Annotated in this window: 153 protein-coding genes and 1 other RNA gene (1 of these 154 cut by a window edge); 59 read left to right on the plus strand and 95 right to left on the minus strand. The window is 37.5% G+C overall.

Going from position 1 to position 216,660, the window contains the following annotated elements:
• Together ESZ48_RS05770 and glgB are read right to left on the minus strand one after the other, a co-directional pair.
• Positions 1-1,020, minus strand: partial view of a glycoside hydrolase family 31 protein gene (locus ESZ48_RS05770; RefSeq protein ID WP_129016373.1) — the start only. It extends 1,386 nt beyond the left edge of the window; the window shows 1,020 of its 2,406 coding nt (coding positions 1-1,020); its start codon is at positions 1,018-1,020; the stop codon falls past the left edge of the window.
• A gap of 118 nt (positions 1,021-1,138) precedes the next feature.
• Complete coding sequence (gene glgB, locus ESZ48_RS05775; protein ID WP_129016374.1) at positions 1,139-3,334, minus strand: 1,4-alpha-glucan branching protein GlgB; 2,196 nt, start codon at positions 3,332-3,334, stop codon at positions 1,139-1,141.
• 184 nt (positions 3,335-3,518) lie between these two features.
• Between glgB and msrB the strand changes: the two genes are divergently transcribed.
• Together msrB and lpdA are read left to right on the plus strand one after the other, a co-directional pair.
• A complete protein-coding gene (gene msrB, locus ESZ48_RS05780) occupies positions 3,519-4,010 on the plus strand; it encodes a peptide-methionine (R)-S-oxide reductase MsrB (protein WP_129016375.1) in 492 nt (163 codons plus the stop codon).
• Positions 4,011-4,380: 370 nt separating this feature from the next.
• Complete coding sequence (gene lpdA, locus ESZ48_RS05785) at positions 4,381-5,757, plus strand: dihydrolipoyl dehydrogenase (protein WP_129016376.1); 1,377 nt, start codon at positions 4,381-4,383, stop codon at positions 5,755-5,757.
• A 120-nt stretch (positions 5,758-5,877) separates the two neighbouring features.
• On the opposite strand, the gene ESZ48_RS05790 is transcribed toward lpdA, so the two are convergent.
• The 6 genes from ESZ48_RS05790 to ESZ48_RS05815 form a co-directional block, all read right to left on the minus strand.
• Positions 5,878-6,366: a porin family protein gene (locus ESZ48_RS05790; protein ID WP_129016377.1), complete on the minus strand. Its 489-nt coding sequence runs from the start codon at positions 6,364-6,366 to the stop codon at positions 5,878-5,880.
• 2 nt (positions 6,367-6,368) lie between these two features.
• Positions 6,369-6,791 carry a type II 3-dehydroquinate dehydratase gene (gene aroQ, locus ESZ48_RS05795; protein WP_129016378.1) on the minus strand — a complete coding sequence of 141 codons (423 nt, stop codon included), beginning with the start codon at positions 6,789-6,791 and terminating at the stop codon, positions 6,369-6,371.
• An 83-nt stretch (positions 6,792-6,874) separates the two neighbouring features.
• Complete coding sequence (locus ESZ48_RS05800; protein WP_129016379.1) at positions 6,875-7,486, minus strand: outer membrane beta-barrel protein; 612 nt, start codon at positions 7,484-7,486, stop codon at positions 6,875-6,877.
• A 172-nt stretch (positions 7,487-7,658) separates the two neighbouring features.
• On the minus strand, positions 7,659-8,267 hold the full coding sequence (locus tag ESZ48_RS05805) for a porin family protein (RefSeq protein WP_129016380.1): 609 nt from the start codon (positions 8,265-8,267) through the stop codon (positions 7,659-7,661).
• A gap of 175 nt (positions 8,268-8,442) precedes the next feature.
• Positions 8,443-8,967: an outer membrane beta-barrel protein gene (locus ESZ48_RS05810; protein WP_129016381.1), complete on the minus strand. Its 525-nt coding sequence runs from the start codon at positions 8,965-8,967 to the stop codon at positions 8,443-8,445.
• Between the two features lie 163 nt (positions 8,968-9,130).
• Complete coding sequence (locus ESZ48_RS05815; RefSeq protein WP_129016382.1) at positions 9,131-9,643, minus strand: outer membrane beta-barrel protein; 513 nt, start codon at positions 9,641-9,643, stop codon at positions 9,131-9,133.
• A gap of 666 nt (positions 9,644-10,309) precedes the next feature.
• On the opposite strand from ESZ48_RS05815, the gene xerA reads away from it, so the two are divergent.
• Together xerA and ESZ48_RS05825 are read left to right on the plus strand one after the other, a co-directional pair.
• Positions 10,310-11,221, plus strand: a complete 912-nt coding sequence (gene xerA / locus ESZ48_RS05820) for a site-specific tyrosine recombinase/integron integrase (protein ID WP_129016383.1) — start codon at positions 10,310-10,312, stop codon at positions 11,219-11,221.
• Positions 11,222-11,548: 327 nt separating this feature from the next.
• Positions 11,549-12,691 carry a sensor histidine kinase gene (locus ESZ48_RS05825; RefSeq protein WP_129016384.1) on the plus strand — a complete coding sequence of 381 codons (1,143 nt, stop codon included), beginning with the start codon at positions 11,549-11,551 and terminating at the stop codon, positions 12,689-12,691.
• 46 nt (positions 12,692-12,737) lie between these two features.
• On the opposite strand, the gene rny is transcribed toward ESZ48_RS05825, so the two are convergent.
• From rny to ESZ48_RS05845, 4 genes are all read right to left on the minus strand, one after another.
• Positions 12,738-14,315 carry a ribonuclease Y gene (gene rny, locus ESZ48_RS05830; protein WP_129016385.1) on the minus strand — a complete coding sequence of 526 codons (1,578 nt, stop codon included), beginning with the start codon at positions 14,313-14,315 and terminating at the stop codon, positions 12,738-12,740.
• Positions 14,316-14,453: 138 nt separating this feature from the next.
• A non-coding RNA gene (gene ssrS / locus ESZ48_RS05835) (6S RNA) lies at positions 14,454-14,561 on the minus strand.
• Between the two features lie 52 nt (positions 14,562-14,613).
• Positions 14,614-14,907: a cell division protein ZapA gene (locus tag ESZ48_RS05840; RefSeq protein ID WP_129016386.1), complete on the minus strand. Its 294-nt coding sequence runs from the start codon at positions 14,905-14,907 to the stop codon at positions 14,614-14,616.
• Positions 14,908-14,924: 17 nt separating this feature from the next.
• A complete protein-coding gene (locus tag ESZ48_RS05845; protein WP_129016387.1) occupies positions 14,925-15,215 on the minus strand; it encodes a hypothetical protein in 291 nt (96 codons plus the stop codon).
• A gap of 275 nt (positions 15,216-15,490) precedes the next feature.
• On the opposite strand from ESZ48_RS05845, the gene ESZ48_RS05850 reads away from it, so the two are divergent.
• A complete protein-coding gene (locus ESZ48_RS05850) occupies positions 15,491-17,179 on the plus strand; it encodes a M23 family metallopeptidase (protein WP_129016388.1) in 1,689 nt (562 codons plus the stop codon).
• A gap of 12 nt (positions 17,180-17,191) precedes the next feature.
• Positions 17,192-19,654, plus strand: a complete 2,463-nt coding sequence (locus ESZ48_RS05855) for a TonB-dependent receptor (protein WP_223266366.1) — start codon at positions 17,192-17,194, stop codon at positions 19,652-19,654.
• A gap of 271 nt (positions 19,655-19,925) precedes the next feature.
• Here the strand turns inward: ESZ48_RS05855 and ESZ48_RS05860 are convergent, their stop codons facing one another.
• Both ESZ48_RS05860 and ESZ48_RS05865 read right to left on the minus strand, forming a co-directional pair.
• Positions 19,926-20,555 carry a CHAP domain-containing protein gene (locus ESZ48_RS05860; protein ID WP_223266367.1) on the minus strand — a complete coding sequence of 210 codons (630 nt, stop codon included), beginning with the start codon at positions 20,553-20,555 and terminating at the stop codon, positions 19,926-19,928.
• Entirely contained in the window at positions 20,542-21,687 is a 1,146-nt protein-coding gene (locus ESZ48_RS05865) for a cysteine desulfurase family protein (RefSeq protein ID WP_129016389.1), read from the minus strand. The genes ESZ48_RS05860 and ESZ48_RS05865 overlap by 14 nt, the downstream gene beginning before the upstream one ends.
• 104 nt (positions 21,688-21,791) lie before the next feature.
• Here ESZ48_RS05865 and ESZ48_RS05870 point away from each other — a divergent pair, with 104 nt between their 5' ends.
• Positions 21,792-22,709 carry a hypothetical protein gene (locus tag ESZ48_RS05870; protein ID WP_129016390.1) on the plus strand — a complete coding sequence of 306 codons (918 nt, stop codon included), beginning with the start codon at positions 21,792-21,794 and terminating at the stop codon, positions 22,707-22,709.
• 73 nt (positions 22,710-22,782) lie between these two features.
• On the opposite strand, the gene ESZ48_RS05875 is transcribed toward ESZ48_RS05870, so the two are convergent.
• Positions 22,783-23,334: a Smr/MutS family protein gene (locus ESZ48_RS05875; protein ID WP_129016391.1), complete on the minus strand. Its 552-nt coding sequence runs from the start codon at positions 23,332-23,334 to the stop codon at positions 22,783-22,785.
• Positions 23,335-23,336: 2 nt separating this feature from the next.
• Positions 23,337-23,534: a hypothetical protein gene (locus ESZ48_RS05880; protein WP_129016392.1), complete on the minus strand. Its 198-nt coding sequence runs from the start codon at positions 23,532-23,534 to the stop codon at positions 23,337-23,339.
• Positions 23,535-23,657: 123 nt separating this feature from the next.
• Between ESZ48_RS05880 and ESZ48_RS05885 the strand changes: the two genes are divergently transcribed.
• Both ESZ48_RS05885 and ESZ48_RS05890 read left to right on the plus strand, forming a co-directional pair.
• Positions 23,658-23,957 carry a DUF2752 domain-containing protein gene (locus ESZ48_RS05885; RefSeq protein WP_223266368.1) on the plus strand — a complete coding sequence of 100 codons (300 nt, stop codon included), beginning with the start codon at positions 23,658-23,660 and terminating at the stop codon, positions 23,955-23,957.
• Between the two features lie 11 nt (positions 23,958-23,968).
• Complete coding sequence (locus tag ESZ48_RS05890; protein ID WP_129016393.1) at positions 23,969-24,304, plus strand: CCC motif membrane protein; 336 nt, start codon at positions 23,969-23,971, stop codon at positions 24,302-24,304.
• Positions 24,305-24,376: 72 nt separating this feature from the next.
• On the opposite strand, the gene ESZ48_RS05895 is transcribed toward ESZ48_RS05890, so the two are convergent.
• Both ESZ48_RS05895 and rocD read right to left on the minus strand, forming a co-directional pair.
• On the minus strand, positions 24,377-24,823 hold the full coding sequence (locus tag ESZ48_RS05895) for a DUF5362 family protein (protein WP_129016394.1): 447 nt from the start codon (positions 24,821-24,823) through the stop codon (positions 24,377-24,379).
• Positions 24,823-26,076, minus strand: a complete 1,254-nt coding sequence (gene rocD, locus ESZ48_RS05900) for an ornithine--oxo-acid transaminase (RefSeq protein ID WP_129016395.1) — start codon at positions 26,074-26,076, stop codon at positions 24,823-24,825. Before rocD ends, ESZ48_RS05895 begins: the two co-directional genes overlap by 1 nt.
• Before the next feature lie 473 nt (positions 26,077-26,549).
• Here rocD and rlmD point away from each other — a divergent pair, with 473 nt between their 5' ends.
• The 4 genes from rlmD to ESZ48_RS05920 all read left to right on the plus strand — a co-directional run bounded on the left by rlmD (position 26,550) and on the right by ESZ48_RS05920 (position 29,906).
• The gene (gene rlmD / locus ESZ48_RS05905; protein WP_129016396.1) at positions 26,550-27,959 is read left to right on the plus strand and encodes a 23S rRNA (uracil(1939)-C(5))-methyltransferase RlmD; all 1,410 of its coding nucleotides are present in this window, start codon (positions 26,550-26,552) and stop codon (positions 27,957-27,959) included.
• 101 nt (positions 27,960-28,060) lie between these two features.
• Positions 28,061-28,597 carry a DUF6452 family protein gene (locus tag ESZ48_RS05910; RefSeq protein WP_129016397.1) on the plus strand — a complete coding sequence of 179 codons (537 nt, stop codon included), beginning with the start codon at positions 28,061-28,063 and terminating at the stop codon, positions 28,595-28,597.
• Positions 28,569-29,306 carry a DUF6048 family protein gene (locus ESZ48_RS05915; protein WP_223266369.1) on the plus strand — a complete coding sequence of 246 codons (738 nt, stop codon included), beginning with the start codon at positions 28,569-28,571 and terminating at the stop codon, positions 29,304-29,306. The genes ESZ48_RS05910 and ESZ48_RS05915 overlap by 29 nt, the downstream gene beginning before the upstream one ends.
• 75 nt (positions 29,307-29,381) lie before the next feature.
• Positions 29,382-29,906 carry a DinB family protein gene (locus tag ESZ48_RS05920; RefSeq protein ID WP_129016399.1) on the plus strand — a complete coding sequence of 175 codons (525 nt, stop codon included), beginning with the start codon at positions 29,382-29,384 and terminating at the stop codon, positions 29,904-29,906.
• A 25-nt stretch (positions 29,907-29,931) separates the two neighbouring features.
• Here ESZ48_RS05920 and ESZ48_RS05925 read toward each other — a convergent pair whose 3' ends face one another.
• Positions 29,932-31,089, minus strand: coding sequence for a THUMP domain-containing class I SAM-dependent RNA methyltransferase (locus ESZ48_RS05925; RefSeq protein ID WP_129016400.1), 1,158 nt, complete (start codon positions 31,087-31,089; stop codon positions 29,932-29,934).
• A gap of 57 nt (positions 31,090-31,146) precedes the next feature.
• Here ESZ48_RS05925 and ESZ48_RS05930 point away from each other — a divergent pair, with 57 nt between their 5' ends.
• From ESZ48_RS05930 to ESZ48_RS05950, 5 genes are all read left to right on the plus strand, one after another.
• Positions 31,147-31,878 (plus strand): class I SAM-dependent methyltransferase, encoded by a 732-nt coding sequence (locus ESZ48_RS05930; RefSeq protein WP_129016401.1) that lies wholly within the window; start codon positions 31,147-31,149, stop codon positions 31,876-31,878.
• Entirely contained in the window at positions 31,875-32,549 is a 675-nt protein-coding gene (locus tag ESZ48_RS05935; protein ID WP_129016402.1) for a ZIP family metal transporter, read from the plus strand. The genes ESZ48_RS05930 and ESZ48_RS05935 overlap by 4 nt, the downstream gene beginning before the upstream one ends.
• A 92-nt stretch (positions 32,550-32,641) precedes the next feature.
• Positions 32,642-33,070 (plus strand): DUF4268 domain-containing protein, encoded by a 429-nt coding sequence (locus tag ESZ48_RS05940; protein ID WP_129016403.1) that lies wholly within the window; start codon positions 32,642-32,644, stop codon positions 33,068-33,070.
• Positions 33,071-33,269: 199 nt separating this feature from the next.
• Positions 33,270-34,082, plus strand: a complete 813-nt coding sequence (locus tag ESZ48_RS05945; protein ID WP_129016404.1) for an amidohydrolase family protein — start codon at positions 33,270-33,272, stop codon at positions 34,080-34,082.
• 204 nt (positions 34,083-34,286) lie between these two features.
• Positions 34,287-35,006, plus strand: a complete 720-nt coding sequence (locus ESZ48_RS05950; protein ID WP_129016405.1) for a transposase — start codon at positions 34,287-34,289, stop codon at positions 35,004-35,006.
• Positions 35,007-35,016: 10 nt separating this feature from the next.
• On the opposite strand, the gene trhA is transcribed toward ESZ48_RS05950, so the two are convergent.
• Both trhA and ESZ48_RS05960 read right to left on the minus strand, forming a co-directional pair.
• On the minus strand, positions 35,017-35,643 hold the full coding sequence (gene trhA / locus ESZ48_RS05955) for a PAQR family membrane homeostasis protein TrhA (RefSeq protein WP_129016406.1): 627 nt from the start codon (positions 35,641-35,643) through the stop codon (positions 35,017-35,019).
• Positions 35,643-36,320 carry a DUF4294 domain-containing protein gene (locus ESZ48_RS05960; RefSeq protein ID WP_129016407.1) on the minus strand — a complete coding sequence of 226 codons (678 nt, stop codon included), beginning with the start codon at positions 36,318-36,320 and terminating at the stop codon, positions 35,643-35,645. Before ESZ48_RS05960 ends, trhA begins: the two co-directional genes overlap by 1 nt.
• Before the next feature lie 100 nt (positions 36,321-36,420).
• Here ESZ48_RS05960 and ESZ48_RS05965 point away from each other — a divergent pair, with 100 nt between their 5' ends.
• The 9 genes from ESZ48_RS05965 to ESZ48_RS06005 all read left to right on the plus strand — a co-directional run bounded on the left by ESZ48_RS05965 (position 36,421) and on the right by ESZ48_RS06005 (position 46,547).
• Positions 36,421-37,512 carry a M42 family metallopeptidase gene (locus ESZ48_RS05965; RefSeq protein WP_129016408.1) on the plus strand — a complete coding sequence of 364 codons (1,092 nt, stop codon included), beginning with the start codon at positions 36,421-36,423 and terminating at the stop codon, positions 37,510-37,512.
• A complete protein-coding gene (locus ESZ48_RS05970; protein ID WP_129016409.1) occupies positions 37,512-38,672 on the plus strand; it encodes an aminotransferase class V-fold PLP-dependent enzyme in 1,161 nt (386 codons plus the stop codon). Before ESZ48_RS05965 ends, ESZ48_RS05970 begins: the two co-directional genes overlap by 1 nt.
• A 1-nt stretch (position 38,673) precedes the next feature.
• On the plus strand, positions 38,674-39,228 hold the full coding sequence (locus ESZ48_RS05975) for an NUDIX hydrolase (RefSeq protein WP_129016410.1): 555 nt from the start codon (positions 38,674-38,676) through the stop codon (positions 39,226-39,228).
• Positions 39,229-39,240: 12 nt separating this feature from the next.
• Positions 39,241-39,942 (plus strand): PrsW family intramembrane metalloprotease, encoded by a 702-nt coding sequence (locus ESZ48_RS05980; RefSeq protein ID WP_129016411.1) that lies wholly within the window; start codon positions 39,241-39,243, stop codon positions 39,940-39,942.
• A gap of 37 nt (positions 39,943-39,979) precedes the next feature.
• Positions 39,980-41,899 carry a DUF294 nucleotidyltransferase-like domain-containing protein gene (locus ESZ48_RS05985; protein ID WP_129016412.1) on the plus strand — a complete coding sequence of 640 codons (1,920 nt, stop codon included), beginning with the start codon at positions 39,980-39,982 and terminating at the stop codon, positions 41,897-41,899.
• On the plus strand, positions 41,899-42,567 hold the full coding sequence (locus tag ESZ48_RS05990) for a 3'-5' exonuclease (protein WP_129016413.1): 669 nt from the start codon (positions 41,899-41,901) through the stop codon (positions 42,565-42,567). Before ESZ48_RS05985 ends, ESZ48_RS05990 begins: the two co-directional genes overlap by 1 nt.
• A gap of 77 nt (positions 42,568-42,644) precedes the next feature.
• Entirely contained in the window at positions 42,645-43,130 is a 486-nt protein-coding gene (locus ESZ48_RS05995) for an acetyl-CoA carboxylase biotin carboxyl carrier protein subunit (RefSeq protein WP_129016414.1), read from the plus strand.
• Positions 43,131-43,298: 168 nt separating this feature from the next.
• A complete protein-coding gene (gene accC / locus ESZ48_RS06000; RefSeq protein WP_129016415.1) occupies positions 43,299-44,744 on the plus strand; it encodes an acetyl-CoA carboxylase biotin carboxylase subunit in 1,446 nt (481 codons plus the stop codon).
• Between the two features lie 261 nt (positions 44,745-45,005).
• Complete coding sequence (locus ESZ48_RS06005; protein WP_129016416.1) at positions 45,006-46,547, plus strand: acyl-CoA carboxylase subunit beta; 1,542 nt, start codon at positions 45,006-45,008, stop codon at positions 46,545-46,547.
• Positions 46,548-46,750: 203 nt separating this feature from the next.
• On the opposite strand, the gene ESZ48_RS06010 is transcribed toward ESZ48_RS06005, so the two are convergent.
• The 7 genes from ESZ48_RS06010 to ESZ48_RS06040 form a co-directional block, all read right to left on the minus strand.
• Complete coding sequence (locus ESZ48_RS06010) at positions 46,751-47,560, minus strand: NYN domain-containing protein (protein WP_129016417.1); 810 nt, start codon at positions 47,558-47,560, stop codon at positions 46,751-46,753.
• A gap of 181 nt (positions 47,561-47,741) precedes the next feature.
• Positions 47,742-48,119 (minus strand): hypothetical protein, encoded by a 378-nt coding sequence (locus ESZ48_RS06015; RefSeq protein ID WP_129016418.1) that lies wholly within the window; start codon positions 48,117-48,119, stop codon positions 47,742-47,744.
• The gene (locus ESZ48_RS06020; protein ID WP_129016419.1) at positions 48,119-48,532 is read right to left on the minus strand and encodes a GreA/GreB family elongation factor; all 414 of its coding nucleotides are present in this window, start codon (positions 48,530-48,532) and stop codon (positions 48,119-48,121) included. Before ESZ48_RS06020 ends, ESZ48_RS06015 begins: the two co-directional genes overlap by 1 nt.
• Positions 48,533-49,088: 556 nt before the next feature.
• A complete protein-coding gene (locus ESZ48_RS06025; protein ID WP_129016420.1) occupies positions 49,089-50,414 on the minus strand; it encodes a sigma-54-dependent transcriptional regulator in 1,326 nt (441 codons plus the stop codon).
• A 3-nt stretch (positions 50,415-50,417) separates the two neighbouring features.
• On the minus strand, positions 50,418-51,515 hold the full coding sequence (locus tag ESZ48_RS06030; RefSeq protein ID WP_129016421.1) for a sensor histidine kinase: 1,098 nt from the start codon (positions 51,513-51,515) through the stop codon (positions 50,418-50,420).
• On the minus strand, positions 51,516-53,420 hold the full coding sequence (gene acs, locus ESZ48_RS06035) for an acetate--CoA ligase (RefSeq protein ID WP_129016422.1): 1,905 nt from the start codon (positions 53,418-53,420) through the stop codon (positions 51,516-51,518).
• 198 nt (positions 53,421-53,618) lie between these two features.
• Positions 53,619-54,989, minus strand: coding sequence for an alanine/glycine:cation symporter family protein (locus ESZ48_RS06040; protein WP_129016423.1), 1,371 nt, complete (start codon positions 54,987-54,989; stop codon positions 53,619-53,621).
• A 143-nt stretch (positions 54,990-55,132) separates the two neighbouring features.
• Here ESZ48_RS06040 and ESZ48_RS06045 point away from each other — a divergent pair, with 143 nt between their 5' ends.
• Positions 55,133-56,257, plus strand: coding sequence for a heparan-alpha-glucosaminide N-acetyltransferase domain-containing protein (locus tag ESZ48_RS06045; protein ID WP_129016424.1), 1,125 nt, complete (start codon positions 55,133-55,135; stop codon positions 56,255-56,257).
• On the opposite strand, the gene ESZ48_RS06050 is transcribed toward ESZ48_RS06045, so the two are convergent.
• The 3 genes from ESZ48_RS06050 to ESZ48_RS06060 form a co-directional block, all read right to left on the minus strand.
• Positions 56,254-57,207 carry a phosphoribosylaminoimidazolesuccinocarboxamide synthase gene (locus ESZ48_RS06050; RefSeq protein ID WP_129016425.1) on the minus strand — a complete coding sequence of 318 codons (954 nt, stop codon included), beginning with the start codon at positions 57,205-57,207 and terminating at the stop codon, positions 56,254-56,256. The two genes, ESZ48_RS06045 and ESZ48_RS06050, sit on opposite strands and share 4 nt — an antisense overlap.
• Before the next feature lie 113 nt (positions 57,208-57,320).
• Entirely contained in the window at positions 57,321-57,830 is a 510-nt protein-coding gene (locus ESZ48_RS06055) for a hypothetical protein (protein WP_190246203.1), read from the minus strand.
• Between the two features lie 159 nt (positions 57,831-57,989).
• Positions 57,990-58,943: a PhoH family protein gene (locus ESZ48_RS06060; RefSeq protein WP_129016426.1), complete on the minus strand. Its 954-nt coding sequence runs from the start codon at positions 58,941-58,943 to the stop codon at positions 57,990-57,992.
• A 209-nt stretch (positions 58,944-59,152) separates the two neighbouring features.
• Here ESZ48_RS06060 and ESZ48_RS06065 point away from each other — a divergent pair, with 209 nt between their 5' ends.
• The 6 genes from ESZ48_RS06065 to dnaN all read left to right on the plus strand — a co-directional run bounded on the left by ESZ48_RS06065 (position 59,153) and on the right by dnaN (position 64,600).
• Positions 59,153-59,986, plus strand: a complete 834-nt coding sequence (locus ESZ48_RS06065; protein WP_129016427.1) for an SAM hydrolase/SAM-dependent halogenase family protein — start codon at positions 59,153-59,155, stop codon at positions 59,984-59,986.
• A 146-nt stretch (positions 59,987-60,132) separates the two neighbouring features.
• Complete coding sequence (locus ESZ48_RS06070; RefSeq protein WP_129016428.1) at positions 60,133-60,429, plus strand: putative quinol monooxygenase; 297 nt, start codon at positions 60,133-60,135, stop codon at positions 60,427-60,429.
• Between the two features lie 15 nt (positions 60,430-60,444).
• Positions 60,445-61,155, plus strand: coding sequence for a gliding motility-associated ABC transporter permease subunit GldF (gldF, locus tag ESZ48_RS06075; protein WP_129016429.1), 711 nt, complete (start codon positions 60,445-60,447; stop codon positions 61,153-61,155).
• A gap of 1 nt (position 61,156) precedes the next feature.
• Positions 61,157-61,651, plus strand: a complete 495-nt coding sequence (locus ESZ48_RS06080) for a hypothetical protein (RefSeq protein ID WP_129016430.1) — start codon at positions 61,157-61,159, stop codon at positions 61,649-61,651.
• A complete protein-coding gene (gene gldG, locus ESZ48_RS06085; protein WP_129016431.1) occupies positions 61,638-63,308 on the plus strand; it encodes a gliding motility-associated ABC transporter substrate-binding protein GldG in 1,671 nt (556 codons plus the stop codon). Before ESZ48_RS06080 ends, gldG begins: the two co-directional genes overlap by 14 nt.
• A gap of 173 nt (positions 63,309-63,481) precedes the next feature.
• Complete coding sequence (dnaN, locus tag ESZ48_RS06090) at positions 63,482-64,600, plus strand: DNA polymerase III subunit beta (protein WP_129016432.1); 1,119 nt, start codon at positions 63,482-63,484, stop codon at positions 64,598-64,600.
• A 424-nt stretch (positions 64,601-65,024) separates the two neighbouring features.
• On the opposite strand, the gene ESZ48_RS06095 is transcribed toward dnaN, so the two are convergent.
• The 23 genes from ESZ48_RS06095 to ESZ48_RS06205 form a co-directional block, all read right to left on the minus strand.
• Positions 65,025-65,363 carry a DUF4870 domain-containing protein gene (locus ESZ48_RS06095; protein WP_129016433.1) on the minus strand — a complete coding sequence of 113 codons (339 nt, stop codon included), beginning with the start codon at positions 65,361-65,363 and terminating at the stop codon, positions 65,025-65,027.
• 145 nt (positions 65,364-65,508) lie between these two features.
• On the minus strand, positions 65,509-67,797 hold the full coding sequence (locus tag ESZ48_RS06100) for a TonB-dependent receptor family protein (RefSeq protein WP_129016434.1): 2,289 nt from the start codon (positions 67,795-67,797) through the stop codon (positions 65,509-65,511).
• Between the two features lie 267 nt (positions 67,798-68,064).
• Entirely contained in the window at positions 68,065-69,072 is a 1,008-nt protein-coding gene (locus tag ESZ48_RS06105; RefSeq protein ID WP_129016435.1) for a LacI family DNA-binding transcriptional regulator, read from the minus strand.
• Between the two features lie 155 nt (positions 69,073-69,227).
• Positions 69,228-69,989, minus strand: coding sequence for a glycoside hydrolase family 16 protein (locus ESZ48_RS06110; RefSeq protein WP_129016436.1), 762 nt, complete (start codon positions 69,987-69,989; stop codon positions 69,228-69,230).
• Positions 69,986-72,286 (minus strand): beta-glucosidase BglX, encoded by a 2,301-nt coding sequence (gene bglX / locus ESZ48_RS06115; RefSeq protein WP_129016437.1) that lies wholly within the window; start codon positions 72,284-72,286, stop codon positions 69,986-69,988. Before bglX (ESZ48_RS06115) ends, ESZ48_RS06110 begins: the two co-directional genes overlap by 4 nt.
• Complete coding sequence (locus tag ESZ48_RS06120) at positions 72,286-73,896, minus strand: glycoside hydrolase family 16 protein (protein WP_129016438.1); 1,611 nt, start codon at positions 73,894-73,896, stop codon at positions 72,286-72,288. The genes bglX (ESZ48_RS06115) and ESZ48_RS06120 overlap by 1 nt, the downstream gene beginning before the upstream one ends.
• Positions 73,897-73,914: 18 nt before the next feature.
• Positions 73,915-75,498, minus strand: coding sequence for a PKD domain-containing protein (locus ESZ48_RS06125; protein WP_129016439.1), 1,584 nt, complete (start codon positions 75,496-75,498; stop codon positions 73,915-73,917).
• A gap of 12 nt (positions 75,499-75,510) precedes the next feature.
• On the minus strand, positions 75,511-77,010 hold the full coding sequence (locus tag ESZ48_RS06130; protein WP_129016440.1) for a RagB/SusD family nutrient uptake outer membrane protein: 1,500 nt from the start codon (positions 77,008-77,010) through the stop codon (positions 75,511-75,513).
• An 18-nt stretch (positions 77,011-77,028) separates the two neighbouring features.
• Positions 77,029-80,175 (minus strand): SusC/RagA family TonB-linked outer membrane protein, encoded by a 3,147-nt coding sequence (locus ESZ48_RS06135; RefSeq protein ID WP_129016441.1) that lies wholly within the window; start codon positions 80,173-80,175, stop codon positions 77,029-77,031.
• Between the two features lie 237 nt (positions 80,176-80,412).
• The gene (locus tag ESZ48_RS06140) at positions 80,413-83,217 is read right to left on the minus strand and encodes a triple tyrosine motif-containing protein (protein ID WP_223266370.1); all 2,805 of its coding nucleotides are present in this window, start codon (positions 83,215-83,217) and stop codon (positions 80,413-80,415) included.
• Positions 83,218-83,399: 182 nt separating this feature from the next.
• Positions 83,400-85,256 carry a family 43 glycosylhydrolase gene (locus ESZ48_RS06145; protein ID WP_223266371.1) on the minus strand — a complete coding sequence of 619 codons (1,857 nt, stop codon included), beginning with the start codon at positions 85,254-85,256 and terminating at the stop codon, positions 83,400-83,402.
• 12 nt (positions 85,257-85,268) lie between these two features.
• Entirely contained in the window at positions 85,269-86,936 is a 1,668-nt protein-coding gene (locus ESZ48_RS06150) for a sulfatase family protein (RefSeq protein WP_129016442.1), read from the minus strand.
• The gene (locus ESZ48_RS06155; protein ID WP_129016443.1) at positions 86,933-87,820 is read right to left on the minus strand and encodes an alpha/beta hydrolase; all 888 of its coding nucleotides are present in this window, start codon (positions 87,818-87,820) and stop codon (positions 86,933-86,935) included. The genes ESZ48_RS06150 and ESZ48_RS06155 overlap by 4 nt, the downstream gene beginning before the upstream one ends.
• Before the next feature lie 4 nt (positions 87,821-87,824).
• The gene (locus ESZ48_RS06160; RefSeq protein WP_129016444.1) at positions 87,825-90,455 is read right to left on the minus strand and encodes a glycoside hydrolase family 2 TIM barrel-domain containing protein; all 2,631 of its coding nucleotides are present in this window, start codon (positions 90,453-90,455) and stop codon (positions 87,825-87,827) included.
• Between the two features lie 7 nt (positions 90,456-90,462).
• Complete coding sequence (gene bglX, locus ESZ48_RS06165) at positions 90,463-92,697, minus strand: beta-glucosidase BglX (protein WP_129016445.1); 2,235 nt, start codon at positions 92,695-92,697, stop codon at positions 90,463-90,465.
• Positions 92,698-92,781: 84 nt separating this feature from the next.
• The gene (bglX, locus tag ESZ48_RS06170; protein ID WP_223266380.1) at positions 92,782-95,055 is read right to left on the minus strand and encodes a beta-glucosidase BglX; all 2,274 of its coding nucleotides are present in this window, start codon (positions 95,053-95,055) and stop codon (positions 92,782-92,784) included.
• Positions 95,056-95,093: 38 nt separating this feature from the next.
• Entirely contained in the window at positions 95,094-95,888 is a 795-nt protein-coding gene (locus ESZ48_RS06175) for a carboxylesterase family protein (protein ID WP_129016447.1), read from the minus strand.
• Between the two features lie 45 nt (positions 95,889-95,933).
• Positions 95,934-97,301 (minus strand): glucoamylase family protein, encoded by a 1,368-nt coding sequence (locus ESZ48_RS06180; RefSeq protein ID WP_129016448.1) that lies wholly within the window; start codon positions 97,299-97,301, stop codon positions 95,934-95,936.
• Between the two features lie 6 nt (positions 97,302-97,307).
• A complete protein-coding gene (locus ESZ48_RS06185; RefSeq protein WP_223266372.1) occupies positions 97,308-98,684 on the minus strand; it encodes a glucoamylase family protein in 1,377 nt (458 codons plus the stop codon).
• A 327-nt stretch (positions 98,685-99,011) separates the two neighbouring features.
• Positions 99,012-100,736: a LamG domain-containing protein gene (locus ESZ48_RS06190; protein WP_129016449.1), complete on the minus strand. Its 1,725-nt coding sequence runs from the start codon at positions 100,734-100,736 to the stop codon at positions 99,012-99,014.
• A 29-nt stretch (positions 100,737-100,765) separates the two neighbouring features.
• Positions 100,766-102,301 (minus strand): RagB/SusD family nutrient uptake outer membrane protein, encoded by a 1,536-nt coding sequence (locus ESZ48_RS06195; RefSeq protein WP_129016450.1) that lies wholly within the window; start codon positions 102,299-102,301, stop codon positions 100,766-100,768.
• Between the two features lie 16 nt (positions 102,302-102,317).
• Entirely contained in the window at positions 102,318-105,338 is a 3,021-nt protein-coding gene (locus ESZ48_RS06200) for a SusC/RagA family TonB-linked outer membrane protein (protein ID WP_129016451.1), read from the minus strand.
• 223 nt (positions 105,339-105,561) lie between these two features.
• On the minus strand, positions 105,562-108,378 hold the full coding sequence (locus ESZ48_RS06205) for a helix-turn-helix and ligand-binding sensor domain-containing protein (RefSeq protein ID WP_223266373.1): 2,817 nt from the start codon (positions 108,376-108,378) through the stop codon (positions 105,562-105,564).
• A 288-nt stretch (positions 108,379-108,666) separates the two neighbouring features.
• Between ESZ48_RS06205 and ESZ48_RS06210 the strand changes: the two genes are divergently transcribed.
• Complete coding sequence (locus tag ESZ48_RS06210) at positions 108,667-110,454, plus strand: tetratricopeptide repeat protein (RefSeq protein ID WP_129016452.1); 1,788 nt, start codon at positions 108,667-108,669, stop codon at positions 110,452-110,454.
• 191 nt (positions 110,455-110,645) lie between these two features.
• Entirely contained in the window at positions 110,646-111,167 is a 522-nt protein-coding gene (locus ESZ48_RS06215; protein WP_129016453.1) for a hypothetical protein, read from the plus strand.
• A 138-nt stretch (positions 111,168-111,305) separates the two neighbouring features.
• Here the strand turns inward: ESZ48_RS06215 and ESZ48_RS06220 are convergent, their stop codons facing one another.
• The 7 genes from ESZ48_RS06220 to ESZ48_RS06250 all read right to left on the minus strand — a co-directional run bounded on the left by ESZ48_RS06220 (position 111,306) and on the right by ESZ48_RS06250 (position 130,608).
• Positions 111,306-112,961, minus strand: a complete 1,656-nt coding sequence (locus tag ESZ48_RS06220) for a T9SS type A sorting domain-containing protein (RefSeq protein ID WP_129016454.1) — start codon at positions 112,959-112,961, stop codon at positions 111,306-111,308.
• A gap of 124 nt (positions 112,962-113,085) precedes the next feature.
• The gene (locus ESZ48_RS06225; RefSeq protein WP_129016455.1) at positions 113,086-114,066 is read right to left on the minus strand and encodes a PorP/SprF family type IX secretion system membrane protein; all 981 of its coding nucleotides are present in this window, start codon (positions 114,064-114,066) and stop codon (positions 113,086-113,088) included.
• Positions 114,067-114,108: 42 nt separating this feature from the next.
• A complete protein-coding gene (locus ESZ48_RS06230) occupies positions 114,109-123,909 on the minus strand; it encodes a T9SS type B sorting domain-containing protein (RefSeq protein ID WP_129016456.1) in 9,801 nt (3,266 codons plus the stop codon).
• A gap of 72 nt (positions 123,910-123,981) precedes the next feature.
• Positions 123,982-126,885, minus strand: a complete 2,904-nt coding sequence (locus ESZ48_RS06235; RefSeq protein ID WP_223266374.1) for a PorP/SprF family type IX secretion system membrane protein — start codon at positions 126,883-126,885, stop codon at positions 123,982-123,984.
• A 1-nt stretch (position 126,886) separates the two neighbouring features.
• Positions 126,887-128,350, minus strand: coding sequence for a T9SS type B sorting domain-containing protein (locus ESZ48_RS06240; protein WP_129016457.1), 1,464 nt, complete (start codon positions 128,348-128,350; stop codon positions 126,887-126,889).
• A 182-nt stretch (positions 128,351-128,532) separates the two neighbouring features.
• Positions 128,533-129,837, minus strand: a complete 1,305-nt coding sequence (locus ESZ48_RS06245) for a hypothetical protein (protein WP_129016458.1) — start codon at positions 129,835-129,837, stop codon at positions 128,533-128,535.
• A gap of 324 nt (positions 129,838-130,161) precedes the next feature.
• A complete protein-coding gene (locus ESZ48_RS06250) occupies positions 130,162-130,608 on the minus strand; it encodes a hypothetical protein (RefSeq protein ID WP_129016459.1) in 447 nt (148 codons plus the stop codon).
• Positions 130,609-130,903: 295 nt separating this feature from the next.
• Here ESZ48_RS06250 and ESZ48_RS06255 point away from each other — a divergent pair, with 295 nt between their 5' ends.
• The gene (locus ESZ48_RS06255) at positions 130,904-131,902 is read left to right on the plus strand and encodes a metal-dependent hydrolase (RefSeq protein ID WP_129016460.1); all 999 of its coding nucleotides are present in this window, start codon (positions 130,904-130,906) and stop codon (positions 131,900-131,902) included.
• 288 nt (positions 131,903-132,190) lie between these two features.
• On the opposite strand, the gene ESZ48_RS06260 is transcribed toward ESZ48_RS06255, so the two are convergent.
• Positions 132,191-132,712, minus strand: a complete 522-nt coding sequence (locus ESZ48_RS06260) for a c-type cytochrome (RefSeq protein ID WP_190246204.1) — start codon at positions 132,710-132,712, stop codon at positions 132,191-132,193.
• Positions 132,713-133,119: 407 nt separating this feature from the next.
• Here ESZ48_RS06260 and ESZ48_RS06265 point away from each other — a divergent pair, with 407 nt between their 5' ends.
• The 3 genes from ESZ48_RS06265 (at position 133,120) to ESZ48_RS06275 (ending at position 136,072) form a co-directional block, all read left to right on the plus strand.
• Positions 133,120-133,956: a universal stress protein gene (locus ESZ48_RS06265; RefSeq protein WP_129016462.1), complete on the plus strand. Its 837-nt coding sequence runs from the start codon at positions 133,120-133,122 to the stop codon at positions 133,954-133,956.
• A 208-nt stretch (positions 133,957-134,164) separates the two neighbouring features.
• On the plus strand, positions 134,165-135,067 hold the full coding sequence (locus ESZ48_RS06270; protein WP_129016463.1) for a DUF6929 family protein: 903 nt from the start codon (positions 134,165-134,167) through the stop codon (positions 135,065-135,067).
• 168 nt (positions 135,068-135,235) lie between these two features.
• A complete protein-coding gene (locus ESZ48_RS06275; protein ID WP_129016464.1) occupies positions 135,236-136,072 on the plus strand; it encodes a universal stress protein in 837 nt (278 codons plus the stop codon).
• A 125-nt stretch (positions 136,073-136,197) separates the two neighbouring features.
• On the opposite strand, the gene ESZ48_RS06280 is transcribed toward ESZ48_RS06275, so the two are convergent.
• The 3 genes from ESZ48_RS06280 to ESZ48_RS06290 form a co-directional block, all read right to left on the minus strand.
• On the minus strand, positions 136,198-137,511 hold the full coding sequence (locus ESZ48_RS06280) for a serine hydrolase domain-containing protein (protein WP_129016465.1): 1,314 nt from the start codon (positions 137,509-137,511) through the stop codon (positions 136,198-136,200).
• A gap of 3 nt (positions 137,512-137,514) precedes the next feature.
• The gene (locus ESZ48_RS06285; RefSeq protein WP_129016466.1) at positions 137,515-140,019 is read right to left on the minus strand and encodes a beta-N-acetylhexosaminidase; all 2,505 of its coding nucleotides are present in this window, start codon (positions 140,017-140,019) and stop codon (positions 137,515-137,517) included.
• A gap of 333 nt (positions 140,020-140,352) precedes the next feature.
• Entirely contained in the window at positions 140,353-141,102 is a 750-nt protein-coding gene (locus ESZ48_RS06290; protein ID WP_129016467.1) for a DeoR/GlpR family DNA-binding transcription regulator, read from the minus strand.
• 184 nt (positions 141,103-141,286) lie between these two features.
• On the opposite strand from ESZ48_RS06290, the gene ESZ48_RS06295 reads away from it, so the two are divergent.
• Together ESZ48_RS06295 and ESZ48_RS06300 are read left to right on the plus strand one after the other, a co-directional pair.
• A complete protein-coding gene (locus ESZ48_RS06295; protein ID WP_129016468.1) occupies positions 141,287-144,553 on the plus strand; it encodes a SusC/RagA family TonB-linked outer membrane protein in 3,267 nt (1,088 codons plus the stop codon).
• Between the two features lie 25 nt (positions 144,554-144,578).
• A complete protein-coding gene (locus ESZ48_RS06300) occupies positions 144,579-146,309 on the plus strand; it encodes a RagB/SusD family nutrient uptake outer membrane protein (RefSeq protein WP_129016469.1) in 1,731 nt (576 codons plus the stop codon).
• A gap of 637 nt (positions 146,310-146,946) precedes the next feature.
• Here the strand turns inward: ESZ48_RS06300 and ESZ48_RS06305 are convergent.
• The 4 genes from ESZ48_RS06305 to ESZ48_RS06320 all read right to left on the minus strand — a co-directional run bounded on the left by ESZ48_RS06305 (position 146,947) and on the right by ESZ48_RS06320 (position 152,272).
• Positions 146,947-148,638, minus strand: a complete 1,692-nt coding sequence (locus tag ESZ48_RS06305) for a glycoside hydrolase family 3 protein (protein ID WP_129016470.1) — start codon at positions 148,636-148,638, stop codon at positions 146,947-146,949.
• Positions 148,635-149,456 carry an N-acetylmuramic acid 6-phosphate etherase gene (gene murQ / locus ESZ48_RS06310; protein ID WP_129016471.1) on the minus strand — a complete coding sequence of 274 codons (822 nt, stop codon included), beginning with the start codon at positions 149,454-149,456 and terminating at the stop codon, positions 148,635-148,637. Before murQ ends, ESZ48_RS06305 begins: the two co-directional genes overlap by 4 nt.
• A gap of 41 nt (positions 149,457-149,497) precedes the next feature.
• Positions 149,498-150,961, minus strand: coding sequence for a sodium:solute symporter (locus ESZ48_RS06315; RefSeq protein WP_129016472.1), 1,464 nt, complete (start codon positions 150,959-150,961; stop codon positions 149,498-149,500).
• 201 nt (positions 150,962-151,162) lie between these two features.
• Positions 151,163-152,272: an acyltransferase family protein gene (locus ESZ48_RS06320; RefSeq protein WP_129016473.1), complete on the minus strand. Its 1,110-nt coding sequence runs from the start codon at positions 152,270-152,272 to the stop codon at positions 151,163-151,165.
• 249 nt (positions 152,273-152,521) lie between these two features.
• Here ESZ48_RS06320 and ESZ48_RS06325 point away from each other — a divergent pair, with 249 nt between their 5' ends.
• Positions 152,522-153,271 carry a DeoR/GlpR family DNA-binding transcription regulator gene (locus tag ESZ48_RS06325; protein WP_129016474.1) on the plus strand — a complete coding sequence of 250 codons (750 nt, stop codon included), beginning with the start codon at positions 152,522-152,524 and terminating at the stop codon, positions 153,269-153,271.
• A 79-nt stretch (positions 153,272-153,350) separates the two neighbouring features.
• Here ESZ48_RS06325 and ESZ48_RS06330 read toward each other — a convergent pair whose 3' ends face one another.
• The 5 genes from ESZ48_RS06330 to ESZ48_RS06350 all read right to left on the minus strand — a co-directional run bounded on the left by ESZ48_RS06330 (position 153,351) and on the right by ESZ48_RS06350 (position 162,166).
• The gene (locus tag ESZ48_RS06330; RefSeq protein ID WP_129016475.1) at positions 153,351-156,956 is read right to left on the minus strand and encodes an ABC transporter permease/M1 family aminopeptidase; all 3,606 of its coding nucleotides are present in this window, start codon (positions 156,954-156,956) and stop codon (positions 153,351-153,353) included.
• 2 nt (positions 156,957-156,958) lie between these two features.
• Positions 156,959-157,834 (minus strand): ABC transporter ATP-binding protein, encoded by an 876-nt coding sequence (locus ESZ48_RS06335; protein WP_129016476.1) that lies wholly within the window; start codon positions 157,832-157,834, stop codon positions 156,959-156,961.
• A gap of 244 nt (positions 157,835-158,078) precedes the next feature.
• Positions 158,079-159,188, minus strand: coding sequence for a GTP-binding protein (locus tag ESZ48_RS06340; RefSeq protein WP_129016477.1), 1,110 nt, complete (start codon positions 159,186-159,188; stop codon positions 158,079-158,081).
• A gap of 172 nt (positions 159,189-159,360) precedes the next feature.
• The gene (mgrA, locus tag ESZ48_RS06345) at positions 159,361-160,383 is read right to left on the minus strand and encodes an L-glyceraldehyde 3-phosphate reductase (protein WP_129016478.1); all 1,023 of its coding nucleotides are present in this window, start codon (positions 160,381-160,383) and stop codon (positions 159,361-159,363) included.
• Positions 160,384-160,387: 4 nt separating this feature from the next.
• Complete coding sequence (locus ESZ48_RS06350) at positions 160,388-162,166, minus strand: N-acyl-D-amino-acid deacylase family protein (protein WP_129016479.1); 1,779 nt, start codon at positions 162,164-162,166, stop codon at positions 160,388-160,390.
• Between the two features lie 239 nt (positions 162,167-162,405).
• On the opposite strand from ESZ48_RS06350, the gene ESZ48_RS06355 reads away from it, so the two are divergent.
• Positions 162,406-163,968 carry a GMC oxidoreductase gene (locus ESZ48_RS06355; RefSeq protein WP_129016480.1) on the plus strand — a complete coding sequence of 521 codons (1,563 nt, stop codon included), beginning with the start codon at positions 162,406-162,408 and terminating at the stop codon, positions 163,966-163,968.
• A gap of 140 nt (positions 163,969-164,108) precedes the next feature.
• On the opposite strand, the gene ESZ48_RS06360 is transcribed toward ESZ48_RS06355, so the two are convergent.
• Complete coding sequence (locus ESZ48_RS06360; protein ID WP_129016481.1) at positions 164,109-166,187, minus strand: fibronectin type III domain-containing protein; 2,079 nt, start codon at positions 166,185-166,187, stop codon at positions 164,109-164,111.
• Between the two features lie 407 nt (positions 166,188-166,594).
• Between ESZ48_RS06360 and ESZ48_RS06365 the strand changes: the two genes are divergently transcribed.
• The gene (locus ESZ48_RS06365) at positions 166,595-167,053 is read left to right on the plus strand and encodes a COG2426 family protein (protein WP_129016482.1); all 459 of its coding nucleotides are present in this window, start codon (positions 166,595-166,597) and stop codon (positions 167,051-167,053) included.
• A gap of 89 nt (positions 167,054-167,142) precedes the next feature.
• On the opposite strand, the gene ESZ48_RS06370 is transcribed toward ESZ48_RS06365, so the two are convergent.
• Complete coding sequence (locus tag ESZ48_RS06370) at positions 167,143-168,873, minus strand: alpha-L-fucosidase (protein WP_129016483.1); 1,731 nt, start codon at positions 168,871-168,873, stop codon at positions 167,143-167,145.
• Between the two features lie 114 nt (positions 168,874-168,987).
• Positions 168,988-170,244, minus strand: a complete 1,257-nt coding sequence (locus ESZ48_RS06375; RefSeq protein WP_129016484.1) for a flippase — start codon at positions 170,242-170,244, stop codon at positions 168,988-168,990.
• Positions 170,245-170,334: 90 nt separating this feature from the next.
• On the opposite strand from ESZ48_RS06375, the gene ESZ48_RS06380 reads away from it, so the two are divergent.
• From ESZ48_RS06380 to ESZ48_RS06390, 3 genes are all read left to right on the plus strand, one after another.
• The gene (locus tag ESZ48_RS06380) at positions 170,335-171,315 is read left to right on the plus strand and encodes a helix-turn-helix transcriptional regulator (RefSeq protein WP_129016485.1); all 981 of its coding nucleotides are present in this window, start codon (positions 170,335-170,337) and stop codon (positions 171,313-171,315) included.
• A 90-nt stretch (positions 171,316-171,405) separates the two neighbouring features.
• Positions 171,406-171,687 (plus strand): hypothetical protein, encoded by a 282-nt coding sequence (locus tag ESZ48_RS06385; RefSeq protein WP_129016486.1) that lies wholly within the window; start codon positions 171,406-171,408, stop codon positions 171,685-171,687.
• A 16-nt stretch (positions 171,688-171,703) separates the two neighbouring features.
• Positions 171,704-171,913, plus strand: a complete 210-nt coding sequence (locus ESZ48_RS06390) for a DUF6140 family protein (protein ID WP_129016487.1) — start codon at positions 171,704-171,706, stop codon at positions 171,911-171,913.
• A 103-nt stretch (positions 171,914-172,016) separates the two neighbouring features.
• Here ESZ48_RS06390 and bioB read toward each other — a convergent pair whose 3' ends face one another.
• Both bioB and ESZ48_RS06400 read right to left on the minus strand, forming a co-directional pair.
• Positions 172,017-173,102: a biotin synthase BioB gene (gene bioB / locus ESZ48_RS06395; protein WP_129016488.1), complete on the minus strand. Its 1,086-nt coding sequence runs from the start codon at positions 173,100-173,102 to the stop codon at positions 172,017-172,019.
• Between the two features lie 212 nt (positions 173,103-173,314).
• Positions 173,315-175,198: a TonB-dependent receptor plug domain-containing protein gene (locus ESZ48_RS06400; protein ID WP_129016489.1), complete on the minus strand. Its 1,884-nt coding sequence runs from the start codon at positions 175,196-175,198 to the stop codon at positions 173,315-173,317.
• Between the two features lie 158 nt (positions 175,199-175,356).
• On the opposite strand from ESZ48_RS06400, the gene ESZ48_RS06405 reads away from it, so the two are divergent.
• The 4 genes from ESZ48_RS06405 (at position 175,357) to ESZ48_RS06420 (ending at position 181,956) form a co-directional block, all read left to right on the plus strand.
• Positions 175,357-176,754, plus strand: coding sequence for an aminotransferase-like domain-containing protein (locus tag ESZ48_RS06405; protein WP_190246205.1), 1,398 nt, complete (start codon positions 175,357-175,359; stop codon positions 176,752-176,754).
• Between the two features lie 508 nt (positions 176,755-177,262).
• Positions 177,263-178,972 carry a potassium channel family protein gene (locus ESZ48_RS06410; protein WP_129016491.1) on the plus strand — a complete coding sequence of 570 codons (1,710 nt, stop codon included), beginning with the start codon at positions 177,263-177,265 and terminating at the stop codon, positions 178,970-178,972.
• Positions 178,973-179,161: 189 nt separating this feature from the next.
• The gene (locus ESZ48_RS06415; RefSeq protein ID WP_190246206.1) at positions 179,162-179,788 is read left to right on the plus strand and encodes a hypothetical protein; all 627 of its coding nucleotides are present in this window, start codon (positions 179,162-179,164) and stop codon (positions 179,786-179,788) included.
• Positions 179,789-180,237: 449 nt separating this feature from the next.
• Positions 180,238-181,956: a hypothetical protein gene (locus tag ESZ48_RS06420; protein WP_129016493.1), complete on the plus strand. Its 1,719-nt coding sequence runs from the start codon at positions 180,238-180,240 to the stop codon at positions 181,954-181,956.
• A 113-nt stretch (positions 181,957-182,069) separates the two neighbouring features.
• Here ESZ48_RS06420 and ESZ48_RS06425 read toward each other — a convergent pair whose 3' ends face one another.
• Both ESZ48_RS06425 and ESZ48_RS06430 read right to left on the minus strand, forming a co-directional pair.
• Positions 182,070-182,582 (minus strand): transposase, encoded by a 513-nt coding sequence (locus ESZ48_RS06425; RefSeq protein ID WP_223266375.1) that lies wholly within the window; start codon positions 182,580-182,582, stop codon positions 182,070-182,072.
• A gap of 379 nt (positions 182,583-182,961) precedes the next feature.
• Positions 182,962-184,179 carry a serine hydrolase domain-containing protein gene (locus ESZ48_RS06430; protein ID WP_129016495.1) on the minus strand — a complete coding sequence of 406 codons (1,218 nt, stop codon included), beginning with the start codon at positions 184,177-184,179 and terminating at the stop codon, positions 182,962-182,964.
• A 542-nt stretch (positions 184,180-184,721) separates the two neighbouring features.
• Here ESZ48_RS06430 and ESZ48_RS06435 point away from each other — a divergent pair.
• Complete coding sequence (locus tag ESZ48_RS06435; RefSeq protein ID WP_129016496.1) at positions 184,722-185,177, plus strand: FKBP-type peptidyl-prolyl cis-trans isomerase; 456 nt, start codon at positions 184,722-184,724, stop codon at positions 185,175-185,177.
• Positions 185,178-185,676: 499 nt separating this feature from the next.
• Here ESZ48_RS06435 and ESZ48_RS06440 read toward each other — a convergent pair whose 3' ends face one another.
• From ESZ48_RS06440 to ESZ48_RS06450, 3 genes are all read right to left on the minus strand, one after another.
• A complete protein-coding gene (locus tag ESZ48_RS06440; RefSeq protein ID WP_129016497.1) occupies positions 185,677-186,174 on the minus strand; it encodes a helix-turn-helix transcriptional regulator in 498 nt (165 codons plus the stop codon).
• Positions 186,175-186,824: 650 nt separating this feature from the next.
• Entirely contained in the window at positions 186,825-186,968 is a 144-nt protein-coding gene (locus ESZ48_RS06445; protein ID WP_129016498.1) for a hypothetical protein, read from the minus strand.
• Positions 186,969-187,481: 513 nt separating this feature from the next.
• On the minus strand, positions 187,482-188,918 hold the full coding sequence (locus ESZ48_RS06450) for a viperin family antiviral radical SAM protein (RefSeq protein WP_223266376.1): 1,437 nt from the start codon (positions 188,916-188,918) through the stop codon (positions 187,482-187,484).
• Positions 188,919-189,125: 207 nt separating this feature from the next.
• Here ESZ48_RS06450 and ESZ48_RS06455 point away from each other — a divergent pair, with 207 nt between their 5' ends.
• A complete protein-coding gene (locus tag ESZ48_RS06455; RefSeq protein WP_129016499.1) occupies positions 189,126-190,160 on the plus strand; it encodes a hypothetical protein in 1,035 nt (344 codons plus the stop codon).
• Entirely contained in the window at positions 190,161-190,916 is a 756-nt protein-coding gene (locus tag ESZ48_RS06460; protein WP_129016500.1) for a LytR/AlgR family response regulator transcription factor, read from the plus strand.
• Between the two features lie 186 nt (positions 190,917-191,102).
• Here the strand turns inward: ESZ48_RS06460 and ESZ48_RS06465 are convergent, their stop codons facing one another.
• The 3 genes from ESZ48_RS06465 to ESZ48_RS06475 all read right to left on the minus strand — a co-directional run bounded on the left by ESZ48_RS06465 (position 191,103) and on the right by ESZ48_RS06475 (position 194,688).
• Positions 191,103-191,390 carry a GIY-YIG nuclease family protein gene (locus ESZ48_RS06465; RefSeq protein WP_129016501.1) on the minus strand — a complete coding sequence of 96 codons (288 nt, stop codon included), beginning with the start codon at positions 191,388-191,390 and terminating at the stop codon, positions 191,103-191,105.
• 1,087 nt (positions 191,391-192,477) lie between these two features.
• Positions 192,478-194,061 (minus strand): hypothetical protein, encoded by a 1,584-nt coding sequence (locus ESZ48_RS06470; protein ID WP_129016502.1) that lies wholly within the window; start codon positions 194,059-194,061, stop codon positions 192,478-192,480.
• Between the two features lie 96 nt (positions 194,062-194,157).
• Positions 194,158-194,688 (minus strand): hypothetical protein, encoded by a 531-nt coding sequence (locus ESZ48_RS06475; RefSeq protein ID WP_129016503.1) that lies wholly within the window; start codon positions 194,686-194,688, stop codon positions 194,158-194,160.
• A 176-nt stretch (positions 194,689-194,864) separates the two neighbouring features.
• Between ESZ48_RS06475 and ESZ48_RS06480 the strand changes: the two genes are divergently transcribed.
• Positions 194,865-195,275 carry a helix-turn-helix domain-containing protein gene (locus ESZ48_RS06480; RefSeq protein ID WP_129016504.1) on the plus strand — a complete coding sequence of 137 codons (411 nt, stop codon included), beginning with the start codon at positions 194,865-194,867 and terminating at the stop codon, positions 195,273-195,275.
• Between the two features lie 255 nt (positions 195,276-195,530).
• Entirely contained in the window at positions 195,531-195,677 is a 147-nt protein-coding gene (locus ESZ48_RS19255) for a hypothetical protein (protein ID WP_190246207.1), read from the plus strand.
• Between the two features lie 117 nt (positions 195,678-195,794).
• Here the strand turns inward: ESZ48_RS19255 and ESZ48_RS06485 are convergent, their stop codons facing one another.
• The 6 genes from ESZ48_RS06485 to ESZ48_RS06510 form a co-directional block, all read right to left on the minus strand.
• Positions 195,795-198,848, minus strand: a complete 3,054-nt coding sequence (locus ESZ48_RS06485; RefSeq protein WP_129016505.1) for a type I restriction endonuclease subunit R — start codon at positions 198,846-198,848, stop codon at positions 195,795-195,797.
• 11 nt (positions 198,849-198,859) lie between these two features.
• Positions 198,860-200,719: a DUF262 domain-containing protein gene (locus ESZ48_RS06490; RefSeq protein WP_129016506.1), complete on the minus strand. Its 1,860-nt coding sequence runs from the start codon at positions 200,717-200,719 to the stop codon at positions 198,860-198,862.
• A 17-nt stretch (positions 200,720-200,736) separates the two neighbouring features.
• The gene (locus ESZ48_RS06495) at positions 200,737-202,098 is read right to left on the minus strand and encodes a restriction endonuclease subunit S (RefSeq protein WP_129016507.1); all 1,362 of its coding nucleotides are present in this window, start codon (positions 202,096-202,098) and stop codon (positions 200,737-200,739) included.
• On the minus strand, positions 202,098-203,237 hold the full coding sequence (locus ESZ48_RS06500) for a transposase (protein ID WP_129016508.1): 1,140 nt from the start codon (positions 203,235-203,237) through the stop codon (positions 202,098-202,100). The genes ESZ48_RS06495 and ESZ48_RS06500 overlap by 1 nt, the downstream gene beginning before the upstream one ends.
• Positions 203,238-203,336: 99 nt before the next feature.
• Positions 203,337-205,685, minus strand: coding sequence for a type I restriction-modification system subunit M (locus ESZ48_RS06505; RefSeq protein ID WP_129016509.1), 2,349 nt, complete (start codon positions 205,683-205,685; stop codon positions 203,337-203,339).
• A 1,066-nt stretch (positions 205,686-206,751) separates the two neighbouring features.
• Positions 206,752-207,501: a hypothetical protein gene (locus ESZ48_RS06510; RefSeq protein WP_129016510.1), complete on the minus strand. Its 750-nt coding sequence runs from the start codon at positions 207,499-207,501 to the stop codon at positions 206,752-206,754.
• 1,818 nt (positions 207,502-209,319) lie between these two features.
• Between ESZ48_RS06510 and ESZ48_RS06515 the strand changes: the two genes are divergently transcribed.
• Positions 209,320-213,159: a T9SS type B sorting domain-containing protein gene (locus ESZ48_RS06515; protein WP_129016511.1), complete on the plus strand. Its 3,840-nt coding sequence runs from the start codon at positions 209,320-209,322 to the stop codon at positions 213,157-213,159.
• A gap of 598 nt (positions 213,160-213,757) precedes the next feature.
• Positions 213,758-213,976, plus strand: coding sequence for a hypothetical protein (locus ESZ48_RS06520; protein WP_129016512.1), 219 nt, complete (start codon positions 213,758-213,760; stop codon positions 213,974-213,976).
• A gap of 478 nt (positions 213,977-214,454) precedes the next feature.
• Here the strand turns inward: ESZ48_RS06520 and ESZ48_RS06525 are convergent, their stop codons facing one another.
• Positions 214,455-215,558 carry a hypothetical protein gene (locus ESZ48_RS06525; RefSeq protein ID WP_129016513.1) on the minus strand — a complete coding sequence of 368 codons (1,104 nt, stop codon included), beginning with the start codon at positions 215,556-215,558 and terminating at the stop codon, positions 214,455-214,457.
• On the minus strand, positions 215,551-216,528 hold the full coding sequence (locus ESZ48_RS06530; protein WP_129016514.1) for an AAA family ATPase: 978 nt from the start codon (positions 216,526-216,528) through the stop codon (positions 215,551-215,553). Before ESZ48_RS06530 ends, ESZ48_RS06525 begins: the two co-directional genes overlap by 8 nt.
• Positions 216,529-216,660: the final 132 nt, after the last annotated feature.

The following is a 216,660-nucleotide window of genomic DNA, read 5'->3' on the forward strand; positions in this document are numbered from 1 at the left end:
TATTTTAATCCCAGGATCAATGATGACGACCGTTTTGAAACCATCATCTGCTAATTCCTTGACCATGCGTTTTGGATCTGGGAAATGATTTTTATCCCAAGTAAAACATCTAAACCCGTCCATATAATCGATGTCCAAATAAATGGCATCACAAGGAATTTTTAATTCCCTAAACTTTGACGTGACTTCTTTTACTGTCGATTCTGGGTAATAACTCCATTTACACTGATGAAAACCCAATGCCCATAGAGGTGGCAATTGATGTGGTTTTCCAGTTAAATCGGTATAATTGGCAACTACATCTTCCATTTGTGGACCGTAAATGAAATAATAGTTCATTTCACCGCCTTGAGCCCAGAAACTTGTAACGTTGCGTCTTTCTTGACAGAAATCAAAATAGGATCTAAAGCTATTGTCAAAGAAAATTCCGTAAGCTTTTTTATCCTTTAAGCCCGTGTAAAATGGAATGGCCTTGTAAATAGGATCAGTATCCTTACCAAACGCGTAACTGTCCGTCACCCAATTTTCAAAGCGTTTGCCCTTTAAATTGAGATCAACTGGTTTGTCTCCCAATCCGTAATAGCTCTCACCATCATGGGACGACTTACTCATTTTCACAATATTACCGCCATATTCATAGCTTTCTTCCCAATGGAAACCCAATTCGTCTTCATTGATAAGTTTATGATCTTTGGCATCAAAAATCAAGACTTGTAAATTCTCCTTTTTGATATGACAAATAAGCTTAGAAGTTGTAATCTTATAAGATTCCGCTTCTTCTTCAATTTCTAAAAAGTTGTAACCTTTGCTAGCATGTTTTGTGATAGCATAAGAAAAATCATTTTCAAAGGTTCCAGTAGTCGTATATCTAAAACGTAGGACACTATCCCTTAAAATGGTCATTTCTAAAACGACATCGTTCTCTGTAGTAAAATAAAGTGTATCTACGTCCTTTCTATAGGCTACTATTTTTGATGGGAATAGATTTCCCTTTTGTTCTAAATCAGTATTTATAATCATAATATGGTATTAAAAATCACAAAAAAACACATAAGTTTTCAAATATAAAATTTAAGTTGATAGTACTTGTTAACTACAACGATTGCGACTTGAATAATTAATAAAATTGAGCTGACTATTACTCTTTTTTGTCAGTTTTCTTAGGAATTGACTTGGATTTGGTGGATTTTGAAGTGGTTTTGCTTGATTTATTCTTAGTTGGCTTTACGGAAGACTTAGTTTTAATTTCCTTTTCTACCAATTCTATTTTAGGAATAATAACATCAGATTTTTTCTTATCGGTTTTCTTATCTGAAACTACCGCCTTAGGTTTCGTTTTCACTACTTTTTTGGGTGACTTCTTTACAGTTTTTGCTTTCTCTTTGACAATCGATTTATCCGACGCCTTTTTAGAAGGCTTTGTTGATTTTATATATTTAAAAGCAACCATTCCTAAAGGTGGGATGATGATTTCTGCAGAATGCTCCCGATTGTGCAATTCGGCCTTCTTGGTCGTAATGACTTTATTTTTAAAATCGCCTGTACCATTGTAAATTTCATCATCACTGTTGAAAATCTCTTGAATCTTCCCCTTATGAGGCATTCCTATACCGTAATTGACCATAGGTGTTGGTGTCATATTACAGGCGACGATGATATCGTTTTTGGAGTCATTCCCTTTTCTTATATATACTAAAACCGAGTTTTTATGATCATCATAAGCAATCCATTCAAAACCTTCACCCGAAAATTGTTGTTCATACATTGCAGGTTCCGATTGATATAAACCGTTTAAATCGATGATCAGGTTTTGAATCCCCTGGTGAAATTTAGAATCTAATAAATGCCAATCCAAACTCGATCTAAAGTTCCATTCGTTGTTCTGACCAAATTCACAACCCATAAATAGCAATTTGCCTCCAGGATGTGTAAACATATAACTGTACAACAATCTCAAATTGGCAAAACGTTGCCACTCATCGCCGGGCATACGTCCTAAAATAGAGCGTTTGCCATATACGACTTCATCGTGGCTTAATGGCAACATGAAATTTTCAGAAAACGCATAGGTCATTGAAAAAGTCAAGTCGTTTTGATGGTATTGTCGATAAATAGGTGGTTTGCCAAAGTATTCGAGCGAATCGTGCATCCAGCCCATCATCCATTTCATGCCAAACCCAAGTCCGCCAGAAAATGTAGGTCGGGATACCATTGGGAATGCTGTAGACTCTTCAGCAATGTTCTGTACATCTGGATAATTGGAATATACAGCTTCATTCATCTCCTTTATAAAAGCAACAGCGTCTAAATTCTCTCTTCCACCGTACATATTTGGCTCCCAATCACCTTCATCTCTGGAATAATCCAAATATAACATGGAGGCTACGGCATCAACGCGCAATCCGTCAGCATGATATTGGTCCAACCAAAAAAGCGCATTACTGATCAAAAATGATTTGACTTCGTTGCGTCCATAATTAAAGATCAAACTTTTCCAGTCATGGTGATAGCCTTTGCGTCTATCTGGATGTTCGTACAAACAGGAACCGTCAAAATACCCGAGTCCGTGTGCGTCTTCAGGAAAATGTGAAGGCACCCAGTCCAAAAGAACGCCAATATCATTCTTATGAAGCGTATCGACCAAAAACTTGAATTCTTCAGGATAACCAAAACGTGAGGTTGGCGCAAAGTAGCCAGTTATCTGATAACCCCAACTTGGGTCATAAGGAAATTCCATAATGGGCATCAGCTCCACATGTGTGAATTTCATTTTTTTGACGTAAGCAACAAGATCATCAGCCAATTCAACATAAGACATAAATCGATCTTCTTTTTCATGGCGTTTCCAAGAGCTTAAATGCACTTCGTAAACGGAGTATGGCGCATCTAGGGCATTGTTCTTTTTACGTTTGGACATCCAATCGTCATCCTTCCATTTATAATCATCCTCCCATACAATGGAAGCCGTTTGTGGCGGATGTTCAGCACGACGTGCATATGGATCTGCCTTTTCTGTTTTTATATTGTTATGATGGCTCGTAATTTTATATTTGTAGATATTGCCTAGTCCTACTTTAGGAATAAAGCCTTCCCAAACACCACTTTTATCCCATCTGACATTGAGCTCATGTGCATTTTCATTCCATTTATTGAAATCGCCAACCACAGAAACTCTTTTAGCACTCGGGGCCCAAACTGCAAAATAAGTGCCTTTTATACCATCGACTTCCATGATGTGCGACCCAAACTTTTCGTAAAGCCTGAAATGCTTTCCAGCCAAAAATAGATTGATATCAAAATCGGTAAAACGACTACAAGGCGTTACTTTTGCCATATTTAAAGTTTAAAAGGGTTAAAAAGTGTTAAGAACTTTGAAAATAAAATCCTAAAGTACTAAAATTACGTAGACAAAGTAACATGAAATGCGTATTTAAAATCCTTAGGATTATCTTAACGCTTTATTGAGAAAGGAAACAGAATACCTTTCGACTTAATTTTAAATCCACAAATAGATCCTTATGAAAACTCTCCCGTTAATACTTTTATTGAGCATTATTTTTAGCTGTAACAGCTCTGCTCAAAAGAAAGACAGTGATACGCCGAAAACCAAAGAATTTAAAGTTTCCAAAACTGATGCCGAATGGAAAGCTCAATTAACTGCAGAACAATATCATGTGCTCAGGAAAGCAGGTACGGAACGGGCATTCTCCAGTCCGTTAAATGATAATCATGACGTAGGAACCTATGTTTGCGCAGCGTGCAAAACCCCATTGTATAAAAGTGAGCATAAATTCGATTCAGGAACCGGTTGGCCAAGTTTCGACAGAGTTATTGAAGGCAATGTCGCGTTTTCTACCGATAAAAAATTAGGATATATGCGCAATGAAGAGCATTGTGCCACATGTGGCGGCCATTTAGGTCATGTTTTTGATGATGGTCCAAGAAAAACCACCGGAAAACGTCATTGTATCAATGGAGATGCTTTGGAGTTTGTTCCGGCCAAAAAGTAAATTCCAATTTTTTAAATTCCAAATTCCAATTGGTAGATTCACAATTGGAATTTGGTATTTGGTATTTGGTGTTTTATAGTTCAATAAACACAAGTGCAGACGACATTTTACTGACCATATATAATCAAATCATAGTGAACAGTTTCAGTGTCCATAATGTCCAACAGCTATGATGGGTTTTAGGGAATACATAATTCAAATCACTTCTCACATTAAGGCTTAAAAATTCAACCTTACAACCTACGGTCAGCAACAAAGACCATTTACAAACAATTCTTAATAACTATTCCCATATTTGGATTTGGTAATTTGCAATTTGAAATTTACTTTTTGTAACTTCGTAGCTTCTAATCACGATTAAAAAATTCTCATGAGTAAATACGATATCATTGTTCTTGGAAGTGGTCCTGGTGGCTACGTAACTGCTATTAGAGCATCACAATTAGGTTTCAAAACTGCAATTATTGAAAAAGAAAGTCTTGGTGGCGTTTGTTTGAATTGGGGCTGTATCCCAACTAAAGCCTTGCTAAAATCGGCAGAAGTTTTCGAATATCTAAAACATGCTGAAGATTATGGCCTTTCTGTAAAGGAAGCCGACAAAGACTTCACCGCTGTTGTAAAACGCAGTCGCGATGTTGCAGGAGGCATGAGCAAAGGGGTTCAGTTTTTATTGAGGAAAAACAAAATTGATGTCATTGAAGGTTTTGGAAAACTTAAACCTGGAAAGAAAGTTGACGTTGACGGAAAAGAATATAGTGCTGACCATATCATTATTGCTACTGGAGCACGATCAAGAGAGTTGCCTAGTTTAAAACAGGATGGCAAAAAAGTGATCGGCTATAGAGAAGCTATGGTTTTAAAAGAGCAGCCTAAAAAAATGATTGTAGTAGGTTCTGGCGCTATTGGCGTAGAGTTTGCCTATTTCTATAATTCTATGGGCACAGATGTGACCATTGTTGAATATTTACCGAATGTTGTTCCTGTTGAAGATGAAGAAGTTTCAAAACAATTGGAAAAATCATTCAAGAAAAGTGGTATCAAAATCATGACGTCATCTGAAGTTACCAAAGTAGATACTTCAGGAAAAGGTGTTGTTGCCACTGTAAAAACTGCAAAAGGCGAAGAAACGCTTGAAGCAGATATTCTTCTTTCTGCTGTTGGAATCAAATCGAACATTGAAAACATTGGCTTGGAAGATGTCGGGATTGCAGTGGGCAGAGATAAGATTTTGGTCAACAATTACTACCAAACCAACATTCCAGGATATTATGCCATTGGTGATGTTGTTGAAGGACAGGCTTTGGCACACGTTGCTTCCGCAGAAGGCATATTATGTGTGGAAAAAATTGCAGGTCAAAATGTGGAGCCATTAGATTACGGCAACATCCCTGGATGTACTTATGCCACTCCCGAAATTGCAAGTGTCGGGATGACCGAAAAACAAGCTAAAGAAAAAGGATACGATATAAAAGTTGGGAAATTCCCATTCTCTGCATCAGGTAAAGCAAGTGCTTCTGGAGCAACAGAGGGCTTTGTAAAAGTAATCTTTGATGCCAAATACGGCGAATGGTTGGGTTGCCATATGATTGGTGACGGCGTAACCGATATGATTGCGGAAGCGGTTTTAGGACGTAAACTAGAAACCACAGGTCATGAAGTATTAAAAACCGTGCATCCACATCCAACGATGAGTGAGGCGGTCATGGAAGCTGTTGCTGTGGCTTATGGTGAAGTGATTCATTTATAATCCCCTCCTAACCTCCCCGAAGGGGAGGAACTGATACTCATAAAATTAAAAAAAGCGATTCAAAATTTGAATCGCTTTTTTTATTGGAATTTTGAATTTATTAATTTTTTTGGTGCTATTCTATAATATAAGTCCTAAGCCGAAAAACAAGCCATTTGGCGCCAATTCATCAAGACCTAAAGCAAATTTGATGTGGGCATCCAGCGACTGCGTAATGTCATAGCTTGTGCTAATATCTGCACCAATCTTAAGTTTATTGTTGAAAAAATCAAAAAAGTAATTCACACTAGGTCCTGCCATTAAGTGTAATTTATTGGCCACTTCATATTTCGCATAAATAGGAACATTCAAAAAATTAAAATCGCCCACTGAAATATAGAGTACCTCAGGTTGAATGGTCAAAAAATGATCAATTGGAAATTCTACAAAGACACCACCATAAAATCCGGTTTCAGAGATTGAGTAAAATCCGAGATCTTGTAAATCCACGGTAAAAAACGTCTTATTCAATCCGCCTTTCACACCAAATCGAGTATCAAGATCTTGAGCATTGACAACTAGTGCAGCCATCATAAAAAACGCTACTAATACAATTCTTCGATAATTCATTTCTATTCATTTAAAAAACTCTGAATGGCCAATTCATAACTCTGTAATCCAAAACCAACAATCACTCCTTTAGCATTTGGCGCAATGAAGGAGTGGTGCCTAAAATCTTCGCGAGCAAAGGTGTTTGAAATATGAACTTCAACTACAGGGGTTGTAATTGCTCTTACCGCATCTCCAATGCCAACAGAGGTATGCGTATAAGCCGCAGCATTCAAAATGATGCCGTCATAGCTGAAACCAACCTCTTGGATTTTGGAAATCAACTCGCCCTCAATATTCGATTGGAAATGGTCAATTTTAATCTTGGAGTATTTGGCTTTTATGGTTTCTAAAAAATCTACTAAAGTGAGACTTCCGTAGACATCCGGCTCTCTAGTGCCCAATAAGTTCAAATTTGGGCCATTGATGATGATCAGTTTTTTCATAGGATAAAAGTATTAAAAATAGAGACATAAAAAAACCACCAAAAATTTTGGTGGTTTTTAAAATATGATAATGTGTTTTAAACTTAAAGCTTAAACAACAATCCAAATTGTGCAGTGTCAAAAAAGTTATTGAACACGTTGATGTTGCCATTAAAACCAGAAACTGCCTTACCACCATCTACTTTAGCAGAAGAATAAGACAATACGTCTGCAAGACCAAATGAGATAGCAATATTTTCAGTTACGAAATAGTTAATACCTAAATTAAGACCTGCACCAAAGCCATCGGCTTTAACATCAGCAATTTTATCTTTGTTTGAAACATAACCTAAACCTAATTCTGTATAAGTTTTGAAACGTTTCCCTAAATCCAAGAAGTAATAACGTGCAAAAACGCCAGCTCCAAAAGATTTATTATCGCCAGTATCAATTCCTGCTACTTCTCTAGTTGAAGAGGCATAGAGACCTTCTACTCCAACGGCAAAATCTTCGGTTAAAAAATATCCAACTTTAGGACTAATAGTGAATCCGCTCGTTTTCGTGTCAGAATTTTTGTTGTTTGTAGTATTGAAACCAAGACCACCTTCAAGCATAATACTCCCTTCTTCAAAACCGTAAGTAGTTTCAACTTCTTGAGCATTGACATTTGATAATCCAAAAACTGCAAACGCAGCCATAAACATTACTTTTTTCATTTTTTAAATTTTTAAGTTCTTATTAAATTTGAGGGTGCAAAAATAGATCGATTTTTCAATTGAAAGAAATTAAAAACCCTGTATTTACTGAGGTTTTCATATATTTTAGGCGTATAAAAAACCGAAGCTTTTGGCTTCGGTTTCTATGTTATTGATAGTGTATGAGTTGCTCTTAGAATGAAAAGCCAACTCCAAATTGCCAAACTGAATTTTTAGCATCAACATTCTGAAGAAGCGTATTGTCCTTGTAAATATTAGTCAATCCAAGATTATATCTGGCAGAAAGTGACAACCCATTATCAAATTTGTATCCAGCTCCTAAGGCTAAATTAGTATCAAAGTTTTTGATATAGGAATCATCCGTATTGATTTCAATTTCTCCTCCTTCTGATCCAGGCTTATAGTCAATTTCTTCTTTCACTTTAAAACCAAATTGTGGTCCAGCTTCAGCATACAAACCTTTAACGATATAAACTTTCGCCATTAAAGGAACTTGGATATAATCCATTTTGTATTCTGCTTCCTCATTAAAAGCTGAAAACCCCTGACCTGAATACAAAACTTCAGGCTGGAAAGAGAAGCGTTCACTTATAGGAATTTCCATAAATAAACCCAAATGAAAGCTAGTTAATTGGTCAGAATCACCAATGTCATCACTTGTAATGTTTGCAAGGTTAACCCCACCTTTTACACCAAACTGAATGGTAGTGTCATCTGACTGTGCATAAATTGTTGTGGCACTAAATAGCCCTATAACTGCCACTAAAAATAAATTTTTCATAATTTTTGTTTTTAAATTGATTTCAAAGGTAAGTAGGTAACCCCTTACGTTTTTCAAGATTAACAGAGTTTAACGAGGATCAGATATTTTTAACATTTCTTTATATTTCTAACTCAAGAACACAAAAAAACCGAAGACAATGCTTCGGTTTTTTCTTAAATATTTTACAATTTGGTTAGAACATATAACCCAATCCTACTTGCAATGTATTAACTTTTCCTTTAATACCTGATCCTTCAAACTCGGCACTATTGGCTATTCTATTGGTCACCTCAAAACCATATCTTGCTTCTAAAAAGAAGTTCTGGGTTATTTTATAATTTGCACCAAAAGTCAAGTCAATTCCAAATGAATTCACACCATTAGTTTTCTCTTCCAAGCTAAGATTACCCTGAGGACCCGCTAAAATTCCGAATGCATCAGATACCATAAATTTAGCCAAAATTGGAATGTAAAGGAAGCTGGCTTCGTTGGCCTTGGCATACAGAACCTCAGGTTGAATATGAAATTTTTCAGAGATTCCAAAATCAGCAACACCACCAACAAAGAAACCTGATTCATCACCAGAAACTGAGCTTCCTTGGGCTGATACCTTAGCTGAAATATTGGTATACCCTGCCATAACTCCAAATTGAGATTGTGCAGTAACATTAGACAATCCAAAAACTGCAAAAGCAGCCATTAACATAAGTTTTTTCATTTTTTTTTATATTAGGTTTAGATTAATTTGAGAGCGCGAAAATAGGACAATATTCATCATTAAAAAAAATAAGTCGTTGTGTTGTACTGATGTATTTATCGAATTTGATCATAAAAAAAACCGAAGGGTTGCTTCGGTTCTATTTAAATATTTTATGATTTGGTTAGAACATATAACCTACACCCACATGCAACGTATTAAATCTTCCTTTGACACCAAGGGAACTATCACTGACTCTATTGGTCAATTCAAATCCATATCTTGCTTCTAAAAGGAAATTTTTAGTGATCTTATAATTCCCACCAAATGTAAGGTCCACACCTAATGAGTTAACACCATTAGGCATATCCTCTAATATTATATTGGCTTGAGGACCAGCTAAAATTCCGAATTCTTCTGTTACCATATATTTAGCTAAAACTGGAATGTACAAGAAATTGGATTCCGAGACATTTGCATATAGCACTTCTGGTTGGATGTGGAATTTTTCAGAAATAGTGAAATCAGCCACCGCCCCAACAAAAAATCCTGATTCTGCTTGTGAAGCAGATATTCCATCATAAGAAGCTTTTTCGGAAATATTGGTATATCCCGCCATAACTCCAAATTGTGATTGTGCAGTAACATTAGACAATCCAAAAACTGCAAAAGCAGCCATTAACATAAGTTTTTTCATTATTTTAAATTTAGGTTTAGATTTGATAGGTGCAAACTAAAGAAATTTTTATTGAATAAAATAAACAAAGCTTGAGTTGTTAATATTAATCTTAACAACAAAATGCATGGCTCTTAATATGAGCTAATTATAATATATCATACTAACAATTCAGATCCTATAGCAATTAAACAGGTGTTTAAATCTAATATAATTGAGTTTTCACTTAAAACATGTACCCAATTGAAAGTTGAAAAACACCATTTTTCAGGTCAACATTGAGTTCGTTATCAGAAATATTAGATAACCCAAAATTATAGCGTGCAGCAAAATTCAAACCGCCGCCCAACATATGCTATAATTGAATCTAAAAACTGCCAAAGCAGCTATTAACATTAATTTTTTCATTAGTTATTTGTTTTTAAATTAATAATTATGACACTATTTAATTTTGGTCAAATATTATTCGCTATCGTTGGAATTGTAAGCTTCTCTAATATTGTGTTGTCGTGATGCGTACATTTTGGAAGCTTCAAAAACTTAAACATTAAGTAGAAATTTCTAGAATTGACCGATTTCATTTGATTCTTTTATGCTGTTTGTACTTGTAAAATAGTATCATTGTACTGCGAATCACAAACGTGATGACCTCATATTACTCTATATTTTAATTAAAAAAAGCTAGTGATGAAGTGGCATGATGCTCTCAATGATTATCAACTCTATTTGAAGATTGAGCGTGGTTTGTCTCAAAACTCCATTACCAATTATGCCTATGATATAAAAAAACTCATTAGCTTTTTGGAGCTTCATGACATGATTATTTCTCCAATTGAGATTGACCATAGCGCCATACAACAGTTTATATACGAGACGTCCAAAAACGTAAATGCCAGATCTCAGGCACGGATTATTTCAGGGCTAAGAAGTTTCTTTAGCTATTTGGTGTTTGAGGATTATCGAAAGATCAATCCGCTGGACCATATTGAATCGCCTAAAACAGGTCGGAAATTACCTGATACATTAAGTCTTGAAGACATCAACAATCTCATTGGGGCCGTTGAACTCACCAGAGAATATAATGGCGTTAGAATTGGCGAACGCGATCGGACGATCTTAGAAACACTTTATAGTTGTGGTTTACGCGTTAGCGAATTGACCAATCTTAAAATTTCTGATCTTTTCTTTGACGAGGGATTTATAAAAGTCACTGGAAAGGGCGATAAACAACGCTTTGTCCCAATTGGTAATTCTACGCAGAAATATATCACGATTTATAAAGACGAGGTCCGTTCAAAAATAAATGTTCAAAAAGAGTTTAAGGACACTCTCTTTTTAAATCATCAGGGAAAACAGCTGACTAGAGCGATGATTTTCACAATTATTAAAAGGCTTGCTGAAAAGATAAATCTCAATAAAATCATTTCACCACATACTTTTAGGCATTCTTTTGCTACGCATTTATTGGAAAACGGCGCCGATTTGAGAGCCATACAGCTAATGCTCGGTCATGAAAGCATTACCACTACAGAAATTTATATGCATGTTGACCGGTCTCATTTAAAGGAGGTGCTCAACAAATTCCATCCACGACGTTAATTCTCATTAACCATCGTTTTAATCCAGATATCGTAAATTTTACGTTCGTAGCTTAAATTATCCCAATCTTATCATTTCTTCTCATTCCATACTATTTCAAATCCTTACGGTTGAAAACACGCCTTTAAATCATTCTAAAAAAAAACTTTGTTTAGGCCACTTTAAATTTCATTGTCACGAAATAATATTTTAAAAGTTGTAAAAAAAGTCTTAACTTTAATAACAATCCCTTGTGAAAAGTTTCAAATAGCATTTAAATTGATAACTCGTTATCCCCAACGTAGAGTTAACAAATTATACAGTCTCTTTTAAACTAAATCTAACGATATGAATTCACTTAGATCAGGATTACCAAAACTCAACTTAAATTCTTCACTTGTTGACGACCTCAGATGGCAGTTAGCTTTAGAGTATTCAGGTATTGGCATGTGGGAATTTGATGCGGTCTTGAACCGTGTGTACTTTTCGGAAGGTTCAAAGAAAATTATAGGCGTATCAGATCCGTTTTTTGGAAACGATCCCAATTCATGGAATAAAAGAGTCCATCCTGATGATATGGAAAAGTATTTACGGGACTTTCAAGATCATTTAAAAGGCTTAAAACCTATGTATGAAAATGAACACCGCGTAAGATGTGAAGATGGTTCTTATAAATGGATACGTGACCGGGGCAGGATTGTCGAATGGGATAAGGAAAATGTCCCAAAAAGAATCATTGGAACGCACACCGATATTACCACACAAAAACAACAAGAGAAAGCTATCAATGACGCGTTGATCGTCGCTACGGAACACAATAATAAGCTCAAGAACTTCGCGTATATCGTAACGCACAACCTTAAGCAACATACGGCAAATTTTGAAAGTTTACTGGATTTTTATGATGACACCGCCGATGTAAGAGAAAAGGAAGAAATTGTGGGCCACCTAAAAACGCTTTCTCATTGTTTAACAAAAACTATCACCAATCTTAACGATGTTGTTCATGTGCAGAATAGCAAATCCAAAGAGGTCAGAAAGATATTTATTGCAAAGGAAATTAACAATACCCTTAAACTTCTTGATTTTGTCATTTCTGAAACTAATGCAACAATTCACAACAATATCAACAAAAGGTTATTCCTCTATTATAACAGCTCGTATTTTGAAAGTATCATTCAAAACCTATTGTCAAATGCGATAAAATACAAGCATCCAGATAGAGATCCTGTGATTTCAATTGATTGTTCTTACGACAATCAAGAATTTAAACTCATGATTTCAGATAATGGAATTGGAATTGATTTGGAGAAATTTGGAAATGACATCTTTGGATTGTATAAAACCTTCCATCGCAATAATAATGCTGAAGGTGTAGGCCTCTATTTAATAAAAAATCAAATAGAAAGTTTTGGAGGCCGTATTACAGTGGATAGCAAAGTTGGTGTAGGCACAACATTCACGATTTATGCCAAAAACAAAAGAGCCTGACTTAGTATAGTCAGACTCTTTTAATTATATATTCTTTTAAAAATATCTATTTCGCAATATTCACGGCTCTAGTTTCACGTATCACCGTCACTTTAACCTGTCCAGGATAGGTCATATCCGTTTGGATCTTTTGCGAAATCTCAAAAGATAGATTAGCAGCTTGCTCATCAGAAACGCGGTCACTTTCTACCATCACCCTCAATTCACGACCTGCTTGAATAGCGTAAGCTTTATTGACACCATTAAACCCAAATGCCACATCTTCCAAATCTTTTAGACGTTGGATGTATGAATCCAGAACCTGACGTCTTGCGCCCGGTCTTGCACCTGAGATGGCATCACATACTTGAACAATTGGCGCCAATAATGTGGTCATTTCAATTTCGTCGTGATGCGCTCCAATAGCGTTGCACACTTCTGGTTTTTCACCATATTTCTCTGCCCATTGCATCCCTAAGATGGCATGAGGGGTTTCCATGTCTACTTCAGAGTCAGGCACTTTACCAATATCATGAAGTAATCCCGCACGTTTTGCTATTTTGGCGTTTAGACCCAATTCAGCGGCCATCACGCCACAAAGTTTCGCTACCTCACGTGAATGCTGCAATAAGTTTTGACCGTAAGAAGATCGGTACTTCATTCGTCCCACCAACTTGATCAATTCCGGATGCAATCCGTGAATTCCTAAATCGATGACTGTTCGTTTTCCAACCTCAATAATCTCCTGCTCTATTTGTTTCTGTGTTTTTTGAACCACCTCTTCAATTTTGGCCGGATGGATTCTTCCATCAGTAACCAACTTATGAAGTGACAAACGCGCTACTTCACGTCTTACAGAATCAAAACAAGATAAAATAATGGCTTCAGGGGTATCGTCTACAATAATTTCAACTCCCGTCGCGGCCTCAATGGCACGAATATTTCGACCTTCACGACCAATGATACGGCCTTTAACGTCATCAGATTCAATATTGAACACCGAAACACAGTTGTCAATGGCTTCTTCTGTTCCAATACGTTGTATGGTATTGATAATGATTTTCTTAGCTTCTTGTTGAGCCGTAAGTTTGGCCTCTTCAACGGTTTCTTGAATATAAGCCATGGCATCAGACTTAGCTTCTTGCCTAAGGGATTCTACAAGTTGAGATTTGGCTTCCTCTGCAGATAAAGCGGAAATAACCTCAAGTTGTCTGATTTGGCTTTTATGTGCCTTATCAACTTCTTCTTTCTTTTTCTCTAAAAATTCCAATCGGAAATCATAATCCTTGATCTTCTCCTCAATTTCTTGAGAAAGCTTTTTGTTTTTAGATAATTCATTGGACACTTGCGATTCTTTGTCGCGCGTTCTCTTTTCAGCCTCAGCTATTTTTTTGTCACGAGAAAGAATGATTTGCTCGTGTTCAGATTTTAGTTCAATAAATTTTTCCTTTGCTTGTAAAAGTTTGTCCTTTTTGATGGACTCTCCTTCTGCATTGGCCTGTCTTATAATAGAGTTTGATTCTTCTTTTGCATTTTTTATAATTTTTGAAGCATTGTTCTTTTCAAGTGCTTTTGCTACAATATATCCCAGCAATATGCCTATTGTCGAGCAACTCACAATTATTAAAATTGTATCCGTTTCCATGTTTAGTTTAGTTTAAAAAAAAATTTGAAATAATTCAAATATCCCGCTATAAAACGGAATCAGTTCAACCAAACAGCCCGTCATAAAGAGGTGCCATTTAGCCAAAAAAAAAGCCTACATCAGTTTAAAATTTTGCATAAACCCCTTAAAAACAAGTTTAGGGCTAACAAGCTGATCAAAAATCTGCTCAAAGGCAGCACGATTTTACAACTTAAACTCACCCTTTTTAAAGAATTAACGTTGAGTTTATCAAAAAAAATAACTAATGTAGGCAGTAACCTATGTATTTAAAAGAACGTTAAGAGCTTAAATGTGAATGAAGAAGATCGTTTAAAGCGGTTAATCTATTGGTGACATCTTCACTAACATTGTCTGTATCTATCATTTTTTGTTCCACTTGGGAAGCAAACTGCAAGGCACACATGGCCAAAACATCTTGTTTGTCCCTAACGGAATAATTTTGCTCAAATTGACTGATCATAGATTCAATTTTCTTTGCGGCTTTTCTCAATCCTTCTTCCTGTCCAGGTGCAATTGTCAATGGATACACTCTGTTAGCTATGGAAAGCTTAATTTTTAGCTGTTCTGACATTAAATCCTATACTTACATTATTGAGATAATTGTGCTATACAATGATCTATATCTTTTATTAATGTATTTATTTTGAGCTTTGTCTCTCGTTTGTTTTCATCACTGCCCAGCATCGAATTCGCAATTTTGAGGGCTTCATATTTTTCAATCCAAGAGCTTAACTCCTCTTGTTGCTGAATAATTTTATGTTGATAAATGGCCAATTCTTCAGAAAGCTTCGCATTGGTTTGTTTCAAAACCTCTTGTTTATGCAAAACTTTGCTGATTTTATTCTCTAATGAATCAACAATATCCTCAACTTTACTCATTTACAAATTTCAATACTGATGAAACAAAGTTAACATACATAAACAAAAATCACAATTGTTTTATCATAAATTTTTAAAAAATAAGTTCTGAGTGACATAAAGCGGTCTAAGTACTTCAAATTCATTGGACTCTAGAAATCAAAACTACGAATCCAGAGTTATCATTAGACGTTTATTGATTAAACTAAACTGCTTATTAAACTTGTCACTTTAAGTATCCATAACTTTAGGCACTTTAAGTACTTTTTAATATTTTTAGCCTTTCAAATATAGCTATGAAATTTCTTTTTATTCCCCTATTTCTAACCACTTTTGCTTTTTCACAAGTGGAATATCCAACTGATTATTTTAGAAGTCCGTTAGACATTCCCGTAATTCCTTCCGGTACTTTTGCAGAATTGCGAACCAATCATTTTCATGCCGGATTGGATATAAAGACCCAACAAAGGGAAGGTCTTAATATATATACCGTTGCTGAAGGATATATAAGTCGTATAAAAGTCTCCCATTATGGATATGGGAAAGTCATCTATATTACCCATCCTAATGGTTATACCAGCGTTTACGGGCATTTATCTAGTTATGCACCCATTATTGAAGCTTATGTCAAAGCGAAACAATACGAGCAAGAATCTTATGAAGTTGAGATGTTTCCTGCAGTGGATGAATTGAAAGTGAAAACGGATGAAATTATTGCCTACTCTGGTAACACAGGCAGTTCTGGCGGTCCGCATTTGCATTTTGAAATCCGAGACCAACAAGAGCGCACCATCAATCCCTTACTTTTTGGTTTAGAAGTACAGGATAAGAAATCTCCTTTTGTTTCTGGTGTTTATGCCTACACCAAAGATGATAATTCCTTTGTGAATGGTAGAACGGGGCGAGTAGAACTACGTCTCATCCCCAATAAAAACAAAGACTATAATGTAGAGAGTATCAATGCGTATGGTAACATCGGATTTGGTGTGATCAGTTATGACCAACAAGATTTAGCGGTCAATCAAAATGGCATCAATGGGCTGCAGGCTTTTTTCAATGGCCATAAAAAGTTTGAAATGGATTTTAACCGATTCTCATTCAGTGAAACGCGACATATCAACAGATTTCTTGATTATGAATTGTACAAAACCAAAAGAAGTAGAATCCAAAAACTGTTTGTTGAAAAAGGGAATGTGCTAAGCCTCTACAAAGAACTCGATAATGATGGCTATGTTAAAATTGCAGACAGCACCGCCTCAGTTTACAAAATCAGGATTACAGATTTTCATGGCAACGAATCTTGGGTAACCATTCCCATCAATGGAAAGAAAATGTCAAAAACGCCGGTTTCCATTGACACCAAATCCAAAACTTATATTTTTGCAGAGCAGCCTACCAATTTAAATGAAAAGAATGTGAACGTCTTTATTCCTGCGAACAGCTTTTATGACGATGCATTTATTGATTTTAAGGTAAGTAATGACACTATATATCTCCATAAAGATATCATCCCACTTCAAAAAAACGTGACTTTACAATATGATGTCAGCAATTATAAAGATTCAGAAATAGACAAGCTCTACATTGCAGAACTAATTGGCAACAAAAGATATCCAAGTTATCTCAATACAAAACGCGGAGATAATAAAACATTAACAGCATCTTCAAATGCATTGGGCACATACGCCTTGGTTATGGATACCCAAGGTCCAAGAATCTCTGCGGTCAATTTTCAGGATAAGAAATGGCTAAGCAATTACCGCTATCTTAAATTCAAAATCACCGATGATCTTTCAGGAATCAGTAATTACAGAGCCACCATTAACGGCAAATGGATTTTAATGGAATATGAATATAAAACCAATACCTTGACATTTGATTTTAATGATAATGTGGTTAACGATACTGAAAACGAATTGAAACTCGTTGTGACTGATAATGTTGGAAATAGTTCTACATTTGAAGCAACGTTTTTTAGAAAATAAAACACCAACCATTTGAAACCATATGTTCACCTTTTGCGCTTCATTTTTGCGATCTTGCCTTTTCTGGGATGGTCTCAAACCGCTACTATTAAAGGAATTATTTTGGATGATGCCAACATCCCTATTTCCAATGTCAGTATTAAAACTGGCGAGATAGGAACAACAACAAATGAAAACGGTTTTTACGAACTGAAAGTTCCAATCCATATGGATATTTCCGTTGAATTCACACACATTTCCCACAAACGTGTTGTTGCAAAATTCAATCTTAAAAATGGGCAGACCATAGAATTCAATCCGGTGATGAGCATTAATGTCGAACAAATTGCAACGGTGGTCATTCATGGCAATCAGCGACAATCTGTAGATGGTGTGACCACCATTCCTCCTGCCCTGATCCGTACCATTAAAGGCGCGCAACCAGGGGTAGAAAATATTTTAAAAACCTTGCCAGGTGTCAATATTTCCAACGAATTAAGTACACAATATTCAGTAAGAGGTGGCAATTTTGATGAGAACTTGGTTTATGTCAACGAAATTGAAGTTTACAGACCATTTTTAGTACGATCAGGACAACAAGAAGGATTGAGTTTTGTGAATACGGATCTGGTACAAAACGTCGATTTTTCAGCTGGTGGATTTCAAGCGAAGTATGGTGATAAACTGTCATCGGTTCTTGACATCACCTATAGAAACCCAATAAAATTTGGCATCAACACCGATATCTCATTATTAGGCGGTAGTCTTTCTGTGGAAGCGGTATCAAAAGACTCTAAGTTATCAGGGATAATTGGTTTACGCTACAGAGACAATAGCCTAGTGCTAAACTCATTAGAAACTGAAGGCATTGTAAAGCCAGTTTTTGCAGATGTCCAAACCTATTTGACCTATAAGTTTACGGATAAGTTCCATGTCAATTTCTTAGGAAACATCTCGAGCAACAAATACAATTTCCAACCACAAAACAGGCAGACCAACTTTGGAACAATAGCAAATCCGATGGCTCTGATCGTGTATTATGAAGGTCAGGAGAAGGATGCCTACAACACCTATTTTGGAGCGTTTAAAGCGAATTACTTTGCGAGCGAAGACTTGACCTTAAAACTAATTGCGTCCACCTACCATACCACAGAAGAGGAATATTTTGACATTTTGGCCCAATACCGTTTGGGAGAAGTGAACAGTAATATTGGCGATGAAAATTTAGGTGAAGTTGAATTTAGTGAAGGTATTGGCTCACAACTCACCCACGCCAGAAATGATTTGGACGCCCTAATTACTACCATTGAACATAAGGGCGATTATCAACTGGACGATAATATTTTTGAATGGTCTTTAAAATATACCCATGAAGATGTCAGGGACCGTTTAGTGGAATGGGAAGTGATTGATTCTGCGGGATTTTCCATTAATCCGCCAAAAACGGGTGTTTTTAACGAACAACCTTACCAACCCTACCAAGGACCATTAGTCGCTTTTCAAAATATAAGAGCTACCAATTATGTTCAAATTGACCGCTTTCAAGCGTATGCACAATGGAGCAAACGTTCAGAATTGGGCAATCATGAAGTGTTTTATAATTTTGGTGTGAGAGCCCACAATTGGACGGTCAACGGCACTGGTATTGAAAGTAAAACACAAACAGTTTTTAGTCCGAGAGCACAATTTGCCATCAAACCTGATTGGAATAAAGACATGCTTTTTAGACTTGCCGGTGGCGTGTATTACCAACCTCCTTTTTATAGAGAACTCAGGGATTCTTCTGGTGTCGTTAGACCAGATGTGAAGGCCCAAAAATCAGTGCATCTTGTTTTGGGCAATGAATACAGTTTTAAAATGTGGGACCGACCTTTCAAACTGGTTTCTGAAGCTTATTATAAACATATGACCGATGTTAATCCGTACACTTTGGAAAATGTGCGAATTAGATATCGTGCCATCAATAATGCCAAAGCCTATGCTTACGGTGTGGATTTGAGATTGAATGGCGAGTTTGTTCCTGGTACTGAATCTTGGTTCAGTTTTGGTTATTTAAAAACTGAAGAGAATATTGAAGATCGCGGTTATATTGCCAGGCCAACTGACCAGCGTCTAAAATTTGGAGTTTTGTTTCAAGATTATGTGCCCAACATCCCTGAGTTAAAAGTTTACTTGAATCTGGTTTACAACACTGGTGTTCCGGGAGGTTCTCCAAGTTATGCGGATCCTTACGAATATCAAAACAGATTGCGTGATTATAAGCGTGCCGATGTCGGTTTTTCTTATGTCATCGTGGATGGGAACAAAACCTATAATGCCAAGTGGAAAAACGCCTTTAAAGAGTTGACAGTTGGTGTGGAACTCTTTAATATGTTTGATGTTCAAAACTCAATAACCAATACTTGGGTAAGAGACGTGTATAGCAAACGTCAATATGCTATTCCAAACTATTTGAGTCCGCGGGTGTTTAATGTGCGGATTTCTATGAGGTTTTAAGGTTATATTTATCTCGAAGAGTCGCAGAGTTTATTAACAAAGCGATAGATGATCAATTTTAAGAAAATTTAAATTGCAATCAATAAGCACCAAAACCCAACCATGAGACTTATATAAATTGATAGACAAGTATTTTTTTCTCGCAGTGGCGCAGAGCTGTTGAAATCTTTATTTTTTAGACCGAACCCAAATTGAATTCAAAATGAAATCAGTGAGTACCTGGTATAATCAGTGTTACCTGCCCGTCCGTATAGGCGGGTCTGCGTTCTAATTAACGGTCCGTTTTTCGCAACCATCCCAAGACACTGGAATCGCCAACAGTCCATTTGTCGTTTTTTAAGCGTAGTTTAAAATCTTCTCTAGAATCTTTCCCAACGTTTTGTTGTACTACCTCAATGGAGTTTTTGTTCACTTTTGAAATGATAGCCACATGCCCATAGGAATTCAAAATATTGCCTTTAAATATAATCAGATCATTTACTTCTGGTTTTAATTGGCTTCCATTGGTAAACTGAACCAAGTTTCGATCCTTATTTTTTTGATTATCCTTTAAAGCCGGATTGAAAAAATCTTTCGCATGACCATAACTATTGGGCATTTTATGATTTAAATAATCGTAATAATAACGTTTTACAAATTCAACACATTGCCATTTTAAGCCCAGATTATAACCATCTTTAGTTAAGTTTCTGCCAGAAACGTTGTTCATGCTTTTATTGTAAAACACATAAACATCATTAAACACATCCAAGGTATCACCAACTTTTTTTGCATTAAATTTTTTGGGTTTTGGAGCTTCTTGACTTTGTGTTTCGGACAAAATCAATTGGGAAGTGCTTTGTTCTTTTTTACAGGACATCAACACCAAAAGAACGAGAATATAAGGGCTAATTTTCAACAAATTCTTTCAAGGTATCAATGACATAATCTACTTCAGCCTTCGTATTAAAACTTGAAAATGAAAATCTTACAGAAGGTTTTAGAAGATTTTCAGCATTTAAGATCTCAGAAAGCACGTGCGAATTTTGATTGCTCCCACTTTGACAAGCAGAGCCTTTAGAACAGGCAATTCCTTTTAAATCCAATTGAAAATGGAGCATCCCGCCTTTTTCAGGAGCAACTGGGAGACAGACATTAATTAAGGTATAAGTGCTCTCTTCAGTATTAACGCAATTGCCATTGAAGGTCATTTTTGAAGAAAGACCTTTTAATTGGTCAATGAAATATGTTTTTAATTCTAAAACCTGTGCCTGTTCTTTTTCTAGATTGGCATAACTCAGTTTTAGAGCTTCTTCCATTCCAACAACATTATGAATGGATTCCGTACCTGCACGATAACCACGCTCCTGCTCACCTCCAAAAATTGATGCCTTGATACCAGAGCCCTTTCTGATAAAAGCAAAACCAATCCCTTTTGGACCGTGGAACTTATGCGCACTTGCCGCTATAAAATCGATGGGAATGGCCTGTAAATCCAATTCATAATGTCCAACAGATTGTACGGTATCACTATGAAATAACGTGTGGTTGGATTTACAAAGTTCCGCTACCTTTTTAAGGTCTAATTTATTGCCAATTTCATTATTGATATGCATTAAACTCACCAGCTTTTTATTCGGAGACTGCAATAAACGCTCAAGATCAATTAAATCGACCATACCGTTTTCAAGTAAATTGACGTAGGAAACGGTCATATCAAATTTCTTTTGAAGATGCTCTACGGTATGTAAAACCGCATGATGCTCCAATTTACTGGTAATGATTTCAGTAACGCCCAAATCCCTAACAGCACTTTGCAAAACCAAATTATCGGCTTCCGTACCTCCTGCAGTAAATACAATCTCTGAAGCACTGACATTAAAAAAAGAAGCAATGGTTTTTCTGGAACTTTCCAGTAAAGATTTGGCGGAGCGCCCCATACTATGTGTGGATGATGCATTACCGAATTGCGAACGCATAACCTCTGTCATACGCTCAATAACAGCATCACGCATGGGAGTGGTGGCTGCATTGTCAAAATAAACTTGTTTCATGATAAAATTCTTTCGAATCGCAAAAATACTCCAAATAAAATTATTCCGAAGATGGGACGTTATAAATTCACAAATGCCGTATTTTTGCTACCAAATTGATTGAAATGCAGAAAATAATTTACTTCTTAAGTTTATGTTTGTTGGTCACAGCTTGTAACGATGGTGACATCATTGACGTGGAACTGGATTTTGACAGAACCTTATCCATATGTGATTTAAGTCCGGGAAATTATTTTTTATATGACACAAAAACAGACCCATCGGAATCTTTAAGCTTGATTTTCCCAAAAAACTCTGCTACGGAACTCATTTTCAATCCAACCGAAAATAATTACAAAGCCACTTTCCCTATAAATGGTACAAATTCAATCTTCAACTATCGGACCTATGATGGGAAGGCTGAAGATTTACTGTGCAATATATTACCTGATGCCGCTACCAGAATTCTTAAAGATTATGCCGCAACATCTGGCACAGTAACAACGATAACGACGTTTGTTGATGATGACGGCGACGGTATTCCTGCACATATTGAAGATGCTAATTTAGATGGCGATAATAATCCTGCAACAAATCCCACTGATTCTGACGATGATGGCATTCCTGATTACTTAGATCAAGATGATGATAATGATAATGTCTTGACCAAAGATGAAAAACACAATTACACCGAGGCTGATGGACTGTCAAAAGCACAGGATACGGATGGCGATGGTATTCCAGATTATTTAGACGATGACGATGACGGCGATGGTGTTTTAACGCGATTGGAAGACGCAAATATGGATGGCGATCCAAGAAATGATCGTGATCAAAGTTCTCCTACACCAAGTGTCCCAAGATATCTTGATAAAGAGGCAAAGGATAAATATGACTATCCACACTTCAATAAAAACGTATACAAACGTACAATTACTGTCAAGTTTTATATTAACAATGTCAATTTGGACGTGATCAGTTTGACTGAAATTGATTTTGGCACGTACACGTATACCATAGATATTGAAAGTAAAATTGAATAGTGCTATCTGAAATTTTACATTTTACCTATTTCATAATAACCAAATCAGTTCGTATCAAAAATTTCGAGTTTTATTAATTCTGAAAAATATAGACTTCGGTAGCACCTATACCGTATTTTTTGAAATCGGCATCATAATGTTTGACATTCTCATAGCGGCCAAAAAGTGTTTCCAATTCCATTTTTAGCACGCCTTCTCCAACGCCATGAATAAAGACAATTTTTTGGATGCGTTTGCTGATGGCAAATTCCAATTGACGTTTTGCGGTATCGAGTTGCAATGTCAACATATCATAATTGGATAAGTTCCGCTGGTTCTCCGTTAATTTATGAATATGTAAATCAACTTCCATTGCCGGTTGGTTTCGTTCTTTTGGTTTCACCTTTACAGATTTTCGCTTGGTATTCTGCTCTTTTTCTGAAAGTACATCACTAAAGGAATGATCAGAGAAAATACGGGATCTCAAAGAGTCTTTCCCGTCCATTTTCAGCAATTCATTCTCTTGAAAGTCTAAAAGAAACCCATCATTAGTTTCAATAAAAACCGTTTTACCTTCAATTTTTGAAACCGTTCCAGAAATGGCTTCATCCAATACCGTAACCTTATCTCCTACTTTTAAACTCATAGCTATTCGTCTTTATTAGAAGGTGATTCTTGATCATTTTTACTAGGAATATTTTTAGATATCCGATACACACCAATCATCAAAATCACGATTCCTCCAATAAGAAGATATTGATTTTGATCCACTCCAGCTTTGGCGTAAATGGCGATCAATCCGCCAACAATTATTAATAAAAGGTTAAGTACTCTTGACATGCTCATAGGTTGATTTTTTATACAAGGAAAAACGAAATTAATCAATTAGAATCAAAATAGCATTGGTTTATTGCAAATCTAAGGTCAAATGTTTTATGAAATAATTCCTTTCTTTTTATACATTTGCGAATGACTGTTTTTAACCTTATTAAACCAGAAGACCTTATGTTCCCTTGTCTCAACAAGCAGCTCTTTGGTATTGAGTGTTTGGGATGCGGGATTCAGCGTGCCACGTTTTTATTCTTTAAAGGGGAGTTTTTATTGGCTTTTAAAATGTATCCAGCCATTTACACGCTTTTTTTATTGACACTTTTCCTTATATTTAACCTGTTTATTAAATTCAAATATGACCATACCATTAAGATGGGCTTGATCTTTTTGAATGTAGGCATTGTAGTTATCAGCTATTTTATTAAAATCATCCACTAAAAACCAACCACATGGAAAAACAACAATTACCTAATTCAACCCTCATTTTAGTTTTCGGAATTATATCCATAGTCACTTGCTGTTGCTATGGTGTCATCGGATTACCTCTGGGCATTATCGCGTTGGTACTTGCCAATAAAGCGACTGCACTTTATGCTACTGATCCAGAACTTTACACCGGATTTCAAAATGTAAAAACAGGGAAAATTCTTGCGATTATTGGTATCATTCTAAATGCGATTTTCTTAATGACAGTTATTTGGATGTACGTATCCATAGGAGCTGATGGTATTCAGGAAATGCAGGAAGAATGGCTAAAAGGCCTTAACGAAGGTGCGGTAGAATAATCTCTTTTTTTGAATTAAAAAAGCGGCTAAATTATTTATTAGCCGCTTTTTTTATATCTAATGCTCAATAATTCACATCGCTCCGGCAATCATTGCAAAAACAAAAATCAGGACATACAAACTGATAATTACAATTGTGAAAATTCCGATAAACTTATAATGCGATTTCAAGTTTGAAAAAGCAGAGGTCAATTCGTCATTATTATTGGAATTCAAGGCACTCTTCATTTTTCGTGAGAAATTAAAAAGATAAAGTACAGGAAAAAAGTAGAACAGTGCTATTACAACATAAAACATCCCAAAATAAGACATATCTACACCTAATCCTGCATACGGATTCCCACCTGGAATGAGGTTCATCGCAAGACTAAAAAACAGGCCGCCAAGGATCATCAATCCAATACCTATAAATCCTAAAATGGAGAGAAAATACGTCCATGTTGAAGTTTCCTTCAAAAACCCCAAAATTACTGGGGGTAGATTCAACTCAAAAGTTTCAAAAGCCGATTTTTCTTCCATTATTTCGAATTAGGTTCAAATTGTTTCAATGTTTTTATAATAATCCCGATACATTCCAAAAGTTGCTGCTCGTTCATTACTAGAGGTGGCGCAAAACGGATGATATTTCCGTGGGTTGGTTTTGCCAAAAGTCCGTTGTCTCTCAATGCCAGACAAATGTTCCATGCCGTATCACCATCTTCACTGTCATTAATTACCACAGCATTAAGCAATCCTTTACCTCTCACCAATTTGGCAATCGTACTTTTTTGGATATAAGAATCCAATTCACTTCTAAAAATCTGACCTAGTTTTTCAGCATTCTCTGCTAAGTTTTCTTCTTTAACCACTTCCAAAGCAGCTATCGCCACTGCTGCAGCAACTGGGTTGCCTCCAAATGTACTGCCATGGTTCCCAGGCTGGATGACGTTCATTATAGAATCGGCTGCCAACACGGCGCTTACTGGATAGGCTCCACCGCTTAAAGCTTTCCCTAAAATAAGGATATCAGGTTTCACATTTTCATGATCTACTGCCAAAAGCTTTCCTGTTCTGCCAATTCCCGTTTGTACTTCATCTGCCATAAACAAGACATTGAACTTTTCACATAAGGCTTTTGCTTTTGCCAAATAGCCTTCACTTGGCACATAAACTCCAGCTTCACCTTGAATTGGTTCCACCAAAAATCCTGCAACATTTGGATTATTCTCTAAAGTACGTTCCAATTCTTGCAGATTATCATACTCTATTTTTATAAAGCCGTCCGTAAAAGGCCCGAAGTTTTTGCGTGCAACGGGATCACTTGAAAATGAAATGATGGTGGTTGTTCTTCCGTGGAAGTTATTTCTACAGACAATAATTTCCGCTTGATGGTCGGCGATACCTTTGACTTCATAAGCCCATTTTCTACAGATTTTAAGCGCTGTCTCTACAGCTTCTGCACCCGTATTCATGGGCAACACTTTGTCATAGCCAAAGTATTTAGTAGCATACGCTTCAAATTTCCCCAAAACGTCATTGTAAAATGCACGTGAGGTTAAGGTTAAGGTTTGCGCCTGCTTTACCATGGCATCAACAATTTTTGGGTGACAATGCCCTTGGTTGACAGCAGAATAAGCAGAAAGAAAATCATAATATTGTTTTCCTTCAACATCCCAAACATGCACACCTTCTCCTCTACTCAGTACTACTGGAAGCGGATGGTAATTATGTGCACCATACTTGTTTTCTAAATCCATCGCTTGTTGCGAAGTCATGTGGTCTAAAACAGCCATTTTATAAGAATTTACAGTTTCATGTCTTCAAAAGACACGGTTTGACATCATTAGATAGACGCAAACATTAATAATTAAATCTCGCCTAGCGAGTAAAATAACCATTCCTACTGTACCTTTATTCTTTCGATATCCCGATAGCTATCAGGACGAAAAAGCAGCGTGGGAGAGAAATCATCCCTAAGGACTTGCAAATTAGCAAATATTTAAACCTCTGAAAAGTTTTTAGCCCGATTTTACATTTAAATTTTAGAAGTATTATTTCATTTAATTTAAACCTTAGAAAATCTTATAACCCATTAAATTAAGCCAAGTTCTTAAGACACATAAATTCTAAGGTGACACAAAATAATGCGTTCAATTTAACTGTCTGCCCTAATTCTCAAAAACTATTAGAAATTAAAACAAGGTTTCACTAAGAAAATCGCAATTTCTAATTCGTAAATCGCATTTGGTTTCACTATTTTTGCGGCATGGGAAGAAGAAATAGAAAACAAATCTTTGAGAATGTTGTTGTAGTTGACGCAGGTGCCAAAGGCAAATCAGTGGCAAAATCACCTGACGGTGCCGTTATTTTTATGCAAAATGTGGTACCAGGTGATGTTGTGGATGTAGAAACTTTTAAGAAGCGTAAATCCTTTTACGAAGGAAATGCCATCAAATTCCACGTATATTCTGATAAGCGTACCGAACCAAAATGCCAACATTTTGGCGTTTGTGGTGGTTGTAAGTGGCAAGATATGGGCTATGAACACCAATTGTTTTATAAACAAAAAGAAGTGGAGAACAATCTCAAACGAATCGGTCATTTGGAACTTCCTCCTGTGACGCCTATTTTAGGTTCTGCAAAAGACTATTTTTATAGGAATAAAATGGAATTCTCCTTTAGTGACAGCCGATGGTTGACCTTAGAGGAAATTCGATCCAATGAGGATGTAGGCGATAAAAACGCCCTCGGTTTTCATATTCCTGGCATGTGGGATAAAATTCTTGACATCGAAAAATGCTGGCTTCAAGCGGATCCGTCCAATGCCATTAGAAATTCGGTCAAAGAATTTGCTGTTAAAAACGGACTTGAATTTTTTAACACCCGCAATCAGACTGGATTTTTACGAACACTTATGCTTCGTACATCATCTACTGGCGATATTATGGTGCTTTTTCAGTTTTTCAAGGAAGACAAGGAAAATCGTGAGCTACTATTGAATTATATAGGTGATAAATTCCCGGAAATTACTTCGTTACAATACGTCATCAACGGAAAAGCGAATGATACCATTTACGATCAAGAAGTGATTTGTTATAAAGGAGAAGATCATATTTTTGAGGAAATGGAAGGGTTGAGATTTAAAATAAACGCCAAATCCTTCTATCAGACCAATTCAGATCAAGCCTATGAACTTTATAAAATCACGCGTGACTTTGCCGATTTAAAAGGTGATGAACTCGTTTACGATTTATATACCGGAACTGGGACGATTGCTCAATTTATTGCAAAAAATGCGAAGAAGGTGATTGGAGTGGAATCTGTTCCTGATGCTATAACCGCAGCAAAGGAAAATGCACAATTAAATGGCATTGATAACGTTGAGTTTTATGTAGGTGATATGAAAAACGTATTCAATGCCGATTTCATCAACCAGCACGGCCATCCTGATGTGATCATTACAGATCCACCACGTGATGGAATGCATAAAGATGTGGTACAAGAAATTCTGAATATCGCTCCAAATAAAGTGGTATATGTGAGTTGTAACAGTGCCACGCAAGCAAGAGATTTAGAAATGATGGACGCGATGTATAAAGTCACAAAAGTGCAGCCGGTGGATATGTTCCCTCAAACGCATCATGTCGAAAATGTTGTACTTTTGGAAAAAAGATAAGAGGATTGACGATTGACTATTTTTGATTGACGATTTTTGATTAACGATTGATGATTAAAATGATACTCACGACAGTAATTTAAACAAGAAACCACAGAAACTTGAAACAAATAAAACTCCATCAAAACATTAAAATCCTACTTTCTCTTCTCATAATTGTGAGCCTATGGAGTTGTGAGCGTGATGATATCTGTGCTTCTACAACATCTACAACACCACATTTGATCATTCGTTTTTATAATATCAATGCGAACTCAGAGACGAAAACTGTTAGGCGAATGGATGTTACCGCAGAAGGTAACCCAAAGTATATTGTCAATGATAAAACTACTGACTCCATTGTATTGCCTTTAAGAGTAGATGCCTTGGACATTTTGAATACCTCCAGATTTGTGCTTACAAAAGACAGAGATTATGATACAGATGATGATCCCAATACAGTTTCGAATGCTGACATTATCGAAGTGAAATACACCCCTGAACTTATCTATGTTTCAAGAGCGTGCGGTTACAAAAGCGTATTCAACAACCTGAGTGCAACTCGGGAAACAGACCTGAGCAATTGGATTATAGATATTCAAGTTATTAAAGACACCATAAACAATGAAAATGCAGCGCATATCAATATTTATCATTAGTCTGATTATCTTGATGGTGTTTCCAGAAACATCATTTTCTCAGGAGGTTCAAGAAAAAAATGCTAATGACACCATCATTATCAAACAGAAATATGGCTTACGTTTAGGAGGCGACATTGGAAGGTTAGTGCGTTCTTTTATAGATGATGATTATAAAGGATTTGAAATTACAGCAGATTACCGACTTACCCAGAAATTATATTTGGCCGGAGAATTAGGGACTGAAGAAAACTCCATAAGAAACGATTATTTAGATGTCACAGCAAAAGGCAGCTACTTTAAGGCTGGTATAGATTACAACCTCTATAGAAACTGGCTTGATATGGAAAATCTCATTTACACCGGATTGAGAGTTGGTGTCAGCACTTTCAGCCAAAACCTAAACAGTTACAAAATTTACACGACTGATCAATATTATGACACACCTTTTACTTCCACAGATTTACAAGAATATAAAGGTTTGTCTGCTATTTGGGCTGAACTGGTCATAGGTATCAAAGCCGAGATTGTCACCAATTTGTTTATTGGTTTCAATGCACAGCTTAAAGGTTTGGTCGCGGAAGATCAACCTACAAATTTTGAAAACTTATTTATTCCAGGATTCAATAAAACTTTTGATAGCGGCCGATTTGGCTTCGGATTTGGTTACAATGTATCGTATTTGATCCCTATCTATAAGAAAAATAAAAAAATAGCTATAGAGGACTAATTCTATACAAATTCTTCAACTTTCACATTCATTTTATAAAAAAATTACTTAACTTTTGCATACTAATACCAACGTATGCACAAAGATGAGATTGCCGATTTATTGGAGGAAAAATACCACGCTCTACTTAATTTCCTTGAAGTTCAAGATAATGAAAAATGGACTAAAGGACCAGAAGGAAAATGGACTACAGGTCAGCAAGCATTACATTTACTGCAGAGCATTAAGCCTTTAAATGATGTCTTGAGCATGCCCCGGTTTTTTTTCAAATATGCTTTTGGAAAAAACGATCGCGAATTATATGATTATGATACCATCGTTCAGAATTATCAGAAAGCTTTAAAGGAAAATAACGACTTCGTCTTTAAGGCTTCCAAAAATATGAAAATTCCAAAACTGAAGGATAAAACCTATATTTTAAGCCGACTTCAGGTAGAAAGCAAGAAACTACAATACAAAATCAGAAGAATATCTGATAAAAATTTAGATACATTAGTGCTTCCACATCCTCTAATGGGGAAAATGCCAATTAGAGAAATTTTAATGTGGACAGCCTATCATGTGGAACATCATACAAAACAACTTCAGGAAAACTATTAAACTTTAGCGGAGCCTCCAAGGAAGTTTACTCCATGTACTTCCCTTTTTTACTGCCTTCATACATTACATACTTCACCAATCTCGCTTCCAGTTTGGCATTGACTAAATGGATTTTTCGAGAGGGTCTTAAGCCCACATGTTTTAGAGCTTCAAGATTTGATGTTATAAACCAGGCATCGGTTCCCGGATAATTTTGTTTTAAGGTATCACCAATGCTTTTATAAAAGGATTCCATTTCAATATCCAAACGTTCACCATACGGCGGATTGAACACCATGTGCAACTTCTCATCCCCTGCTTTTTGAGTTTTAAAGAAATCTTCGTGCCTAACTTCAACAAAATCTTCCAATTTTGCATTTTTGATGTTTTCTTTTGCTTTTTCAACCGCACTTGGCGATTTGTCATAACCAATAATGCGATGGTGAAAATCTCTGGTTTTACTCAAAAGAGATTCCTCAATTTTCTCAAACAACTCCACATCCCAATCCTGCCAGCGCTCAAAAGCAAACTCCTTTCGCATTAAATTTGGAGGTATATTACAGGCTATCATTGCCGCTTCGGCTAAAATGGTACCACTACCACACATTGGATCCATAAAATTGGTTTGTCCATCCCAACCCGACAACATAATCAAACCCGCGGCCAGAACTTCATTGATAGGCGCAATGTTCGTTGCAGTTTTATAGCCTCTTTTATGTAAAGAATCGCCTGAAGAGTCTAAAGAAATATTGCACATATTCCTATCAATATGGACGTTGATTTTTAAATCGGGAAATTTAAGATCCACATTTGGACGTTCACCAACAGTATCCCTAAACTTATCCACTACGGCATCCTTCGTTTTTTGCGCTATATAAAGCGAATGGGTAAATAAGTGGGAATGTACTGTGGCATCTACAGCCATGGTTCCTGTAGGTTTGAGATATTGCGCCCAATCCATTTTATAAACCTGATCATACAAGTCCTTTTCATTGTTGATTCTAAAACTATGGATCGGCTTTAAAATTTTAATAGCGGTTCTTAGCGCTAAGTTTGCTTTGTACATGAAACCTTTGTCACCTACAAAACTCACATTTCGCACACCAATTTTCACCTCTTGTGCTCCCAATTGGGTCAACTCGTTGGCAAGTAACTCTTCAAAACCAAATAAGGTTTTGGCAACCATATTAAAATTATTATCCATTGTTCTCCTGATATAGATTGCAAAAATAAAGTATTTTTGCAGTCAGACGAATTTATAATGACAAAAGACACATCAGAGTGGTACGCCTCATGGTTTGATACCCCTTATTACCATATTCTTTATGCCGACAGAGATCACGCAGAAGCCCATCAATTCATGGATAATTTGACCCAGTACTTAAATCTGCCGGAGCATGGAAAAATACTCGATCTCGCTTGCGGGAAAGGACGCCACTCCATATATCTCAATTCTTTGGGCTATGATGTTACTGGAGTTGATCTTTCAGAAAACAGCATTGCCTATGCTAAAACGTACGAAAATGAAACCTTGCATTTTGATGTACATGACATGTGTGAGCCTTATAAAGATAAATTCGATGCCGTATTTAATCTTTTTACCAGTTTTGGCTATTTTGACGAATCAGAAGACAACCTGAATACTATAAAAGCCATAAAAGAGGATCTAAATGAATTTGGCTTTGGGGTCATTGACTTTATGAATGCCGATTTTGTAATTGAAAACTTAGTCCCTGAAGATGTAAAAATAATCGGTGGCATAGAGTTTCATCAGAAAAGATATGTTGAAAACGGACATATTATTAAAGATATCAGTTTCACAGATCAAGGGAAAGATTACAACTTTCAAGAGCGCGTTAGAGCAAAGACCTTAACTGATTTTGAGGCCCTTTTTGAACAAGCTGGTGTTTATTTACTCGATGTTTTTGGCGATTATAAATTAGGTAAGTTTCACAAAAGCACTTCAGAACGACTAATAATGATCTTCAAATGAAGCAGTATCTTTTACCTTTCTTAGCGGTTGTTATTGGTGTGTTTTTGGTATTGATCTTCAAAAATAAAAAATCCAATTACACCAAGTTTCTATTATCATTCAGTGGTGCGTTTTTATTGGCATTGACGCTTTTTGATTTGTTGCCTGAGGTCTATCAACATTTAGATGCCAAGCAAACAGGGTTGTTCATAATGTTGGGTATCCTTTTGCAGATTTTGCTAGAATTTTTCTCCAAAGGCGCGGAACATGGCCATGTGCATGTACATGAACAAGAAGACGGTTTCCCATGGGTGCTGTTCATCAGTTTATGCATCCATAGCTTCTTGGAGGGTTTTCCTATTCATCAGCACAACGATATGGTATATGGCGTGCTCATCCATAAGATCCCCATTGCGGCATTGATTACCACCTATTTGTTCGAGTCAAAATTCACAACGAAACAGATTGTAGGATTTCTTGTCATTTTTGCTATTATGACCCCTATGGGAACCCTTGTTTCGAACACCGTACCCTTTGTAGGCGAATATCTATTTTTCATCAATGCGATTGTTATTGGTATCTTTTTTCATATTTCAACCGTCATCCTGTTTGAAAGCAACGAAAACCACAGATTCAACCTTACAAAACTGATACTGATTGCATTGGGGATTTTGGTGGCATACCTAATTTGAAATTCTAGGAAAACAAAAATATCGCAAATAGAACTAAGCTTTAAAAAAGCCAATAATTAAGTCAAAAGATTCCCGCCTTCGCGGGAAATGTTATGTTTAGCAAAGAAGAATCGAGAAAATTAAGAGAAGAATTTTGGATCAGTTTCGGAAAGTCATTCCCTCGAAAATGGATTCTTTATGATACTAAATTGAAAGGATTTGCCTTTAAATTCCATTTTGATACGAAATCGGCCCTAGTGACTTTAGACCTCGAAGACGATCTGGAAAACCGAATCAACTTTTGGGATAAGCTACAATCCCTGAAAACTATTTTAACTGAGGAATTTCTACCCGATGCAATTTTTGAAGAAGCGTATTATTTAGAAAATGGCAAAGAAATTTCTAGAATCTACGTGAATTTAGATCAAAAAGTATCCATTCACAATAAAAACACTTGGAGGGATGTCATGGAATTCTTTGTTGAAAAAATGACCTTGTTTGAAGCGTTTTTTGAAGATTATAAAGATTTTATAGATTCTTAATCGGCAGGCATGAGTGAGCAATAAATAGGAATCATTTAACATTGAGTATATTTTATAATTCAAAACGCTAACAGAGCAAAATCTCATTTAAAAAAAATAGTGGCGAACTTAAAACTAAAATCTGCGGCTGAACACTAAACTTGCCCACCTATAATAATTTATCGATATTGTAAACAAACACTAAAAACCCAATAAAACTATGATTATAGACGTCCATACCCATATTAACAACTATCATGAAGATCGGGTTGTTTCCTTAGAAGATTGTCTTAATAAACTTACGGATACAATGGAGGAAAACAATGTAGATTATTCTTTGGTATTGTCGTCCTATAAAGTAAATGAGCACAGACCTAGCACAACAAAAGTAGTTGAAGCCATTAGCAATAGGAATAATCTGGGCGTTGTGGCCGGTGTGAGCTATTTGAATTACGACTATAAAGATTTACGTGAACTCAGCGAGTTTCTTGATGCTGGACTCATCAAAGGTCTTAAATTCTACCCAGGTTATGAACCTTTTTATCCTAATGACATCCGGTTTAAGGTCATGTATGATATGGCTATCGAATTTAATGTTCCAGTGATGTTTCATTCCGGTGATACTTACGCGCCAAATGGAAAAATAAAATACTCCCATCCTATCCATATCGATGATTTAGCCGTCGATTATCCCGATTTGAAAATTGTCATATGTCATGTAGGAAGTCCGTGGATTAAGGATTGTATGGAAATTGTTTATAAAAACGAGAATGTATATGCGGATATATCAGGATTGACTTTAGGTGATTTCTCAGATAAATTTGAGCGCTATATGAAGAAGGAAATTGAAGAAATGATCATTTATGCCGGAGATCCGAAATATCTGTTGTATGGCACCGATTGGCCTATTAGCAATATGAAATCCTATCTCAGGTTTATGGATCAATTAGAACTCGATGATGACAAGAAAGAATTGATTATGTGGAAGAATGCCGCTGAATTATTTAAGATTGATGTCAGTAAATTGAGATAATTACAACAATCATTTTTTAAGCAAATCCGAAGGTGTACTCCTTTTCCGGTAAGAAACAAGCTTCTTAATTTAGTTTGAAGATGCCCATTATTCCAATTAGAAGTCTTGGATGAGTCTAATTTTCGAAGCAAAATACACTTTGACCAGAAGTTTTGGGTTTCACTAAATATGTGATAACTTTAATTGAAATTTTGATCTGCAGAAATGGCTGATAAATTTCAAAACAAATACCGCATTACTTCCGCACGTTTGCAAACTTGGGATTATCGTTGGCAAGGTGCCTATTTTATTACTATCTGCATGAAAAATAAATCACATTACTTTGGAAAGGTTATTAACAACAAAATGGAACTCACCAATGTTGGTGTGCTGGCGGACGTTTTTTGGCACGAAATAAAAAACCATTCCAAAAATATAACTTTGGGCGAATTTATCGTGATGCCCAAGCATATTCACGGCATTTTAATTATTAATGCTGATCCTGATGATATCCCGAATTCTCCGGATTTAAATGAAATTATGGATGAATTTATGGATGATTCGAATTCCGATTATGATGCAAATGCAATTCATAATCCAATCGCAGAGACAAGGCATGCCTTGTCTCTAGCCGATGCGCATGAAAATTCCGATGCGAATGAAAATTCCGATATGCATGAAAACACCAATGCAAATCAAAATACCATTCCACCAACATCCATCGGCCAAAACCGATTGCGAAATCCCGGAAAAAACTCCATCTCCTCTATCATTGGCGGCTATAAATCTGCCGTGACCAAACATGCCAACCGATTGAAATTGGATTTCGGATGGCAAACACGCTTTTACGATCACGTTATCCGCGACGAAAATGCCTTCAATACCATTTCAAATTACATTAAAAACAATCCTAAAAAATGGGGAGAAGATAAATTTCGCTCTTAAAAACGCGGTCTTACAAAATATATAAGAATATCATCAAATAATGGCAGATGGCACCACCTAGCACAAACAAATGCCAGATGACATGATTATAAGGGATTTTATGAACGGCATAAAAAATGATTCCTATGGTATAAAAAGCACCCCCGGCAATAAATAGGATCAAACCATTAGGGCCAATCAATTCCGAAAGATTACCAAAATCGAAAATAATCAACCACCCCATTACCAAATATAATAAAGTAGAAAATACTTCAAATTTTCCCGTGAAAAATAATTTTAAAATCATTCCGAAGCCTGCAATTGCCCAAACACTCCAAAATAAAGGCCAACCTAGGCTATTATTAAGCGCAATCAACGTTACTGGAGTATAAGTCCCCGCAATTAGAAGATAGATACTGATGTGGTCAACGATCCTAAAATAATGCTTTCGCTTTTCACTAGAAACCGAATGATAAATGGCAGAGGCAGAAAACAACACAATAATGGAAATGCCATAAATGATCACACTGATTAAGCTCCAATCTGTTTTGTGTTCTTTATAACTGATCAATAAGATTAACCCCGCTATCCCTAAGAGCGCACCAAAACCATGTGTCCAAGCATTAAGTTTTTCTTCTAAATCAGATTGAATGCGCATTAGTTCTTATCGGTTTTAGCAACCCACTTGGCCGTAAGTTCAAAATAATCAATGGGAAATGCTGATTTCTGTCGCTGTAATTGTCCGTTCTGAAAAGCACGTTCCAAGATGTCTTCTATTAAATAATCTTCACTCACATCTAAAGGGTTAAATTCTTTCTTCAATGAAATATCAAAAATTTTAGCGGTATTGTTAAACCAAAAGGCTCGCCAACCACTTCGCAATTCCTGAATCAACTGAAAAGTCGTTTTTCCCGTTTGGCGATGGATTAATTTCACCAAAATCTGACCTTCGGACCGGGTCAATTTCTTAAGTTCTGCCGAAAACTCCTCTTCAATATATTTTTGAATGATTTTGGCATATCTACGTTTTTCGCTTTTACGTTCCAAAGTTTCCAAACGTTTATTGAGTTCAACCAACCGTTCGGCAGCAAGTTTTGCATACGGATAGACTTTGAGGGTTCGTCTTTTTAAAATCAAGTAACGAATCCGATCTTCCTTATTATCAAATTTCAATTTACCCAATACCAAAACAGCATCTAAATCGATAATTGACACAGGAATTGAATCGCCATCAATATAATAATACTCTATTGCTGTAGAATCCTTCTCGACAGGTTCAACTTGGGCAAACAGCAACAAGGGTAAAAAAACAAAAATGTAGGTAATCAACTTCATTGGTGCAATAGCGCTAAAATCATTTCAAAATTAAGAATTTACATATGCATTAACCTTAAAATCCTATTAATATTATTAATTTTAGACAAAATATTTACCCATGGCAAAAAAGAACATTTTAGACAATAAATCATTGGAGTTTTTAGAAAACTATTTAAATAATGCATCACCTACAGGTTATGAATGGACAGGACAGGAATTATGGATGGACTATCTCAAACCTTATGTAGATGAATTTATAACTGACACTTACGGAACTGCCGTTGGCGTCATCAATCCGAAAGCAAAATACAAAGTAGTCATTGAAGGTCACGCCGATGAGATTTCGTGGTACGTCAACTATATCACGGATAACGGCCTTATTTACGTAATTAGAAATGGTGGTAGCGACCATCAAATTGCTCCAAGTAAAATTGTTAATATCCACACAAAAAGTGGCATCGTCAAAGGTGTTTTTGGATGGCCGGCAATTCATACGCGCGATAAAGCTAAAGAAGAAACCCCGAAAGTAGAAAATATCACCATTGATGTTGGTGCAAAGAACAAGGAAGAAGTTGAGAAAATGGGTGTTCACGTAGGCTGTGTCATTACCTATCCTGATACTTTTCATATTTTAAATAACGATAAATTTGTATGTCGTGCGCTCGATAACCGTATTGGTGGCTTTATGATTGCTCAAGTAGCACGTTTATTGCACGAGAATAAAAAGAAATTGCCTTTTGGATTATACATAACCAATTCCGTTCAGGAAGAAATTGGATTACGCGGTGCAGAAATGATTGCAGAGCGCATCAAACCTAACGTTGCTATTGTCACTGACGTCACACACGATACGACAACACCAATGATCGACAAGAAAAAAGAAGGCCATTTGGAATTAGGCTTAGGTCCCGTTGTGGCCTATGCTCCTGCCGTTCAACAAAAATTAAGAGATTTAATAACAGATACTGCAGAAGCCAAAAAAATTCCCTTTCAACGTTCGGCATGCTCAAGAGCTACGGGAACGGATACAGACGCGTTTGCATACAGCGGTATGGGTGTGGCGAGTGCCTTGATCTCGCTCCCACTTCGTTATATGCATACTACGGTAGAGATGGTTCATAGAGATGATGTGGAAAATGTCATTAAATTAATATACGAAACACTGCTCAACATAAAGGAAAACGACACTTTTAGTTATTTTGATAAATAATGGATACTTCGCAACATAAAGATCTGTTTTATATTCCAGAAGACATTTGCTATTTAAACACGGCGAGTTTATCGCCGTCGTTTAAAGCAGTCGAAAAAGCTGGAATTGATGCGGTATTGCAAAAAAGCAGGCCTTATTTAATTCCATCATCTGATTTCTTCGACCCCGTTATTGAGTTAAAGAAAAGATTTGCTCAAATCATTGAATTAGATGATTATGAGCGCATTGCAACTATCCCATCAGTTTCTTACGGTATTGCTACTGTTGCAAAAAACATCAAACTAAATCCTGGAGATACCGTGGTACTGATGCAGGAGCAATTCCCCAGTAACTATTATTCTTGGAAGAAATTAACCGACACATATAAAGCCCAGCTAAAAATAGTTGAAGCTCCAAAATCAAAGACCAATCGAGGCAAATTATGGAATGAAGCCATTTTAGAAGCTATTGACGAATCCACAGCGGTTGTGGCCATGGGACATATTCATTGGTCCAGTGGTACTTTATTTGATTTGATGGCAATTAGGGCAAAAACGCGACAACATAATGCTTTGATGATTATTGATGGCAGTCAATCTGTTGGCGCATTGCCGTTTTCGGTTAAGGAATTGCAGCCAGACGCTTTGATTTGCGCAGGTTACAAATGGCTTTTCGGACCTTATGGCTGTGGATATGCGTATTACGGACCTTATTTCGACCACGGCGAACCTTTGGAGGAAAATTGGACCAACCGATTGGACAGCCATAAACTACCTGATTTAACTCAATACCAGTCCGAATACAAGCCTCTTGCCAACAGATATGTTATGGGAGAAAGCGGCAGTTTTATCTATGTAAAAATGCAGTTGGAAGCTTTGAAACAAGTGATTTCATGGACACCGAAAGCAGTTCAGGCCTATTGCAAGGAAATTTCGGCTAAAGCTGTCAAAGAATTACGCGATCTAGGATGTGAAATCGAAGCTGACGATTATAGAAGCCATCATCTCTTTGGATTAAAATTACCTGAGACCGTCGATATCAAAATCTTTAAAAAAGCGTTATCCGAACACAGCATTTTTGTTTCTTTTAGAGGTGCTTATGCGCGCTTATCCTGTCACTTTTTTAATACCGAAAAGGATTTTGAAAAATTTGTAATGTGCTTGAAATCAGTGATGAAATAAGATGACTACAGAAGAATATATCGATATTTTAAATGCAGATGGTTCGCCTACAGGAAAAAGTTGCCCAAAATCAGAAATCCACATTAAAGGGTATTACCATAACACCGCCCATGTGTGGTATTATAATGCCAACGGCGATATATTGTTGGCGCAACGTGCGGCTTCCAAAACCATTTGCCCCTTACTGTGGGATGTTTCTGTTGCCGGCCATGTAGATTCTGGTGAAACTATAACACATGCTGCTATTAGGGAAACTTCGGAAGAAATAGGTATTGATATCCCAGAAACTCTTTTAGAAAAAATAGGTGTTTATGAGTGTTTTCAGAGCTACTCAAATGGCATTAAGGATAATGAGTTCCATCATACTTATATCGCTAAGATTGACTATACATTAAACGAACTCACCTTGGATAAAAATGAAGTGGAACAAGTGAAATTTGTATCTATTCCCCAATTCCGTGACTTATTGGAGAATAGTGATGCCAACGGTCATTTTATATCTAGCAACATGGCCTATTATCTTGAAGTCATTGACGCCATTCAAAATAGATTGTAGCAAGCAAAACATATGACTTTATTAGCGCTAGCCATTGCTCCTGTTTTTATCATCATATTTTATATTTTTATAAAGGATAAATATGAAAAAGAGCCCAAACGACTTTTAGTCTATAATTTTCTATTAGGCGCCATTGTCAGCATTATGATTACGACGCTACTTTACATCATCATTGACATCCCACTTCGCTTAAAAAATCACGATAGCGTTTTTGAACAATTCATTAAAGCATTTTTTGTTGTCGGTCTTTCGGAAGAATTCAGTAAGTATATCATCATTCGGTATTACTCCCAACCTCATGAAGAATACAACGAACCTTTTGATGGCATTGTTTACGCCGTCATGGTTTCTATGGGTTTTGCTGCCACTGAAAATGTAATGTACGTGCTTCAGGGCGGAATGGAAGTCGCAATCATTAGAGCCTTTACAGCAGTTCCTGCCCATGCCACCTTCGCTATCTTAATGGGTTATTTTATGGGGAAAGCAAAGTTTTCCAAAAACCGCGTCTTTTTAAATCTCACCGGACTATTCTTTGCCGTTTTGTTTCATGGGGCTTATGACTTTTTCTTGTTTATTGATTTCATTCCGGGGATCTGGATCGGAGCTTTTATCTCCCTTTTTATCGGAATTGTCTTTGCCCGTAAGGCTATTAGGAAACATCAATTCAATTCTCATTTCAATATTCAGGGAGAGCAGGGAAACAAAGAACTTTGAGTATCGATTTCAGTTTTTTTTGATTAATTTTATCGGAATGAAAAACACTATAGCTGAAAGAATTGCTGATTTTATCAAAAACTTTCCTCCTTTTGACCAATTTTCAAAAAAGGATTTGTACTGCATTGCAAAAGAAGTAACTATTACCTACCTCGAAAAAGACGAAAATGTCTATGTTGTTGGTGAGCCCCTCCATGATAGATTCTACATGATTCACAAAGGTGCCATTGCTCTTAAAAAGGAAATTAACTCAAAAATGGAAACGGTTGACAGGTTTGATGAAGGCGATATTTTCGGACTTAGACCACTTTTTGCCAAAGAAAATTATGCCATTAATGCAGTAACCGAAGAAGAAAGTATCCTTTACGGCATTCCATTGGACACTTTTAAGCCATTGATCACACAAAACAGGGAAGTTGTGAACTTCCTTATAGAAAGCTTCGCTTCCAATACTGAAAATCCTTTTTCAAAAGAATTACACGGCTCTTTATATGACAATCGTTTGGATGTTTTGACAAATGATAAAGAGCTTTTTGAACTTCAGCCTGTTCGCTATACAAAGAAAGTGATTACTGCCACGGCGAAGACGAAAATTAAAGATATTGCAAAGCTCATGAACCATCATCGCATTGGATCCATAGTTATTGCAGATGATAATATTCCAATTGGTATTGTCACGGATGAAGACTTACGGAAAAAGGTCATCACTGGCATCCAGAGCATTGAGGATAGTGTAAGTCTTATTATGAGCTCGCCTGTTTTGTGCTACCCTAAAGGTGTCTCCATAAGCCAAGCGCAACTCGCCATGATGAAGCACAATGTCAGTCATTTATGTGTTACAGCAGATGGAACTCCAAATTCAAAAATTATTGGCATCATTTCACAAAACGACTTAATTGTAATGGGAGGCAGTAATCCGACGGTTTTGATGAAGGCCATCAAACGCTCCAATTCTACTAAAGAACTGAAGCATATCCGAAAAAAAATAATGGTGCTTTTGGCCGGTTTTGTGGAACAGGACATTCCATTGACCCAAACCAGTAAAATCATTTTTGAACTGAATGACGCCACAGTAAAGCGCATCATTGAGCGTTGTATTTTACAAATTGATAAAAAGCCTCCGGTAAGCTTTGCTTGGATGTCTTTGGGCAGCCAAGGTAGAAAGGAGCAATTGCTCCATACTGATCAAGACAATGCTATTGTGTTTGAAAATGTCAAAGCAGATGACCTGGAAGAGGTACGGGATTATTTCCTCTTGCTCGCAAAGAAGGTCAATAAAAGATTGAATGCCGTTGGTTTTGACTTTTGCCCAGCAGACATCATGGCAAAAAACCCAAAATGGTGTTTGACTTTGGATGAATGGAAAGATCAATTTAATCAGTGGACATCCAACACTGGAGGTGATGAAATTTTAATGTCCTCCATTTTTTTCGATTTTGACATCACTTATGGCGATGCCAGTCTCACCAACCAGCTCTCTGAACATATATTCGAAATCACAAAAAACAACCATCTATTTCTGTCCAAACTTGGAGCCAGTGCTTTAAGAAGCGCGTCACCGCTTGGTTTTTTCAGGCAGTTTTTGGTAGAACAGGATGGGGAGTACAAAGATTTTTTCGATATTAAAAAACGTGCAATTATGCCCATTGTGGATGCCGGTCGTCTTTTTGCCCTTTCCAATCAAATTAAAAACATTAATAACACGGCAGAAAGATTTGAGAAAATGGCTGAACTATTTCCTGAAAATGAAGAATTTTATCTTTCCTGCTCTTATACTTCCAAAGCATTGCTTAAATTCCGCACAAAACATGGCTTACTCCATAACGATGACGGTCGGTTTATCGAATTATCTGCATTGACCAAAGAAGAAAAAATGAAATTAAAACGCTGTTTTAAAACCATAGCGAGAGTTCAGGAATCGATTAAACTGAAGTTCAATATAAATAATTATATGTGATGTTTTGGAACTTCAAAAAGAAAGTATATCCGGACTATTGGGAAGCCTATCTCCATCATTTTGAGAAAAAGGAGAAAAAGACTTTAGATACTTCGCGATTTGTGGCTTTGGACACCGAAACCACTGGATTTGATTTTCATGTGGACCGAATGTTGTCTATTGGTGCAGTATCAATCGTAAGAAATGAGATCGCGGTGGCAGATTCTTTTGAAATCTATTTAGAACAATCACATTTCGATCCAAAAACTGTTCATATCCACGGAATTCTTCAATATAGCAAGAGGAAGAAATCTTCTGAGGAAGATGCCATAAAGAAATTTTTGAACTATATAGAAGACTCAGTATTGATTGCCCACCACGCAGTCTTCGACATCAAAATGATCAATCAGTCCTTGAACCGAATGGACTTGCCCAATTTAAAAAATAAGGTCATCGATACCATGGATCTTTATTCAAGCACAAGAATCAAGTCGAATTTTATTGATAAACGTGCTCACTACTCACTTGACGACATTGCTGAAGCCTATAGCATTAATTTGACGGATCGGCATACAGCACCAGGCGATGCATTGATAGCCGCACTCATATTTCTAAAAACGACCACCATCCTCAAAAGAAAGAAATCGTTCAAATTGGAGCGCTTTTTTATTAAATCAAACAGACTTTAATTAAAATGTGATAAATTGAAATCTATTTGATTTACCTCATTAAATTCGTAACTTTTCAACCAATTATGACCCCTCTTATGAATAAACAATATCAAGTAAAGGTTAATGGAGCACTGGAATTATCAGTATCCAATGACGAAATTAATGCTTTAGATGCCATCCAAACTTCTAATCTAAAATACCATATTCTTAAAGGTGGTAATTCTTACGCCGCTGAAATAATAGACAACAACTTTAATGAAAAAACATATAAAGTAAAGATTAACAACAATTTATATAAAATCAATATTAGCAACGACTTAGATCAACTAATAAAAGATTTAGGCTTTGAGATTGGCAACTCTAAAATGGTTGATAAAATCACCGCACCCATGCCAGGTTTAATCCTTGAAATAAATGTTAAAATTGGTGATGAAGTCAAAGAAAACGATCCGCTTTTAATCCTTGAAGCCATGAAAATGGAAAATGTGATCAGTTCCCCTAGAGACGGAATTATAAAATCGATATCGGCTAAAAAAGGAGATGCTGTTGACAAGAATCAGTTGTTGATTGAGTTTGAATAGATTGTTTTGATCATAATAAAACAGATCAGTGAACTAGTGTAAAACCTAAAAAAACCGCGAAAAACCAATAGTCATATATTCGAGCATTCGTGGTAAAAAAAAGAGACACCTAATTTCGCGGGTATAAATGAGATTCCCGCCTTCGCGGGAATGAAAAATAAATTATAAATGAAAAAAATACTAATTGCAAATCGAGGTGAAATCGCCATTCGCGTCATGAAAACCGCAAAGAAAATGGGCATTAAAACGGTTGCCATCTATTCTACTGCGGACAGAAAATCACCTCATGTAAGATATGCTGACGAAGCGGTGCTCATTGGAGAAGGTCCTTCCAATCAATCCTATCTTTTAGGTGATAAAATCATACAAGTCGCCAAGAAATTAAATGTTGATGCTATTCATCCAGGCTACGGATTCTTAAGTGAAAATGCCGATTTTGCAGAAGCTTGCGAGGCTAACGATATCATTTTTATCGGTCCAAAATCTAAGGCCATAAAAATAATGGGCAGCAAATTGGCTGCTAAGGAAGCCGTTAAACATTATAATATTCCAATGGTTCCCGGAATAGATGAAGCCATTACCGATGTCGTTAAAGCCCATGCAATTGCCAAAGAAATCGGATTTCCCATTTTAATCAAAGCCTCAGCAGGTGGCGGTGGAAAAGGAATGCGCGTGGTCGAAAAACAATCGGAATTGGAATCGCAAATGAAACGTGCCATCAGTGAGGCAACCTCAGCCTTTGGCGATGGCTCTGTTTTTATTGAGAAATATATCAATTCGCCGCGACACATTGAAATCCAAATCATGGCGGATACTCATGGGAATATCATTCATCTTTTTGAACGGGAATGCAGCATTCAACGCCGCCATCAAAAGGTAGTTGAAGAGGCACCTTCTTCTATTTTAACTCCAGAATTAAGAAAGAAAATGGGAGAAGCCGCGGTGAAAGTTGCCAAAGCATGTGACTATGTTAACGCCGGAACGGTAGAATTTCTTTTGGACGAGCATCTGAATTTTTATTTCTTGGAGATGAACACCCGTTTACAAGTTGAACACCCTGTGACGGAACTCATTACCAATACCGATTTGGTGGAGCTGCAAATTCGAGTTGCTCGCGGTGAAGTTTTACCCATAAAACAAGAGGAACTTAAAATTAAAGGTCATGCATTTGAGTTGCGTGTTTATGCAGAAGACCCATTGAACAACTTCCTGCCAAGTGTTGGACATTTGGATGTCTATCAATTACCTCAAGGCAAAAACATTCGTGTGGACAATGGTTTTGAAGAAGGTATGGACATTCCTATTTATTATGACCCTATGATTGCCAAATTGATTACCTATGGAGAAACAAGAGCAGAGGCTATGGATGAGATGTTGAATGCCATCAGCAATTATCACATAAAAGGCATTGAAACGACACTTCCTTTTGGAACTTTTGTTTTTGAGCATGAAGCATTCCGATCGGGGAATTTCGACACCCATTTCGTTAAAAAGTACTATTCAGCCGAAAAATTAGAAGAACAAAACAAAGAAGAAGCACATTTGGCAGCTTTGATTGCGGTGCGACGGTATTTGGAGGAACAAAAGATATTGAGAGTGCCGGAGGGAAATTGATGTTGAAAATGAAATTGAAGTTGAAGTTCAAGTTGAAGTTGAAGTTGACCGCCTGCCCGCTCCTAGCAAAGCGAAAACGGGTAGCATTTACGAAGGCGGGAAGTTGAAGTTTAGGTTTAATATAAATCCGTAATATAAAGAGCAATACATAATTAGCACAATCAAAAAATAAATTTTGGAGTGATTAAAGAAAAGAATCGCAAAAGAAATAAAATAAAATAAAGCATTGCGCCTCGGCGACTTTGCGTGAAAAAATAGTATATGGAATCTAAAATAAAAGACCTTAACGCCAAACTTGCATTAGCCTATCTTGGTGGTGGACAAGACCGTATTGACAAACAGCACGAAAAAAAGAAACTGACCGCAAGAGAACGCGTCCTTTATTTGCTTGACGAAGGATCTTTTGAAGAAATTGGCGCGTTAGTAACCCATCGTACCAAAGATTTTGGCATGGAAAAACAACAGTTTTATGGAGACGGTGTTGTAACTGGCTATGGAACCGTACATGGAAAACTTGTATATGTTTTTGCCCAGGATTTTACCGTTTTTGGAGGTTCATTATCAGAAACGCACGCTGAAAAGATATGTAAAGTCATGGATTTAGCGTTAAAGGTTGGGGCACCAATTATCGGGTTGAACGATTCAGGTGGTGCCAGAATTCAAGAAGGTGTGCGCAGTTTAGGAGGTTATGCCGATATCTTTTATCGAAATGTACAGGCTTCTGGTGTGATTCCGCAAATCTCTGCCATTATGGGACCTTGCGCAGGTGGCGCGGTTTACAGTCCGGCAATGACAGATTTTACAATTATGGTCCAGGATACCAGTTATATGTTCGTTACCGGACCCAATGTGGTCAAAACGGTGACTAATGAAAATGTCACCTCAGAAGAATTGGGTGGCGCCAGTACGCATTCTACAAAGTCAGGAGTTGCTCATATCACTGCAACAAACGACGTGGAATGTCTGGAGGACATTAAAAAGCTCATTAGCTATTTACCACAAAACAACACAGAAACCACACCTCTACTGCCCTATGATCTTAAAGATGAAGTTAGAGAGGAACTTTCCGATATCATTCCGGACAATGCCAATAAGCCCTATGACATGCACAGCGTGATTAACGGGATTATTGATACCGATTCGTTTTATGAAATCCACAAAGACTATGCGGAAAATATTATTGTGGGATTTGCCCGTTTAGGCGGTAGAAGTATTGGGATTGTAGCCAATCAGCCAATGTATTTGGCTGGTGTTTTAGATGTTGACAGCTCGAAAAAAGCAGCGCGTTTTGTTCGTTTCTGTGACTGTTTTAATATTCCATTATTGGTTTTGGAAGATGTTCCAGGGTTCTTACCGGGAACTGACCAAGAATGGCGCGGGATTATTTTGCATGGCGCCAAATTACTGTATGCTTTTAGTGAAGCAACAGTACCAAGAGTAACGGTTATTACACGTAAAGCCTATGGTGGTGCTTATGATGTCATGAACTCCAAACATATTGGAGCTGATATGAATTTTGCATGGCCAAGTGCAGAAATTGCGGTGATGGGCGCCAAAGGTGCTGCGGAAATCATCTTTAAAAAAGAAATCAATAAGGCCGAAGATAAAGAAGCCAAATGGAAAGAAAAAGAAGCCGAATATGCGCATCTTTTTGCCAATCCATATAGCGCCGCTGAACGTGGATTTATTGACGAAGTCATTCTACCTCAAGATACCCGCCGAAAATTGATCAAGGCTTTTGCTATGTTAAAAGATAAAAAAGTGGATGGACCTAAAAGAAAACACGGAAATATTCCCTTGTAATCCTTTTAAAAAACGGAACAAATTTATCCAGTAGCACTCAGAGCATTTGTTGTTAGGATGTGAAAGCCACTAAATAAAAAAAAAGCGTTACCAACTTAAAAGGTAACGCTTTTTCATGTTAAATGTATTTTAGAGAGAAACAACATTCTCCTAAATCTTCAGAATTGGAAATTATCAAAAATTATAAAAGCCTTTTGAAGTCATTAAAGTTTCGCAATCAGCTTCTTTTTTCCATTTGACTGTTTGTTTGGTTTTGATTTCGGCTTTGGCTGATGATTCTCTTTGATTCTAACATAAATTAGTTTGTAATGGCCTTTGGAATCTTCACGGCGGTCAATCTCAAATTCTTTTATCGATTTAATCAAAGGTGTCAACTTTTGAAAACCATAGTTCCGCGAGTCAAAATTTGGTTGTTTCTTTTGGAGTAAACTACCAACATCTCCTAAAAATGCCCATCCGTCGTCATCGGCAACGTCATCAATGGTAGCTGCAATAAATTTTATATCCTTTTCTGTAATCTTATCAATATCGCTTTCAGACGATTTAGACTTTTCACTGGAAGTGCTTACCTCCTGCTGACCCTGATTTTTAAGAATTTCAATATAGATAAACTTATCACAGGCCACAATAAATGGATTAGGTGTTTTCTTTTCACCAATACCATACACTTTCATTCCAGCTTCGCGTAAACGTGTTGCCAAGCGTGTAAAATCGCTATCACTTGATACCAAACAAAAACCGTCTACTTTTGCTGAATAGAGAATATCCATCGCATCAATGATCATGGCTGAATCTGTGGCATTTTTACCAACGGTATAGCCATATTGTTGAATTGGGGTAATGGCGTTTTCCAACAATAAATTCTTCCATTTAGAAAGATGCGGCTTTGTCCAATCACCGTAAATTCGTTTAATCGTTGGGTTTCCATATTTAGCAATTTCTTCCATCATCTCTTTGACGTGGGCTGAAGGAATGTTATCGCCATCTATTAATACTGCAAGTTTGATATCCATGTAATAGGTGTTATTTTAATTTCGTAAAATTTTCAACGTTAAAGATAATATTTAAATACTGGAAACTTATGGAAGACACTCTTTTTTAAAGGTTCTATAACAAAAAATGAAGCAATAGTCAAAACAGACTATTGCTTCTTGTTCAATCAAACTTTAATAAAAACTACTTATAAAAGAAATACTAAAGAAGTAATCTTTGATACACCTTATCTTTAATATCACGGTATTGCGTAACGCATTCCACATATTTTTCAAATACCTGGTCGTGTTGATGCATATAGAATTGATCACATTCTAACTCATCACACTCCCTAACGTTATTCAGTGCATTTCTATAGGTATAGAAATCATTTAACAGATTGATATTATCGTTGATATTATCTAATAATTCATCACGCAGTACCTTATCTCCGATCTTATTGGAAGCTATTTTAGCAAGCCGATCGGCCTCGTTGTTCATCGCGTCTAGATGCGATATCCAAGTATGAAGTTCACGATGCATGTGTCTTTTGACGATTTCGTCATCGGTTTCATATGCGTAATTTACTAAGGGTTCCATTAGGCAATATTTAATTTTGTTATATTATTTTGTTTCACATCCAAGATGGTGATGTCTTTATCGCCACCAGGAAACGTCCAACTTATACTGTCATTTTTAGCATATCCCAGAACAGCTGCTCCCATCGGCAATAGCAATGAAATCTTCTTTTGGGAATTATTACTTTCTGCAGGTAAAACGACTTGAAACGTATAGGACCAACCATCCTTAGTGGCAATTGTGATTTCTGAGTTGATTCTCACAACATCCTCAGGCATTTTATCATCATCCAAAATTTCTGCGCTCTCCATTTCCTTCGCAAATTTGGTCAGTGACACTTTCTGTGTCGAATCTTTATAATCATTAGTGAGATTTAACAAACGTTTAATCATCACATATTCCTTCTTTTCTAATATTAGTTTTCCGTATTTCATCTTTACTCAATTTTTTAATTTAAACTTTGGGAATCCCCTTTATATGTTTTCGGTTTTAATTTCAGATTGAAATGCACAAAATCTGATGCCGCAAAAATTTGCTGCAACACGTTTTTGAACATATCTTGTTTTGGTTTCTCTTTTAAATTACTATCTTTTACTAGAGTATGAGCTTAATTTTAGGTGAGCTCTAAATTCCTGTAGGATACAGAGGCATCGTTACTGGCCTTTATCATTCTTTCGTGATAAATTCTATCATGACCAATAGATACATCATATTCACTACACGACCAGATAAATCTTTTATTGCTCGTTAAACTGCAATATGCAAGATGCTCACAGGTCGCACATAAACTATTTTCTAACTGGTTCATAATTTATTGCTTTAGACTCATCATTATCAAGGCAATAGATGTGCCGTTAAAGCAAAGAAACACATTTCATTATGCAATTAGGTGTTCTACAGTAAGTTATGTGCAATTTAAAAAAGAATTAAAATGATTATATTGAGTATAAATTACCCGCTGGGGAATTACTACCCAGTAAGAATGGGCATTTACTTAATTTTATCGCGAAGCGTTTTACGATCAATTTGAAGAATCTCGGCTGCTTTAGATTTATTGTTTTTTGTTGCCTCTAAGACTTTAAGAATATGCAATCTCTCTACTTCTTTCAAAGAGAGAAACGTATCCTGCTTTGGAAAATCAATTTGAAACTTTAAATGTTTGGGCAAATTACCAATTTCAACTTGTTTGTCGCACATAATCACAGCACGTTGGATGCTATTTTCGAGTTCCCTAATATTGCCAGGCCAATCATAACGTTCCAATGCCAATAGAGCTTCGTCAGATATTTTAATAATCCGATCTTTATATTCCACCCCATATTTAAAAAGAAATTTATCTACCAAAAGTGGAATATCAGACTTACGGTCCCTAAGTGGCGGCACTTCTATTTGAACTACGGAGAGCCTATAATATAAATCTTCCCTAAAACGTCCGTTCTTGATAAGTTCCCTTAAATCGACATTGGTGGCAGCAATCACCCTAACGTCTATTTTTTCTGTTTTTTGGGAACCAACCCTCATGATTTCTTTTTCCTGTAAAACCCTGAGCAAACTCAATTGTGTGGCCATGGAGGCATTTCCAATTTCATCCAAAAACAGCGTTCCATTATTTGCAGCCTGAAAAAAACCGCTTCTATTATCGTTGGCACCCGTAAAAGCACCTTTGGTATACCCAAACAATTCCGCTTCTAAGAGACTTTCTGGAATGGCGCCACAGTTGACCGCGACAAATGGTGCGGCAGAAAACCGCCCCATATAATGAATGGCTCGAGCGACCAATTCCTTACCAGTGCCACTTTCTCCCTTAATGAAAACAGTGGCTTTGTTATCTTTTACCCTATCAATCACATTCAGGACATTCTGCATGCTTTCTGATTGTCCAATAATCTCAGAATAAACGGTGTTTCCCTGCGATTTCCTTTTAGTTTTCTGAACCGGTTTCTGACTTAAGGCCAATGATTTTTGAACGGCATTTTTAAGCTCTTCTTTAGTGAATGGTTTTATGAGATAGTCCATAACCCCAGATTTCATAGCTTTTAAGGCACCATCAATGGAAGGAAATCCTGTGACCGCCAGTTTTGGGATTTCAGGAAAATGCTCAGAAACATATTTGACCAATTGCAGACCGTCAACACCCGGCATTTGAAGATCGGTAATCAGTAAATCAATGGATTGATCCTGCAAAATTGCAATGGCCTCCTTTACAGAAATTGCTTTATAGGTGTGGTAGTTTAAAGATTGTAAAAGTCGTTGGATAAGTTCCAAAATTTGAACATCATCATCAACAATCAATATGTTTTCTTGTTCTAATGGCATGTTTTATATTTTTGGAAATGTGAGCGTAAACTTAGTTCCTTTTGGTCGATTGGCTGAATGCCTTATGGTTCCTTTATGACTTTTGATGATACCATGTACGACACTCAAACCTAGCCCGGAACCTTCGCCGACTGGTTTTGTGGTATAAAATGGATTAAATATATATTCTGAAATCTCCTTTGATATTCCACTCCCTTCATCTTTTATGAGTAACACCACCTCTCTTTCTTCATTATTAACCTCTATAGTTATTTGACCATTTTGTGGGGAAAAATAAATAGCATTGATCACTAAATTGAAAACCACCTGAGTGAGTTGAATGGTATCTACCCTTAAATATATCTCATCATCGCTAAAACTTAAATGATAAAGGAGTTCCTTTTTACCAAAACTGGGTTTCATTAAATTGATGGCGTCCGTAATAATTGGGTTAATATTTACGAGCTCCATCTGCTGAGGCATAACGCAGGAAAAAAACATCAATTTCTTAACCACTTCTCTTGAGAAAATCGCACTGTTCATGATCTTATCCAAATCGTCCAAAGCATCATCGTCATTAACAAAACGCTCTTTTAGCAATTCAGAAAAGCCCAAAATACTGGCTAATGGGGTATTGAGTTCGTGTGCGATACCTGCGGTAATTTCACCTAAAATCGATAATCGATCTGCACGTTCCATTTGACGCTTGGTCAATTCTTCCTTATCGATAATTTGTTTGCGTTCAATCAAATTACCAATTTCGATGGCCAAGGTTCGCATCAATTGCTTTTCTTCTTCCAAAAACACATTATCATTGTATTTCGATTTTGGATACCCTATTTTAATAGAGCCATAGGGCAAATTGAAAGCTTTTATCGCAGTTAAAATAAAGACATGTTCTGTTGATCTTTCGCCGGCATAAACAAGCGTATCTCCAAGTTTCATTTCTACAAAAGCTTCACTGCTGTAAAGAATCGCTTCCTTAAGACTGGAAGTGATGGCCTTAAAAGTAGGATCTAAATCGTAGAGGTTACTATTGGCAATATAGGAGCTTACATTATAAAGACATGTAAGCTCCTTAATACGTTCCTTTAATTTGTCTTCTGTTGAAACAAGAGCCATTTACAGCCTATTTTCAATAATATCTTGTACCACTTCCGGGTTCAATAATGTACTGGTATCACCTAAATTGGTCATATCGTTTTCTGCTATTTTACGGAGAATCCGTCTCATAATTTTACCACTTCTTGTTTTTGGTAGTGCATCCGAAAACTGAATCTTATCCAGTTTAGCAATAGGTCCAATCCGTTCAGAGATCAACTGATTGATTTCCTTACGTAAATTTTCATGGACTCTACTTTCACCAGTTTCCTTTAAAGTGACAAAGCCGTAAAGCGCGCTCCCCTTAATGTCATGCGGAAAACCTACAATAGCACTTTCAGACACTGCTGGATGTTCATTAATGGCGTCTTCCAAAGGTCCTGTACCAAGATTATGTCCTGAAACAATGACCACATCATCCACTCGTCCAGTAATTCTATAATAGCCAACTTCGTCCCTTAAAGCCCCATCTCCTGTGAAATACATGTTATCATAGGTTGAGAAATAAGTTTCCTTGTACCGTGGGTGATTATTCCAAATGGTGCGCGCCATTCCCGGCCATGGAAACTTAATACATAAACGACCATTGACCTGATTTCCTTTTAATTCTTCGGTATCATCCATAATTGCAGGCTGTATTCCTAAAAAAGGTAAGGTGGCATAGGTGGGCTTGGTTGGTGTTACATAAGGTAACGGCGAAATCATGATCCCGCCTGTTTCCGTTTGCCACCACGTATCTATAATAGGACTTTTACCTTTGCCGATAATGTCATTATACCAATGCCAAGCTTCTTCATTTATCGGTTCTCCTACAGAACCCAAAACCTTAATGGAAGACAGATCTACATCTTCGGCAAAAGAGAGATTTTGTTTTGCCAAGGCACGAATAGCTGTTGGCGCCGTATAAAATTGTGTGACTTTATGTTTTTCAATAATTTTCCAGAATCTTCCAAAATCTGGGTAATGTGGCACTCCTTCAAACATGACCGTGGTGGCACCATTGGCTAAAGGACCATAAACAATGTAGCTATGGCCCGTAATCCATCCAATATCTGCAGTACACCAAAAAATATCATTTTCCTTGTACTGAAATGCGTTTTTAAAGGTATAGGCCGTATACACCATATATCCAGCAATGGTATGCACCATGCCTTTTGGATTTCCGGTAGATCCTGAAGTATATAAAATAAATAGCGGATCTTCCGCATCCATAATTTCTGCATCAAAAACTGTGGAAGCTTTATCAAGTAGAGGCTGTAACCACACATCTCTATTTTCGATCATTGGTATATCAGCATTCGTCCGCTTTACCATTAATACCGTCTCGACATTATCACATTCTGTAAGTGCTTCATCTACAATGCCCTTTAAATCGAGGCTCTTGTTGCCACGGAAAGAACCATCTGCAGCGATTACCATTTTACAATCGCTGTCAATGATACGTGTGGACAATGCTTTAGATGAAAACCCTGCAAATACCACGTTGTGGATGGCACCAACACGGGCACATGCCAACAAGGTTATAGCCAATTCTGGAATCATGGGTAAATAAACACAGATGCGATCTCCTTTTTTTATCCCTTGGTCCTTAAGCACGTTTGCCATTTTACAAACACGCTCATGAAGTTGTTTGTAGGTGATATGTTGCGCTTTTTCGTTGGGGTCATTCGGTTCAAATATAATAGCAGTTTTGTCACCACGATTGAGCAAGTGCCTGTCCAGACAGTTTTCTGTAATGTTCAATTTCGCACCTTCAAACCATTTAATTTCAGGTTCACGAAAATCCCAAGTGAGAACCTTGTCCCATTTTTTTCGCCATAGAAAATGTTCTTCTGCAATTTCTTCCCAAAAGTTTTCTGGTTCACGAACTGATTTTCTATAGACTTGGTAATATTCTTCAAGATTCTTAATACTGTAATGGCTCATCGCTTTTTATGGTTTTGGTTTGTAATAGTATTCCATCGTTGAGTTCAGTTGGAAAACCCAACGATCGTTGCTTCTTATTTCAAAAATATAAATAAATTTTAATAGAAACGACTTAATCAGCATTTCTATATTGTGATTTGCCAAAGACTTCGAAGGAAACTTCAATGCAAAATCTCAAGGAATTCATTTTCGATTTGCTTATAGTTTCATCCTTTTGGCATAAGCTTTAATTTCCTTTACAACTTTTGGCGCCAAAAGAATAGTAGCCGTCATTGTAGGGATTGCCATTAAAGCAAAGGTGCCATCAATAAGATTGAGCATCATACTTAATGGTGTCATAGCACCAAGTAGGATACTTGCTATATAAAAATAATTATAATAATGTTTGTTATGTGCGCCAAATAAAAAGGACATACATTTTGATCCATAATATGAGTACGTAAATAAGGAAGAAATACTAAAAGTCGCAATACAGATCAACAACAAATAATTCCCATAAACAGGAATGGCATCATTAAAAGCCGCAGCCGTTAAACTCACACCGTTCGCTTCACTTGTTTCCCAGACTCCCGTTACCAAAATGGCAAGTGCAGTTAATGTACAAACGACAAGTGTATCAATGGCTGGTCCGAGCATGGCTACCAATCCTTCTCTCACGGGTTCGTTGGTTTTTGAAGCTCCATGAGCCATTGGTGCAGTACCAATTCCGGCTTCGTTTGAAAACGCACCTCTTCTAACTCCAAGCAATATCAATCCACCCAAAGCTCCACCCAAAAATGAATCGCCTTTGAAATTACCTGCATCAAATGCATCTGTGAACATTAATCCAAGATATCTTGGTACTTCATCTATATAAACGCCAAGGATTATCAACACCAATATAAAATAAAGGAACACCATGGATGGTACCAATTTCTCAGCCGTTTTACTGATACGATTTAAGCCTCCTAAAATAACGATTGCTGTAACTGCTACCAAGATGAGACCAATGATGAAGTTTGAAGTATCTGTCTCAACAATACCATTTGGTTCCAATAAAATAAAATTTATAGCTTGCTTTAATTGATTGACATTAAAAACTGGCAAGGCTCCTATAAGTCCGCAAATACTAAAAAAAACGGCCAATGGTTTCCAAGACTTCCCTAAACCTTCCATAATAAAATACATTGGTCCTCCTTGGACGTCACCATTACTGTCTTTTCCTCTGAACATAATGGCCAAGGAACAGGTAAAGAATTTTGTGGACATCCCGATAATGGCGCTGATCCACATCCAAAACATTGCTCCAGGACCGCCAATGTGGATGGCTACGGCTACACCGGCAATATTACCCATGCCAATGGTCGAGGCCAATGCGGTTGAAAGCGCTTGAAAATGTGTGATTTCTCCAACGGCCTCCGGATCATCGTACTTACCTCTCAGTACATTTATGGCATGAAAAAAATATCGAAAGGGTAAAAATTGTGAGCGTACCAAAAGGTATAAGCCGCCGCCAATTAATATGATCAATAATGGCAAACCCCATGCGTAGTCTGCAAAGGATTGAAGGAACGAATCTAAAGTATTCATTGTTTGGTTTTGATTAGCGATTTTAAAGATATAGTTTTCGATTCAAAAACCTTAAGAATGTCATATAAAAAATCAGGAATCACTTGAAAAGGTATTAATTTTGGATTTTAACATTATATTTACATTTACTAGCCGAAACCTGATTGAAAGCAAACCGACTTTATTTTATTGATGCTGTTAGGGCATTTGCCATTTTAATGATGCTACAGGGCCATTTTGTGGACACGCTTTTAAATCCGATTTATAGAGATGATTCCTATACAGCTTATACAGTGTGGTCGTACTTTAGAGGAATTACGGCGCCTGTTTTTTTCACAATTTCAGGACTTGTTTTCTTATACTTATTATTGAAGGCACACGACAAAGGCAGTGACAAACAGCGTTTGCGAAAAGGCACAACGCGTGCCGCAATGCTTATTGCAATTGGCTACGCACTTCGAATTCCATTTTTCTCATGGTTAAAAGGAAGTTTTGACACCTATTTTCTGGTCATAGACGTCCTTCAATGTATTGGGCTATCTCTTCTTTTATTGATTGGTCTTTATCTACTTTGTAGAAGAAACAGTTACATCTTATCCATAGTTTTACTAAGTATTGGATGTGTTATTTTTGTTACGGAACCTTTATATAGAGATTTAACCTTAGAAAATGTACCACTAGTTTTTGCGAATTATTTGAGTAAATCCAATGGTTCAGTATTTACGATGTTGCCATGGTTTGGCTATGTGGCTTTTGGCGGGTTTCTTGCCACCCTCTTTTTTAGAAACTCTCACAAAAAACACTTTAAACAGATTACCGTTACGGCATTTCTAGTATTGGGCGTGATATTGTTGCAATATTCAACCCTTATTTTACAAAAGCTTTTCGAAATCACTAATGTTGAATTGTTTGAGCGTTCAGCAAACTACAATTATCTTTTCTTACGCTTAGGAAATGTCTTATTGTATTTTGGGTTTTTCTATATGCTCGAACGTTTTATGAAGCAATCCATAGTGACCAGAATTGGAGAAACCACCTTGAATATCTACATCGTACACTTCATCATTATCTACGGAAGTTTTACGGGCATTGGTTTAAAACACTTCTATTACAAATCTTTAGAACCTTGGGAAGCCGTATTTGGAGCCCTATTGTTTATTGTTGCAGTATGCCTAATTGTATTCCATATTGGAAAAACAAACGCGTTTATTTACAAACATCTTAGGAAATTATTTCACTTGGTGAAGCCACCAAAAGCCAGTATAGAAAAGTCCGATAATGAGGATTAATAATGCTCTGCCAAGAAGCGCTCAACATTGGTTTTGATACGTTCTTGAATTTGGCTGACATCAGCTTTAACAAACGGTTCCGCCATAATTTTTTCATAGAGCTCAATATATCTATCAGAAACGGTTTCAATATAGTCATCACTCATTTCTGGAACAGATTGGCCTTCCAAACCTTGAAATCCATTAGAAATCAACCATTGACGTACAAATTCTTTTGACAATTGTTTTTGTGATTCTCCATTGTCCTGTCGGTCCTGATACCCTTGAGCATAAAAATAACGTGAAGAATCTGGGGTGTGAATTTCATCAATCAACACTATTTTTCCATCCTTTGTTTTACCAAATTCATATTTGGTATCCACCAAAATCAAACCTCTGCTCGCCGCTATTTCTGATCCTCTTTGAAAAAGTTTTCGTGTATAATCTTCTAAAACCACGTAATCGGCTTCACTAACGATTCCACGTTTCAGAATGTCCTCTCTTGAAATGTCTTCATCATGATCACCCATTTCAGCTTTCGTAGCAGGTGTAATAATTGGCTCAGGAAACTTATCGTTTTCTTTCATCCCTTCTGGTAATGGAACACCACATAAGATGCGTTTGCCAGCTTTGTATTCGCGGGCGGCATGACCGGACATATAACCGCGAATTACCATTTCAACTTTAAAAGGATCACATAAATAACCAACCGCCACATTAGGATCTGGAGTTGCCATCAACCAATTTGGCACCAAATCTTTAGTTTGTTCCATGAATTTTGTGGCAATTTGATTGAGAATTTGTCCTTTATAAGGGATTCCCTTTGGCATGACCACATCAAAGGCACTCAATCGATCTGTTGCAACCATGACCAAAAGATCATCATTGATATTATAGACTTCCCTTACCTTGCCTTTATACACACTTTTTTGGTTTGGAAAATTGAAATTAGTGGAGGTGATGGTATTCATGATTTTATATTTTTAGCAATTAAGATGACTACAAAAGTAAGGTTAATGATCACTAGTTCGCAAAAAAAAAGAGCAGTAAAAACTGCTCTTCTTAAACTTTTTATGTTTTTTGATTAAAATCTCAAATTATAGGTCGCTCCAATTCCGAGCACTTGAATATCGAGATCATTTTCCGCAAATGTGTTTTGGTAGTATGCGTAAAAATTCCAATCTCTGTTGTGATATCCTATTTGAGGATTTACATAAAGCCCTCCATCGTTGTTATCAACATTGGTCAAAAAGCCATAACCGAAGTCAGCTCCAATAAACAATCCTTTTGGTTTAAAATAATATCTCGCAAAAGCAGCCGCTGGAATAATTCCAAAATCCTCAGCACCATCCTTGCCAAATAAATGATTGTACCCTGTTGCCAATCCGATACCAAAATTAGGCGTTACTAGATATTGGCCTTTTAAGTCCAATCCGAGTGCAAAAGAAGCACTGCTGTCAATATCGCCAACCGGCAGACCAGCATTCAATCCAATTTTCAACCAGGAGTTTTCTGAAGTCACATTAACCTCATGGTTTTGCGCAAATGTTGTTCCAACAACGAACAATGTAAATAATAAAATAACCTTTTTCATTTTTAACTATTTTTTTAATTAAGTAAAGCTAACATCCAAAATGCATACCGTATATGGATTTTGAATGGCTAATTATTTAAAATAATAGTCAAAGATTTGATTATGAAATCATTGTTAATATTGACAGATTTACACGACTGTCAGCTGTCATGACAGATGTTACTCTCTTGGTTCAATTTCTTTATAGGCCTGAATAATTCGCTTAACAAGCTGATGTCTTATCACGTCTTTTTCATCCAGATATACAATGCCAATTCCTTCTACGTCTCTCAGCAGCAAAAGCGCTTCTTTCAATCCAGAAGTCGTCCGTCTAGGTAAATCAATTTGTCCCGGATCTCCCGTCAATAAGAACTTTGCGTTTTTACCCATACGGGTCAAAAACATTTTCATTTGATTATGGGTTGTGTTCTGTCCTTCATCCAAGATTACAAAAGCATGATCCAACGTACGCCCTCGCATAAATGCTAAAGGAGCAATTTGGATGGTTCCATTCTCAAGGAATTGCGCCAATTTTTCTGGCGGAATCATATCTCTTAAGGCATCATATAGCGGTTGCATATACGGATCCAACTTCTCTTTCAAATCGCCAGGAAGAAACCCAAGATTCTCCCCTGCCTCCACCGCAGGACGTGTTAAAATTATTCTTTTGACTTCTTTGTTTTTTAAGGCCTGTACCGCCAGTGCAACTCCCGTATAGGTTTTCCCGGTTCCAGCAGGACCTATGGCAAAAACCATATCATTTCGTCGCATACTTTCAACCAATTTTCGTTGATTGACCGTTTGGGCCTTAATGACTTTACCACCCACACCGTGAAGGATGGCTTCCCCGCTTTTTTCGGTTGTGGAGTATTCCTCGCTGCTTAAACTCGTCAAGACGCGCTCTATGGCATTTTCATCAATCTTATTGTATTTGATATAATGTGCAGTTAGCATTGCCATCCGTTTATCAAATTCTTCCAGCACATCTTCATCCCCATAGGCTTTTATTTTATTGCCTCTTGCAACGATTTTCAGTTTTGGAAAATACTTTTTAAGGAGTTCAATATTAACATTATGTGCTCCAAAAAAATCTTTTGGCGCAATTTCTTCCAATTCGATTATAAGTTCATTCAAAAGCTTCCGATTTAATATATTAATCTCTTAAGTTTTATTAGTTTTGCGTGGACGTAAAAAGTCTCATATTTTCACGCTACCATACAAATCTAACTGAAATATTCTATAATAAGTTTAACAAAACATATATTATTAGATATTTTCCAAACAGACCTAGGAAAGTAGCATTACCATAAAAATCAACAAAAAAAAAGGACGTACTAAAACACATGGCAATCATAACATTAACTACTGATTTTGGAGAGAAAGACCATTTTGTAGGTGCCATAAAAGGCGCTATTTATAATGAACTTAAAGATGTAAAAATTGTTGATATCTCTCATTCGGTTTCACCTTTTAATGTTTTGGAGGCTGCATATATCCTCCAGAATGCCTATGGCAGTTTTCCAAAAGGATCCATCCACTTGGTCGGGATCGATTCCGAATTAAATCCAGAAAACAAACATATTGCCGTAAAGTTGGATGATCATTATTTTATTTGTGCCAATAATGGCATTATGAGTATGATCTGTAATGAAATTGCGCCAGAAAAGATTGTCGAAATCAACATTCATGACAAAACCACAACCAATTTTCCTGTTCTGGATGTTTTTGTAAAGGTGGCCTGCCATATTGCACGAGGAGGAACTTTGGAGGTGATAGGTAAAGTGATTACTGACATTAAACCTATCAAAAATCTGAACCCATTTGTGAATGATGACCAATCCCAGATTATTGGAAGTGTCATTTATATCGATAATTATGGTAACGTTGTGAGCAATATACGCCGTAAGTTTTTTGAACGAATCCAAAAAGGACGTGCGTTTGAAGTTTCAGCTCGAAGTTATAAGTTTAAGGAAATCCACAAAAGATACAGTGATATTGTTAATTTCGATATTCCTGAAGAACAACGTCAGGATGAAGGCCGCGGATTGGTGGTATTCAATTCGTCCGATTATTTGGAAATCGCCATTTATAAAAGTGATCTGGCCACAGTGGGAAGTGCTTCAAGTTTGATGGGATTAAAGATGCGGGATACGGTGACGGTGAATTTTTTGAAGTAGACGGATGACGGATGACGGATGACCGAAGACGGATGACGGATGACGGATGACGGGATGACTCATGACTGATGACTGATGACTGAAGACTGAAGACTGAAGACTGAAGACTGAAGACTGAAGACTGAATAATAAGATAAACTTAAAATATGTTTGTAAGAATTGTAAAAATGAGTTTTGAACCCTCAAATATTGAAACGTTCCTTGCTTATTTTGAGACCAAAAAACAGCTGATCAGAGATTTTGATGGCTGTGAGTTTTTAGAACTTTACAGAGATAAGAAGAACACCAATATATTTTTCACCTATAGCTATTGGAAAGCCGAATCAGATTTGGAGGCCTATAGAAATTCGGAACTCTTTAAAACAGTTTGGGCAACAACCAAGCAGTTTTTTAATGACAAACCAGAGGCTTGGAGCGTGGACAAGTTGGTGTCCCTTAAATAATTTAGAATTAAATAAATGTTTGCAATACTTAAAAAAGAAATCAATTCCTTCTTTGCTTCTCCAATAGGTTATTTGGTGATTGCATTATTTTTAGTGCTCAACGGACTCTTTCTCTGGTTGTTTAACGGCGATTTCAATATTCTGGAAAGTGGTTTTGCCGATATGACCCCCTTTTTCCTATTGGCACCTTGGATTTTGGTTTTCTTAGTGCCTGCCGTAACGATGCGTAGTTTTTCTGATGAAAAAAAACAAGGCACCCTGGAACTATTGGTGACCAAACCCATTTCTCACCTCAAAATTGTATTGGGCAAATACTTTGGCGCCTTAGTCTTAATAATTCTGGCTTTATTGCCAACCCTCCTTTATATTTTAGCCCTTGATAATTTAAAGATGACTGCCGATATACTCGATTATGGCAGCATCATTGGATCCTATTTAGGACTTCTATTCTTAGTGGCTGCTTATACAGCTATCGGACTTTTTGCTTCCACCATTTCTGACAACCAAATTGTCGCTTTTATAAGTGCCGTATTTTTGTGCTTTTTCTTTTATTTCGGATTTGAAGGCCTTTCAGGATTAAGTGCTCTGCCGTTAGAGCAGTTTGGAATGGAAGCCCATTATAATAGTATTAGCAGAGGGGTTTTAGACACTAGAGACCTACTTTATTTTGTTAGTATTTCTACATTTTTTATCGTTATGACCCAATTCAACATTCAAAAAAAATAATATGATCATCACTCCTCTCTTTGTCATTTTCTTAGTTATCGTATTTATATTGATACTGATGTTTGTGAATACCATAGACAAACGCAAATGGATCACCATTCCACTTAGTCTCATTTTAACGCCATTTATTTATTTCTACGCGTTTTATCCGTTAATAAATATTTTCAGCAATTACCATCATGAAAAGTATTTTGACACCAAGGTTTGGCTAAGTAATCCAGGCTTTCGTTATGAAATGTATGACAATGTAGAAGAGTCGGACACACTCATGGGGAAATCCAAAGAAACCGTAAAAGAACTTTTAGGCACCTATGAATGGTTAAGTTGGGATGACGCCAAAAATGGACATAATGAGAATCGTTGGAATTACGGTCTTGGCGTTCTGCCTGGAGCTTTCAACAGTAAATCTGAAGCTGTTGAAATTATATTTGAAGACAATAAAGTAAGTCAATTGAACCACTACCAACAAGACATTAAATTTAATGATAAAGAATAAATCGAACCTCATAAAAATAGTTTTGGTCCTTATTGTGCTCGTGGTCTTAAATTGGATTGGCACTAAGGTCTACAAACGTTTTGATTTGACCCAAGACCAACGTTACACCCTTTCTCAATCGGCGTTAGCTACCGTTAAAGACGTCAAGTCTCCGCTGATTGTTGATGTGTTTCTAGAAGGTGATTTTCCTTCGGAATTTAGACGCCTGAGAAATGAAACCCAGCAATTATTGGAGGAGTTCGCTCTAAACAATACGTATATTAAATTCAATTTCATCAATCCGCTAGCCGATGAAAAATCACGTGATAACAATATCGAACAATTGATGCAACGCGGGCTCGAACCCCTACAATTGAGCGTTAACATCAGTGGTAAGACTTCTCAAGAACTGATATTCCCGTGGGCATTGGCAAGTTACAATGACGAAACGGTCAAAATCCCGTTAATAAAAAATAAAATTGGCGCGACCCAACAAGAATTGGTCACTAATTCCATTCAACATTTAGAATATGCATTTGCTGAGAGCTTCCAAAAACTAGTAATCCCAAAAAGCAAAAAAATCGCCATTTTAAAAGGAAATGGTCAATTAGAGGATAGAAATTTAGCCGATTTCCTTCAAACGGTAAAAGAACATTACTTCATTGCGCCATTTACTTTAGACAGTGTAGCCTCCAATGCTGAAGCAACCTTAAAAAAACTTAATGATTTCGACTTGATTGTTTCTGCAAAACCAACACAAGCCTTCACAGAAGAAGAAAAATTCTTTTTAGATCAATTTACCATGAATGGCGGAAAAAGCCTATGGCTTACCGAAAGTATTTTGATGGATAAAGACAGCCTTTATAATGATGAAGGCCGTGGTATTGCCCTCATTAACGATCTTAACTTGAATGATTTTTTCTTTAAATATGGCGTGAGAATCAATCCTGTAATCGTGAATGACATGTACTCTGCGCCAATAACCATTGCCATGGGCGAAGGTAGCAATGCACAATTTCAACCTTTAAGATGGCCGTATTCACCTTTAGCTGCTGGAAACCCAGAACACCCCATTACCAGTAATTTGAATTTAGTCAAATTTGATTTTGCCAGTCAATTGGACACTTTAAAAAGTAGCACCAAGAAAACTATTTTGCTTCAGAGTTCCCAACTCACAAAATTGGAAGGGGTCCCAAAAGAAATTACTTTGGATATTGTCACCCAAGATCCAGATCCTGCAACTTATAATAGAGGTCCACAAAACTTAGCAGTCTTATTGGAAGGGGAATTTACATCCGTTTACAAAGACAGGATCAAACCTTTTAATAGTGCTTCAAATAAAGATTTGAGTCCACCTACCAAAATGATTGTCATTGCAGATGGCGATGTCATTAAAAATGATGTCGTCAAAAACCAACCCCAAGAATTGGGCTTTGATCGCTGGACGGGACAGAGCTTTGGCAATAAGGAATTTTTATTGAATTCGGTAAATTACCTTTTAAGTGATGGTGACTTATTGAATGTGCGTACCAAGGCTATCACTATTGCTTTTTTAGATGCCCAAAAAATAGAGGAGAAAAAGACACAATGGCAGCTGATCTCCATTGTATTGCCCCTCATAATTTTAGCGCTTTTTGGTTTTCTTTTCAATTATTTGAGACGAAGAAAATATACATAAAGAAGAAAGTAAATGATCTACAAATTTGAGTCTTTGAGAATGAGTGAAGAAATCCTTATTTTCATCAGGTGAATACACAAACTGTTAATAAAATTGTATAACTAAGGCTTACTAGTATCAGTTTATTGAAATATCTTTGAACTAATAATATAACATACAAAATAAACAAATACATGAAGTTTATCGTATCAAGTACCTATTTACTCAAACAATTACAAGTGTTGGGAGGTGTCATAAATAATTCAAACACCTTACCTATCTTGGATAATTTTTTGTTTGAACTGAATGACTCACAACTCACTGTTTCTGCAAGCGATCTAGAAACTACAATGTCATCAATTATTGACGTTGAAAGTACCAGTACGGGAAGTATTGCTTTGCCTGCTCGACTCCTATTGGACACGCTTAAAACTTTTCCGGAACAACCTTTGACCTTCGTGGTTGAAGATAACCATACCGTTGAAATCAGTTCTAACCATGGTAAGTATGCCTTGGCTTATGCAGATGGCAATGAATTCCCAAAAGCTGTAGCTCTAGAAAACCCAAGTACCACCACGGTTATGGGAGATATTCTTGCAACTGCAATCAGCAAAACCATATTTGCCGCAGGTAATGACGATTTACGCCCAGTAATGAGTGGTGTCTTTTTCCAGTTTTCAACTGAAGGCTTGACATTTGTCGCCACTGATGCGCACAAATTGGTAAAATACACTCGTGAAGATGTGACCGCAGATCAGGTGGCAGAATTTATAATGCCAAAAAAACCTTTAAATCTTTTAAAAGGTATTTTAGCAGGTAACGATGATAACGTGACCATTGAATATAATGAATCCAATGCCAAGTTTATATTTGATAATTCTATATTGATATGTCGATTGATTGATGGGAAATATCCTAATTACGAAGCGGTAATTCCGAAGGAGAATCCAAATAAGTTAACTATTGACAGAACCCAGTTTTTAAATTCGGTAAGACGTGTCAGTATTTTTTCCAATAAAACAACACATCAAATCCGATTGAAAATTGCTGGTGCTGAATTAAATATATCTGCAGAAGATATTGACTACAGCAATAAAGCAGAAGAGCGTTTGACTTGTGATTACCAAGGTGATGATATGCAAATAGGATTCAACTCACGTTTCTTGACAGAGATGTTGAACAACCTTGGAGCAAGTGAAGTACAACTTGAGATGAGCTTGCCAAATAGAGCAGGAATCTTGACGCCAATTGATGGCCTTGATGATGGTGAGCAAGTCACTATGTTGGTGATGCCTGTAATGCTGAACAATTAAAGAATTCCTGCGAAGGCAGGAAACCTTTAGGTTCAACGAAGTTAACCTCATCATAAAACGGACGTATTTACTTATTAATGCACAAAAGAAGCCGTCTCAATAATTAAATTGAGACGGCTTCCTCATTGATGACATTCCAAACCTCTAAGTGAACCTCTTACTTCAAAAACAGGCGTTTTTAACCTGAGATTCCCACTTGCGTGGGAATTGGGCATTCCTGCGAAGGCAGGAAACCTTTAGGTTCAACGAAGTTAATCTCGTCATAAAACGGACATATATACTTATTAAAGCGAAAAATAAGCCGTCTCAATAATCAAATTGAGACGGCTTCTTCATTGATGACTTTCCAAATCTCTAGGTGTATTTCTTACTTCAAGATTAGGCATTTTCATCATGAGATTCCCACTTTCGTGGGAATGCAGGCTTAACTAATAAAATTAAAAGACAAAGGATATTTCGGTGTTTCTCCATTACTAGCTTTAATAGCATTTACAACAGGAAATACAATAGCGATAATCCCTAACGCTAAAAACCCTAAAAGCCCCAATCCAAAAAATAAAATCAGTGGCACACAAATTATACAATAGACAACCAAACTTAACTGAAAGTTGATGATGTTTTTTCCATGCGCATCCATTTGATGAACTTTCTCCTTTTGGGTCACCCAAAGAATCAATGGCAGGATCAAGCTCCCAAAACCCGTCAATAAAGTAATTAACTGGCTTAAATGGGTAATGACGATTAATGTTCTGTCTTCTCTCATTTTGATTGTGTATTTTAGATGTTAATAAAATGTGCTCACATAAAATCATCTTTTAAAGGGATCAAAAAGAAGTTCGTTTTTTGATGATGATTTTGATGATTGATGTATTTATATGACGATCACCAATCAAAAATGTTACATTTTTCTAAAAACGATAATTTAAGGTGACCCCACCGTAATAATTTCGAGGGTTTCCAGGATAATAAAATCGAGGTTCGGAATTGCCAAAACCGGTAGCATTGATAAGTATGGAAGAGGCATGTTTTGTATCTGCGAGATTATTCACTCCAAAAATGACTTTATAGTTGAGCGCTTTGAAAAGTTGAGCAGAATAGTCAAGTTTTAGATTTAAGAGGCTGTAGGCATCACTATAAATGCTATTGGAATCGTTCATCGGCATTTCTCCAACATAAAGGTGATTGATATAAAAAGACATTTTATGATAATTTAATGCTATCCCTGATGCCAACGATACATTTGGAACGCCAGTCAGTTCATTGCCTGAGTAATCAATATCCTCACTTATAAACTCTTTAAACCGATGCCAATTGAAAGCCGCATTGAAGTAAGGTGACACATTAATCGCATCCGTTAAAACAAGTTTATAGTCGGTTGATATTTCCAATCCTTTGTGTAAGGTCCGCCCGGCATTTCTACCAATGTATTGATCATCCCCCACTCGTTGGGCGACCAATAAATCCTGAATGTCCATGATATAGTAAGACGCCATGATATGCCATTTTCTGTTGAAGAAATAAACGTCACTCCCAATTTCATAATTATACCCTTTTTCTGGACTTATCTCAGGATTAATGACACCATCAGGCGTCAAAGTTTCCTCTAAACTAGGATAATTGAAGCCATAGCCCACATTTGCAAAAACTTGTTGATCTGGAGTGAATTGATAAGCCAAGTTCAAATTTGGGGCAATAATAGCGTCAAAATTCCTTCCGGCACTTTTATTCGTTTGGTCGAGATTAAATTCGTCTTGAAAATCGTATTTGGTTCTGTTATAATTCACCCCCAATTGAAGCGTTACTTTTTCCAAAACGGGAAGTGCTATGCTTGAAAACACATTCAATTGTGACCTATCTTCGCGATTATCACTTAATAACTCGCCTTCCAAGCTTCCGTTTCCATTGTTTGAAGCATAGCGGTTTTCAATCGTTTTCCAATGAAATTCATCCTTGAAAACTTCTGTACCAAAGTTCCAAACTGCCTTCCTTCCCAAAAAATCGAAATTATTGGTAAACACGCTCCGTAAACCAAACCCATTGGTAAATTCATCCAAGATATTAAAGGGGCGCGGTTCATAATGGTCGTTATAAGTGTAAAATACGCTGGTACTGTTTTCAAACTGTTCAGTGAATTTATAAGTTAAGTTTATCCCAACCAAACTTTTCTTATCGGCTTCGTAGCCTTGTGCTTGTCCCCAGGTGAATGCTGCTTTTGAGGGGTTTTCTAAATAGTCGGTTTTTCCAATGGAGCTGGGAATCTGAGCCGTATAATCTGTATGATTAAAAAGTAAGGACAATTGGGTTTTGTCATTTAATTTATAACTTGAATTCAAAAAATACGAATTCCGGTTATACTGGCCATTATCACGATAGCCGTCCATTTCCAGATGGTCATAATTAAAATGAAGAGAAAAATTCCCATCGAAAAAATTCGCAGACGTGCTGTTCTTAAATAGACCAAAAGAGCCAACGGTGGTCCTATTATCCATGGAATAGCCGTGTGTTTTAGCATTTTTGGAGTTCAGAAGTATCGTTCCACCAAGGTTGGTGCCATATAAAGTGCTTTTAGGTCCCTTAATGATTTCTATAGATTGTAGATCTTCCGGATCATAGATATCCAATGCGGTTTCTCCAACACCATTGGTAATTGGAATCCCATTAAAATACGCTTTGATTTTATTGGTTCCGTATAAGGTACGCGATCCCACACCTCGTATCGTGATCCGATTGGTATTTATAGCGCCACTTTGGATATAGACACCGGCAATTTTGTTTAGGGCATCTACAACCGCCACCGGACTTTGTTGCTCGAGTGCTACACTAGTTACTGTGGATGTTGGAATAATCGAATTACTCTTTATTTCCAACGGGGCACTGATCACAACCTCACTCAGTTCTTCAATTTCATTAGTTGACCTCAGATAAAATATTTGATCGACCTCAGAAAACAGCTCCTTTTTGAGTTGATAATTTGCATGCTTAAGTTTGATATCTAGTGGCAGGTTTAAATCTTTTGGAAGCACAAACAGACCATTAATATCCGTTTTTGAAATCACCTTGTTTTGGTGAATCAAAGAAACATTTGGAATAGGAATTCCTTGTTCAGTTTTAACAAATCCTTTAAGGTCTTGTGCTTGTAACGTATTTAAAAAAACGGTCATGACTATCATAACCGTTGGTAGGACTAAAAATCTCATCTTTATTTAAGGTGTATTTAAACCGACTTTCCACATGGTAGTGCCAGCAGTATCATTAACAAACATGTTTCTAGAAGACTGACATTCAGGGGCAGTAAAGTGCTTATAAACATCTGAGCTTTTATCACTCAGATAGCAACCTCCCAAACAATCTTCAGAAAATTTCATTTCATTTGCAAAAGTAAGAAAGTATCTTCAAAAACCATCAGATACTATATTTATCGGGATGGACTATGAAGCTTTAAAGTATTTGGAAAGATCAATAAATTATTTAGTTGTTCCTCTTAAAACCAATTTGGTCTTAATAGTTGTAGTGACGGGTTCTGTCTTAGATTTTTGGTTTAATCTATCAATGATAAGTTTTACCGAAGCTTTACCAATATCAAATGTATGCTGAGAGATTGTGGATAATTTAGGCTCGGTAAAAACCAATACGTTTTTATCGGAAAATCCAATAATAGATAGTTTTTCAGGAATGCTATAGCCTTTTTTCAAGGCTTTATGTAAGGCGACAACCCCAGATGTATTATCAATGGATAGAATACCATCCACTTTTTCATTTGAGAGAAACAGATGGTCAATGACCTGCTCCAAATCATCGTCTTTGGTTACTGAAACCACAACAGGCTCCTGTTTGTAACGTTTGTCTTCTTCCAATGCCTTGAGATAGCCATTGGTTCTCAGCTTCCCAACGCTCAAATCTTCTATATCGCTAACGAGGACTATATATTTACGTCCTTCCTTCAATAGATGTTTGGTGGCTTCATAGGCCGCACCAAAATCGTCGATAATGACCTTATCACATTCGAGATCGTCACATACTCTATCGAATAAAACCATGGGCATCTCTCGGTCCAATACTTTTGAAATATGGGCGGTATTATTTTTAACTTGCGTCTCCTCGGCTAATGACATGATGAATCCATCAACACTACCGTTTGATAGTAATTGAAGACTGTTTTCTTCTTTAGATAAAAGTTCATTTGAAACACAGGTAATGATATTATACCCTTGTTTTGCCGCTTCCATTTCAATAGCATAAAGCGCCTTTGCAAAAAAATGATTGAGGATATCCGGAATTATGACTCCCAAAGTATTCGTTTTATTGCTTTTTAGGCTAAGAGCCATTTTATTAGGCTGGTAATTAAGATGTTGAGCCAATTCCTTAACCCGCTGAATAGTGTCCTTCCCAATTTCTGGACTATCATTTAAAGCTTTAGAAACTGTTGATACAGATACATTTAATTGTTCGGCTAGATGTTTGAGAGTTACCATGAGAGTATAAAATTAAAAAAAAGAGTACACTTGATAAAAGTACACTCTTTATTCCTAATACAATATGGATGCTTAATTTTTTAACAACTTTATAAAATTCATCTTGTCGTTGGTCCTTAACATACCGACATATAACATTCGACAAAGTAATCTTTTTAGTCCTTAAATACTTTTACATAATCAATACTAAATTCTTGAGGGAAAATGGCATCATCAACTTCCGGTCCTCCAAAATTCCCACCCACGGCAAGATTGAGCAATAGATAAAATGGTTTTTCAAACGGCCAAGTGTTGTCATCCTTTACTTCTGGTGAAAACGTATAGACCAAAGCATCATCAATATAGAACTTGATAAAGTCTTTTGTCCAATGACATTTGTATATATGAAATCCGTCTTCCACAGTTTCTATAGTCGTAATTTTTGTGTTTTTGGACTGGCCATGACTGTCTGGCGTATGCAAGGTGGTGTGAATTTCGTGGGGATTCTTTCCGACATATTCCATGATATCAATTTCACCAGATTTAGGCCAACCTACTTCTGAGATATCACTTCCCAACATCCAAATAGCTGGCCAGATACCTTTACCTGTAGCTAATTTTGCGCGCACTTCAATCGTGCCATATAGAAATTCTATATGCTTCCTAGTGTTTATCTTTCCGGAAGTATAAGTGGTGCCATCAAACTTTGCGGTAATTACTAAGTTTCCATCTCTTACTTCGATATTTTCATTGGTATAAATTTGTCGTTCATTATTTCCCCATCCACAAAGATCTGGACACCCGTCACCAAGTTCATAATTCCAAATGGCTTCATTCAATTGGTTGCCATCAAAATGTTCCTCCAAGATCAGTTCTTGCGATTGCGCAGTATTGCATATTGCAAGAGTAATGATGAAGATGGTCTTGATCAATTTCATTTTAATTCGAATTTCGAAGTTAATGTAGCATCAGAACTCCCACCTACAAAAACACTGAAACTTCCTGGTTCTACAATGAACTTTCCGTTATTATCATAGAATCCCAATTCTGCTTGTGATAATGTGAATTTTATAATCTTGGATTCCTTAGGATTCAGTTCAACCATTTCAAAGCCTTTCAATTCCCTTACAGGTCGCGTGACACTGGCAAATTCATCCCGTAAGTATAATTGAGCTACTTCCTTTCCTTTCACCTCGCCAGTATTGGTCAATTTGACAGATACGGTCACCTTATCCTTTGAAACCACATCAACTTTAAGGTCACTATAACCGAAAGAAGTATAGCTCAAACCATATCCAAATGGATATAAAGGCGCATTACTCACATCCGTATAATGTGACCAAAAGACTTCTCCCTGACCAGGATCCAATGGTCTCCCTGTACTTTTATGATTGTAATAAATTGGCACTTGTCCAACGTTTTTCGGAAAGGTCATAGGCAATTTTCCACTCGGATTATAATCGCCATAAAGCACTTGCGCAATGGCGTGGCCACTTTGCGTACCTAAATGCCATCCTTCTACAATTGCTGGAATGTGTTCATCTGCCCATTCAATCGTTAAAGGCCTGCCGTTATTGAGCACCAATACGATGTTCTTATTGGCTTTATAAACCGTTTCCAATAATTCTTGCTGAACACCTGTCATACCAATTTCTGAGCGACTTCTGCCCTCACCCGAATGCAGACCGTGCTCGCCCAAAACCATTACCACCACATCGGCATTTTTTGCTGCTTTTACCGCCGTAGCAAATCCGCTTTTGTCCGAAACATTGATGGTCAATTCTTTTGGAAAAAGGGTTTCTCCTGTAACCACATCAGCACCTTTTTCAAAAGTAAGCGTATTGCCTTTGTAGGCTTGCATGCCTTCCAATACGGAAACTGCGGTTCCATCGTCGGCGGCAATTCGCCAGCTTCCCAAGGGACTAGTTTTATCATTGGCCAAAGCGCCAATCAGGGCTATTTTTTGGCCGTTCTTTTTTAATGGCAAAAGATTGTTTTCATTCTTTAACAGAACAATCGATTTTTTTGCCATATCCAACACAGCATCCTGACTTCTTTTACTTCCGATAACGTCCTTTTCAACGGTTTCATTTAAATATCTGTACGGGTCATCAAAAAGTCCCAATTCATATTTTACTCTCAGAATTCGTTTTACGGCATCGTCAATCAGGCTTTCATCAACACGACCTTCGTTTACAAGACTTGCCAACTCACTAACATAAGCGTAAGATTCCATGTCCATATCTGCGCCAGCAATTATAGCAAATTCAGCTGCTTGACGACGATTTTCAGCGTATCGGTGCGCTATCATTTCATTAATGGAGCCCCAATCAGTCACCATAAACCCTTGAAAATCCCATTCCTTTTTCAGAATATCACGTTGTAAAAACGAACTTCCCGTTGCAGGAATCCCATTCAACTCATTAAAAGCATTCATAAATGTTCTCACACCTGCATCTTTTGCCGCTTTAAAAGGTGGCAAAAGAACATTATATAATGTGGAAGTCCCCACATCTACAGTGTTGTAGTCTCTACCCGATTCAGCAAATCCGTAGCCCACAAAATGCTTTGCACAGGCAGCAATCGTATTTGCCAATGACAAATCGTTTCCTTGAAAACCTTCTACTCGTGCTACGGCTATTAAAGACGCTAGATACGGATCTTCTCCAGCACCTTCCATGACCCGTCCCCATCGTGCATCACGAGAAATATCGACCATTGGTGCAAAGGTCCAATTAATTCCAGAGGCCGCAGCTTCTTCTGCAGCTACTTGCGCGGATAGTTTTATGGCGTCTAAATCCCAACTTGCAGCTTCTGCAAGCGGAATAGGACTGATGGTTTTATAGCCATGGATGACGTCAAAACCAATGATCAACGGAATCCCCAAACGCGTTTCTTCAACCGCAATTTTTTGAACTTCCCTCACTTCTTTGACGCCTCTTACATTTAGCATGGAACCTACCCAACCTTTTTTAAGATGCTCATATTTATTGGCGGCATCTCCTTCAGAAGGAACTGGGCCTGTTACATCCCAAAAACCATTATATTGGTTCATTTGACCAATTTTTTCTTCTAAGGTCATTCGCGCCAAAAGGGCATTCACTTTTAGTTCAATAGAATCCACTTCTTTAGTGTAAATAGTTTTGTGATCGCTACTGCTAGCATTGGCTTCTCCACAAGAAACCAACACTGTCAGTATACTGCTACTAATCATTATAATTAAAAAATTCTTCATTATTGGTATACTTTTACATAATCAATTTCTAATGTCGATGCCGTAAAACCAGGATCGATTGCTCCGCCAAAATTCCCACCCATAGCAACATTCAGAATCAAAAAGAAATCTGCGTTGAATGGTGTGTCAGCACTGTTTGGAAATGTGTGAAACACCTTATCATCAACTAAAAATTTAATGAATTCTGGTGTCCATTCTACACTGTAGTTATGGAATTCGGTTGAAGCTGTAGGTACGGTTGTTTGTTTACCAACACCATTTCCTCCTGAATTCCCTGGATAGTGTAAGGTAGAATGGATGGTATTTTGGTCATTTCCGACATGCTCCATAATATCAATTTCACCAGACGCAGGCCATGAAACCGTGGTATAGTTTTGTCCCAACATCCAAATAGCTGGCCATGTACCTCCTCCGGAAGGAAGTTTTGCCCTTACTTCTACTCTCCCGTAGGTGAATGCAAAGATGCCATCGGTTTTTATTCTTGACGATGTGTATCCTCCATTTTCAGCCTTGGCCGTGATCTTTAAAATACCATCTTCAATCTTGACATTATCAGGACTCTTGGTGTAGGTTTGGGATTCACTATTGCCCCATCCATTATCGCCTGTTCCAAGATCATAAGTCCATTTTGCAGGATCTGGTGCACCATCAACATCAAAAGTATCTTCCCAAATCAGATCCTTATAAATGGTGCTGAACTCGTCGTCCACCTTAGGTTCTTCAGAGGTAATGATAAACCACCAACTAAAATCGCCATTTCCATCCACTGTGGTCAAAATCATTTCATTTGGGACAGACCTATTAAAAATTCTGTATTGATGTGATCCACCGGTATAGTAACCCATGAAACCAATGCCAGATAATGTAATAGTTTCTGATCCTCCTGGCGCACTGATTTGCCAGTTTTGAGTATAATCATCATAAGGATAGTTGAACACATCATCTTCTTGAACAGTTCCACCACCAGGGCCACCCAACTCGTCAACTAAAATTCTTCGACCAAAGACGGTGCCGTTTGTAAGGTGGGTAAAAGTACCATCCTTATTAAAAACATAGCGATCGTCGTACATGCCGGCACCAGCTTTTTCTTCCGGACCAGCACCGTACCATTCCACTGGGATATTGCCGCCAACCGGACCAAGTCCAAAATGGCCTGCTTGTTCTGATTTGATGCGCCACGTTTTACTGCCATCACCATATAAAAGTTCCAACAATTCCGCTGGAGGTGAATAATCAACAAACACATCTACTTTAATGGTAGTTGTTGTAGATATGCCGCCAGTTCCGTAGGCAACTACTGCAACTTCATAAGTAAATATTCCAGAATTTGCACTTGTAAATGGAATTGAGGCGATACCCGTTTGTGATATTTGCTGACTTCCTGGAGTCACAAATTTATAGCTTAAGGCATTATTAGCCTTAGCCGTAAATTTTACCACTCCGCTCCCATCACCAAAAGGATTCTCAGTATCTACACCAACGATCTCCGAAACCACTTCCAGATTTGTAGGCGCTTTAATTTCTCCTATAGTAATATCGTCATCTTGACACCCTACCATCATTATGGCGGCAGTCATCAAAAAGACATATAAATATTTTAGATTTTTCATACTTCTGTTTTTTTATTTCTAATTATGAAAATAAAGATTGTCTATATAAACGGTTGCACCTGATGACTCAAAGAGCAATTGTGTAATTCCTGAACGATCCGTTGTAAAACTTGATAAAGGTATTTCTACACTGACCCAACTTCCAATGACCACAGTTGATAAGAATTCTATATCTTCTTTTAATGGTTCTCCGTCACCATAACTGGTATTCACCAATTTTAATCCTAATGATGTGGCATCTGGAGTCCAATAATCAAAATGTACATGGGTCATCTCAGACAAATTTGTTGGATTGTCATAACTGGTTACGATACCTGTATAGTTTAATTGATCGTATTTCCAGGTATTGTTCCCATCAATGGCCACTTCTTCCAATGTTGTTGTTTGTGACCAATTTGGGTTCAGTTCGCTGATGCCAATATTGGTATAGACATCACTATAAATTGAAATCACATCGGCTGCAGGTAAAGTTGGTGTTGGCGCTGCCGATTGAGGTGCTGATGGCGCTGAAGAATCTTTATAAAAATAGAGGTTATCAATGAATATGGTTCCTCCTCCAGGAATCCCATCAAATTTGAATTGATGGATATCATCCATGGAAAGGCCTTGACTTGTAAACTCAGATAGTGGGATGTCGTAACTGTTCCACTGACCTGCTACAAGATCCTTCTGTACAAACTTTTCGTCGGTTGCGATACTTATCGGGTAAATATCCAAAGCCATATTTTCGTTAGCAGTCCAAACATCGATATGTAAGAACTCCATCTGAGAGGCATCTGCAGTAGCACCAATCTGAATCCCTTGGTAATTTAAATTTCCGTATTGGATGATATAATCGCCATTGATATCAATTTGATTGTAGGTTGTTGATTGTCCCCAATTCGGATAAAAATCTGTTCCCGCAATATTTTCATAGGCATCGCTGAATATTGAAATGACATCAGCTGCTGCTCTGTTGGGCTGCGATGGTGCCGCTTCTATCGGCTGCAGAATCTCGACCACCTCAAATTCTTCGGTGTATGACGTAGTTTCAACAGCCGCACTGTATGCTGTAACGGTTATTGTATAAGTGCCAGCCTCTTGATAGGTGTGCGTGGTTGTGTCATTATTATTCGACATCACCGGATCGCTGCCATCACCAAAATCGACGCTATAACTCAAGGCGAAATCTGCAGAAGCCGTAACATTGACGGTTTTGGAAATCGTACCGCTATTTTCAATAGTCACCATTAAATTTTGAGGTGCTTTAAAAGAAACCTCTATCGGTTGATTTACTGTTGTTGAAAGCCCATTAAGACCATTAGCAATAATAATTACTGTGTACGTACCTTCTTCATAAATGTGATTCAAACTCTTACCAGATGCTATCACCTCAGATGGATCTGAATTATCTCCAAAATCTACCTTAAACGAGACTGCTCCTTCACCTATTGGTGTAATGGTAACTGCTCCAGTGTTATCCTGGCTTACAGTCACTGAAGCTGACACGTTTGATGGCGGTGCAATCTTGTCTACAAAACTTGTATCAACATCATCTTGTGAGCAACCGAAAAGTGTGAACACTATTAGAGTTAAACTAAATATATATTTTACTGTTTTCATATCGTTGTTTTTTTAGTATCCGGCATTCTGAGTTAAACCAGAGATGTCTATTTCTCTTTGAGGAATTGGAAAAAGTCCTAATGTTGCCGCATTATAACCTCTACTTCCTAAAACATCGGCCGCTTGTCCTGTTCTCACCAAATCGAAAAAACGATCGCCTTCCATACCTAGTTCTAAACGTCTTTCGTTCCAAACTGCTTGAACTGTTGCAGGAACTCTGTGATTTTGGTCGCCGAATGCTCTGTCACGTACCCTATCTAAATAGGTTTGCGCTGCTGCTTGGTTTACAGATGATGATCTTAAGTTTGCTTCTGCTGCCATTAACAACACTTCTGAATAGCGAATGGTACGTTGGTTGTTTTCGTAGTTCAATTCTGGTTGTCCACTGGTTTGACCTTTCCTTGGCAAATACTTTTTATTATACAAGCCTGTGTTTTTAAAAGGTGCCACTTGATAAGTGACATTTAAACTCGGATTGTTATTTGCGTAAGCTTCAACATCAAAAGTGGTAGCTTCTTTTCTTTGATCACCATCGTCGTATGCTGCCGCCAAATCTTGGGTTGGTAAATTTGTACTCCAACCAGAGTTGTAAGGCATGTTTGCTGTGCCATTAAATCCTCTGACCCCACCTTGTTGAACAGCAAGATTTCCTTGACCTCTTGTTATACCGCCCCAATTATAATAAGGTTGTCCATTAGAGTATTGAACTTCGTAAACAGATTCTGGGCCGTTTTCTCCTGACAATAAAAAGATGTCATCAAAATTAGTGACCAAACTAAACGGACCATCTACAACACTTTGAAGTACTGGAACCGCTTCGTCAAACTTATCTTGATATAAATACACTTTCCCCAGTAAAGCTTGAGCTGCATATTTGGTAATTCGCCCTTGTTGTGATTGTGATGTTGGTAAAACACTAATGGCATGAATCAAATCTTTTTCCATTTGTGCATACACTTCAGTTTTTGGAGATCTTTGTAAAGTGCCAAAATCTGAAAGACCTAATTTATGGTCTGTAAACAAGACGACATCGCCAAACATTTTAACCAAATTGAAATAATAAAAGGCTCTTAAAAAGTGGACTTCTCCAAAGAGCGCTTCTTTACCGTCAAAATTTACTGTATTGCCCAACAGGTTAGCATCTTTATAGGCTATTAAGTAATTAGTTCTGTTCACTCCTTCGTATGCTGATAACCATAAGTCTTCTAGCGTACTGTTATTGGTCAATATCGCATAATCGTCTATTTGTTGAAACGCCACGACGTCGGAAGCATTTTCACCACCTGCTACGGCATTATCAGAAGCAACATCTCCAACGACAATCACTTGATTTAACCATTGCGTTGGTGTATAACAACTTACTGCCATGGCCTGATAATCTGCTTCTGATTGCAAATAATCTACTTCTGTAACTTGATATTCATCATGAGGATCAAAGTCAACCACATCTGAACAACCCAAAAAGATCGAAAGTATGATGATTAATCCTATACTATTTTTTATATTTTTCATACTAATTTATTTTTGATGTTAAAATTTAAGGTCTAAACCAATTAAAAATGTTCTTGCTTGTGGATAAGCACCTCTATCGATACCTGTATCCAAAATTCCTCCAGATATTTCAGGATCGAAACCTTGATATTTAGTAAGTGTCAATAGGTTTTTTGCCTGTGCATAGATCCGTACTTGACTAAATCCTGCATTTAAGCTTTCTGGGATGGTATAACCTAAAATCAAACTTTTAATTTTGATGAAACTCCCATCTTCCACATATCTATCAGAGGGTCTAATATTACTGTTGGTATCTGCAAAAGTGTAGCGCGGGTTTTTGGCATCATTAGTTGTGCCCTCTCCAGTCCATCTGTTTAAAATGGTTCTATCCTTGTTAGTAAACTGTGCATTGCGCTCGTAGGCTCGGTAAATATCATTGCCTACTGAGGCATAAGTAAACATGTTTAAATCGAAATTCTTATAGTCAAAACCTAAATTCCAACCGATATTAAATTTTGGAAACGGATCTCCAATTTTAGTTTTATCCTCATCGTTAATAATACCATCATTATTAATATCCACAAACCGAATATCTCCTAATTGCGCTCCTGTTTGTGTGGCATGGGCATCAATTTCACCTTGGTTTTGAAATAAACCATCGGTTTGATATCCGTAAAAATAACCCGGTGTAAAGCCCTTTTCGAAGCGTGTAGCAAAATGGCTCTGGCCATTGAAATATGAACCTCCTGGCTCAAATGCCGTACCATCATTATTGGTATCGGTCACCAGATTTTTTGAAGAAGTAAAGTTAAATGACGTATTGAATTTTAATTCTTTATGGCCACTGTTTCTATAGCCTATAGTTAAGTCTATACCTTTACTTTCAGTGCTTCCAATGTTAGATTTTACTGGCTCTGAAGTACCCGCATACAATGGCGGTGCTTCTGTAAACAATAAGCCTTCAACCGATTTATTAAAGTAATCTACAGATAAAGATAAATTGTTAAACAAAGTAGCATCAAAACCGAAATTGTATTGGGTCTGTTCTTCCCAACGCAGGAATGGGTTCTCAAACGAGTTTACGGTCGCTCCAGAAACAAATTCATTTCCGAAGGTGTATCCATTACTATTGGCAGTTGAATTATAGCTTGGACCACCAATAGCAATGCTCACATACTGCGGATCCACGTTTTCGTTTCCAACGGTACCATAACTCCCTCTTAATTTCAAAAAATTAATGGCATCATAATTAAAGAAATCCTCGTTGGTTACTACCCAACCTAAAGATCCTGCATAGAAGTTTGCAAATTTATTATCTGTACCAAAAGCAATGGACCCATCGCGTCGTGCAGAAAATGATGCTAGATACTTACTTTCATAATCATAGTTTATCCTACTAAAGTAAGATAGGTTTCTTCGTTCTAAATACTGACGACTATATCCTGTATAAGCATTTGTATTTAATTTGGTGTTGACACCTGTAGCTGCTTCTATATCTGCCCAAGCCCAAGAATTATCCCTAACATCCTGTCTTGTAGTACCCATTTCATTTCCTGTAGATTGACTTCTAGAAATTCCTAAAACAAAGTCAAAATTATGGCTGTCTTTAAGAGTAAGTGCATAATTAGCAAAGGTTTCAAATGTATAACTGAAATTTGCATTTTTCCTTTCGGAAACACTATTGTGAAACGACGGAATTGTGGTGGTTGTTCCATCGTCATTAAGAACTTCTTGTGTCTTAACAGTCCCATCCGGATTGTAATCACTGGACACGTTGTTTGGTCCATAATAAGCTAATGGTGAAAAACTTTTGCTTCCTTGATCCCATTTGGTATACCCGAAGCGTGAGGTAACTTTAAGGTTGTCCAAAATATCATATTGCAATTCAAGTTTACCATATAGCTTATCTCCGTTACTCTCGTTATAGGTATCCTCTAATCTCTGAACCGGATTAAAGATTTCAGACAACAATAAGTTACTATAGCCGTGTGTGGCAAAATTATTGGGATCTGTATTATATGGAGATACGGTAGGATCAAAATTTATAGCGTTACCAAGTATAGAGTTAAAGGAATTCTCTGCAACACCTTGACTTTTAATGTTTGCGTAACTTGTATTGACTATAAACTTCAATTTAGAAGTTAATTGAAAATCAATATTGGCGGTGATATTCAGTCTATTAAAATTAGATTTATCAATACCACCTACAATACCTCCTTGGCTTAAATACCCCGTAGATACAAAATAACCTACAGTTTCTGAACCGCCTCGAGCAGAAAGTGTATAGGAGGTTAATGGCGCATCATTAAAGATTTCATCTTGCCAGTCTGTGCCACTTCCTAAAGTAGAAATATCCGGGAATATTAAATTTCCTCCAGACACCACACTACCTTCATTTAAAATCGCAGCATATTCTGATGCATTTAATATACCGAGTTTTCGATCTACAGATTGGATTCCTGTGTAAGCATTAAATGAAAACTCCGTTTTTTGATTTTTTCTACCACTTTTTGTGGTGACCACAATGACTCCGTTCCCACCTTTAACACCGTAAATGGCGGTTGAAGCTGCATCTTTTAAAATGTTTATGGATTGGATGTCTGCCGAATTTATGGCGTTTAAATCGTCTAATGTCTGAGGCACACCATCAATAATGACCACTGGGTCAGTACCCGAAAACGAAGGAATACCCCGTACCAGTACCGTTGGTTTACTTCCTGGAGCTCCGCCTTGAATAACCGCAACACCTGATGCATTACCCTGAAGCGCCTCTTCAACTCGTAACGGTTTTAGGTTTTCAATAATTTCGGACTTCACCGTTGAAATCGCACCAGAGACATCCGTAACTTTTTGCGTCCCGTAGCCAATGACTACAATTTCATCGAGAGCTTCTGCGTCTTCCCTTAATACAATCGTCAAAGGTTGATCATTCAAAACTGTTACTTCTTGATTTTGATATCCTACATAAGAGAACACCAAAATTGAATTAATGCCAACAGCATCTATGCTGAAGTTACCATCAAAGTCAGTAGAAACACCTTTTGAGGTATTCTTAACAATGACATTGACTCCAATAAGAGGTTGGCCGCTTTCTAAATCCTTTACAGTCCCTTTAACATTTATTGTTTGACTAAATGCTAAGGTTGTTGAAAGGAGAATTAAAAATGAGAGAAATTTTGTTATCATAGTTTAAAACTTTATTTGTTAAACTTAGACAAATCAATTATTAAAAGAATAAAAGTCACCACAACAATGAATATACATCACATAAAATCACTCTATTATATATCATATATGAAAAAGAATCCCCGCAGACCCGCGAATTTAGTAGTTTTTAAAATTTGGTACTAAAACGTAATAGATATGGCGAAAACGAGGCTGTGTTGTGGTAATGTATGGGTGATATATTGAGATGTAGTAGGCCTATAATTCTAAGATGTAATTTGTTAAGCTCGTTTCATGGGGTAAATCCATCTTTTTACGTAATCTATATCTTTTCACCTCTACACTTCTATGGGAAATATTTAATAAAGGTGCTATTTCCTTAGAAGAAAGGTTAAGTCTTAAATAGGCACATAGTTTAAGATCGTCTGGGGTTAATTTAGGGTGTTTGCTTTTTACCTTTTTAAAGAAATCCTTATCTGCATTGTTGAAAGCTTCTTGAAAAAACTTCCAATCGTCTGTAGTGTTTATATTCTTGTCAATAATCTTGATGACTGGCTTTACACTATTCTGATTATCGGTACTCTTTAGTTCTTCCTTAATTTGATTCAAAAATTCATTCTTTTTGATTAGGCTCATTGTTGATATTGCCAATTCTCTATTTTTGTTTTCTATATCCTGTTTTAGCCTTTCATTTTTAAGTTGCATCAATTCCTGTTCGATTTCAAGTTCCTTTAATTCGAAGTCGCGTTTATTTTTCAACATCAACGCTTCTTTTTGCTTTTTATAATACCGTTTATACAAATAATGGATCATAACACCCAAAGTGATAACAGTTAATAAATAAATAACAACCATTAAGTTAGAAAGGTACCAGGGCTTGGCAATTTCAAATTGGTAAACCGCCTCATTATCGGATAAATTATTCCCCACTTTTGAACGTACCTTAAAAGTATATTGACCATAGGGTAGATTTTTAAAAAGTACCGAAGGCTCTGAAGTCCATGAACTCCATTCGTCATAATACCCAATGAGTTTATACTGATATTCTGCTTGTAAATACTTATAAAATTCGGCAACACTATAGGTAAATTGAAGGTTGTTTTCATTATTACCAAAATTGGATGGTTTGGTAATGTCTACAGAAAACGCTTCGCCATTGATCGCATAATTAGAGATGGAGTTAATTGCAATATCATAGGATTTAAGGTCTATTTTATTGATATCAATAATAATATAACCTGAAGAGGTACCAAAAAGATAGGTGCCGTCTGACAGAAAAGAAATCGTTTCATAACCTGTCATGTCTTTCCTTAAAGATTTTGGCAGCGGAATTCTTGTTATGACAGGTTTCTCACTAAATTTTCCGGGAGAAACATAGGAGATATTTTTATCTGAAAAACTCCATAGTCTATCATGCTGAACATCTGAAATTAATTTGCCGGAGGTATATTCTCCTACTGGAAAAACGCTACTCAATAAACTATCTTTCTCAAATTGCTTTTTCTGTTTGTCGTATACAAATACCCCTTTTTCATAGGCATATAGGACTTTATCCAAATAGGTGGTCAAACTTGAACCAAAACCTTTCTCAACAGAAGCATCTTTAACAACCGACTGTACCTCAGTCCAATCTGCATTGGATGAAATTGCAAAAACGCCTTTGTATTCATGGCTTACTAAGAATGTGTGAGCGTCCACGATAGCGAAATGCTTGGATGAAATATTGAAGCCTTCCAATTTATTCTTATATGACCATTGTCCGTTTTGCAGTTGTAGAAAATGGAGGCCACTATAATTACCCTGAATAACAAGGTTTTCGTTATCAAGAAATGGTTGTACGTCCCAGGTTCCTGGAATTGATGCTATCAATTGTGCCTGATCACCTTTCACGACAAAAGTTCCTAAATTATGACCACAAAAGAGCGTATCTCCAATTCCTTTTAAACTCCATACCTGCCCTTTTGTGCCTTCAATAAATTTAAAACGATCGTTTGAAGCCATTGCTTTATAAAAAAGTCCTTGGTTAGTGCCTAAGTATAAATTCCCATCAAAAAGTGTGGATGTATAGACCGTCCCCAAATCGCCATTCCTATCATTATAAATGCTCAACGCCGATTTTATGTTGATGTAGTTAATCCCGTTGTCCAGAGCCAGCCAAATATTATTGTTACTATCTTCAAATAGGCCCAATACTGTATTGTTTGAAAGTCCGTCTACCTGATCAATCGTATAAGAGATCTCCCCCGAATGGGTTAAATAAACCATTCCATTGGAGATGGTTCCCAATATAAAATCACCATTTTCAAGCATGATACTATTATACACGCTTAAGCTGTCAATCATTTTTTTGGCTGGTATGTCCCATTCAAAGAGCTGCCCATCTTTCCATTTATAAAATCCCTGTTCTTGGGTTTCAATCAACAGATCGCCATCATAATTGAACATATTAACAATAATATTTGTTAAAAAAATTGGATTGTCAATCCATAGCACCGATTGCCCACTTTCAATTTTATAAATGCCTTCTCCAAAAACTTGATAATAGACGGTATCCTCTACTCTGAAAACTTTGGTAATGGTACTCTGCGTATCAATTATTTTATAACTGCGATTATTTAAATCATAAATATAAATCCTATTTAAGGACTGAAAGAGCACATAGTGATCCATGGATAAAATGTTCCAGAACTGCTCATCTTCAATAAGTGGCACTTCCAATTCATCAGAAATTGAGGTATAGTCCAAGCTACCGAAAGCATTACGTTTCCAATAGCCAAAGTTCATATAGCACCCTGTAAAGATCAGGTCATCAATGACGTTTACCGACCGCATAATGGATTGGTTTGGTGTAGGATACAATTGCCATTCCGCCCCATTAAACTCAAGAAGGCCTTTGTTATTTGCTACATAAATAAACTGGTCATCCGACTGGGAAATACTCCAATTTTGGTTTTCAGCTCCATATTGCTGTGCCTGATATGTCGTGATGGGAGGCAACTCTTGTGCTATCAACAGTGTTGAAAATAAGAGTTGTATGTATAAAATGATGATTTTAATTTTCAAAATTGAAGCTTTGCGTGGTGTGATCGACAATATAAGTTGAAATTACAAATTCCAAACTATAATGCAAAGGTTTTCAGTTTGGCTTGGGATTTCTTCCATATATCTATATAAAAGTACAGACACAATGCAAAAAAAATTAAAACGCCCAATAAAAGAAGCTACCTTCCTAGCAGATGTCATGGTTATTCAATAAAAACAATCTCACTACGCTCAGAAATTCCATTTTCATTAAATGTTTCTACCTGCAAATAATACGATTGATCTGTAGTCAACGCTCTCAATTCATAATCAGGATGGTCATACATCATGGCATTAAGATTCAGTTTGTCTTTTTCAATGCCCCAATAAATCACATAACCCGTGGCATCTTTAACCGCATCCCAAGATAAGTTGGCGTTGCGTCTATCCTTTTGCCTGGCCACTTTAAAATTGGAAGGTGTTTGAGGTTTTGCCTCTTTTCCTTTACCAAAAATACGCAACTCTGAAATGGCCAAATACTTGTTGGTACAGAAGACGTGATTATAACGGATATAACGTGCTTCGACCGAGTTTTTAAGTTCGATATAGGCATGTGGAATATCTCTTGTGTTTTTTGAATAGTCCACAACAACCTCCCAATTTTGGCCATCCAAAGACGATTCGATGAGGAATTGCTGTTTGATGTCATCAGGTCTTCCAAAAATTACGCTGTTAAAATCCTGAAAATTTATTTGAAGCGCGCTCACATCCATCGGTTTTAATAAATCCATCTCAATATAAATGGAATCATTGTTGCTCTCAGAAACCCAGTAACTTCGGATCTCTTCATCATTGATCTTATTGATATTGAAATCCTTGATCTGTTCTTGCATATAACCGTCTTCACTTTCATCAACCACATTGATTTCCTTTTCGACCAAAGGTGAATTAGTCTTAACTGGTTTTTTATAGGACAATAACATCCAGCCTGTAAATCGTTCTTTATGGTTTTCCACCTTTGTATCAGGTAGGTAGTGCGGATAATCGCCATAAGCCGTATTGACATACATTTGGCCATTCTCTTCAAATCCTGCAGGATACATCCCCAAACGTCTTTCAAATTTAAAATTCACGGAAATAGCCATTGTTGAATAATGCCAATAATTTCCGTTGTTATCCTTAACTGTGCTCCCGTGACCAGAGCCTTTCAAAAAGCCGCCCGGTTTATAGGAAATAGGATTATAAGGTGCGTATTCAAAAGGTCCAAGCGGATTCTTACTGGTATAAACACCGTCAGCATAGACGTTCCACTGGGTTCCTGGAGCGCCGTATTCGAGATAATAGGTACCGTTGTGCTTCATCATCCAAGGACCTTCGATAAAAGGTTTTAAATCTGATCTATGATCCTGCCCAAAACGCTCCCATCCATGTTTCTCTGGATTTAGATTGAATAGATCAACTTGTTCCCCCAAAGGGATATAATAGTTTTCAGGATCTAACTCAATGCCACGGATTGGCCATTTGTTGGAGGACTCTTCATACAGATAGACTTTCCCATCATCGTCCACAAAAAGATCAGGATCTTGGGTACCATGTGGCATATTGATTACTGCGTAGTTGGTTTTCCAATCGCCCAGTTCAGGATTGTCAGTTTCTATAACTGCTCCTCTACCAGATGGATCTCCCAATACGATCACCTTACCATCCTTAACTGCTGCGGCTGGTGCATTGGAGCCATTAAAATACCAACTCTGGGGTTTTATAAATTTCCAATTGCTCATATCATCAGAAGCCCAATAACCGTGGGAGCGCGTGACAAACATATAAAAGCGTCCCTTAAAATTCACAACGGCAGGATCCGCTCCAGAACGGTAGGAGACGTTATTCCTAGCGCGATAATGCGACATATAGGAATAATCAATATCTATAGGGTTACAATAGGTTGTAAAATTGTTTTTTTTTTGTTCAAAGGTATGCTCGGTTTGGGTTTCCTCCACAGTCATTTTATCATCTGTGCTTTCCTTACACGCTACATGTGCGACTATCGCAAAGCAAATACTGAATGTTTTAAAGGTATTCATGATTTATAGATTTTAGTGTTTGTAAGCTTCCATAGGTTGCCCTCTCAAGCGCTCAAAATTTTTATAGTTTCGTTGGATGGCTTCCGGACTTGCTTTTTCAAATTCTTTATCCGTTACTAGGTATTTCTCTTGTAATGCGCCAAGTTTTAAACGTAACTCCCTTTCGATATCATCATAAGAATCATCATCAATGAGATTATTTATTTCTTTAGGATCTGTCTTCAAATCATATAATTCCCATTGATCGATATCATCATATACATGGATTAATTTGTAACGTTTGGTGCGCACGCCATACATTTTTTTGACCATGTGAAATGCCGGGAAATCGTAATAATGATAGTAAATGGCATCTCTAAAAACGTCATCATTGGTCTGTTTTGTCACTAAAGGTCTCAAGGATTTTCCTTGCATATCGGAAGGAATCTCTGCTTCGGCAAAATCCAAAAAGGTTTCGGCAAAATCGAGATTTTGGGTCAAGGCCGTAACTTTCGTACCAGGTTTAATCACTGCCGGATATCTCATGACCATAGGCATCGCCAACGATTCTTCATACATAAAACGTTTGTCAAACCAGCCTTTTTCACCTAAATAAAAACCTTGGTCGGTGGTGTAAATGATGATAGTATTTTTCTCCAATCCGTTGGCTTTTAAATACTCCAGAATCTTTCCTACACCTTCATCAACCGATGCAATGGTTGCCAGATAATCCTGCAAGTAGCGTTGTGCTTTCCAAAGTGCCAGTTCTTCGTCGTTATAATTGGCATCGTGCATGGCATCATTTTTTGGACCATAAGCTTTGTCCCAAACGTCACGTTGCGCGGTGGTCATTCGGTCAAAATCTGTAGTCCATGGATTGTGTGCCAATTCGTTAGTGCCTTTGGCCAAGGTCATTTTAAGGTCGTGACCTTCATACATGTCCCTATAAATGGTTTGATATTGCTCTTTAGAAGCGATAGAACCTTCATGGTCGGTAAAATAAGTGTCAGGCAACGGGAATTTGACCTCATCATATTTGTTCAAATGCCTGAGCGCAGGCATCCAATTGCGATGTGGTGCTTTGTGCTGTACCATTAAGAGGAAGGGCTGTTTTCCGTCTTTTACTTTATCCAGATATTTTAAGGCATCTTCGGTAATAATATCCGTAGCGTACCCTTCAATTCTTGTGGTATCTACTTTTTGGGTGGTTTCGTTTATGGCGATAAAATCCGGGTTGTAATAATTGCCTTGGTCGGTCAAAATATTCCAATGGTCAAAACCTTGAGGATTTCCGTGCAGATGCCATTTTCCAATAAGTGCGGTATTGTATCCTGCTTTTTGTAACATCTTGGGGAAGGTGGGCTGGTCGCCATCAAATCGGTTACCATTCATTCTAAACCCATTGATGTGGCTGTGTTTTCCGGTAAGAATTACGGCACGGCTAGGTCCACAGATGGAATTGGTACAGAAATTATTCATAAAAATAGCACCTTCTTCCGCGATACGATCAATATTGGGAGTGGGTGCCAATTTACCGATAGGATGTCCATAAGCACTAATGGCTTTCGTAGCATGATCATCGGCCATGATATAGATAATGTTTGGTCTTTTTTCTGATAAGGTTCCAAATTCGTTTTTGGATTTTGTCTTACACGATTGAATAGCGACAACGATCAATATATACCATCCTAACTTTTTCATGTCTTTTTAATTATTCTTACAGTTTGTATGACTTCTCTTTTAAAGATGGTTTTATTAAAAAACTCAAAAACATCATCCAATTGGTCAAAAGGGATATTTGACAGTTCATGTTTTCCTCCAATCACTTTATAGAAATAATAGGGCATTTCCAATTCTACCAATTTATCTACTATGGTTGAGGAGCCATCCAATATGATGTAGCCTTTCTTTTCCGGTTTACAAAGATGATGTGCCGCACTCGCAAAAGGCACTAAATTATCCGCAGTGCCATGAAAAAACACCGAAGGCAGTGCATTTCCTTTAGATACATAATCAGCATTGACCATGGCTCCCGCCAAAGAAAAGACACCTGCGAATTTAATTTTCTCATAATTTTTTAAATTATCGATGAAATATTCGCGCATGTATACGGCGTTGAGCATCCCTTCTGCGCCAGCACTACTCCCACCTGCGATAATCTTAGTAGTATCCGCACCCAATAAATCTTTATTTTCATAAATAAATTTTGCTGCATCAAGAAAGTCGATTGCTGCATTTTTAAAGGTCAGCAGTTTATCAGCTCTGGGACAATCGCAGCCAAAACCGGTCAATTGACCTTTTCGTGTCAATCGATAGGAAATGGAAATACCTAAATAACCTTTTTCTGCTGCCAGTTCCGCCAATCTTACTTCACTCGGATAACTTTTACTTCCACCAACAAATCCACCGCCATGCATCCATAACAAGACTGGAACGGAATCATTTTTCTTTATTTTCTTTGGCGTATAGACGTCCATTTTTAGGGTGTCCAGTCCTTTAATGGCATACGTATAAGTAGTGACCGTTGCTTGGGAAAATCCAAAACTGAAACTTAATAGGAATAGGGATAAGGTTATTTTCTTCATTTTTTTAATCTTTCTTTTCAATCAAAACGCCACTAAGGACGGTTTTTCCTTCAATGGGTTTGAGGTTTATGCTTAAGCCTTCGTTGTTTCTAATGTTTACAATATTTGTTAGAGTAACGCCATATTTATCCGGAAATGTTTTTGCCAAATCAAAGTGACTTTCAACTAAGATATCATTTAAAAACACATCAAAAACTCGTTGCTTTTTTGTGTCTTGGTTGGATAAAGCCTTTTCGGCGGTTAAATTAAAAACCATCTCAATGTTACTTTTTATTTGTGGCTCTACAAAATATAAAGTGATTTGGTATTTGCCATTTGGTACATCTACTTTGTAGATTGTACATCCTTCAAGCATCGTTTGAAAAATCCCTTCTTTTTTTGTGTTTTTAATATTATTGGGAATGCCTTGATTCTTGTCTTTAGTAATGTTATATGGTGTTCCGTCGAAATGCCCGTAAAGATTTTCAGAATATTTTCTATCCGGAACGAAGGTCACGTTATTCTCCTGATCATAAAAGCTGAAATGTGATCCAAGGTTGATTCCAAATCTTTTGAAATGCGCTGTTTTCAAATTATCAGATTTGAATACTTGAAGTGTTTTGGTCTCTTCTTGTGAATCTGAGGCTACTTTCAATTCATTTTCACCATTTATGAAAGGAATATCCGCTTTAGCCAATCCGTTTATAAATGTAATGGCATCAACCAATTCGCCATTCAAAAAAACTTCTGCCTTCTTTTCATTTGAAAAAATCGATACGGTACGCTTGTCTTCATCAATTAAATTCAAAGGCTGCTCCGCATTTAGAGCGATATGAATAAATGGCTCTTTAGTGTTCAAAACAGCTTTGTACCAATAATAAATAGCCTTTGGCTCACGATTGTATTGCACCAATCCTTTTTGATTGACATGCGGAATGGTTTCGCCCCGAAATTCTGAACCAAAATCCGCAAAATTCCAAGCGGTCATGCCTACAACAAAGTCGCGCGCCATGACTTGATCATAATAGCTTTTATGCAGGATCAATTGATATTCTTGGGTATAATCGTACTTTTTGGGGGTGGTACTCGATATATTGACATCAGCACCAGGACCATATTCTGAAATCATGATAGAGCGGTTTGGGAAACGTTGGTGTTGATCATCCAAAAATATGCCCAAATCAGGAATGGTGTCATTATACCATCCAAAGTAAAGATTCCATCCAATGAGCATGGACAAATCAGCGATTTTAGTGTCGTTATAGACTTCATTGAAGTGCAATGCCATTACCGTCAATCGATTCGGTGCCATTTTTCTGGTGAAATCCTCCAATTTTTTCGCAAGTTCATAGCTATAAATTTTAGCATCTTCTTTTTCTTGGTCAGTAGATTTATTATCGAAAACCAAGCGTAGAAAAATTTCATTCATATACCCAAACATTACCACTGAAGGAAAATTATAGTATTGTTTGAGATGTTCTTCCTGCATGGTCATGCTGGTTTCAAAAAATTCAGGCGTGTTGGTCACTTTATTGACAACTGGGATTTCTGACCACACCAGAAGTCCAAGTTCATCGCATAATTTATAGAGTTCCTGAGCTTGTGGATAATGTGCAAAACGAATCACGTTGGCACCCATGTTTTTTATCAAATGGATGTCCTTTTCCTGAAGTTGCATCGGTACGGCACTTCCATAACCTTCATAATCCTGATGACGGTTAACGCCAATTATTTTGTAAGGCTCTCCGTTAAGGAAAAAGCCTTTATTTGGATTGACACTTACCCAACGAAAAGCAATATTTGATGACTTCTCATCTAAAATAGTTCCATTCTTATCTTTTAAAAAAATCTGCAAATGATAGAGATTTGGACGTTCTGGTGACCATAAATTTGGATTACGGATTTCGGGGGAATGTATCTTGAGTTTTTCGGTGGTTTTGGCGTTGATTTCAACTTTTCTAATTTCAGTTTGAATGATTTTTCCATCAGCATCTGCAATGCTTACTTCGAGTATATTTGAAGCCGATTTCACATCAAAATTATCCAATAGAACAGACACTTCTACACTGGCCTTTTCTTTGGAAACATTGGGGTAATCTACATAAAAGCCTTCGGATGCAAAATCATTTAAGGCGAGATGTTGTTTTGGAAGTGCAATCCATTCCACATCTCTATAAATACCGCCATATATTGTAAAATCGATGTCCAAGGGTGGGATATTCGCATTATACGAATTGTCAACCTTTACTTCAATTAGGTTGTAAGCTCCAAATTTTAAAAACTCCGTAATATTAAAATTAAAGGCCGTATAACCACCTTTGTGATTGCCAGCGAAACTACCATTTACATAGACATTAGCTTCTTGGTTGACACCTTTAAAACGGAGATAATGAATTAATCCTTTTTTCTCGATGGGAACATATACTTGTTTTTGATAAAAACCCAAACCTCTAAAATATCCGCCCTCGTCATCAAAAGCATCGTCTTTATTCCAAGTGTGCGGGATGTTTACCGTTTCCCACTTGGTTTTGGTAGTATCCAAGGTGAATTGCCACCCAGAATTTATGATGGTTTTTTGGGCAATCAATTGAGAAGAAAAAGCCACACAAAACAGGATCAGCAAATTTCTTATAGAATGGTTTTGGTACTTCATCATTTGGCAATTAATTGGTTAACGTAAATGTGTTCTTAAATTTAAATTCAGAACTTGGTGCAATGGCAATTTCAAATTCGCCTGCCTCAGCAGCAAATTCTGTATAATTGTAAAATTTCAAATCTTCAGCCGATAGTTTAAACGTCACGGTTTTACTCTCTCCTTTTTTAAGAAAGATCTTTTGGAAACCTTTTAGCTCCTTCACTGGTCTCGTAAGACTTCCTACCTTATCATGAATGTAAAGTTGGACGACTTCATGGCCGTCATAATTCCCCGTATTGGTAATGCTTACGGTTGCAGTAAGCGTGTCATTAAATCCGATATTTGCGGACGACAGCGTAAGTTCAGAATATTGAAATGTGGTATAGCTCAGCCCGTATCCGAAAACGAATAATGGGGTATTTGGAGAATCTATATAATTAGATTTATAATCTTGCTTTGGATTGGATTCTGGGATGGGACGCCCTGTGTTTTTCATATTGTAATAAATTGGAATCTGGCCAACATTACGCGGAAACGTCACTGTCAATTTCGCCGATGGGTTATAAACCCCAAACAGTACATCTGCAACGCCACTGCCTCCCATGGTTCCAGGATACCAAGCTTCCAAAATGGCATCCACCTGTCCTATTTCTTCAGAAAGGTCCAAAGGCCTTCCGTTCATTAAAAGCAATACCATCTTTTTATTGGGTACTGCTTCTCTAATTTTCTTAATCAGTTTTGGTTGGATGCCGGGGATTCTAATATCGGTTCGTGATGCTGCTTCGCCGCTCATATGGTAACTTTCGCCCATAACAAGAAGCACAACATCTGCTTTTTTCGCAACCTCAATGGCCTCTTGAAAGCCGCTTTCGTCATCTTTTTCAATATCGCACCCTTTAGCATAAAAAATTTGACTGTCCTTTAAATATTCTTGAAGACCTTCGTAAATACTCATCGACTTCCCTTTTCTATCGCCAGCTGCACCCCAATTCCCGTTGATATGATATTCATCTTTTGCCAAAGGGCCGATCAAAGCAATGGTAGCCAACTTGTCCAATGGTAAGGCGTTCCCATCATTTTTCAACAATACCGAAGAAGCTGCCGCAGCGTTGCGGGCGGTTTTCAAAAATTCGGGTTTATAGATGGTTTCTTGTTGGCGTTTTTCGTCAGAATAGCGATAAGGATCCTCAAACAATCCCAATTTGAACTTTGCTGATAAAATTTTTCGACAGGATTCATTGACCAAGTCCTCATTAATCGCTCCGTCTTCAATTAATTGCTTTAAATGTTTACGGTACACATGTCCCATCATATCCATGTCAGTACCCGCAAGCATTGCTAAACGTGCAGCATCGATACTGTCCTTTGCGAAACCATGAGGAATCAATTCATTTATGGCCGTATAATCGGACACGACAAAGCCTTTAAAATCCCATTCATTGCGAAGAATGTCACGAAAAATGAATTTATTTCCGGTTGCAGGAACACCGTTCAACTCATTAAAAGCAGTCATAAAGGTTTCCACTCCAGCGTCAACAGCTGCTTTAAACGGCGGTAAATAGACATTGCGCAATTCATCTTCTCCCATACTGACCGTATGATAATCACGACCAGCTTGTGCAGCACCATAACCGACAAAATGCTTGGCACAGGCAAGAATGGTATTATTTTTTGACAAATCATCACCCTGAAAACCTTTGACATAAGACTTTGCCAAGATACTGGTCAGATAAACGTCCTCCCCGGCACCTTCTGAAATCCTGCCCCAACGCGGATCTCGCGCAATGTCCACCATTGGGGCAAAAGTCCAGTGCAATCCTTCTGCCGAAGCTTCTTCAGCAGCAATGCGTGATGTGAGTTCTACAAGATCAGGATCCCAACTGCCAGACAAAGCGAGATTGATTGGGAAAATTGTGCGGTGGCCATGAATCACATCATAACCAAACAACAACGGAATGCCCAATCGCGTGTTTTCTACAGCAATTCTCTGTAGATCACGCGTGGCTTTAGCGGTATACACATTCAACATGGCACCTACGCTACCTTCCCTGATGTATTTTTCGAAATCAGTTTTGACGAAGGGACCTGTTTTGGCCCAACCACCACCATACATAACAGTCTGACCTATTTTTTCTTCCAAGGTCATTAGATTCATCAATGAATCTATTTTGGCCTCGTATTTGGATGGTGCATCTTGAGCACTTAAAGAACAAAAAGATCCAAAAACCATAAGACTTATTATTAAAAAATGACGTGTTCTCATAGGTTCTGATATTTATTCAATGTTAACGTTAACTTGATTAGACCTCACAGGTTATAAAGTCCTATGAGGTCTCTCTGGTTCACCTTAATTTTTCAACTCAAATTCGGCTTTCATAGTCGTGTCAGAATTCGTGCCCACAAAGACATGAAACTGTCCTGGCTCTGCGACAAAATCCAGATCGGAATTATAGAATTTCAAATCTTCAACGGTCAATTTAAAAGTGACGGTTTTAGTTTCGCCTTTTTTGATGTCAACTTTTTGAAACCGTTTTAACTCCTTGACCGGGCGCGTCACGGACCCCACCACATCTCTGATGTACAGTTGAACGACTTCCTTCCCGTCATAATTCCCAGAATTCTTCACATCTACGGAAACATCAAGAGTACCATTACTATCAATTTGATTGGTGCTCAATTTTAAATTTGAATAGTCAAAGGTGGTATAGCTCAACCCATATCCAAAAGGAAACAATGGCTCATTGCGGACATCTAAATAATTGGATCGGAATTTTTCAAAAACGCCATCTTTATTGTTTAATGGACGTCCGGTGTTTTTATGATTGTAATAAATAGGAATCTGTCCCACATTGCGTGGAAAAGTCGCGGTTAATTTTCCTGAAGGATTGACATCACCAAACAAGACATCAGAAATTGCCAAACCAGCTTCACTTCCCGGAAACCATACATTCAAAATGGCCGGAACGGTTTTAACTTCTTCTTCGATGGTTAATGGACGACCGGTAAACATGACCAAAACCACAGGCTTTCCTGTTTTTAAAAGCGCTTGCAACAGATCTTTTTGAATTTGTGGAATGTCCAGATTGGTACGGCTACTGCTTTCGCCACTCATTTCAGCCGACTCGCCCAAAGCCGCGATAATCACATCCGATTTGGAGGCGATTTCCAAAGCTTCATCAAGCATTTGCTTGTCTGTACGTCCGTCACGAGGAATATCTTTTCCAAACATGGTCACCCGTTTTTCATACTCCAAATCTTCAGCAAGGTTACTCCCTTTGGCATATAGAATTTTGGCTTTATTACCGACCACCGTTTTTAAACCTTCCAACAACGGAATGGATTTTTCTTGTTTTGTAGCCACACTCCATGTACCTGCCATATTCACTGCAGTATTGGCCAAAGGACCAACTAATGCAATAGTTCCAGATTTTTTTATGGGTAAGGTTTGATGGTCGTTTTTCATTAAGACCATCGATTCCGCAGATACTTTTCTTGCGAATGCACGGTGATCATCCGTAAAGATTTCTGTCTTTGCTCTGTTTACGTCACAGTATTTATAGGGATCATCAAACAGACCCAATTGATATTTCGCAGTAAGCATGCGTTTCACAGCGGTATCAATTGTTTCCATTGAAACTTTACCCTCGTTGAACGATTTTTCTAAGGTGGTCAACAAGCCTTCGCCAACCATATCCATGTCAATTCCAGCGTTTATTGCCATGGCTGAAACGGTCTGAAAGTCGCCCATGCCGTGATCAACCATTTCATTGATGCCGGTATAATCGGTAACGACAAAGCCGTCAAATCCCCAATCTGTGCGCAGCAAATCGGTCATCAACCATTTATTACCCGTAGCAGGAATGCCATCAATTTCATTAAAAGAGGCCATTACGGAACCTACGCCAGCATCAATCGCTGCTTTATATGGAGGCAAGAAATCATTGTACATTTTGATGCGGCTCATATCGACTGTGTTATAGTCGCGTCCCGCTTCTGAAGCACCATATAATGCGAAATGTTTCACACAGGCCATAAGAGTATTGTTATCGGTCAAATCTGTGCCCTGATACCCTTTAACCATGGCTATGGCAATTTGGCTCCCCAAGTAGACATCTTCTCCTGAACCCTCAGAAACACGTCCCCAACGGGCATCTCGAGACAGATCGACCATAGGCGAAAAGGTCCAGTTGATCCCATCGGCACTTGCTTCAATGGCTGCAATACGTGCTGTTTTTTCAATCATGGGCATATCCCAAGAACTGGATAATCCAAGCGGAATCGGGAATGTAGTTTCATAACCATGAATGACATCCATTCCGAATAACAACGGAATTTTCAATCGGCTTTTTTCCATGGCCACTTTTTGGACCTCTTTGATTTTTTGGACCGTTTTGATGTTGAATAACCCGCCTACTTTGCCTTCTTCAATTTTTTTACCGATGTCGGAACTTGTGGCTTGGCCCGTTGTGATATCCCCAGCGGATGGCAAGTTGAGCTGTCCCAATTTCTCATCTAAAGTCATCAGTTGAAGAATGGAATCAACTTTCTGTTCAATGGATTTTTGAGGTTTAACTTGTGTTTGCGCCTGATAGGAATTGCAGGATAACAAACAGAAGATCATTGTGCTATAAAAAACGGCGTTGAAGGATTGTAATTTCATTATTTAGATTTTGAATTAGAAAATAACCAAGGGATCAGTTTAGGTTCTGCAAAGGCCGAATCCCAACTGTTGTGATTGTCTTTGGCAAAAAGCGAAAAATTAGGCTTTCCTCCATATTTTAAAATACCGGAAACCATGGCCACAGATTCTTGCGGACCGACCACATCATCATTGGCCCCGTGGAAAATCCACATCGGGACGGTTTTGGCATAAATTTCCGTAGCTTCAGGGTTTCCTGCCCCACAGATGGCGAACGCCGCAGCGAAAACTTCAGGTTTTCTGTATAGGATTTCGAAAGTTCCCATGCCTCCCATAGAAAGACCTCCAATATATATTTGATCTTTTTTGACATACGGTTTGCTCAGCATGTCGTCCAATAATTTCATGACCAATCCCATGGATTTGGTGGGACCTTTATCCATAGGGAAGTTTAAACTAATCGGTTTTGTGGTTCTATCAATTGTAGCATTTGCCCAATAATCATCTTGTGGACATTGTGGAAAAATGACAATAGCAGGAAAAGAATCTCTCATTTTATAGAACAATTCACTACCATGGGACAATTGTCTGGCATTGTCACGACCTCTTTCACCTGCACCATGAAGAAATAGCACCACTGGAAATTGATTGGACGACTCAAAGTTTTTTGGCATCAACACACGATAGTTTAAGGTGTCATTCCCCGAAACAAATTGTTTCTGTAAATACAGTTCTTCATGTTGCGCCGATATCTTTGAAGAATATAAAAGAAGCAGCACAACGATAACTATTGTATTTTTAAAATTTAATCTCATTTATTTAATAATTTAAGTCCTTCAAAAAGTTAAACACTTTAGTTGTTAATAGGTAAACCCTAGTTTGTCAAGTCCGTTTTTTACGTCTTCATTCTGCATGAATAAATTCCACAGCAAACCTGTTCTGTGATTTTCAATCATGATGATTTGCGGACCTTGATCAATGGCCAAATAAGCCTGAGCAACCCAAAAATTAAATTCAGGGCTGAACGCATCGTAAAATCCAGCCTTTCCCAATAATTGATCTTTTTTCTGATAGAAATAATGCATGGCACGCAAGGATTCCGTCGGCGTATAAGCAATAGAACTTATGGCCGCCGTAGGTGAAATAACACCTTTATCGTTAACGGGACTATGTGCCGAATAGCCTAAAGATCCGTCTGTGTTTCTGGAATAACTTGCCGTTAAGCCCCAACACTCCATCCCGTAACCTTCAAAGTTTTGCGGATTTTGCACCGCATATTGATAGTTGATTTTAGCATGGTTGGTTACCACATCTTTATAATTGGCATACTGGTCCACTAAATTTGTAGGATTCAAACCTAAAAATGAATAGTGGCTAAAGAACATTGGACCTCCAAATTGAGGAGAACCCGCATGTTTTAAAATCAGTGGAATGCCATATTGTACATTTGACGATTCAATAGTGCTGTTGCTTGCCCAACCTTGGGTATAAACTTCAGGAGAAATGGAGTAATCTGGTGAAGCGGCGCCCATAACATAGGTCACCAAGCTTTCATTATAGCCTTGTATTTTTAGATCCATGGCAAAAGCATGGTTCGGACTCCAATGCCAGTATAATACGTTTTCATTTTGTGTGTACCAATCCCATTCCACTCCTTTCCAGAGTGCGTCTGCTTTATTTGCTAATTCCATCTCTGCTGGTGATCCGTTTTTAAAATATTCTTTGATACAGATTAGGCCTTGGACCACAAAAGAGGTTTCTACCAAGTCGCCACCATTGTCCTGGTTGCTGAACGGGATGGTGCTTCCATTAGTTCCATTGATCCAATGTGGCCATGCTCCGTGGAAACGGTCGGCGTTTTCTAAAAACGTTAAAAGCGTTTGCAATCTTCCCACAGCTTCTGCTCTGGAGACATAGCCTCTTTCAATACCCACCAAAATGGACATCAAACCAAAACCTGTACCTCCTGAAGTCACCACATGTTGGTCTTGGGTCGGATTGCTAGGAATATAACGTTCTCTCGCCGCTTTGGAATTGGGCTCTGCAAAATCCCAAAAGTATTTGAAGGTTTCGCGTTGCACCAAATCCATCATTTCCAAATCGGTCAACGGATCAATAAGTACCGGTCCATCATCAACAGGATCTGGATTAAAGGGTTCTGAAGGTGAGTTTTTGGAACAGGCAAAAGCTATAAAGACGATGAGTAGAAAGCCGTATATTTTTTTCATAGAATTTTAGTTACTATTATTTTCATAAGTGAACCTGAGTTTATCCAGTCCATGTTTTACATCGTCATTTTGCATAAACAAATCCCAAAGCATTCCTGAGCGATAGTTTTCAATCATGATAGGAATAGGGCCCTGATCAATGGCCAAATAGCGTTGAACGGACCAATTTTTATCTAAACTAAAGGCATCATACGGTCCATATATACCAATAAGGGAATCTTGTTTTTCATAGAGATAATGAAGCATTTTGATACTTTCTTCCGGGGTGTAAGGAATTGAGGCCAAAGCGGCGGTAGGTGAAATAACTCCTAAATCATCGCCAGGTCGATGCGCGTGATACCCATTAATGGAATAGCTAGAAGACATTCCCCATAAACTATCACCATAAAATTTAAAATTTTTTGGATTTTCTACAGCATAGGCATGGTGAATTTTAGCTTGGTTTTGAACCAATTGCCAGTAATCGGCATATTGATCTTTCAATCCTTTTGGGTTCAAACCTAAATACGAGTAATGTGCCCAGAATAAAGGGCCAATATCAGCATCATCGTTTTCATAATAATTCAGAACTAAGGGAATATTATACAAAGAGTCCTTAGAAACGATGTTACCATTCAAAGCCCAACCTTGATCATATACTTCTTTAGAAATTGGATGTGTGGGTGAGGCTGCGGCAAGCACATACATGATCAAACATTCATTATAACCACCTATTGGGAAATTCATGTCCCAATGATATGTAGGAGACCAATGCCAATACAGCACATTTTCGCCTCTGGTGTACCAATCCCAATCAACTTCTCTCCAAAGTTGGTCTATCTTATTTGCAAGTTCTTTTTCTTTAGCGTTCCCATCTTTAAAATACTCCTTAACGGTCAACATGCCTTGAACCAAGAGTGCGGTCTCTACCAAATCGCCACCATCATCCTTTTTACTGAACGGCACTACTTTACCAGTTTCGCCATTGAGCCAATGCGGCCATGCGCCGTGGAAGCGATCAGCTTTTTCGAGAAAATCTACCATCTTTACAAATCTGTCAACAGCGTCTTCCCTTGAGATATATCCTTTTTTAATGCCCACCAAAAGTACCATAAATCCAAATCCCGAACCTCCTGTGGTCACCGTGTTCTTTGGACTGGTTGGATAGACACCATCGATATGGATACGCTCTCTTGCCAAGCCGGAATTAGGTTCGGCGCCTTCCCAGAAGTAGTTGAAGGTTTGTTTTTGAATGGTGTCCAACAAGGGATCATCGGCGATAATTACAGCCGATTTAATTAAAGGAGACCGTGCATTTTGCTTTTTTATTGCAGTATTACAGCTTAAAAAAAGCACTATAAATGGCATCCAAAATATTAATAGTCTGGTAGAAAATTTATCCATAAAATCGTCAATAAAACAATGGTCAATAAAAATTCACTTTTAAGGTTTGCCTGCCTGTCGGCAGATAGGAGTTTAGATCCCGATAAAAAGCGGGATTAGTTCAACCATCAAAACTCAATGCGCCTTCCGCTTTTGGAATATGGGTTTAGATCCCGCTAAAAAGCGGGATTAGTTCAACCAACATATTCCAATGTGCCTTCGGCTTTTGAAATATGGGTTTCACTAATAATTTTTAGCTGCACTCCGTTGCCAGAATGCAGCTAAAAAGGAATTAAACTAACTCAATAAAAAAATATAAAACTCGTCTTTATGACAAACTATCTTTTATTAGAACATCAGCGATTGAATTTCCGTTTGTGAAAGTGCTTTATCAAAAATTCTTAATTCATCCATAACACTTAAATCAGATTTGTGACCCCATTCCGTAAATCGGGGCGCACCTGACATGACAGAAAATAAATCACAATCGGTCCAGTCAACACCGGTAAAAGCACCTTGTTTGACCACCTCTCCATTAATGTATACTACACATTCTGTAGAGGAAATGGTAAATGCCAAATGTATCCAACCATCATTTGCAGTAGGATCTATAGTAGCTGCGGCACCGCCATCAAACCAAATATCTTCGGTTCCGTTACCCACGTTAAGTTTGAAAATCTGATTGGTAGGGCCGCCTTCCCTGAAGAAACGGAAGCCACTGGTTCGTTTATTTTGAACGCTAGGGAAGTTGGCATTTTCTGAGTCTGGAGGTCCTATTACCAAAATGCCGGCACGATCTGGAGATGCATTTAGTTTATACCAAAACGCAGCACTGAATTGATTGTTTAATAACCCCGTTGTAGGGAATGTAAGATAAGAATCCTCAGCACCTTTATAGGCGTTTGAACCAGCATAACCTTCTCCTGCAAAACCAGGGGTTCCAACTATGGTAGCTTCAATATCTCTCACATTATCGTTATAACTTCCATTAAAATTCACATGCATTCTTTGGTTGCCCTGGGCAATCATACTTGTAATTTCATTTTGTGATAACGTGGTGTCAAACAATCTTAGCTCATCCATCAAACTTGAATCAGACTTGTGATCCCAATAACTGAACGTTGGTCCACCTGCTCCAATAACCAATTCTGAGGTTCCTGACCAATCAATAGGGGCGCTTAATGTACCTGTATTGACTTCCATTCCGTTAAGATAAATTTTAGTTTCCGTAGCTGAAATTGTAAAGGCTACATGTACCCAACCTCCAGCGGCAACATTAATTTCGCCTCCGTCATTCCATCTATCCGTATCCCCAGTACCTACGTTCAATTTAATGCGTTGATTCTCAGGACCGCCTTCTCTAAGCAATCTAAGACCGTTGGTCCGATCATCAACATCACCACCCATGGTTAAAATACCAGCTCGATCTGGGGTGGCATTGACTTTATACCAAAATGTACCACTGAAATTATCGCCTAAAGTCAATTCACTTGTTGGAAAGGTCAAATAATTATCAGTACCTGCCTTATACGAATTGGAACCGGCATAGGCACTGCCACCAAAACCAGGACTTCCAACTTCTCCAGCTGCGATAACGCTTACAAGTTCAGTAAAGTCGCCATCAAACGGCATATAAAATTGCTCCCCTGCGAACATTGGTGTATAAGGAGGTGATTTTGTAAAGTTTGACGTTGCCGTGGTCACGTTTCCAGCTAAATCAGTGGCCGTCACGGTCAATACATGATCTCCTGTGGTAATATTGTCTTGCATGAACTCAAAGCTGGCAATTCTATAATCAATAAAACTGTCATACGAAGCTATTTCAACGCCGTTCAACATCACGGAGATCGAACCGATCTCAATATCATCTTCAACCCTAAATTGGACCATCGTGGAAGTTACCAAATCAGGAACCTGTATTTCAAGACCGTTGGCTGGTCTCATTATAGTTACAATGGGCGCACCTTTGTCCTGACCTGGGTCAACCTGAGAAATTGGATCAATACCTTCGTAACAGGATACCATTAAGAGTAAGGTAAATATTCCGAAAATTAGTCTGTTAATTTTTTTCATTTTTATATGATTTATAAAGTGAATTATTTTTATTGAACACCTAATGGCAACAAGTCTACTTGCGCTTGAGGATAAGGAAGCAAGGCCTTGTCTTCTGAAAAGGTTCTACCATCATAGCTCAACTCGGCATAATTTTTCAATCTGATCAAGTCGAAATATCGAATGCCCCATTCCATAGCCAATTCAGCAAATTTTTCGTCCATAACATCAGCATGGGTCACGCCTGTCAAATCTCCAAGACCGGCTCTGTCTCTTACCATATTAACGGCTTGATCAGCAGTCATTCCAGTACCATTGGCGCCTTTTGTTAAAGCTTCGGCATACATCAATAGGATTTCAGCATATCGGATGACAATCATATTTTTACCAGAACCATAATCATTACGACCTTCGGTCAACTGCTTGGACGGCAAATAGTGCTTTCCACTGGAGAATTTTGCTCGGTTAAAATCATTGATCACGTCGCCATCTGGAGTGGTGTTTGAAATCCAAGACGGCAATGTAGCATAAGCTGCATCCGTTTTAATTTCAGCAATCCCTCGGTTTGTAAACAGCACACTGGTTTGCAAACGCACCTTCTCATTTCGGTCTAACATAAACTTGATAAACTTAAAGCTCGGTTCATAAAAGCCCCATCCTGAACTTGCACCTGCTCTTGCTGGCGTCCAGTTTTCAGGACCAAATGGCGCATACAAATGATTGTTGACTGATCCGGTTGCGGATCCATAATCTGAATATTGAAATTCAAATAAGTTTTCATCACTTAACTCACCTGATTTCTTAAACAATTGGTAGAAATCATTGTACAACATAAATTTATTGGACGTGATGATCGCACCTGCAGCATTCGCCACCTCCTGATAGTTTTCAAGTTCTAAATTGGCCAAAGCTTTTACAGCAAGCGCCGTGTACTTTGTGACACCTCCGGGAACGTCCGTACGCTGGTTTGGTCTCGAGTCTGGCAAAAAAGGAATGGCTTCATCCATGAGATCAGACACATATTTCATGACTTCTGCTTTTGTAGCGACGCCATTTGCCAAGTCATCAGTAACATCAGATTGGGTAATTATAAAGATACTGCCCCATACGCGAGACATTTGAAGGTGGGTCCATCCGCTCAATACCTTGGTTTCTGCCATATATTGATCGGCTTTTGCATAAGCACTTTCCGGTGCGAAATCCTTATAGGTCTGGATGGTTTCTCTTGCGTTATTGATGTCCAAGATATCACTGTACATATTGGTCCAAAGGGAATTGTACATCCAATAACCTTTATCATAATTGAACAGATCTGTTTCAGCAAAAGGCTGTTGATCTCCCAAACCTCCGGCATTGACATCATCTCCTCTTACCCCTAACAATAATGGATCTTCCCAGCCTCTTGAATAAATTTGGGCATAGGCGCCAACTAACGGCATAATCATATCACTTGTTTTGGTATAATCTAAATCTCCAGTTCCCAACTGGCCATCTTGTTCTTTAAGTTTGTCTTCACAAGATGTAAAGCACAAACCTGCAACTAGCAAATACACTAGTGGGTTTAATAATTGTTTGAAATTCTTCATATCGAGCATTTTTTTTTTAGATTTTTATATTGATTCCCATAGTGTAAACCGCTGGAACAGGGTAGGTTTCTCTATCCACCCCATCTTGAACCTCTGGATCAAAGCCATTGTACTTAAAGAAGGTAAATGGTCGCTCTGCAGTAAAGGTCAATCGGGTTTCAGGCATCTTTTTACCCAATAAGGAACCAGGTTTGACGGTATATGACAATTGAATATTTTGAATCCTGAAATATGAACCATCCTCAATAAAATAGTTGCTTAATTTTTGGTTCCAACTTTTTCTTAAACCTGCTGATGATGGGTAGGAATTGGAGGTTCCCGGACCATGCCAATGGTTGATAGCCAAATCGGCATCCATATTGGTACCACTGGTGAAAATAACTTCGCCACGTTTACGGTTTAAGATTTTGTTGCCAGATTGTCCAGAAAAATTGACCGAAAAATCGAAGCTTTTATAACTTACTCCCAAATTACCGCCATACATAAAGTTTGGTAAATAAGATCCCAACATGACACGATCATCAGCATCCAAAACACCATCGCCATTGACATCCTTATATCTCAAATCGCCCGGAACCAAGTTATTGGCCACAGCTATCGGATCATTTTGAATCTCCTCAGTAGTTTGATACACCCCAAGTGTTTCGTAACCAAAGAACGAGCGGATCGGGTCTCCAACGCGCGTACGCTGACGGAATTCAGCAGAACCTCCATCAATATATTCCTGATTGTCAGCAAGGGAAATCACTTCATTCTTAAGTGTAGATATATTGGCACCAATGTTAATTCTCCAATTATCATTTAGGTTTTGATTATAGTCTAAGCTTATCTCCAAACCTTGATTTCTGATGACACCGGCATTTTTTCTAACAATTTCGTTTGAAATTGGCTGGATTACGGGAATTACAGCATTATCTGTAGTTCGTATAAAATAATCAGCTTCCAAGGCTAAACGGCTATTGAACATTCTTGCAGAAATACCAAAATCCTTTTCTTCCGTAACCTCCCATTCTAAGTTGGCAAAATTACTGGTAGAGACAATCCCACTCACAGGTTGATCTCCAATATCTGTTTGGACAATGCTCACGGTTCTTTCACCGGAACTTCTTCCAAGGCTTCCGTTTCCGAGCTCACCATAACTGGCTCTTAATTTCAAGAAAGCAAATACACCATTGTCTTGCATAAAGCTTTCCTCAGAAATGACCCAACCTAATCCGACTGCTGGTGTGTATAACCAGTTATTCGCCGTGAATTTTGAATCCCCTTCAGCTCTTATGGTGGCATTGATCAGGTAACGGTCCATAAAATTGTATTCCGCTCTTCCAAAATAAGAAACGCCATAAATTCGTTCACCATTATCCCGAACATTTCCATTAAAAGATTCCTTATCTGCGAAATCCAAATACCAAGAGCTTTCATAGGCAATTCCGGCAATATTTTCACCAGTTGCAGAAAGATTATGAACGGCTTCGTCTCTATAAGACGTACCACCCAGTACCGTAATATTATGATCGCCAAACACATCATTATAAGTGATGACATTATCCCAAATTTGATTGGAATACGTCTGTTGCGCCTTTCTAATCGAAGAGGTTTCCCTTTGTGAATTTTCAGAAATGAAATATGGCATTCTGACATTGCGTTCATCTATAGAAGAATAGTCATGGTAATAAGACGATTTAACAGACAATTTATCAGGTACAATAAAATACTCTGCGTAAATATTGGTCAACAACTTTCTGATCTTCAACTGATTTTCATTGTATCGCATGGTCGGAAAAGGATTCTGCGGACCTCTGTAGCCAATTTTTGTAGCGTCAGAATACGCCACTGGCATCGCTTCAGTATTTAAAGGGTCATATACAGGTAATGTTGGTACCGCAAAATAAGCCTGAAACCATGCGGCATTCTCGGCATTATACTTAGTAGCATTACTGAACACCATATTGGTTCCCATCTTAAATCGTTCAGATAACTTGATATCCACACTGGACCTGATATTAAAACGCTCATACTCATTTTTCATGTCCATGATACCATCTTGAGAAAAATAGTTGGCACCTAATGAATAGGTCACATTTTCACCACCGCCATTAACACCAATACTATGACTGGATATTGTGGCAGGGCGTAAAATTTCCTTGAACCAATCGGTATTGACATCTGGCAGGTTTGGATTAACTCTACTCCTTCCAAAACGTTGTATGGCACTTTGAATATTATTGATATCTGTTTGTGAACCCGACTCATAGGCCATGGTCGCAAATTGTTCGGTATTTGCCATTTTTACGACATTTTGGGCAAATTGATAGCCCGTATAGCCGTTGTATACAAATTCAGGTGCTTTTTCGAATTTCCCGGATTTGGTTTGGATTATAATGACTCCTCCTGCAGCTTTCTGTCCAAAAATTGCCGAAGAAGACGCATCTTTTAAGACTGAAACAGACTCAATATCACTGGTGTTCAAAAAGTCAATGTTATCATAGAACATCCCGTTGACCACGTAGAGCGGATTGTTGCTTCCATCAAACGTACCAACACCACGCAATCTTACTTTTGGAGAGTCTCCAGGAGAACCAACACCAACCACCTGCACACCAGCTACTTTCCCCTGAAGGGATTGCATGACGTTACTGGTAGGCGTTCGTTCAATATCTTCAGCCTTAACGGTTGTAATGGCACCGGTCAAATCTGCCTTTTTCTGGGTTCCATAACCAATAAGGACAACCTCACCTAAAGACTCGACATCACTTTCTAAACTAATGTTAAGTGTTGTTTGATTATTAATAGTTACCGAAACCGTTTTAAAGCCTAAAGACGAAAATTCCACAACTTCGCCTCTATTTACTTTTAAGGAGAAGTTCCCATCAAAATCAGTACTTACTCCTCTCGCCGTACCTTTTATCAAGACATTGACACCTGGCACAGGAAAATTATCTTCCGCACTTGTCACCGTTCCTGTAACAGTAGACTCCTGCGCCTGGGAAATGGAGTAACTGAAAAGAAAAAATAAGAATAAAATTAGTCTTGCTTTCATATAAATTAAATTTATTGTGTTAGTTAATCGAAATATATAATGAATTTAAATCCCATTGAATTTTTCATTTACACTTTAAGTACGTCACTGTTAAAAGAATCTTAATTTTCAATAATGACGTAGCCTTAAGTTACTAAAAAATCACCGAAAACGTTTGAGAATTAAAGAATTGACGTACTATTGACGTATAAAAAGGCAAGGAAATGTTAATTATGAAGTTAGATTATTTGAAATTCAGCAAATAATCTGTTAAAGATTGATCAGAATCCAATTCTAACTTGGCTCTTAACCGATATCTTTGGGTTTCTACGCCTCTTAAGGAGATATTTAATAATGGCGCAATTTCTTTGGTAGATAAATTCATTTTGATGTAGGCAGATATCCTTAAATCCTTAGCATTAAGTTTGGGATGTTTGCTCTTTAAATCTTTAAAAAACTCTTCATGGACTTGATTGAAATTGTATTCAAATACTTTCCATTCATCTTTATGACTGATTGATGTGTCAATCTTTTTAATGAGGTTTTTATATGAAAAATGATTCTCGAATGAATTCCTATGTAATAAAATTTCTCTTTTGAGTTCCAACAGTGTTTCGTTCTTTTTCACTAAAGCCATGGCCGTATTAGCAAGTTGTTTGCTTTTTAGTTTGACCTCATTTTGCAAGGATTCATTTTTAAGTTCCACAATGCGTCGCTCATTTTCAATCGCTTTTTCCTTGAGAACAATCTTTTGTTCTTCTTCAAATTTAAGGTGCAATAGCATTTGTTCTTTCTTTATTTTTCTATGGTGGAGATAATAAAACAAGGTCAGCGTCGAAACGAATAAAGCTATAAATAAGAGATAGCCTGGCGCTGATCTATACCACGGTGGCAGCACCTTAACCATCAAACTGCGTGAAGCCGATTTCTTCCCTAAATGGTTGGCTGTCCTAAAACGAAACTCATAATCGCCATAACTTATATTTGAAAATTCCAACTTGTCATTCTCCATTTTATACCAATGCAGCGTATCTAGGGATCCCATGGCATATTCAAAAAAATAATCTTTAGATTTAGGAGAGGTCAATGCCACGGTTAAAGCTTGAAATTTATTTGGCAGTTCTAAGGTCTTAATGGTGTCTAAAGCTATCCGTTGTTTATTTATAAGGATACTCTCAAAATAGGGTTCCTGCAACGGCGCTGAGTCTGGATTTAAGGTCGTATCAAACAACATAAATCCATTGTTCAAACTCAAAGCAAACAGAGAATCATTAAGTTTTGAAATGTTCTCATAACCTAAAATGAGACGTTTCTTAAAATACTTATTACTTAGAGATGATTTTAAACCATTATTTGGAAAAGTCTTAAAATTAATTTTATTTATATTTTTGACTGCCAACGTCGTGATGTCATCTTCAGAAATGACATAAGAGTTCTTACCGAAATTCTCATTCAACAAGGGATATGGAACAATGGAATCCAATAACGGTTCATATTTTTGCCAACCCTCGTTGGTTTTGATGCAGATATCATTTTTAATGGCATTGACACGAACGTTATACGGTGACCATAGTCCTTTCTTTTCATAATTACGGACTTCAAGGATGGTGTCGTAAGAATTATTGAACTTCACTTTATAAAGACCTTTATAGGCATGGGCCGCCCATGCTGTATAAGCATCTTCAAGCACCAAAAAACGAATGGGCATAGTTGTTTGTCCCAAATGTTTTACCGTCCATCCCGCAGGTTCTTTTTTGAATTTTACCAGTCCGGCGTATGTACCTTGAATATAAGTTTTTGATGTGCCCAAAACTTTTTTCATCACCCAGCCTCCTGTGTGTGGAGAAATGAGTTGAAGTTGCTTATCCTTTACAAGGTAAGTGCCGTTATTATGTCCGCAGAAAAGATCGCCCTCAATTTCATTCAAATCCCAAACCTGACCCTGTGAACCATCAATAAATTGTAAGGCGTTGTCCTTATCTAGATAATACAGACCTGTATTACTTCCTATATAAACCGTATTTTTATATTTTATGACATCGTAAACAGCACCCAAATTTCCGGAAACATCATTATAAAATAAATACGGACTCCTTAAGTCTGCCGACGCCAAACCATTATCCAGTCCTAACCATAATTGATCGTCATCGTCAATAAATTGAGACAGCACCGTATTATTGATAAGACCATTTTCTTTGTGAATATGGAAAAGCAGTTTCCCATCGGGATCTGTAACATAAACCCCGTTTTTAATGGTTCCAAAAATCATATTTCCGTTTCCCATCTCAGAAAACTCGTTGAGCTGTTGCTCTTTTATGATCGGATTTATTTCAGCCTTAAAAGGACTTAAAACACCATTTTTATATTTAAAAATGCCACGTAAGGAAGTGGAAATAAGAAATTGATCGTTCTTTTTGGTAATGGTGATTATTTTGGCATCAACTAAATCTTTATGATCAATAAAAGAGATTAATTGGTCATCTTTTAAGGTGAAAATCCCGTTTGTTAAGGTTGAAATATATAAAACTCCTTCAATGACAGAGCAAGAAAGCACGGTTGATGGCGGTTCAAACTTTTTGATCTCACCATTTTTATAGACATATATATTTAAAAACGACCTGAATATGATGGCGTCTTCCATAGTGATAATTTGCCAAAACTCTTGGTTTAAAATTCCTTTTGGTTTCAGGCTTTCACTTAAAGATGTGTAGCTCAATTGTCCCAATTTATTGCGTTCCCAAAAGCCAAACTCTTCATAAGAGCCTATATATATCCTTTCATCTACAGCGTGAACGGAGCGAATAGTGGTTTTATTGGGAAGTGGATTCAAGGTCCATTTAAACCCGTCAAACTCCAACAAGCCCTTTGTATTGGCTACATAAAGGCGGCCGTCATCAGCCTTTGAAATACCCCAGTTCTGGTTTCCGGCATTGTATTGTGAGAGATCATAATTTTGAAAATAGGGCGCGTATTGTGCTTCTAGCCTATTTTGAAAAAACAAACAAGAAAGAAGCGCCAAGCAAAATTGTAGACGTAGTAGTATTGGTCCATTTAATTTCATCGCTATAAAAATATCAATTATAGTTTATAAAAACCTAGATGTCTCAGAAATGTCATTGTAGGCTATAGATATAAAGGATTTTCCGATCAAAAGATTTAGATATCAAAAAAAGAATTCCTCCCCTTAATATAAATCCTCATTTCATAGGAACAAGATGTCTCCATTTTTCATATTGTCAAAGGCGACAAATATGATTTTCACCTATCCCAACCACACTAATTCTTAGAAGGTTTTTCAAATTTAACTTATAATATAGATTTACAACACTATGATATTCATTATATTTATATGGTTTTCACAACAAAAGACCAACCTTCTATTTTGAAAAGCACACATCTTTTATCTCTTGTTCTTTTTATTCTTAGTCACCTAGCTGTGACTGCCCAAGAACCAATCTCAAGTGATAAAGCTTATGAAAACTATCAGCAACTTAGTGCAACAATGGCAAAGTCTTTTCCTGAAGATGCTATAAAAACGTACCGTCGCACTTCTTATACAGAACAGCAATTAGAAACTTACCTCTCTCAACATTTTCAACGTTTAGACCTGTTGCCACTAATTAAAGATAGACCAGCCTTTGTTATTGATGCCTATTTACATTCGGGAAATTGGTTTCGTGCCATCGGTTTAATCAAGGAATCCGTGGAATCCTATAAATGTTTTTTCAAGTATTACGAGGCTCATCGCCATAAATTGACTCCCAAGCAGATTAATGATTACGTGCCCATGGTAAGTTTTGCCCACGGTCATTTAGCCGATAACTATGCACAATTAAATTATATAGACAGTGCAGCCACCCAACATGAACGGAACATTAAATTTAATGATACACTTTCTATTATTTCTTATCCATCAGCGATAAACAACTATGGTTTATTTTATTATTGGACAAAAAGGGATCTCGATTCGGCTTTATACTATTTTAAAAAAGCCTATGCCATTACCCAGAACCAATTTCCACAGCATTCACTTTTAGCAAGTATACGTGATAATATTGCAGATGTGTATACTGAGCAGAATCGCCCATCTGAAGCGGAAGCATTATATGCCATGAATTTCGAGTTTTACAAAACGACAATTATAGAACCGACAGGAACGAGAGATTTCGCACGACTCATCAGTGCGGGATCTCAATTAGTGCAGACCAACCTGAGTTTAGAAAATTTAAGCGAGGCACAGAAGGTGTTTTCACAACTTGATTCCATCATTTTGGATGCAGAAAGTCATAAGGAATTTTTACCAGCTTCTAAATTGGAGTACCTTTTGGTAAAAGAGAATCTTTATAAAGCTCAAAACGATATCCCCAAAGCCTACTCTACTTTAGCGTATCGAGCCCTGTTTTCGGATAGTTTATCAAAGGTTGCAAGACAACAAGATAGTCAATGGCGTGATGAACTCAATTCCATCACCGTAGATCGCGTGGCACTCAACTTTGAACTGGACCGTATGGCAAAGGAAAATAAAATTAAGAGCCAAAAAGCCACCTTATGGATGATATCCCTCATATCTCTAGTATGTATCATTCTGTTACTATCCTTGTTTTTAGGTCGCAGACAACATCTTTTAAATGCCAAAAACAGGGAATTGTTGGCGGAACAACAATTGGAAAATGCCCAGTTAAAGATGGATCAACTCAACTCGGAAATTCAATCAAAACAACGTGATCTATCCGATTTTGCCCTCAATCTAACCCAAAACCAACAATGGGCAGAAATGTTGGCGGCTAAAATTAAATTGCTGAAATCTGGAGACCACAAAGACACTGCAACAATTCTAGAACAGCTGGAACAGGCCATCCAAAACAAAGTTCAGTTTGACAATGATTCCCTGGTGTTTTATGAACGATTGGATAAGCTCAATGATGCCTTTTATAGCCATTTGACGAGCATGTTCCCTAATTTAAGTAAAAACGAAATCCGATTGTGTTCCATGATCCGATTGAAAATGGAGAGCAATCATATTGCTACACTTCAAAACATCACACTGGCATCCTTAAATACAAGCCGCTACAGAATGCGGAAAAAAATGCAGTTAGGTGATGATGTCCACCTTGACGAGTTTATTCAGCAATTATAAATAAATGCGTCCGATAGCAGTAAATTCTTCAACTGTCTATCAATTGTCTATAGCGTGTCCATTATGTGTCTATTTGCAAATCAGCACTTTACATGAATTATGGTTTAAATTTACTGAAGGTTTTAATAATGATTTCCCTTCGAAAGATGATAGCAAAACATATTAATTTAATCATTCTAAATTTAAACCACATGAAAACTATTCTCGCAACCCTCCTTTTAATAGGATTTGCACAAGTAACGTACGCCCAAGTTGACATTGCCTACACCGAAAACACAAACCTGACCGCTAAACAAGGTCTTGAAAGAAATTATGCGCGTCTAAACTCTTTACCCTCCAGTAAAGCACTTTCTTTGGCAGAAAAATCAGAGCGACTACAAATGCAGGTTTTTAATTATGACATCAAGACCGCTGACGTATATTCACCTGAAGCAAACACTACGTACACTGTAATTTTTACTGAAGGCAGCAATCACATTGATGCTGTTTACGCTAAAGATGGAAAATTGATCCAATCAGAAGGCGTGTTTGAAAACGTTCCTGTTCCTTACAATATCGGATATGATTTGGCCAAAACGTATCCAGGATGGGAGTTTCATAAATCATGGTGCTACAGTACTTTTAGCACAGAAGGATCTTCTGAAATATCCTATAAGATCCAACTTAAAAAAGGCAACAAAACAAAAGTTGTCAAAATAGATTCAGATCAATAAAACCGAATAAATCCCTTGATTATAAATGAGATTTGGTTCAAAAAGAAAAGATCTCTAAAGTAAAAAACTCACATGACTAGCGTTAAGTCATGTGAGTTTTTAAATTGAGTTTGATTTACTGAATGCTTAATTCACAAACTATATTTTTACAAATTTGAAAGTCTTCGCTTCAAAATGTAAAAAGTAAACTCCAGGTTCTAATGTATTTAGACCAACACTTGGTTTTTCTCTAGACAATTCTACTTCTAAAATTCTTCTCCCATTCAAATCGAAAATTGCTCCTTTGGAAGCCATTGTAATTCCCGAAATAAATAATTTTTCAGAAGCTGGATTAGGATAAACTTTATATTTTAAGGATTCAGCATTGGCATCTGAGATACTCAATGTAGATTTCTTAACGGAAATACGGACTCCATCAGTATCGCTATACTCAACAGCATCCCATTCCGTGCCTGATGAAAGTGTAGGTAAATTAACTGTTGCAAATGAACCTGCAATCCCATTACCTTGATGTAATACCGTAAAAACATCACCTATAGCAGGTTGAAAACCATTTATAAGTGTAACATTTAAAGTGCCACCTAAGGTTGCTGATCTCTTAACGATAACTTGGTCGTAGGAATCCCCCGCAACAGTACCGCCCAATTCAATATTTAATGACCCAGTAGCAGTTTGGGTGTAGTTCGTAAACATACCATTTAAATTATAGGTACCGGTAGCCTTACTTGTGTTTCCTGGAGATAAAATTCCATCATTCGCAAAGTTAGAACCATGCTTTAGGTTAATACCACTTAGAATACCATTATTGGTGACCTGAGCACCTAAATTTTCTAAAGTACCATTGTTTTCAAGTTCACCTTGAGCATCAATAAGTATTTCGGTTTCATTATTAACAGTTCCGTTATTAATGACTTTTCCTGATCTAATTCGAAATGTAGATGCTCTATTTTCAATATTACCGTTGGCAGATACTGTTACTTTGCCATCGCTTAGATTATTAAACTTACTTCCATTTAACATGTTCAATCTACTACCATCTCCTACATCTATGTTTTTAGAATTACTCAAAGAGCCTGAATTACTCAAAGTTGAGGTAAAGCCTGTAATTGTAAGTTGACCATTATTTGTAAGTTGACCAGTTGACTCATTTATGAAATATCTTGATATATTTAACACTCCGTCATCGTCATTATAAAAGCCACCTCTATTAATAACTTCTCCACTCGTAATATTAAATGTCCCATCATTAAGAATTCCACGGAGTAGTGTAGCATTATTTTCTAATTTACCGTTTAAAACCTCTAAAGTTCCTTTATTCAAAATACTACCGTCGACCTCATTAACAATAGAAGACACTAAATTGACTAAACGGACTACTCCGTAAATAATAAAATCACCAGAATTTATCAAATTGGAGCTATCAGTTATTATCATTTCCGATCCGGATGAGGTCGTTATGAGTCCCGTGGTAGGTATACTAATTTGTATTCTGCTAAAACTTATAAGGTTTTTGTTGTACAGTTTACCCATAATAATTATGCTTGGAGCATCTCCATTTGCCGCACTTAAACTTTCAATATTCCCATTATTAGTTATCTCTATATCCTCTGGAATTGTAAGTTTTCCATGAATTTCAACAGTGTCAATCAAATTTACGGTTAACCCAGGATAAATCCCATCTTTCCATTGCGCCTCATCGGTCCAGCTCCCATTTCCATCGAAGATAAATGTCGTTTGCCCGAAGGTGTTGATTGTGGAAAGAGCAATAAGTAAAAAAAGTAGTTTACATCTCATATTTTTTATTTTTAAGGATAGTTGTTTTGAAGGAATAAGATTAGATGGCTAACCTTATTGAATTTGACTTTGATTATTTTTTGAAATTCATGATTTATGAAATATGCGCAATTGAAATTATATATCAATGAATTGGACTCATTGTACAAGGACAATTACTTATGCCCTGCAAGAAATCCAATCCTATAGTCACCATATGCGTCCCAGAGTTATAACCTGCCATCGCATTGGTGGTAATTTGATAGGAATAAGCAAAATAAAACTTAGATTTCATAGCGCCTACCATGGGACCTATATTTAAGGGTTTGAAGAATTGATCGTTAAGAAAGCGATAGGAAATCCCTGCCCAATAATAATCTCCAGAATCGTTACTTCCTGTATACTTACGGTATTTAAAGTTGACATCCGTACTGGAACGCTTGTCACTACTGAACATTTGGTAATATACAGAAGGCTCAAATTCTACGCTATTGTCATTTTTACTTGGGATAACTATTCCTGAATAAATTTGATAGTTTAAAAGCAATCGAGGTTCAACACCTTTGAAGATATCAATATCCTTTTTAAGAATATTGTTGGCATTGAAACTGAAATAATAACCTTTATTTCTATAAAGCACTCCAGCATCAAAGTTATTGTTATTGGTCGCCCTATCATCAGTCACTAGTGGATCAATAGATGGGCTTCCATAATGGGGCGTGAAATTCTCAATGTCTATCCTGAAACTATTGATATTATAGGAAACTCCAAAGGATAGATATTGCTTTGAATAATAATCCAAGATCAAATGGTGCGCAAAAGATAACTTTGCTCCTTTTTGTCTGGTGTTTCCATTTTTATCATTGTATAAAGACACTCCAACTCCTGACCGATCAGAAATCCTGAAATCCGCATATAGGGATTGATTGTCTGGGGCGCCTTTAATACCTACCCACTGTGTCAATCCGTTTGCCCTGATCCTAAAATTATCGCCAATACCTGCGTAGGTTGGTGAAATTACAAAATCATTATCGGCTAGATACTGCGTAAAAACAGGTAAGTTCAACTCCTGGCCATAGCCGTAAGTGATCACTAAAAAGAACGCGTATATTATAATTTTTTTCATCTGAATAGTTTTATTTTTAAACCTCATCTTCATTAGTTCTTATTACCTGTAAAGTGTAAAATGTCCTACAAAGTCACGATCGTCTTTGCCATCATTTAATTTGATGATGTACCAGTAATCTCCAGTAGGAAGTTCTCTGTTATTATATTTTCCATCCCAAGACTGTCCTTGACGGTAAGTACCAACCTCACGGCCATAGCGATCAAACACCTTGAATTCTATATTTGGATAGTTGATATCACAGCCTGGTGCCCAGGTAGGATGATCTCCATTTGGGGTGAAATAATTTGGAATACAGATTGGAATATATTCAAAATACCTTGTGGCACTGGCAATACAGCCACTGCTATCCGTAACGGTCACGGTATAATTACCTGATTCGGTAATAATGAAGCTATTCTTACTTCCATAATCCTCACCATTAAACGTGAATTGATAGCCTTCTGTTCCTCCAGTAGCGGTGGCGACAATTTCATTCATATCACCATCAGTCAATACAAGCGTTAAGGCATCAATATGACCAATGTTAAACAATGGCGTTCTTTGGATGCAACCATTGGTGTGTCTCACATCAATATAATGACCGGTTCCGGAAACAATATTGCTGAACACATTGCTTGGCTGGTAAGCACCACCATTCAACGAGAAATCCAATTCAGAAAGATCCTGGACACTTTCGTCAACAGTTACTGTGACTCTATTTCCTGGTAAATTGTTTTCACATAGATACTCTATAACAGCCACGGGATCGATCTTAACGGATTCTGGGAAAGAGATGTTCCACTCCGACTCGCATCCTTGACTGTCACGTACGAAAACTACGTGATCTCCTCCATTTAATCCAGTGAAATCAAATTGTGTTTGCGTATTCGTCCCAGTGGTATACGTACCATTATAATCATCTAAACTCACGCTATATGGCGCCGTGCCACCAGAAATAGTAATGCTAAACGAACCGTCAGCGTCACCTTCACAAATCTCTTCCACTATAGATGACGGTACGATACTTAAAATTACCGCATCGGGCTCAGTGATGGTGACAGAAAGGATTTCAAAACATCCTACCTCATCCTGAACGATGATTTCATAAGTACCTGGCGCTAAATTCTCAAATACGTTTTTGTCAAAGAACTGGTTCAATTGTGGAGAAATGGCATATTTGATAGGACCTGTTCCACCAGCGGCGGTAATTTCAACAGAGCCGTTATTTTCACCATAACAACTCACATTTGAAACGACAGCTGTAGCTACAAGCGGTGTTAATGGTTGTTTGATTTCTATTCTTTGCGACCTTGAATCACAGTCGCCACTTTGAACATGCACAAAATAAATGCCTGCAGGAAGATTTGTAAATACACCTTTGGTCATTTGGATTGCTGTAGAAATTGGATTCCCAGAAACATCCTGCAACGTATAAATGTAATTACCCAATCCACCTTGAGCGACTGCCGTAATAACTCCCGAGTTATCGCCATAACAATTAATAGCAATATCCGTCGCACTCAAATTAACAAGTAATGGCGGTACTGGATCAATTTTAATCTCATTGGTAACCGTTGTCACACATCCGTTGGCGTCTCTTACATAATATTTGTAAGTCCCAGCAGCTACTGAAAAGGTGGTTGACGTTGTGAACGTGCCTAAAATACTTGCAAAGGCACTAGTAGTACTATAGCTGTAAAGTCCTGTTCCTCCCGAAGCACTCAAAGTAAGGCTCGCTTGGGTCGTACAGGTTGGGGTTTTCACCGCCACTAAGCTCGCTTCTATTGCGGTTGGTTGTGATATCACAATGTCCACAGAATTGAAGCTACAGTTATAACCATCAATGATGGTAATATTATAAGTTCCAGCACCCAATCCATTAAAAATCGGAGCGCTTTGCGGACCAGAAGAACTTGGTGTAGGTAATAACGTATTTAAGGTATAAGTATAGTTGCTACCTTGTCCACCAGTTACATTCGTTACCGTGATGCTCGCATTTTGATCTCCAAAACAAAGTAACGTGGTCGCACTTGGCGTAAAAGTTGCAGCGATTGGGGTTGGTTCTAAAAGCGTCACCGTTTCTGTAGCCACGCAGCCTCCAGCATCTCTCACATTGATACTATAAACCCCAGCAGATAAACCGCTAAACGTTCCATTTGGAGAATAAGCCACTGTAGCAGCTCCTGTCAATTCGTATTCGTAGCTTCCCCATCCACCTCTTGCAAGAGCAGTTATGGTGCCCTGATTATCATCACAAGTGACATTAGAAGTTTCTGAAACCTGAAGCAATAAAGGTGTTGCAGGTGATGCAATGGTCACCACGTTGGTAACCGTAGCACAGAAAGGACTGTCCGTTTCTGTAACCACAATGGTATAATTCCCACCGGTCAGTCCATTTATGATTTGTGGATTGGTAGACGTGTTGGCACTTGTTGGCGCAATAACTGAAGCACCTGCACTATCTAAAACCTCATAGGTGTAATTACCTGTATAATTTGAAACATTGATTTCTAAAGCACCATTAGTGTTTCCAAAACAGGTTACGGCAGTGATAGGTGTTGCCACCACATCAATTAGATCAAAAGGATCTACTGTAAAAACATCAGTTTCTTTATAACATCCTGTAACCACATCGGTCACTTGGAAATAATAATCGCCAGGTAATGTGATGTTAAAACTATTGGACGCTTGAGGCGCTCCATCTGGAAGCATTTGGTATAGGAAATCTCCTGAACCACCAGTAACATCAATTCTTACCGAGCCTGTACCGTTACAATCTATAGCATCTACAATTGCTACAACAGCAGCGGTAATTACTGGTAACGGATTAATAGTCACTGTAGCTGTTGCTTCACATCCGTTGGCATCCTTAACAAAAATGTTAATTGTTTGCACAACTCCAGTATCAATGATATCGAAGGTGTTTGTCGCAAAATAATTGGTGCCGTCAATACTATAGACATAATCGGTGGTGCCTCCAACCGCAGTAATAGTCAGCGTTGAAACATTAATCGAATTGTCCAAAGCACAAGCAAAGTCAGTGGCGACACCTGAAACCGTCAATAAATTAGGCTGAGTAATCGTCACAACTTCTGTTGCAATACAATTTCTTCCAGAAGTCACTTGAACCGTGTAAGTTCCTGCTACAAGTCCTGTGAATACATTTGCATCCTGAGCTGCCACCATAGATGGTCCCGCAATAATTGCATATGTGTATTTCGGATTGTCATTGCTTACTGGAAGGTTGACTGTAATCGTCCCGTCATTTCCACCGAAGCAAGACACATGGGTTGGATCAGCTGTGAATATTACAGGGGTTGCAGCTTCTAGAGTTACTGAAACATCAGTAGTACATAAAGTATCTGTGTCTGTTACAGTAATCCTGTAAGTACCAGATGGTACACTAGAAAATACATTTCCGGTCGCAACTACGCCCGTATTCGGACTGATGGCATAGCTATAATTACCCGATCCACCAATTGCAGTTACGGTGATCACACCATCGTCATTGGCACAAGAAGGTAGTGCGGTAATGGCTGGGGTGATTCCGATAGGTGGAACGATAGTAATTGTTTCTAAGTTTCCACAACCATTGGTATCTTTAACCTCAACAGTATACGTACCTGAGGTTAAATTTGTAATGGTGAACGGTGCTGTTCTTGTTTGGAAGGCTCCACCGTTGATACTAAAACTGTATGGTGCAATTCCTGCGGTTGGTAGAGATACCTCTATTCCAAAACTACCTTCTTCAGTATCGCACTGATTAGTGATGCTAAGTGCTATAACTGGCGTTGGATCCATCGGTAAAACCACCACTGGACTCGAGACAATACACCCATAGGCGTCCATGACATGAACATAATAATCACCAGCGTCTCTGTTAAAAGTATTAGCTGAAGCCCAAGCTGGGTCTGTTGCTAATGGCGCAGTAGCCGAATTTGTCAATTGGTAGGTATATGGTGCCGTACCGTCACGAGCGACTGCACTAATCAATCCAGAGTTAGTGTTACAATTGGCATTTTGATCAATTGAAGTCGTCAAACTTAATGGAATTGCAGATTCTGTGATATTAAAAGGCACAGTAATCACACTACATCCAGAATTTGGTCCTGAAGTTTCAGAAATCAATACATAATAATTTCCAAACGGTAATGGACCTAAATCTGATATCTCTAAAGAACCATTAGCAGGCACACTTCCAGAACTATTAATTCCGGTTGAAACTAACGATAAGGAATTAAATATTTCATAACTGACCGTCGTGGCTATGCCATAAGGACTGTTTATTGTGAAAGACACATTCCCATCGGCACTTCCCGTACATGTTATATTATTTGAGGATACGGCTGATGCACTTAACTCTGAGTTCGTTGGAATAGGCTCTGAAGCTATTTCATAATGACTACACCCTGTAGATTGATCATAAACAATAAAAGTATAAGTAACGCCAGGGGTTAAATTAGTGAATCTGGTCGATTTAGACCCAATTGCATCTTCGGCAATCCATGATCCTCCTGGAGCAGCACCCGTGGCTGGATAAATGCTAAAGTAGAATGGACCGGCACTTGCCAATGTAGTACCTACGCTGACAATCGCTTCTCCACCATTGATACAATCCACTGATGATTGAATGTCAATATCCAAATCATCTGGTGGAGAAGCTACCAAAACATTTTGAATTAACACAGAACAACCGTTGGCATCAACCACGTTAATTTGGTACCAGCCAAAGTCAACAACGTCAAAAGTATAAGAAGTGGAACCATTAGTATTTAATTCCGATTCATCATAACCATTGGTTCCTGTAACAAAATAGTTGTAAGGTGGCGTACCGCCAGTCACACCATCTATAATGACTGCGCCTTTGGAGACACCTCCAACAGAATCACAAGTAATATCTTCGGAATGATAATCTACCGCAATAGCATCTGGCTGATCAATAACTACCGTTTGAGTAACTGAACAAGATTTTGCATCCGTAACAGTTACCGTATAGGTTCCTGCTGGTAATCCTGAAGTTTGGGCACCATAGTTGGTTCCAGTAGTGTCGTTGTTGATATTAATTACAAAAGGAGGCGTTCCTACTGATGAATCTATAGTTACCTTAATGGCGCCATTTTCTTCTCCATAACACAGAATGTTCTGTGTTTGCACCGCCGCGCTAATCGCTGGTGGTGAAAGCGGATCGATTGTAGTCATACCAGATTCTATGGTACACCCTTGTGCATCTGTAATTCTAAATCGGTAAGTTCCTGAGTTAGCAGTAGCATAGACAAATGGAGAATCTGTTGCTCCCAAAGCTGTATAAGCACCGCCATTAATAGATACTTCATGGGTAAATGGAGCATAACCGCCTATGATTGTTCCGGTAATAACCGCATCCGGAGATGTTGTACAATCTAAATCCTTTGTAAATACAGTGCTCATTGACAGCTGAGGTTCTATAACTTCAGCAGGTAAAGTCAATTCGCAACCATAAGCATCTCTTACCACAATGGTATAAGATCCTGGAACAATATTATTAAAAGTATTACTTTTTTGAAATGCGCTACCATTGATGCTATATTCAAAAGGGGCTTGACCTGTAGTTACGGTCACTTCAATAGTTGCACCGGTGCTCGCATTATAACAAAGATTAGAGCCATTTTCAATCGTTGCAACAATATCATCAGGAGTAGCTAAAACAAAAGTCTCAGTCACTATACAGTTTTTGGCATCAGTTACGCTTACTGTATAAGACCCATCTTGGGTTAAATTTGAGAAGGTATTATTTGCTTGTGCAGGTAAAACCGTTCCGTTTGGCAAGGTTAAACTATAGGTATTTCCTCCCCAACCTCCAGTTGCATTTACTTTAACACTACCCTCTTGCAAACAAGTGATTGGCAAGATTTCAGTGGTCATCTCCAATGCTGAAGCTGAACCGTTGATAGTCACAGAAGCCGTAGCGGTACATTTTGTGTCAGAATCTGTCACAACAATAGTATGCGTTCCTACTGCCAATCCTGTTAAGAGTATTGGCGAAGTTCCTGAAGTTGCAGTGCCGCCATTAACAGTGTAGGTGAAATTTGTAGTTCCTGAAACTGTAAATCGTGCTGAGCCATCATTAGCTCCAAAGCACGTCACATCACTTATAGGTTGGGCCACTACTTTAAGTGTTGGTAACGGCGCAATAGTATAAGATTCACTATAAGTACAATTATTGGCATCCCTAACCTGAAACGTATAAGTTCCTGGTGCCAATCCTGCAAATGTAGTTGAGGATTGGTAAGCTGTTACCGACGCAGCTGGAGCGATAATCTGATACTCCAAAGCTCCCGTTCCTCCAGTGGTTCCTGTAATGGTAATTTCAGAAGTGTTGGTTGGACAAGTTAACGGCGTATTGCTAAAGGCTAAATTTGTCGGCGGATTTAAGGCCACAATCGTAATGCTGTTGGTTGCAAACGTACACTCAATATCATCTTTTACGGTAATGGTATAAGTTCCAGCGGTCAAATTTGAAAAGGTATTTGACGCTTGAAAAGTAACGCCATCAATACTGTAAGTGTATGATCCTGTTCCACCACTAACTCCCGAAACTGTGATGGTTCCAGTAGAATCACAAGTATATGGTGCAGCTAAAGTAGCAACACCTTCCAAGGCTACCGTAGGAACTATGGTAACCGTTTGTGGCGCCGTCAAACAGGAAGCGGTTCCTATCGAATATTGAACCACGACCTCATAAGATCCTTCCGTAAGTCCGGAAAACGAGCTTGAATTCACAAAAGTTTGACCGCCATCAATACTATATTTTAAGGTCGTCCCATTAGCGTTAGTAACATTGACTTTAATGGTTCCAGAATTAGGGTCGGCACACAAAATATCTGTTGCTGCAACAGTAAATTCTGGTGCTTGGGTTTCTGCAACTTGAATAGTTGTCACGGTGCTACAGTTGTTGGCATCAACCACCTTAATGGTATAAGTGCCAGCTGCTGTTATAATAATTTCTGGTTCCGATTGGAATTCGGTAGCGCCATTAACGAAGTAATAATAAGGTGCAGTTCCACCATTTGGATACACAGTGATTATGCCACCTCTAACTTCTGCCTCAGTGTCACCATCACTATCGCCTTCTCCTTCCTTGCCATCATCGCCATCTCCATCATCTGGATATTTACAAGCCAATAACGGTCTTGTCAGTGCTGAGGTTGCCGTTAGTAAAGCTGGATTTACGATTTCAAAATTAACAGTTTCAGAACACCCATCCTCGGTTGAAATAGTTGCCGTGTAGGTTCCTGGATTTAAATTATTAAACGAATAATCGCTTTCCATCACAGGACCCACCTCATTTATTAAGGTGCCACCTTTGGAAAGGGAATAAAAATACTGTGCACGCGCGTCATTGGCAGCCAATTTCACGCTTCCTTTATCACCATGACAAAGTGGTTGTGAAACCTCGGCAGTACCTGTAAAACTGCGCGATCTTATTTGAATATCCGGAACTGAAAAAATACAAGGACTTGAACTTGAATCAACACCAATTTGTTTTACGTAAACGCTATAAACACCAGGCGTAGCTATTGAAAATGTCTTACTAGTTTGATAATTAACACCATCAATACTATATTCATAACCATTTGGCACGCCACCTACGACAATTTCTCCTGGAGTATCACAAATAATATCCTTTGAGGTAGCCGTTGGCACTAAAATGTTAGAATAGACATTGAAATAATATTGACTGAAACAGCCTCCTTCGTAGTTTAAAGTGATCCGATATTGTCCCGCAAGGTTGATATTATAATTAGATCCTGTAGCCACTTGATTCCATTGACATGAGCCGTCTTCATTGGCACAATCTTCTAATGGAACAGCAGAACAGCTGGTTTCATCTAATTTCTCCCAGATAATGGACGATGTATCCGTAATATTGGTTTCTATCGCACGGATATCATTTGCGCCACATAAAAAGAAATTTGGTAATTGTTTTCCGTCGTTTGGACAGGTCACAACCTCATCGGCAAATGGAATTAAAGGATTGACGGCATTTTCACCATAAGTCACCACAACGAATCTTTGATCTATGGACTGACAAGGTGCCGTAGCCGTATTATGAACATAATAAGTGCCCGTGTTTTTCACGGTAATAGATTGTGTCGTTCCAATAACCGGAGACCCCGTTGGACTGGTTGACCAAGAGTAAGAATCATAGCCACTACCAGCGGTTAACGTCACACTTGTACCACATAAAATGACTTCTTCCTCGAAATCACATTTGATATCGGCTAAAAAGTTGGTTGCTCCAGGCGTTAACAAACAACCTGTATTTGAACTAAAACTCGGATCGTCTGTAATGACAAAATTTGGATTATCTGTACCGTTGTATGTGGAATAGGCCTGATTACTAATGATATTTGAACAGGCATCATTTAAAAGACTACAGGTTTTCACCACAGTAACCTTAAACCGAATTTCTTTTACGGGATCACCCATTTCAACAATAGAGTTGTCAACGCGAAATACAAGTTCCCGGGTGGCCGCATTATAACTTTGTACATTCACTCCTGTAGGGAGCAATCCCATATCTGCAGGATAATTAAAATCGATATTTTGTGGAAGAACATCCCTTATAATTAAATTGGTGGCATCATCATTTCCTACGTTCTGAAAACCAATTACATAATTCAATTCATCTCCTAAATCTACCAATTGTCCTCCAATATCATTACCTGCAGTATCTTCGACAATTTTAGTGAGGACTATCTTAGGCGCAATGATTTCAATGGCAAAAGCATTAAAATAGAAATAATAAATATCGGTATGTGTTCCCAGTTTAATAGTAGCGGAAGTGTCACCATTTCCAATTACACTATTTCCCGCATTGGGAATGTTTATAATCCCCGCATCAAATCCCAAAGTATTGGAACTTGCTGGATTTCTAGCCGTAAAGGGCATTGGAGAATTGGTATTGGGATCAACAATGGATACCGAGCTATTAAAAAAGTTATTGCTTGGCCGTATGGTAGTTCCGCCTGCGGTGGTAGCACTAATTCGTGTGCCATTTATTTCTAAATAGTCTCCTGTCCAACTCTTATCTCCTTCTAAAGCACTAAAGGCATATTTTGCCCGAACCGGCCCTACAGGTATCGTTCGAAATCCTACAATGTCAAAACTTTGCTCTCTGTCAGCAACAGGACCATTATTATTGATTTTTGTAAACCCATCAAAAGAAGTGATGTATTTACTTGGCAATAAAGGGTCTTCATAAATAACAAAAAGTGACCATCCAGCAGACAAACCTTCTTGATTGCGTCCAGAAGTCATCATGGCAGAGGTCGTAGATGATATATTAGCAACCGTATACGTGCCGTCTGCGTCGCTTAAGCCTTCTATGATGTCCGTTACATTTTTATAGTACACATAGGCATTGGAGTTTCTATTGTTTGAAGAGTTTTGATAATAAATCTGTTCTCCAGTAATGTCAATATAACTACCGCTTTCTGGAGTTTTGAATTTAATATCTGACATTGGGCTGTCCCCTTTTACAACGGCAGTCCAATATAAGGCCGCATAGACCACTTGATAACAATTGGTATCACTTGGCACATTTAAATTGGCACTACTGGAGTTAAATGTACTGCTGTCATTATCAATGTCAACATATACCATTCTATCCCTATGGGTACTACTTTCATTATTCGTGTCGCCGTTGTAAGAGTTTGATCGGTGTACACTTAGGTTATTATTTCCTATTAAAAGCATATCGCCTTTAATGGCCTCATCATATCGAGGCACAAACGGCACATAATTTTGCGCAATGGATTCCAGACCCATAAACAGCACTAATGCAATAAAGGCAATTCTAGAAAAAGTAGGTTTTTTCATGATTTTGGTAGATTTATATGTTTCGTTTTCTCCAAGGGGCATTGTTAAAAACGATTAAGCGTTTAGTTTTTCTTAGTTTTCTATTTTTATGATTGACATTTTACCGTTATAAGGCTGGTCTCCTTTAGTTTTCATGGCGTCACTCGCTGCCTCTATACTATCCAATTTTTTATAGTAGATGAAATATCTACTCGTGGTGACATCATAAAAGAAGTCAATATTAGATTGTCCTGCAGCTACTGCTTTTGTTAAAAACTCATCTCTTTTTACAGCGTCGTTATGAACAGCGACTACGACATAATAACCACTTTCAATATTGTTGACATTTTTAATAATTTGAATATTATTGCCTTGTTCCTCACCAAAATTAAAATCTTCGGCTTTTAAAGAAACTGGACTCTGAGGTGTATTTTGCTTAATTAATTTAAGCGCTGCTCTATCCTGTGCATAACGATCGTCTTCATTGGTAAATGCAGCACGTTTGATGCGTCGTTTTCTCTCAAATTCTGTGGCTTCATTAATTTCTTTTAAAGTTGCCGTCAATTGTGTTCTGGTTTGTATGGCTCTTGCCTGTTCTGCTTTTAAGGTTTGAATCGTTTTTTGGTAATACACTATGACCTCATCATTTTTAAGAGCCGTTATTTTACTTCGCTCTTTATATAAGTTCTCCAATTCTTTAATGCGTGCTGTATTGGTGTCTATAATATTATCCAAGTCTGTCTGGATGGCCTGAAGCGCATTATTTTCTTCCGTAATACTCTTGAAGGCTTTTGGTGCACTGTAAATACCTTGTTCGCTCAAATCATTTTCTTCTTTCAAATCCTTGAGATCTCTATCTTTACTAGCTACCATCGCATTCAGCCTGGCCAACAATTCATCTTGAGTATCTTTTGAAGATTCCGTTAAATCGGCAAGAGACTTCATTGAAATACCAATGGCATCTGTTGGATTATTTAAGGCTTTTTCTTCAAGTTCCTTTTTAGCCAGAGCAGCGTTTTCTGCATCTAACTTCGCTAAAGCTTCAGCTTCAGCTTCTTGTTTCGCTTTTGCTTCAGCTAAGGCCGCCAGTTCAATAGCTCTTGCTTCTTGCTGAGCCTTTTCTTCTGATGTCACTCTTGAAGCATTCTCTGCTTCAGTCTTTGCTTTTGTTTCTATAGCCAATTGTGCTTCAGCATCTTGTTTAGCTTTTGCTGCAGCGGCCAATTGTGCTGCGGCTGCGGCATCAGCTTTTACCTTTGCATCTGCTGCTAATTTCTCCTTCGCTGCTGCCTCTGTCTCAGCTTTCTTTTGAGCCGCTAATTCTTCTTTAGCGTCTTGGTCTGCTTTGGCTTTTGCTGCTTCAGCTAATTTAGCCTGCGCTTCTGCTTTTGCTTTAGCATCTGCCTTAGCTTTCTCTTGAGCCGCTAATTCTGCTTTCGCATCTTGGTCTGCTTTCGCTTTTGCTGCTTCAGCTAGTTTGGCCTGTGCCTCTGCTTTTGCTTTCGCATCTGCCTTAGCTTTCTCTTGAGCCGCTAACGCCAATTTCGCATCTGCATCACGTTTGGCAATGGCATCACTTTCAGCTTTGGCTTTATTTTGAGCATCTAGTTTTTGTTGAACTTCTCTTGCTTTCTGATCAAGGATTTCAGTTGCGGAAATTTCTTCTGCTTTTAATTTTGCAGCGGCATCAGCCTCAGATTTAGCCACAATAGCGCGTTCTTGCTCTTCTTGTTTGGCTTTGTTTTCTGCGGCTATTTTTGCTTCCGATTGACGTTCTACTTTGGCTTTAGCCACAGCTGCTATCTGTGTACGTGTTTCAGCTTTACCTTTTGCTCTTTCTTTTATCTCTTCTCTTTTTGCTGTTGATTCTGCCAATAGCTGCGCTCTTGTTTCAGCATCCATTCTTGGTTGGCTTGATGCTAGAACACGTTTGTTATCTGAATTGATAAGTGCAGACATTTCATCTTCATCACCATAGTTATAACGTGTGTGGTTATTATTGTTGAGTTTAAATGCCAAAGTAATTTCATGTGAAGGTCCAAAATGAGTCAGATCTCCCACTGCTTTTTCAAAATTATATTCGATGGCAATTTGTTTTGTAATATTAAGTCCTAAACCTGCAGAGGCTCCATAAAGTGTATTATAACCTACTTGTGCCCAGATTCCCTTAGGAACGGTCAACATGGCAATTCCTGAAATTGTGGTCTCATCCTTTCCAAATTCAGACCGCACCAAACCTGAAAATTTTGATTCATCAAAAAATCCTCCACTATAGATGTAACCTGTATACATCATATGAGCTTGAAGGGTTTGGCGAGGATCATCTTCAAGAAGTTCGGACGACTGCACATTATAAAGTACCAGATTGTTGACAGAAACACCAAAATCCATAAATTCGATACCATAATTAATACCTGGATTTACAGTAAGTAAAAGATGTGATGGCACATGATCCAAAGACGGATCAGGAAAATTCGTGACCACCTTGCCTGTATTTAATCCGCTTTTATAAACCCCTAAATTTAACCCGAAAGTCAAATTGCTATTCTGCTTTAATCTGGCATTATATGCAAAGTTTAAAATGCCCCCAAAAGTGGTCAATACGCCATAGTTTTGTTGGAACAAACCTATTCCTGCGCCTATATTTTCGGCAAAACGACCGGAATATCCTGCCAGATAGGTTTGAGGGGCGTCATCAAATTGAACCCATTCTCTCTTATTATAAAGACTGATATATTTATTTTGCTCTCTAACAAAACTGAAGGTTGGGTTGATAGCATATCTATTGAATGTTAGTGAATTCCTAACAGGTATCGCAAGTGAGACCACGCCATCATCTTCTTGGGAATAAAACATCTGTATGGAACAGAAACTACATATTATGGTTAGTAAAAATGTCTTCATTGGGCTACGCCATCCGTTTTTATTAATGCACACTTGGAACATTCCCGAGAGACCTTGTCTTGTCCGATTGCTATTTAGGAATGTCTGTTTCATATTATTTAACTACAGTAATGGAACCTTTTTTTGTTTGTTGGTCTTGAGTGATTATGATATAGTAAAACACTTGATTGATACTGTTCAATACCAATGGTGTTTCAGGCCAATTGTTCAAATAGTCTTTAGTTTGCAACACTACCTTGCCTTGATTTGTCATTATGATCACTTCGGTATTGGTACCGCTCACATATTTTGTGGGGATGATCCAGGTGTCATTGATGCCATCTCCGTTAGGACTGATCAAATTGGGAATATTTTCCACCTCTGGAAAAGGATCCATAGATTCACTTATGGAAAAATTAAATTCTTCTGAAACCTTACACCCTGTAGTTTGAGTAACGATCACTTTATAATTGCCAAATGATCTGGCTTCAAGAAAATTATCCTGAGCACCAGAAATTATAACATTGTTTAAATACCATTCAAATTTTGGATTGACCGCATCGGTTGTTACCGTTGCCCATAAATTGTCTCCCTCTTCCATAATATTATCATCCTCCACATCTATGGAACTTTCAAAACCTCTGCTTTCCAATTCAATCGATCCAGATGCCGAACAACTTCCCAAATCCACCTTTACTGAAAAAGTGCCAGATTCATCTGTTTGGTACTTTTGGTTGATAGCACCTGTTATTGGAGTTCCATTTTTGAACCATTGGTAACTCACACCGCCAAGCGTACTTAAGGTAGTCATGCCGTTGGCTGGGCAAAACGGGTTTCCTAAACTTGAAACTATGGAAGCATTAGCCTCTCCTGAAGTGACCTCACTTATCTTAACACGGTTTGAAAATGAATTTGAAGTACAAGTTCCATAATTGGTTTTCACAAAATAGGTACCTGGTTGATTAACAGATAAAGTAGCGCCATCTCCTACATATGTTGACGTTGTAGGACTGGTTTCTTTGTACCATTTATAGGTAAGCGATGGATAATTTAAAGGGGAATCATTGGAGCCAATACCAGGTTTATCAATGGTCAACAGATAAGTTCCACCGGTACAATACGCTCCCGTAGAAACTAAATTATTGATTGTAAAGGGACTGTCCTGCAATTTATAGTAAGCTGCAAAACGAGCAGAACTTGAACTGCTTGCTACAGGTCCCGTGCTTTTTACTCTCAACCTATAATTTTCACCGGCTGTATTTTCAGGGATTGCAAAGGTGAATGCCGCTGGAGATGTGGTTACAGCTCCTGGTTCTGAAGTATAGACGACTGTAGCATTTGAAAAATTTCCTGTGTCATCAGACATTTCAACAATAAACCGATTGGTTGGACTAAGCTCAGACTCTGGAGAAAATACAAAAGATATGTTATAGGTGTTGAAGGAAGCGCTCGCACACGCTCGGGTGTACCCTAAATTAGGAGTACCAATAACTATCTGGGCGTTTATTTGTCCAGAAAGTAGAAGAACAAAAATACCAAGTATAAAAAAATAGCTTTTTAGAGTAGTAGTTTTACGCATTCAGGGTTTATTAGTTATTGTCTATTTTAATCTTCTTAATTGCTTTTGCAGCAAGAAGGCCTTCTAAAATTCAATACCACTATCGTATATCAGGAAAACTTGCCAGACAAGAGCTGACAAGTGTTTAAGATGGAAAGCGTGTAAAGATTTGGGGCCATATCTGTAACTACAAAACTCTCAGGTTAATCTTCTCTATCGTTCGATGCAATAATCTTATTAATACGAAGTCTAAAGTCGGGACGTCTGCCATTCTTAACATCAATAAATGTTTCGGCATCATTGCCTTTTGAATACACATTAAAAAAGATGCTATTGCCATACCAATTCTCTAAATCGGCATTATTCGAGTCGTTTTCAGTAAAAATATTTCCATTGCAATTATTGAAATACATGTCATTGAATTTTATCCTATCTAAATTCTTACTGTTTATTTTAACATTGCTGTCAATTATAACTGCTGGATTAAATCCGGAAATCACACTTTTACGCATGTCCAAAGAAGCATCCTCAGAAATGTATAACGCTTCCTTAACCAAACCGACCTTAATATCTGATGCTAAATTGTCGCTCACATTGATTAAGGTTAAGTTTTCAGCGATCACAAAAGTACCTTTCTTAGCAAAGTCTACTTCATCCTTTTTATCGTAAGATGCTATATACATCGTGCGTGATCCATCTGAACCCGATACATAAGGAGATCTAATGGCCAAGGAATTACTGATGTTACATTGTGTTCCAAAATTGAACTCGTAGTCGTTACTTCTGGTTCTAAAAGAAATCATTTTTTCTAAATTGACTTCTCCTCCTAATACATTAAAGGAATTACCGTCAGAATAGCTCACCATGATATTTTCTATAACGGTCTTTTTTCCAACTCCCGCCAAGGTAAGCGAGCTGAAGTAGCCAAATTCTTTTGTACGTTTTCCCGCAAATTCAATCCTTACGTATTTTAATACCCCAGAATTACTTTGTGGATTTTTACCACCATAACTGATGTCTCCAAAAGAAGATGGGCGCAATCCATAATTTACAGAAGAGGCATTACCAAATTTGTTGATTGGTGCATCTCCAAGAATAAAAATGCCGCCCCAATCGCCTTCCTTCTTCACACTTCTGTTTGAAGTGAAAATGATAGGATCAGTTTCCAATCCTTCCGCCATTATTTTAGAGCCATTAGAAATGATAAGCGCACCGTTGGTTTTAAAATCGCCAATGATGACAGTTCCTGGTTCAATAGTAAGGGTTGTGCTATCGGTTACAAACACACTTCCCAATAAAAGATAGGTATCTCTCTTATAAAGTTTCGTGTCTTGCGTTATATTACCACTTAAGATTTGGGTTGGCTCACCATGTTCAACATGGTTAGGTCTAAATTCTGTCCAATTATTTAGCCAGTTATTCTTGCCAATTATTCCTTTTTCCTGCTGAGCAAAACTGCTGCTCGCCATCAAAAGAAATAGACATATGGTTTGGGTAAAGATTTTCATAAGTAATTGAATTAGTAGTAGATTTAGGATTCTTTAACTATTTGATTCAAACATATAAACAAATCCTATGAAATACAAATAAAGTCGATGAAATGCACGAATTAATTTACTGACGTAAAGCGATTCTTACATTTATAAGCATTTTAAAGAAAACTCTTATACATTTTCAGAAGGCTTTGTACTGAATATGATTGTTTTTTGTCGCTCTAAGTCATATTATTTTAGTGCCTTACAGCCCAGAAAAAATCCCAGAGTCATCTCCAGGATTCTAAAAAAGCGGATATGATAAATAGGTGTTGTTTCTCTCTTGAATGTCAGCGGAACTTAATACTTGTTGAACTCACTGTAGGTATGAAGTGATTTCAAGGTTTCTTCGTAAAATAGAATGGCAGAAATTAAATTAGATTTATCAGAGTATGGCAAGACCTTGTTTTGGAAAGACATGGTGCTTTCAAAATAAGTGTTGACGGCCTTAACATTTTCTTCCAAGGCTTTTCTGTTGTCTTTGGTATCGGGAATCCCCAAAGAGCTCATCGTTACGCCTGGTTTTGTCGCAAAAGCAATATTGGGCAAAATTTTAACTATAACTTCAATGCGCTCATTATATAGGGTTAAAAGTTCTCCTTTTGGCAGTTGATCCAATTCGGTACGATCATGATATTTTGCAATCGATACTTTTCCAGTGATAATGCTTTGAGGGTCTTTTTGCGCAAAACCATAGCTTGTCATTAGTAAAAATACCATACAAAGTAAAGTAAGTTTAGATTTCATAAGTGAGATTTTAGGGTTATTAGAGCAAATTTATGTAATTAAACGAAAAAAACAAGCGTTTTGTCGATTATTTTACCTTTGTATATCTATAAAGATGTAAAGGACTGAAATTTAGTTTCTTGATTTAAAAAATTTCAGCAGCATTCAGATGCCTTTTTGCAAAAAATAATACGTTGTTTCGCGATGACTTTGAGCTGAAAAGATGGCAACAATGATTTAGAGTTAAGAACATCTCCTTTCGTCTACATAATAGCGATGTTTAAATGTTTTATTTGGCTTACTTTTGCCCGAGTTTATGGATTCACTTACACAAATTATATTAGGAGCCGCGGTTGGCGAAGCTGTTTTAGGAAAAAAAATTGGCAATAAAGCCATGTTATATGGTGCTATTGCTGGCACAATACCAGACTTGGACATCTTTGCCTCCTATTTTACAGATACTGTATCAGCTTTAGAAATACATCGAGGGTTTTCACATTCCATTGTGTTTTCTGCTATTTTCGCTCCCGTCTGCGCATGGGTGGTGACACGCTATGAAGCCTATAAGGATTTTAAAGGCTGGACTTGGTTGTTTTTCTTGGCGCTTTTCACCCATCCACTCTTGGATGCTTTTACCACTTGGGGAACCCAATTGTTTTGGCCATTGGACACACGACTTGCCTTTAAATCCATTTTTGTGATTGATCCGCTCTATACCTTACCGTTTTTAATCTTTTTAATTTTGGCGATGTTGCAAAAGAGAACCGCCAAAAAACGTCGGGTGTATAATAACCTTGGTCTCATTGTGAGCTCCTCCTATTTAGCGTTGACATTACTCTTGAAATGGATTGCGTTTACGAAGTTCGAATCGGCGTTAATGGATCAAAACATTGCCTATAAACAGATAGATACACGGCCTTCCCCCATGAATACCATTCTTTGGAGTGCCAATATAGAAACCGAAGATGCCTATTTATTGGGCTATTATTCATTTTTCGACACGCAGCCTATCACTTTTGAAGCATACAAAAAAAACCATGAACTTTTGGGAGATCTTGCTGAAGACGAAAAGGTGCAACAGATGATTGCCATTTCAAAAGGCTGGTACACCATTATTAATAAGGACAATAAACTTTTGTTCAGCGATTTGAGATTCGGTTTGTTAAGCATGGATGAAGGCGCACAAAATTTCGTTTTTCAATATGAAATTGTCCGGGATGAACATGGACAAGTTCAATTTGTAGAACAAGAAAAAAGCAACCTTGACGGAAAAAAATTGATGTCAGACTTATGGGTCCGCATCAAAGGGAATTAGACCATGGCAGCCGTTTTATTAGGCTGGATAATCTAAATTTTGAGTTTTACTGATTTGAACATAATTACATTTTTAGAGTTTATCAAACTTACAGGTTATCTCAGGCTATCTCTTTTTTGAGCAAAGAAAATAGCCGTCTTCACTTTAATTTATAAGCTATCGATTTAATTTAGAGTTTATTTAAGAAATGTTGCCAATAAATAACGCTGAAGTATTCAATATCAATAGTAAAAACTCATAACCTACTCTTTTTAATATTTCAAAAGTTCTTAAATGAGAACACATAACTTACTGTTTCCTTTGGGCTTCCAATTCTTTCTCTTTTCTATTATCCCTTTCTGGATCATAGGTCTTATACATCCCACCCATTTGTGATAAATACTTTTCTGGATTGACAGTCCCACGATGGCACATCACACAATTGACCACATGCACTTGGTTTGGGATCGGTTCGGGAAAGTAGGGTTTAAAATAATTATCGTTGAGGTCATTGGTCATTTTTATCATCCCACGCGCAATTTCCTTTTCAATTTTCGCGTCACTAGCAAAATCCAATTCTTTGGGATCAGTACTACTGGACACATGGCAGTGATTACATTTTACCCCAAGAGACATGGCGAAATTCTTCATGAGATGCTCCAAACTGTCCTTGGAAATATTTTGAGGAAGGACTTTGAGGTTTTCCCAAGGCGTTTGTGGAACATAACTTTCACTGGCTCGGAGATCAGCCTTAAAAGAATAAAAGCTCATCACCACAACCAAAATACCAATAGTGGACAAAAAAACGAGTAATTTTTTATAAGTTTTCATAAGGTCTTTATTGTTAGTGAATTGAGACATTAAGGTATGAAATAATTCTTTTAGATTTAATTTAATTTAATCGATAATGAGGCGTTAGGAAAATGCAGGAATTTAACAGAACAGCCAGAAAACTCTATACACTTATTAAGTTCTTTTTCTGAATCCAGTAAAAACTTGTGTTTCTCTAAGTTTATTGGTAAATTTCAACAACAGTAAACCGCCTTAAAATTTTTATTTAATAATTATACAACCAATCGTTTTTAACCAACCATTTCTGTTTTTAGTTACGACTGCTATAAGTTGCTATAAGTCACGTTATATATAGAGATAAGCCTTTTATATATAGAGATAAAACCTTAGTTTTGCATTTATACGTAAGATCGTAATTCATTTTAGAAGGATAAACAAAATACAGCATGAGACATCACATTTTAATTCCAACAGATTTTTCAGATAATGCATGGAGCGCAGCACGTTACGCTCTGAATTTATATGCCGATGCACCTTGCACATTTTATTTTTCATATGCTTGGACCTTTTTAAATTCAGGCTCCAGGACCTATATTTCTCAAAGTTATATTGATCCGCTTATAGAGCAATCCAAAGAGCAATTGGCCGCAGTAAAAGAGCGCGCTGAAAAAGAAAGCAAAAATCCTGAGCATAAATTTGAAACAATTTATACGGTTGGATCCTTAGAGGATTGTATTCAAGTCTCCATTAAAAAGCATAACATTGATATGGTGGTGATGGGCACAAAAGGTGCTACAGGAGCCAAAAAATATATTCTGGGAAGTAATACCGTATCTGTAATTAACAAAATAAGGCTTTGTCCTATATTGTTGGTACCAACGAAGTGTGAATTTGTAAAACCTGATCAAATTGCCTTTCCAAGCGATTTTAGCAGATTCTTTGGTGAAGATTTACTGCCAATCACACAATTGGCCGACATGACCAAAGCTACCATCAATGTGCTTCACATCAAAGGTAAGGATGGGTTAACTGACATACAAAATACTAATTTTGGTATGTTGAAGGAACATCTAAAGGATTATCCGCATACTTTTAATTGGTTACCTGGTCATCGTACCAAAGCAGATGTCATCGCTGATTTTATTAAGGAAAACAACGTCAAGATCCTTACCATGATCAATTATGAGCATAGCTTTATTGAAAATATAATTAAAGAACCCATCATAAAGAAATTAGGTTTCAAATCTAAGATTCCATTTTTGGTTATCCCACGTAAAGAGTAAGACCAATCATTTATATAAGCCTAATCTTACGCACATCAAAACCTATAAACAAAAGTGCTTTTAGTGATTTGAAACAGAATCCACACTTCCATGTGAAAGTGGTAATGTTGAATTTCTACGAATAGTACCCTCTATATGCATTCCTAAAAGTGCAGTTAACTTATTTTTTTGTTTAATTTCGATTCTACCGTTTAAAAAACAAAATTCTTTGAAACAAACGAAATTAGACATTGAGATTTTGAGTTGGCAGATTCTGGAAGACATCCCAAGTGCTTCTGGCATTGTAAAATCAAAAGACGGTTTCTATGTGATAGGTGATGATTCCCCTTATTTATTTCACACTGACAAGAATTTTAATCTGCTTTCAAAAACGCCGATCTATTCTTCTGAAAAACTACAAGGCACCATAATTCCAAAAATCGACAAACCCGATTTTGAGGCGATGGAAATGATCAGTGCGACGGAAATCCTTGTTTTTGGTTCAGGCTCCAAATCGCCCGAACGTGATGTCTGTGTCCTAGTTGAACTTGGAGAGGAAATAAGCTATCAGACCTATGATATCTCTCTGTTTTACGACCATGTCAGGCAGATGGATATCATGCAAGGCCATGAACTTGATATAGAAGCGCTCGCCACTCTTGGTGACGTACTATATCTTTTTAATAGAGGCCAAAACATCATATTCAGCTTTTCACTTACAGATTTTATAGGCTATTGCGCAACTGGAAATTCTTTTCCAATTCCTAAAACGCATTTATTTTCGTTACCTAAAATCAATGGCTTACAAGCGGGATTTTCAGGAGCTACTGCTTTTCAAGACCAACCTTATCTCATTTTTACGGCTTCGGTTGAAGATGCGCCCAATGCCTATGATGACGGCGATATCTTGGGCAGTTTTATTGGCGTGATAAAAATAAAGAACGGCCAACTTGACAATGACGTGCTCATACAGCAGATTCCAAATCCCGGATTTCCGTTAAAAGTGGAATCTGTAATTATTGATAAAATGATATCCAAAACCCAAACCGATTTAATTCTTGTAACGGACAACGACGGCGCACTCTCTGAAATTTTACGGTTGAGGATGACTTTAGATCCGAACCAACGTTAATATCGTTGAAATTTGTCAATGACAACATATCATCCATCCTGAGTCAATAATTCAATGAGTTGACTAACCTCCTCGCCTATTTTAATTCCATACTTTTTGATGACATAAATCATTTTATCTTTTCAAATTAACTGTTAAGTTTGCGTCTTAAGGATAAATGACTATAGAATGAGACATCATATTTTACTACCAACAGATTTTTCAGAAAACGCATGGAGTGCTGCAGTGTATGCCATAAAATTATACGCCAAAAAATCGTGTACATTTTATTTTTCGCATGCTTGGACCTTTGTAAATACGGGATCAAGAACTTATATCTCCCCAAGTTATATTGACAAGCTCAAAAACACAGCTAAAGAGCAATTGATTGAACTGACAGAAAACGCTAAAATTATTAGTACCAATACCGAACATAAGTTTGAAACCATTTTTAGCGAAGAGTTTCTTACGGAGTCTATAAAAGCTGCAATTAAAAAACACGCCATTGATATGGTGGTTATGGGCACAAAAGGTGCTACCGGAGCAAAGGAGTTTCTTCTTGGAAGCAATAGTGTGACCGTTATTAAGAAGGTGAAACTTTGCCCTATCTTGTTAATCCCTCGAAATTATGAATTTGTTATGCCAGAGCGGATCGCTTTTGCCAATGGTTTCAAAAGATCTTATGGAGACGAATTACATGCCATTACAAAATTATCCCAATTGCATGACTCTAATATTGAAATTGTTCATATTAACAAGGAAGCCGATCTCACTGAACTACAACATAGCAATGTAAAATCTCTAAAAGAGTTTTTAAAAGATCATCCGCATACGTTCAATTGGATTCCAGAACAAGGTAGAAAAGAACAGATTTTATCAAATTTCATTGAGGACAAGGATATTCAGCTTCTCACCATGATTAATTATGAGCGTAGTTTTCTCGAAGATTTAATCAATGAACCTATCATCAAGAAGTTGGGATACCATTCCGTAATTCCGTTTATGGTCATTCCACACCAAGCATGACCCTAGTTTAATGGCATGCGTTGATTAGAGCGCATTTTTGATTTTAGGACTAATGAAAGTCACTCCACATTTGGGTCAACCACAGAAATGGGAATGTTTTACATACCATCTGAAAAGTCTTCTATCTAGTGTTTTAAGGCGTTTATGTGCTTCCAAATTTTAGGGCCAAAATCATCTTCATACATCAACCTGTTGGTGCGCGTGGGATGTACCCTATTGGTAAGAATAATTACAAACATCTGTGTATCGGGATTCATAAAGAAAAACGTTCCGGTATAGCCGGTGTGTCCAAAATCCTTTTTTCCGTAAAACTCGTTCGGTTTGCGTTTATCAAAACCAATCCCACGATAAATGCCCTTTTTGGCAAGAGGCGATTTTGTAAACCTCCTAACCACCTTTGGCTTTAAAACCTGTTTGCCCTGATACTTCCCTTTATCAAGTAACATCTGACAAATGACAGAAATTGAGGTTGCGTTTGCAAATAATCCTGCATTTCCAGAAACACCACCTAAAATAGCAGCAGCCTCATCATGCACATAACCTTTTAAGGTATCCTTTCGGAAAAAGTTATCAATCTCAGTGGGGATCACATTTTGTTCAGAAGTCCATTTCAAAGGATTGTATCCAATTTGTGAAATTCCCAAGTCACTGAAATTTTCTTTAGCCAAAACATCCAATGTCATTCCTGTTTTTGCCTCCAGCATTTGTTTTGCAAGAAGCAAATTCAAGTCACTATACACATACTCACCTCTTGGACGGGTTAGCGCCAAAGAAATATCATCATTCACCTTATCATAAAATTCAGGATTCAACCACATGTTTTTATAAATCTGGACATAATTTTCCTTAGGTTCAAAAGAGAGGTATTTAGAGTCGTAAACAATGTGTTTATTGACATACATGTCTCCAAACAAATTAGGATAATCATCCGATTGTTCAGGACTCAACAACGGAAGTCCATCTGGTGTTGACAACAGACTTTGGTAAAAGGTAATAAAAGGTTTTAGTCCTGAGGTATGCGTTAGCAGTTCAAAAAGAGTTAAATCGGCAAGGGCGGTCTGTTTATAAAAAGATACAACATCGCCTAATTTATCATCCAACTTTATTTTATTTTCGCCCACCAATCTCATGGCCACCAAGGTCGCTCCCAAAATTTTGGACATGGAGGCCAAATCATAGACATCTTCTGTTGTTACCGGTTCTTGTTTTGAATAATCGTGGTAGCCATAGTTTTTCGATATAAAAATCGAATCCTTACTGCCCACAATAATTTGTGCCCCTGGGAAAAATCCTTTTTCAAGCGCATTGTACATCATCGAATCAATATAAACTTCGTTTTGTACGGTATCAAAAACCCTTTTGTGATGTTTTAGGGATTTGCAACCTGTCGCAAAACACATCAAAAGACCAAATAGGATACTAACTGTGATTCTTTTCATTATTTAGGGATTAATTCTTAAATCCTGGCCAGCCACAATGGGTTCATGGTTGGTTCCAGTGATCATAATCTTAATTGCTTTTATAGGTTGTTTTGGGTAGATATATGCTATTCCATAATCAAAGGCCTCCCCTTTTTCAAAATCAACACCGTTATAGGAGTATTCAACATGGCCATCATTAACAAAAAATCTGGGATGATTTGGAATTCCTGTCAAAACCTCAATTTTAGAAGATGACACAGGACTTGTAAAAGTATATAAAATCCAATCGCCATTTTCACAGGGAACATCGGTACGCAAATAGGTATCTGGATTGTAATCTTCCAAATTGGAAATTGGAAATCTTGGATTTTCTGACATGGAGGAAGTCACTTTTACTTCTGGTTCCAAATAGGGAGAATAATGGAGTTTTACCTCGGCTGAAGATGCTTTTTCGGTCATGTTTTCTACAGCAAAATCCAGTCGGTAAGTGTTTTTATCAGAATATTTTTCAATCAAGAAACGTCTTTGAGGTTTCGATTTTAAAAGCTGTTCTTCTGAATAGGTCGTTATTAAATTATCATTTTCAAAAAGTGAGATCTCCCTAACCACGCCATGGGCTGTTTGCTCATCTTTCTGATGAAAACTGAGGTAATAGATCCCGTTTTTATCAATATGTTCAGAAATATTCTCTGAGAGCTTTAAAATTTCAACTTTAGAAGTGTTCCATTGGGCGACGGGTGGTTTTTCCGCTTTTACCATAGGACTGGAAGAAAACGCATTGAAAAAAGTACGGAACCGATAGTTCTCGAAGTCCGTTGTTTCAATTGGGATGGTATATACAAGTGATTCCAATGTGGGTTCCTTTCCTTCAGCATCATAATGCACCGTGGCGCCTTCATATGGAGGTATTACAGTAATGTTGCCATTTTTGTAAATTGCCGTAGGCGGAAAATCCCTAAAGGCAATGCCCATATCGGACAGGCGTTGGAGATGGCTATTTGTTAATCGGCTGTAAAAATCGTCCCAATCTTTATCTTCTTTTTTAGACCATGCCACTTCTGATAATGCTGAAATCCGTGGGTAACTTTGGTATTCCATAAACCGTTCGGGGCGGTCAAGATATTCACTCCACAACGCACCTTGAACACCTTTGATCAGTTTTTGCTCATCCAATGACAAGTCGTTTTCCGGAATGGGCTCAAAGCCATACACCCGTTCGGTATCAATAATAGCCGCCCAACGATGCCCGCGCTCAGATGCTGATTGGGCCATGTCAAAATAAGTGTATTGCCCAGGAATCATAATGGTGCTGTATCCTTTTTTAGCCGATTCAATGCCGTAGTCCACACCCTGCCAAGCAAAAATTTGTGTTTTGGGACTCAACTGGCCACCTTTTATGATCTCGTTCCAGCCTGCCGCTTTTCTGTTGTATTTCTCAACAATCTTTTCGACCCGTCTAAAGAAATAATTCTGCAGCTGGAACGTATCTGTAAAACCTTCATCTTGCATCACGGCTTGACATTCTGGACATTGTTCCCAAGTAGCCCGGTTAACTTCATCTCCCGCAACGTGGATGTATTCAAAAGGGAACAACTCTGTGAATTCTTTAATAATGCCATCCAATACTTGGTAGTTTTCTTCGCGACCTACACACCAAACATTATCGACTTCACCTTGAACACTTTTTGTTTGATGGGTAATGACGCAACCCAACTCCGGATAGGCACCGATGACGGCACGAGAATGTCCCGGGATTTCGATTTCGGGCATGATTGAAATTCCTCTTGCCAAAGCATGGGCCACAACCTCCTTTATATCTTCTTGGGTATAAAATCCACCGTAACGTTGATTTCCGGAACCATACGCTGGAGGAATTACTTCTCCCGGTCCTCTCCATGCGCCCTTCAAAGTTAAATCGGGCATGGATTTGATTTCTATTCTCCAGCCATTATCATCGGTGAGATGCCAATGGAAAACATTCATTTTATGTGCGGACAACCAATCAATATAATTCTTAACCGTTTCTTTGTCAAAAAACTGTCTGGACACGTCAAGCATCATACCGCGCCATTCAAAACGAGGATAATCTTCAATGGTCACAAATGGAATTGTTCCTTTTTCAATCGCTTTTGCTGAGCAGATTTGAAGCAAGGTCTGAAAACCATTTAAAAGTCCGTTTGCAGATTTTCCTTTTACTAGCACGCCTTCTTTTTTGACGCTCAATCTATAACCCTCCTCTGGAAGCTCCATTGTATCATCGACCAAAAAGACAATTGATTTTTTTTCCTGAGAAGCACCGATGAAAACATTTGGAGTGATTCCGGTACTTTTTAGAAATTCGCCACGGATATAATCCGCACTATGTTGCAGTTTTTTATCCAGAATAAGCCTGACCGATGCAGGAATTCGAAATACCTCCCCTTGCTGTTCTATTTGGACAGGTTTTGGGATGATATCTAATTTCTGAGCCTGAAATACATTTATAGAACCTAAAAATATAGCTATAAGTAGCAGGGGTTTCCGCATCTTTTTTATGTGTTGAAAATTGAATTGTTAATGCTTATCATGAAGGTTGCAAACCTTACTCTTTCGGAAATTTATTTGTTTGTTGTTTTCGATATTGTTGAATTCTTACGACACTAATGGATCTAATAGTCCTGTACGGTCCAAATTGAGTTTGTAAAACCTTATGAATCAAATTTAAATATCCAAACTCTTCCTTGCTTGTCAATTGAGAATCCTTTTATATTGACCTATCCCGGTGTGAAAACGACATCTCAAATGTTAAATTCAATTTACGTTTTTTTACGCTTTTTGTTATCAAATAGCGCAGAAAAACGCAAAATCATCCCTTAATGCTTACAATATCTTAATACCAGTTTTTCGGTACTTTTCAAGTCGGTCATCATCTGGATCTAATTCGGTAACAATAGTGTCCAACTCCTGGAGTTCACAGACGCCATGCGGCATTTTAGTGTTTAATTTATTAGATGTAAACATGGAAACAACTTTATCAGAAGACGCTATCATCGCTTTCTTTACCACGGAAACTTCATAGCCAACCTCCGTTAATCCTTGTTTAACATTAATGCTACTGGCACCGATAAAGCATATATCAGCCCTAATTTTAGATAAGACTTGGATCACATCAATCCCTATCGTGACCATTGCACTTTTCTGCATTTTTCCTCCTATTAATATGAGTTCAATATTAGGGAGCTTGGACAGTTGCATGGCTATAGGAAGACTATAGGTATATATGGTAAGTTTCAGATGTTCTGGTATAAATTTCGCAAACACAAGATTTGTTGTTCCGCCGCTCATGATAATTACCTGATCATCATGCAACAAGGACAAGGCCTTGATCACTATTTTTTCCTTTTTCTCTTCTGCACTGATATGAACATTGAACGTATTGCTCGATCTTTCTTTAATTAATAAAGCACCACCATAAACTTTTTTGAGTAGCTTCTTACGGTCCAATTCATTTAAATCCCTTCTTACGGTATCTTCTGATAAATCAAGATCCACAGCCAGATCTGTAGTCACAACTTTCTGCTCAGCACGAAGCTTCTCCATGATATAACTGTGTCTTTGGGCCTTAAGCATAGTTTAAAAGGTTTATGGTCAAACACAAATATATTAAAATAATTGAATTCAAATCCTGTAAAATCCATCAAAATTGCGGGAGTTTGCATTTTGTGTATTTTGATTAAAATTATTATTCGAAAAACGCATTTATACGCATAAATTAAATACATTTGTTAATTAACCACAAAAAGACTAAAGAATTATGAAGAAATTTTTCCTCATTCCGTTTTTGTTTCTTTTGATCCAAGCCTCATTTGGACAAACTATAACGATTTCGGGAACTGTAACAAACAAAGCCGACGGAATTCCCATACCTGGAGTTAACGTGCTTGTAAAAGGAACTACTAAGGGTAGTTCAACCGATTTTGATGGTAAATATACTATTGCTGTTTTGCAAGGCGAAACTTTAAGCTTTAGTTATATTGGATTTGAAACTCAAGAAGTTAAAATTGAAGGTCAGCAATCGGTCAATATCGCCCTAACAGAGAGTTCTTCTGTTTTGGATGAAATTGTAATTGTAGGGTTCTCTACTCAGAAGAAAGTAAATCTTACAGGCGCAGTTGCCAGTATAGATGTCGAGAAAGCTCTGGGCAGTAAACCTATTACGGACCTGACCAAAGGATTACAAGGGACCACACCAGGATTAAACGTGACTTTTAATTCCGGAAACATCGGTAAAACTTCCAATATCAATATACGTGGTGCTGGAACCATTGTCAACGGTACCGCTACAGGCTCTCCTTTAGTATTGGTAGATGGCGTTCCATCGGACATGTCGCTTATCAACCCTGAAGATGTTGCTTCCATTTCAGTACTTAAAGACGCAGCTTCTGCTTCGATCTATGGTGCAAGGGCAGCTTTTGGAGTGATATTGATAACCACAAAAAGTGGTAAAGGCGCTGAAGGTAAAGTCAGATTTTCCTATAGCAGCAGTTATGGCTGGAGCAATCCAATTTCGTTAGTGGAATTTAATGACCCTACAATTGAACTTCCAGCAATGATTGAAGCTCAGGCACGTGCAGGTAATGCGAATCCAGAATCTTTTGGAATGAATTACAAAACATTACTTCCAGGCATCATTAATTGGAAACAAAAATATGCGTCTTCAAGAAGTAGTAGTGATAAGAACATGATCTTAGGAGAAGATTTTGAGGTTATCGGTGGTAAACATTATTTCTATAGAATTTGGGATCCGCACGAAGAGATGTTAAAGAAAAATGCGGTTCAAATGTTTCATAACTTATCCGCTCAAGGTTCTTTGGGAGAAAAAAGTTCGTTTATTGTTTCTTTGGGGATATCCAATCAAGATGGTGTTATGAACATCCAAACAGAAACCAATGAAAGAATCAACCTAAACATGGGGATGACCACACAGCTGGCAGATTGGCTAACTGGTGACTTCAAGGTATTGTCATCATTCCAACAATACGAATCGCCGTTCAACTATTATAACAGCGGATTGGATACTGCCGGAAATGGTTATTTTGGATACTATATGCGTTGGGGTTCTTTTTTCCCTTATGGAACATATAACGACGTATCGTTCCGTCATGCACCAGGATATATGAACAATGCATCGATGAATAAAAGAATTGAAAACGATACCCGACTCAGTGCAAAGTTAACCGCACAAATTACCAAAGACTTTAACATCATTGGTGAATATAGTGTCAGCAATAATTATTTCAGCAACAAAATGAATGGTGGTCAAGTGCCATTATGGGATTGGTGGACAGGTGCAGGAGATTTAGTTGCAGGAAAGCCTACCATGATGGAATCAGGTAATGATTTCGTTGCTCAGGTTAAATCGTCATCCGTTACAAACGTTGCGAACGTTTATGCCAATTACTTTAAAACACTCAACGATGTACACAATTTCCACGTGCTTGCTGGTTTGAATACGGAGTGGCAAACTTTTGAAAGAACTTATGCCCGTAGAAATACTTTGTTAGACAAAAACAAGCCGGAGTTTAACTTAGCCATTGGGGATCAATTTACATCGCCGCTCAGCGCAAATTCCACGCTCAATCCTGGGTTATCGGATTATGCCATTGCCGGAGTTTTTGCTCGTGTTAATTATGATTACGACGGGATCTATTTATTGGAATTGAATGCGCGTTATGATGGCTCTTCAAAGTTTCCAACCAATGAGCAGTGGGGTTTCTTCCCATCTGCATCTGCTGGATATAGAATCTCAAAAGAAAAATTCATGGAAGGCACAAACGATTGGTTAAACGATCTAAAAATACGTGCTTCAATTGGGTCCATAGGAAATCAGAACATCGCAAATAATGCCTTTTTGGCAGTGATGTCACGATCTAACCCATGGTGGTTAGGAAGTGGAATGTCAGTTCCTCCTTCTGTGGGCTTGCCAAGCAATGTGGATCCTTATTTAACTTGGGAAAAGGTGACCACACAAGATATTGGATTGGATTTAAGAGTTTTCAATATGTTGGGAATGACGTTTGATTACTACCAACGTGATACAAAAGGGATGTTGTCTCCAGGAAAGACACTTCCAGGTTCTTTTGGACAATCTGCGGCGAATACCAACTCAGGAAATCTTAGAACTAGAGGTTGGGAATTGGGAATCAATTTCAATAAAGCCATTACTAATGATGTAGCGGTTTATGCAGATCTTACACTTTCTGATTATACTACAGAGGTTACGGAGTGGAACAACACTTCAAAATTGCTGGGTTCTTATTACACCGGTCAGAAAATTGGTGAAATCTGGGGCTTGACAACTGAAGGCCTTATCCAGTCTTCCGATAATGTAGATGCTACCGGTTTAATTGTAAACGGAGTAGATTATACTGATATCCGAAAAGGCGCTTTTAAATACGGTGCTGGAGATGTGATGTACAAAGATTTAGACGGTGACGGAAAAATCACAAGAGGAAAAGGAACTGCGGAAGATCCGGGAGATTTGAGTGTTATAGGTAATACAACGCCTAAATACCAATACGGGATGCGTTTAGGAGGAACTTTTTATGGATTTGACGTGGATGCATTCTTCCAAGGTGTTGGTGAGCGTCAGTATTGGGCGGCCTCAGATTTAGTATTGCCATTTTACAACAGGACTGATGCCATGTACGGCCATATGAACGATTATTGGACACCTGATAACACAGATGCCTATTACCCTAATCCTTATCCTAACCATGCCGCAAACGCTTTTGGAGCCTATGCGCCAGGATCAAACAACTTTGTTGCACAGTCTAGATATTTATTGAACATGTCTTACTTAAGATTAAAAAGTCTTACGGTAGGGTATACACTTCCTGAGAGTGTGACTAAGAAAATAGGAATTGACAAATTGAGACCTTACATCTCTGGTCTTAACTTAGTGACTTGGAAAAACGGTAAGTTACCGGTAGACCCTGAAATTAATGACACAGAAGCAGCTTGGGGAAGAACTTTCCCTTATGCCAAAACATGGTCTCTAGGTGTTCAAATCACATTTTAAAAAACTAATTTAAAAATTTAAAGCAATGAGAAAATTAATAATAAACTCCAAGGTAAAGCTCTCTGTCCTTGCCCTTTCAATGGCAGCACTGGCTTATAACTGCTCGGATTATTTAGACACGCCCCCAAAAGACGTCTTCACAGATGATAACTTCTGGACTTCTGAAAATAATGTCAGAACATTCTCTTGGTTGAATTATGATACTTTTTTAGGATATGGAAATAATGCGAGTACAAGCTCCGATTTCTATTTTCATAATTCGTCCAAAATAGACGATAATTTAGCGATGAATGTTTTCATTAATCTTAATACGACTGCAAACGCGACCAATGGTAACTGGAATAGTTATTACACGTTAATCCGTCGTACCAACTTAATGTTGCAGCGCGTTCCTACGGTTCCAATGGACGAGGCAAAGAAAAATCATTATTTAGGTGTGGCCAAGTTTTTTAGAGCCTTCACTTACTTCAGATTGGCACAAGAGTTTGGAGATGTTCCTTATACAGACCTATACTTAAGTCAGAACGATGCTGATGTTTACAAACCAGCTTTAAGCAGAGCTCAAGTAATTGACAATGTCATTAAGGATTTAGAAGAAGCTACTACGCTACTTTTAGAAGAGGACGATAAAAATACGACCGTGAACAAAAACACCGCATATGCGTTGTTAAGCCGTGTGGGCCTTTATGAAGGAACTTATAGAAAATATAATTCCTCTCAAGATGGAAGCGAGTATCTTCTAAAGGCTAAAGCCGCTGCATTGGTTGTTATGGACAATCCTAAATATGCGTTACAATCGGATTGGAAATCACTTTATAACTCCATCGAATTACTGGGCAATCCTGAAGTGATCCTTGCAAAAAGATACATCCAGGGGGTTTTATCAAATTCCATCCAGGCTTACACAAATACTTCGACGGTACAAAGTGGATTGACAAAATTTGCTGCAGAAAGCTATGTAACTACCAACGGGCTACCAATTAAACAAGTGGGTGGAAATCCACAGTTTCTTGGAGATGAAACCATCACCAATACTTTTGCCAATAGAGACCCACGTTTTGCCAAGGCATTCGGTACGGAAGATTATGCGTATTCAGACAAACCTTGGAATGGATTGACGTCTATCACTGGGTATGTTTTTCAATTGTACAACAATCCTGCATTGTCTGGACCTGAAGTAACTACAATTAATCAAAACCATATTGATGCGCCTATATTTACACTTAGCGAAGTCTATTTAAACTATGCAGAAGCAAGCGCAGAGCTAGGAACGATTACCAATGCCGATTTGGATGCGTCTATCAACAAGGTACGCGCACGTGCTGGAATCGCAACGCTAACAACCGATGGTACCAATGCCATGGTAAATGGTGTTCAAATAGAAGATCCGCAAAGAACTTCTGCTTTAGAACAAATTACCGGAGCTGTAAACCCAATTATCTGGGAGATTCGTCGTGAGCGTCGTACTGAGTTTATGAGCTGGACAGCCATGCGTCAATTAGATATTTTACGTTGGAAAAAAGGTGATTATTTGGATTCAACAGCTAACCCAGATGTGGTGCTAGGCGCCAGAATCCCATCCTTAATTGGAACTGCTTCCAAAACGAAAGTAAATGCTGACGGTTACGTCATTCCTTATGTAGGTGTGACAAGAGAATTCGTTTCTCCAAAACATTACTTAAGTGCTATTCCTACAAACGACATCAGTTTGTATGAAGCTGAAGGCGTGGAATTGAAACAAAATCCGGGTTGGTAATTAGAAGTTAGTTACTAAATCCTTAATATCTTAAATAAAAACTAGCTCTGGGCCTTTAGCCCGGAGCTAGTCATTTAAAGAGGCCAATACACTCTAATGAAACTGAGATACACTCATTTTATGCTCTGGCAGAAGGCAAATTGCTCAATGGCCCTTCTTCAAAATAACCACGAGATTATCCACGACTGAAGGTATGACATTGAATTTTTAAGTATTGTCTTTAGAAGTTCCTGAACCCTTAACATTCAAAATTAAAGACTACGTATGCGTCTTAGGCCCAAGCTCATCATTTAAAGACCTGCACATAAACAAATAGCACTGAGACCAATTCATTTCTCTGCTCTTTCAGAAAGTAAGTCACTCCATTCCTATTACAATAACAACCGTATAAACAAGCATGAAAGCTTGAAATTTAAATACTTCCAGGATTATTTATTGCAAATTAGACGTTTGCTGTTTAAGACTTTTAGCTCTTAAATAAAAAAACTAGCTCTGGGCCTGTCGCCTGGAGCTAGTCATATTATGTGATGAAATTTATGGAAGGTACTAAAAAACAGCAGTTAGACTATCGTCCTTGAGTCATAAACAACTTACTCGACTGGCCCTCCCTCCCGTGTTAATTAATCACACCATAAAATTATTTTGTAGTGTTAATTCCTAAATGAACTGGAAACATTTTAGAAATTGACGCTGGCAAATTCCCTACCGCTTCTGTTTCTCCAAAAATGATTTCAGCAGAAATCCTGTTGGCATCTTCGATATTTTCATAGGAAATAAGGATACTTTCGACAGTGTCCAGATTCATTTCTTTTAAGCTATACTGAGTCGCAAAAAGTGCCAGTATGGTTTTATTGTTTTTAGAGACCGTTTCAATAATCTCCTTGTCGGCTTCCGAAATGGCATATGTCAGACGCGAATTTTTACGATGATAGCCAATAATAATTTTATCGTACGTTTTAATCGCTTCTAAAAGGTCTTCTTTAGAAAGTGAAGAGATATCAGTAATAGGACCTCTCTGCTGTAATGCTTTCAAAAATGCATCAGAAGACCCTTCTCCTAATTTAAGATATGCCGTTTTTTCTTTGGTGTTTTTAGACAATGGTAAAACAAGACCTTCATTCTTGATAAGCGTAATGGCATTTTTAATTGCTGCGTTAAATAATTTACCATTGACGTCCTTATTCAGATCATCCAAAAGACCATCGGTGTCAATAGGCTCATAATTGTTGAGGCCGACATTGTATTTGCCTGCAAGGATTTTCTTTACGGAATGCGCCAAACGCTCTTCTGAAACTTCTTTGTTATTGTAAGCTTCCACGATTTTTGAAATCGCTTTTGGAGCGTCTTCGGTAAAAAGAAGGACGTCATTTCCCGCCATAAACGCAGCCAAGTCGATATCACCTGGTTGTTTATAGTTTGAAGCGCCTTTCATATTCAAAGCATCCGTAAAAATGAGTCCCTTAAAGCCTAACTTTTCTTTTAATAGTTCCGTAACTATTGGGTAAGACAGTGACGAGGGTAAATTCTCCTGACTTTCTAAATTTGGAACGTTTAAATGGGCCACCATAACGCTGGCAATGCCTTTTCGGAATAGTTTTTTGTAAGGATAAAGCTCTACTGAATCAATTCGTTCTGCACTAAACGCAACCGTAGGAAGGGTTTTGTGCGAATCGGTAGCCGTATCCCCATGCCCTGGAAAATGCTTGGCACAGGCCAAAACACCTGCGCTCTGCATGCCTTCGGTAAACGCTATTGATTTTTCTGTGACGTTGAATTTGTCCTCTCCAAAAGAACGCACCCCAATTACAGGGTTTTCAGAATTTGTATTGATATCCACGACCGGGGCAAAATTGATATGAATTCCCATCCGATGGCAATCCTCCCCTATCTGTTGCCCAATCTGCCTAACGATGTCATTGTCCTTAATGGCACCAAGTGTCATATTATACGGGTAGCGCGATGTGCTATCCAAACGCATGTTCAAGCCCCATTCACCATCTATTCCAATCATTAAAGGAACTTTAGAGCTTGATTGGTATTGGTTGGTCAGGTTGGCTTGTCTCACCGGACCGCCTTGAAAAAAGATAAGGCCACCAATATGATGATCTGTGATAAGTTTTTGAATGGAATCTGAATGCGCAGGACTTCGATTGGAATAGGCCGCTACCATAACTAATTGTCCAACTTTTTCCTTAAGCGACATGGTATTATAAATGCTATCCACCCATTGCGTTTGATGATCTAGACCAGTGGAATGCTTAGTAGGGATTTTGGCACAAGACACCAGTGCAAAAACTACAATTAGAGATGTTATTAAAATATTTTTCATTTTTTATTTAAATTATAGGAATCAATTGCTTTACGCACGCTTTTATGCTCAGCCAATAACTTATCTGCCAAGTCTTCATCCACATGGAGTTCGTTCATGATCATTTGGACTGCCCTGATAACCAACTTTTTATTGGAAAGCTGCATATCGATCATTTTATTGCCTCGCACCCTACCCAATTTAATCATCACCGTGGTAGAAATCATATTCAAGGCAAGTTTTTGGGCTGTGCCTGCTTTCATTCTGGTACTTCCCGTAACAAACTCTGGGCCTACTACCAATTCAACCGGAAAATCGACTTCAAGGGCTAATGGCGAGTTTTTATTACAGGTAATACAGCCGGTGACAATCCCCGACTTCTTTGCTTCCTTAACCGCACCAATAACGTATGGCGTGGTTCCTGAAGCCGCAATCCCAATAAGGACATCATTTTTATTAATATTATATTTCTGTAGATCTTTCCATCCCAGCTCGGTATTATCCTCCGCATTTTCAACCGCTTTTCTCAGGGCGACATCGCCTCCCGCAATAAGAGCAATGACCATGTTGTCGGGTACGCCAAATGTTGGTGGGCATTCAGAGGCATCCAAGATCCCCAAGCGTCCACTCGTACCTGCACCCATATAAAACAACCGACCCCCATCTTTCATTTTGCTGTATATGGCATCTACCAATCGCTCAATGGACGGGATGGCTTTTTCAAGGATCTCAGGCACCGTTTTGTCTTCTGTATTCATATTTGAAAGCAGATCAAACGTGTTCATTTTTTCCAAGTCATTATAAGCTGAGGTTTGTTCGGTGGTTAATTTATGTTCCATATATAGACAGGTTTTAATTCAAAAATTAAATATCGTATTAATTATAGCGGTACGTCACGCTTCTTTTTAACAAGCAACAAACAAATCACGGTAAGGAAGGCATTGACAAAAATATTCATGAATCCAAAGTCGAAATTATACCATTCTATAAAAGCGTAATTTAAAAAATACGTGACCAAAGGCATTGCTATACAAATATAAGGTACGGCATTGTCATGGACTTGTACTTTTGTAAAAATACCCAACATATAGAGTCCCAACAATGGCCCATAGGTATATCCTGCAACCTTGAAAATGGTTGAAATGACATCTCCCTTACTTTCTGAAAACAGCATAATAATTATAAAAATCAATGCAGAGAAACCAAATAACGTGCGATTTTTTAATTGCAATCTTTTCTTGATAGGCTTGGTTTGAATGTTCAAAAAATCATGTGTAAACGATGTGGTCAGTGCTGTTATGGCAGAATCTGCACTTGAAAAAGACGCGGCCGTTATTCCTAAGATAAAACTGATACCGGCAATCATCCCGAAATGGGTTAAGGATAACATTGGGAACAGATTGTCGGTGTTGATGAACTTTCCATCTTCCACTTCTAACGTAATCCCCATTTGTTCTGCATATAGATAAAGCATCACCCCTAATCCTAAGAACAAAAACTGTGCAACCGCTAAGAAAATACTGAAGGTCAGGATGTTTTTCTGTGCTTCCTTTTTGTTTTTACAGGTCAAGGTTTTTTGCATCATATTTTGATCGAGCCCAACCATAGCAACGGCAATCAATATCCCCGATATAAATTGTTTAAAAAAGTTATTTCCCGAATGGGAATCCCAATTGAAAATCTTAAAATACTCGTGATCTGTCACTGCAGCAACCGTTTCTGAAACACTTAAATTCAGTGAGGTCTTCACCACATAAATGGATATAAACACAGCCGACAATAAGAAAAACGTCTGCAACGAATCAGTCCATACAATGGTTTTAATTCCCGATTTATGGGTGTATAACCAAATAAGCGCCAAAATAATAATGACCGTGACGAAAAAAGGAATTTGAAACGCATCAAAAACGGCATATTGTAAAATTTTAGCGGCTAGCATCAATCTTAAAGCTGCTCCCAAGGATTGCGAAATCAAAAAGAACAAAGAACCTGTTTTATAGGTTTTAATACCAAAGCGGGTCTCTAAATAGGTGTAAATTGAAACCAACTTCAAATCGTAATAAATGGGAACCAATACGTAAGTGATAAACACATAGCCTACCACATTTCCAAAAACGAATTGTAAATAATAAAAATAATTATTCCCAACCATTCCCGGGATGGAAACAAAGGTAACCCCAGAAAGTACGGCACCTATCATCCCAAAGGCCACGATTTGCCATGGTGATTTTCGGTCTCCCGTATAATAAGATTCGTCACTCGAGTTTTTTGATACGAAATGGGAAATCAGCAGTAAGACTCCAAAATATAAGGCTATGATAATTAAAATTAAGGTGGCGCTCATTGGTAGCTTCAGTTTTTATTTTTAAAATCCATAAGTTAGGATTTTATGGTTAGTTTTTATAATGTTTTTCGACTTCGAGAACTTTTTTTCCCTACTAAAATGATTTAACTTTATTGACACACCTATTTGTTTTGGATCGTCGTGGCAGTTAGTAAGAAACTGTTCCAATCATTCATCGATTAGTATAATTTATATGATGATCTATATTTTAATAAAGATTTTCTTTCGATACAATAGGTAACATATAAACCAAAAAACGATGATGTGACTAATGGCAAACATTAACGAGCCGTTCATATTACCAAAGATAGGCGCGAACACTTTCGTAAATAGATAATTATATAAAGAGATTGGCGTTGCACTATCAGAAACCGGTATTTTGATCAGATAACTGATGGTCTTTGCATAGAGTCCTGAAAACACAAAAATAAACAAAGGGTTCGATCCAAAATGCACAAATGGCTTTGCCCAAGTTTGATATTGCTTGTAATCTATAAGAAAAATTAATAGTGCTAAAAAGAGCGTTCCCAATCCTGCTGTATATAATACGTAAGAGCTCGTCCATAATGGTTTGTTGAGAGGAAATACCAGCGACCAAAACCAACCAATTACCACCATTATAACACCGTAAATGAGTAACTTTTTAATTTTCAACTTAAGAGATTTCTCAATGTCAATAACCTGGCCAATGAGATACCCAATAATGACGGTGCCCACCGCCGGAATGGAAGACAGCACTCCTTCTGGGTCAAACGGAATGCCAAAACCTTTATAGATATGATTTTCTCCAAACAGAAAAAGGTCAAATCGCCGTGCTAAGTTTTCTTCCAAGGAATAAGGATCTGTTGCTGCCCCAAAATACAAGAGCGCCCAATATCCCCACAAAATCACGGTGAGAGCAATCAGTAGTTTTTGTCTATTCAAAGCCAAACAAAGCATGGCACCAACGCCATAGGCTAAGGCAATACGTTGTAGCACCCCCATAATGCGAACCTTTTCAAAGTTGAAATAAGGGTATAAATTCAGAGCAAGACCTATTAAAAATATGATAATGGCTCTCTTAATTATTTTGGAAGCGGTAGCTTTGGATAATGTTGTATCATATTTTTTAAAAGAAAAATATACCGACATCCCAACGATAAATAGAAAAAACGGAAACACAAGATCTGTTGGGGTACAACCGTGCCAAGCGGCATGTTTTAATGGCGCATAAATAAAACTCCAACTTCCAGGAGTATTGACAAGGATCATCAATGCAATAGTTAACCCCCTTAGAACATCCAGTGACATTAACCTTTTAGAAGTACTCATAATTTTGTAATTTGGCGAAATTTAAAATAAATCACCTCAAATATAGAATATTTTAGTTCATGTTGCTATATTATGTGCTTAAACAAGCAGTTTTATGCATATATTTATAAAAAGTTCGAATTCTAATGCTATTTTAGCCTATAAAATCAAGAACCTAAGAATTAGTCCGTTACCTATGAATAAGAAATTGTCATTGTAATCGAGACAAGCCTCAGGATATTAAAACCCACTGGTGGGAATAAAGTTGATATGAAAAAAAAAGAGCGTCAGCAAAAAATAATTGATGAAGTTAGCATCAACAGAAAAGTCAGTTCAAGCTTTTTAGCTGAGAAATTGGACGTTTCCGAAGACACCATAAGACGAGATATTAAAGAGCTGGATGAGGAAGCGCTGTTGACCAAAGTACATGGCGGTGCCATTTCAACCATCCAAAAATTATATCACTATAATGAAGACGTCATTTATAATAGAGAAAACAAAGTTCGCATCGCTCTAAAAGCCATCACCTTAATATCGGACGGCATGGTGATCATCATGAGTGGCGGAACTACAAATTTAATGCTTGCCAAATTATTACCTAAAAATATAAAAGCCACCATTTACACCTATAGTTTACCAATAGCGATGCAGCTAACGGAACACCCACTCATTGAAACCATATTTATTGGTGGTAAAATCCATAGAAGCTCCATGGTGACCATTGGCATTGATGTCATCCAATATTTATCAAAATTAAGGGTCGATATTGCTTTTATCGGAGTGAGCGCTTTGAGTCTTAAGCAAGGCATCACAGATGAAGGCTATGAAGTGTCACTGATTAAAAAAGCAATGATCAATGCCTCCCAACGTGCGGTTTTTCTAGCGACTTCCAACAAATTGAACACCATCCTTAATTATGACGTTTGTAGTGTAAATGAAATTGACGCTGTGGTAACCGATTTAGACCCAAAAAGCCCTAAGATCAAAGATTACAGAGATGCTGGTCTCAATTTAATTTAGTTGTTAGCCTTACCTAATTACCAAAAAACGTAAAAGCGAGGATCTACCTCGCTTCTACACTTCTCTATTTTATTTTAGTTTACTCTTCTACTGTTTTCAAGTTGTCGTCAGAGTTGCGATCAATCAACTTGTTGTACGGATCGATCCCTGCTTTTAATGGTTTTTTATCTGTAATAACCGTAAAAGAATTATCACCAGATTCCAACCATTTTAGTTCAAAATACAACGGATCTTTGATTGTTACCCCATCGTCATTGACCACATCTTCGCCAAACAAGCCAATATCAACTAAGTTTTTCTTGTCATCAACGCGATCTTCCCTGCCTTTGTCGTCATAGTAGATTTTTTTAGAATTCACAGTAAACGTCGTTTCCCATTTTCCATTGTCCAAAGCTTTTGTTTTGGCAGTCATCACTCTATTTTCATACAATACAATCTCTTTAAAACCATCATCAATTTTGTATTTTAAAGAGTCGGGAGTGACAGCATAAAGTGCTTTATACAAATCCTCAGAAGTTGCGTACACCCCTTTCTTATTGTATTTAAATTCTTCCAAAAAGTTCTTCAGCCCACTATTGACAACGTCCTCACCCATGACATCCTGTAGGTCATACATAATCATAGAGCCTTTTTCGTACCAGATATAGCCACCAGTTTCTACGTCCATTAAAGTGCGTTCTGGTTTAAAACTAAATTTTCGACTCCCTAAATAGGTATCCAACGAGTTTTTTAAGAACGACTTGATCCCATTTTCCCCATACTCCTGTTTCATGGTCATTAAGGATGCATATTCTGCCAAAGTCTCTGAAATGATATTACCTCCAGAAGTTTTACTTGGCGTCACAATATGACCCCACCATTGGTGAGCCACCTCGTGGGACGTTACTCTAAAGGCATAATTATAACTGTCAGCTTTTGAGAAATCGGCTGCAAAGCCAAAATCTTCAGAATACGGAATAGTGGTCGCAAAAGACTGGGCAAAAGTGGAATGTGCCGGGAATTCTATAATACGAATAACCGAATACGGATATTCCATGAAGTTTTTCGAATTATAATCCAACGCAATCTTCACCCCTTTGATAAAATATTTCAGATTCCTTTTATGCTTAGGGGAATGGTAAATTTCTATCGTTACTTTTTTTCCACTCGGGGCCGTCCAATTATCCTTTTCGATATCATAGGCGGCAGAAACAAAACTGAAGAAATAATCCGTTTTTTCTTCTATTTTATACTGAAAATAGCTTCTCTCATTCTCTTCCCATTGTTTGGTGAGTGCTCCTGGAGCAACGGCAGTTTGTCCTTTCGAAGTACTCACTATGGCTTCAAAATTTAAATAATCGGCATCTTCGTTAAACAAGTTTTTCCTTAGTGCCAGACTATCTGTTCGCGGTGATAATAAATAATCAAGTTTCTCTAAACCGTATTTTTTACGAATGCCATTATCAACTATGGTACGCTCGTAATGAAAGGAAGGAAAAATCGCATCATTAAAAAATGTACCATTTTCCAAAATCGCAGTTTCAGAATCCATAGAAAACCCGTGCGTATTAACTCGTGTTTCAATAACCAAAGATGCCGTTTGTTTTGGCTGCAAACTTGTTGGTAGTTTGTAGATGAACATTCGATATTCCTCATCTGCTAAAAAAGGTTTTAATTCCGTACCGTTATAGACCACTTTAGTGATTTTTGTATCTGAGATTGGGAATTTCACTTCCATCAAAAGTGTATCAATAGGCACTTCGTAATTGTTAATGACCATAAATTCTCCTTTAGCTTCTACACGCCTATCTTCTGGAAAAATATCGATAAAAGCTTTGAGATCGGTTACTTGAATATGCGGTTGGTCAATATATTTACCATACTTCTTTTCAGCCTCAGCATTGAGTTTTTGACTGTAATTACCATCTTCCAGTTGGTTCAACACTTTCAAGTTATAATAGCTGTAGGCACCTACAGAAACAAATGCCACAATAAAAAACAGCATTAAACAAAGTGTTTTTCCGCTAAAACGTTGTTTTGCAATTTGCAAACGTTCTTTAGCCGAAGAAAAGAAACCACGGTTCCAAAAAACAATACCTATTGTTGCCAAAATACAGGTCAATAATATCCAATACAGGTTCAACCAGAATCTTCCATACAAGTAATGTCCAAAGCCATTTAAATCACTTAGAAACCCACCAGGTGTTCCTCCAAAAATCACTAATGGATTTGATGTTTTGAGTGCTAATCCTAATATAATAGGTAACCCTACATAAATAAGAATCACAATAAAATGTCCTAAAAATTTATTATTAACCAACACATGAATGAAAAATGCTAAAAGAACGGTCATCACATAGCTGGGGAACACACTCGTAAAATTATAGGTCAAGTACATGCCCAACTCATAATTGAAGTAGCCGTTGAAGGTTTGATATAAGATACCTACGACCACATTGAGCAAAGTCAGCACGACCGAAATACCAATTAGAGAAATAATCTTAGAAAGATATAAAGTGATATTGCTCACAGGTAAGGCATCGTAAAACTCAAATGTTTTATTCTGCCGCGTTCTATGTACCGCTTCACCCGAATAAATGATTAAAATAATGATAGAAAACAAGATCATGCCGCCCGAAATTTGTGTCACCATATAGCGCGTCAATGGCAGCGATGGGGTTCCATAAGTTTGATTGGACAGATACGCCACAAACCCTGCCATGATAACTCCCATGACCATCAAGATGACAAAAGCAGTCTCTTTAACAATGGAAAGAAATTCAATCTTGCTTAACGATACTAAATTTTCCCAACGGGCTTTAGCGTTAAAAACTTGGGTAATGTTTGGAATAAAGGACGCAGGAACATAGTCTTCTTTGCTTTCTTTAGTTGATTTTCGCTTAGAACTGGTCAAAAATCTTTTGTATGAAAATCTAAATAAGGTGAAAAAGAAAATCAGAAAAGCAATCCCCAACCACAATAATCGGTTGAGTGCAAATTTACCAGAAAGTGCTAATTGGTTGTGATTTAACTCGTCCACAGTCCAATACTTCGTTATAAATCCGTGGGCTGCTTCTCCAAACGGATCTACATACACACTTAACCATTCGGTATCTAAACCAGATAACAATTGTCCTGATGCAATAGTCAGAATGAGAATGACAATACCTCCTAAATATAAGATCGACATACGTTTGAAAAAAGTCATCAAACTAAAGAATAAACTCCCGATAAAAAACGCATTAAACGTCAATAGATATATAAAAGGTAACAGATATGAGGTCAAGTTAAAAGACGTATAGACACCATAATCCGGCCGTTCCAAAAAAGCACCGATACTGAAGCCAATCATCGCCCCAATTACCGCTCCAATATTCATAATCGTTACAATGGTAAAACTGCCAAGGAACCGTCCTAGAATATAATTTTTTTCCGAAATAGGAAAGGTAAAATACGTTTGTGCGGTTTTATGCTCTTCATCCCGATAGACTGCAACGCCCATAATAGCGGCATAAAAAAACAGGCTTATGATACTCATGCCACCCAAAACACCTACAATGGCATTCGGACTATTGGTATATTGAGCCGTAACTGAACTTTCAAAAACACTCATTAAGAGCGGAATTACGAACATCAAAACAATGTAGATGTACGTAGCTGGCCGTCTAAACCGATATTTTAGTTCAAATAAGAAAATCTCCTTCATGATTATACGGTTTGAGGTTGGTTAATACTATAGAAATAAAAATCTTCTAAATTATTGTTGACCACTTCAAAACCGTCTCCTGGATGAACGTCACTAAAGATATTGACATTCATATTTCCACTTCGCAAGTAGGTAGAAAGCACGGTATATTCTGATTGATATTTTTCAATCTCGCTCTTTTCGATACGTTTACGATATATTTTGTCATTCAACGAATTCGATAATTCTTGCGGATGGCCTTGCACCACAATTTGTCCGTCATTAAAAACAGCCATGTTGGTACATAAATTTACAACATCATCTACAATATGGGTGGATAAAATAACGACGGCCTCTTCACCCAATTCACTTAATAAATTGTGAAAACGGTTCCGTTCCAAAGGATCCAAACCAGCGGTTGGCTCATCCACAATAATTAATTTAGGATTTCCGATCAAAGCTTGGGCAATCCCAAAACGTTGGCGCATCCCACCAGAATAATCTCCTAAATTTCGTTTCCTAAATTTGTAAAGATTCACTTGATTTAAAAGATCGGCCACATAAGCTTTACGGTCGTTACTGCTATGGATGCCTTTGATTTTTGCAATGTGATTCAGCATCATTTCTGCGGATACTTTCGGATACACCCCAAAATCCTGAGGTAAATAACCCAATACTTTTCTTAGTTCCTCAGGCTGATTAAACACATCAATACCATCAAAATCAATAGTGCCGGTATCGGCAATTTGCAAGGTGGCGATGGTGCGCATTAAAGTCGATTTCCCTGCGCCGTTGGGTCCCAGAAGACCAAACATTCCCTTATGAATTTCAAGATTGACATTATTTAAAGCCTGGGTCCCATTAGGATAAGTTTTATTCAGGTTTTGGATAGAAAGCATAGTTTTGCGTTTAGAAGGTTGTTCATGTAACAGTGTTAGTAGTCGTTTTGTAAGTTATGTTACAATCTAAACTTTTTTAATAGGTTATAGTGAAGGCGGAGTGCTTCTATTTAAGCGTTCCTCTAAGGTCGATTATCGCGTGTGTTTTAGGCATATTGCCTCTGCCCTAACTGCCCGAATTTGATGTATAGCAGGGATTTGGAAGTCAATTATAAATAAAGTGCCATTGATTTTGCGAAAATTTCTAGTTACGCTTAATTTTCAGGGATTTCAGGGCGTTATAATTTTCGGTGGCTATACTCTCCGCATCCTTGACCATATTTTTACCTATGGAAGAAGTCAATAAAAAACCAACCGTTGACGAAATTGCAACCCCAATAAAAGGAAAGTATTTAGAAGCAGATTTAGCAGCTACCGTTGCTCCTGCCCTTTTCAACAGAAGCATAATCGCATCTTTCCCTAAATATTTGACACTAAACTGTAGGGCTTTGGCAGTTAATACCTTTGCGTTATTCTTATCTAACAAATCCATGATGAAATGCTGCTGTTCATCGCCCAGGCAATAAATATCCCTGACATGAACCCCCATTCTGGTGAGCAAAGATATATCTACGCCAACATCAAGTCCCGGAATAGGATTAACGCCATTCACTGCCGATAAGGCAGCATGCATGCCTACAATTTTATTTGCGAGTTCTTTTTTTTTTGAAAGGATTTTTTGGCTGGTAATATTGATATCCGCAACAAACCGTTGTTGCTTGATTCTCCCCAAGCTCGAATAAACATCATCCAAAAGCTGGCCTAAATCATATTCTTGTGGATAATCGGCAGAGGTTAGATATATGCCATTGAGTCGATACCCCTTAAGATTTTGTTCAAGGTCATTCAAAACGGTATTATAGGTTTCTTCCTCAGAGATATCGCGTCTTAAGGCGCGATCAATTGAGAAGTCTATTTTCGTCCGAACTGCAAAGACGGGCATTTTTATTTTTAGAAGTTCTTCTATTAGATATAAATCATCTTCGTAAAACCGATCTGAAGTCACCAAAATGACGCAATCAAAATGGCTGATATTAAATGTCTCAAGATACTGTTCCTTGGGAAAATTGATGGTGGAGCATCCCGGTAAATCATAAAAATTCAAACCTCTATGTTCAATGGGTTTCCCAACTTCCATGGTTGTTTCCACTTCGCCCACCTCAGCAATATGTTCACCAACAATGGCATTGATCAGAGAGGATTTTCCAACGCCACTCCTACCGATGATGCCACACTTTATTTTTGCGGATTCAAACTTATCCAAATCGGCTTTAAGTTTTTTCTCGAGACTTGCAATTTCTTTGTTTTTGCTCATATTTTTGATGGGACTAACAGCAGTATTAAATAGAATTGTTTGTAGATTGTAAGGTGCAAATTTAATACATTTTAAATAAACATTGTCCGTGCTGAGACCCGCTTTTAAATACGGGAATTGATCGTCAGGAAGTTATAATAGAACTCGGGCTGACTAACTATTGAGTATTGTTTTAATTTTCATCATTTAATATTTTATCAATATTTTCTAATTCTTCCTTTGAAAAATTCAAATTATCGATTGATTTGACGTTATCGCGGATTTGCTCAGGACTACTCACACCAACCAATACAGAAGTAATACGATCATCTTTTAACAGCCAGGCTATCGCCATCTGGGCCAAACTTTGGCCTCTGTTTTTTGCGATGACATTTAATTGCTTCACTGCGTCCAATTTATCTTTGGTGAGTTGTTCTGCTTTGAGATATCTTTTGTCTTTTCCTGCCCTTGAATCTTCCGGAATTCCGTTAAGGTATTTGTCAGTTAATATGCCTTGGCTCAAAGGTGAGAAGGCGATAGCTCCTGTTCCTTGGCTTTCGAGTTCCTCCAATAAACCATCTTCCACCCAACGATCCATCATATTATAGCGCGGCTGGTGAATCAGTAATTTGGTACCCATTTGTTCCAAAATTTTACTTGCCTGTCGGGTCAAATCCGCTGGATAACTGGATACCCCAACATAAAGCGCTTTTCCTTGTTGTACCATTTGATGCAAGGCCCCCATAGTTTCCTCCAAAGGCGTATCGGGGTCAGGACGATGATGGTAAAAAATATCCACGTAGTCCAGGCCCATTCTTTTTAAACTCTGATCGAGACTCGCTATTAAATATTTTTTAGAACCCAAATCACCATAAGGGCCATCCCACATATCCCAACCTGCCTTACTTGAAATGAGCAACTCATCCCGATACCTTTTGAAATCTTTCTTTAAAATTCTACCAAAGGTTTCTTCAGCAGAACCATAAGGCGGGCCATAGTTATTGGCTAAATCAAAATGGGTAATGCCACTATCAAAGGCTGTTCTCACGATGTTTCTGGCATTTGTAAAGTCATCGGCATGCCCAAAATTATGCCATAGTCCAAGAGATATCGCCGGTAATAAGATGCCGCTTTTACCACAACGACGGTAGGTCATATCCTTATAGCGACTTGGTTGCGCTTCGTAATAGGGAATGGATTGTTGATTCGATTTCATCTAATTATATAGCTTTTTGTAATTGTTTTTCTTGTTGTCCCACTTTCTCGAGAAACCTGCCGTACTTTTTTGTTTTACCATAATCGTCCACAAATACGTCGTTTTTGAAAATTGTTTTCCCACCGACCATAACTCTTGAAACGACGCCTTCATTTCTATTGACCAATCGTTCGTAATTATCAAACTCTTGAATAGGAGCGATTTCAACATTTTCTGTGATGTTCTTAAAATTTTCTGGATCTAAGATCACAAGATCAGCCATTTTTCCTTTAGCCAAATAACCACAATCCAGATCAAACCAATCACCTTGCTCTTTCGTTAGTCTCCAAATACATTTTTCCATCGTCATGATCGGATTTCCATTCACTATGGAATCTTGTACGATTTTAATCATTTTTAAAGGAAAATTATAGAATGCCATATTATTAAGATGGGCACCGGCATCAGAAAAACTGATTAAATTGTATTTGAAATTATAAAGGTTTTTATATTTTTCGGATCTATCATTAGCAATAGTGGTGGTCCATCTCATCTTTTTATCATATTTTATAATCGTATCCAAGAACGCATCTACAGGATGCTTATTAGTTTCTTCAGCAATTTCATAGAAATTTTTACCAATTAAACTCGCATCCGGACAGTCGATGATAACGGCTTTGCTTAAATCTTTATGCCACACTTTTGGGGCAAATTTTTTCTTGATTTCTTTTTTGAAATTGTCTCTAAATTGACTGTCGTTGATGAGTTCATCTCTTTGATCCAATTCTTTCGCAAGATGTCTCAATGCCTCTCCACTGGGGAATTCCTCAAACATGACCGAGTCAACACCATCGTAATATACCGTAAATGGACACGGAGGCGATTGCATCCTGAAGTTGGCATTTCCCAAACTATTTATGGCTTTGGAACCGAATGCGACCATCGGATAAATATAGCGATCGCCAATTAAATCCATCATGGCAATCATGGTAGTTTTTAACGGTTTTCTAAAAACACCCGCACTCGCCAACATATAATTGAGCGCATTGATCCGAGTGACCAAATTGGGAGCGCCCTGAAGAATCGCTTCTCGTTCTCGAAGTAAATTGATCAAACTTTTTCTTTCTTTCCACGAAGCGTAGAAAGATGGTGTTTTATGGGACCAATACCTGTCGCCGTCCATTTTATCCCAAGGATTATCCATGGTCGACAATCCTATAAAACCCTCATCTAGCGCGTCGTCCAACATGTTCAACATCATTTCCCTTTCTTGGGGCGTTGCCGATTCATTATCGCTTAAAGAACGTTTGATTCCCATGGCTTTCATTCGCATGTCAGAATGGCCTATAAAAGAAGCGATGTTGATTCCCAAAGGTAATTTACTGATGTAGGCCTTCCATTCTTTCGGGGTATTCCACGATTTTTCTCTTTCTAACAGGGGTAGCATGACCTCTCTCGGAATCGCTTCAACCCTCGTAAATGAATCGGCAGTATCTTCCGCCGAATTATATATGGCAGACACTGAACAGCTGCCCAAAATTATGGTGGTGACGCCATGCCGCGCCGATTCTTTAAGTCCAGGAGAAGCCAGAACCTCAGCATCATAATGGGTATGCGAATCAATAAACCCAGGAACAATCCATTTTCCTTCGGCATCGATAATTTCCAAATCCTCATCAGAAAATGAATTGGAAGACCCGATTTCTAATATCCGCCCATCACCATCAATTAACACATCTTTTTTAACTGCTTTTTCATCGGGCATTCCAGAGAAAAATAATCCATTTTTGATAAGTTTCTTCATGATGTTATTAATTCTTTACAGTTAATTATAGGTAGCTAAATATACCAATTATCCCATATTATCCTTAGTGCAAAAGCGGTTTTTGTTCCTATTGCTCTGATTTTCTTAAATCTTACAATTCAAATCATCTGAATTTAAACATGCAACTACTAATTTTTAATAGATCTAAGGCCGATTTATTTTCACTAAATTCGTGATTGAAACTTACAGATTAGCATGCACGAACTCGCAATGGCAAAATGAAATACGATTATATTATAGTTGGAAGTGGCTTTGGAGGATCGGTGAGTGCCTTAAGATTATCCCAAAAAGGCTATAAGGTTTTGGTGGTCGAAAAAGGAAAATGGTTTGAAGCTAAAGATTTCCCTAAAACCAATTGGAACTTCAAAAAATGGTTATGGATGCCTGGTTTACGGTTCTTCGGCATCATGAAACTTTCGGTGTTTAAACATATCGCTATCATTTCAGGTACGGGCGTTGGGGGTGGCTCTTTGGTGTATGCCAACACGTTGCCGACCCCAAAATCGGCTTTTTTCATGTCTGGAAGTTGGAAAGATCTGAACGATTGGGAAAATGAGCTGAAGCCTTATTATGATGAAGCTTTACGAATGCTGGGAGCCACAAAAAACCCAATATTATTTGATGGTGATTTGGGACTCAAAAAAATGTCGGAAGATTTAGGTATCGCGGAGAAATTTGACGCCACCCGCGTGGCCGTTTTTTTTGGAACCCCTAATAAAAAACAAAAAGACCCCTATTTTAATGGCGAGGGGCCGGACCGTTCTGGATGTAATTTTTGCGGCGCCTGTATGACGGGGTGTCGGTATAATGCCAAAAACACGCTGGATAAAAACTACCTCTACCTTGCGCAAAAGCATGGGGCAGAAATCTTGGCTGAAAATGAAGTCGTTGACGTTCGACCTATCGGTAGCACCGACGGTTCTCAAGGTTACGAAGTTTCTTTAAAAAGCAGTACGAAATTCTTTAAACAACGTCAAAAGATCACAACTAAAGGCGTGATATTCTCGGGCGGCGTTTTGGGAACCGTAAAGTTACTGCTCAAGCTTAAAAAGTTTTCACTTCCCGATTTATCGGATAAGTTGGGTGAAGATATCCGCAGCAATAATGAAACCTTGGTGAGTGTCACTGGACTCGACAAAGAAAAAAACTTTTCAAAAGGGGTTGCCATCGGCAGCATTCTCGATACGGATGAAAACAGTCATCTTGAAATCTGCCGCTATGGAGAAGGCTCCAATGCTTGGAAATTAGTGCATTTACCTTACGTTACTGGATCAAATGTCATCTCCCGTCTGTTTAAAATATCAGCTAAATTCCTAAAAAACCCAGTCGACTATTTTAAAATATATTTTCTGAACGGCTGGGCAAAAAATACAGTTGTCTTACTTTTTATGCAAACGCTGGACAGCACTTTAAAATTTAAACGAAATAGGTTTGGACAAATGACCTCAAACGTAAGTACAGGCCTCGCTCCTACGCCGTTTATCCCAGAATCCATAAAACTTGTAAAAGCTTACCGAAAAGCCATAAACGGCGTAAGTACCTCCTTTGCTCTTGAAACTTTGGCGGGAATACCTTCAACAGCGCATATCTTAGGTGGTGCGGTTATGGGAAAGGATTACACCACCGGGGTTATTGATAAGGACAATAAGGTTTTTGGCTACCAGAACATGTTTGTCATCGATGGTGCGATGATTTCTGCCAATCCAGGTGTCAATCCATCATTATCCATAACAGCTATAGCGGAGCGCGCCATGGACCAAATTCCAAATAAGAGAGATTAAAATTTACTTGCAGAATTTCTCTGGTATTTATTTTAACTTTTTGCAAAGCCCCAATCAGATGTCTTGTTCTTCTAAAGACACTTCATTTATAAAAACTTCCTTTTATTGTAAATTAAAGGATTGACAAGATAACCACTGGACTATTGCACCTCTAATTTCTCAATAAATAAATCCATCGTGTAACTGATACCTTCACGAAGACGTGATTTTTTCAATCCGCTGGAGATAGAAAGTACATTGCCTTTATAATTTTGAAAAATCACGTGCGGATAGCCATTGGTCGTAAGCGTTTGGACTTGTTGTGTTCCTCTGGTAAAAATGACCGCTTCCTTAATTTGCGCGCCCGTGTCGTCTATTGACCAACTAGGATCATTATTGGAACCATATATTTTACTACCGTTGTTGCTTACGCCACTTGCAAAGTGAGGTTGCTGAAAAGATCCCAAAGAAGAAAAATCAAGCGTAGAATATAGATTCCTATCTTCAAAATTAATCATATAATGTCCTGCAGCATTGTATTGTGATTGACGCATGCCAGATTCCTTGATAGGCACCGCTACAGTTTTTAAATAGGAAAGCATACCATTGCTATCTATATTGTAAATCATGCTGTTAGCTTCATTTTTATGTCCCAATAAAAGTTGTTTGTTTTCAATTTCAAATACGCTGTACTTATAAAATCCTTGGTGGTTGGAGAAATGGGGTTTAGAATCTACTAAACTAAAATCGGAACCATTTCTATCGTAACTAAAAATAGAATTTTGATCGGTCAAAATCCAATAACCGCTGGATGAATACTCAAAATCTTGTAATACCGAAACCTCTGAAGGTCTGAGCGTATACTTGAATGTCAAAGTTGTAGCATCATAAATTTGCAATTCGTTTCCTTGGTCCAAAATCAGTTCTTTCCCATCGGACGACGTGATGACCTCAATTGATAAATCTGTAGAAGTTGATGCCTCTTGGCTTGATATGGCCTCAGTGCGATTTGTTTCATAATTAAAACGCAATATTTTAAGATTATTTGACGCTTCAGTCTCGTACCCATATAAATAAACGACAGGTTCTGTTGGATCAATAGCATAAGAAAACAGGCGATGTATAGGTAAAAGACCAGCCCTTTCATAGTTCACTTCCCAAGACGTCTTATAGCCTTGAGGGTTAACAACGGTGTGATTTCCAAAAACATCATAGACGCGAATGTTGTAAATTGGATTTTTTAGATAAGGCGGATTGTTATCTATAAAACTTGTAGTGTTCCTATCAGAAATTCGTGCAACACTGACCACTTGCTGGCCATAGCCTGTTATCCCACTAGGGAAATTGGTGTATGAAATTTCATAATGTGAAAAATAGGGCGTGTCACTAACTTCCCAATTTAATGCAATGGTATTGTTATGCACGTTGGGCTCGCTTAAATTCACCGGTTTTACGGTCAGATAGTAGCTGTCAAAAACCTGTAATTCGCTTTCGCCCAAATTTCCGGTGCGTACGATGGTTTTTAAATAATAACAAAGACGTTCTTCTCCTGGAGGTGTGAAATCTGTAAACTCTGTAATAGTGACATCTGATATGGTTTTTATCAATACCGCATCAGCTTTTGAGCAACTTTCTCCTGCGCTTCTGTAGATTTCGTAGCTCACAAAAGATTTGGCGTCATGATAGGGTTGCCAGATATAGCTAATCAGATTTTGCGCCGCTTCCGATGTGTTGCGCATAAAACTTCCTGACACCATATCAAATGCCATTGGCGTATAACGTTGGAGATATAGCACAACAATGTCTAATTTTCCATCGCCTGTGACATCCAATCGCGATTTAAATATAAGTTCATCTGCCGATACTTGGGTAATGACCAACTCATCAGATTGGTTAAACTGATCAGATAATTTAATTACGCCTTTATTTAAAGTCCAACTCAAGGTATTCGCATCGTATTCGCAATCACTTCTTTGGAACAAATATTCTGTATAGATTCCGTTCTCTGAAAACACAAGAAAATCCCTTCCACAGTCGGGGTAGATTATTGGAACCGCAGAAATTTGATCATTGAAACCAACTTTGAAAATTGCCCATGTTCCAAACAACTGGTTTTCTGTGGCTGAAGTCTTTGCGCCAGCATAGAAGTCGGATGTTGAATCAGAACCATCGTCGTCATTACTACAGGATAAAAACAGGGTAAACCCGATAAGCATAAACTTTAAATACCTCAATGCCATGGCGTGTGATTTTTTGTATAAATGTAGATTATTTTCCAATTGCTACGACAATAAATAGTTGCGATGTCATTCGCCCGTTTTTGTTGCCGAAACAACACTATTTTTATTTTCAGAAATGTGCGTGAAACTTCAAATGCAAAGCCTAACTAACTGTTATTTTAAAGGTGTAATCAATCAGATTGAACGAATATCAAACCAAATGAAAACTTATTAGCGTTCGGAAATATCACTTGTCAAATTACTGTCAAAGCCGTCTTCATCATCCGTCTTTATGATGAAATAGAGTTATTATTCTATTAGGCTGCAGTTTATTGTATCAAAGTGATGTTTTTGGCTAAACTTTAATATATCACTTCAGTATAGACCTTTGAAAATGAGTTATTTTTGCCGCTTCTAATTACGAAGAAATGATTTCTGATTTATTCATTGCTATGCTTTGGAGTGTTTCTCCCTTAGGAGAAGCGAAAGTGGGTATTCCATATGCGCTGCTGAATGGGGTAAATATTTATGTGGCCTTTATTTTTTGCTTTATTGCCAATGTGATGGTGTTTCCTATTATGACATTTTTTCTTGATGTTATCAATCGCTATTTTATTAGATGGTATTATTACAAAAAGGCCGCGATTTTTGTCGCACGACGTGCTAAAGTAGGTGCCGCTAAGAATGTAAAGAAATACGGTTTTTGGGGCCTTATGATTTTCGTATTAATCCCTCTTCCCGGAACTGGAGTTTACGCAGGAACCATTGCAGGTTATCTTTTTGGACTGGAACGCAAGCAGGCTTTTTTGGCCAATACCATAGGGATATTTATTTCGTGCGTCATTATATGGGTAGGCACAATAGCGGCCATGAAAGGTTTTAATTAATTCGTGTTGCTTTTAAACTTCAACCAATGGATATCCTGCGAAGAAAACCAATATATCAGCGCAACTCCTAATTAGAATGAAGTGAGTAATTACTTCATCAGTATTTCCAATTTCTCAATAGCCAAACCACGATGCGGATTGCTTTGATCCTCTAAACGCAATGCTATGTCGTTTATATTTTTTCCGACGTTCAGAACTACCGATGGGATGGTCAATTCATATAAGTGATTGTCTTCATCACTATCAGAACCTACAGTTGAAATTATATAGTCTTGGTTATTAATGACAAGTTTATACTTGTTTTTTTCCTGAGCCGAAAATCTTACTTTAATTTCAGATGATTTTTTTGAATCACTTAATACGTACCATTTCATTTCAATCACTGTAGCTTTCGTCGAATAATAATCATGCCCACTATAGCTGTGGTAGTTCTCGGCATTCTTTGCGGTCAGAAGAAACTCATTATTTTCATTTGCTGTGATAACATTTTCCGGAGTAATTGATAACTCATTTTCATAGTCAAGAACTAGTGTGGTTGCGTAAGTGTCTTTGACAATTTTATTGGTCAAATCAATTTCATAACCTGTGTTTGTCATTCTACTTTCCAATAAAATAGAGCTGTCAGCTAGTAAATATACTTTCTTAACATCTGCATGGAGGCCTTTTATAGTAAGCTTGTTGTTTTCCGGAAAATCGAAAAGATGTAGATATAGTTTACCTGGCTTAGCGGAAATCATTCCCCAGTCTTGCTCTGGGAGAGCGATTGCTCTTGTGCCATAGATGGATTCTCCATTTTTTTTGAGCCATTCCCCAACGCCTGCAAGCACTTGTTTTTCAAATGGAATAACGGTTCCGTCCCCTTTAGGCCCAATATTCAATAAATAATTTCCCCCAGCACTGACTACTTTTAGCAAATCTTTGATTTTTTCAGCCACTTTAACATCAACATCACCTCGCTCCTGCCAAGAACGGTAACTCCAGGTTTCATTGAACATGGAAGCAGGCGTTTGCCATGGCACTCCCATTTTAAAATCGGGTTGCTTATTGTCACCCATAACGACAAAATCGCCCTGATCATTCCAAATTCTCCCACTTATCATACAATTGGGTTGTAATCTTTTGACGAGTGCTGCCATGTCTTTGCTTTGGTCGTAAGTTGGAGAGCCCATATCAAACCATATTTCAGAGATATCACCATAATTCGTCAGTAATTCTTCAATTTGATTCAAATTATATTGATGATGCAAGGGCGGAATGGCATCTGAATTATCAACAGATTCAAATGGCAGTGCACCCTCATAATCCCAATCAATCAACGAGAAATAAACTCCAAATTTAAGATTGTGACGTTTAGCTGCTTCCGCTAATTCCTTAACGATGTCTTTCTTATATGGCGTGGCATCAACAACATCAAATGTGGTGAATTGGGAATCGAACAGACAAAAGCCGTCATGATGTTTAGCAGTTAAAACTATGGATTTCATCCCGGCTTGTTTCGCCAAAAGCGCAACAGTATCAGCATCCCAATGGATGGGATCAAACTGAGCAGCCAGTTCTCGATAGTCGTCAGTTGGGATTTTTGCATGCCCTTTTATTTGTTCACTATAACCTGTTATTTTCTGTTCGTTCCAAACACCAGCAGGTATGGAGTAAAGTCCCCAATGAATAAACATAGAAAATTTACGATCCTCCCAGTTCTCCTCTACCACATAGGTGTCAGCCTCTACTATTTGTTCAGCTTTTGAGTGGTCCGTTTTACAGGATGATAGGGATAAAAACACACATCCAATAAATATGAATTTTGAAATAAAATCTGCCATAATGATGTTCTGATAATAGTTTGATTACTAACCGTAACTTGTAAAAATACGGTCACTTTTGATAAAGGTGACTTTATTTTGTGAATATTTTGATGTTTCGAAAATCAAATCAAGTTAAAATAGAGATACTACCTCTTTTCTGCTTTTAGTATCTAAAAATACATACACAATATTGGTTATAAAATGACTTGTTAAAACGGCTATTGCAGCACCATTGACATGCCAAATTGGGATCAATAAATAACATAAAATGACGTTTGACACACAACCAAGAATAAATCGGTAAACGTTTTTCTGTAAATCGTTGGTGTTGATTAAATGTTTTTCGTAAATCATTCCTATAAAAACAAAAAGTGGCGCCCAGCAAAAAATCAATAAAGGTGTTTTGGCTTCGGCATAAGCTTCGATGAAAAAAGCATCTAAAATATAGTCTCCGAATAGTGTATAAAAACCACCAATGCACACCCCAAAAGTCAGCATGATTTTAAAAAGCACTTTTATTTTATTTTGATAATGTATAGCTTCTTCTTTAAAGGATTCAGCTAATGAAGGATATAAGGCATTGATGATAGAAAAACCGATATTCCAACTCAAAACGAACACCAAAAACTGCACGGTTGCAAAAATCCCATTGGCATGATCGCCATGAAAATAGTTTAGAAACAATTCATCAATGGTAATGTAGAACATGATCAGGCTATTAGAGATTATTAAAGGAAAGGACATCTTTAATAACGATTTACCCAAAGTCCAAGAAAACTTCCATTGCTTAAAAAAAAGCAACTTTTTATGTTTAAGAATGATGGTATAAATTAAACCTTGAATAAAGAAATCCAGAACAATAAGTTTGGCGAAATAATACACATCAAACTGATTTTTAACCCCATAATATTGTAAGGCCACTATAACGCTTAAGCTCGCTATTTTACTGATGAATATTATTTTTGTCCATTTTTTAGCCAGTAAATAATATTCAAAAACATCAGTCAGTTTAAACAAATAACCAAAAGCAATAATAAGATACAAGCCCTTTAACGGACTGTTTTCGGTTAAACTAAAATAAAGGATGATGCCAATAAAAACAGCCATCCAACTGATCAATCGCAGATAGAAAGCCGTGGCTAAAATAAGTTGATAACGTTTTGGATTAAAAACAATTTCCCTAATGCAGATGGCAGATAAGCCCAGAAAAAACAAGGGAGTCAACATCCCCAAAACAGATTCGACAAACTTAAGTTTTCCTATATCAACCGTACCCAAAGCACTAAAGATTTTAGGAACAATATAAACGCCAGTAACAAGTTGTATTATTTTTTCGAGCGTAAACCATTTGGTAGCAACAAAATCTTTTTTACTAAAAACGGATGTCATGAGCTCAATTTAGGTCGTCAAATATATATAAACCGATTCCCTTTAGCTTTATGAAAGTAAATTATTACATTCGTTTTTACAAACAGACCTATGACCCCAGAGTTTCTCCGTCGTTATTATATTTTACGCATCGTATCAAACCCAAAAGTTTATGGGATTGAAAAAAACGGATTTGTACCGCTTACCGATTTGCAAAGTGCACTCGATCAATTACGTGTAGATAATATTGATGATCCACTTTATGAAAAATTAAGCCAAAATGGCCAAAAAACCATTAAGCGCGATTTGGAAAAAATTAAGTCCTATTACCAAACGGTAATTTCATATAAACGCAATTACGGTTATTTTGTAGAAGAAACTGAAGCGAGCGAATCACTCCAGGAAGTTTACGAAAAAACCGAAATCTATCTCCTACATCATCATGCCCATTCGTGGAAAGATTATATCACTATATCACGCACGTCTTTAAGTTCTCAAGTGGATTTGGTGCCGCTGATCCATGCCATAGAACAACAATTTTTAATCGAATTGGAATATCAGGGTTGGTACGATGATAATGGCTTTCAAACCATTGCTGGTTTTTTTCAACCTTTGCATCTTAAAGAAATCAACAAAGCGTGGTATTTAATAGCGCATAATGAGCAGTATGGTATTTATGCATTTTGCTTGGACGATCGGATAAAAACCTTCAAAATTAACAAGCAGAAAGTTAAGCAGCCCATTCCTTTCAATGACTTTGATTATTTCAAAAACGCCATTGGCATTTTAAAAACAGGCATGCCACCTGAATGGATCCATATTCAAGTGGCGAATCATCATTTCAAATACCTGACAAATAACCCTTTACACCATTCCCAACAAGTTGTAGCGCGTCCAAAAGAAGTCGATACGAGCGAATTGGTTTACAGCAATCCAGACATTTGGGGCGAAATAAAAGTGCATATCGAGCCTAATTATGAATTTCTAATGGAGATCCTTAAATATAATCTTTGGGTGAGAGTCGTTAGTCCGCTACATGTTAAGGCCTATGTGAAGGAGCATTTGGGGATGATTGTTGAATATTATAAGTAAGAGGATACTGGATTCACTTTTAAACCGTGAATTATAACAATCCTTTAGATTTTAGTAAAGAATTCTTTCCTTCCCTGAGAATCCCAGTATATGGGAAAAGCAACTTCTATTATTGCAGTACTAATGAAATGGTTTTTCAAACGGACATATTTTGTCCATTTAGAAAATAGCTTTGACTCATTACAACATATGATTAACCCAAAACCTGCAACTATGGCCACCTATAAATGTCGAAAATGTGGTATCCGCAAAAACGACACCCTCAATTCCCAATTGAACACTAGCGTTACTTGTAGTGCTAAAGAAAAAGATGCCAACGTAGTTTTTCATAGTTGGGAAAAACTCTCGGAGGAAGATTTGATCTGCAATTAAAACAAGGCAATTACTAATGGCAACATTTGAAATAAAGACCAAACGAAAGATGAACGTGCAGGGCGAGTATGTAGATGCAGGTTTATCTGTACAGATCAGCAGCATGTTCTCCAATCCTTTTGATGACGTGGATAAAATACATAAAGCATTTATCAGGGTCCATGGCATTGACTTGAAACCTGAGGGATATTTGAGTATGGGGTATTTGGAATATAAATCAATTTAACACTACAAATTCTCCAATTTGTACGCAAAAGAAAAAGGGTCGTATTTCAATAATGCCAACCCTTATGATCATAAAATTATAGTTTTTAAAAAACCTGCTTCTGCTATTTTTTATTCTTCTGTTGTGCGTCAATATTACGCTGAATGGTATGCTTTGGTCGCGTCCATTTGGGCTTTTCGCCTAAGCCATAAAAGCGTGCTTCTTCAGCCTCTAGTGTTTTAGGTTGTTTATGCTTTTCAAAAGGTTGTTGCGGGACCAATCCTAATTCTTCAAACATTTTCATATCGTCATTGACATCTGGATTTGGCGTCGTGAGCAGTTTATCTCCGGCAAAGATGGAATTGGCCCCGGCAAAAAAGCATAAGGCTTGCCCTTCACGGCTCATATTAGTACGCCCTGCCGATAAGCGCACTTGTGTTTTGGGCAATAAAATCCGTGCTGTGGCAATCATGCGCACCATTTCCCAAATAGATACCGGCTCCAACTCCCCTATTGGCGTGCCTTCTACGGGAACAAGCGCATTAATGGGTACCGATTCAAGTTGTGGCGTCATAGAGGTTAGGGTAATCAACATATCCGCACGATTTTCTATACTTTCTCCCATCCCAATAATACCGCCACTGCACACCGTAATATTGGTTTTACGCACGTTCTCAATGGTTTGGAGTCGGTCTTGATAGCCTCTCGTAGAGATTATTTCCTCATAATAATCTTCTGAAGAATCAATATTGTGATTATAAGCGTAGAGTCCAGCTTCTGATAGCCGTTGTGCCTGGTTTTCGGTGATCATTCCCAACGTACAGCAAACTTCAATATCCATTTTGTTCAGTGAGCGCACCATTTCCAGAACCTGGTCAAATTCAGGACCATCCTTGACGTTGCGCCAAGCCGCTCCCATACAAATTCTTGAACTACCAGCAGCCTTTGCTTGTAACCCCTGCGCTACGACTTGTTCCGCCCCCATTAAGGCTTCTGCCTTGACATTGGTATGATAACGTGCCGCTTGAGGACAGTAAGCACAATCTTCAGGACAGCCTCCCGTTTTTATGGAGATTAATGTGGATACTTGAACTTTGTTTGGGTCGTGATGTTGTCTATGAACCGTAGCAGCTTCATAAAGTAGCTCCATCATCGGTTTGTTGTATATTGCCACGACCTCGTCTCGTGTCCATTTCTTTTGGTTATCCATTGTTTTATTTTCTAAAAGTTAATTAATAGTCTTCAATTTAAGTTCCGTTGATCTGCCATCCCAACAGTCACGCACAGTGGTCTTGATTCTTGATTCTAGCAGCAAAGCGGGGGCTACTGAGCTTGTCGAAGTATCTTGATTCTTGATTCTAGCAGCAAAGCGGTGCTGTCTCTTGGCTCTTGATTCTAGATTCCAAAATCAAAACGCCGCCCTTAACGCTGTTGCCACTGATACCTCACCCCCAACCCAAACCAACGTGTAGGCATAGGCACTGCACCTGCTTCTTGATATGAGGCGTTAAAGAGATTCGTAACTTCTGTATATAACATAAAATTCTGCGCTTGATAATTGAGTCGGATATCGGCAATGTTATAAGCATTGGCCAACTCACGTTGCAACCACCTGTTTTTGATTTGAACCGAAAAATTGGTGATTTGGTAATGGACGCCTGCAATAAATTGATGTTTCAAGGATTCTAAGGTGTATTTTGATTGCGTATCCGTAGACGTTTTAAAAGAAGGCTGCATATAATTATAACTCACTTGATAACCAATGGATTGCTCATCTCCTAAATCAAAATCCTGCTGAAGGCGTCCATAAATACCGTGCATTTTATTTTCCGATATATTTTCTGGAGTGTAAGGTTCTGTCGAATCCGCCCGCATCCAGTCAATAAAGTCCGTAATATTTCGATAGAAATAACCCGTTTTAAACTGCAGATCTCCTCTCCAATAGGCAATGTTCCCTTCGTAATTCCAGGAATTTTCTGGTTGAAGCGCTGCATTCCCCACATTTCCCGGACGTTGGTTTAAGTATAAATCTGAAAAAGAAGGAATGCGCTGACCCGAACCTAAACTCGTAGAAATTTTCCAATGGTCATTGATGGGATAGGCCAAATCGATTCCAGGATACATTTGCCAGCCAAAATCCGTGTTGTAATTGGCGTAAAGGCCAACCGTACCTTTTAATTTTTGTCCGATCCCACTTTGTAATTCTGCGTAGGCGCCATGGTTATCGCGTTTATGGCTTCCAATGTTGGAACTATTGATAGTCTCCAACCGCGATTCCATACCAAAACCAAAAGTGCCCATGCTGGTTCTCAGACTGCTGTTCAATTCGAGCATCAAGGCGTTGGTATAATGCAAAGAGCGCCCTCTACTTAAATCATCCTTATAAAAACGGTAGTCATCTTCCCCATAACGATCACTGATTCTGGGGGAAAGCGTAAAATTTCCCCAGGTGTGTTTTGAGGATAGACTGAATACAGAAGAGGCCACATGTTCTTCCGAATTGATGTCATTAGGCGCAGCGTAAAAGCCATTGGCACCAAAGTTGCTTTGGGCGTAGCCTAACATGGCCTGAATACTGTTATGGGAATCAAAATCATAATTTCCGTTATAAAAAAGTCGGGTGTTCTCAGAAGCCGAATTGTAACGTTGGCCATTATAATCACTTCGCGAAATGGAAAAAAGCTGGCTTTGGCTTTCGGTGCCGTAGATGCCAGTAAACTCGGCTGCCCCACCCCAGTATATTCCGGAGCCATCACCTTCATCTTTATTTTTAAAGGAACTTCCAACCTGCACGTCGGCAGCAACCGAGGAGCGCTTTCCTTTTTTGGTCACAATATTAATCGCTCCAGTAAGGGCATTGATACCATAAATCCGCGCTGCAGCACCTCTCAAGACTTCAATATGATCTATGGCGCTTAAGGGAACAGGAATATTCATCATATTGTGGGCCGTTTGCGCATCGATCATCTTTACGCCGTTAAGCAATACTAAAGTTTGTTCGGAAGTACCACCATCAATGGAAATATCAGTCTGCGTCCCAAAAGGCCCACGTTGTCGGATATCCACGCCGCTGATATAAGATAAAACCTCGTTGAGCGACTTGGCAGGAAGTGCCTGTATTTGTTTTTGTGTAATCACCTGAATATCTCGTGTAGCCTTGCTAAACGGCGTTTGCAGTCGGTTTCCCTGAATAATGATTTCCTCCAATTCGCTGCTTGGTATCTCAGGATCGGGAAGCACTTCTTTTTGTTGTGCAAAACTTGACATGGCTGCTATTAAAATAACGGAAGCAAATACTTTTTTCATAGCTGGTTTTTTAAACGCTAATATTTTAAAATGAATTGCAAAGATTTGGATAAAAACAGTAGCTTTGGTAGTCCGAAATGTAAATAATGAGTAGTCCGGTTAACCTCCCTTTTCATTCCTTTGTAAAAATAGATCGTCGAAAAAAAGACGCTATCTATATGCAGATTGTCTACCAGTTCATTAATGCGGTTAAAAGTAATTTATTAGAAGACGGCGACCGACTTCCGGGCAGCAGGAAGATTTCCGAAGAATTACAGGTTCACAGAAAAACAATTGTGGCGGCATTGACAGAACTACAGGAACAAGGATGGATCAAAATTCTGCCCAACATTGGTGCTTTTGTAATCAACCATCAGCGATCTCCTGCTAAAGTCCAAAAACACCAAGCTTTTCAACATCCTCCAGAGAAAGCGATCTTTAATTTCAGAAAAGAATTTATTTTGGATACGCCTTTGGAAGAAAATTTGGAGAAATTTTATTTCACAGATGGGACTCCGGATTATCGCATCATTAAATCGGAAGAGCTTGTTCGTTTTTACACCTCGGTTGTACGTCGGAAAAAACAATCGTTCCCCAACACAACAGATGGCAGCATGTTTTTTAGGGACCAACTGAGCTATTATCTCAATTTGACCAGGGGATTTCATCTTTCAAAAGACTTCTTGCTTCCCGTAGCAGGCTTGGAGCAGGTGCATTCCATCTTATCACGTTTACTAATAAATACTGGCGATGTGGTTTTGGTAGAAGAGCTGAGCTACTTTTTACCCAATATGATCTATAGTCAAGCAGGTGCCAAAATGAAAACGATTCCGGTGGACCAGGACGGCATGGTTATCGATTATATTGAAAACAATTTTAAACCCGGCGACATACGTTTGGTTTACATCAATACCAAATGCCAGTATCCAACAACGGTCAGCCTGTCTGAAAAAAGGAAAACGCACTTGCTCCAATTGGCAGAAGCCTATGATTTTATTGTGATAGAAGATGACACCGATTTTGAGTTTTCCTTCGTGAAAAACAAAAAAGAATCGCTGTTCAGAAAAAACGGTGGGAATCGCGTCATCTATGTTGGCGCTTTCGGACGCTTTTTGAACCCGGGATTTCAAATGAACTTTATTAGTGCGCCCAAAGATCTATTGCAAGAAGGCGCAAAATACCTGAATATTTTTGGCAAACCAGATGAAATGATGGAAAAAGCCTTAGGAGAACTCATCCACCAAGGAGACATTCATCGGTACCAACGCAAATCCAAAAAAACCATTGCGGAGCGGAAAGAAATAGCTGCGGGATTGCTTCATAGCTACTTTAAAAATAAAATCACTTTTAGTATGCCATCCTCAGGTTTGGCATTCTGGATTCAATTTAAATTTCCAATTTCATTGACACTTTTACAAAAGACAGCAAGAAAAAAAGGTTTATCCATTCCAAGTATTTGCCTCTACCAAAACCGAACAGTGACCGCATTGAGATTGGGATTTGCACACCTCAATCAACAGGAGATGGAAGAAGCTGTAAAACTACTGTATGAGGCGTATCTGGAAACTATTTTGTAAGCTAAGGATCCTTTAATATACAATTCAATCAGAAGTCACTTATTCAAAAAAGATGATTCCATATTTATACTTTCTCAGAAACTTCCTTTTATTTAGACACCATGATCAGAAAAGCATCAATGTTTGCCTATGCTAGAAGAAATAGGAATTTGGAATGTCTCACGAAAACTAAATTCAAATGGTGCTTTATAGCAACCCTATGACACGGAATGTTTCTCTTGAATTTAACCGTTTTGAAATAAAAGTGATGATGAAGTTAGTTTAATTAATGAGGGTAAAGCCTTAAAAATTACCCAAGCTCCAAGCATTGCGTTCTAAATAATTTTGATTAGTTATCCTTGGATGACTTTAATGCCTGGTCTTCTTTTTTTTATTGAAAAGATACTTTCGTAGGCCTTTAGAATATTATATTTGAAAACTTCTTGATCAATCCGTAAAACAGTGATTAAATTGCCTAGATTAAGAATTGAAATGACCAAATTGCAACCCCGTTTAAAAAAAACAGAATATGAAATTTATCGGTAGTCAGTTGGCCTATTATTTGGGCGACAAAGATTTTAAAAGAAACTCTAAGCTCTTACTTAAATACCTAGCCCTTTTAGGAGTTGTCATCGTAATTTATTCCGTTCTTTTCCATTTTATAATGGCATCAGAAGACCAAAATCACTCCTGGATTACAGGATTTTATTGGACACTTACTGTAATGAGTACGCTTGGCTTTGGAGATATTACATTTGCATCGGATCTCGGTCGTTTTTTCAGTATTATCGTATTACTTTCTGGCATTTTTATGTTAATGATTGTATTGCCTTTTGCCTTTATCAGGCACTTTTATATCCCTCTTTTAGAGTCAAAAAAGAAAAACAAGGTACTTCGTCAGGTTCCTGCCGGAACAAAAAATCACATCTTAATATGTTCTTATGATGTCATAGCAAGAGATCTTACAGAGCGGTTTAAGCAGGAGAACACCCCATATTATGTCATCGAAAACGATCTCGATAAAGCAATTAAAATCCATGATGAAAATGTCCCTGTATTACTTGGGGAATTGGATGACAAGGAAACTTTTATCCTTGCCAATATTCATGATGCAAAACTGGTTTTGATCAATAGAGATGACTTTTTAAACACCAAAATCATACTCACTATTCGGGAAATTGCCCCCACAATTCCCATTGTTGCCATTGCTACTCTTATTGAATCGGTAGATGTGCAACAACTAAGTGGCGCAGACCACGTGTTGCCAATTAAAAAATGGCTGGGCGAACAATTGGCCAACAGGGTCAACACCCAACACGCAGAGTCTCATGCCATAGGTCAATATGAAGATCTATTGATCGCAGAATTACCAATTTACAACACCCCTTTGGTGTCGAAACTTATCAGAGAGACCGATTTAAGACAAAGATTCGGAGTCAGTATTGTGGGCATTTGGGAGCGCGGCCGATTGCAGCCTATAACCGGTAATGAAGTGCTCACTCAAGAAAGTATTTTGGTCATTATAGGCCATAAAGAACAGCTTCAAAACATTGATGAGCTCTTTCATGATTACACTGTAAATCCGCATCCCGTATTGTTAATTGGGGCGGGGCGGGTAGGTTTGGCGGCGGCAAAAGCGTTACATAAAAATGGCGTCTTAGTAAATGTTGTGGATAAGGATCCTGAGGTTTGCAAAAAAGTAAGTCCTTTTTGCAATAAAGTATATTCGGGTGATGCCTCCGACTACCAATTGCTCAAAAAAGCAGGAATTCTAGAAGCTCCTTCGGTATTGTTGTCGACACATGACGACACTATGAACATTTATCTCGCCTCCTATTGTCGTCAATTGAACAAGGATGTAAGAATAGTGAGCCGTATTTCCGAAGCTCGGAATGTTGATATTATTCAAAAAGCAGGTGCTAATTTTGTATTAAGCTATTCCACATTAGGTTCTGAAGCCGTTTTATCGATTTCTAAAGGTCAGGAACTAACTATTCTAGGGGAGGGTTTTACCTTGTTTATCATCCCGATTCCAAAATCATTAGAAGGTAAATCTCTTGCAGAATCTGATATTGGCGCTAAAACGGGATTATCGGTCATTGCCATTAAAGAAAACTCTGAAGTCGTGACGTCGTTATCGTCACATACGATACTTCCTGATGGCGCTGAAATAGTCATGCTTGGAAACATCGAAATGAAACATAAATTCAACAAGATATATGTTAACGGCAATGGATGATGATATGTCGATTTTATTCTCATATACCCTGTATCGACCGTTTTAGTTGGGTCATTACAAAAATTCCAAAAGTCATTCACTTTTCAGAAAGGAAGCGTTCAGTCTTTAGCGGCAACAAAAATCTGCAATGAGTTCTTATCATTTTGATAGTTATCTTAACTTATCATTTTGCCTTCAATGCATCCCGATATGAATACACAGACAAAAAACTCCGATCAAAATATTTCAATGACATTACCATTGCGCATAAATTTTGCCACCGTTGAAGCTTTTCTGAAGAAAAAATTTGTGGGCACCAACGTCAGTAAAACGGGCGCCAATGGTAAAACCACTAATTATTTTAAAATATTAGATCTAAACCTTGACGAAAGTCATGCCGCTCCATATAATCTGGAACTTAAGATAAAGTTAAAGACCCTTACCCTACTCTTTAACAATAAAGATATTCATGTAACGGTACAAGTGCAGTTACGCTTGAATGTCTCTACCCTAGAATTATATGTTGAAGCCTACAAAATAAACAGCCATGGCGACCATTGGATGGCGACAAGCATCCTAAAATCCGTGCTTAACACCTTTATTTATAAAAAAATAATCAAAAGCTTAAGCGTTGATTTAATGCCTATCCTGAAGGAAAAGATCGACGGTCTCAATGCCAAGCTGGCATCGAAGCTGGAAACCACAAAAGGCATTTCGATTTTGGGGAAGGTTGAAAATTTTACAATTGGCCATTTTGAAATCAAAAAAAACGAGATTTGGGTGCTTGTCAATACTAGTGGCTGGTGTGTTATTGCCATTGAAGATTTAGAGTTTTAAGCTATTTTAGATGTAAGATAGTTAGTGGCATACCACGTCTTTTTTCCTTTAGAACCAAAAAAACAACTGTAGTGTTGGATTTTAAATACACTGCTTCAACCGACGACAGATTTAATTATTTCTTCCGGTCATAGTATCTATTAACTTTTGAATTGCAGAGCTCTTCACTAATTTCCTTTGGACTCAATTTCCATAAGTGTCCGATAATCGTTCTGTTAGGGCTTTAACTTTATTGAGACCAATACAAATGAAGAATTGCCGCAAAATCGTTAAAAGATTCAGCTTTTATTAAAAACCTCTTAATTCATCTTAACCATCTAACAATCAATTTACGATAAAAAAATAGTATCTTAGAAACTGAGACAAAATACCAACTTTTAATATCATCCGTCTCACTACTTTTTTTTAAAAACAGCCTACGCTTTTATTAATTTTTAGAGATTTTCAGAATGAGCGCTACTCCAAAATTTAAAATATGTCTCACCTTGGCTGGCGCTGTATCTGCTGGATCTTTTGCCGGCGGTGTGATGGATTATCTTTTAGAGACTTTGGAATTATGGGAAAAAGCGAAAATTAAAAATAGAAATCTAGGAATAGATCATCCAGAATATGACGCTTCCATTCCGATGCACGATGTAGAAATTGATGTGATTTCTGGTGCTTCGGCAGGTGGGATTACTGGTGCCTTGACTTTATTAAACTTGGTTGATGACACCTATCGACCAGCCAATAAAGACAATCCACTTGGAAAAAACAATCGCTTCTATCAAAGTTGGGTCGAAATGGGCGATGACGCAAAATCGGATACTTTTGAAAAATTGCTCTCCAATACCGATATCAAAAAAGGAGAGAAGCCAGAGTCTTTGCTAAATTCCCAACCTATTGATGAGATTGCCAATAATGCTCTGGTGCTCAAAAATCTGCAGCCTTATCCCTCGTATATTTCTGATAGTTTGGATTTAGTTCTTACCACAACCAATCTCCGCGGATTAAATTTCAAGATAAGTTTTGGAGGGAATGATCAAAGCAACACCGAAATTACGAGCCACGCCGGTTTTTTTAGATATCGGCTCGCAAATTCCATTTACCAACGCGGCATTCCGGACGGCAATGCTTTATACTATGTTTTGGATTTGAACAATTCAAAAGATATGGGCTACCTGAAGGAGGCAACTTTAAGTACGGCGGCTTTCCCTATTGGCTTAAAATCTAGGGAGGTTGCGATTTCAAAAAAATATGTTGAGCGCTATCCGCATTATTTATTTGGAGATAAATTAGGCATCACGCCTGTAATTAACGATAATCCGGTTTATAAATTCAACTCGATTGATGGCGGCCTTATTAATAATGAACCCTTCGCAATTGCCCTAAAAGTACTCAAAGAAAAGAATTTGGCCGAAGTGTTAAGAGATCGCTATGCGGTAATTATGGTAGATCCTTTCCCAAATAAGGATAATGATATAGAACCAAAAAATCCAGAAAGAGACCTCATTTCCATTGCAAAAGGCATGTTTAAAGCGTTGCGCAATCAAACCATGTTCAATCAAGATGGAATTTTAGAGGCGCTTGATCAAAGCAATCACACCAAATACCTTATTGAGCCGGTTCGGAAAACACAATCACAAGGAAAGATGGTCCGAGCAGAAAATGATTTGGCATCGGCTCCTTTTAGTGGTTTTGCCGGATTTTTGGACAAATCTTTTAGGCAACATGATTATCAATTGGGACGCCAAAATTGCCAAAGTTTCTTAAGATATTACTTTGCCGTTCCGGAGCCGGATATTCAAGAACGGCTAGGGAATTATCCTCAAGAAACCGCTTTTAAAAGATTCTCGTATAACGAAATTCAAGGCGAAGTAAGCAGTCCGCTTTTGCTTCCCATTATTCCAGATATGCGAGTTGTTGAAGCGGCAACAAACACATATGACATAGAAAATTTCGGAAGTGATGCCGAATTGAAATATCCTCTATATCCTTACATTTCACAGAAAAACTTTGAACAGAAATACAAAGCGCTTCTAAAGAAAAGAATTGAAGCGGTCTCCAATGCCCTTGTCGATAATTTCTTTTTTTCAATCGCCAACCGACTTTTTATCAGAGCTAAACTTTATAAAAAATTAAGTGAATTAATTGCCAATGAATTAAGGAATGCTGGTTTATTTAAATGATTGTGATGTGGACATTGGGCGGTAGAAGGGCATCTCCGAAGCTCAAAATGTTGTTATAATTCAAGAAACAATGTTACCCTCCGTAATTTGATCTATAAGGATGTCGCAGGTCATCATTTATAAAATTTATCATCTGTCCATTTTGCAGGATTATTGATGATGTATTCCGAAATGGTATGGTAAGATTGTTCATTTCTAATAATATGTTCATAATAATTGCGTTGCCACAATTTGTCGGTGAATCCCATTATTCCCAATTTTTTGGTAACCGATGATTTATAACCACGAACAATTGCCCCAATGGTTTGTGATGGTGACCGTAGGGGCGTTTTGAAAACGCCCCTATCATCGGACGCATTCAATTCAACATTTCTGGGCGAATGCAATTCGGCATTAGATGCGTTACCGCCCGAATGTAATTCGGAATTGAACGTGTTATCGGACGAATGAAATTCCCCATTGGACATAATGCCGGGCGAATGCGATTCGGCCATACGCATTATGCGTATAATGCCGTGTATATGGTTGGGCATAATTATAAATTCCCCTAATGTTATATTTTTTCTAATATTGGGCGTATGCATCCATTCATTATATGCCACTATTCCAAATTCATTTAAAATCATTGCATTATTTTCAACCTTTCCGAATCGGTGAATTCTATCTTGACAACATAGCGTTATAAAATATAATCCTGCCTGCGAATAATCGTATCCTTTTAATCGGATAGATTGGCGGTGGTGCACTTTTGGGTTATATGGTGATTTTTTGTTCAATACTTACCAAAAATATGATATTACCCTTAATGTCAGACTATTAATATTCATCTTAATGGTTAAAAGGGATGAAAATCTGAAAAACAACAACCTAATAGATGTTCAAGAACTATTTTTGAATTCATTCAAATCAACTGCCACATAGATCAAAACATTTCCCTTCTTTGCCAACTCAAGATGAGCAATAGCTTATAAAACTCTGATGCGGTTAAGCTAAGATCGATTGTTTTTAATCTATCACGCGTTGAACGGCTTCGATAAATTCCTGCCTACCTTGAGTGAGCTCTTTAGAACCTGCTTTTGGCCACGCTGCAACTTGGGCGATGACAAGGTTTTTATACGGATTGATATAAATCATCTGACCGAAAATTCCAAAGGCGCCATAGCTTCCATCTCTAAAACGCCACCATAAATAGCCATAGCCATCACCTTCCTCATTGACTTGTTGCAATAGAGAAGTGGCATCTTTCATATAGTCCTCTGAAATTATTTTTTCATTTCCTATCTTCCCATGATCCAACATGAGCGTTCCCAATCGAGCGAAATCTCTTAGGCTCGCCGAAAGCCCACTTCCACCAAGATTTAATTGGCTACATTCATCTGCAAGCCAATACGCAACATGGGCCATCCCGAAGGGCTTCCATATCTTTTCAGAGAGATATTCGGATAAACTTTTGCCTGTGGCTTTTTGGACTAAAATTCCAACTAAGTCTGTTTCGCCGGTACTGTAATTCCAATAGGTTCCTGGCTTATGAGCGAATTTGAGTGGCTTCATATAAGTTAAAATATGAGACTCAGTACCGTGACATGGCGCCGTATACATTTGTCCAACATCCGAATTTGGATCTTCATAATCCTCATTCCACCCAATTCCGGAGGTCATAGTTAACAGTTGACGGACGGTCACTTCTCCGTAGTCATAGCCTTTAAATTCATTGATATATTTCTTTAAAGGATCTTCCAAACTCGCGATAGCACCTTCTTTTAAAGCGACTCCCACCAGCATGGAAGAAACTGATTTCGCGACGGAGAACGACGTCCAAAGTGTTTCTTGATTAATTCCATCGGCATATTTTTCGAGTCTAATTTGGTTGTCCTGTATAACGATAACTCCTTGAATATGATTATCATTCATATAATCCGCCAAGGTAGTTTTGTCTTCCCACTTTGGAGTCATGTTACTGAATTCTTTGAAGGATGAGCTCTGAGTACCTGTGGGAATAGGTATGCTCGGATAAATGTCGTACATAATAGGAAAACGGCGTTCCTTTTCATCTTGCGACCAGAAAAGCAAACTTTCAAGTTTCTGTCCCATCGTTTCACCAGGAATTTTTGCAAGTTCAGGGTGAGCGTCTTTTATTTCAAGAGTTTGAGCATCTTGAGCGGCGATGATTAGTATTCCTAATGTGAAAAACAGAAGAAACAGAAAATAATTTTTATTGATCATAATTTTCATAGTGATACTGTTACGTATGGATTATTTTTTGATTTTTTGTATTTTTTTTTGCAGATTGTAATATTGATGCCGTATTTTAAAATCTAACGTTTATTGGGTTTTACAGAGCTTATATGGTACAAATAAGGGGTTAAAAAAGAAACTAAAAGATACTAAAATATCTTTCAAATTCAGAATTAAATTGCATGATCTCTTATGATCTTTTATTCAAGTGTCCCACTATTGCACTTCCATCTTCAAATTTAAGTCTATTGGACAAAAATATAAAACTTAGTTTTTTCCCGACTGACTTACATTGACTGGATTCATTTTCACCTATTATTCCTAAATCTAATAGCGCAATCCCCTCACAAAAAAAGAAATAAATATCCTCAGCTATATCTTCGAAAACATAATCAAGGTAGGATTGAAGACTAATCGCATCCTTCTCGTTCAACTCTTACTCAGTCTTTCAAATTGAAAATTACAAATAGATTTGTTACTATTTATTATTCTGTTTCCCCTATATTTGCCACCTTAAAAAATAGACGTTTATGAAGACATATGTATTCTTGGTTTTGGTATTTGCAAGCTTAACGGCGTGTAATAATAGTGATGACAATGTAGACTTTAAAGAGAAAAATAATGAAGAAATCATAGCCTATATTGACAAAAATAATTTAGATGCTCAAAAAAGCGATTCTGGCTTGTATTATGTCATTGATGAGCTTGGCTCTGGTCAGAAACCAGTCGCAACCTCTAATGTAACCGTAGCTTATAAAGGATATTTTCTGGACGGTAAGACTTTTGACCAAAGTGATGCCAATGGGATTTCTTTTGGTTTGCAACAAGTAATTAAAGGATGGACAGAAGGTATCACCTATTTTAAAGAGGGTGGAAAAGGTAAATTATTGATTCCTTCGCATTTAGGATATGGAAGTAAGGACCGTCAAGGTATTCCTGGTGGGTCTGTACTTATTTTTGATATCCATTTAATTTCTGTTAAATAGGGGCGTTTCGCAAACGCCCCATCATCATACGGCCGTTTCATACGGCCGTTTTTCGAACACTCCCTCAGACCCCCATCAATGCCCGCCTACCTCCTATTCCTCTTAAAATTCTGAGTCTATTCCAATACATTCTTTAAACGGGGTCCATAGTTACTGGCGGATATCCAAATTCAGTCGAATTAACAATGATAGCCATCTTCAACTCGGCTTTGATGTCTTCTGTTATCGCTCCAATCCGTATAGGTCATCTTATCGTCTACAATCGCTTTAATGGCTTTTGATAATTCTAAAAATTGCATTCAAATTAATATTAAGCAAAATAAAAAAGTCAAAAAACCAATTTTATTCCCGCGATGCAGTATTTTATAAGGTAGCATTTACAAGGGCTCACAGAGGTTGCGTGGTACATATGTAGCACAGATTGGGATTTCAAAGAGAAATTAAAGGATGATAAAAAATTGAAATTACCTTTTTTTATTATTTATTCCATTCGGTAGCATTAAACGTTTTCATTGTTTTTATAAATAGCGTATGGCTTACGAGTTTCGTTTGAAAGGGCTTCTTTAATTCTAGCACTTTTATAGAAGCGTTTAATTTCTTCCTTTTCAATATCATTCCCGCGTTCAAATACACGTTTAATAACCGCTATGCTTTGCTGTTGCCAATCTATTTTAGAAATATCTGTATCCCAAAATAAGGACTTTCTTAAAAGCGTTAAATCAGGAGTATTTTGTTCTAGCTTACTTTTTTCTTCCTTAATCTCAAAATAGGTTTGTAAAAGTGCAAGAGATCCTTCTTCTAAGTTTAATTTCTTTTCAATTTTCAAAGCTAGAGCAGTATTAAGCTTCCTTTTGCCCTTAGTAATTGCATTTATGGTCTGTGGATACTCACCAATAGAAATCGCAAAAGGACGTTGTGAAATGCCTTTTTGGTTAAGTAAGCGTTCCAAAATTATTCCAGGATGGATACCTTTGTATTTTTCGATTAATGTACTCATATAACAAATGTAAACAATTTTGTTTACATCATTACGAAATCCATCCAAATATAGGCTCCTATAGTTCTTAGTCGCATCTGTTAAACTTTAACTCAGCAATACTAGATGATTTTATATTTTGAAATACTGAATAAAATGACATGAGATTGAATTTATTGTGAAGATAAAAAAAATCAAATGTCAACTTTTCCCCAAGTGGCTTAAATTGACTATAGTTTATTTTTATTTATTACTCCAACCTCATACCTGTTTTTACAGAATACGCCATCTTTTTACCTGTTTTTACTAAAAAACACCTACTACTCCACAACAACATTCTAATTAGCAATTATGAAAACCACGTACAATTTGTTTTTATTAAACTCAACATGAAGAATTCAAGGCGTATTTGGATAATATATTCGAAATTCCAGATGAGACAGTTCCATAAATACAATAAAACCAATTTAAACAACTTTAAAAACAAAACAATCTCGCCAACATAATTGAAAGGCGAGATTGTTAGGATGTTACTTACTTTAGTTTTCTTCCCTAGAGTGGTGGTACTCTTCGTGATCTGGATTTAATTGATTTCCGTGATTAACATCGTCTGGATGATTGATTCCATTGTCTCTTTGTGATTTCATAAGTATTGAATTTAAAAGTTAAAATTATTTATTACTGTTCTTGGATGCTGAGCTTTGCGCTCGAGCGGCAAAACTTCCTTTTGAAACATTTCCGGAATTGGAACTTTTCGCTGAAGCACTTTGGATTCTTGCAGCCGCTGTACTACTCATTGATTTCGATTTACTCATGTTTTCTTAAATTTTAATTATTAATTATTGATGGTAGTAGATATGAAGTCTTTCTCCACTACTACCGGTTTCATATTCAAATATCAGAATATCTTAAGTTATATTTTTTGATTTGTGACAGAGCGCCTATATTTGGGATATTGCAACTGTTTTTTGTGATTTCATAAAACACATTCTTGTTTTCAACAAATGGTTCTTCTCCTAATTAGATTAAAACTCCATTTCAAATTTCACTTATTATTAAATAATTTTGCTCTTTTTTTGATGGATTGTATTCCTTGAATTCGCAATAAAAACAAGTGATTAGCGTTTTATTATCTACTTTAATAAAGAGTTCCTTATTTAAATTTTTATTTAGCCTTCTTAAAACTTTTCTACTAACAATAAAGAGTGTGTTACATTTATTAGGTTCTATGTTTTTTAATATTTGCGCTAAAAGATGGTCACTTATTCTTCTATCCCATTGCCTGAAATTAAAGTGATCTGATTTATAGAAATTATCAATATAATTACTCATAGTGAAACCTCCTCCTTACTTAAGTTTTGCTTAATATCATTTTTCCAATCATAAAAACCGCCTCTTATTAAAAACTTATCGAGATCGTAATTCATAGTCTTTAAAGCCGCTTTTACACCTACTTCTAAAATTGGTTTACTATAATTATGTGTACCTGCTGCATTATCAAAAAAACGTCCTGCAGGGTCTACCATTACATAGCTTCCTTTAATAGCATCATTAGACTCTGGTATCATTGTTTTAATTTCTTTATGATTGTCTAAAAAGAAGTTAAACTCCTGCTCTGAAATTTTAAAATCATCAATAGTATTATCGTTTTGACCTATCATTGGTAGAACCTGTAATACCTTCCAACGTTTTGGATTAGCATACTGAATTAATGCTGCTAAATTGTCTTTGTAATTTACCTTATTAACTACTGTATTAATTTTTAAGCCATAACCATGTTTATGAATTTTGTCTATAATACCATAATAATAGGTTTTTGACAGTGGCTTTTTACCGGTTATTGCTCTTCCAATTTTAATATTATTTTCATCATCTAAACTGTCAATACTTACAGCTATCCAGTCTAAATACTTCTTGTTGTCTTTTAAAAACTCATCAGTCAATCTACTACCATTAGTAACAATCATAGTTGTCATTCCTAATTGCTTGGCTATTTTAATTAGCTCTGGCAACCATTTACAAAGTAAAGGTTCTCCGCCTGCAAAGGTTATTTTCTCGAATCCTGCGGCAGCTATTTTCTGTATTACCTCTATAGCTTCGTTTTCTGGTAAGTGTCCTTTTGGCAAAATGGTTTGTTTTACATCTTGGAAGGTTGCGAAGCAAAATTTACACCTCATATTACATGGTTCCCATAAGTGAAAGTTAATGCTTGGGATTGTAGGGGTAGGCTTATAAATCTCAAGTTTTTTATACTGCTCTATAATTATATCTGCAACTTCATAAGGTGTTAAATCATCTGTATGTATTACCAAATCATAGTTTTTTTCATTGGCAAAATCAAGATTATATTTTTGCTGAAAACGTTCTCTCATTTTTTGATTTCGAAGCCTTACGGCTTTCGCACTCGTCACCTCGTCCATTCTATCATCTAAACGTATTCTTTTAGCGGCTTTTGTATCAGACACTTTTAACAATACATGAAAAGCCTTTTCTATAAAATGGAATCCTAACCTATAATCCACAACAAGATGGCTCATATTATTACAATCCTTCTTAAATTTTGCGTCAATCAGATCGTCTAATTCTGGTTGGTTAAAACATTTTTCTTGAAACTCGTTAATAGTCATACCATAATGCTCCATAGCAAATTCTCTAGTATAATTGCCAACAGATATAAATTGAAAGTTTAATTTATCCTCAATAATTTTACCTACTGTTGACTTCCCTGTTCCTGCAAATCCGCTTAATGTAATTTTGTTTTTCATTCGATTAATTATTAGATTAGTATTTAATGAGCTACTGACACTCACTTTCTAATGTAAATATGCCGAGTTATTAATATAAATTTTACGGTTTGTGATAGAGCGCCTATATTTGGGATATTGCAACTGTTTTTTGTGATTTTAAACTGAGGCAAATAACAGATGTTATTTATTTCTTTATTTGTAAAGCCTACTTAACCACCCAAACTAATGAGAAACCAACACTATGATTTAGATACCCCCAGTGATCAATTTATTACCATTCTTTTAGTTTTTATATGTCTGTTTGTAATACTGGTTTTTAGAAATTGGTACAACCTATATAAGAAACGGAGTTTCAGGAAAGAGAATGAAAGGTTAATAGAACAGTTAAAAGCAAACCAGCGTGATATTGAAAATTTTAATAGCCAAGTACGAAAAACGAAGTCTTTTGAACAGCGACTTAAACTCAGTCAGGCAGCAATTACTCAATTAGATAACGAGCTAAGAGCCTATAAAGAGAAGTTCTATTCCACATTAAGCCAGAAAGAAAAAGAAATAGAGGAACAGAAGGATGTCATCAATCACCAGAAAATAGCTTATGAACGTTATGTTAATTTTAAAAACGTTGAAACTAACAATACCAGGCTTGGGGCACATTTTATTAAGAATGTGATAAATCAGATCTATATAGATCTAATTACTGCAGAAAATAACCCTAAATCATTTTTAGGCGTTTATTACAGTTTCAAAAGAACAGAAAACAGAGTTCCATCGCTAAAAGCATTAAAGCATATTTTTAAGCTTTTGGACTATAATGTTTACGCTTTAAATAAAGAACACATCAGTTTAGACGAGGAATGGAGACATATTGAAATGTTTATGGAGTTAATTCAATATCTTAAACCAAATGCCAACATCAAATTAGAAACCCTGATAAGTCTAGAGCAAAAAAGACATTTAAAAATAAAGCCTACTTTATTTTTTCCGTTTGTAGAAAATGCTTTAAAACATGGAAGTTTAAATAATGAGAACTCTTTTATACGAATTGTTTTAAAAGAAAATGAAGACAAACAATTAAGCTATTGCCTAGTGAATAGTGCAGAACAAAGATTAGATGGCGATAATAAAGTCCCACCAACTTCTAATTTTGGTTTAAATGCACTACAACAATTGCTTAATGCCTACTACCCTAATAGCAAATTAGAACACAGAATATTACCAAACAACCAATATCTATCTGAGCTAACCTTAAACCTGAATTAATTGATACGTTATATACTAGTAGACGACAACCAAAGTGTTTTACATTCTGTAAAAACAAAAATAGACGCTTTACCGAAAGATTATGATCTGCAACATATAAAGAGCTATGACAGTTCTAAAAAAGCGTTTGAAGAAGTGAACGAAAGTGATTACGATTTATTGATTGTAGATTATGAAATGCCAGTGTATAATGGTCTTGAATTAGCTCAAAAAATTGGAAGGAACAAGAAAATCATCTTTTTAACCTCCACGATTGATAACGAAAAAAGAATAATTAACACACTTGATATTTCTGGGTATTTAAGTAAGCCGTTTGACCTAGAAGAATTTAAGGATATTATTAAACATAAAATTATCGGCAAAATAAATCCCACAAAAGCATCTCTAAAACCTCACATAATAACCTTAAACATTAGCGCCAACAAAGATGTGCGTTTCCCAACCAATCAAGTGTATTACATTAGTAAATCATTGACTAAAAATGGTGAACAGCCCATAAAAAATTATGTACATATTTATGGGAAAAATGATGTTGTTTTATATAGGAACGTGAGAATGACTATAAATGACCTTTATAAAATATTAGCAGATTACAACTTTGAGAAGATCGATCAGAGTAATATAATTAACATGGATTATTTAAAAGAGCGTGACAACATGCATATTAGACTTCAGGATTGCCAAGAAACTTTCGAGGTTACGACCAAGCAGAAGCCAGGATTAGTTGCAAAATTGAGAGCTAAATTAATGGGCTAAATATCACAAATCTTAGCTAACATGACTGAATCTATATTAGAATTACACTACCAAAAATCCTGTACTCTCAAATTTCTCTAATAACACCTCACCTATCTGCTGATCCCGAAGCTCGTAGCGTTTGGGCTGTTACTTGCAATTTCGCCTGGCAATGAAACAATAAAGGCGAGAAGTTGGGCAAACACACTACAACTCATCAAACAAATCCTTCCAATCTGAATTTGTACGTTCAATTAACGTTATTTTTTTTGCTCTGCTTCCTGCTTTAATTTTTTTCTCACGACCAATAGCATCACCTATCATTTGGTACACTTCATAATAAACCAATTTATCAAGGTTATACCGTGCCGTAAACGACTTTTTATCGTGTTTTTCTTTATGTTGTATGATACGCTCTTTTAGATATGCAGTAACCCCAACATATAATGTTGTGTTGTTTTTATTGGTTAGTATGTACACATATCCTGGTTTCATGATATTTTTTTCATTACGAGTCCGCACCAAATCGCCATTAAGAGCCCACCACCCCTGCGTCATTGCGAGTCCTCCTCCCCTTCGTCATTGCGAATCCTCCACCATTGCGTCATTGCGATTCCTCCACCCTTACGTCATTGCGAATCCACCACCCTTGCGTCATTGCGAGCGAGGTACAAGCGCGGCAATCTGTAAGTTATTTAGTTCGTCTCTTGCTTCACAAGACCGCATAGTCCTTCGTTTGCCAATCCACCCTTCCGTCTTGCGAGCCCACACCCTTACGTCATTGCGAATCCTCCACCATTACGTCATTGCGTGTCCTCCACCATTGCGTCATTGCGAATCCTCCACCATTGCGTCATTGCGAGCGAGGTACGAGCGCGGCAATCTGTAAGTTATTTAGTTCTTCTCTTGCTTCACAAGCCCGCATAGTCCTTCGTTTGCCAATCCACCCTTACGTCATTGCGAATCCACCACCCTTGCGTCATTGCGTATCCTCCACCCCTGCTTCATTGCGAATCCACCACCCTTGCGTCATTGCGAGCGAGGTACGAGCGCGGCAATCTGTAAGTTATTTAGTTCGTCTCTTGCTTCACAAGCCCGCATAGTCCTTCCTTTGCCAATCCACCCTTCCGTGTTGCGAGCCCAACACCCTTACGTCATTGCGAATCCACCACCCTTGCGTCATTGCGAATCCACCACCCTTGCGTCATTGCGAGCGAGGTACGAGCGCGGCAATCTGTAAGTTACTTAGTTCGTCTCTTGCTTCACAAGCCCGCATAGTCCTTCGTTTGCCAATCCACCCTTCCGTCTTGCGAGCCCAACACCCTTACGTCATTGCGAGCCCACACCCTCGCGTCATTGCGAATCCTCCACCATTGCGTCATTCCGAGTCCTCCACCCTTGCGTCATTGCGAGCGAGGTACGAGCGCGGCAATCTGTAAGTTATTTAGTTCGTCTTATTGTTCACAAGCCCACGCTGTCATTCGTTTGCGAGTCCTCCACGCCTTACGTCATTGCGAGCGAGGTACGAGCGCGGCAATCTATAAGTTTAATAGTTCGTTGCTAATACTCTCTTTGAGACGATTCACTCCAGATCGATTGCCTCCACAGACTTTTTCAATGTGTCGAATAAATTATTTAAAATTTCATCCATAACCAATATCTGTGTTTCGGTGTAATGAAAGTTATGATGCGCATATTGGGCATGTTTATCCACTTTGGTGTAGAACTTCTTACCATCAAGCTTTTCAAACAGAAATTCTGTATTTGCTAGGCTTGTATTCGCGTGAAGGCATAGTTGCCAAAGGCTAAAGGCTGAAAGTTGATTGGGTAGATATGCGATAGTACTATAGACCAAAGTACGTAAGATTCTGAGAACACAGGTGCTGAACAAGATGGGCAGAGCCCCTGTTGTAGACTCATCATTGTGTTCGCGCAGCATAAAGTAAGTTGCGACTATTTCCTTGGTAGCTATAAAATAATAATCAAGATCAGGATAATAGCAGGAATATGGATGGCTCCAATGGAGTGATGGCCATTGCGCTTCGGACGAAAATACTCGGTTCTCGGGAAGCATAACGGCTTGAAAGAATTGTTGATGAACAAACAAATGCTCTTGAATCCATAGGCGACTATGGCCAATAAGCACCACCTCGCATTCGTCTCGGTCTGCTATAGATTGTTGCAACCTATTGAGGGTGTTTGTACCCAAGCCCGAACCAATAAGTAGAAGGTAATACAGAACACCAGTAGCAGTGTCTTTAGTACCAAAACAAAAAACTTCTTCAGGGGCTACGGTCTTTACGAGATACGAGACAATTTGGGTCAATTCAGAGGATGTTGTTGCAGACGCATCGGCAACACCCATAGTTTGTGATGGGAGATGATTTTTCAAGAGGTGTTTGAGTTCTATAAATCGGTCAACCACCATATTACATAATTGATCATCCATTGCTTGAACGTTCACCAATAGCTCTGGATTTGTATGGCAATTCTCTGAATTCTCAGCATCTTTTTCAGCCCTTTCCAATTGTGATATCAAATAATAGGTCCGCTCTGAACTCTTCACAAACAAGCGTGCTAAGCCAAGAACTACATAGGAAAGTCTATGGATACGTTGGTGCAGATTATCCGAGAAAAAATGGTTCCCCAAATACAGCGTCTCCAAATAAGTGATATGATTTTTAAAGGTGGATTGATATGTCAAAAAAACAGATGTTATGGCATTAAGCGATTCAAAATTACGCACTTGTGTAAGCAGGAGATCGTGACCGGAATGAAATCTTTCACGGTAGTGATGATATCTTTTTTTAAACCGTTCCCATTTAATATCCATACCGTCCGATGCTTCAGAGTTTTTATAAATTAGAGCTCCTTTGTGGCAGTAATAGGCAATGAACGGATTTCCAATTCTATCGGTTCGCATCATTAAAAAATAGCGGAGCACGTTCACTTGCACACTGTAGTGTGCTCGGGCTTGACGCACCCACTTCCGGGAGGCCACTTTGGATACATCATTATATTCGACCATAACAAGAACGATTTGTGCCAATGCCGAAGTTGTGGCTGGATGGTAGAATATTTGTGCGACGGGCAATTCTCTGGTCAGTTGCAGTAGTTTTTCTTGCAAGGAGCTGTCAAGGGCTGTGGATTTGAAAAGTGTTTCCATGAGATGATTTTTTAAAAGGTTACCAGTCAAAGCTCTTCTATAACAATAGGATATTCTAATCCATTACTAGATATATTATTCTGATGGAAGGGTATTCTATTTGATCTTTTCAAGACCACTTTCACGCATAATCTGGCTTGCATCAAGCATTTTTATCAAATGGATATAAGGTGTGATCAGATCATAATCAAATTCTGCGACATTAGGGGATAATGATATATGTATGATTTCACATAGAAAAAAGTCAAATTCATCTAATGATTTCTCTGCAAATGCAGTTTGAAATACTGTAAACGGATTGGCATATTCTTCCTTTGTCAATGAAGCTCGGTGAAGAATCGATTTACAGTCAGATACCTCCTTGACTTTCCATTTTTTTCCTTTGTATTGTAGGCAAAAACAAGCCTTAAGAAAAGAGCGAAGGATGGTGTAGAAAACAAATACCCGTCCTGGATATTCTTTTTTGTAAACTTTTCCATTGTAGCAGTGAAGTACTACTTCACTTAAATTTTGTTTATAATAATCAAGATGTGCAAAGTCGAAAATGGCATCAAATGCCTCAAATGGACTTTTTGTAGTAAACCCGGCCCAAAATCTTGTTTCAAAAGATGTTATATTCTTTTTCATAATCAGAAGATTTAATATTATCCATCGAAGTTCTATTTTTCGGAAAAGATAATCTATACGGGATACGGATATTTTATCCCATAAAAAGGGATATTATACTGAATATTTTTGCTAATTTTACCTTTCAGCATACCACCCAATTGGCTATAGAAGCCGCCAATAATAACACGAGTATTATGGAACAGAAAATACATCAAGGACGCAATATCAAACGCTTCAGGGAAATGCTGGGCATAAAGCAGGAAGCCCTTGCCTATGAGCTTGGTGAGGATTGGAACCAAAAAAAGATTTCTATCCTGGAGCAAAAGAACCAGATTGAAACGCCTTTGTTGGAACAGATTTCTGAGGTGCTCAAAATACCTGTAGAGGCCTTCCAAAATTTTGATGAGGAGCAGGCCGTGAATATTATTTCCAATACATTCACAGATTTTAAAGATGGAGCATCGGCAATCAATATAAAACCTGTATTTAACCCTATTGAGCAAATCATAAAACTCCACGACGAAAAAATCGCCCTCTATGAGCGGATGCTGAAAGAGAAGGACGAGATGATGGCGCGCTTGGAGCGATTGATTGAAGGGAAATGATGTCGTTTTGGAAGCCCTCTGATATGGCGTCCATGGTACATGAGATTGCCGCGCTCGTACCTCGATCGCAATGAATTCCAATTAAAACCTAAATTACCATAGCAAAAACTTCCCGCTGCCACTCGCCTAAACCCGATTACCTATTTCCTTATCCAATTTATTATATACAATCAAAACATTTGTGCGGAAAACCGCATAGCATTTAAAGCTTAAAGTTATATCTTCATACTTTAATAACCTTAAATTCAAATTATTATGGCAGTAAAACACATTCCAACACATGAAGTCCATGTAGGCAGCAAAGGCGGCACCACAGGATGCGGTACAGACACGAATAAGCTTTCCACGCATTGGCAGAATACCAATGAAAGGGTCACTTGTAGAAAAAATGGATGTAATTAAACGTATTCATTCTTAACAGTTAAGGCATGTCAGAATATAGATGTGCCTTTATCTTCCCAATTCCATTAGAAAATTAAATAAAATGTTCTTATTTAATATATGCACTTAGAATGAAAATCACAAATTCCCCACGCTCGCCATCCGCTTCATAGTATCAAAAAACGCCTGGTAAAAAGTTTCGTCTTTAGCGTATAAACGATACAAATCCAATTCCTGTTTTCGTTGTTTTGACATCACATCATCAAGAATTTTTCGGAAAGCCAAATCCTTGTTTTGCTCGTCGTGGTTTTCGGCAACTTTGGTTTGGAAATCAGGATGGGCTTGGATGGATTTGCTTAGGCTAATGAATTTTAGGCGTTGGTCGTCTGGCGTGGCTTCCCAGCCTTGGAACCAACGTTCGTTAAAAGATTGAATGATCAATTCCAATGGATCTCTTTCTTCTTCGCCACCGTACGCACCACGCGGTGAAGGATTTTGTGGATCCAACTCAGATTCTGAATCATCTAATCCAATACTCTGGTTCAACTTCACACGTTCCAATCCGTAGGTTGATAAGTCCACCGAATTTAATAGTTCGTCCATGCCATCGATATCTGGATCTGAGATTGGCAGTTTAGGAATTAAGAATTTCAAGAACCAAAACAGCTTTTCCCAAATCAGCATTTCAAATTCGAGAATGGATGCCATCTGCCCATAAATTTTCACAAACTGCTTGGCTTTAATTTTAAAATCGGCTTTGTCCTCATCTTCTAACTCCAATTCCGTTTTAAACCGCTCTGCAGCGGTATCGATAATCGGACTCAACAATTCCGCATCTACTTTTTGGAAAAACAATTCGTTGAAATTCTCGACCTCAGCCCATTCGTAAACACCTACGTCATCCAACACATTTTTTAATTCGTGAAGTACATTGACATCGGTCGCTTCACTTAAGGAGGTGGCCGTATAGAACGGATCAAAAGAGGTTTTGATATCCTCAATGGAGTTAAAGAAATCGAGGATAAAAAGGTCTTCCGTACGCTTACCCAGCTTATCTGCCGATCGGTTTAAACGTGATAATGCCTGAACTGCCATGACACCCTGCAGTTTCTTATCCACATACATGGCGCACAGTTTAGGCTGATCAAATCCGGTGAGGTATTTATTGGCAACAACCAACATGCGGTAGTCATCTTCATTAAATTTATCTGCCGTGTCCTTATCTGCAAAACCATTCATTTCTGATTCAGAATAGTCTATGCCGTCAATGGTTTTGGTGCCAGAAAAAGCAATGACCACTTTAAAAGGACTGCCTTTATCCTCCAATATTCGTGTTAACGATTTATAATATTTTATAGCAGATTCAATACTTTGCGTGACCACCATGGCCTTCCCTTTGCCCTTGAGGCGCTTTTGATTGACGATTTGTGGAATGAAATGATCCAGAATAATCTCCGCTTTGGTGTGAATGGTTTGTTGGTGTTGTTCTACAAAAGCACGCAATTTCTTTTGGGCTTTTCCAGTATCAAACAGCGGATTATCCTCAATGGATTTCTCTATTTCATAATAGCTTTTAAGGGTGGTATAATTGGCAAGAACATCCAAAATAAAGCCTTCTTCTATCGCTTGTTTCATTGAATAGAGATGGAAAGGCTCAAAGCTGCCATCGTCCTGCTTTACCCCAAACTTTTCCAAAGTAATGGCTTTTGGAGTTGCCGTAAATGCCATATAAGACGCATTGCCTCGCATTTTGCGCGATTGCATCGCAAGAATGATTTTATCCTGCACATGCATTTCCTCATCAGGGTCGAGTTGTTGCCCCATCGCTTCGTTCATTTTGTCGTGGGCCGTACCACTTTGGCTACTGTGGGCTTCGTCAATAATCACGGCAAAACGCTTCTCACTTAAATCGGCAATGCCATCAACGATGAATGGAAACTTTTGAATGGTGGTAATGATGATCTTTTTGCCTTGCTCCAGGCTGTCACGTAATTCTTTAGACGAATAAGCAGGAGCGACAATGTTTTTCACTTCGGAAAACTCCTTGATATTGTCACGCAATTGTTTGTCTAATAAACGCCTGTCTGTAACCACAATAACCGAATCAAACAACGGATGGTCCATACCTCTACTTCCAGGCACATTTTCGTTTTGCGGATAGGTTTCTATCAATTGATAAGCTGCCCAAGTGATGGAATTTGATTTTCCCGAACCTGCCGAATGTTGAATCAAATAGGTTTGCCCTACGCCTACTCTACTGGCGTGATCTAAGATGCCACGAACAACATCCATTTGGTGGTACCGTGGAAAAAATAAGGTGCGCGAATTGAGTGCGTCTTTCTTGCTACCATCCAAGCGCACAAAATGCTGAATAATATTTGCTAAGCTTTTTCTAGTAAATACTTCTTCCCATAAATACGCGGTTTTGTGACCCAACGGATTTGTAGGATTGCCTTTTCCGTGATTGTTGCCTTTATTAAACGGAAGAAAGAAGGTGCTTCTGCCATTTAGTTTGGTCGTCATATACGCCTCGTCCGTATCTACGGCAAAGTGGACAATGCTTCTCGCAAATTGTAAAAGCGGTTGGGTGGTGTCGCGTTGGGTTTTATATTGTTGTTGTCCGTGAACTCTTGCGTTTTGCCCTGTCCACTGGTTTTTTAGTTCCATCGTGACTAATGGCAAACCATTTACAAACAATACCATATCGATTTCTTCTCGTGGGTTGTCCACAGAGTAGCGCAACTGTCTGGTAACACTGAATCTGTTCTGCTCAAAGTTTTCTTTTACCGCTTTACTACTGCTTGCCAACGGCAAAACATAAAACAAGGTAAAATGCGCATCATCCACATCCAGTCCTTTTTTGAGTAGATGCAGGATGCCATATTTTTTGACCATACGGTCATAGCGATTTAGGATTTTTAGTTTCCAGTCGCTTTGCCTTTGGATTTTCTCCAACTCTTCTTTTTGGGTGGCTTCCAAAAACTGCCAGAAAAAGTTTTCGTCTAAGGCAAACTGTGCATTAAAATGATGCGGTTGCCCAATAAAATAACCGTTGCCAGCACGATACATTTCGCCAGATTCGTTGACACCATCAACAGTAAGACCTTCGGCTTTTAGAGTCTCAAGCGTTGTACCGGTCAATTGTTTTTCTATGGTGGATTCTAGGGCTTGTTCGTTGGTTTGGCTATGCATTGGTAAGTATTTTAATTTATTGATTCATCATTCTCAAAAAAGGAAGGCGACCATATTTTTTCGCAAAGTGCTTTTACAATTTCATTTCGCTCCTTGATATTTTCTTTTTTCATTATTGGAAACGGCTCGAATTCCACTTCTTTTAAATCCCGAGAATTAACGAAATTAGGGTTCTTTTTATAAAATTCAGGATGCAAGGATTGCGCATAGGCGTTTTCCTTGATATAATGTTCCAATTTTTCTTCGTAGATATCGCTTCCAAAAGATTGATTTGTTCCCTGTGGCAATAAAATCAATCCGCCAATCATATTTCGCCAATGTTGAAAATCATTTTGTTGGTCAAACTCATCTTTATGCCGATCGAACTTATTTCCCCATAAATGCTCTATTTCGAATTGTTTACCTTTTGGTTCAAAATAAGAAACATAATTTGTAGGGCGGCCTACAGCTTCATCCACGAAGGAGGTAATCCTTGATAAAAAATGCTTTATAAATCTTTTGTTTTGTTGATGCATCGCAAATTCTGATACTTTATCAAAGTTTTCAGGCAAGGAATTCATATCATCTAAAAGAGTGCTTTTCAACCCTTCAAGATTTTTATTTCTAACCGATTTTATAAGATTAAAAAAAGTATATCGAATGGATGAAGCACTAAATTTTCGATAATTTACACTTCGACGCACGGTGTACGTTTCTATATATCTGGCTACTGTATCTAATTTAGCGTAAACCAAAGATTCATTATCTGAACTTTTAAGTGGAGCTATCAGCAAGCTTTCTTGTAATGATGGAGCAATGCCCCATCTACCTATATAAAATAAGTGAGGACACTGATCGTTAAAAACCTTCATTGCATCGTGTATTTTCATATACCAATCCACCATAAAGGTGAATTCGTTTCTAAAGAAATAATAAAAATCATCCGACGTATTCAAATTAAATAACGCTTCGTGATTGTCTTTAAACCAATTATGAAACCGTGTCCCTATTAATTCAAAATCTTCATTTTCCGATCCAGCTTTAGATTGCCGCATGCTGACCGCATATTTTCCGCGAAACCAAGCTTGGAAAAAATTTATATCACCAGTCGCATCATATTGATGGAGTTTGACCATTTTATCTTTCCAAATATCATTGATTTCATTTCTTCTGTTGGTATCACCAATTCTTGAAAGCACATATCCTTTAAGCATTTCGGTAGAGGTGAGATTCATTCCTCTATCATTCATTGTTTCAAAAATGGTGTATGCATTTTCATCAGAATAAGCAGTGATCTTAACGATAATTACATTTCCTATAAACCAATCGATAAAGAAAGGCAGAGCATCTGTTGTTAATTCCTCGGGGAACACTTCATATATATCCTTGTATCTGTTTGCAATATTAATAATCGTTTCCTCCTCAACTTTATCGGTGTCGAAATCGTCGTCATTGTAGAGTGCCTGAAGAATTTCTTGACGATCTTCGTCTGTCATATTGAAAGACTTTTCACCATATTTTTCCGAGAATATTAAACTTTCAATAGAAACTTTTGAAGGATTGGTTTTCTGAAGATTATTAAGATAAATCAGAAACAACGTTATAGAAGTGATTCGTTGCTGTCCATCTATGATCGAATTTTTACCATCTTCTGAAACGCTAAAAACTACAGGCCCCAGATAATAACTGCTGTAATTGGCCACCTCTGAACGCGAATGACTTGGATCATACGATTTTAAAAAGGTAGAAGTAAGGTCTTCTATAAGCGTGGTCATATGCTTTTTCTCCCAACGGTATTCCCGCTGAAAATAATCTATAAAGAATTTTTTGTCCTTTAATAAGTCATTGATGGTTTCATCAGAAGCCTCAATTTTATTTTTTAATTTGCTCATATTATTAAATTCTTTTTTTAACACACCTTCACCTTCCCCGTTACCACACTATTGATCAAACTACGCTTATACTCCTGCAACTTCGCTATCTCTTCCTGCTTTAAGGTAATGGCAGTGTCGATTTTCTGAGAAGCAGTTTCTATATATTTTGAGATTTCTTTTTGTTCTGAAAGTGGTGGCTTAATCAAATTAAATACCTTGAAAAATTCATTATTAAGTATAGCGAGAGTAGTATAACTAGCTGTATTCAACATTACTTCAGATAAATTACGAAGTAAATAGAAGTAATACTTATTGTGTTCAGTATTACTGTGGAAACCTGTAATTTGTTGATTAAAAGTTCCTTCATTTACTAAATAAGATGTTTTTCCTGCTGTTGCACCAATTCCAACAACTAAAACTGAATCTTTTGGAAAAAACTTAATTTCTTTCTTTTCAATTGCTAGTTTGCTTAATTTCCTTTCCGATTCAATTAAAACTTCATTGTTTAAATCCTTTGGATTGTACCAATCTATATTACCATCATAAAATTTTTGATTTGAAGTGCTTGGTGTCGTTCCTGTTTGTATTTTATCAAATATAAATTTCAACCTCTTTACCTCCCAATGCTCCGGAATCTCCCCAATCCACTCCACGCCAGAACCTTTTAGTAGTACGGAATCATCCAAACCACGGGTTACGGCTTTGTGGATCATGATTTGTTTGCGTTCTTTTAAAAGCGCTATTTGTTGCTCTTTAATGGAAATAGCCTGGTCTATTTTGGTGGTTTTGTCGTCTAGGAAGTTGGCGATGGCGGTTTGTTCTTGTAGAGGAGGGATTACTATTTGAAAATTTTTAATATCTGAAGGTGCAATATGTGGTACCATTGGATCTGTTTTTGTCATTTCTACCCATAATAAGAAATTTCTATTTGCGATATTATTATACAAATAATTAGAGATCAATGTTTTCTTCGGCCTTAATCTCGCGACACGTTGCAGCAACAGTATTGGTAGATCTGATTCTTTAATTTGACAAAAGTTCTTTCCGACTTTCGAACCATCCATTGCAATTAAAATATCGCCATCTTTTAATAAGTAATCCATTAAATGATCTTCTATCTTTGGCCAACATCTTGTTTCTCCCCAATCTAAAACCCCCTCCTTGACATTAATTCCACGAGCCAATTTTATCCCTTCGTCCGTGTATTTTTCACTTTTAAAGGGAAATCCTGTTATCATATTAATATGATTTTTGAGACGACTTACCTCCCAATACTCCGGAATTTCTCCCAACCATTCCACGCCAGAATCTTTATAGCGAGAATATGTCTGAACCTTTGATTTAGGTGGAGACGCGATTAATGGGGCGGATTTTATATGTTCTTGTTTTGTTTTCATTATCTCAATTCATAAAATTTATCGGCATCCCAATTTCTGGGATTGTCAATAATATATTTTGTAATTTTTTGAAAGGCTGTTTCATTCCTTATGATATGGTCGTGAAATCGAGATTGCCACCCAAAATCAGGTTGCGTTTTTCGTATTTCATAGGTGCTTCGTCCTTTATACCATCGGATGATGCGGGAAACATTTTGATGCATCATTGGATTTTTGTTGCCGGTGATTCCTCCCGTTGGTTTGGATGATGGCGTGGATGATGCATTGAATGTTGACGCGGTGGATGATTCGTTGGATCGTGGCGCGGTGGATGATTCGTTGGATGATTTGTTGGACGACGCGGTGGGTGTTGCGGTGGATGGCGCGATGGGCGTTGCGGTGGATGGCGCGATGGGCGTTTCGGTGGATGGCGCGATGGGCGTTTCGGTGGATGGTAGAGACGCGATTAATCGCGTCTCTACGGTATCGTCATCCAAAATGGTATCGTCATCCGAAATGGAATTATCAACCAATACAATATCGTCAACCGAAATGGATTCGTCAACCAAAACGGAATCGTCAACCAATACAATATCGTCAACCGAAACGGAATCATCATCCGAAATGGTATCGTCATCCGAAATGATATCGTCATCCGAAATGGAATTATCAATTAATACAATATCGTCAACCGAAACGGAATGGTAAACCGAAACGGAATCGTAAACCGAAATGGAATTATTAACCAATACAATATCGTCATCCGAAACGGTATTGTCATCCGAAAAGGTATCGTCATCCGAAAAGGTATCGTCATCCGAAACGGTATCATCAACCGAAATGGTATCGTCAACCGAATCACCATTCGCAATAACAATATCATCGGGTTTATTAATCATCAATATCCCGTGCACATGATTTGGCATGACCACAAAATCCCCCAATTCCACATACGGGAATTGATTTGGGATTTGAAACCAAATGTTTTCGGCAATTTCCCCGGAATTATTTAACTCCATTTTTTGTTCGGCTATAGTTCCAAAATAACATTCCCTGTCTTGCGTGCATATGGTAATGAAATAGGCGGCATTACTACCGTAATCCCAATTTTGCAATCGCGCGGAGGGTATTCTGTATTTATTTTGGAATTTTTTGGTCATATTGGTTGGTGTTATAGAGATACGCGATAAATCGATACGTGCTGAACCTGTACGCGATCAATCGATACGCGATCAATCGATACGCGATAAATCGCGTATCTACGTTAATTGTAAAATTTCTGTAATCAATCCATCGCTTTGCTTTTCTAATTCAAGAATATCTTGGGTAACCTCTTCTATGCTTCGCAAAGGGGTATGCTTGTAAAAATATTTATTGAAACTAATTTCATAACCTATTTTGGTGCTATCCAGATTGATCCACGCCTCTTCTACGTGTGGTTTTACTTCTTTTAGGAAGTAATTATGGATATTCTCTTTTAAAGGCACATTTTCGGTATCGCGCAGATCGCTTTCGGTTTCGTAGGTGATGAATTCTCCTTTTTTATTGGTCGGAAAATAACCGTAATCAGCTAAATTTTCTTCTTTACAGCCCAAGTGCTGTAACAGGCTTTGCAGTTTATCGCCGGTCAATTTTTCTTTTTTCTTGATGACTTTTTCGGCTTCGGCGTCATACCAGCTTACGGCATTGAGCACCGCTTTTTTATCGGAAGCGGAAGCGTCCAGTTTTTCGGATTTAATGATGTCATTGACTTCTTTTTCAAAAGCATTAAAATCAGTAAATACGGTATCGCCAAAGTGAACTTCCATTTTTTTGGCAAGGTTCAATAAGTGCTGGTGCTTTTTCCAGGTCTCTTTTTTGGTCAGCTTCTTTTTATTGGCTGCTGATAGATTGAGATCGTTTTGCTCGCACCATTCCAAAATGGCTTTGCTATGTGTGCTGATATCCTTATAAACACTTTCGCCAAAGGTTTCGTAAGCATATTGCATCGGTTCTTGCAAAACACGGTCGTATCTCAGGCTTTCTATCCGCTCTGCAGTGAATTGCGCTTTAAGGCGTTTTGGGCGTTCAATGGTAACTTTATAGTATCCGAAATCTTCATTGTCAAAAACTTGGGCGGCAATGGAATTGTCACCTTCGCTTTCTACAGCCTTCATTTCGGTGTAAACCTCTAAGATTTCATCAATATGTTCAGGGGCGAACTCGCAGTTTTTATTTCCTAAGTTTTTGCGCAGTTTTCTAAATAATTGACCAGCGTCAATGAGTTGCACTTTTCCTTGTCGGTTTGCTGTTTTGTTATTGCTTAAAATCCAGATATAGGTGGTAATTCCTGTATTATAAAACAGGTTGTTGGGCATTTGCACAATGGCTTCCAACAGGTCATTTTCAATGATATAACGGCGAATATTACTTTCGCCTCCACCAGCATCGCCTGTAAACAAACTACTACCGTTATGTACCGAAGCAATCCGACTACCGCTGGCACTTTGAGATAGCGATTTCATCTTGCTGACCATTTCCATCAGGAACAGCAATTGCCCATCTGAGGATCGTGGCGTGGCGTCAACTTCTTCTTCAACACCCCAATAATCGGAAAGCACCACTTTAAAACGGGGATCGATAACATCTTTCCCATCCTTGATATATTTCTGTTCACTGCTCCAAGATTTCCCGTATGGCGGATTGGACAGCATAAAGTCAAAGGTAGTACCTGCAAATTCATCTGTGGACAAAGTAGAGCCCAAACGAATGTTTTCAGGGTCGTTGCCCTTAATCATCATATCACTTTTACAGATGGCATAGGTTTCGTCGTTTATTTCCTTTCCATAGAGATAGACATCGCCCAACGCTTTGATAAGTCCGTCTTCGTCTTTTACAAAATTCTGCGCCTCCGTTAGCATTCCTCCACTCCCACAGGCAGGATCGTATATGGTCATTACAGGAGGCAGATTATATTTGATAGGATCAAAAATGATGTGCGTCATGAGCTCAATTACTTCACGTGGCGTAAAATGCTCTCCGGCTTCTTCGTTATTTTCTTCGTTAAACTTTCTTATTAATTCTTCAAAAACGTACCCCATTCCTAAATTGGTAAGTGCTGGGAGCTTACGTCCTTCTGGATCTTCTTTTTCAAAAGGGGTTAGGTTGATATATGGTGATGTGAATTTTTCCAACACATCCAACAACACATCTTTGGTCGCCATATGGCGTACTTGACTGCGTAGTTTGAATTTATCGATAATCTCTTTTACGTTTCCGCTAAAGCCATTGAGATATTCCTCAAAATTGGCGAGTAAAATCTGCTGGCTATTGGTGGCGGTATTATGAAGCAATTGCAAAGTCCATTTGCTGGTATTATAAAACACATAGCCTGAGGCTTCACGCAGTCCGTTTTCATCCCATTCGGTAAAACCTGCTTCATCGCGTTGAAATGCGAGTTCTTCAAGAACGGTATCTTTGGTAGGTTCTAATAAGGCGTCCAAACGGCGAAGGACCACCATTGGTAAAATGACGTCTCTATATTTTCCGCGTACATATACATCGCGCAAGCAATCGTCGGCTATCGACCAAATGAAGGATACTAATTTATTATGTGAGGAGTGATTCATTTATTATTAAATTTTATTGTAGGTTTTCAAATATAGCACAATTCTTATTCGCTGGTTGATGGATGCGATAAGCTGAAAATCTTATCAGGAAACATGAAAGGAGTCGGTTGGTTTATAGCACCTGGTAATCTGAATCTTCTTTAAGAATTAAGCCATATAGTTACCAAAAATGGACATAACATGTTACTTTTAAAAAATAGAGGATCAACAGAGTTGCCTGCTGAATCGGGTAGTTCTTCCCTTATGTCACTAGTGCTGTAATTGTTTGAATCATAATTTGTTGGTTATACAATTTAGTTTTTCCACAACCTATAACCGTTAGGGCAATTATAGACCGGTAATTTTTTTTATTAAGTGGTTCAATATAGGAAGATTATTTATAAATAACGGTGATTTCTTACATCCAATAGGGTATTTTAAACTCAAACCAAATTACCTGTTGGCTCACTAAAAATAGGTCCATTTGATAAAACTCAATTCCATATCACTAAATGCAAATGGACGCTGTTATGAAAATAGTGTTGAAACATCCAAATTATAACGAGAAACAAACACAATTCCCTTCTTTGCGCCTGTCCTAGAACGGATAATATAATGCGCTCACACGAGCGGTGACTGAGGTTCATAGTATTAAATCAAGAACCTCGAGATAGCCGTTGAAGTAAGACTAAGTAATTGTCTTTTCGATCGAGGCAAGCCTCGGGGTTTTAAAACCCACTGGTGGAAACAAAAAGCCAAAATAAATCATTGAAACTCAAATGGATGAGCATCACCACCTGAACGGACGGGCAGATCAGTGTTCTATAATAAACATGACCAAGGAGGGATAAAAACAGGCAATTGAAATTAAAAGGAAATAAAAACCCATCTCATTTTGACAATAAACCAATAAAAAGCGGTCAACACAAGTTAGGGATGTTCAAATCCCTTATTCCCAACTTGCCCGTACCGAAAAGGAACGTTCGGGGCGGGTCAACAACTTGCCCGAACCGAAAAGGAACGTTCGAGGCGGGTCAACAAACCTCAATACATTCTCATGCCCTCCATCCCTCTACCCCTATACCCACTAAACAACAGCAACCACCCCAATCCCCACCCCATTCTGCGCATGCAACAAATACATCTCCCCATCCACCTCCTGAAAATAGCGAATCCCTAATACCGCCAGTTGAATCCCCAATCCCGAAGGTAAAGTTGAAGGCATCATACTCAAGTGCGTTCCCGCAAAGTCTTTGGGCAGCATCAGAGGAGCAGCCATGTGTAGTTGATAATCCATAGTCTCAAAATTAAAGTCCAAAACCCCAAATTGTAAGGCCACATGCGTCGCGCCCGAAATAAAAGAAACCCGATCCATAGAAAATTTCGAAAACTGCAAAGTATAAGTTGTCCAATCAATGTTAAATTCAAAAGGAAGCACCTGCCCAATCACACAATCCGGCGTATAATTAAAATTCCGTAGCATCTGTTTTCCAACATCGGTCGCCACCCCTTTACCAACAAGACGTTCCCCACGCAGATTCTCGGTATCCAGCGCCTTCAAACCAGTAAATAAAGTCATCAACCTGCTATGAAAGAACGTAAACTTATGGTTGTTATAAAACGGTCGTAACGCCTGCCGATACATCTTATTCACCCGCGAGCAATCCCCAAATTCACTCCCATTCTCACGAACCCTTTGCATGCTTTTTTTTGTTTTAATAGCGCTCCCATTAAAACCACCCCCAGCTTTCCGCGCCACAGGTTTCCCATACAAATAATAAAAATTAATACCCTCAATCGTCCCTACCAACGGAATAATCCCTTTTTGTTTTGCCATAATATCAACTATTTTTAATTAAAATGACCATTCTCAGTCAGTCTTCAGAATTCAGTCACCAGTCATCAGTCATCAGTTCTCTCAACTTGCCCCTACCGAAAAGGAACGTTCGGGGTGGGTCCACAACTTGCCCGTACCGAAAAGGAACGTTCGGGGCGGGTCAACAACTTGCCCGTACCGAAAAGGAACGTTCGGGGCGGGTCCACAACTTGCCCGTACCGAAAAGGAACGTTCGGGGCGGGTCAACCATCCTCAATTATCAATCCTCCTTCCAAATTCCTAATTCCACGATCAACAATCCTCAATCCTCAATCAACAATCGACAATCCTGCTTCCTCATTCCTCCTTCCTCCTTCCTCATTCCTCATTCCTAATCCCTAATCCCTAATCCCTAATCCCTCATTCCTAATTCCTTCCCTCCCAACACTTTACCCGCCAATATACACAATAATTTAATACAAAATACAGCGAGGTTATAGTATGGTTATAGCATGGTTATAACGTAGTTATAGCGTGCTTATACCGACAATATAACGTGGAACATTAAACCAAGAGAGCGGTATCAATGCTATTAGATAATGGCAATTTCCATCAAAACAAGGTAAACCATCCTGAATTGACCTCAGGGTGTTAACCAATAACGCCTACTGACAATTAGGAACATACGTTCTGCAAACCTTTGGATTAACCAACATTCGTAGAATTCAAGCACTTCGCAATAAAAACAGCCAACTGATTCCCGATAATGAAAATTCAACTGCTTATACTATAAGAGTTTATAGAATTTTGCTTATTAATCTTTACAACGGAGATCCCCCTTAAGAATTTTATCATCCTCCTTTCTACAATCTGATCTGTCCTCAATTTAATTAAACCTAGGAAGGCGGCGGCGATCATTATTTTAAGAACGTGCTGAGCATTAATTCTTAGCACCCATGATGATTCTTAAGAAAGAAGACAGCAAATAAGAACTGCTTTAACGCTACGACGACTGAGTCCTCCTCAAATTTACAACACACCTCATCATCTATAAACCCTCTCCCTGTAAGTCTATATTAACGCAAGGTCATGGAATCTTCAAGGCCCTATGTCACCTTATAATGTAAGCGGATTTGATCATATCAATAAAAACCAGTCTGGACTTTAGAGGTGTTTAAAATGGTTTTTAAGACGGGTGTGAGTATTTATTCAGAAGAAAGAACATAAAAATACAGATCAAGAATAATGACACGATTGATTAACATCTTTTTAGCAAGGAACAAAACCGCCTAATCCGATACATTTTATAGGTCAATTCATTCAGCTCTTGCCCTTATTCATTTTGTTCAGTGATCAAAGAGTCATTTTTAAAATAATACCTAGTCAGTACATATGTTATGATCCAAGCAAACCTTTGCCATCGCTAAATCTGGAGTGGAATATGATGATACCTATAAAAGCAATCTGGTGACAAATTAATCAATTGATACTTGTTTTTTACTACAGTGCTTTGTTAGGGCACCTTATTAAATTTTTAAACACAAACCTATTACGCGTGAAAAATGTTTCCTTCCCAATAGTTTCGTCCAAAGTATAGATCCCTTTTTAGTAAAAACAAAAAAATTAGCCGTATGTCTTATAAATTGACACTTACTATTTTTTTTTAGTAGATGTCATTTTAAAAAAATGGACCCTATTCCTTCTTTATCCTATAAAAGGAATGAAATTCAGTAAACTCTATATTGTAAAAGGTGTACTTTAACGAGAACAGACATATTTTAGTAAAAAAATCTACATTAAATTATATATTGCTTTCAAATTAAATAATAATATTCTTAAATGAATAAACTTAAAGAGCCATTTCTTTTATTCTTTTTTGTTTTAAGTACTTTAGCAATATTTGCTCAAAGGGAAGCTAATATTTGGTATTTTGGCCATGGTGCTGGCCTAGATTTTAATAGTGGAGCTCCAGTTGCATTGACAGATGGACAAATATTTACTGATGAAGGTTGTGCAACAATATCTGATGGGTTCGGGAACTTATTATTTTATACCAATGGTATATTGGTGTGGAATAAAGACCATAAAGTAATGTTTAACGGTACTGGATTATTAGGAAATGATAGCAGTACCCATTCGGCAATAATTGTTCCTAAACCCAATTCTCTAAATATCTATTATATTTTTACGGTTGATTTTCAAGGTGCAGAACATGGATTAAATTATTCTGAGGTAAATATGGATTTGGATGGGGGTTTAGGAGGAATAACGTCAATTAAAAACATCCAATTATTTACTCCAGTTACAGAAAAGATAACCGCAATTAAAAACCCTAAGTCCAATAACTATTGGGTTGTAAGTCATAAGTTTGGTAATAATGAATTTATTTCATATGAAATATCTAGCACTGGAGTTAGCACTTCACCAATAATAAGTCCGGTAGGTTCATCGATTATTGATGTTATTAATTATTCTCATTATGCTGCTGGAGCAATTAAAATTTCACCTTCTGGGGAGAAACTTGCCGTAGCTAGGGTAATGCAAGATATTCAGGTATTTGATTTTAATAGTGAGACGGGAATTGTTTCTCAGGCTATAACCTTAAATGACGTTATAGAGGATTTTTATGGTATAGAGTTTTCTCCAAATGGAGAGCTTCTTTATGTAACTAAGAGTTATGGGGTATATCAATTTAATCTAAAAGCAGGAAGTGAACAAGATATAATTGCTTCTGAAATAAAAATAGCTGATTTAGAGTCTAGTTATGGTGCGTTACAATTGGCTACAGATGGCAAGATCTATGTTGCTATACTGGGAAGACCCTATCTAGATGCAATAAATAACCCAAATAATATTGGGTTAGAGTCTAATTATAAAACCGAGGCAATATATCTTGAAGAGAGAGATTCTAGGTATGGACTTCCTCCATTTATCCAATCTTATTTTTCTTTAGAAAAGGATATCGGTTATACCAACGTGTGCTATGGAGATGCCACAGAATTTTTTTTAAATGATGCAGTCAATTCAGTAGTTTGGGATTTTGGTGACCCAGCTTCAGGTAGTAATAATACTTCAACCGATTTTGAGCCTACACATGTTTTTATTAATCCAGGAATGTATGAAATTAGTGTTACTGCAACTGTGGGTGGTAATACAGCAATAAAAACTACAACACTAACTATTTACCAGCAGCCTATAGCCACAAAGCCTCACGATATTTTAATGTGTGATCTGTTAGGAGATATTACTTTTGATCTTAAAAGTCAGAGCGTTCATGTCTTAAATGGTTTAGATCCTGACATTTTTGGTGTAAACTACTATGAGGGAATGGCAAATTATACTAATGGAATTAAAATTGACCAGCCAGAAGCTTATACAAATGCTTTAAGTTTTTATACTCAAGAAATTATTGCAGAAGTTTATAATAAACAAAACTCAGAGTGTACAGATGTTACAGAGTTTAATGTTGGTATTTTTAAAACACCACAATTAGAAACTAATATTAACCTTTCAAGTTTAATACAGTGTGATGATTCTAAGTCAGGATCAGATTCAGATGGTATTACTGAATTTGATCTCACAGTGCAAGAGCAATATCTATTATTAAACGGGGTAGCTTCAGAAGTGCATTATAATTATTTTACTGATGCAGCTATGTCTCTACCAATAGTTTCACCAAGTCGTTTTGTTAACACACAAACTCCACAAACTATTTATGTAGAAGGAGTAAGTTATGCTAATCAATGTAAAACAACAACATCGTTTATTATTGAAACTATAGAACTACCAAGCGTAACTCCAGTAGTAGAATTAAAACAATGTGATGAAGATTTAGATGGGTTTTTCAGTGCATTCAATTTAAATGAAGTCATAAATAAAATAACATCAAATGCAGCTAATGAAATAGTTGCTTTTTATGAATCTGAAGCAGATGCTGAAAACAATAATAACCCTATTATAAATTCTACAACATATTCTAATCAAACTCCAAGTTCAGATATTGTTTGGGCAAGAGTGGAAAATAATAATGGGTGTTTTAGAACTTCGCGAGTTAATTTAATAGTAACTACAACTCAAATTCCAAATACATTTATAAGAGAATTTTATGTGTGTGATGGTGATACAGATGGTGTTTCACAATTTGATTTTAGTAGTGTAAATAATGAAATTGAAGGAATGTTTCCAATAGGACAACAAGTGAGTATCAATTATTATAGAAATGAAGCTAATGCCTTAGCAGAAGAGAATAAGATTGATGATATTTCAAATTACAGTAATGTAGGTTACCCTAATACGCAACAAATTTATGTAAGAGTAGATAGTAAGGTAGATAATGATTGCTTAGGGTTAGGAGCACATATTAATTTATATGTAGAATCACAACCAATAGCTCACCCAGTAACCATAGAAAGACAATGTGATGATAACCGAGACGGGGAATTCCCTTTTGATGTATCTTTAGTAGAATCAACTTTACTTAATGGACAATCTTTATCAAATGTTACAGTAACTTATAATGATGAGAATAATAACCTACTACCAAGTCCATTACCAAACCCATTTTTAACAACATCCCAAACAATAACTATTAGGGTGACTAATAATAATGTTGTTGACGGTAGTTGTTATGCTGAAACTTTATTAGAGTTTATTGTAGATGCGCAACCAATTGCTAACCCTGTAGCTAATCAATTTTCTTGTGATGATGGCATAGATGATGCAGATGGATTGCATGAGTTTGACACCACATTAATAGAAAGTACAATATTGAATGGTCAAACAGGTATGGTAATACATTATTATGACAGTATAGGAACAGAACTATCAAGCCCATTACCCAATCCATTCAATTCTACAACCCAAACTATTAGCGTGGAAGTTGTAAACCCAGAAAACCCAGCGTGTACAGATACCACAGAAATTGATTTTATAGTAAACCCACTACCAGAGTTCTCAATAGAACCACTGCAAATAATTTGTTCTTCCGATCCCACATTTACAGTGCTCTTAGATCCACAAGAGAGTGATATATCAGAAGTATATAGATATGAATGGTTATCGGAAGATGGATCATTGCTTTCTATTGAACCAACGTTAACGGTATCTACTCCAGGATTATATTCAATTACATTAACTAAAACAAATGGTACAGCCTGTTCCAGAACTAGAAATGTTTTTGTTAATGCTTCAGAATTAGCAACCATTACAATAGATGATATTACAATTGTTGATGTATCAAATAACAATACAATTACTATTGATAAAAAGAATTTGGGACAGGGTGATTATGAGTTTGCTTTAGATTATGAGTTTTCACTGTATCAAGACGAACCTTCATTTAGTAATGTAAGTTCTGGAGAACACACAATATATGTTAGAGATAAAAAGGGTTGTGGTACAAGTTCTATTGATATTTCAGTTATAGGGTTTCCAAAATATTTTACGCCAAATGGAGACGGTATTCATGATTATTGGCAAATAGATGGTGCTAATAGTCAGGTTCAAGCTAAAATTTTTATTTATGACCGCTATGGTAAATTATTAAAACAGCTAAGTCCTAGTTCAAAAGGGTGGGACGGAACTTTTAATGGTAAAATGTTACCAACTGATGATTATTGGTTTAAAGTATTGTTGGATGATGGTAGAGAGTTTATGAATCACTTTACTTTAAAAAGGTGATTTCATAGAAAACTGTTAAATTACAAACACTTATCTATTGATGATAATCAACATAAAAGCTGCCTGAGAAGGCCGTCCAAATTGGCGTAGTCTATTTTTTTTTCTTTTTCAAAAGTTTTGATATGCATTGCGCAGGGTCATTCTCACGCAACAGTTGCGACTTTCTCTTGAATCTCACTAGTTGTATAGCGACGGTTAGCCATAATAGGTTAAGAATACATTTAGTTTATTTATCGACTATAACCGTTAGGGCAATTATAGACCGTTAATTTTTGCAATAATCGTTGAATATAGGAAGATTTAAAAAAAAAGGGCAATTCCTTGCTTACAATGGCGTATTTAAAACTAAAATGATTGAGCTTTTTGGTTTTTTTAAATGGAGTTTGGAAATCATAGTAGATATTTAGCCAAAATACTCTCTTTTCCAGAAGTTTCATACTTTAATCATGTCAATAAGATATGTCACTTATTATATCTGTTTTGTACGATTTCTAATCTACATTTATTAGATTATATATGGTCACAGAATATTTTATGATCCAAGGTTCCAAAAACTTTTATTTTTTGATTAACTTTCATTAAAATTTAAATCACCATCATGAAAAAAGAAGATAAAACAACGCCAATGCTCGATCCTAAAATTAAAGACGAGCAGAATATTAAGAGACAAGACCATTCGGATTCGCAAAGTTCAAAAAAAGATGCCTCTAAAAAACCAACCAAGGATGATCCTAAAAAAGTGCCGGAATCTAATGATCCAGCTGGGTATGGAGAATCTGGGAATATAAAGAAATCACCCTTTAAGAAAAAGGATTAATTGGAAGGCATCAAAGTCTATCACAGTTTTTAGAAAGAGAGGGTTAAAACATCAAGTTATTTGCCGATGCAGTATTTTAAATTGCAGGGTTTACAAGGGTTCACAGATGATGTGGGGTACAAATGGAGTACAAAAAGTGTTATATTAATTCAATCAAAAGACAACAATAGAAAATTGGAATATAAATTCATTGATTTAAAACTAAAATTTCTAAGATTGAGAGTTAGAAAACCTTTTATTTCTTAACTATAACTGTTAAAGATAATACTCTTGCTCCGATTAACATTAAATAACGAAAAAAAATACAATCAGTCCCAGCAGACTTAATTCATGCTTTGGGCTTCTGATGAAATGTCACATACCAGAACTGAAGTTTTAAAATTGGCAAGCGCAATTGGTTAGAAAGTCAAAGTTGGGGTTGTGTCAAAGAGAGAATACAGTTTACACTTTCAATGCAGCTTCAAATAAAAGATAAGTACTAATTAATTTTTAGATTCATTGCAATATCTCGTTTAAGTTTAGAAAATGGTTCATTGCTCACAACTACTTCAAAAGGCTCTTTTCCAAATAAATCCATTTTTATTGACAATTCACTTTTACCAGTTAATCGAGATATTTCTTTTATTTTTGAATCTGGGTAATTAATTTTCAATTGAATGAGTTTTAACACCTTATCCTTATGAAAAACAAAACGTCCATTTATTTTGAATATCTTTAAGTATTCATTAATAAGAGCTTCGTTTTTATATATTTTTTGTTTGAGAATAAAATCTGAATCAGAGCTGATGTCCTTTAAATTTTTTGAATAAAATATTTCAAACATAAAATCATTAGTTAATGAAAAATCCTGTGAAGTTGGAATTATATATTTCAAATCATCATTTATACTAAAATCGATTGCTTTTTTAAATTTGGAATTACAAGAATAACAAGATGGCACTAAATTATATAAACAAAGTGATAGGTATGGGTATTTAGATTGTGGCAATACATGGTCTAATGTAAAATGGTTATGAGTATTCTTGAAATCAAATTTTAAAATTCGTTTTTTAATTTTTAGAGGTATTTTTAAATCTAAAACATTTTTTATTCTACCTTGTTTCCTTTCCTCAATAATTTTTTCAGCAGTTTTGTCGGCGATCCCATTAATTATTTTAATTTCTCCTATACTAGCTGAATTAACGAAATCAATTTCATCTTTGTAATCAGAAATATCTTTAAAAGAATTAATAAAATCTATATTACAATAAAAACAACTTGAAATTTTAATATTGGTTTGATGCATATAAAAAGTAGAAATGTAGGGCTGATTTTCCTTATAGTTAAACTTCTTCTTGAAGTTTCTCCTTCTTAAAAAACTTAAACTCATAAGATAGGCATCAATACTTTTTGAAAGTTGAATAAGCTCCGTGAAAGAAGAGATTATAAGTCTATCGAAATTCAATGGCGTACCAAGAAATTGAATCTTATTAAGATGCCCATTTATATAGTTAACATTTATATCTTTCTTTAGAGAATTTAAATAACTGTTCTCAAAAGTTTCTTTTTCCTTTTTGTTTCTTGGGTAAGGAATTTTAATCATTATTTCTTCTTAATTGCATTAGTTCTTTTTCCAATTTGGCTATTCTACTTTGCCTGTAACTTTTTCCTAATAGATTATTCTCTATAAATTCAATATGATTCTCTAAAATCCCTTTTATAACATCATCTCCTACACTATCAATAATAAAATGAAACTTCTCCCTTTTCGATAAATATTCTTCATTTAAATACTTAATTGATTTTTCAGATTTACCATCTACTACTTCATAATAGAAATTTACTATTTCTTTAATCTTATCAGAAGCAAATTCACCTATCGTAGAATCCATAAAAAAACTATTAGATAATAAATCATGGATGTTAGCACCAAAAGTATTTTCGTTTTCTAAACTTGATTTTACCGCATTTCCTTCATTATCTTTCTCTAAAAAGACGACATTTTGTTTGGGTAAATCTGACAACACAAAAGGACTATGCGTCGTTATCAATAATTGTACTTTTCTTTTGGTAAATAGCTTTTCAATGAATTCTATTGCTTCTTTGAAATACCTTCTTTGCCATTCAGGATGAAAAGTTATTTCGCCTTCATCAATAAATAAAATTATTCTCTCACTAATAGTAGCCCCATCAATAGTTTCTCTTAAATCGATATCTTGTTTAGCCCATAAAAGACGAGAAAAGAAGTTTACTAAATTCTGTTGCCCTGAACTCATCTTATGATAAAATTCATAATGGAAATTTAACCTATGATTTGTTAGTTTGTTGGTAAGGTCTATAATTTTAATAATTAGTTCTTTTTTAATAGTATCATCAATTGATATTTTTAAAAAACTAAAAAGAGAAAATACCTCATATTCTCTTTCGCTAAAATCGAGGAAGTCATAATTTTGAATCTTTTCTGTTACAACCTCCCATTCAGAATGTTCAATTATTTTATCTAAACACTCACTTATGGTATTTATCCTGTCAATTAAAAATGGATCGCTTAACTTTATTTCATTGTTATATATAAATTTGGACTACCTAATAAAAATGGGACTAATTTTTTAGGCCGCATTTTTGATAATGTGTTTTAATTTAAGTTCCATTTCAAGTGGTGTTAAATAATCCAAGCTTGAATGGATTCTTTTTGTATTATACCA

Origin of the sequence: Gelidibacter gilvus (genome assembly GCF_004115975.1) — a bacterium.
GTDB classification, from domain to species: Bacteria; Bacteroidota; Bacteroidia; order Flavobacteriales; family Flavobacteriaceae; genus Gelidibacter; species Gelidibacter gilvus.

What these genes read in the sequence shown, in the direction of transcription:
- glgB (WP_129016374.1), bottom strand. Translation starts at nt 3,334, where the DNA reads ATGGCAAAAGTAACGCCTTGTAGTCGTTTTACCGATTTTGATATCAAT.
- msrB (WP_129016375.1), top strand. Translation starts at nt 3,519, where the DNA reads ATGAAAACTCTCCCGTTAATACTTTTATTGAGCATTATTTTTAGCTGT.
- lpdA (WP_129016376.1), top strand. Translation starts at nt 4,381, where the DNA reads ATGAGTAAATACGATATCATTGTTCTTGGAAGTGGTCCTGGTGGCTAC.
- ESZ48_RS05790 (WP_129016377.1), bottom strand. Translation starts at nt 6,366, where the DNA reads ATGAATTATCGAAGAATTGTATTAGTAGCGTTTTTTATGATGGCTGCA.
- aroQ (WP_129016378.1), bottom strand. Translation starts at nt 6,791, where the DNA reads ATGAAAAAACTGATCATCATCAATGGCCCAAATTTGAACTTATTGGGC.
- ESZ48_RS05800 (WP_129016379.1), bottom strand. Translation starts at nt 7,486, where the DNA reads ATGAAAAAAGTAATGTTTATGGCTGCGTTTGCAGTTTTTGGATTATCA.
- ESZ48_RS05805 (WP_129016380.1), bottom strand. Translation starts at nt 8,267, where the DNA reads ATGAAAAATTTATTTTTAGTGGCAGTTATAGGGCTATTTAGTGCCACA.
- ESZ48_RS05810 (WP_129016381.1), bottom strand. Translation starts at nt 8,967, where the DNA reads ATGAAAAAACTTATGTTAATGGCTGCTTTTGCAGTTTTTGGATTGTCT.
- ESZ48_RS05815 (WP_129016382.1), bottom strand. Translation starts at nt 9,643, where the DNA reads ATGAAAAAACTTATGTTAATGGCTGCTTTTGCAGTTTTTGGATTGTCT.
- xerA (WP_129016383.1), top strand. Translation starts at nt 10,310, where the DNA reads ATGAAGTGGCATGATGCTCTCAATGATTATCAACTCTATTTGAAGATT.
- ESZ48_RS05825 (WP_129016384.1), top strand. Translation starts at nt 11,549, where the DNA reads ATGAATTCACTTAGATCAGGATTACCAAAACTCAACTTAAATTCTTCA.
- rny (WP_129016385.1), bottom strand. Translation starts at nt 14,315, where the DNA reads ATGGAAACGGATACAATTTTAATAATTGTGAGTTGCTCGACAATAGGC.
- ESZ48_RS05840 (WP_129016386.1), bottom strand. Translation starts at nt 14,907, where the DNA reads ATGTCAGAACAGCTAAAAATTAAGCTTTCCATAGCTAACAGAGTGTAT.
- ESZ48_RS05845 (WP_129016387.1), bottom strand. Translation starts at nt 15,215, where the DNA reads ATGAGTAAAGTTGAGGATATTGTTGATTCATTAGAGAATAAAATCAGC.
- ESZ48_RS05850 (WP_129016388.1), top strand. Translation starts at nt 15,491, where the DNA reads ATGAAATTTCTTTTTATTCCCCTATTTCTAACCACTTTTGCTTTTTCA.
- ESZ48_RS05865 (WP_129016389.1), bottom strand. Translation starts at nt 21,687, where the DNA reads ATGAAACAAGTTTATTTTGACAATGCAGCCACCACTCCCATGCGTGAT.
- ESZ48_RS05870 (WP_129016390.1), top strand. Translation starts at nt 21,792, where the DNA reads ATGCAGAAAATAATTTACTTCTTAAGTTTATGTTTGTTGGTCACAGCT.
- ESZ48_RS05875 (WP_129016391.1), bottom strand. Translation starts at nt 23,334, where the DNA reads ATGAGTTTAAAAGTAGGAGATAAGGTTACGGTATTGGATGAAGCCATT.
- ESZ48_RS05880 (WP_129016392.1), bottom strand. Translation starts at nt 23,534, where the DNA reads ATGAGCATGTCAAGAGTACTTAACCTTTTATTAATAATTGTTGGCGGA.
- ESZ48_RS05885 (WP_223266368.1), top strand. Translation starts at nt 23,658, where the DNA reads ATGACTGTTTTTAACCTTATTAAACCAGAAGACCTTATGTTCCCTTGT.
- ESZ48_RS05890 (WP_129016393.1), top strand. Translation starts at nt 23,969, where the DNA reads ATGGAAAAACAACAATTACCTAATTCAACCCTCATTTTAGTTTTCGGA.
- ESZ48_RS05895 (WP_129016394.1), bottom strand. Translation starts at nt 24,823, where the DNA reads ATGGAAGAAAAATCGGCTTTTGAAACTTTTGAGTTGAATCTACCCCCA.
- rocD (WP_129016395.1), bottom strand. Translation starts at nt 26,076, where the DNA reads ATGGCTGTTTTAGACCACATGACTTCGCAACAAGCGATGGATTTAGAA.
- rlmD (WP_129016396.1), top strand. Translation starts at nt 26,550, where the DNA reads ATGGGAAGAAGAAATAGAAAACAAATCTTTGAGAATGTTGTTGTAGTT.
- ESZ48_RS05915 (WP_223266369.1), top strand. Translation starts at nt 28,569, where the DNA reads ATGCAGCGCATATCAATATTTATCATTAGTCTGATTATCTTGATGGTG.
- ESZ48_RS05920 (WP_129016399.1), top strand. Translation starts at nt 29,382, where the DNA reads ATGCACAAAGATGAGATTGCCGATTTATTGGAGGAAAAATACCACGCT.
- ESZ48_RS05925 (WP_129016400.1), bottom strand. Translation starts at nt 31,089, where the DNA reads ATGGATAATAATTTTAATATGGTTGCCAAAACCTTATTTGGTTTTGAA.
- ESZ48_RS05930 (WP_129016401.1), top strand. Translation starts at nt 31,147, where the DNA reads ATGACAAAAGACACATCAGAGTGGTACGCCTCATGGTTTGATACCCCT.
- ESZ48_RS05935 (WP_129016402.1), top strand. Translation starts at nt 31,875, where the DNA reads ATGAAGCAGTATCTTTTACCTTTCTTAGCGGTTGTTATTGGTGTGTTT.
- ESZ48_RS05940 (WP_129016403.1), top strand. Translation starts at nt 32,642, where the DNA reads ATGTTTAGCAAAGAAGAATCGAGAAAATTAAGAGAAGAATTTTGGATC.
- ESZ48_RS05945 (WP_129016404.1), top strand. Translation starts at nt 33,270, where the DNA reads ATGATTATAGACGTCCATACCCATATTAACAACTATCATGAAGATCGG.
- ESZ48_RS05950 (WP_129016405.1), top strand. Translation starts at nt 34,287, where the DNA reads ATGGCTGATAAATTTCAAAACAAATACCGCATTACTTCCGCACGTTTG.
- trhA (WP_129016406.1), bottom strand. Translation starts at nt 35,643, where the DNA reads ATGCGCATTCAATCTGATTTAGAAGAAAAACTTAATGCTTGGACACAT.
- ESZ48_RS05960 (WP_129016407.1), bottom strand. Translation starts at nt 36,320, where the DNA reads ATGAAGTTGATTACCTACATTTTTGTTTTTTTACCCTTGTTGCTGTTT.
- ESZ48_RS05965 (WP_129016408.1), top strand. Translation starts at nt 36,421, where the DNA reads ATGGCAAAAAAGAACATTTTAGACAATAAATCATTGGAGTTTTTAGAA.
- ESZ48_RS05970 (WP_129016409.1), top strand. Translation starts at nt 37,512, where the DNA reads ATGGATACTTCGCAACATAAAGATCTGTTTTATATTCCAGAAGACATT.
- ESZ48_RS05975 (WP_129016410.1), top strand. Translation starts at nt 38,674, where the DNA reads ATGACTACAGAAGAATATATCGATATTTTAAATGCAGATGGTTCGCCT.
- ESZ48_RS05980 (WP_129016411.1), top strand. Translation starts at nt 39,241, where the DNA reads ATGACTTTATTAGCGCTAGCCATTGCTCCTGTTTTTATCATCATATTT.
- ESZ48_RS05985 (WP_129016412.1), top strand. Translation starts at nt 39,980, where the DNA reads ATGAAAAACACTATAGCTGAAAGAATTGCTGATTTTATCAAAAACTTT.
- ESZ48_RS05990 (WP_129016413.1), top strand. Translation starts at nt 41,899, where the DNA reads ATGTTTTGGAACTTCAAAAAGAAAGTATATCCGGACTATTGGGAAGCC.
- ESZ48_RS05995 (WP_129016414.1), top strand. Translation starts at nt 42,645, where the DNA reads ATGAATAAACAATATCAAGTAAAGGTTAATGGAGCACTGGAATTATCA.
- accC (WP_129016415.1), top strand. Translation starts at nt 43,299, where the DNA reads ATGAAAAAAATACTAATTGCAAATCGAGGTGAAATCGCCATTCGCGTC.
- ESZ48_RS06005 (WP_129016416.1), top strand. Translation starts at nt 45,006, where the DNA reads ATGGAATCTAAAATAAAAGACCTTAACGCCAAACTTGCATTAGCCTAT.
- ESZ48_RS06010 (WP_129016417.1), bottom strand. Translation starts at nt 47,560, where the DNA reads ATGGATATCAAACTTGCAGTATTAATAGATGGCGATAACATTCCTTCA.
- ESZ48_RS06015 (WP_129016418.1), bottom strand. Translation starts at nt 48,119, where the DNA reads ATGGAACCCTTAGTAAATTACGCATATGAAACCGATGACGAAATCGTC.
- ESZ48_RS06020 (WP_129016419.1), bottom strand. Translation starts at nt 48,532, where the DNA reads ATGAAATACGGAAAACTAATATTAGAAAAGAAGGAATATGTGATGATT.
- ESZ48_RS06025 (WP_129016420.1), bottom strand. Translation starts at nt 50,414, where the DNA reads ATGCCATTAGAACAAGAAAACATATTGATTGTTGATGATGATGTTCAA.
- ESZ48_RS06030 (WP_129016421.1), bottom strand. Translation starts at nt 51,515, where the DNA reads ATGGCTCTTGTTTCAACAGAAGACAAATTAAAGGAACGTATTAAGGAG.
- acs (WP_129016422.1), bottom strand. Translation starts at nt 53,420, where the DNA reads ATGAGCCATTACAGTATTAAGAATCTTGAAGAATATTACCAAGTCTAT.
- ESZ48_RS06040 (WP_129016423.1), bottom strand. Translation starts at nt 54,989, where the DNA reads ATGAATACTTTAGATTCGTTCCTTCAATCCTTTGCAGACTACGCATGG.
- ESZ48_RS06050 (WP_129016425.1), bottom strand. Translation starts at nt 57,207, where the DNA reads ATGAATACCATCACCTCCACTAATTTCAATTTTCCAAACCAAAAAAGT.
- ESZ48_RS06055 (WP_190246203.1), bottom strand. Translation starts at nt 57,830, where the DNA reads ATGAAAAAGGTTATTTTATTATTTACATTGTTCGTTGTTGGAACAACA.
- ESZ48_RS06065 (WP_129016427.1), top strand. Translation starts at nt 59,153, where the DNA reads ATGGCAATCATAACATTAACTACTGATTTTGGAGAGAAAGACCATTTT.
- ESZ48_RS06070 (WP_129016428.1), top strand. Translation starts at nt 60,133, where the DNA reads ATGTTTGTAAGAATTGTAAAAATGAGTTTTGAACCCTCAAATATTGAA.
- gldF (WP_129016429.1), top strand. Translation starts at nt 60,445, where the DNA reads ATGTTTGCAATACTTAAAAAAGAAATCAATTCCTTCTTTGCTTCTCCA.
- ESZ48_RS06080 (WP_129016430.1), top strand. Translation starts at nt 61,157, where the DNA reads ATGATCATCACTCCTCTCTTTGTCATTTTCTTAGTTATCGTATTTATA.
- gldG (WP_129016431.1), top strand. Translation starts at nt 61,638, where the DNA reads ATGATAAAGAATAAATCGAACCTCATAAAAATAGTTTTGGTCCTTATT.
- dnaN (WP_129016432.1), top strand. Translation starts at nt 63,482, where the DNA reads ATGAAGTTTATCGTATCAAGTACCTATTTACTCAAACAATTACAAGTG.
- ESZ48_RS06095 (WP_129016433.1), bottom strand. Translation starts at nt 65,363, where the DNA reads ATGAGAGAAGACAGAACATTAATCGTCATTACCCATTTAAGCCAGTTA.
- ESZ48_RS06100 (WP_129016434.1), bottom strand. Translation starts at nt 67,797, where the DNA reads ATGAGATTTTTAGTCCTACCAACGGTTATGATAGTCATGACCGTTTTT.
- ESZ48_RS06105 (WP_129016435.1), bottom strand. Translation starts at nt 69,072, where the DNA reads ATGGTAACTCTCAAACATCTAGCCGAACAATTAAATGTATCTGTATCA.
- ESZ48_RS06110 (WP_129016436.1), bottom strand. Translation starts at nt 69,989, where the DNA reads ATGAAATTGATCAAGACCATCTTCATCATTACTCTTGCAATATGCAAT.
- bglX (WP_129016437.1), bottom strand. Translation starts at nt 72,286, where the DNA reads ATGAAGAATTTTTTAATTATAATGATTAGTAGCAGTATACTGACAGTG.
- ESZ48_RS06120 (WP_129016438.1), bottom strand. Translation starts at nt 73,896, where the DNA reads ATGAAAAATCTAAAATATTTATATGTCTTTTTGATGACTGCCGCCATA.
- ESZ48_RS06125 (WP_129016439.1), bottom strand. Translation starts at nt 75,498, where the DNA reads ATGAAAACAGTAAAATATATATTTAGTTTAACTCTAATAGTGTTCACA.
- ESZ48_RS06130 (WP_129016440.1), bottom strand. Translation starts at nt 77,010, where the DNA reads ATGAAAAATATAAAAAATAGTATAGGATTAATCATCATACTTTCGATC.
- ESZ48_RS06135 (WP_129016441.1), bottom strand. Translation starts at nt 80,175, where the DNA reads ATGATAACAAAATTTCTCTCATTTTTAATTCTCCTTTCAACAACCTTA.
- ESZ48_RS06145 (WP_223266371.1), bottom strand. Translation starts at nt 85,256, where the DNA reads ATGAATACCTTTAAAACATTCAGTATTTGCTTTGCGATAGTCGCACAT.
- ESZ48_RS06150 (WP_129016442.1), bottom strand. Translation starts at nt 86,936, where the DNA reads ATGAAAAAGTTAGGATGGTATATATTGATCGTTGTCGCTATTCAATCG.
- ESZ48_RS06155 (WP_129016443.1), bottom strand. Translation starts at nt 87,820, where the DNA reads ATGAAGAAAATAACCTTATCCCTATTCCTATTAAGTTTCAGTTTTGGA.
- ESZ48_RS06160 (WP_129016444.1), bottom strand. Translation starts at nt 90,455, where the DNA reads ATGATGAAGTACCAAAACCATTCTATAAGAAATTTGCTGATCCTGTTT.
- bglX (WP_129016445.1), bottom strand. Translation starts at nt 92,697, where the DNA reads ATGAGAACACGTCATTTTTTAATAATAAGTCTTATGGTTTTTGGATCT.
- bglX (WP_223266380.1), bottom strand. Translation starts at nt 95,055, where the DNA reads ATGATCTTCTGTTTGTTATCCTGCAATTCCTATCAGGCGCAAACACAA.
- ESZ48_RS06175 (WP_129016447.1), bottom strand. Translation starts at nt 95,888, where the DNA reads ATGAGATTAAATTTTAAAAATACAATAGTTATCGTTGTGCTGCTTCTT.
- ESZ48_RS06180 (WP_129016448.1), bottom strand. Translation starts at nt 97,301, where the DNA reads ATGAAAAAAATATACGGCTTTCTACTCATCGTCTTTATAGCTTTTGCC.
- ESZ48_RS06185 (WP_223266372.1), bottom strand. Translation starts at nt 98,684, where the DNA reads ATGGATAAATTTTCTACCAGACTATTAATATTTTGGATGCCATTTATA.
- ESZ48_RS06190 (WP_129016449.1), bottom strand. Translation starts at nt 100,736, where the DNA reads ATGAAAAAAATTAACAGACTAATTTTCGGAATATTTACCTTACTCTTA.
- ESZ48_RS06195 (WP_129016450.1), bottom strand. Translation starts at nt 102,301, where the DNA reads ATGAAGAATTTCAAACAATTATTAAACCCACTAGTGTATTTGCTAGTT.
- ESZ48_RS06200 (WP_129016451.1), bottom strand. Translation starts at nt 105,338, where the DNA reads ATGAAAGCAAGACTAATTTTATTCTTATTTTTTCTTTTCAGTTACTCC.
- ESZ48_RS06205 (WP_223266373.1), bottom strand. Translation starts at nt 108,378, where the DNA reads ATGAAATTAAATGGACCAATACTACTACGTCTACAATTTTGCTTGGCG.
- ESZ48_RS06210 (WP_129016452.1), top strand. Translation starts at nt 108,667, where the DNA reads ATGGTTTTCACAACAAAAGACCAACCTTCTATTTTGAAAAGCACACAT.
- ESZ48_RS06215 (WP_129016453.1), top strand. Translation starts at nt 110,646, where the DNA reads ATGAAAACTATTCTCGCAACCCTCCTTTTAATAGGATTTGCACAAGTA.
- ESZ48_RS06220 (WP_129016454.1), bottom strand. Translation starts at nt 112,961, where the DNA reads ATGAGATGTAAACTACTTTTTTTACTTATTGCTCTTTCCACAATCAAC.
- ESZ48_RS06225 (WP_129016455.1), bottom strand. Translation starts at nt 114,066, where the DNA reads ATGAAAAAAATTATAATATACGCGTTCTTTTTAGTGATCACTTACGGC.
- ESZ48_RS06230 (WP_129016456.1), bottom strand. Translation starts at nt 123,909, where the DNA reads ATGAAAAAACCTACTTTTTCTAGAATTGCCTTTATTGCATTAGTGCTG.
- ESZ48_RS06235 (WP_223266374.1), bottom strand. Translation starts at nt 126,885, where the DNA reads ATGAAACAGACATTCCTAAATAGCAATCGGACAAGACAAGGTCTCTCG.
- ESZ48_RS06240 (WP_129016457.1), bottom strand. Translation starts at nt 128,350, where the DNA reads ATGCGTAAAACTACTACTCTAAAAAGCTATTTTTTTATACTTGGTATT.
- ESZ48_RS06245 (WP_129016458.1), bottom strand. Translation starts at nt 129,837, where the DNA reads ATGAAAATCTTTACCCAAACCATATGTCTATTTCTTTTGATGGCGAGC.
- ESZ48_RS06250 (WP_129016459.1), bottom strand. Translation starts at nt 130,608, where the DNA reads ATGAAATCTAAACTTACTTTACTTTGTATGGTATTTTTACTAATGACA.
- ESZ48_RS06255 (WP_129016460.1), top strand. Translation starts at nt 130,904, where the DNA reads ATGGATTCACTTACACAAATTATATTAGGAGCCGCGGTTGGCGAAGCT.
- ESZ48_RS06260 (WP_190246204.1), bottom strand. Translation starts at nt 132,712, where the DNA reads ATGAAAACTTATAAAAAATTACTCGTTTTTTTGTCCACTATTGGTATT.
- ESZ48_RS06265 (WP_129016462.1), top strand. Translation starts at nt 133,120, where the DNA reads ATGAGACATCACATTTTAATTCCAACAGATTTTTCAGATAATGCATGG.
- ESZ48_RS06275 (WP_129016464.1), top strand. Translation starts at nt 135,236, where the DNA reads ATGAGACATCATATTTTACTACCAACAGATTTTTCAGAAAACGCATGG.
- ESZ48_RS06280 (WP_129016465.1), bottom strand. Translation starts at nt 137,511, where the DNA reads ATGAAAAGAATCACAGTTAGTATCCTATTTGGTCTTTTGATGTGTTTT.
- ESZ48_RS06285 (WP_129016466.1), bottom strand. Translation starts at nt 140,019, where the DNA reads ATGCGGAAACCCCTGCTACTTATAGCTATATTTTTAGGTTCTATAAAT.
- ESZ48_RS06290 (WP_129016467.1), bottom strand. Translation starts at nt 141,102, where the DNA reads ATGCTTAAGGCCCAAAGACACAGTTATATCATGGAGAAGCTTCGTGCT.
- ESZ48_RS06295 (WP_129016468.1), top strand. Translation starts at nt 141,287, where the DNA reads ATGAAGAAATTTTTCCTCATTCCGTTTTTGTTTCTTTTGATCCAAGCC.
- ESZ48_RS06300 (WP_129016469.1), top strand. Translation starts at nt 144,579, where the DNA reads ATGAGAAAATTAATAATAAACTCCAAGGTAAAGCTCTCTGTCCTTGCC.
- ESZ48_RS06305 (WP_129016470.1), bottom strand. Translation starts at nt 148,638, where the DNA reads ATGAAAAATATTTTAATAACATCTCTAATTGTAGTTTTTGCACTGGTG.
- murQ (WP_129016471.1), bottom strand. Translation starts at nt 149,456, where the DNA reads ATGGAACATAAATTAACCACCGAACAAACCTCAGCTTATAATGACTTG.
- ESZ48_RS06315 (WP_129016472.1), bottom strand. Translation starts at nt 150,961, where the DNA reads ATGAGCGCCACCTTAATTTTAATTATCATAGCCTTATATTTTGGAGTC.
- ESZ48_RS06320 (WP_129016473.1), bottom strand. Translation starts at nt 152,272, where the DNA reads ATGAGTACTTCTAAAAGGTTAATGTCACTGGATGTTCTAAGGGGGTTA.
- ESZ48_RS06325 (WP_129016474.1), top strand. Translation starts at nt 152,522, where the DNA reads ATGAAAAAAAAAGAGCGTCAGCAAAAAATAATTGATGAAGTTAGCATC.
- ESZ48_RS06330 (WP_129016475.1), bottom strand. Translation starts at nt 156,956, where the DNA reads ATGAAGGAGATTTTCTTATTTGAACTAAAATATCGGTTTAGACGGCCA.
- ESZ48_RS06335 (WP_129016476.1), bottom strand. Translation starts at nt 157,834, where the DNA reads ATGCTTTCTATCCAAAACCTGAATAAAACTTATCCTAATGGGACCCAG.
- ESZ48_RS06340 (WP_129016477.1), bottom strand. Translation starts at nt 159,188, where the DNA reads ATGAGCAAAAACAAAGAAATTGCAAGTCTCGAGAAAAAACTTAAAGCC.
- mgrA (WP_129016478.1), bottom strand. Translation starts at nt 160,383, where the DNA reads ATGAAATCGAATCAACAATCCATTCCCTATTACGAAGCGCAACCAAGT.
- ESZ48_RS06350 (WP_129016479.1), bottom strand. Translation starts at nt 162,166, where the DNA reads ATGAAGAAACTTATCAAAAATGGATTATTTTTCTCTGGAATGCCCGAT.
- ESZ48_RS06355 (WP_129016480.1), top strand. Translation starts at nt 162,406, where the DNA reads ATGAAATACGATTATATTATAGTTGGAAGTGGCTTTGGAGGATCGGTG.
- ESZ48_RS06360 (WP_129016481.1), bottom strand. Translation starts at nt 166,187, where the DNA reads ATGGCATTGAGGTATTTAAAGTTTATGCTTATCGGGTTTACCCTGTTT.
- ESZ48_RS06365 (WP_129016482.1), top strand. Translation starts at nt 166,595, where the DNA reads ATGATTTCTGATTTATTCATTGCTATGCTTTGGAGTGTTTCTCCCTTA.
- ESZ48_RS06370 (WP_129016483.1), bottom strand. Translation starts at nt 168,873, where the DNA reads ATGGCAGATTTTATTTCAAAATTCATATTTATTGGATGTGTGTTTTTA.
- ESZ48_RS06375 (WP_129016484.1), bottom strand. Translation starts at nt 170,244, where the DNA reads ATGACATCCGTTTTTAGTAAAAAAGATTTTGTTGCTACCAAATGGTTT.
- ESZ48_RS06380 (WP_129016485.1), top strand. Translation starts at nt 170,335, where the DNA reads ATGACCCCAGAGTTTCTCCGTCGTTATTATATTTTACGCATCGTATCA.
- ESZ48_RS06385 (WP_129016486.1), top strand. Translation starts at nt 171,406, where the DNA reads ATGGGAAAAGCAACTTCTATTATTGCAGTACTAATGAAATGGTTTTTC.
- ESZ48_RS06390 (WP_129016487.1), top strand. Translation starts at nt 171,704, where the DNA reads ATGGCAACATTTGAAATAAAGACCAAACGAAAGATGAACGTGCAGGGC.
- bioB (WP_129016488.1), bottom strand. Translation starts at nt 173,102, where the DNA reads ATGGATAACCAAAAGAAATGGACACGAGACGAGGTCGTGGCAATATAC.
- ESZ48_RS06400 (WP_129016489.1), bottom strand. Translation starts at nt 175,198, where the DNA reads ATGAAAAAAGTATTTGCTTCCGTTATTTTAATAGCAGCCATGTCAAGT.
- ESZ48_RS06405 (WP_190246205.1), top strand. Translation starts at nt 175,357, where the DNA reads ATGCAGATTGTCTACCAGTTCATTAATGCGGTTAAAAGTAATTTATTA.
- ESZ48_RS06410 (WP_129016491.1), top strand. Translation starts at nt 177,263, where the DNA reads ATGAAATTTATCGGTAGTCAGTTGGCCTATTATTTGGGCGACAAAGAT.
- ESZ48_RS06415 (WP_190246206.1), top strand. Translation starts at nt 179,162, where the DNA reads ATGAATACACAGACAAAAAACTCCGATCAAAATATTTCAATGACATTA.
- ESZ48_RS06420 (WP_129016493.1), top strand. Translation starts at nt 180,238, where the DNA reads ATGAGCGCTACTCCAAAATTTAAAATATGTCTCACCTTGGCTGGCGCT.
- ESZ48_RS06425 (WP_223266375.1), bottom strand. Translation starts at nt 182,582, where the DNA reads ATGATTTTAAATGAATTTGGAATAGTGGCATATAATGAATGGATGCAT.
- ESZ48_RS06430 (WP_129016495.1), bottom strand. Translation starts at nt 184,179, where the DNA reads ATGATCAATAAAAATTATTTTCTGTTTCTTCTGTTTTTCACATTAGGA.
- ESZ48_RS06435 (WP_129016496.1), top strand. Translation starts at nt 184,722, where the DNA reads ATGAAGACATATGTATTCTTGGTTTTGGTATTTGCAAGCTTAACGGCG.
- ESZ48_RS06440 (WP_129016497.1), bottom strand. Translation starts at nt 186,174, where the DNA reads ATGAGTACATTAATCGAAAAATACAAAGGTATCCATCCTGGAATAATT.
- ESZ48_RS06445 (WP_129016498.1), bottom strand. Translation starts at nt 186,968, where the DNA reads ATGAGTAAATCGAAATCAATGAGTAGTACAGCGGCTGCAAGAATCCAA.
- ESZ48_RS06450 (WP_223266376.1), bottom strand. Translation starts at nt 188,918, where the DNA reads ATGAAAAACAAAATTACATTAAGCGGATTTGCAGGAACAGGGAAGTCA.
- ESZ48_RS06455 (WP_129016499.1), top strand. Translation starts at nt 189,126, where the DNA reads ATGAGAAACCAACACTATGATTTAGATACCCCCAGTGATCAATTTATT.
- ESZ48_RS06465 (WP_129016501.1), bottom strand. Translation starts at nt 191,390, where the DNA reads ATGAAACCAGGATATGTGTACATACTAACCAATAAAAACAACACAACA.
- ESZ48_RS06470 (WP_129016502.1), bottom strand. Translation starts at nt 194,061, where the DNA reads ATGGAAACACTTTTCAAATCCACAGCCCTTGACAGCTCCTTGCAAGAA.
- ESZ48_RS06475 (WP_129016503.1), bottom strand. Translation starts at nt 194,688, where the DNA reads ATGAAAAAGAATATAACATCTTTTGAAACAAGATTTTGGGCCGGGTTT.
- ESZ48_RS06480 (WP_129016504.1), top strand. Translation starts at nt 194,865, where the DNA reads ATGGAACAGAAAATACATCAAGGACGCAATATCAAACGCTTCAGGGAA.
- ESZ48_RS19255 (WP_190246207.1), top strand. Translation starts at nt 195,531, where the DNA reads ATGGCAGTAAAACACATTCCAACACATGAAGTCCATGTAGGCAGCAAA.
- ESZ48_RS06485 (WP_129016505.1), bottom strand. Translation starts at nt 198,848, where the DNA reads ATGCATAGCCAAACCAACGAACAAGCCCTAGAATCCACCATAGAAAAA.
- ESZ48_RS06490 (WP_129016506.1), bottom strand. Translation starts at nt 200,719, where the DNA reads ATGAGCAAATTAAAAAATAAAATTGAGGCTTCTGATGAAACCATCAAT.
- ESZ48_RS06495 (WP_129016507.1), bottom strand. Translation starts at nt 202,098, where the DNA reads ATGAAAACAAAACAAGAACATATAAAATCCGCCCCATTAATCGCGTCT.
- ESZ48_RS06500 (WP_129016508.1), bottom strand. Translation starts at nt 203,237, where the DNA reads ATGACCAAAAAATTCCAAAATAAATACAGAATACCCTCCGCGCGATTG.
- ESZ48_RS06505 (WP_129016509.1), bottom strand. Translation starts at nt 205,685, where the DNA reads ATGAATCACTCCTCACATAATAAATTAGTATCCTTCATTTGGTCGATA.
- ESZ48_RS06510 (WP_129016510.1), bottom strand. Translation starts at nt 207,501, where the DNA reads ATGGCAAAACAAAAAGGGATTATTCCGTTGGTAGGGACGATTGAGGGT.
- ESZ48_RS06515 (WP_129016511.1), top strand. Translation starts at nt 209,320, where the DNA reads ATGAATAAACTTAAAGAGCCATTTCTTTTATTCTTTTTTGTTTTAAGT.
- ESZ48_RS06520 (WP_129016512.1), top strand. Translation starts at nt 213,758, where the DNA reads ATGAAAAAAGAAGATAAAACAACGCCAATGCTCGATCCTAAAATTAAA.
- ESZ48_RS06525 (WP_129016513.1), bottom strand. Translation starts at nt 215,558, where the DNA reads ATGATTAAAATTCCTTACCCAAGAAACAAAAAGGAAAAAGAAACTTTT.